Genomic DNA, 222,441 nt, shown 5'->3' with positions numbered 1-222,441 from the left:
GCCAGCCGCGCGAGATGCGCGACGACGGCAATCGCGGCGAGGCGCCGATCCCGAATCCGCTGGGCGACGGCCGTCCGCCGCGCGGCGACCGCGGCCCACGCCCCAATCGGGGCGGCGGCGGCAACGGCGGCCAGCAGCCGCAGGGGCAAGGCCAGGGGCGCCGCGGCAAGGGCGGCGGCAATCGCCAGGGTGACGACCGCCAGCCGAGCGGAGCCAACCAACCCGATCCGATGAAGACCTCGCTCGGTTACATCGGCGCCGACAGCTTCTCGCGCCAGCGCAAGGAGCAGCGCGGAGGCCCCGGCCGACGTGGCGGCGGCGGAGGTGGCGGCGGCGGAGGTGGCGGAGGCGGCTTCGGCAACGCGGGTGGCGGACGTCGCCGCGGGCGCTGAAAGTCTCCCGTCGCAGCGCGGCCTTTCGCGGGGTTTTCATGAGCCCAGGGGGCTGCGCCGGTTAAAATCAGAGGCTTTGTCGACATACGGCGCAACAAACTCGTTGCAGTTGTGACAAAACTATTCAAAATCAAAGCTCCAGGAAGCATTTCAATGGCTATCGAACGTACCCTCTCCATCATCAAGCCCGACGCAGTCGCCAAGAACGTCATCGGCAAGATCGTTTCCCGTTTTGAAGCTGCCGGCCTCAAGATCGTCGCCGCCAAGCTGGTGCACCTGTCGCGCAACGAAGCCGAACAGTTCTACGCCGTGCACAAGGAACGCCCCTTCTTCAAGGACCTGGTCGAGTTCATGATCTCGGGCCCCGTGTTCGTGCAAGTGCTCGAAGGCGAGAACGCCATCGCCAAGAACCGCGACCTGATGGGCGCCACCGACCCCAAGAAGGCAGCCGCCGGCACCATCCGCGCCGACTTCGCCGACAGCATCGACGCCAACGCCGTGCACGGCTCGGACGCTCCTGAAACCGCAGCGAACGAAGTCGCGTTCTTCTTCGCCGGCCTCAACGTCTACGCACGCTGAAGTCGTCTCTCGACCGATTCCATGACCACGGCCAATCTGCTCGAATTCGATCTCGAGGGGTTGGCCGCGTTCTGCGAAAAACTCGGCGAGAAAAAATTCCGCGCCACGCAACTGTTCCGCTGGATCCACCAGCGTGGCGCCAGCGACTTCACCCAGATGACAGATCTGGCCAAGTCGCTGCGCGAGAAACTCGCGACCACCGCTCGCGTCGAGGCCCTGTCGGTCCTCACGCAGCACGAATCCAAGGACGGCACGATCAAGTGGCTGTTCGACGTCGGCGACGGCAATGCCGTCGAAGCCGTATTCATTCCTGAAGACGACCGCGGCACCCTGTGCGTGTCGTCCCAGGCCGGCTGCGCGGTCGGATGCCGCTTCTGCTCGACCGGGCACCAGGGCTTCAGCCGCAACCTCACCACGGGCGAAATCGTCGCCCAGCTGTGGTTCGCCGAGCACTTCCTGCGCAGGCACCTCAAGCGCGACGAGCGTGTCATCTCCAACGTGGTGATGATGGGCATGGGCGAGCCGCTGCAGAACTATTCCGCGCTGGTGCCGGCGCTGCGCACCATGCTCGACGACAACGCCTATGGCTTGTCGCGCCGTCGCGTGACGGTGTCGACCTCCGGGGTGGTGCCCATGATCGACCGCCTGGGCGCCGATTGCCCGGTGGCGATGGCCGTGTCGCTGCATGCGCCCAACGACGCGCTGCGCGACGACCTCGTGCCGCTCAACCGCAAGTACCCGATCGCCGAGTTGCTCGAGGCGTGCAAGCGCTACCTGGCGCACGCGCCTCGCGACTTCATCACCTTCGAGTACTGCATGCTCGACGGCGTCAATGACCAGCCGGAGCATGCGCGCCAGCTGATCGAGCTTGTTCGCACCAGTGGCGTGTCGTGCAAGTTCAACCTGATCCCGTTCAATCCGTTCCCGGCCTCGGGCCTGCTGCGTTCGCCGCAGCCGCGCGTGCTGGCATTCGCCAGGATGCTGAGCGAAGCGGGCCTGGTGACCACGGTGCGCAAGACGCGCGGCGACGACATCGACGCCGCCTGCGGCCAGCTTGCCGGCGACGTCAAGGACCGCACCCGCGCAGCCGAGCGCATGGCCCAGCGTCGCGCGACCGAGCGTCCCATTGTTTTGCATCCGGTCCGCAAGACCGTTCCCCAGGAGCACTGAAGCAATGAGCATGGCTTTTCGGATGACGACCGCTAGCGCGCAGCGAATGCTGGCCGCGAGCTTTGCCGGCGTCGCCGTGACTTTTCTGCTCGCCGGTTGCGTCAGCACGCGCACCACCACCACGAGCCTGGCCGACACCAGTTCGGGCAAGGGCGTGGACATCGTCACCGAGTCGGACGAAAGCTCGCGGCAGCGCCGCGCGCGCCTGCGCATGGAACTGGCATCGGGCTATTTCGAGCAGGGCCAGACCAACGTCGCGCTCGACGAGATCAAGCAGGCGCTCGCCGCCGACCCCAACAATGCGGACGCGTACAACCTGCGCGGCCTGGTCTACATGCGGCTCGACGACGCCGGCATGGCTGAAGACAGCTTCCGCCGTGCCATCGCCATCAATCCGCGCGACCCCAACACGCGCCACAACTACGGCTGGCTGCTGTGCCAGCAGAACCGCTACGGCGACGCGGCAACCCAGTTCAACGAGGCACTCGCCGTGCCCAGCTATCCCGACCGCGCCAAGACGCTCATGACGCGCGGCGTCTGCGAGCTCAGGGCGGGCCAGCGCGCGCAGGCCGAGCGCACCCTGCAGCAGGCCTACGAGATCGATGCGGGCAACCCGGTGGTCGGCTTCAACCTGGCCCTGGTGCTCTCTCAGCGAGAAGAATGGTCGCGCGCGCAGTTCTACATTCGCCGTGTCAACAACAGCCCCTCGGCCAGTGCCGAGACGCTGTGGCTCGGCATCAAGATCGAACGAAAGCTCAACAACCGCGAAGCAGTGGCGCAGTTGGGAGGCCAACTGCAACGACGCTTCCCCCAATCGCGGGAGGCATCAGCGTACGAGCGCGGGAATTTCAATGACTGATAGGGTTTCGGAGTTCGGCACTTCCGCGGCACAGCCGCTCGAAGCAGCCGACATCACGCACAAGACCGCCGGCGACATGCTTCGCGAGGCGCGCGAGGCCCACGGCCTGCATATCGAAATGGTGGCGGCGGCACTCAAGGTGCCACCGCAGAAGCTGCTGGCGCTCGAGGCCGACGACATCGCTTCGTTGCCCGACCCGGTCTTTGCGCGCGCGCTTGCCAGCAGTGTTTGCCGTGCCCTGCGCATCGATCCGGCGCCAGTGCTTGCCAAGCTGCCGACCACGCAGAAGGTGTCGCTGGCCGACGCCGACCGCACGCTCAAGACCAACATCTCGTCGGGCACGCCGCGCTGGACCGGCAGCGGCCGTTCGAGCGGCGGCCTGCCGTCGCGTGCGTTGCTGACGGTCGTGGTGTTGCTGCTGATCGGCGCCGGTGCGCTGTTCTGGCTGCCGCAGTCGGTGTTCGATCAGCTCGGCGCCTCCGTTTCCCGCCTGACCGCACGTGGCGCGGCCGATGGCGCCGCAACGAACGACGCGGCTGCGGATGCGCCGCCTGCATCGGGTGGCCCGGGCGTGGTCGCCCAGACGGCGCCGGCACAGCCGGTGGCGCCGAGCGGCTCGGCGAGCACCACGGGCGAGCCGCCAGCTGCCGCAGCTGCCCCGAATGCTGCCGCCGCAACCCCGGTCGCAACGGCACCGGCAGTCGCTCCGGCCGCAAGCAGCCAGCAACTCGTCTTCGTGGCCCGTGAGGAGTGCTGGATCACCGTGACCGAAGCCGGTGGCAAGCAGTTGCTGCGCCGCAGCCTGAAGGCCGGCGAGACCGTCGGTCTCTCGGGTGCGCTGCCGCTGTCCGTGGTGGTTGGCCGTGCGTCGAGCGTCGACGTGCAGGTGCGCGGCAAGCCCTTTGACCTGAAGCCCGTCACCAAGAGCGGTGGCGTTGCGCGTTTCGAGGTGACGTCATGAGCGACTGCCTTCCCATCGATTCCGCGGCGCCCAAGCCGCGCCGCTCGCGCCAGGCCAGCGTGGTCTGGGGACCGCGTGTCGTGACGGTGGGGGGCGACGCGCCGGTGCGCGTGCAGTCGATGACCAACACCGACACCGTCGACGCCATCGGCACGGCGATCCAGGTCAAGGAACTTGCGCTGGCCGGTTCGGAGATGGTGCGCATCACCGTCAACACGCCCGAAGCCGCGGCGCAGGTGCCCTACATTCGCGAACAGCTCGACCGCATGGGCGTCGACGTGCCGCTGATCGGCGACTTCCACTACAACGGCCACCGCCTGCTCACCGACTATCCGGCCTGCGCCGAAGCGCTGAGCAAGTACCGCATCAACCCCGGCAACGTGGGCAAGGGCGACAAGAAGGACAAGCAGTTCGGCCAGATGATCGACGCCGCGATGCGCTGGAACAAGCCCGTGCGCATCGGCGTCAACTGGGGCAGCCTCGACCAGGAACTGCTCGCCAGCCTGATGGACACCAACAGCCAGCGCGCCCAGCCCTGGGATGCCAAGCAGGTGATGTACGAGGCGCTGATCACATCCGCCATCGAGTCCGCCAGGCTGGCCGAGTCGATGGGCATGGCAGGCAACCAGGTGATCCTGTCTTGCAAGGTGAGCGGTGTGCAAGACCTGATCTCGGTCTACCGCGAGCTGGCCAGGCGCTGCGAATATCCGCTGCACCTGGGCCTTACCGAAGCCGGCATGGGCACCAAGGGCACGGTGGCTTCGGCCACGGCTTTGTCGATCCTGCTGCAGGAGGGCATCGGCGACACCATTCGCGTGTCGCTCACGCCGCAGCCGGGCGAGTCGCGCACGCAGGAAGTGCTGATCGCCAACGAGATCCTGCAGGCGCTGGGCCTGCGCGTGTTCGTGCCGAGCGTCACCGCCTGCCCGGGCTGCGGCCGCACCACCAGCACCACCTTCCAGGAACTGGCCAAGCAGATCGACGACTACCTGCGCATGCAGATGCCGGTCTGGCGCAACAAGTATCCCGGCGTGGAAACGCTGAAGGTGGCCGTCATGGGCTGCATCGTCAACGGCCCCGGCGAGAGCAAGCATGCCGACATCGGCATCAGCCTGCCCGGCACCGGCGAGGCGCCCGCCGCGCCGGTCTTCATCGACGGCGAAAAGGCGCTCACGCTGCGCGGCGACAATATCGCCAACGAGTTTCACCAGCTCGTAGAAACCTACATCGAAAAGCGCTTCGGCGGCGAGCACGCCGTCGCTGCCTGACACCTCCGCAGGATCCATGGCTGAAAAATTGAATGCCGTCAAAGGCATGAACGACATATTGCCGCCCGAATCGGCGCGTTGGGAGTGGCTCGAAGCCACCGTGCGCGACCTGATGGGGCGGTTTGCGTACCGCAACGTCCGCACGCCGATCCTGGAGCGCACCGCGCTTTTCGTGCGCGGCATCGGCGAGGTGACCGACATCGTCGAGAAGGAGATGTACTCCTTCGAGGACCGCGCCGACAAGCATGGCAAGTTCGAACACCTGACCATGCGCCCCGAGAACACGGCGGGCCTGGTGCGCGCGGTGATCGAGCACAACATGCTGTACGAAGGGCCCAAGCGCCTCTGGTACACCGGCCCCATGTTCCGCCGCGAGAACGTGCAGCGCGGGCGTTTCCGCCAGTTCCACCAGATCGGGGCCGAGGCGCTGGGCTTTGCCGGTCCCGATGTCGATGCCGAACTGATCCTGCTGGCGAACGCGCTCTGGAAGGCCATTGGCCTGACCGACGTGCGCCTCGAACTCAACAGCCTGGGGCAGCCCGCCGAGCGGGCGCTGCACCGCGCCGAACTCATCGCGCACTTCGAGAAGCATGCCGACAAGCTCGACGAAGACGGCAAGCGCCGCCTGCACAGCAATCCGCTGCGCATTCTCGACACCAAGAATCCGGCAATGAAGGACGTGGTCGAGTCGGCGCCGAAGCTGATCGACTTTCTCGGGGCGGAGTCGCTCGCGCACTTCGAGGGGCTGCAGGCCATCCTCAAGGCCAATGACATCGCGTTCACGATCAATCCGCGTCTTGTGCGCGGGCTGGACTACTACAACCTGTCGGTCTTCGAATTCGTGACCGACCGCCTGGGTTCGCAAGGCACGGTGTGTGCCGGTGGACGCTACGACGACCTGATTGCGCAGATCGGCGGCAAACCCGCGCCGGCCGTGGGCTGGGCCATGGGTGTCGAGCGCGTGCTCGACCTGCTCAAGGAGCAGGGCGCCGAGGTGCCGGCACCGGTGCCCGACGCCTACGCCATCGTGCCGGATGCCGCCTCCATGCCCATCGCGCTGCGCACGCTGCAGCAATTGCGCGAGATCGGCGTGCGCGTGCAGATGCATGCGGCCACGGCTGACGGCCTCAGCAGCTTCAAGGCGCAGATGAAGAAGGCGGACGCCAGCGGCGCCACCTACGCCCTGATCTTCGGTGCCGATGAACTCGCACGCGGCGAAGTGACTCTCAAGGCGCTGCGCGACGGAAGCGGCGCGCAGACTTCCCGGGCTCTTGCTGAAGCCCCCACATGGGCCGCCACCCTACAATCGCCGGCTTCCAACACCTGACACGCATGGCAACCCATCTCGATCTCGAAGAACAGGAACAGCTCGACCAGCTCAAGCATTTCTGGAACACCTACGGCACCCTCATCACCTGGGCTGTCCTGCTTGTCGCCGGTGCCTTCGTGGCATGGAACGGCTGGCAATACTTCCAGCGCAACAAGGCCGTGCAGGCCGCGGCACTTTATGACGAGGTCGAGCGCACCACGCAGGCCGGCGACGTCGAGCGCATCCAGCGCGTGCTGGCCGACATGAAGGACCGCTTCGCCAACACCGCCTATGCACAGCAGGCCGGCTTGCTGGTCGCCAAGACGCTGTTCGAGAAGGGCAATGCCGAAGGCTCGCGCTCCGCGCTGGAATGGGTTGCGCAGAACGCCGTCGACCCTGGCTACAAGGCCGTTGCCAAGCTGCGCCTTGCTGGCGAGCTGCTCGACAGCAAGTCGTATGACGAAGCGCTCAAGCAGCTCGACGGCAGCGTGCCCAAGGAATTCGAACCGCTGGTGGCCGATCGCAAGGGCGACATTTACCTGGCCCAGGGCAAGCGCAACGAGGCGCAGGCCGAGTACCGCAAGGCCTGGACCGGCCTCGGCGCCACCTCCGACTACCGCCGTCTGGTCGAGATCAAGCTGAACGCGGTCGGTGTCGACCCGAAGAGCCTGGCCCCGGTCGTCACCGTCACTCCCGCAGCTCCCAAAACTCCCTGACCGCATCATGAATTTCAAGCGTTTCATGCCTGAATCGACCGCCCTGCGTGCGGGATCCGCCCTTGTTTTGGTCGCTTTCCTGGCCGCCTGCTCGGGCACCAGCAAGCCGAAGCCCGAAGAACTGCCCGCCAATCCGGCCCTGCTGGGCGTGCGCCAGGCCTGGACGGTGAAGATCCCCGAAGTCAAGTTCCCGCTCACCGCCAACATCAACGGCGACATCGTCACCGTGGCCGGCAGCGACGGCACCGTGGTTGCCATCGATGCGCGCGCCGGGCGCGAAACCTGGCGCGCAAGCGCCGGCGCGCCGCTGGCGGCCGGTGTCGGCAGCGACGGCTCCCTGGCGGCCGTGGTCACCACCGGCAATGAACTGGTGGCACTCGAGAACGGCAAGGTGCTGTGGAAGCAGAAGCTGTCCGCCCAAGCCTTCACCGCGCCGCTGGTCGCTGGCCGCCGCGTGTTCGTGCAGACCGCCGACCGCAGCGTCAGCGCCTGGGACGGCCAGAGCGGCCGTCGCCTGTGGATCCAGCAGCGCGCCGGTGAAAACCTGGTGCTGCGCAAGTCGGGCGTGTTGATGGCCGTCGGCGACACGCTGGTGGCCGGCCTTGGCGGCCGCCTGGTCGGCATCAACCCCGGCAACGGCACCTCGCGCTGGGAGGCTCCCATCGCCGCGCCGCGTGGCACCAACGACGTGGAGCGCCTGGTCGACCTGACCGGCAGCGTGAGCCGTCTGGGCGACTCGGTCTGCGCACGGGCCTACTACGCCAGCGTCGGCTGCGTCGACACCACGCGCGGTACGCTGGTCTGGAGCAAGCCGGCTTCGGGCGCCGACGGCGTGAGCGGCGACGACCGCTTTGTCTACGGCACCGAATCCGATGGCAGCGTCATCGCCTGGCGCCGCGGCGACGGCGAACGTGCCTGGCAGATGAGCCGCCTCAAGAATCGCGAGCTGACCTCGCCGCTGGCCGTGGGCCGCTCGCTGATCATCGGGGAGAGCACCGGCACGCTGCATTTCGTGTCGCGCGAAGACGGTGCTCTGCTCAATCGTGTCACCCCCGATGGCTCCGCCATCACCGTTGCGCCGGTGCTCGTCGGCAACACGGTCGTGGTCGTGACTGCCAAGGGTGGTGTGTTTGGCTACCGCCCTGAATAATCTTTTGAATCTTTTCCTGCAAGGCCCGACCATGAAAACCGCGCCATCGAAAGGCCGGCCATGAAGCCGGTCGTGGCCCTGGTCGGGCGTCCCAACGTCGGCAAGTCGACGCTGTTCAATCGCCTGACCCAGACGCGCGACGCCATCGTCGCCGATTTCGCCGGCCTCACGCGCGACCGCCACTACGGCAACGGTCGCCTGGGCAAGCACGAGTTCATCGTGATCGACACCGGCGGCTTCGAGCCCGATGCCGGCAGCGGCATCTACAAGGAAATGGCCAAGCAGACGCGGCAGGCCGTGGCTGAGGCCGACGTGGTGATCTTCGTCGTCGATGCCCGCGAAGGCCTGTCGGCGCAAGACCATGAGATCGCCAATGAACTGCGCCGTCTGGGCAAGCCCTGCGTGCTCGCCGCCAACAAGGCCGAGGGCATGCACGACGGCACCAAGCTCGTGGATTTCTACGAGCTGGGCTTCGGCGACGTGCACGGGGTTTCCGCGGCGCACGGGCAAGGCATGCGCGACCTGGTCGAGCTTGCGCTCGAGCCGCTGAACCTGCCCGATCCGGATGACGAGTCGGACGAGGACGAAGTCAACAAGCCGATCAAGCTGGCAGTGGCGGGGCGGCCCAACGTGGGCAAGTCGACGCTGATCAACACCTGGCTTGGCGAAGAGCGACTGGTGGCATTCGACATGCCCGGTACCACGCGCGACGCGATTTCAGTGCCCTTCGAGCGCAACGGCCAGCGCTTCGAGCTGATCGACACGGCCGGCTTGCGCCGCAAGGGCAGGGTGTTCGAGGCGATCGAGAAATTCTCGGTGGTCAAGACGCTGCAAGCCATCGAATCGGCCAATGTGGTGCTGCTGCTGCTCGACGCCACGCAGGGCGTGACCGACCAGGATGCCCACATCGCGGGCTACATCCTCGAAAGCGGCCGCGCGGTGGTGATCGCCATCAACAAGTGGGACGCGGTCGACAGCTACCAGCGCGAGCAGATCCAGCGGCAGATCGAAACCCGGTTGCCGTTCCTGAAGTTCGCGGCATTGCATTTCATCTCGGCCATCAAGCGCCAGGGCCTTGGCCCGGTTTGGCAGGCAATTGCGCAGGCCCACAAGTCGGCCACGCGCAAGATGTCGACGCCGGTGCTGACCCGGTTGCTGCTGGAGGCGGTGCAGTTCCAGGCTCCCAAGCGCGGCGGCATGTACAGGCCCAAGCTGCGTTATGCGCACCAGGGTGGCATGAATCCGCCGGTGATCGTGATCCACGGCAATTCGCTCGAACATGTGACCGATGCTTACAAGCGCTTCCTCGAGGGACGCTTCCGCAAGGAATTCGACCTGGTGGGTACCCCGTTGCGGATCGAATTCAAGAGCTCCCACAATCCTTTTGCCGACAAGGACGACTGAGCCATTGGGCGCCGATGGCGGCCAATGACTTGCGACGAGGGCGGAAGTTCCGGCTTTTGAGAACCGTTATTTTCTCAAGGCTTTTGACCCGGGTTGCTGCAGCGCGGAAACCCTGTGTTAAGGTCATCTCTCCAACAACTACTCTTGAACACGGAGAATATCGTGAGCAATAAAGGGCAACTTCTGCAAGACCCGTTTCTGAATACCTTGCGTCGCGAGCATGTGCCAGTTTCCATTTATTTGGTCAACGGTATCAAGCTGCAAGGGCAGATCGAGTCTTTTGACCAGTACGTCGTGTTGCTTCGCAACACAGTGACGCAAATGGTCTACAAGCACGCCATTTCCACCATCGTGCCGGGTCGTGCCGTCAATTTCTCGGCTGCCGAGAACGACGACGCCGCTGCCTGATAGCGCGGAGCGCGGCGGCCTTCCGGCCGTCGCGCTTTTTCCCAATTCTGATCCCGCTTGTCTGAACAGATCCCCCGCCAGGAAGGCGCCGCCGTTCTCGTCGGCGTTGATTTCGGGCTGCCCCATTTCGACAGCGAACTCGAGGAACTCGGCCTGCTCGCGCAGACTGCCGGCCTCACGCCCGTCGCCCATCTTTCCTGCAAACGCAAGGCCCCTGACGCGGCATTGTTCGTCGGCAGCGGCAAGGCCGAAGAAATCAAGGAACTGGCCGCCCTCCACAGGGCGAGCGAAGTCATCTTCGACCAGGCGCTGAGCCCTGCCCAGCAGCGCAACCTCGAGCGCCAACTGGACGTCGCGGTGTACGACCGCACTTTCCTCATTCTCGAGATCTTCGCGCAGCGCGCGCGCTCGCACGAAGGCAAGCTGCAGGTGGAGCTTGCCCGCCTGCAGTACCTCAGTACCCGGCTGGTCCGGCGCTGGTCCCACCTGGAGCGTCAGACCGGTGGCGCGGGTGTGCGCGGCGGTCCGGGCGAAAAGCAGATCGAGCTCGACCGCCGGATGATCGGCGAGTCGATCAAGCGCACCCGCGAGCGGCTGGCCAAGGTGCAGAAGCAACGCGGTACGCAGCGCCGGCAGCGCGAGCGGCGCGACACCTTCAACATCTCGCTCGTCGGCTATACCAACGCCGGCAAGTCGTCGCTGTTCAACGCACTGGTCAAGGCCCGCGCCTATGCGGCCGACCAGCTGTTCGCCACGCTGGACACCACCACGCGCAATCTCTACCTGGGCGATGCCCGGCGCCAGGTGTCGATTTCCGACACCGTGGGCTTCATTCGCGACCTGCCGCACGGCCTGGTCGATGCGTTCAAGGCGACGCTGCAGGAAGCGGTCGACGCCGACCTCCTGCTGCACGTCGTCGACGCCTCCAACCCCCATTACCCCGAACAGATGGCCGAGGTGCAGACCGTGCTGCGCGAGATCGGTGCCGACACCGTCCCGCAGCTTCTGGTCTTCAACAAGCTCGACGCCCTTGAAAGCACGCAGCATCCGCTGCATCTGCAGGACGAGATGGAAATCGACGGTGTGCAGGTCCCCCGCATCTTCCTGAGCGCCAGGAGCGGCGAGGGCGTGCCGTTGCTGCGCGCCGAGCTCGCCCGGCAATCGGGCTCCGTAGCCGATACGATGTCCCCTGAGGCGAACGCTGAATTGCACGATGCGGCCAATTGATTGGGCACAATCCCGCCACTGACAAGAGAACGAAGCGAATGAATTCAAAGCCAGCGCGGAGAGGGTTTCTGGGCATGTTCAATCTGAACGATGGCCGGTGGGGTCGTGGCGACGAGCCGTCCTCCAACGGTGATCGCCCGACCGGCAACCGTCCCCCCGAAGCCAATCCTCCGGGCGCACCGACGCCCCCGCCTTCGGGCAACAACAGCAACAACAACGACCGTCCCCGCGGCCAGGGGCCCAACCAGGGCCCGCCCGACCTCGATGAACTGTGGCGCGACCTCAATCGCAAGCTCGGCGGTTTCTTCGGCGGCGGCAAGGGCGGCGGCAATCGTCCCAGCGGCGGCAACAGCAACGGCGGCGGCAACGGCTACAGGCCAGACATGAAGAACGCAGGATTCGGCCTCGGCCTCGTGGCTGCCGTGGCCGTACTCATCTGGCTCGGCACCGGCTTCTTCATCGTGAACGAAGGCCAGCAGGCGGTCGTGACCCAGTTCGGACGCTACAAGACGACCGTGGGCGCCGGTTTCAACTGGCGCCTGCCTTATCCCATCCAGCGCCATGAAGTGGTGGTGGTCACGCAGATCCGCTCCACCGACGTGGGCCGCGACGCCATCGTGCGATCCACCGGCCTTCGCGAGTCGGCCATGCTGACCGAAGACGAGAACATCGTCGAAATCAAGTTCGCGGTGCAGTACCGCCTGAGCGACGCGCGCGCCTGGCTCTACGAGAGCAAGTCGCCCGCGGAGACCGTCGTGCAGGTGGCCGAGACCTCCGTGCGCGAGGTGGTCGGCAAGATGAAGATGGACGCCGCGCTGGCCGAAGAGCGCGACCAGATCGCACCCCGCGTGCGCACGCTGATGCAGACCATCCTCGATCGCTACAAGGTCGGTGTCGAAGTGGTCGGCATCAACCTGCAGCAGGGCGGCGTGCGCCCGCCCGAGCAGGTGCAGGCCGCATTCGACGACGTGCTCAAGGCCGGTCAGGAGCGCGAACGCGCCAAGAACGAAGCCCAGGCCTACGCCAACAACGTGGTGCCGCTCGCCACCGGTACGGCTTCGCGCCTGAAGGAAGAGTCCGAAGCCTACAAGGCGCGCATCGTGGCGCAGGCCCAGGGTGATGCCGGCCGCTTCGCTTCGGTCCTGGCCGAGTACCAGAAGGCGCCGCAGGTGACCCGCGACCGCATGTACACCGACGCCATGCAGCAGATCTACGCCAGCACGACCAAGGTGCTGGTCGACAGCAAGCAGGGCTCCAACCTGCTGTACCTGCCGCTGGACAAGCTGATGCAGCAAAGCGGCAACAGCGCGACGCCCACGCCGGTCGATGCGGCCAGCCCCAATGTGGCCGGCACCGCGCCGCCCCAGTCCTCGGTGATCCCGGTGGCGCCCGTGACGGGCGACGTGCGAGCCCGCGACGGCCGCTCGCGCGACCGCGACGTGCGTTGAACAAGGACTAGAAGAACATGAACAGAATCGGATTCATCGCATCGTCGATCCTCGTCTTGCTCGTGCTGTTGAGCTCGACCCTCTTCGTGGTCGACCAGCGCCAGTTCGGCGTGGTCTATGCCCTCGGCCAGATCAAGCAGGTCATCACCGAGCCGGGCCTCAACTTCAAGCTGCCGCCGCCGTTCCAGAACGTGTCGTACATCGACAAGCGGCTGCTCACGCTCTCCAGCATCGACACCGAACCCATGCTCACCGCTGAAAAGCAGCGCGTGGTGATCGACTGGTACGTGCGCTGGCGCATCAGCGACCCTCAGGCCTACATCCGCAACGTCGGTCTCGACGAGAACGCCGGTGCGATGCAGCTCAACCGTGTGGTGCGCAATGCGTTCCAGGAAAACATCAACAAGCGCACCGTGCGCGACCTGATCTCGGTGCGCCGCGAGGCCCTGATGGCCGACGTGCAGCGCGAAGTGCTGTCGGTGGTGAAGGGCGCCAAGCCCTGGGGCGTCGACGTGGTCGACGTTCGCATCACCCGTGTCGACTATGTGGAAGCCATTACCGAATCGGTCTACCGCCGCATGGAAGCCGAGCGCAAGCGCGTGGCCAACGAACTGCGCTCGACCGGTACGGCCGAGGGCGAAAAAATCCGCGCCGACGCCGACCGTCAGCGCGAAGTGATCGTCGCCAACGCCTACCGTGATGCGCAGAAGATCAAGGGCGAGGGCGATGCCCAGGCCGCTGCCGCCTACAGCGAGTCCTTTGGCCGCGACCCTCAGTTCGCCCAGTTCTATCGCAGCCTCGAGGCCTACAAGCAGAGCTTCAACAAGAAGAGCGACGTAATGGTGCTCGACCCGTCGTCGGACTTCTTCCGCGCCATGCAGGGCTCGGGTTCCTCCACCAACGCTCCTCGTCGTTGATTCTTTCCCCGGAGCCGTGAGCGCCGACACTTTCTGGAGCGCGCTAGCGCTCGTCCTGGTGATCGAGGGCATCCTGCCTTTCGTTTCTCCGGGAGGGTGGCGGCGCGGCTTCGGGCAGCTCATGCAGCTGCGCGACGGCCAGCTTCGTTTCTTCGGACTTTGCAGCATCCTGCTGGGTTTGATACTGCTCTGGATCCTGGCCTAGTCTCGGGCTGGTCGCGGTCCCGGTAGAATCCCGGTTTAACCACGCCCCCGATCCCCATGTCCGCTTGGGTCCTTCCGGATCACATTGCCGATGTGCTGCCTTCCGAGGCGCGCCACATCGAAGAACTTCGACGCCAGCTGCTCGATACCGCCCGTGGCTACGGCTACGAGCTGGTGATGCCGCCGCTGCTCGAGCACCTGGAGTCGCTGCTTTCGGGCACCGGCGAGGCGCTCGACCTCCAAACCTTCAAGCTCGTCGACCAGCTCTCCGGCCGCAGCATGGGCCTTCGCGCCGACACCACCCCCCAGGTGGCGCGCATCGATGCCCACCTGCTGAACCGCGACGGCGTGGCCCGCCTGTGCTACTGCGGCCCGGTGCTCCACACCCGCCCCGACCGGCCGCATGCAACCCGCGAGCCGCTGCAGTTCGGCGCCGAGATCTACGGCCACGCCGGCCTCGAGGCCGACACCGAGACCTTGCTGCTCGCACTCGACTGCCTCGATGCCGCGGGCCTGCGCGAAGGCGTGATCGTCGACCTGGCCGATGCCCGCATCGTGCGCGCGCTGTTCGCCGGCGTGCCGGTCGACGCGGCGCTGCTGGCCCGGGTGCACGCCGCGCTGGCCGCCAAGGACGCAAGCGAACTCGCCTCGCTCACCAAGGATTTCCCCGCTGCCTCGCGCGACGGCCTGCGCGCCCTGATCGGGCTCTATGGAGACGTCTGCGTGCTCGACGAGGCCGCGAAGGCCCTCGAGGGCACGCCCGCAGTGGCTCCCGCGCTGGCCGACCTCAGGCAGATCGCCGCCGGCCTGGACGAGGTTGCGGGCCGCCAGATCAGCTTCGACCTGGCCGACCTGCGCGGCTACGCCTATTACAGCGGCATGCGCTTCGGCATCTACGTGCCCGGCGCGGCCGATTCGCTGGTGCGCGGCGGCCGCTATGACGAGGTGGGCGCCGTGTTCGGCCGCAATCGTCCGGCCGTCGGCTTCAGCCTCGACGTGCGTGAACTGGTCGGCGTGCTGCCGGCCCGTCCGCTGCGTGCCGCCATCCGCGCGCCGTGGAGCGATGCGGCCGGCCTGCGTCAGGCGATTGCCCAATTGCGCAAGTCCGGTGAAACGGTAGTCTGCGTGCTGCCGGGCCATGGCAGCGAAATCGATGAATTCCACTGCGACCGCGAGCTCGTCGAGCAAGCAGGCCAGTGGAGTGTCCGAACGATCTGAATTTTTGAGTAATGGAACGAGCATGAGCGTAACCACCGGAAGAAACGTGGTCGTCGTCGGCACCCAATGGGGCGACGAGGGCAAAGGCAAGCTGGTCGACTGGCTGACCGAAAGCGCCCAGGGCGTGGTCCGCTTCCAGGGCGGCCACAACGCGGGCCACACGCTGGTCATCAACGGTGTGAAGACAGCGTTGCACCTGATCCCGAGCGGCATCATGCGGCCCGGCGTCAAGTGCTACATCGGCAACGGCGTGGTGCTGTCGGCTGCCAAGCTGTTCGAGGAAATCGAAGGGCTGGAGAAGGCTGGCGTCGAAGTGCGTTCGCGCCTGCGCATCAGCGAGGCCTGCCCGCTGATCCTGCCGTTCCACGCCGCGCTGGACATCGCGCGCGAGGCCTATCGCGAGAAGGGCGGCATCGAGAAGATCGGCACCACCGGCCGCGGCATCGGTCCGGCCTATGAAGACAAGATCGCCCGCCGCGCGCTGCGCGTGCAGGACCTGAAGCACCCCGAGCGTTTCGCGGCCAAGCTGCGCGTGCTGCTCGACCTGCACAACCACGTGCTGACGCAGGTGCTGAGCGCACCGGCCATCGATTTCGACGAAGTCTTCAACGAAGCCATGAAGCACGCCGAGCTGCTCAAGCCCATGATGGCCGACGTTTCGCGCGAGCTGAACGACGCGCACAGGAACGGCGCCAACCTGCTGTTCGAAGGCGCGCAGGGCACGCTGCTCGACGTGGACCACGGCACCTACCCGTACGTCACTTCCAGCAACTGCGTGGCCGGCAACGCCGCCGCCGGTTCGGGCGTGGGCCCGGGCATGCTGCACTACATCCTGGGCATCACCAAGGCCTACTGCACGCGCGTGGGCGGCGGTCCGTTCCCCACCGAGCTCGACTGGGCCACGCCCGGCACCCCCGGCTACCACATGAGCACCGTGGGCGCCGAAAAGGGCGTGACCACTGGCCGCAGCCGCCGTTGCGGCTGGTTCGACGCCGCGCTGCTCAAGCGTTCGGCGCAGGTCAACGGCCTGTCGGGCCTGTGCATCACCAAGCTCGACGTGCTGGACGGCCTCGAGAAGCTCGAGCTGTGCACCGGCTACGAACTCGACGGCGAGATCACCGACATCCTGCCGATGGGCGCCGACGAGATCGAGCGCTGCACCCCGATCTACGAGACCCTCGAGGGCTGGAGCGAAAGCACCGTGGGCGTCACGCAGTACGACAAGCTGCCGGTCAATGCGCGGCTGTACCTGCAGCGCATCGAGCAGGTCACCGGCGTGCCGATCCACATGGTGTCGACCAGCCCCGATCGCGACCACACGATCATGATGCGCCACCCCTACCTGGCCGACTGAAAACAGAGGAAAAGAAGAACCATGTTGACCGAAGACGGCAAGCATCTCTACGTCAGCTACGACGAGTACCACAACCTGATCGAGAAGCTCGCGATCAAGGTGCACCAGTCGGGCTGGCAGTTCGACACCATCCTGTGCCTGGCACGCGGCGGCATGCGCCCCGGCGACGTGCTCTCGCGCATCTTCGACAAGCCGCTGGCGATCATGTCGACCAGCTCGTACCGCGCCGATGCAGGCACGGTGCAGGGCCACCTGGACATCGCCCGCTTCATCACCACCCCCAAGGGCGAGATCGCCGGCAGGGTGCTGCTGGTGGACGACCTCGCCGATTCGGGGCACACGCTGCACGCGGTGATGGACATGCTGCGCAACAACTATCCGCCCATCACCGAGCTGCGCAGCGCCGTGATCTGGACCAAGGCGCTGTCGACCTTCACGCCCGACTACCAGGTGGAATTCCTGGCCACCAACCCGTGGATCCATCAGCCCTTCGAAGGCTACGACTCCATGGGCGCCGACAAGCTCATCGAGAAGTGGTCGGTCTGACGATCCAGTCCCGCCGATTCATCCGGCGGGGTTGAGCAGCATCGCGGTATAGCGGCGCTGCATTTCTTCCGGCGTCAGCTTCTCGATGCTGTGCCCCACGTTCCAGCGATGGCCGAAGGGGTCGCGAAAGACGCCGGAACGTTCCCCATAGAACTGGTCCTGCGGTGCCCTGTCGAGCGTGGCGCCGGCAGCGACCGCGCGCGCCACGACCGTGTCGGCATCGTCCACATGCAGGTGCAGCGTGACGGCGGTGCCGCCCAGTGTCTTCGCGCTGTGGATGTCGCATTCGGCGAATTCGTCCGAGAGCATCAGGATCGCGCCGTTGTGGAAGTCCAGCTCCGCGTGGCCGATGCGCCCGCTGGGCTCGGTCAGCCGGAAGATCTCCTTCACCTCGAAGACCTTGCAGTAGAAGTCGATGGCGGCGGCCGCGTCGTGGACGCAGATGTAGGGGAACAGTTCGTGGATAGCCATGGTGTTCGTTCGTCAGGTGTGGGATGGGCGTGATTGTGGTTTCCGGCCTGTCTTCACGTCTTGAAGAAATTTGACCTGCCGGCAGCCGCTCGGACCGGCACGTGGCGCGACGACTTCGGTGCCGCGCGCCGGTAGGCCTGCGGCGACATGCCGGCGATCGCGAGGAAGTCGCGGTTGAAATGCGCCTGGTCGCTGTAGCCCGCGTCCAGTGCCAGGTCGGCCCAGGGCTGCTCGGGGTCGATCGCGAACCGGCCCAGCACGTGGTCGAAGCGCAGCATGCGGGCGTATTGCTTGGGCGCCAGGCCGGTCATGCCGCGAAAAAGCGCAATAAAACGCCGGTGGCTGTATCCGCTTTGCGCCACCAGCCGGTGGATCGCGCCGGCCTGCGCGCCGTCGTCGCTGGCGTTCCAGCCGGCCATGCTGGCCAGCGCCTGCGCCACCGCGGGATGCAGGCGGTGCGCGGTGGACGCGGCGAGCCGTGCGCTCAGCAACGCATCGACGATCTCGAGCTGCCGCGCCGGCGATCCGGCGGCGTGAAGCTGTTCGAGCGCAAAGCCGGCAGCGGTACCCCAGAGCGCTTCCAGCGGTGTGTGGCGGCCGGCCAGTGCGTCTTCAGGCGCGCCGAGCAGCGCGTTCGCCGCGCCGGGCCTGAGCATGATGCCGACCGAACGCGTCTGCAGCGAAACGTCGCGCACGAAGAAGGCCGAGCGTGTGCCGCCCACCATCGCATGGCCCACGGTGTAGCCCCGCGCGTCCTCGTCGTCATGAAAAAGGCGCAACGGCGGCCCGGAGAGCCGGAACACGAGGTGCATGCTGCCCGTGGGCAGCACATGTTCGCGCGCGCCGGGCCGTTCGCGGGGCGCCCCCTCGGGTTCGGACGCCCACAGCAGCCGCACGAAGGGCCGCAGCTGAGGCAAGGGAAGGCGGGTCAGTTGCATGTGCGGAGAGTGTCCGTCGAGCCGTTTCGCAGCGCAATCGGGCCCGGGCGCGAGCAGGGCGCGCGACCACCACGCTAGGATTCACCCATGAGCAAGCTTTCCACGACCCTGATCCACCACCCCTACACCCCACCCGACACCTTCGCCGCGCCGCAGCCCGGCGTGTTCAAGGCGTCGACGGTGTTCTTCGCCGACGTGGCGGCGATGCGCGCCCGTGACTGGAAGACCAAGGCCGGCTACACCTACGGCCTGCACGGCACGCCCACCACCTTCACGCTCGAGGAGCGCCTTGCCACGCTCGAAGGCGGTACCGAATGCCTGCTGGTGCCCAGCGGCCTGGCCGCCATCTCGCTGGTGGCGTTCGCCTTCCTGAAGACCGGCGACGAAGTGCTGATCCCCGACAACGCCTACGGCCCCAACAAGGCGCTGGCCACCGGCGAGCTCGCCAACTTCGGCATCACCCACCGCCTGTACGACGCGATGGACCCGTCGGACCTCGAGGCCAAGCTGTCGTCCCGCACGCGGCTGGTGTGGGTGGAGGCGGCCGGTTCGGTGACGATGGAATTCCCCGACCTTCCCGCGCTGGTGGACGTCTGCCGCGCGCGCGGCGTGATGACGGCGCTCGACAACACCTGGGGCGCCGGCCTGGCCTTCGCGCCCTTCGATTTCAACGGCACGGGGCAGGGCGTCGACATTTCCGTGCACGCGCTCACCAAGTACCCGAGCGGCGGCGGCGATGTGCTGATGGGCAGCGTGGTCACGCGCGACGAGCGCCTGCACCGCGCCCTCAAGCTCACCCACATGCGCATGGGTTTCGGCGTCGGCGTCGGCGACGTCGAGACGCTGCTGCGCTCGCTGCCCAGCATCGGTCTGCGCTATGCGGCGCACGACCGCGCGGCACGGGAACTGGCGGGATGGCTCAACGGCTGCGAGGAAATCGCGCAGGTGCTGCACCCGGCGCTGGAAGATTCCCCGGGCCATGTCCACTGGCGTGCACTGTGCGGCGAAACCGACCTGGCGGCGGGCCTGTTCTCCGTGGTGTTCGACGAGCGCTTCCGCACCGAGCAGGTCGACCGCTTCTGCGACAGCCTGAAGCTGTTCCGGCTCGGCTACTCGTGGGGCGGGCCGATCAGCCTCGTGGTGCCCTACGACATCGGCCTGATGCGCGACGCCAGTGTGGCGCGCTGGCCCCACAGGGGCACGCTCGTCCGCTTTTCGATCGGCCTGGAAGACGTGGGCGATCTGCGGGCCGATCTGCAACAGGCGCTGGCACGGATGTAAAAAAGCGAATCGGCTGTCTCGAGTGCCGCCGCGGGGGCTCTTGAGACTGCACCGTTATCGCTTACAGTAGGCCACGCGCAGTCACCCTGACTGCCTCGCCCAAGGAGAAGCAGTGGCAACACCAAATTACGGCTACGAGAAGCGCCAGAAAGAGCTGGCCAAGAAGAAGAAAAAGGAAGAAAAGCTCCGGGAAAAGGCGAATCGCAAACTCAGCCCGAGCAGCGACGGACTGGCTCCCGGAGACCCGGAAACCGACGTGGCTTCGCTCGAACGCGATCCCCCCACGGTGCCCGAGTTGCCCACCAAGAACGGTTGATCCGTTTCTGGCTTCCCTCCATGAAAACCGCCACAGGCTTGCGCCGGTGGCGGTTTTTTCATTTGGGCAGCAGCTTGCGCAGTTCGGGCCAGACGTTGTCGAGCAACTGCGGCTGCGCCGCCGCCGTCGGATGGATGCGGTCGGCCTGGAACAGCGAGAGCGCGTTCGGTGCGTCCGCCACGCCCTTGAGCAGGAAGGGCACGAGCGCCGACCGGGTGGCGCCGGCCACCTTCGAGAACACCGCCTCGAAGCGCCGCGTGTAGTCGCCGCCGTAGTTGGGCGGCACCTGGATGCCGACGATCAGCACCTTCGCGCCTGCCGCCTGCGCGGCCTTGGTGATCTGCAGCAGGTTGCTTTCGGTGTCGGCCAGCGGCAGGCCGCGCAGGGCGTCGTTGGCGCCGAGCTCCAGCACAACGAGGCTGGGCTTGTGCTGCGCGAGCAGCGAAGGAAAGCGGGCGCGTCCACCGGAGCTGGTGTCGCCGCTGATGCTGGCGTTGACCACGGTCGCCGCGATCTTCTGCTGCGCAAGCCTTTTCTCCAGCAAGGGTACCCAGCCTTCGCCGCGCTTGAGCCCGTACTCTGCGCTCAGCGAATCGCCCAGCACCAGGATCACCGGCTTGCCAGCCGTGGAGGCTGGAGCCTGGGCATTCGCCGCGGTCGTCCAAGTCCCCGCGCTGCCGAGCGCGGCGGTGGTCAAGATAAAGTCACGTCGATTCAAAACCAAAGCCTTTCCATGTCCCAACCCCCGTCTGATGCCATTGTCGCCGTCGAGCATGTCTTCAAGTCCGTGACCGACTCGGCCGGCACGCTGGACATTCTGCAGGACATCCATTTCACCCTCGGCGCGCGGGAGACCGCGGCCATCGTCGGCGCCTCGGGTTCGGGCAAGAGCACCTTGCTGTCGATCATCGCGGGGCTGGACACGCCCACGCGCGGCACCGTCAGGCTCGCGGGCGACGATCTGTTCGCCATCGACGAGGACGAGCGCGCCGCCGTGCGCGCGAAGCGCGTGGGCTTCGTGTTCCAGAGCTTCCAGCTGCTGGGCAACCTCAGCGCGCTCGAGAACGTCATGCTCCCGCTGGAGCTTGCCAACCGCAAGGACGCCCGCAAGGCGGCCACCGAAATGCTCGGCCGCGTCGGGCTGGGCCAGCGGCTCGGGCACTACCCGAAGGTGCTCTCGGGCGGGGAGCAGCAGCGCGTGGCGCTGGCGCGGGCCTTCGTCGTTCAGCCTTCGCTGCTGCTGGCCGACGAGCCCACCGGCAGCCTGGACTTCGCCACCGGCGAGCAGGTCATGAAGCTCATGTTCGACCTCAACCGCGAACTGGGCACCACGCTCGTGCTCGTCACGCACGACCGCGGCATCGCCGATCGGTGCGAACGGCGCATCACGATCGAGGCCGGAAGGGTGGCAGGTAATGAAAAAGCTGCCGTAGCGCCCGGCTGACAAGCGCGGTAAGCTATCAAACGGATAGCAAATACAGGAGCAACATCCCCCATGGACGACCTACCACCGGACGCCATCGCGGCGCTGCGGCGTGGCAGGCTGATCGAGGCCATCAAGATCGTGCGTGACAGCACCGGCATGGATCTCCGTTCGGCCAAGGACGCCGTCGAGCGCTATGCCGCATGGATGGGGGACCCGGGCCGCGCTTCGCCCGACGTCTCCGCGCAGGACCGCGGCTTCGCGTCGATGCCGTCCACGGCACTGACCGCGCTGGCGCAAGGCAACAAGGTCGAGGCCGTGCGGCTCACACGCGACGCCACCGGCCTGAGCCTCGCGGCCGCCAAGCGGCTGGTCGAGAACCACGAAAACCCGCCGGTCGGCGCCTTCGGCCACCTGGCGTCGGAAATACCTCGCCGCCCGGTGGTCGACGAGCCGGGCCGCGTGCCGGCGGGCAGCTACAGCTGGCTGCCGGTCACCGTCATCGTGCTGGCCATGCTGCTGGTCTGGGCGTTGTTCGGAAAAGAGCTCTGACCCGATGATCGTTCCCCAGTTCTGGGCCGAGGGCCGCGTCCAGGAGCGCGTGGCCGGCAAGCAGATCACCGTTCGCCGGCACGGCTGGTCCGACGACAGCCCCGTGGCAGCGCAGGCGCATGCCGACCAGCGTGCCCGCGAGGCCTTCGACCGCATCGTGGCCGGCGAGCAGCTCGACCGCCGTGAACTCAAGCGCGCCTACAACGGCGCCGACGGCGTGCCGATCCGCGAGGAAATCGTCGAGCGGCAGGGCGACACCGTGGTCACGCGCAACAGCTACGGCGCGCGCTGCCTCAACACGCCCGACGTGCTGTTCGTGGACATCGATTTCGAGGAGCCGCTGCGCGGCAGCGTTTTCGGCTTTGCGCTGGTGCCGGCCCTGATCGCCGGTGTGGTCGGCGGCTGGGCCGCCAAGACCTGGCTCGGCGGGCTGATCGCGGGCATCGTGGTGTTCGCCGTGGCCTGGGTCATCGGCCAGCGCAAGAAGCGCGGCGAGCCCAGCGGCAACCCATCGCCCGAGAAGCAGGCGGCCGAGCGCATCGGACGCTTCATGCACCAGCATCCCGACTGGCACCTGCGCATCTACCGCACGCCCGCGGGCTTTCGGGTACTGGCCATGCACGATGTCTTCAAGCCGTCGGACAACGCGGTGGCCGATTGCTTCCAGCTGCTGGGCGTCGACAAGGTGTACGCCCGCATGTGCCGCAACCAGAACTGTTTTCGCGCGCGCCTGAGCGCCAAGCCGTGGCGCATCGGCATCGGCGATGCGATGCGGCCCCGGCCCGGCGTGTGGCCCGTGGCGCCCGACAAGCTGCCCGCGCGCGACGCCTGGATCGCCCGCTACGAAAAGGCCGCCGAAGGCCACGCCGCCTGCCAGTTCCTCGAGGCCGTGGGCAACAGCGAGAAGGTGCATCCGAATGCGCTGGCGGTGCAGCAACTGCACGACGAGCGCACCCGCGCGACCAGCGGTTTACCCCTCGCCTGACGGAGCGAGGCACCTTCGTGGAACACCGCGGAACCGGCTTTGCCGGGCCGCCGGTGTTGCCCCCTTCCAGGGGGGAGGAGGCCACACGAAGTGGGCAAGCCTGGGGGTAGGGATAATCACGGGATGTCTTCCCCAAAAGTGATCTTCGGCTTCCATGCCGTGGGCGTGCGCATCAAGACCGCGCCTAAATCGGTGCTCGAAGTGATGTTCGACGCCAGCCGGCGCGATGCGCGCATGAAACAGTTCATTGCGCGTGCGCAAGAAGCCGGCGTCCGGCTGGTCGAGGCCGACGGCCTGCGGTTGTCCAAGCTCAGCGGCAGCCACGGTCACCAGGGCGTGGTGGCGCGGGTCGAACCCGTGGCCCAGGTCCATTCGCTCGATGAGTTGCTCGAAGGCCTCGAAGAGGCCGGCACGGTGCCGCTGCTGCTGGTGCTCGACGGCGTGACCGATCCGCACAACCTCGGCGCCTGCCTGCGCGTGGCCGATGGGGCCGGCGCGCATGCGGTGATCGCTCCCAAGGACCATGCGGCCGGCATCAATGCCACGGTTGCCAAGGTGGCGAGCGGTGCCGCGGAGACGGTGCCGTACTTCATGGTGACCAACCTCGCCCGCACGCTGAACGAACTCAAGGAACGCAGCATCTGGTGCGTGGGCACCAGCGACGACGCGCCGGGCACGATCTACCAGAGCGACTTCAAGCGCCCGCTGGCGCTGGTGCTGGGCGCCGAGGGCGAGGGCATGCGCCAGCTCACGCGAAAGACCTGCGACGAGCTCGTGAGCATTCCGATGGCGGGCGCGGTGGAGAGCCTGAACGTCTCGGTGGCCAGCGGCGTGTGCCTCTACGAGGCGATGCGCCAGCGCGGCGCCTGAGCGCCGCTTCCTGGCCTAGGCCTAGGCCTGGGGCGGCGGGCCGCCCTTGCGGTGGAAGTAGATGAGTTCCGCCACGCGCCGCATCTGCGGCGTGCCCAGCAGGTGGTTGAACATCCAGTCGCTCTGGAAATTGTCGAAGGCCCAGCGCAGCGTGCGCTTGAGCAGGAAGCTGGGGTAGCTGCGCACGAACCAGATGGCCGGATCGTCGACTTCTTTTCGCACGAATCGCGCCACTGCCTCGCCCGCGCGTTCGCCGTGCTGCAGCGCGGTGTGGATGCCGCCCGCGGTCACCGGCGACACCATGCCGGCGGCGTCGCCCACCAGCAGCGCCCGTTCACGCGCGACCCTCGGCAGCACGCCGCCGCACGGGATCATTCCGGCGCGCACCGCGACGGGCGGTGAATCGCCCGGCGACACGACCGAGGCGATCTTGCGCAGCAGCGGATCGAGCCGCAGCGCCTGGGCGTCGCCGGGCACCACGCGGCGCGCCAGCCCGATCTGGCTCACGCCGACACCGTCGAGCGCCCAGCCGATGTACCCGGGCGCCAGCTTGCTGTCGATGAAGCAGTGCAGCAGGCCGGGCTCCATGCGCGCACCCCGGTACTCATGTTCCACGCCGTACAGGAAGCGCGTGTTGCGCGACAGGCCCAGCGCCTTGGCCACGCGCGAATGCGGACCGTCCGCGCCTACGAGGTAGGTGGCAGTGATGCAGGGGCCATGCGTGACCGGCACCTCCCAGCGTCCATTGATCCACAGCGCCTGTTCGAACAGCGTGCCGAGCCGCACGTCGACACCGCAGGCCCGCGCCGAGTCCACCATCCAGTCGAGCAGCGAGGGGGCGTCGGTGGCCCAGAACCAGTAGCCCGGCGCGTGCAGGTCCACATGGCGCATGTTGGGCGCATACAACCGCACGCCGTCGATGCGGCGCACCAGCGCGGGCGGCACCTCTGCCAGCCATGGCACGCTGTCGACTGCGTCCTTGACGATGATGCCGGTGGTGTGGAGCTTGCTGCCGGCGCTGGCCTTCTTCTCCAGCACCATCACGCTGAGTCCGGCGAGGGCCGCGGCACGGGCGCAGGCCAGCCCGGCAAAGCTGGCACCCACCACGAGAAGATCGACCTTGATGCCTGCGCCGCCGCTGCTTGGCGATGCAACCGGCGCCGCATGCGGCGGGGTGATCAGGGATGAATCGAGGGGGGCGAAGAAACTCGAGGAAGAAGATGGCATGGGCTGGCTGTGTTCGATACGCACCGCGGTCTGCGGTGCGCAGCGAAGTTAGCCAGCCGCTGTGCGTGCGGCGTGAAGCCTGTGTGAACTCAGGACGGGTCTTTGCCGCGGGTGCGGCCGACCGCGCTGAAGATGCCGATCCCGAGCAGGATCACCGCACCGATGCCGATGTAGAGCGTCGGCACGCCCAACACCGTGGCTCCCCAGACGAGGCCGCCCAGGAAGATCAAGAAACCGATCATGTAAAGCGCAAAGGACATCGCCGTTCCTCCGGAAGCTGAGATGCGTTGCAGTATCCCGGCCGGCGCGAGGCTTCGAGGCGGCCCGCGCCGCCTGTCCATGTGGGAGCCAGCCTACCGATGGGCTAGGACGGGCTCGCCACCAGCAGGTAGCGGCAGGCTCCGCGACCCAGCGCCTTGAACGCCAGCGGCCTGTCCACGCCGAAGTCGAGACAGTCGCCCGGCCCAAGCTCGAAACGCTCGTCGCCGTAGTCCACGCGGAGCGCGCCTTCGAGCATCCACAGGCATTGTCGATACGGCTTGCCGCTCCACCGCGGATAGCTGACCTGCGCCGAACGCGGCAGCTCGACCTCGACCAGTTCGACACCGCTGCCCGCGTGGCGCTCCGCCACCTGGCGGCGCAGGTAGCCCGCTTCGGGATCTCGCCACACGTGCTGCTCGGCCCTTGTTCGCAGGCGCTGGGGACTGTCCTTTTCTTCTGTCAGCAACTGCGCAAGCGGCACGCCCAGCCCCGCAGCCAGTTTGCCCAGCAGCACGGCCGTGGGGCTGCTCTGGGCACGCTCCACCTTCGAGATCATGGCCTTGCTGACCCCCGACAACTCGGCCAGTTCGGCAAGGCTGAGCGTCCGTGCCTGCCGCAGCGCCAGCAGCCGCGAGGCGATGAGTGCGTCGATGCCATCGGCAGCGCCCTGTGTAGAAGAGGCGGTGGAGGTGGATGAAGTGTTTCCCATATGAGATTATTATTCTCTTATATTGGACGACTCAAGGAACATCATGCGGCTCATCCCCTGCACCGAAGAAGCGCACGCCGCGGCGATTCTTGCCATCCTCAACGAAGCCATCGTCACCTCGACCGCGCTGTACGACTACAAGCCGCGCACGCCGGAGAACATGGTTGCCTGGTTCGCCACCAAGCGTGCGAACGGCTTTCCGGTGATCGGCGCGGTGGACGACGACGGCAAGCTGCTGGGTTTTGCCAGCTACGGCGCGTTCCGCGCCTTCCCCGCCTACAAGTACACGGTCGAGCATTCGGTGTACGTCGACAGCGCCCACCGCGGCGCGGGCCTGGGCCGCACGCTGATGGAGGCGATCATTGCCGAGGCCGTTGCGCGCGACGTGCACGTGATGGTCGGCGCCATCGATGCCGCCAACGCCGGCAGCATCGCGCTGCACGAGCGGCTGGGCTTCGAGCATTCCGGCACCGTGCGCCAGGCCGGCTTCAAGTTCGGCCGCTGGCTCGACGTGGCCTTCTACCAGCGGATCCTGGCGACGCCGCTGAACCCGGTCGACGGCTGAGCGCCCGCTAGACCAGCGTGTAGAAACGCATCACCACCTCGGACGGCTTGCGCATGCCGGCGCCGGTGAACATGCGTTCGCTGATCCACTTCAGCGACGGCGAAGTGGTTTCGAAGCGCGGGTTGCAGCGGAAGTACACCTGCGTCGGGTCGACGGGGTCGCCTCGCAGCAGCCGGGCCATGACCTCGGGCGTGGCCGAGCGCATGGCCTGGTTCTGCACGTAGATCAGGTCGCCTGAGTCGGTCTCCAGGGCGTAGCGCGCATCGAGCTCGGAGAGCGTTTCGCTCACGATCAACTGGAAGTCGCAGCCGCCCGGCAGAACGCGCGCCCGCCAGCCGTGCCCGGTGGCCTCGCCGCCCGTGATGGGCACCACGCGGCGCATGCCGCGCGGGGTGCCGCCCAGCACCTGCGGCGTGCCCACCTCGACGCGCAGGTCGGCGAAATGCTCGAGCGAAGGGGCGGAGATATCGTTGAAATCGAACACGCTCATCACTCGCCCCTTTCTCAGGCCGCGGCGGTTTCGGCGCTGGCGCGGTCGAGCATCTCGATGGTGCCCGCGTCCAGCTTCAGCTGCGTCGCGACCACGAGTTCCTCGAGCTGCGCGATCGACGTCGCGCTGGCGATCGGCGCCGTCACGCCGGGACGCGCGATCTGCCAGGCGATGGCCACCTGGCCGGGCTTGGCGTTGTACTGCTGGGCCACCTTGTCGAGCGCGTCGAGGATGCGCAGGCCGCGTTCGTTGAGGTACTTCTTGGTGGTGTTGGCGCCGCGGGCGCTCTTGCTCGCGTCGGCCTCCGTGCGGTATTTGCCCGTGAGGAAGCCGGCAGCCAGCGCGTAGAAGTTGATCACGCCCACCTCGCGCTTCAGGCACAGCGGCTCCAGCGCGTCTTCGAACACCGCGCGGTCGTACAGGTTGTAGAGCGGCTGCAGGCTCTCGTAGCGGGCGATGCCGAGCTTCTCGGACACGTCCAGCGCCTCGGCCAGCCGCGGCGCCGTGTAGTTCGACGCGCCGATCGCGCGCACCTTGCCTTCCTGGATCAGCTGGTCGAAGGCGCGCAGCGACTCCTCGAGCGGTGTGTTGGCGTCGTCGTCATGCGACTGGTAGAGGTCGATGTGGTCCGTTTGCAGGCGCCTGAGCGAAGCTTCGACCGCCTCGCGGATGTACTTGGGCGACAGGCCCACCTTGCCTTCGCCCATCGGCTTGCCGACCTTGGTGGCCAGCACCACGCGGTTGCGCTTGCCGCTTTGCTTGAGCCACTTGCCGATGATGGTCTCGGACTCGCCGCCCGTGTGGCCCGGCACCCAGGCCGAGTACACGTCGGCGGTGTCGACGAAGTTGAAGCCGGCGTCGAGCCACGCGTCGAGCAGCTTGAACGAGGCAGCCTCGTCGACGGTCCAGCCGAACACATTGCCCCCGAAGGCGAGCGGCGAAACCAGGAGGCCGGAGCGGCCGAGCGGGCGAAGTTGCGACATGAGTTGGTGTTCCCGAAGAAAAGCGTTGAGAAAAAAATGGTCAGACGAAGCCTATGGCGCCCAGCACCGCACCGGCACCGAGCAGCCACAGCAGATGGATGCGCGTGCGCCAGACGATAAGCGCGGCCGCGCCGGTCAGCAGCCACAGGTGCCAGGCGGGCGCATTGCCGGCATGGTTTCCCGCAGCCAGCACCCAGCCGGTGGCGATCAGCAGGCCCACCACCACGGGCGCCATGCCCTGCTTGAAGGCACGCACCTCGCGGCGGGTGCGGTTGCGGTGGCCCCAGCGCGTGGCGAAGTAGGTGAGGGTGGTGCTCGGCAGCATGATGCCGACCATGGTGACGAGCAGCCCGAAGAAGCCCAGCAGCCACGCCCCCGGCCCGCCGCCGATGCCGCCGCCCGCGTTGAGCCCGACGTTCCAGCCCATCAGCGCCACGAACAGCACGTTGGGCCCCGGCGCGGCCTGCGCGATGGCCACCGAGGAGCTGAATTGCGCGTCGGTGAGCCAGCCGTGCTGCGCCACCAGGTAGCGGTGCATGTCGGGCACCGTGGTGATCGCGCCGCTGATCGACAGCAGCGAAAGCAGCATGTACTGCCCGAAGAGGGCCAGCCAGTCGTGCCAGTGCATCGCGATGGTCATGCCGGTATCTTCTTCCAGGTCCACACGCAGGCCACGCCGCCGAGCACCAGCAGCACCCAGCCGAGCGGGATCTTGAACAGCGCGATGGCGCAGAACACCAGCGCCATGAAGCCCAGGCAGGTGGCAAAGCCCAGCGGGTGCTTGCGCAACTGCGGCACCAGCTTGATGCCGGTGGCCGCGATCAGCCCGCCCGACACCGCACCCATGCCGCGCAGCGCGGCCGCCACCTGCGGGTTGCCGGCGTAGTGGGCGTAGAGCACGGCCAGCGCGAGGATGACGACGAGCGGAATGGCCAGCATGCCCGCCACCGCCGCCAGGGCGCCGCGCAGCCCGAAGTAGCGGTCGCCGATCATCAGGGCGAGGTTGATCACGTTGGGGCCGGGCATCACCTGGGCCACGGCCCAGTCCTCGAGGAACTGCTCGGGCGTGAGCCATTTCTTTTTCTCGACCATCTCGCGCTGCACGATGGCCAGCACGCCGCCGAAGCCTTGCAGCGCCAGCCAGGTGAACGAAAAGAACAGGTCGCGCGGCGACTGCGGCTGGGCTGGTGGAGACGGGTGCATGTGGAGCGATTATCGTAGTCAGGCTTTCAACGCGCCGGGCATCGTACTGACAAGATCCCGGACGCCTCCACAGGGAAACTACAACCATGCTCATGCAACTACGCGCGCTCTTCGACCTTTGCAAGAAGGCCTTCAACTCCTGGTCGAACGACTACGCGCCGAGCATGGGGGCCGCGCTGGCCTACTACACCGTGTTCTCGATCGCGCCTCTGCTGCTGATCGTGATCGCCGTGGCCGGGCTGGTCTTCGGCCAGGAGGCGGCGCGCGGGGAGATCTTCGCGCAGCTCTCGGGGCTGATGGGCGAGCAGGGCGCGGCGGCGGTCCAAGGCATGCTGAAGGCCGTCAACAAGCCCACCGAGGGCGTCGTGGCCACGGTCATCGGCATCGGGCTGCTGGTGGTCGGCGCGACCACCGTGTTCGGCGAACTGCAGGACGCGCTCGACCGCATCTGGCGCGCGCCGGCCCGCGTCAAGAACAGCGGCCTGTTCAACATGCTGCGCGTGCGGCTGCTGTCGTTCAGCATGATCATGGGCATCGGCTTCCTGCTGATGGTGTCGCTGGTGGCCAGCGCGGCGCTCGCGGCGCTGGGCAAGTGGTGGTCGCCGATGTTCGGTGCCTGGGAGACCACCGCGCAGGTGGTGAACTTCGTCTTCAGCTTCGCGATGGTGACGGTGATCTTCGCGATGATCTACAAGATCATGCCGCGCGCCAAGGTGCAGTGGCGCGACGTGTGGGTAGGCGCTGCGGTCACCGCGCTGCTTTTCACCGTGGGCAAGCACCTGATCGGGCTGTACATCGGCAAGAGCAGCGTGGCCTCGGGCTATGGCGCGGCGGGTTCGCTGGTGGTGGTGCTGGTGTGGGTGTATTACTCGGCGCAGATCTTCCTGCTGGGCGCCGAGTTCACCTGGGTCTATGCGCGCACCTACGGATCGATGAAGGACAAGAAGGGCGCTACAGAGCTCAACCCCTCGCCGACACGCGACGTGCCGCTGGCGCAGAACGACAACTGAGCGGGTCAGCCCGCGAAGCCGCCCTGGTCCAGGAACGCCTGCTCCTGCGCGGTCGATTCGCGCCCCAGCATCCTGTTGCGGTGCGGAAAGCGGCTGAAGCGCGCGACGATGTCGCGGTGCAGCACGGCAAAGCGCTGCGTGTTGGCGTCCAGCGCGGCATTGAGTTCGACCGAGCGCTGTTGCTCGGCCAGCACCTCGGAGTGCATGAACGGCAGGTAGAAGAAAGGCCGCAGTTCGGCGGCAACCTGCTGGTCGAGCCCGGCGGCCACCGCTTTCTTGGCCACTGCCAGGGCCCTGCCGTCGGTGGCGAGCATGTGCGGGTTGTTGCGCCAGGCGTTGCGGGGGAACTGGTCGAGCAGCACCAGCAGGGCCAGCGCGCCTTCGGCGTCGTGCGCCCATTCATCGAGTTCGCCGCGCGCCGCGGCGTGGTGGGCGTCGGCAAAGCGGGCGATGAAGGCGGCGTCGAATTCGTCGTTCTTGGCAAACCAGCGTTCAGGGCCGGCGTCGCGCCAGAAGTCGGCCACTTCGCGGGCCGTGGGGAGCGGGGTGGGGGTCGGAGAACTCATCGCCGGATTGTCTTTCAGGCCGGTTTCCGGGCGCCTGGCGCCGGGGGAAGTCGGGGCGATGGCCGACAAGACAAGTGCCGCCGTGCTGCCTATGCTGTGGTCGCTTACACAACCCAGGAGATAAAGCTCATGACCAAATATGGCACCTTTTTGCGCGCAGCCCTCATTACCGGCGTGGCCAGTGCCGCGCTGGTCGGCTGCGGAATGATGTCGAAGTCGAACGTCGCGAGCTTCAGCGGCGCGATGAATGCGGCCAGCGAAGTCCCGCCCAACATGACGCGCGGCAGCGGCATGGCAGAGGCCTGGCTCGACCGCGACACCAACGTGCTCAAGTACAAGATCACCTACACCGGCCTGAGCGGCCCCGCCACCATGGCGCACTTCCACGGCCCCGCAGCAGCGGGTGCCAACGCGGGCGTGGTGCTGCCCTTTGCCAATCCGGCGAGCCCGATCGAAGGCCAGGCCACGCTCACTCCGGCCCAGGCCGCCGACCTGAGTGCTGGCAAGTGGTACGCCAACGTGCACACCGCGGCCAACCCCGGCGGCGAGATTCGCGGGCAGATGCTGCCGAAGATGTGATTTCGCCAGGGGCAAGACCCCTGGTCAGGTTGGTGTCGCGGAGCTGGGGTCAAATGAATGCATGACGACGACACCACCCAAGAAAAAAACCCGTGGCGCCTCCTTTCAGTCCTCTCAGTCCTCCCAGCCCCTGAACCCTTTTGCTTCGCGCCGCGAAGACATGCGCACCGCCCGCAAGGCGCTGGTGCTGCAGGGCGGGGGCGCGCTCGGCGCCTACCAGGCCGGTGTGTTCGCCGCGCTCAGCGAGACCGAACTCGAGCCGCACTGGATCGCCGGCGTTTCCATCGGCGCCATCAACGCGGCGCTGATCGCAGGCAATGCCCCGGAAAAGCGTGTCGACCGGCTGCGCGAGTTCTGGCACCTCGTGTCTTCCGGAGCTTCGCAGCGCCTGCCTTCGTGGCTGGGCGACCGGGCCGCTCAGAACCAGTACAGCGCCACCATGGCTTCGCTGGTGGGCATTCCGGGTTTCTTCGAGCCGCGCTATTCGCCAGCCCTGCTGATGGGCGGGGCGGCGCCGCTGCTGAGCTACTACGACACCTCGCCGCTCAAGTCCACGCTGGAGCGCCTCGTCGACTTCGACCGCATCAATGCCTGCGAGGCGCGTTTCAGCGTGGGCGCTGTCAACGTGCGCACCGGCAACTCGGTGTACTTCGACAACACGCGCCAGTCCATCGGGCCGGAGCACATCATGGCCAGCGGCGCATTGCCGCCCGGCTTCGCGCCGGTGAGCATCGACGGCGACGACTACTGGGACGGCGGCATCGTGTCGAACACGCCGCTGCAGTACGTGCTGGACCTGCATCCGCGGACCGAGCCGCTGGTGGTGCTGCAGGTCGACCTGTTCAACGCGCGCGGTGAAATGCCCCGCACCATGGCCGGCGTGCTGGAGCGCCAGAAGGACATCACCTACTCGAGCCGCACCCGCATGAACACGGACGCGCTGGCGGCCAACATGAACCTGCAGCAGGCCATTGCCGACCTCATCACCAAGCTGCCCGCCAGCCTGCGCAACGACCCGAGCGTGCTGGCGGTGCAGTCGCAGCTGACGCACGAGCCGATCGACATCTTCCATCTGATCTACCGCGACAAGCCCTACGAGCTCGAATCGAAAGACTACGAGTTCTCGCGCGCCGCCGTCGAGGAGCACTGGGAGTCCGGCGTGCGCGACATGCGCAGCACGCTCGCGCATCCCGAACTGCTGCGTGCCGACGCCACCGTCAACGGCGTGACCACTTTCGACCTCGGCGAGCACGGCTCTGGGCGCGTGAAGCGGCCCGGTCTTGCACGATGAACGGCGCATCCGGAGAGTTCAGCCTCGACTAAGAAACCAGCGCCAGACTGGGCCCGTCACTTCAACAGGAGGAAATGTTCGTGAACATTGAAGACGTGCGACGAACGGCATTCGCGATGCCGCTGACGAGCCCCGCCTTTCCGCCCGGACCCTATCGCTTCGTGCGGCGTGAATTTCTCATCGTCACCTACCGCACCGACATGGACGCCCTGCGCGCCGTGGTGCCGGAGCCGCTGGAGGTGGTCGAGCCGCTGGTCAAGTACGAGTTCATCCGCATGCCCGACTCCACCGGCTTCGGCGACTACACCGAATCGGGCCAGGTCATTCCGGTGCAGCTGCGCACCGCCAAGGGCGTGGAGAAGGGCGCGTACGTGCACGCCATGTACCTCAACGACCATCCGCCCATTGCCGGCGGCCGCGAGCTCTGGGGCTTTCCCAAGAAGCTCGCTTCGCCTGTGCTCGACTACGAGACCGACGTGGTCGTCGGCACGCTCGACTACGGCAAGGTGCGCGTGGCCAAGGCCACCATGGGCTTCAAGCACCGCGCGCTCGACCCGGAGCCCATCCTCGCGGGCATCGCGCAGCCCAACTTCCTGCTCAAGATCATTCCGCATGTGGACGGCACGGCGCGCATCTGCGAGCTGGTGCGCTACCACATGGTCGACGTGACGCTGCACGGCGCCTGGGGCGGCCCCGCCTCGCTCGAACTGCATCCGCATGCGCTGGCGCCGGTGGCCGACCTGCCGGTGTTGAAGGTCGAGTCGGCCGTGCACTACATCGCCGACATGACGCTCGCGCTGGGCACGGTCGAGCATGATTACCTCGCCTGATTTCCGCACTCATCTTCCAACCCAACTCTCTCAAGGAACACGCACCATGCAACTCAAGGACAAGGTCGCCTACATCACCGGCTCGGCCAGCGGCATCGGCAAGGAAATCGCCATCTTGTTCGCCCAGGAAGGCGCGAAGATCATCATTGCCGACCTCAACAAGGAGGCTGCCGACGCCACCGCGGCCGAACTCAAGGCGTCCGGCGCGCAGGCCATCGGCGTGGCGGTCGACGTGACCAACGAAGACCAGGTGAACGCCTCGGTGGAAGAGGGCGCGAAGGCCTTCGGCGGCATCGACATCCTCATCAGCAACGCCGGCATCCAGATCGTGCACCCGGTGGAAGAGTTCAGCTTTGCCGACTGGAAGAAGATGCTGGCCATCCACCTGGACGGCGCATTCCTCACCACCAAGGCCTGCCTGAAGCACATGTACGCGCAAGGCCGTGGCGGCAGCGTGATCTACATGGGCTCGGTGCACTCGAAGGAAGCTTCGCTGCTGAAGGCGCCCTACGTCACCGCCAAGCACGGCCTCATCGGCCTGGCCAAGACGGTCGCCAAGGAGGGTGCCAAGCACGGCGTGCGCGCCAACGTGATCTGCCCGGGCTTCGTGCGCACGCCGCTGGTCGAGAAGCAGATTCCCGAACAGGCCCAGACGCTGGGCATCAGCGAAGAGGAAGTCGTCAAGAACGTGATGCTCAAGGAAACGGTCGATGGCGAGTTCACGACCACGGAAGACGTGGCGCGCGTGGCGCTGCTGTTCGCGGGGTTCCCGACGAATGCGCTGACGGGGCAGTCTCTCGTCGTGAGCCACGGCTGGTTCATGCAGTGAGTTTCTCCCTCCCCCGGCGGGGGAAGGAGCAAGACCAACCAACTACAGCTTCAGCTCCCAGGTCTCGCCCACCAGCGGCGAGCCATAGCCCTCGTGCGGCTCCGACTGCGTGAGCTGGAAGCCACGCTTGGCATAGATGCCGCGCGCAGCCGTCAGGCAGCTGTTGGTCCACAGCACCATCTTCTTGTAGCCCTTGAGCCGCGCGAAGGCGATGCACTCGTCGACCAGCTTGCTGCCGAGCCCGAGGCCGCGCGCACCGGGCGTCAGGATCAGCATGCGCAGTTGCGCCACCGTGGCCGACTTGCGCACCACGAAGATCGCGCCCACGCGCTCGCCGTTGAGTTCGGCGATCCAGCAGCGCTCCCATTCGGGTTGGAACTTCAGCAGGAACTCGCTCGCGATGCCGGCCACGAGCGCCTCGAACTTGCTGTTCCAGCCGTATTCGCGCGCGTAGATCTCGCCGTGCTGCTGCACCACCCAGCCGATATCGCCGGGCGCCGGGTCGCGAAGGATGGCTGCCTGGGGCTTGGGCGGCGCGGCATCGGGGTCGAGCAGGGACTGCATCGTGCCCATGGCCTGAACCAATTGCTGGCGCTGCGACGGCTCGAGCGACTCGAGCAGCGCGGCGGCTTCCTCGCGCGACTTCTGTTGCAACGGCGCAAATGCGGCGTGGCCGGCTTCGGTCAGGTGCAGCACGCTCTGGCGCGCATCGCGCGGATGGGGCTCCCGGGTGAGCCAGCCTTCGGATTCGAACCGGCGCAGGATGCGGCTCATGTAGCCCGCATCGAGGCCGAGGTCGCGACCGATCTCGCTGGCGACCGCGGTTTCGCGGTGGGCCAGCTCGTACAGCACGCGCACGTCGGTCAGCGACATGGGGCTGCCGAGGTACGGATCGAGTGCGCCGATGCGGCGCGTATAGAAGCGGTTGAACTGCCGGATCGCCTTGACGGCGGCGGGATCGACGGGAGTTGAAGTCGTGGACATGCTTGCCATTGTCATTTGATTGGTTGACTTTGGCAATTAATCGAAGTCCTGCCGGTGGCATGGTCACAGGATGTTTAGAGCGACAGGGGAGGTGGAAAACCCTAAAATCGAGGGTTGCCCACAACGGCGCGCCCACGGCGCCGACTGCCCCCACCGATGAACGCCCCCGTCGACGTCTCCTTTTTCGCGCGCGCCGCCAAGCCGCTGACCAGCTACCGAAAGTACTGGGCGGCCCGTTTCGGCACGGCCAAGTTCCTGCCGACCTCGCGCAAGGAAATGGAAGCGCTCGGCTGGGACAGCTGCGACATCATCGTGGTCACGGGCGACGCCTATGTCGACCACCCCAGCTTCGGCATGTCGGTGATCGGCCGCATGCTCGAGGCGCAGGGCTTCCGCGTGGGCATCATCGCGCAGCCCGACTGGCAGAGCGCCGAGCCCTTCAAGGTGCTGGGCAAGCCGAACCTGTTCTTCGGCGTGACCGCCGGCAACATGGATTCGATGATCAACCGCTACACGGCCGATCGCAAGATCCGCAGCGACGACGCCTACACCCCCGGCGACGTCGGCGGCTCGCGCCCCGACCGCGCGGCCATCGTGTATTCGCAGCGCTGCAAGGAAGCCTGGAACGACGTGCCGATCATCCTCGGCGGCATCGAAGGCAGCCTGCGCCGCATTGCCCACTACGACTACTGGTCGGACAAGGTACGCCGCTCCATCGTGGTCGACGCCAAGTGCGACCTGCTGCTGTACGGCAACGCCGAGCGCGCCATCGTCGAGATCGCGCACCGCCTGGCCGCCAAGGAGCCGGTGCAGCAGATCACCGACGTGCGCGGCACCGCCTTCGTGCGGCGCGAAACCCCCGACGGCTGGTTCGAGATCAACTCCACCAGCGTGGATGAACCAGGCCGCGTCGAGGCGCACGTCAATCCGTATCTGATGGTGTCCGACCAGGCCAAGGCCAACGGCGCCACCTGCGCCAAGGAAGACGAGGCGCAGGCCGTCGCCAAGGCCGCGGAAGCCGCCGGCCCGGCAGGCGCCTCGGTGGTCAACCCCGCCATCAAGCCGCTGAACTTCGTGCCGAACCCAGCGCTGCAGCCGCGCGGCAAGATCAGCGTACCGCCGCGCGACCGTTCCGTGATCCGCCTGCCGGCTTACGAGCAGGTGCGCAGCGACCCGGTGCTCTACGCGCACGCCAACCGCGTGCTGCATCTGGAGACCAACCCCGGTAACGCCCGCGCGCTGGTGCAGGCGCACGGCGAAGGCGCCACGGCGCGCGACGTGTGGATCAACCCGCCGCCCATTCCGCTCACCACGGCCGAGATGGACTACGTGTTCGACCTGCCGTACGCCCGCAGCCCCCATCCGCGCTACGCCGACGAGAACGGCAGCCACGACGGCGCCACCAAGATCCCCGCGTGGGAAATGATCCGCTTCAGCGTGAACATCATGCGCGGCTGCTTCGGCGGCTGCACCTTCTGCTCGATCACCGAGCACGAGGGCCGCATCATCCAGAGCCGCTCCGAAGACTCGATCATCAAGGAGGTCGAGGCCATCCGCGATTCGGTCAAGGGCTTCACCGGCACCATCTCCGACCTCGGCGGCCCCACGGCAAACATGTACCGCATCGGCTGCAAGTCGCCCGAAATCGAATCGGCCTGCCGCAAGCCGAGCTGCGTGTACCCGGGCATCTGCCCGAACCTCAACACCAACCACGACCCGCTGATCAAGATCTACCGCCGGGCGCGTGCGTTGAAGGGCATCAAGAAGATCCTCATCGGCTCGGGCCTGCGCTACGACCTGGCTGTGCAGTCGCCCGAGTACGTGAAGGAACTGGTCCAGCACCACGTGGGCGGCTACCTGAAGATCGCGCCCGAGCACACCGAGCAGGGCCCGCTCACCAAGATGATGAAGCCCGGCATCGGCAGCTACGACAAGTTCAAGCAGATGTTCGAGAAATACTCGGCCGAGGCGGGCAAGAAGCAGTACCTCATTCCGTACTTCATTGCCGCGCATCCGGGCACCAGCGACGAGGACATGATGAACCTCGCCATCTGGCTCAAGAAGAACGGCTTTCGCGCCGACCAGGTGCAGACCTTCTACCCGTCGCCCATGGCCACCGCGACGACGATGTACCACACCAACAAGAACCCGCTGCGCAAGATCACGCGCGAGAGCGAGACGGTGGACATCGTGCGTGGCGACAAGCGCCGCCGCCTGCACAAGGCCTTCCTGCGCTACCACGACGCCAACAACTGGCCGCTGCTGCGCGAGGCGCTCAAGAGCATGGGCCGTGCCGACCTGATCGGCAACGGCAAGCACCACCTCATTCCGACCTGGCAGCCGCTGACCGACGGCGGATACACGAGCGCGCGGCGCAAGAATTCGACCGCTGCGCCGGCCACCGCCAAGGCCGCACCGGTCAAGCTGGCACCGGTGAAGCCTTCGAAGGGCCGCATCCTCACGCAGCACACCGGCCTGCCGCCGCGCGACAACGGCTCGGGTTCGAGCTCGCGCAAGCCATCGGGCGGTCCGGTGCGCGGCAACATCCGCAAGCCGCGCTGAGCCGCGCGAGCCGCATCGCGTCAGAAGACCGCGAAGCAATCCTTGCCGCGGCTTTTGGCGACGTAGAGCGCTTCGTCGGCAGCTCTCATCAATTCGGAAAACGACTGCTCATCGCTCATTCTTGAAATGCCGACGCTGGCGGTGATTTTTCGGTCGAGCACGTCCAGTTCGCGTATCCGGGCCAGGATCTGGGTGGCCACCGTGGCCGCCCGCTCTTCGCCTCCCTGGGTAAGGAAGATTCCGAACTCCTCGCCCCCCAGCCGCCCGCATGGCTCATCCGCGACGGATCGGCGGATGGCTTGAGCTACCTGCCGAAGGACTTCGTCGCCCATCGGATGGCCGAAATCGTCATTGATGCGCTTGAAGTTGTCGATGTCGAGCATGAGCAGGCAAGCGGAACTCGCATCGCTTGACTTCTGGGCTTCATCGACATCGCTCAGGAACTTCCTGCGATTGCCGATGCCGGTCAGCGCATCGGTGAAGGCCAGATCCACGAGCTTGTCGCGAAGCACAATGCTTTGGCGATGGATTCGGGCGAAGAGTGCGTTCAAGAACACGCCGACCATGATCGCGGCTGACATTGAAAGCCATGCCCATTTCACATCTCCGCCGAATGGCGCATTTATCAGCGACCCTTTGCCGAAAATGAGCCAAATGCCGATGGACACGATGATGTATTCGCTGGTCCGGGAAAAGACGGGCGCTACCGCCAGAGATACGCCGATGCTCAGCACCGCCATCCAGTGATTTCTATTGATGCTGGGTTCGGCCAGCAGCGTGAGCGCAATGCATAGCAGCCAGACGGTCGTGATGGAAAAAAATGAGAAAAATGCTATTTTCCAGCTTGCAAAAACCGAGGTGACGGTAAGGGCCGCAAGCAAAATTATCCATCGATGGTCGTATTGATAGGATTCATCCGCAAGAATCCATACCATTGCAACCAGAACCATGCCGCCCAATTGCATTCCGAGCGACAGAGGCTTGATAAGCAATCGGAATTCATTCACTCGTGTGTCTTCGTTTTTCATGATCTGCGCAATCGCAAGGCTATCGGCGCATGCTATTGCACATGTTTTTCCAATTTTGACAGTTCGATCAGGTCATTCATGGGCACTGCCTTGGAAAAAAGGTAGCCCTGGCCGAATTTGATGCCCATTTTGACGAGTATTTCCAGCTGGGTTTCGGTTTCGACTCCCTCTGCGACAAGCCTGGCGCCGTATCTCGTCGCACTTTCCAGGGCCAGGCCTATTGCCTTGTTCATGCGCGGTTGTTCGATCATCGAGACCATTGCATAGTCGATCTTCACTTCGTCGAAGGGGATCTTGGCCAGGGTGGTCAGCGTGGAATATCCAGCGCCGAAATCATCGAGAGATAACCCGACACCCGCCGAATTCAATTTATGGATGTTCTCCTTCACGGTGTCGATGTCCGGTACCTGCCCGGATTCGATGATTTCAATCGATAGCATTTCGGAGGGCACACGGTAGCGATCCAGGCGATCCAGAATTCGCTCGCCGAAGTCCGGTACCGTGATGGATGCCGCGGATATGTTGACCGACAACGGGGTGTGAAAACCCTTGGCCATGCACTGGGCCAGTTCCCGAATCACCATTTCGACGGTACACCACTCGAGTTTCAGCAGCAGCTGGTAGCGGGTTGCAACATCCAGCACGTAAAGCGGGGACAGGGGCAGGCCTTCCGCGGAGTGCGCTCTCAGCAGCGCCTCGGCACCGCAGATCACCCGGGTCTCCAGGTTGAACTTCGGCTGGTAGTTCAATGGCGGATTGATATTGCGAATCCAGCCAATGATCAACTCGTGGACTTTTGCGTCCTTGTCAGCCTGGGCAGAAAAAGAATCGTGAAAATACCTGATCTGTTGATTGCTGCTCTGGAGCGCCAGGCTGATGTTTCTCAGAACGGATGAGGCGTTTGCGTCATCTGCCGTTCGCACATTCGTAACGCCGCAACGCAGTTGCACATTGGAGTAAGGGCCCCCGGCAACTTGCAGGTGCTCCATGACGTCGGCGTACAGACGAGGCACGAGCTGGCAATTTTCTATCTGGGCGACGCAGGTTTCCTGCACAACAAAGGCCAATGCCAGGTCGGACAATTGAAAGCAATTCGATTTCTCGTTCGAGGTCATCTTGAGGGTTTCTTGATTCGTCAACTGGCTCGCCAGATGGCCCCAGAATTTATCCGTCCAGTCGTGCCCCAGAATGCGGACCATTTCCTTGAGATTTCCGACCTCGAATGTGAGAAGCACATGCTGCGACTGGTTTTTGTGGAGAATTGTTTCAAGATACTCGCTCAATGCTCTTCTATTGGGCAGTCCGCTGAGAAGGTCCGTGCGGTACATTTTCATTCGCTGAAAATAGGAATCCCTGATATGTGCGTCCACGCGCAGCAAGGCTATGACGCAACCCAAAATGAAAAGTGAAGTGCTGAATCCGACTATCTGCAATGCAGTGACATGCGCACTCACCTTGGGCGGGACCAGTTTCAATAAGAATATGACGCCACTCGAAAACATGGAGCATGCTATTCGGGCGCTCCATATTTTCAATACTTCTTTCCACCCAAATTGCATCAGCGGCTTTTTGCTGTAGACGAAATGCGCGATGATGCCGCCCGCGGTGGTTATCGACATATCCAGCAGAAACGCTTCCACCTGGTTGAAGCCGCCAAATATGAGGCGCGCTGAAATCGTCAGGGCCAGCGTTATCGTTCCTCCTCTCCATCCTCCCAGCAGGCCTCCGAGGAAGAGCAGATCGGACGAGAGATAGGGCTTTGAGGGCAGGTTGAAAAATTGAGAGGACAGGGCGATCAGGGCGAAGCTGGTGATGCCGAAAACCGAGCCGTACAGAAGCGTTCTCGATTCGACTCTTTCGGTGGGTGTTCGGGAGAGCAGCAGGGTGATGCTCAATATTCCGAGGAGAGCCGCTGCCTGAAGAATCAGCAACGGGTAATTTGCCAGCTCGGCTTGCCAAGCGGCCATGAAAATTTCCTGCACTACGTCGTCCTCCAACGCAGGGTCTGGGCTACCGCTCCCGTCCCCGCGTTCGACAATATTTTTGAAATGGGTGCCGGGAGTCTTTCAACTCGTCGAGTTCCTGCACACCCGACATTTGTCCTTGATTCCGCCTGCCAGGAGGCCGTGAGCGCGTTTGCGGGCGCCAGTTCGTGCGTTCTAAGATGCGCGCCATGGCCCTGTACCGTTCTCCTCCTCCATCGACCCGCAGCTGAGGCGCGCGCCTTCCGGCGCAGCGCTCTGGCACACAAGTGGTCGCCGCTGTCCGCCTCGGGGCGCGACGCGGCATGGACGGTCATGCCCGCTTCCGGTCGCAGCCGATCGGCTCTGGCGGGCGTCATGGAGAACTTTCAACAATGAACGCAAGAATGTCTGTCGCCCTGGCCTGGGGCGGCGTGCTGCTGGCTGGCGCGCTGTGGGGCGGTGGTGCCCTGGTTGCGCAATTCCTGATCGAGGGCGGCATCGCGCCGCAGAGCCTGTCGCTGGCGCGCTTCGCGCTGGGCCTGCCGCTGCTGTGGTGGCTGCATTGGCGAACCCCGGCGAGCGCGCAGGGGCGGTGGGCCGACCTGACGGGCCTGGAGCGCCTGCAGCTGCTGGCAACCGGCGCCGCGATGGCGCTCAACGTGAGCTGCTGGTTCACGGGTATTTCCCATCTGGGTGCCGCGTTGCCGACCGTGATCTCGATCTGCTGCGCCCCGGTGATCGTCGCGCTGGTGTCGGTGCTGCGCGGCTACGAGCGCTTCGGCGCGCGCCTGCTCGCGGGACTGCTGCTCGCGCTTGCCGGGGTGCTGCTGCTGGTGATGCCGTCCGCGGGGTGGGGGCCGCTCGCGCCGGGGCATGCGGCCGGCGTGGCCTGGTCTCTGGCCTCGGCCTTTTGCTATGCGATGGTGGTGCTGGGCAACGCGCGCATGCCGGCGAGGGTGCCGGCCGCCACGGCATCTGCCTGGGGCATGACGGCCGCGGCCGCATGCATGCTGGCTGTTGCGTGGCCCGGCGGCATCACCTGGCCCGAAGGCGGCGCGCAATGGCTCGCGGTGGGCTATACGGGCGTGGTGACGACCTCGGTGGCGTACCTGGCCTTTGCCTGGGGCGCGCGGCGACTGTCGCCGACCTCGGCGGTGATCGGCACGCTGGTCGAGCCGCTGGTGGCCGCTCTGCTGGCCGCCGCGTTGCTCGCCCAGCCGATGGCGCCGCGCCAGTGGGCGGGCGCGGTGCTGCTTGCGGGCGCGATGTTGCTGCTGGTGCGGCGCGGCAGATCCGCGCAGGCCGACTGAAGGCACGCCTGGACCTTCCGTTGTATGGTGTGGCCCCATGAGCAGTTCGCCCCACCTGCCGGTTCCATGGTTGCGCTCCTTCACGGGCGCGCTGCTGATCGCAGCTTCGTCGGCGGGGCTTGCCGCCCCGCCCGAATCGCCAGCCGCCCAGACGCTGCGTGCCACCCACCAGCGCCTGAGCGACAGGCTCGAGCACAGCAGCTTCGGGCGTCCAGTGCAGATCGACTCCTTGGAGACGGCCGACGGCCTGCAAGGCGACGTCTATGCCCTGGTCGACCATCCGCTGCAGGAGATCAGCAGCACGCTCAAGGGATCGGCCCATTGGTGCGAGGTGCTGACCCTGCACATCAACAACCGGCGCTGCACGGTGGCCAGCGGGCCGCAAGGACGCGACCTGATCACGCTCTACGTGGTGCGGCGCTACGACAAGCCGATCGACCAGGCCTTCGAGCTGCCGTTCGTCTACCGCGTCGCGGGTGCCTCGCCGGAGCATCTGTCGGTCGAACTGTCGGCCGAGAGCGGGCCGCTGGGCACGAGCAACTACCACGTCAAGCTCGAGGCCCTGGCGCTGGACGAGCACAAGAGCTTCCTGCACTTCAGCTACAGCTACGACCACAACGCGATGGTCCGGCTGGGCACCATGGCCTACCTCGCGACCTTCGGCAGCGACAAGGTGGGCTTCACCGTGGTCGGCAAGACGCCGGAGGGCCAGCCCGACTACATCCGCGGCCTGCGCGGGCTGGTGGAACGCAACGCGATGCGCTACTTCCTGACGCTGGACGCCTACCTCGCGGCACCCGGCTCCGACCAGTCCGACCGCCGCCAGCGCCGCTGGTTCGCCGCGGCCGAGCAGTACCCGCGCCAGTTGCACGAGGTCGACCTCGACACGTATCTCGCGCTCAAGCGCGAAGACCGGCAGCGCGACGGCGTGGCGACGCGCTGAATCGGCCCGATCATCCGTCCAGCGTGAGCAGCGGCACGTCGCGCTCACGGGCCATGGCTTCGAGTTCGGCGCGGGTGCGCGTTGCCAGCCAGTCGGCCAGCGCCTCGTGCGTGGCCGGCGCCATCATGTCGCGCGAGCCAATCTCCGCGGCCTCGCAGAGCCGGGCCGCGAAATGCGGCTCGAGCGCAGCCACCGCCACCCTGCCGTCGGCGCAGGGGTAGACGCGGTAGCCCGCGTGCGCGCCGCCGACCGCGCCCGAAGGCTGCGTCAGGCCCCAGGCGCGGGGCAGGGCCAGCCAGTCGGCCGATGCGTTCAGGGCGACTTCGAGGTACACGCCGCCGGCCTTGCGCGACCGCAGCAGCATCGCCTTGAGCACCGCCTCGCTCGCGAGCAGGGCGCCGCCCATGTCGGCGTAGAGCGTGGGCGGCAACTCGGTGCCTGTCACGAGCCCGCTTTCCGCGAGGTAGGTCAGGTCATGGCCCGGCTCCTCGGCGCGTTCGCCCGGCGCGCCGACGATGGCGACCTGCGACAGCCTCGGGTGGCGCGCATGCAGCGCCGGCCAGTCGAGCCCGAGCTTGGCCAATGCGGACGGGCGGAACGAGGTCAGCAGCACGTCGGTCGCCGCGAGCTCGGCATGCAGTTGTTCCTGCCCGGCTTCGCTCTTCAGATCGACCGCGCGGATCTCGACGCCCTCGTGCAGTGCCGCGTAGGCCGGCCGGTTGTACAGCGCCATCGGATCGCCGCCGGGCGGCTCCAGCTTGAGGCAGGCGGCGCCCATGCCGCGGCACCGCAGCAGCGCGGCCGGGCCGGGCAGGTTCAGCGCAAGGCTCAGGACGCGCACGCCCTCCAGCGGTGCGGCGTGGTCATGGGCGGGGCTTGTGGAATCGGGCATCGGCTGTTGTCTCCAGGAAACTCGTTTCGCACATTCTCACCCGGGGCGCGGGGTGCACAGGAGCCACTTCCCGCAAGCCGGAATGCAGGCCCGCGCGTAGCATGTGCCGGTGGCAGCCAACTCCCTTGCCGCTGCCCCGACCACATGCAAACGACAGGAGACGAACCATGTTTGAAGCTTCCCTGATGAGCGGCCAGCGCATTCTCGTGACCGGCGGTGGCACCGGCCTGGGCCGCGCGATGGCCGAGCGCTTCCTGAGCCTGGGCGCGGACGTCGCCATCTGCGGGCGGCGCCAGTCGGTCTGCGAGGAAACGGCCGCGCAATGGCGCCAGCAGTTTCCGGGCCGGCGCATCGACACCTTCGGCGTCGACATCCGCATCGCGCAGCAGGTCGACGAAATGGTCGAGAGCCTGTTCCAGAGCGGCGGCCTGACCGGGCTGGTCAACAACGCGGCGGGCAACTTCGTCTCGCCGACCGAGAACCTCTCGCCGCGCGCCTTCGACGCCATCGCCAACATCGTGTTCCACGGCAGCTTCTACGTGACGCAGGCCGTGGGCAAGCGCTGGGTGGCGCAGGCCAAGGCGGGCGAGTGGAAGCAGGGCGACGCCTTCCGCAGCGTGATGAGCATCATCGTCACCTGGGTCGACAACGGCAGTCCTTACGTCGTGCCCTCGGCCATGAGCAAGGCCGGCATCGAGGTGATGACCAAGTCGCTCGCGGTGGAGTGGGCGCGGCACGGCATCCGCCTGAATGCGGTCGGCCCCGGCGAGATTCCCACCGAAGGCATGAGCAAGCGCCTGAACCCCGGCGAAGAGCCCGGCGCGCGCAGCAAGCAGACCAACCCGATGGCGCGCACCGGACGCATGAGCGAGCTGCAGAACCTGGCTTCTTTCCTGATGGCGCCCGGCCAGTGCGACTGGCTCACCGGCCAGAGCATCATGATGGACGGCGGCAACGCCCTGGCCACCGGCGGCAATTTCTACGAACTGCGCCAGTGGAGCGACGCCGACTGGCAGGCCGCGCGCGAACGCATCGAGGCGCAGAACCAGAAGGACAAGGCGCAGCGCTGACGGGCTACTTCTTCGGCGGCCGGGCCGCATGCACGGTGACGTGCTTGTTGACCGGGCTCGACAGCACCAGCGACGTGGTCACCGCGCCGTCGACCGCCAGCGCGTCGACCACGCGCTCCAGGTCCGCCGGCTCCGCGATCGCGCAGCGCACGATGAAGCAGTCTTCCCCTGTGACGCGGTCGGCGCTCAGCACTTCGGGCATGGCCTCGAACAGCTTCAGGTAGCGGGCGATGCCCGCATGCGTGGTCTCGATGCGAATGATGGCCTGCAGGCCCACGCCCAGCGCGCGCAGGTTGACGCGCGCGCCGTAGCCTTCGATCACGCCCGCTTCCTCCAGTTTGCGCACCCGCTCGCTCATGGCCGGCTGCGACAGGCCGATGCGCTTGCCCAGCGCGGCCAGGCTCTGCCGTGCATCGGCCTGCAGCGCTTCGAGGATCAGCCGGTCTTTCTTGTCGATGTTCATGTGCGTGTCGGGGAAGGTTGCGCCGCCGATGATCGATCGGTCCGAGGCGGCGATTTTCGATGGATTGCACTTCGCCGCGAGAAGCGTGCCGGGTAACGTGGCGGACCATCTTTTCCAGGAGAACCCATGCAACTCGTCGGCATGCTCGACTCACCCTACGTGCGGCGCGCCGCCATCTCGCTGCGGCTCCTTGGCGTGCCTTTCGAACACCGGCCGGTCTCGGTCTTCAGCACCTTCGAAGAGTTTCGCGGGATCAATCCGGTGGTGAAGGCACCCACGCTGGTCTGCGACGACGGCACGGTGCTGATGGATTCGACGCTCGTCATCGACTACGCCGAGGCCCTGAGCGGCCGCAGCCTCATGCCTGCCGCGCTTGCCGAACGGGTGCGCGCCCTGCGCATCACCGGGCTCGCGCTCGCGGCCTGCGAGAAGACCGTGCAGATCGTCTACGAGCACAACCTGCGGCCGGCCGAGAAGCTGCACCAGCCTTGGGTGGACAGGGTGCGCGGCCAGCTCGTGGCGGCCTATGCGGCGCTCGAACGCGAGGTGGCGGCGTCACCGCTGCCCGCCGATGAGAAAACGATGACGCAGGCCGGTGTCTCGACGGCGGTGGCCTGGTCTTTCACGCAATTGATGCTGCCTGATGTCATCGCGGCGGATGGCTTCCCAGTGCTGTCGGCCTACGCCGCGCGTGCGGAGAGCCTGCCGGTGTTCCTGGACGCGCCGCAGGTCTGACGGCGGCGGCCTTCAGTCCGCGATGTCCGCACCGCGCTCGGCCAGCAGGCTGCGCAGCACGGAGCGGTGGCAGTGCGACTCGTCTTCGCAATAGCAGCCGACCGACAGGGCCGTGCCGTGCGAGAGCGCGGCCAGCAGGTCGAGGCTGCGGCTCGCGTCGGACTCGGCCATCTCCGCCTTGAACTTGCGCACGAAGGCGTTCCATTGCGCGGGCGTCTGCGCTTCCTGCGCCTGCTTCATCGTCTCGACCGACGGCGCGAGGTTGGGGTACCACACGTCGTACCAGTTCTGCGATGCGAACTCGGTCTTCGGCACGCCGCGCGGCGGACGGCGCACGGTGCCGACGCGCAGGCCTTCGCCATCGGCGCGCGGTGTGCCCAGGCGGACGATGCGGATGCTCATGGGGCTTTCCTTTCTTCTCTTGAAGGCTGTGTCTCAGGTGCCGACGATGCCGCCGTCCCGCCGCCGAATCGCCAGCGTTGCCGAGCGCGGGCGCGCGCTGCCCGGCACGGTGCCGTCGGGCCAGGCGCTGTTGTGTTTGCTGTCGCCGTCGTCGCGCGCCTCGCCCGGGTGCTGGATGTTGACGAACAGCGTGCGCCGGTCGGGCGCCACCACGCAGCCGGTGATCTCGCAGCCGTTCGGCCCGGTCAGGAAGCGCTTGATGCGGCCCGACGCCGGGTCGGCGCACAGCATCTGGTTGTTGCCCAGCGAGGTGTAGGGCGGCTTGCCGATCACCTGGCCGCTCATGTCGGTCTGGATCCAGAGCAGCCCGCCCTGGTCGAAGTGCAGGCCGTCGGGCGCGCCGAACATGTCGGCCTCTGCCGCGGGATAGCGTGCGCCGCTGCCGGGCTGCGCCGGATCGCCGGCGAGTGCGAAGTGGTCCCAGGCGAAGCCGGTGCTGGCGGCGTCGCTGCCGTCCTCGCGCCACCGCAGGATGCCGCCGAAGAGGTTGTTGGCGCGCGGGTTGGCGGCGTCGGGGCCGGGCTTGCCGGCGTCGCCGCGCTGGCTGTTGTTGGTGAGGGTGACGTAGACCTCGCCGGACTGCGGATGCACCGCGATCCATTCGGGCCGGTCCATCTTCGTGCCGCCGACCACGTCGCCGGCCAGCCGCGCGTGGACTAGCACCTCGGCCTGGTCGGCAAAGCCGCCGGCCGCGTCTAGGCCGCCGCGGCCGTGCGTGAGTTCCAGCCACCGGCCGCGCCCGCCGGCGTCGTAGCGCGCCACGTGCAGCGTGCCGTCGTCGAGCAGGTGGCGGTTGGCCGCCCGCGCGGCGGCATCGGTGCCGGGGCGCACCTTGTCGCGGCTCACGAACTTGTAGATGTATTCGAACCGGGAGTCGTCGCCCATGTAGACCACGAGGCGGCCGTCCTTCGCGACGGTGCAGGTCGCGCTTTCCTGCCGCTTGCGGCCCAGCGCCGTGCGCTTGATGGGCGTGGCGGTGGGGTCGAACGGGTCGATCTCGACCACCCAGCCGAAGCGGTGCGCCTCGTTCGGATGCCGGCTCAGGTCGAAGCGCTCGTCGAAGCGCCAGTACTCCACCCACTGAGATCCCGGGACCGTACCGTAGCGGCGCTGCGCGGCCGTCATGCGCGAGGCGGCTTCCTTCGGCCCGCCGAAATAGCCGTGGAAGTTTTCCTCGCAGGTCAGGTAGGTGCCCCAGGGCGTGACGCCCATCGCGCAATTGGCGAAGGTGCCGAACACCGCGTCGCCCGCCGGGTTGGCGGCAGTGCGCATCAGCGGCGTGCCGGCGGCCGGGCCGGCGATGCGCATCGGCGTGTTGCCGTGCACGCGCCGCGCGAACTGCGAAGGCAGCACCTGGCGCCAGCCTTCGGGCGTGCGGCGGATCTCGATGACCGACACGCCCATCGCATGGAGCGACTTGCGGACCTTCTCCGGCGTCCATTGCCTGGCGCCGTCGGCGTGCAGCAGCTGCTCGTCGGTGTACTCATGGTTCATCACGAGCAGGCCGCGGTCGCCGCTGGCGTCGAGGGCGAAGAAATGCATGCCGTCGTGGTGCATGCCGGCCTGCACGGCTTGGTCGTCGGCGCTGTTGGAGGCGTCGGTCGCGAAAGCCGGCATGCGGCCCGCGATGCCGGTCGGCGTGCCCCAGGGGTAGAGCAGCTGCCATTCGTATTCGGGCGGTATGGCGACGCCGTCGCGCAGCGAGGCGGGTACGCCGGTGAAGCCGAGCACGCCGGCATCGGCTTTCCCGGCGGCGGGTGCCGCGCAGCCTTGGCCGAACAGCGCCACGACGGCGGCGGCGGAGCCCGATTGAAGAAGAAAGCGGCGGCGGTCCAATGGCATGGCGGGAGCTGTTGTGTAGGCGACAGCCGCCATCATCGCCGAGCGCCGTGCCGGGCGATACTCGCGCCCGGACCGCCCAGGAGACATCGAATGACCGACCGCATCGAATGGACCCGCCACGCCGACGGCGTGGTGGAACTGCAGCTCTCGCGCGACGACAAGATGAACGCGCTCGACCCCGCCATGTTCGACGCGCTGATCGCCGCCGGCGAAGCGCTGCGCGACGACAAGGCGGCGCGGGCTGTGGTCATTTCCGGGCGCGGCAAGGCTTTCTGCGCGGGGCTCGACATGGCGTCGTTCGAACGCATGCAGCAGGGCGCGGCCGGCGTGCTGGGCGAGGGCGCTTCTGGCACCGACCTGCTGGCGCGTACTCACGGCATCTCGAATGCGGCGCAGCAGGTCGCGATGGTGTGGCGGGAAGTGCCAGTGCCGGTGATCGCGGCCGTGCATGGCGTGGCCTTCGGCGGCGGGCTGCAGGTGGCGCTGGGCGCGGACATCCGCGTCGTCGCGCCAGACACGAAGCTGTCGGTGATGGAAATCAAATGGGGGCTGGTGCCCGACATGGCCGGCATGGTGCTGATGCGCGAACTGGCGCGTGCCGACGTGGTGCGCGAACTCACCTTCACCGGCCGCATCTTCTCTGGCGAGGAAGCGCTCCGGATCGGTTTTGCAACCCGGCTGTCGGCCGACCCGCTGGCCGATGCCCTGCAGATGGCGCACGAGATTGCGGGCAAGAGCCCCGACGCCATTCGCGCCGGCAAGCGGCTGCTGAATGCGTCGGCGCACCAGAGTGCCGCCGACCTGCTGATGGCCGAATCGGTCGAGCAGCAGGCGCTGATCGGCAGCGCGAACCAGGTCGAGGCCGTGAAGGCCAACATCGAGCGGCGCGCCCCGCGTTTCGACACGCCCGCCTGACGCCGCCGGCCTTCGCCTGCGGGCGGCCGCCAACCTTCATTCAGCCATACAGTCAGGACTGCGCGAGCGGCCGGTAACTCCGGGACCGCTCGCGTTGCGTTTTGTAAACGTTTTGCGCTCGTTAAATCGCCGCGGAAGCCCCTGTGGCGCGTGGGAAGTGCATTTCAAACTGGTTTATGTAAGAATAAAGTAGTTGTTTTAAGGGGAAAATGAATGAATTTGGACACAGTTTCTGTGCAGAAGGTCACGTCTTTCCCCGTGTTTGCCCTAGAGAAGGATGGCTCCTGACGCCACACTCATTAACAATTGAACGTTTTGCCTAGCGACGGCGATCCTGCATGTCGACGACCACGTTTTTCTGCAATCTCAGCGTGCCCATCCTGGTGGGCGAGGATCGCTACAAGTACGTCCCCATCGTCGGGGTCTTCCGCAGCATTCCATTCGATCAAGTCAACGAATGGGTGATGCACCCCGACGGCAGCCCGCGCAGCGACCGCGAACTCGCGGCCGAAGTTCTTGTAGAGATCCGCAAGCCGCTCGGCTCGAGTGGACGCACGGCGCCGCACGCCTTCGACGTGGAGGGCATCCTCCAGCTCGACCGCGCGGCCGCGATCGTGGTGTCTACCTTCCTGGCGGCGCTGCCGCGCGTCTGAGCGCGGCGCTCGCCGCGCGCCTCACGACGCAATGGCGCCCACTGCCCAATAGAAAGTCGGCCGCGCGCCGTTGAGCAGGTGGTCGCCCACCACGCGGCCCTTGTAGATCGTCGGGTTGTGCGACGCCAGCGTGCGCGCATTGCGCCAGTGCCGGTCGAGCCGCCGGTCCTCCTGCAGCGCCGAGGCGCCGCCGATGTCGAACAGCCGCGTAGCGGCCTGCAGCACCAGGTCGACGATGCCGGCCTGGGCCTTGGCGGTGTCCAGCTCCACTTCGAACAACAGGCTTTCGGGCGCGGCCTCGTTGCGTTGGCGGAAGCGGTCGACTTCATCGAGGCCGCGCGCCACCGCCTGTACCGTGGATGCCGCAACGAACGCCGCGCTCGCCAGTTGCCCGATCACCTGCTGCACCAGCGGGTCTTCGCGCGGCGTGTTGCCGCTGCCGTGGCTGTAGATGCGCTTGCGCGCCTGCACGAAGGCGACCGCGTCCCGCACGATGGCCCGCGCGATGCCCGCCAGCGTCGCCAGGTGGATCAGCTGGAAATGCGCGGTGAGCGGCGTGGGCTGGTCGCGCACGTACAGCAGCACGTTGCCCGGCTTCACCCGCACGTTGCGAAAGCGCGTGGTGCCCGATGCGCTCAGGCGCTGGCCGATGCCGCGCCAGTCGTCGATGCGCTCCACGCCTTCGGCCTGCGCCGGCACCAGCGCGATCACGCGCTCGCTGCTGCCGTCGGCGTTCAGCCGCTGCGCGGACACCGAGATCCAGTCCGCGTACAGCGTGCCGGTGCTGTAGTACTTGTCGCCGTCGAGCAGCCACGCGTCGCCGTCGGGCTTCAGCGTGGTCTGCATGGTGGTGAGCGAGCCGTCGCCCAGCTCCGTGGTGGCGTTGCCGAAGATCACGCCCTCGGCCGCCAGGCGCATCCACGGACCGTGCAGCGCGGGGTCGATTTCCGCGAGCAGCCTTTCGATGAAGCCAAAGTGCGCGCGCAGTATCTGCGGCAGGTTGGAGTCGGCTTCGCCGAGTTCGACCAGCAGGTCGTAGAGCTGCGCGACCGAGGCGCCGATGCCGCCATGCGCCAGCGGCACGCGCAATGCGCCGAAGCGCTCGGCATTGAGCCATGCCACCGGCTCGTAGGCGAGTTCGCGCTCGTTTTCGCGTTGCACCGCGTGTTCGGCGATGCGCCGGAAGATAGGGCGAAAGCGCGCGAAGAGCTGTGCGGAAGAGGGGGCCTGTGCGCCGCCGACGTGCGCGGCGGGGGATTTCGTTGCTTCGATGAGGGATTCCATGTGCCCCCGACTGTCCGCCCCCGCGCCGCGCTTGTGAAATGCGCTTTCCGAGTTTTCTTATGCCGCCTATCGCTTGCCGCGCGCATCCACCGGCCAGATCGCGACCAGCGCGTCGCCATCGACCACGTGGTACGCGTCGTGCAGGTTGACGGTCGGGTCGCAGTGCGGCGTGATGAACTCCACGCGCGCGCCGAGCGCGGGCCGTGCATCGGCGGGCAGCAGCAGCTTGCCGTGCTCGTCGCCGAAGAAGGCGTAGCGGCTCGCCGCGGGATCGGCGCCGCGCGCCACCAGCGGCACGCCGCTGTCGGTGGAAAAACACTTGGTGCCGCCATCGACCGTGACCCAGTCCGCCGCGTTGGTGCTGACCACGGCCGTCTGCACGTAAAGCGACACCTCGAAGGGCGAGGGCTGGCCGCCCGAGGCCAGCACGCTCGTGTATTCCGCGTCCATGAACACATAGGAGCCGGCCTGCAGCTCGGTGAAGGCGTTTTCCTGCGAATCGAGGTCGTGCGTGCCGGTGCCCGCGCCTGTCACGATCTCGAAGCGCAGGCCCTGGCGTTCGGCCGCCGCGACGATGCCCGCCACGGTCTCGCGCAGGCCGGCTGCAGCCGCGCTGCGCCTGTCGCGCTCGACGATGTGCTGCAGGTTGCCCGCGTACGACTGCAGCCCGCGCAGCCGCAGGCGCGGCTCTGCGGCCACCAGCGCGGCGAGCTCGAGCACCTGGGCCTGGGTGGCGGCGCCGGTGCGGTTGTAGCCCGCGCCGTAGTCCACCAGCACGTCGAGCGGATGCGCGAGCGCGCCTGCGGCCTGCGCCAGGTCGGCGAGGTTGTGGGGGTTGTCGACGACCACCATCACGTCGCCGGGGCGGGCGCGCTGCGCGAGCTTGATGAGGCGCGCGATCTTGCTCGGCGTGACGGCAGGCGAGGTGATCAGCACGCCCGGGATGCCGCCTTCCACCATCACCTCCGCCTCGCCCATGGTCACACAGCTCACGCCGATGGCGCCGGCAGCCACCTGGCGCCTTGCGATCTCTACCGACTTGTGCGTCTTCACGTGCGGGCGCAGCCCGATGCCGCGCGACCTGGCGAAGGCGGCCATGCGCTCGATATTGCGCGTCATGGCGGGCAGGTCGATCAGCAGTGCGGGCGTGTCGAGCTGTTGGCGGCCGTGGGGCGCGCCGATGAGCGGGGCGTTGGGTTGCGTGTCCAGGAACATCGTGGGGAAGCCTTTGCGGGATGTGTCGAAGCGGCGGAGCGCGGGAAAGTGCGTGGCGAAATGATCGCACCGAAATGAACACACTCGACATCGAGGCTGTGCAAGCCTTGAGGACGCAGTCGGCCGCCGCCTGCTCGAGCGCACGCCGCGCCAAGTCGCTCGCTGGCGGATGACCTGCGTGTCCAATGATCGGCCGTCCGGCCCGCCCGCGGCCCGGGGCTGCAAGGTCAAGCCAGGTGCGACGGGGAATGCCGGGCCGGTCGCCGCAGCGCCATCCACCAAAGCAGCGCGGCATTGAGTGCCCAGCTGGCCGTGAGCATCAGCAGCGCCGTATTCGCCACGCCCGGAGAAAGCCCCAGCGTGAGCAGGCTCAGCGACCACGGCAGCCCGCCCGCGATGGCCACGAGCATGCCCACGTCGCTCTCCGGCACCAGCGCGCAGCCGAGGATGCAGACGGCGCCCGCGACCGTGTAGATCAGCGCGGCTGTACGCCATCCGGAGCGGCGGTGTGGCAGGGAATTCGACGAATTCGCGATGGGCATGCCTCCAGCATCGCCGATTGCGTGGCAAGGCGTGAAGGCCTGTTGCGTGAAGGGATGTAGTGTTTTGGCGATCCGGGTTTCAGCCGCGCGCCAGCCCTTGCAACGCGCCCGGAACTGGTGCGTGCGGCAAGGCGGATTCGACGCCCAGCGCGAGCGCCAGCAGCAGCGAGTCGGCGCCTTCGGGGCCGGTGAGTTCCAGGCCAGCGGGCAGGCCGTCGCGGGTCAGGCCGATCGGCAGGCTCACGGCCGGCAGTCCGGCCATGCCGGCCGGGCCCGTGTTGCGGATGTAGGCTGAGAAAGCCGAGGTCGGGCGCCCGCACAGCGTGACCTGCACGTCCTCGCCGATGCGTGCGGCGGTCAGCGGGCTGGTGGGGAACACCAGCGCCGCGATGTCGTGCCGGGCGAAGCAATCGCGGTAGGCCGCCTGCATGCGCGGCCGCAGGACGTTCAGCGCGTGGGCATAGGCCTCGGGCGTGACGGCGCTGTCGCCAAACAGCCGCTCGAACAGCGGGCGAACGTCGGGGCTCGCCACCGCATCGGTCAGCGCGCGTGCGTCGAAGGGGCGCTGGTGGCGCGCGAAGTAGGCGGCCAGCGCGGGCAGGATCTCGTGGAGCGAGATCGACATCGATCCTTCCTGGAAGAGCGCGCCGGCTTCCGCGAGGTCGCAAGGCAACAGCACCGCGCCCGCCGCCTGCAGGGCGCGCAGGCTCTCGCGGGCCAGTTCGGCCACGGGCGGATCGAGTTCTTCCCAGAAATAAGCCTCGGGCACGCCCAGGCGCACGCCCATGAGCGGCATCACGCCCAGCCGCAGCGGCCCGCCGGCCACGGCATGGTCGATCAGCACGCAGTCGTCCACGCAGCGGGCCATGACGCCGGCCGTGTCGAAGGTCGGCGATATCGGCACCAGCCCGTCTTCCGGCCAGCGGTGCACCGTGGGCCTGTAGCCGACCAGCCCGCAAAGCGCGGCCGGCACGCGCACCGAGCCGCCCGTGTCGGTGCCGATGGCCGCTGGCGCGGCGCGCAGGCCCAGCAGCGCCGCGTTGCCGCCGCTCGAGCCGCCGGTGATGCGCGTGCTGTCGAACGGATTGCGCGACGGCCCGAAGCCGTGGTTGTGGCCGGTGACGCCTTGCGACCACTCGTGCAGGTTCGTCTTGCCGAGCACCAGCGCGCCGGCATCGATGAGCCGCTGCGTCACGCCGGCATGCATGCGCGGCCGGTGGTCCGCCATCCACGGGCTGCCGGCGGTGGTCGGCATGTCGGCGACGTCGATGTTGTCCTTGAAGGCGAGTGGCACGCCGCGCAGCGGCTGCGCGCCGGGTGCGGGGCTCGGCGATGCATCCAGCGCGGCCGCCGCAGCGAGCAGTTGGCCGGCGTCCAGATGGAGCAGGGCGCCGAAGGGCGCAATGGCCTCGGCGCGCGCCAGCAGCGCCTGCGCGTAGTCCGTGGCGCGCAACTCGCCGCGCGCCATCTGCTCGGCGGCCTCGCGGGCGGAAAGATCGGTCAGCGCATGGACTTGGTTCATCACGGGTTCGAAGTTGGGGCGGGAGCTGCACTCCGGTGCACATTCCGGGCCAATTTCTCGAGATTCAGCAAGAAAACAGCCTGAAAGTGCATGGCATGAATACTGCTTTAAATATTTTTTGTATTCAAGAGGCCTTCCAATGTCTTTCAAGTCCTTGCGTATCCTGGCCGCCGTCGCAGCGTCGATGGCTCTTCTGGCGGGCATGCCCGCGTCCGCCGCGGAGAAGGTGTCCGTGCGCCTCAAGTGGCTGGCGCAGGCGCAGTTCGCCGGCTTCTACGTGGCCAAGGCCAAGGGCTTCTATGACCAGGCCGGCCTCGACCTGACGATCAACCCGGGCGGCCCCAACCTCAACGTCGAGACGCTGGTGGCTTCGGGCAACGACACCTTCGGCCTGGCAGGCGGCACCGAGACCGTGCTGCTCGCACGCGAAAAGGGCCTGCCGCTGGTGTGCATCGGCGTGACCGTGCAGAACACGCCGTTCACCTACGTCACCTACAAGGATTCCGGCATCACCAAGGTGAAGGACTTCGCGGGCAAGAAGGTCGCGACCTGGTTCACGGGCACGCAGTACACGCTGTACTCGATGCTCGCCTCGGCCGGCGTGAAGCAGAGCGACCTGACCATCGTGCCGCAGTCGGGCTCCATGGCGCCTTTCGTCGAGAAGCAGTTCGACGTGGCCGCCGCCACTTACTACAACGAGCTGAACACCCTGAAAGAGCAGGGCCTGGGCGACAAGCTCACGCTCATCAAGCCCGACGACTACGGCGTGGTGGTGCAGCAGGACACGGTGCTCGTGTCCGAGAAATACCGCAACGAGAAGCCGCAGCAGGTGCAGGCTTTCATGAACGCCACCATCAAGGGCTGGAAGTACGCGCTGCAGAACAAGAAGGAAGCCATCGACATCGTCATGGCCGCCGCGCCCAGCCTGAACCGCGCGCACCAGGAAGCCATGCTCGACGAGTTCGAGAAGCTGGTGAAGGCCGGCAAGGGCACCACCGACGGCATCCTGGCCATCGACCTGCCGACCGTCGAGAAGATGCAGACGCAGCTCGTCGGCTACAAGGCCCTGAAGGCACCGGCCGACCTGTCGAAGGCCTACGACGCCAGCTTCTGGAACCAGGTGCCGGCCGGCGACAAGAAGTTCTGAGCCGCCGCGCCATGAAGTTCATGCCTCACGAAGTGATGCCGCCGGCGGTTGCCGACACAGCGCCGCCCATGCTCGAGCTGGTCAACGTGTGGAAGCGCTTCGGCGAAGCGCAGGCGCGGACCGTCGCGGTGTCCGGCGTCAACCTGCGGATCGCGAAGAGCGAGTTCGTCACGCTCGTGGGCCCCTCGGGTTGCGGCAAGTCGACGCTGTTCAACATGATCGCGGGACTGCTGCCGCCGGACGACGACGGCTCGCTGCTGTTCGGCGGCGCGCCGCAGCGCGACGGCCAGTTGCTCGGCAAGGTGTCGTTCATGCCGCAGCGCGACCTGCTGTTTCCGTGGCGCACGGTGCTCGACAACGCCATCCTCGCGCTCGAGGTGGAAGGCACGCCGCGCAAGGAAGCGCGCGAACGCGCCCGCGCCATGCTGCCCGAGTTCGGCCTGGCCGGGTTCGCCAACCACTATCCGCACCAGCTGTCGGGCGGCATGCGCCAGCGCGTGGCGCTGATGCGCACCTTCCTGTTCGAGCGCGACCTGATGCTGCTCGACGAACCCTTCGGCGCGCTCGACGCGCTCACTCGCACCCGCATGCAGCACTGGCTGCTGGACCTGTGGGCGCGCCACCGCCGCACGGTGCTCTTCATCACGCACGACATCGATGAAGCCATCCTGCTCGGCGACAAGGTGCTGGTGATGACGGCGCGCCCCGGCACGGTGAAGAGCGAGACCGTGATCGACCTGCCGCGCCCGCGCGATCCGTCGGTGGTGCTGACGCCGGAGTTCATCGGCCTGAAGCAGCGCCTGCTGGCCGAGATCGAGGAAGAGAGCCAGAAGACCTTCGCGCAGGAGGGCACTGCGCCGTGAACACCTTCCTGCAGCGCGCCGTGCGCTCGCCCGCGCTGGCCTTCCTGGGCCTGGCGCTGGTGTGGGAGCTGTACGTGCACGCCTTCGCGCCGTCGCCGCGCTATTTGCCGGCGCTCAGCGCCATCGCGCAGGACGCCTGGTCGGTGTGGCCGCAGCTGGTGCGCGGCTTCGGCCGCACGTTGCTCGAGACGGTGCTCGGCTTTGCCCTGGGCGCGGTATTCGGCTGTTTCTGTGGCACGGTGTTCACCTATTCGCGCTGGATGGAGCGTTCGGTGTTCCCGCTGTTCGTGGTGTCGCAGACGGTGCCGGTGGTGGCCTTCGGCGCGCTGATCGTCATCTGGTTCGGCAACTCGCTGCTGGCCAAGGTGATGACCGCGTTTTTCCTGACCTTCTTTCCCGTGACGGTGAACACGTTGCGCGGGCTGAAGTCGTGCGACCCGCAGCGCATTGCGCTGATGAGGAGCTTCGGCGCGAACCGTCTCGTCATGTTCTTCAAGCTGGCCGTCCCTTCGGCGCTGCCGCAGATCATGGTGGGGCTGCGCGTGGCCATCGGCCTGAGCCTGATCGGTTCAGTGGTGGGCGAATGGTTCGGCGAAACCGTGGGCCTGGGCGTGATGCTCATGGAAGCGATGAATGCCGACCTCGTGGTGCGGCTGTGGGTGGTGATGTTCGCCTGCGGGCTGATGGGTGCGCTGCTCTACGGGCTGCTCACCTTCGTGGAAAGGAGGCTCGTATGGTGGCGCAGCGAAAGCTGATGGCTTCGCCCGTGGTGCCGGTGGTGCTGAGCATCGCCGTGCTGCTGGTGGTGTGGGAGGGCGCGATCCTGCTCTTCAAGATTCCGCCCTTCGTGCTGCCGAGCCTGGGTTCGATCGTGCAGCATGCCTTCACCGACACGGGCCGCCTGATGGCCGCGCTGCTGGCCACGCTGGGCGAGGCGCTGGGCGGCTATGCGCTGGGCAGCGTGCTGGGCTTGCTGCTGGCAGTGCTGCTGTTGATGGCGCCGCCGCTGGAGCGCATCGTGATGCCGCTGGCGGTTGCGGTCAACGCCGTGCCGACCGTGGCCTATGCGCCGCTGTTCCTGATCTGGTTCGGGCTCGGTGCCGCGTCGAAGATCGCCCTGGTGGCGCTGGCCGTCGGCTTCACCATGCTGGTGAATGCGCTGCATGGCCTGAAGCAGGCCGACCTGGCGGCAGTGAACCTGATGCGCAGCTTCGGGGCGGGGCAGCTGAAGATCGTGTGGCGCCTGCGCCTGCCGGTCGCGATGCCCTCGGTGGTCACGGCGCTGCGCATTGGCGTGCCGCGCAGCATGATCGTCGCGATCGTCGGGGAGATGCTGGGCGCCTACGCGGGCCTCGGGCGAATGATCTATGAGTCGACGCAGCAGGTCGACCTGCTGAGCGTGTGGTCCGCGGTGCTCATCGCATCGGTGGCGAGCATGGTCTTCTATGGCCTGCTCGTGTGGATCGACCAGAAACTGGTTTGGTGGCGCTGATGAACGTGGCGAAGAACAATCCCGCGGCATATCCGCAAACCGAAGCCGAGCTGCGCGTTCAGCTCGCCGCCTGCTACCGGCTGGTGGCGCACTTCGGCATGGACGACCTGATCTACAACCACATCTCGGCGCGCGTGCCGGGGCAGGAGCATCACTTCCTCATCAACCCGTACGGGCTGCTGTTCTCGGAAGTGACGGCTTCTTCGCTGGTGAAGATCGACCTCGACGGCAACAAGGTGGACGCCACCGATGCCGAGGTGAACCAGGCCGGCTTCGTGATCCACAGCGCCATCCACGCGGGCCGGCCCGACGCGCTGTGCGTGCTGCACACCCACTCCGAGGCCGGAACCGCGATCGCGGCCATGCCCGACGGCCTGGCGCCGCTCAGCCAGTTCGCGATGCGCTACCAGGGCCACACGGCGTTTCACGACTACGAAGGCGTGGCGCTGGAAACCGGCGAGCGCGAGCGGCTGGTGCGCGACCTGGGCCCGCACCACACGCTGGTGCTGCGCAACCACGGCATCCTGACGGTGGGCCGCACCATTCCCGAGGCGTTCATCCTCATGTACTACTTCGAGAAGGCGGCCAAGGTGCAGCTGCTTGCCCAAGGCGGCGTGGCGCCCGGCCAATCACTGGTGTATCCGCAGCCCGAAGTGAGCGAGCTGGCCGCGCGCCAGTTCACCGAATTCGCCGGCGACATCCTGCCGCCCGGCACGCGCGAATGGCCCTCGTTCCTGCGCATGCTGGAGCGCACCCAGCCCGACTACCGGCTCTGACAGCCGTTTCTTTCCTCAATCCCTGAGACATCCTCCAACCATGCAACTCGAGAACCTCACCTCTTTCATCGGCACCGAAGTCAAAGGCATCGACCTGCGCGAGCCCGTGAGCGACGCCGACTTCGCCGTGCTGCGCGACACGCTCAACCAGCGCTCGGTGCTGCTGTTTCGCGGCCAGCGCATCAACGAGGCGCAGCACGTTGCCTTCTCGCGCCGCTTCGGCACGCTGCTGGGGCATGTGCTCACGCAGTTCCTCAAGAAGGAATACCCCGAGGTCTACGTGCTGTCGAACGTGTCGGAAAACGGCAAGCCCATCGGCAACCACAAGGAAGGCTGGAACTGGCACTCCGACCTGTCGTACAAGGCCGAGCCCTCGATGGGCGCATTGCTCTACGCACTGGAGGTGCCGCCAGTGGAAGGCGACACCTTCTTCGCCTCGATGCACGCCGCCTACGACGCGCTGGACGACGACATGAAAGCGCGCATCCGCCATCTCACGGCCACGCACAGCTACGCCAACTACTACGGCAAGGCCTTCGCCGACCGCAACCCGCTCACGCCCGAGCAACTGGCCGCCACGCCCGACGTGGTGCATCCGCTGGTGCGCACGCATCCCGAAACCGGCCGCCTGTCGCTCTACGTGGGCGAAGACGTGGTCAAGCACATCGACGGCCTGCCCGCCGACGAGAGCGCCGCGCTGCTGGCCGAGCTGAATGCGCACGCCATCTCGCCCGAGTTCAGCTACCGCCACAAGTGGCTCGCCGGCGACCTGCTGGTGTGGGACAACCGCTGCACCATGCACCGCGCCACGCCGTACGACGACAACATGTACCGCCGCGTGATGCATCGCACCACGGTGGCTGGCGACCGCCCGTTCTGACACTCGAATCAATCTCACAGAGCGCGCCGCGTTCGAAGACCGAAGACAACCACAAGAAGGAAGGCAAGAACATGGAACACGACGAACCCGAAATGGTGGAACCCACGGCGCTGCGCGGACGCGAGCGCCAGCGCGGCAAGGGCGCCACGCTGTCCGACGAACTGAAGGACACGCTCGAAGACCTGATCGTCAGCGGCGTCATGAAGCCCGGCGCGCGGCTCGACGAAGCCGAGCTGGCCGAGCGCTTCAAGGTGTCGCGCACGCCGGTGCGCGAGGCGCTCAAGGCGCTGGCCGCCACCGGCCTCGTCGACCTGCGAAGCCGCCAGGGCGGCGTGTGCGTGGCGCGCATCTCGCTGCCCATGCTCATCGAGATGTTCCAGATGATGGCGGTGATGGAAGGCCTGTGCGCCAAGTTCGCGGCGCGCCGCGCCACCGAGGCGCAGAAGCTGCGCATGAGCAGGCTGCACGACGAGCTGACCAGCATCCTCGCTTCGGGCGACCACTCGCGCTTCTACGACGTGAACCAGGACTTCCACGACGCGCTTTACGAGGCCTCCAACACCCACTACCTGGCCGAGCAGACCCGCGCGCTGCGCAAGCGCGTGCGCGTGTACCGCCGCTACGTCACCTTCCAGCCCGGCCGCATGACCGCCACCATCGGCGAGCACGGCGCCATCCTCGACGCCATTCGCCGCAACGACCCCGAAGCGGCGTTCTCGTCCGCCATCGACCACGTGAGCCTGCTCGAGGACGACATCGTCGACCTCATCGCCGCGCTGTCCGAGCAGGACGCGGGCGGCGCCTGACAAACCTCTTTCAACGAACCCGATCTCTCGAACGCATACCAGGACATCACGCCATGAAACTCGAACTCGAAGGCAAGACCGTACTCATCACCGGCGCCTCCAAAGGCATCGGCCTCGCAGCCGCCCATTCTTTCGCGGCCGAAGGCTGCCACCTGCACCTGGCCGCGCGCGACGGCGTGGCTCTGGCAGCCGCAAAGGAAGAGATCGAGAAGATCTACCCCATCAACGTGCGCATCCACCCCATGGACCTGGCCGCGCCCGGCGCCATGTCGCAGCTGGCCGAGGCGGCCGGCCATGTCGACATCCTGGTGAACAACGCGGGCGACATTCCGGCCGGCCCCATCGAGTCGCTCGACTTCGCCGTGGTGCGGCGCGGCTTCCAGCTCAAGGTGCTGGGCTACATGGAGCTCACGCAGATCTACTACGCACGCATGAAGGCCGCCGGCGGCGGGGTGATCGTGAACGACATCGGCAACTCCGGCGAGAACTGGGACGCCAACTACATCGCCGGTTCCACCGGCAACGCGGCGGTCATGGCGTTCACGCGCGCGCTCGGCGGCGTGAGCCTGGACGACGGCATCCGGGTGGTGGGCGTGAACCCCGGGCCGGTAGCTACCGACCGCATGGTCAAGCTCATGAAGCGCCGTGCCTTCGACACCCACGGCGACGAAGGCCGCTGGGAAGAGCTGTTCGACAACTACCCGGGCGGCCGTCCTGCGACGCCGGAAGAAGTGGCCGAGCTGATGGTGTTCCTGGCCTCGGCGCGCGCGGGCTACATCACCGGCACGGTCGTGACCATCGACGGCGGCATTGCCGCGCGCGGCTCGATCATCAAGACCAGCAAGAAGGTGGTCGAGGCCGAACAGGCCCGGAGGCTCGCGGCATGAACGCGGCATTGAACCCCGCCGTGGCGGTGCCGGCCGTGACCAGCGACGCGGAAACCCGCAACCGCTACTTCGACCGCCTGTTCACCAACCCCGAGCTGATGTGGCTGGGCCAGAACACCAACCACTTCCCGCTGCATCCGGCGGTGCGCAAGGCGCTGCACGATGCCATCGACGACGAGAGCTTTCATGCCTATGCGCCGCCGCTGGGCATGGAGGCGCTTCGCACGGCCATCGTGGACGACCTGGGCGTGTCGAACCAGTCGGCCGTGGTGACGGACGGCGCGGTCGCCGCGCTCGCATTGGCCTGCCGTGCGTTCTGCGAAGCGGGCAAGGGCTTCGTGACCACCGATCCGGGCTGGAAGTGGCCGCTGCAGTTCGCGGCCAAGGCCGGCTGTGCCATCACCGAAATTCCGATCTACGGGCCCGAGTACGGCTTCAAGCTGTCGGCCGAGGCATTGGCTGCTTCGACCGACGGGAACACCGCGGTCATCTACCTGGTGGACCCCAACAACCCGCTGGGCACCACCTACACCGAGGACGAGATCCGCGCCTTCGCGGACCGTGCGAGGGAGATCGGCGCGATCCTCATCCATGACTGCACCTACCGCGACTTTGCCGACAGCCACACGCTGGCCTCGCGCTTCTATCCGGAAGGCACGGTGACCATCGTGAGCTTCTCCAAGTGGCTGGGCCTTGCGGGCCTGCGGCTGGGCGCGCTGGTGGCGTCGCCGGAGCTGCTGGCGCGCATCCTGCCGCATTCGCAGGCGCCGCTGGGGGCCAGCGTGCTGGCGCAGCGCGCGGCCATCGCGGGCCTGGGCGTCAAGGCCGAATGGATGGCCGAGGTGATCGCGCAGCAGCGCGAAAACCAGCGGATGATCGTCGACGCCTTCGCAAAGCTGCCGGGCTTCGTGGTGCCGGTGTTCCCGTCGCAGGCCAACTTCATCGTGGTCGAGTGCACCGGCGCGGGCGTGGCGCCCGAGGCGCTGGTCACCGCGCTTGGCGAGCACGACATCATGGTGCGGCAGGGTACGTACCACACGCCGCGCTTCGGCCACCGCTTCATCAAGATCTCGACCACCGTGCCGAAGGCGTGGGCGCAGGCGCTGTGCGATGTGCTGCCGCAAGCGGTCGAGCGCGCACGCGCGCTGCCGGCCACGGCCGCGCTCTTCTGAGGAGGCGAACCATGAGCTTCGCCACCACGCAAGACGGCGTTCGCCTGTACTACGAAACCGCCGGCAGCGGCACGCCCATCGTGTTCGTGCACGAGTTCGGCGGCGACCACCGCAGCTGGGAGCCGCAGATGCGGTACTTCGCGCGGCGCCACCAGTGCGTGACCTTCGGCGCGCGCGGCTATCCGCCGTCCGACGTGCCCGCCGACGTGGACCGCTATTCGCAGGCCACGGCGGCCGATGACATCGCGGCCGTGATGGACGCGCTGGGACTGCAGCACGCGCACATCGTGGGGCTGTCGATGGGCGGCTTCGCGACGCTCCACTTCGGCCTGCGCCATGCACCGCGCGCGGCTTCGCTGGTGATTGCCGGTGCGGGCTACGGCGCGGAGAAAGAACACGAGGAGTACTTCCGCGGCGTCTCGCTCGAAGTGGCCAGGCAATTCGAGGCGCAGGGCTCCGAGAAATTTGCGCGCACCTATTCGCTGGGTGCGAGCCGCGTGCAGTTCCAGAACAAGGACCCGCGCGGCTGGCAGGAATTTGCCACGTGGCTCGGTGAGCACGACGCGCTGGGGGCTGCCAACACCATGCGCGGCGTACAGGCGCGGCGCCCGTCGATCTACGACCTGGAGAGCCAACTGCGCGCGATGCCAGTGCCCTCGCTCGTGGTGGTCGGCGACGAGGACGACCATTGCCTGCAGCCCGGCATCTTCCTCAAGAAGACCGTGCCGGCCTGTGGCCTCGCGGTCATGCCCAAGACCGGCCACACGCTCAACCTGGAAGAGCCCGCCGCCTTCAACGCCTTGCTGGCCGAGTTCTTCGCACAGGTCGAAGCCGGCCAGTGGAAGCCGCGCGATCCGCGCGCGCTGCCCAGCCAGATCATGAAGACCGACTGACCATGAACGCCGACGCAGCCACGATCACCCATGCACAGCAGGGCGCCTGGCGCATCGACGCCACGCGCCTCTGGGACCGCCTCATGGCGCTCGCGCGCATCGGCGCCACGCCGGGCGGTGGCGTCGACCGGCAGGCGCTGAGCGCGGAAGAAATCGCTTCCTGGCGCACCATGATCGACTGGGCCTTGCAGGCCGGCCTGGAGCCTTCGACCGACGCGGCCGGCAACCTGTTCATCGCGCTGCCCGGCACCGACCGCGATGCACCGCCGGTGCTCGCGGGCAGCCATCTCGACAGCCAGCCCGGCGGCGGGCGCTTCGACGGCGTGTATGGCGTGGTGGCCGCACTGGAGGTGTTGACCACGCTGGCGCAGCGCGGCGTGCGCCCGCCGGTGGACATCGTCTGCGTCGCATGGATGAACGAAGAAGGCTCGCGCTTTGCGCCCGGCATGATGGGCTCCGAAGCCTTTGCCGGTGTGCGCAGCCTGGAAGCCGTGCGCGCGGTGCGCGATGCGCAGGGCGTTTCCGTCGCCGATGCGCTCGATGCGTTTCATGCGGCGTTTCCCGCGCTGCGGCGGCGAACCCTGGGCTTTCCGGTGAAGGCCTATGTGGAGGCGCACATCGAGCAGGGGCCATTGCTGGAAGCGCAGGAGCACGTGATCGGCGTCGTCACCGGCATCCAGGGCAAGAAGACATTCGACATCGTGATCGAGGGCGAGCGAGGCCACGCGGGCACGCTCGCGATGGTCTACCGGCGCGATGCGCTCGAAGCCTTCACGCGCATCGCGGGTGCGTTGTATGCGGAGATCGGCGGCTACGACGAAGCCGTGAAGTTCACCATCGGCCGCCTGCAGGTGGAGCCGAACGCGCCTTCGGTCGTGCCCGAGCGCGTGACCTTGCGCATCGACCTGCGCCACCCCGACAACGCCGTGCTTTCATATCTGGGCGAACGCATCGGCATGCTGTGCGACACCTTCGCAGCGCCTTGCGAGGCCACCGTCACGCCGCTGGTCGATGCGCCTTCCAACGGTTTCGACTCCGCGCTGCAGCAGGCGATTGCCAAGGCCGCCGAGAGCATCGGCGAGTTGCACATGCCGATTCTCTCGGCCGCCGGCCACGACGCGCGCCACATGGCGCCGCTGTGCCCGAGCGCGATGATCTTCATACCCTGCCGCGACGGAGTGAGCCATGCCGAGCACGAATGGGCCGAGCCCGAGCATGTGGCCGCCGGCGCCAATGTGCTGCTGCGGGTGCTGCTGCCGTATGCGGGTGCAGGGGAGGGGGAGGCACCGTGAACGAAGCCGTCACCGACATGGCGGATCTGCCGATGCAGCATCCGGGCGCGCCGGCCAGCGCGGCGCAGGCACGCGCGCGTTTCTTCAACTCCGGCAACGCCTTCAACGTGAAGCTGCCCGAAGTGCCCGCGCGGCTCTTTTCGCCGCCACCGGAAGGGCGGTTCGGCGTTTTCGACTGCGACCAGTCCGAGGCGCTGGGCAGCGGCTTTGCGGCCACCACGCCGCTGATGCTCGCGCGCTATGTGCGCATCGCGCCCGGCGACATGCCGTTGCCGCTGGACGTGCGCGCGACCGGAGCGGTCTGGTACGTGATTTCCGGCAGCGGGCGGCTCGACGGCGCGTTCGATGGCTTCGAGTTTGGCGCGGGCGACGTGTTCCTGCTGCCCGGCGCCACCGGCTACCGCCTTGCGGGCGGGCCTGAAGGTGCGCTGCTGTGGAGCGTCGGCAACGAGCCTCAGCTGGCCTTCGAGCGCGCGGAGCCTGCGCCGGTGGTGGATGCATCCATCGACGTCGTTCACTATCCGGCTGCAGAGATCGAGCGGCAGTTCGCAACGATCTTTTCGACCGGGACGCGCGACGAGACCTCGGGCCGCGCGCTGATCTTCTCGTCCGACAGGCAGGCCGCCGCACGCAACCTCACGCCGACCTTGACGCTGAGCTTCAACACGCTGTCTCCCGGCACCTGGCAGCGTTCGCACCGCCACAATTCCGCCGCGGTGACGCTGGTGGTGCAGGGCGAGGGCTGCCATTCCGTCGTGGGCGATGCGCATTGCCCGTGGGAGCCATGGGCAACGCTCGTCACGCCGCCGGGTGCGCCGCACTCGCACCACAACACGGGCGCGCACGGCGCGCGCTTTCTCATCGTGCAGGACGGCGGGCTGCACTATCACGCGAGGACCATGGGCTTTGCGTTTCTCGAAGCAGCCTGATAACAAGTCACGCGGCTTACTTCACCCGGAAGCCGAACTGTCACTTGGCGTTGTCACCATGAGTGAATGGCTGGCCAACTTATCTCCATTGCCCTGACTGTCGACCAACACGACGCAGGCGACTATTTCTGGGTGCTCCTGGAGTCCTTCGACAACTCGATGGAATTCGAGCCGCTGATGGAAGCCGCGACAGGCTTTTCAACATACATCGAGGCGCTGCAGGCTGGGTATGTGGTGCTGAAGGGGATGTCGGAAGATTTGAATGTCGGGCCCCGGGAGGAGGGGGAGGAGCTTCTGATTGCGCCAGAGCGGGGTGCCAAAGGCCAGCTCTGATGCGCCGACAGGCGCAGGCTATGCTGGCGCCTGTTTGTTTTGCGAGCGACCGAGGCACATGAAGAAATCCAAGCCCCCGACGAAGGCGGTCACCTACGACATCAAGAAGCAGTGGCACTGGGGCCGCGCGATGCGCGAACTGCGCATTGCCGATTTCCTGAAAGACGGCCGCCTGCTGGTTCCCGGCGAATACACGGGCGAGGGGCCCGCCACCGACGACGGAACCGGCGCGCTTCGCACCGTGGGCGGCATTCAGGTCGGCGCCGCGAACTACGAAACTGGAATGATGTGGGTCGGCCGAAAGCTGCGGGAGGGCGACCTGCCTTCCAAGCCGGGCGGGACGGCATCAGACTGAGCGCAAATCCCGGTCGCGCACGCGATCGGAAGGCCACGTATATGCTGCCGGGCACGCATCACATCCATCGGAGCCCGAGACATATGTCTGCACAGCCTATCGAGGTCTATTCCTGGCCCACGCCGAACGGCCACAAGATTCACATCATGCTCGAGGAATGCGGCCTGCCGTATCGCGCGCACCCTGTGAACATCGGCAAGGGCGACCAGTTTGCGCCCGACTTCCTGCAGATCAGCCCCAACAACAAGATCCCCGCCATCACCGACCCTGACGGGCCGGACGGCAAGCCGATTTCGCTCTTCGAATCGGGCGCCATCCTGGTCTACCTGGCGGGCAAGACCGGCAAGCTGCTTCCGGCGGGCGACCGCGAGCGTTATGACGTGCTGCAGTGGCTGATGTTCCAGATGGGCGGCGTCGGCCCCATGCTCGGACAGGCCCACCACTTCCGCATCTACGCGCCCGAGAAAATCGCCTATGCGATCGACCGCTACACGAACGAAGCCAAGCGCATCTACGGCGTGATCGACAAGCAACTGTCGAAGAGCAAGTTCATTGCCGGCAAGAGCTATTCGATTGCCGACATCGCGATCTTCCCCTGGCTGCGCAGTTGGGAGAACCAGGGCATCACGCTCACCGACTTCCCTCACCTGAAGGCCTGGTTCGACGGCATCGCGGCGCGCCCGGCCGTGCAACGCGGCGTGAAAGTGCTGGCTGATCTGCGCCAGCCCATCACCGGCGACAAGGAACGTGAGATCCTTTTCGGCAAGACCCAGTACGAGAAACGCTGAGAAACTTCAGGAACAGGCGAATATCCGGGCTAGAATAGAAGGCTTGTCGGGGTGTAGCGCAGCCTGGTAGCGCATCTGGTTTGGGACCAGAGGGTCGAAGGTTCGAATCCTTTCGCCCCGACCAAAAAATCGAAATGCACACAGTCTTCACAGGCTGTGTGCATTTTTCGTTCCGGGCCATGAAGAAGGTTGCCGAATCGGCAGCGTCGCCACACGGGGCTAAGTGCGGAACTGGGTAGAATCTGCGCCGCTGCCGGCCCGGAAACAAAGGCGTCTAAGTCGTTGATTCTCCTGGGTTCTCTCCGGTTTGCATCTGCCCGTAGCTCAGTTGGATAGAGCACCTGCCTTCTAAGCAGGTTGTCGGGGGTTCGATCCCCTCCGGGCAGGCCAATTGTCAAATTTGCTCCCTCAAACCCCGCAGGAGCATGACCAAGTCACCCAACCTGCCTCTCATGCAGGTTGCACCACATCCAATCCTCGCCAGGCTCCATCGACTGGATCACCGGATGTTGCTGCGCATGCGAGTGCTTCGTCGCGTGCCGGTTCTTCGACGAATCGCAGCAACCTACGTGGCCGCAGTGAACGCACAGACGCAAGTGAACCCAGGTATCGCCGGTCTTCAAGCAGTCTTCACAGCCGCGCAAAGTGTGCGGCTGCGCGATGTCGGCAGGCACGTGGTCGCAGGGTTTGATGGGCACGAGGCAACTCCTTTGTAATTCGAGACTGATCAGGCCGTAGTCGATGACTGCGACAGGTGTTGATGAATCAGCGCCACCGCAGCAGCGCCTTCGCCGATGGCGCCGCCGACGCGCTTGACGGAGCCCGAGCGCACATCGCCCACGGCGAACACGCCGGGCACGCTGGACTCGAGCGCGGTCGCCGGCCGAGCTGGGAAGCCGCTGCTCGCGGCCGCGCCGGTCAGCACGAAGCCATGCTTGTCGACCGACACGCCGCATCCTTCGAGCCACGAAGTCTCGGGCTCCGCGCCCACGAAGAGGAAGATGTTGCGGGCAGGGCAGTCGTGCTCGTCGTCCGACGTGTGGCAGCGCCACGTCGCACCCGTGAGGCCTTCGTCCGGTCCGCCGTGCAGGCGGACCAGTTCCGTGTGCGGCTGCAGCGAGATGTTGGGAGTGGCTTCGATGCGGTCGATGAGGTAGCGCGACATGCTGGCCGCGAGCGACGGCCCGCGCACCAGCATGTTGACCTTGGCCGCATGGCGTGAGAGGAACACCGCGGCCTGTCCGGCGGAGTTGCCGCCGCCGACCAGCGCCACTTCCTGCCGCGCGCAAATCTTTGCTTCGATGGCCGAAGCCCAGTACCAGATGCCGCGCCCCTCGAATTCGGCGAGGCGCGGCACCGCGGGTCGCCGGTAGCGCGCGCCGCTGGCAATCACCACGGTGCGCGCATTGATGGTGCGGCCGTCGGCCAGCGAAACGCGCAGGCTTTCTTGCGGGTTGTCGCGCGAGCAGTCCAGCGATGTCACCTTGGCAGGGATCAGCATCTCGACGCCGAACTTCTGCGCCTGCACGAAGGCACGGCCCGCGAGCGCCTGGCCCGAGATGCCGGTCGGAAAGCCCAGGTAATTCTCGATGCGTGCGCTGGCACCGGCCTGTCCGCCGAAAGCGCGGCAATCGAGCACGATCACGCGCAGGCCTTCGGAGGCCGCATACACGGCGGTGGCCAGGCCCGCCGGTCCGGCGCCCACCACGGCTACGTCATACAACTCGTCGCGCTCGGCGGTGTCGACCATGCCCAGGCAGCGCGCGAGCGCATCGTCGGTGGGGTTCACCAGCACGGAGCCGTCCGGACACACCGCCAGCAGCTTGCCGGCACCGTACTGCGCGATGAGCGCGGCGGCGTCGGGGTCGTCGTCGGCGTCGACCAGGTGATAGGGGTAGCCGTTGCGGCGAAGAAAGTTCTCCAGCCGGGCCATGTCGGGCGACTGCGGCGGGCCGATCAGCACCGGTCCGCTGGCGCCGGATTCGATCAGCGCCACGCGTCGCAGGATGAGCGCGCGCGTAATGCGTTCGCCCAGGTCGGCTTCGGCGACCAGCAGCGCGCGCAGTTGCGCCGGCGGCACCAGCAGCACTTCGACATCTTCATCGGCATGTCCGTCGACCAGGGCAGGGCGGCCGCTCAGCTGGCCGACTTCGGCCAGGAACTCGCCCGGGCCCTGCCGCACGATGGGCACGACGTGGCCGAGCCCATCGCGTTGCGTGACCGCCACGACGCCCTTGAGCAGAACGTACATCCCGGGGCCGGTTTCTCCGGCGGTGAAGAGCCGCGCACCGCGCGCGAACTGTTGCACGGTGCCGAAACGCGCAATACGCGCAATCTCCGTGTCACTCAGCACGGGAAAGGTCTGCTGGAGGCGGCCGTTGTCGGTGCCGCGTACGTCGGTGGCCATGCGTGAAAGCTCCTTTTCGCGAGTCTCCCGCATTAGACGACGAAGTGCACGGAAGGGCCTGCGTCGCCGTCATGTGTCTGAAATGTTCCTGACATGCCGGCTTCATGGCAGGTGCGGAGACTCCCTCGGCAGAAAGGGTTCCCCATGAAAGAACTGCCCAACCCGACATTTCCGCTTTCGCAGATCGGGCTGCGCGCGGCCTTGTGGCCCGCTCCTGTTGCCGGTGGTTCGACCACCATCACTGCCCGCTCCTCGGTGCCCCAGGCGCCCGCAGTCATCCTTCCTCCGGTTCCCGAAGCCCGCCAGGGCATCACCGTGGGCTGGGCTCGCCACCTCGACGACGTGCGTGCCGCGCAACGCCTGCGTTACGACGTGTTCGTCGGCGAGATGGGCGCCCGCGTGTCGTCGCCGCTGGCCGGCCACGACATCGACCTGTTCGACGATTTCTGCGAACACCTGCTCGTCCGCGACGAACTGACGCAGCAAGTCATCGGCACCTATCGCGTGCTGACGCCGGCACAGGCCCGCCGTGTGGGCAGCACCTACAGCGATACTGAATTCGACCTCACCCGCCTGCGCGATCTGCGCGAGCGCATGGTCGAGCTTGGCCGCAGCTGCGTGCACCCCGAGCACCGCCAGGGCGGCGTGATCCTCGCGCTGTGGGGGGCATTGGCCGGCTTCATGCACCGCAACAAGCTCGACACCATGATCGGCTGCGCGAGCATTCCCATGTCGCACAACGGAGTGACCAACGGCGACGCCGCCGCCAGCATCTGGCGCCAGGTGTCGGCCAGCCACATGGCGCCGATCCAATACCAGGTGCAGCCGCGCCTGCCGCTGCCGGTCGAGCGGCTGGACAGCACGCTCGACGTGGAGCCGCCGGCGCTCATCAAGGGCTACCTGCGCCTGGGTGCCAAGGTGCTCGGTGCGCCGGCCTGGGACCCGGACTTCAACGCCGCTGACCTGCCGATGCTGATGCGCATCGACGATCTGCCGGCGCGTTACCGCAAGCACTTCCTGGGCGCATGAAGCCGGCGGTCGCCCGGCCCGAACCGGGGCCGCTCGCTTCTTCCAACACGCCTACCGGGTCTGGAGCAGGTGCGCTGGAGGCGTCACGGGACTGTCATGCAAATGACACAAGCGCGGATGACACTGTCATATTTCCGCCTACACGTTCTCCTGTGCCGCTTGCTCCAGAATCAGTGCCTATGCAATCCGACCCCGCAGATCCGTCGCTCGACGTCGCTGCGCCCACGTTCACGCTGCTGGACCGCGATCACAGCATCCTGTCATTCAACGAGCGCGTGCTCGACTGGGCGCATCGGACCGAAGTGCCGCTCATCGAACGGCTGCGCTATCTTTGTATTGTTTCGTCGAATCTCGACGAGTTCTTCGAAGTCCGTGCCGCGCCGCACCTGATCGCGGGCAGCGCCGGCGATCACAAGGGCACCTACACCGTCGAGTCGTTCGAGCGGCTGGCCGAGGCGGCCCACACGCTCGTGGCGCGGCAGTACGCGCTGTACAACGACGAGCTGATGCCGACTTTCGCCACGCACGGCATCCACATCATTTCGCACGGTGAACGCAATCCGGCGCAGCGCAAGTGGGTCAGCGAGTATTTCGAGCGCGAAGTGCGTCCGCTGCTGATTCCCGTCGGGCTGGACCCCGCGCATCCGTTTCCTCAGGTGGCGAACAAGTCGCTCAACTTCATCGTGAGGCTGGGCGGCAAGGACGCCTTCGGGCGCGAAAACCCCATCCAGATCGTGAAGGTGCCCCGTGTGCTGCCGCGCCTGATCAAGATGCCTGCCAAGGTGTCGGATGGCAAGACGCTGTTCGTGGCGCTGTCGAGCGTCGTGCGGGCGCACCTGTCGAGCATGTTCCCCGGCCGCGAGGTGGGCGACTTCTCCCAATTCCGCGTCACGCGGCATTCCGACCTTGCGGTGGACGAGGAAGACGTCAAGAACCTGCGCACCGCCTTGCGCCAGGGATTGCAGCACCGGCACTACGGCCAGGCTGTGCGTCTCGAGGTGTCGGCGAGCTGTGCGGAGTCGCTGGCGAGCTTCCTGCTGGCGCAGTTCAATCTGCCGCCTCAGGCCCTCTACCGCGTGCACGGGCCGGTGAACCTGGCCCGGTTCGCGCAACTCGCGGATCTGCTCGACGAACCCAAGCTGCGCTTTCCGCCGTACCCGGCGTCCTACCCGGTCACGCTGTCGCCGTCGCAGTCGTTCTTCGAAAGGCTGCAGCGTAGCGACGTACTCATTCACCAGCCTTTCGAGAGCTTCGACGGCGTGCTCGCGTTCCTGCGCGAGGCGGTACTCGATCCGCAGGTTCTGGCGATCAAGCAGACCATCTACCGCACCGGCGCCGACTCGGTGCTGATGGATCTCCTGCGTGAAGCGGTGCGCCGCGGCAAGGAAGTCACGGTGGTGGTGGAGCTGAAGGCACGCTTCGACGAAGAGGCCAACATCAACTGGGCTGAAATGCTCGAGTCGATCGGCGCGCAGGTGGTTTACGGCGTGGTCGGCCTGAAGACCCACGCCAAGATGCTGCTGGTGACTCGCCGCGAGGGCAAGCAGATGCGCCGCTATGGCCATCTTTCCACCGGCAACTACAACCCGCGCACCGCCAAGCTCTATACCGACATCAGCCACCTCACGGCCGACCCGCTGCTGACGGCCGACATGGAGACCGTGTTCGTGCACCTCGCGAGCCAGAGCCGGTTGCCCAAGCTCAACCGCATGTGGCTGGCGCCGTTCGACCTGCACAAGAACCTCGTCACCCAGATCGACGCGCTTGGCGTGGCGGCTGCGGCTGGCCATGCGACGCGCATCGTCGCCAAGATGAACGCGCTGACCGACGAGGAGATCATCGCCGCGCTGATTCGCGCAGGGCAGAAGGGCGTGAAGATCGACCTGATCGTGCGCGGCGCCTGCACGCTGCCGGCGCAGGTGCCGGGGGTGACCGACAACATCCGGGTGCGCTCGGTGATCGGGCGCTTCCTAGAGCATTCGCGGGTCTTCTACTTCCGCAATGGCGAAGACGAGTCGCTCTACCTGTCGAGCGCCGACTGGATGAACCGCAACATGATGCGTCGCATCGAGCTCGCCTGGCCCGTGACCGACCCGGGGCTGCGCCAGCGCCTGATCGACGAATGCCTGGTGGCTTATCTGCACGATGGACGCGACGCCTGGGATCTGGGCGGCGATGGCATCTATACCCGCGTCGACCACGACACGCATGCGGGCGAGGCGGGTGCTTCCCGAGCGATCGAGGCGCACGGCGCACAAGCTGCGCTGATGAATCGCTATGCATCCCGAGCGCACATCCGGGATGCATCCGGCAACTGAAGACCGAAAGACGATGACCATGGACTTGATCTTCTGGCGCCACGCCGAAGCCGAGGACTGGACCGAGGGTTGCGACGACATGCAACGCTCCCTCACTGCGCGCGGCGAGAAGCAGGCCAAGCGCATGGCGACCTGGCTCGACCGTCAGTTGCCGGACGGCACGAGGATCATCTGCAGCCCCGCACGGCGCTGCGAGCAGACGGCTCTTGCGCTGGGCCGAAAGTACAAGCTCCGCGCCGAGCTGGCACCTGACACCACGACCGAGGCGTTGCTCGGCGCGGCCGGCTGGCCCAACGGCAAGTCGGTGGTGCTGATGATCGGCCATCAGCCGTCCGTGGGGCAGGCGATTTCGCTGCTGCTGGGCCTCAAGCAGGACAGCTGCCCGGTGCGCAAGGGTTCGCTCTGGTGGATCCGCACGCGCGAGCGTGACGGCGACGTGCAGACCGTCGTGGTGACGGTGCAGTCGCCGGAACTGCTCTGAACGTGGCGCTGGCGCGGCTCAGCAGCCGCTGAGTTCGACGCGCCAGCTGCTGGTCTTCTGCCAGGCCAGCACTTCTTCGCGCAACAGGTGAGCCGACTGCGGATAGGCCTCGGCCCAGTCTGGCGCGCAGGCGATCGTGAAGGCGCGGGCGCCCAGCGCCGCCAGATGCAGTGCCTGGGGATCGGGATCGCGCCGCGCATGGCACAGGATGACCGCGAGCCGCAGCGACAGCAGCTGCATCACGAAGGTCTCGTCGTCCAGTGCCGCCTCTAGCTTGCGCAGTTTGCCGCGTTGACCCAGCACCAACTGGCCCAGCGCGTGCATTTCGTTCACTGCAAAGCCGGGCGCGTCGGCGTTGTCGAGGATGTAGGCGCCGTGCTTGTGGTAATCGCTGTGCGAGATCTGGGTGCCGATTTCGTGCAATTGCGCCGCCCAGCCCAGCTTGCGCAACGCACGGCCGGCACGGTTCGAGCTGTTTCCTCCGCGGGCCGCCGGGGCAAGTTGCAGGAAGAGGCTGGCAGCAGTGTCGCCCACGCGCTTGGCCTGTGCCGCATCGACGGTGAAGCGGTTGGCCAGCCGTGCGACCGTGGCGGTGCGCATGTCGGCCACGCTTTCGTCGCGTTCCAGCAATTCGTAGAGCACGCCGTGGCGCAGTGCGCCCTGGGCGACCTTCATTTCCTGAATGTCGAGCAGATCGAACACCGCACGCAGAACGCTGACGCCACCGCCGATGACGGCCTTGCGGTCTTCGCGCATGCCGTCCATGCGCAGCTTGTCGGCGCTGCCGGCCTTCAGAAGGCGGTCGAGCAGCCAGTCGAGGCCTTCGCGTGTGACGAGCCCGGGTTCGCCTCCCGCCGCGGCCAGCACGTCGCCGACCGCGCCGATGGTGCCGGAGGCGCCATACGCCACGTCCCATTGGTCGCGGGTGTAGGTGGCGAGCGCGTCGTCCAGCACGGCCTTGGCCGCCACCTCGGCCGCGCGGAAGGCCGTGGGGGTGAACAGGCCTTCGCCGAAGTGCTTCATCGACCAGGCCACGCTGCCGACGCGATACGACTCCATGCGGTCGGCCTCCAGCGCGTGGCCGATGATCATTTCGGTGGAGCGCCCGCCGATGTCGACGACCAGGCGGCGCTCGCTGTCTGATGCATCGGTGTGCGGCAGCATGTGCGCCACGCCCTGATAGATCAGGCGGGCTTCTTCGCGCCCGGGGATCACGTCGATGCCGAAACCCAGAATGGTGCGCGCACGCAGCAAGAACTCTTCGCGGTTGCGTGCCTCGCGCAACGTCTGGGTGGCGACGGCACGGACCTGCGAGCGCTTGAAGCCCGCGAGGCGCTCGCCGAAGCGGGCAAGCGCATCCCAGCCGCGCTGCATGGCCTCGGTGGTGAGGTTGCGCGCGCTGTCGAGGCCGTTGCCCTGGCGCACCGTCTCCTTGAGGTATTCGGTGCGATGAATCTGACCATGGTCGACCTGTCCGATTTCCAGCCTGAAGCTGTTCGAACCCAGATCGACCGCTGCGAGGCGGGTGCCGTTTTGCATTTTGTAGTGGAGAGGGCGGTTGTCTGAATCGTAGCGCCGTGACAGAACGCGCCGCCCTCGAGTCTCATCACGGCAGGGGGTTGGAGGCTAGGCGCAGTGCATGACGGTTATGTGACAGCGTCACACAAGTCACTGCGGGATTGCAGTCATTTTCCCTCGACAGAGGGGTGTCATATTGATGTCACAGAAGCTTTTTAGAGTCCGTCCCAAGCCCGAAAGGGACTACTTCTTACTTCTAAAGGAAGCTTCATGAAAACGACGTTCAAATTTGCAACCGCCGGCCTCCTGGCCGCGATGTTCACCATTCCCGCCTTCGCACAAGACGTTACCGGCGCTGGCGCCAGCTTCCCGGCACCGCTGTACGCCAAGTGGGCTTCCGATTTCAACAAGGCCACCGGCGTCAAGATCAACTACCAGTCGGTCGGCTCGGGTGCCGGCATCAAGCAGATCGAAGCCAAGACCGTCGATTTCGGCGCTTCGGACGCTCCCCTGAAGGACGACGAGCTGCAAGCCAAGGGCCTGATGCAGTTCCCCACCGTCATCGGCGGCGTGATCCCCGTGGTCAACATCCAGGGCATCAAGCCCGGTGAACTGAAGCTCAACGGCCAGGTCCTGGGCGACATCTACCTCGGCAAGATCACCAAGTGGAACGACCCCGCCATCAAGGCCCTGAACGGTTCGCTGGCTCTGCCTGACGCCGCCATCGCCCCGGTTCGCCGCGCTGACGGCTCGGGCACCAGCTTCCTGTTCACGAACTACCTGAGCAAGGTCAACGCCGAGTGGAAGACCAAGGTCGGCGAAGGCACTGCCGTGAACTGGCCCACCGGCGCGGGCGGCAAGGGTAACGAAGGCGTTGCCGCTTTCGTGAACCGCCTGCCCAATTCGATCGGCTACGTCGAGTACGCCTACGTCAAGCAGAACAAGATGACGTACGCACAAATGCAGAACGCCGCCGGCAACTTCGTGTCGCCCGACGACTCCGCCTTCAAGGCCGCCGCTGCCGGCGCCGACTGGAACAAGAGCTTCTACCAGGTGCTGACCAACCAGGCCGACAAGGGCGCATGGCCGATCACCGGCGCGACCTTCATCCTGATGCACAAGGTGCAGGACAAGCCCGCCAACGCGACCACCGTGCTGAAGTTCTTCGACTGGGCCTACAAGAGCGGCGACAAGACGGCCGACGACCTCGACTACGTGCCGATGCCCGACGCCGTGAAGGCATCCATCGCCAAGGCATGGGGTGATGTGAAGGATGCGTCGGGCAAGGCCGTCGCTTACAAGTAATACAACCCATCAGTCCAGAACGGCGCGCCCATGAGCAATTCTTCGCTCGAGGACGCGCCGCTTTCGTCTTTGCCGGAGCGACCCGTGTCATCCACTTTCCCCGCCGCAGGCGCCTCACTCGACCTCGCGGCCGAGCGCGGCCGCGTTACCGCCCCTCCGCCCCCCGTCAAGGCTCCGCGCTCCGGCCCGATGGCCGATCGCTTGTTCGGCTGGGCTGCCAAGGGCGCCGCGCTGCTGACGCTCGCGATGCTCATCGGCATCCTGCTGTCGCTGATCGTCGGCGCATGGCCCGCCATTTCCAAGTACGGCCTCGGCTTCCTCACGAGCAGCGTGTGGGACCCGGTGAAGGACGAGTACGGCGGCCTGGTCATGATCTACGGCACGCTGGCCACCTCGATCATCGCGCTGGTGATCGCCGTGCCCGTGAGCTTCGGCATCGCGCTGTTCCTTACCGAACTTTCGCCCAACTGGCTCAAGCGCCCGCTGGGTACGGCCATCGAATTGCTGGCGGCGGTGCCTTCCATCGTCTACGGCATGTGGGGCCTTCTGGTGTTCGGCCCGATCCTGTCGACCTGGGTGCAGCAGCCGCTGCAGAAGCTGCTCACCGGCGTGCCGTACCTCGGCGCCCTGGTGTCCGGCCCGCCCGTCGGCATCGGCATCCTTTCGGCCGGCATCATCCTCGCGATCATGATCATCCCGTTCATCGCCTCGGTGATGCGCGACGTGTTCGAGGTGACGCCTCCGCTGCTCAAGGAATCGGCCTACGGCCTGGGCTCCACCACCTGGGAAGTCGTGTCCAAGGTCGTGCTGCCGTACACCAAAGCCGGCGTCATCGGCGGCATCATGCTCGGCCTCGGCCGGGCGCTGGGTGAAACGATGGCGGTCACTTTCGTGATCGGCAACATGAACCAGCTCAACTCCCTTTCCGTGTTCGAGGCTGCCAACAGCATCACCTCGGCGCTCGCCAACGAATTCGCCGAAGCCGGCGCCGGCCTGCACCAGGCCGCGCTGATGTACCTCGGCCTCGTGCTGTTCTTCATCACCTTCGTCGTGCTGTCGCTGTCGAAGATGCTGCTTGCCAAGATGAAGAAGAGCGAAGGAACCAAGTCGTGAGCACCGCGCAAAACCTCCTGAGCGCCAAGGCGCTCGCCGAAACGCGCCAGGCCAAGTTCGCCTCGCGCAACCGCGTCAACAAGATCGCGCTGACGCTGTCGCTCGCAGCCATGGCTTTCGGCGTGTTCTGGCTGGTCTGGATCCTGTGGGAAACGCTGCGCCAGGGCGTCGGCGGCCTGGCCATCGCCACCTTCACCGAAATGACCCCGCCGCCGAACGAAGCGGGCGGCATCGCGAATGCGATCTTCGGTTCGTTCGTGATGGTGATGCTCGCCACCTTCGTGGGCACGCCCATCGGCATCATGGCCGGCATCTACCTGGCCGAGTACAACCCCAAGGGCTGGCTGGCCTCGGTCACGCGCTTCGTCAACGACATCCTGCTGTCGGCGCCGTCGATCGTGATCGGCCTGTTCGTCTATGCCGTGGTGGTGGCCTACTTCAAGACCTTCTCGGGTCTGGCCGGCGCCCTTGCGCTGGCGCTGATCGTGATTCCGGTGGTGATCCGCACCACCGAGAACATGCTGCAGCTGGTGCCGCCGGGCCTGCGCGAGGCGGCCTACGCTCTGGGCACGCCCAAATGGAAGGTCATTCTCAGCATCACGCTGCGTGCCGCCCGTGCCGGTGTGGTCACCGGTGTGCTGCTGGCTGTGGCCCGCATCGCCGGCGAAACCGCACCGCTGCTCTTCACCGCGCTGAACAACCAGTTCTGGACCGCCGACGTGAGCCAGCCGATGGCCAGCCTGCCGGTCACGATCTTCAAGTTCGCAATGAGCCCGTACGAGAACTGGCAACAGCTGGCCTGGGCCGGCGTGTTCCTGATCACCGTCGCCGTGCTCGCCCTCAATATCCTGGCGCGGGTCCTGACGCGCAACAAACACTAAATCAAGAAGACGCCAACATGCCAAATACCGTCGCACAACCGTCGCGCTCGAAGATCTCGGTCAAGGACCTGAACTTCTACTACGGCAAGTTCCACGCGCTCAAGGGCATCAACCTTGAGATCCCCGAGAACAAGGTCACGGCCTTCATCGGTCCGTCGGGCTGCGGCAAGTCGACCTTGCTGCGCACCTTCAACCGCATGTTCGAGCTCTATCCCGAACAGCGCGCCGAAGGCACCATTGCCCTGGACGGCGAGAACCTGCTCACCTCCAAGCAGGACGTGGCGCTGATCCGCGCCAAGGTCGGCATGGTGTTCCAGAAGCCCACGCCGTTCCCGATGTCGATCTACGACAACATCGCCTTCGGCGTGAAGCTGTTCGAGAACCTCTCGGCCAGCGAAATGGACGACCGCGTGGAATGGGCCCTGAAGAAGGCCGCCCTGTGGACCGAAGTGCGCGACAAGCTGCAGCAAAGCGGCTCGGGCCTCTCCGGCGGCCAGCAGCAGCGCCTGTGCATTGCACGCGGCATTGCCATCAAGCCCGAAGTGCTGCTGCTCGACGAACCCTGCTCGGCGCTCGACCCGATCTCCACCGCGAAGATCGAGGAACTGATCGCCGAGCTGAAAAACGAGTACACGGTGGTCATCGTGACGCATAACATGCAGCAGGCCGCCCGCTGCAGCGACTACACCGCGTACATGTACCTCGGCGACCTGATCGAATTCGGCGCCACCGAACAGATGTTCTTCAAGCCGCAGCGCAAGGAGACCGAGGACTACATCACCGGCCGCTTCGGTTGAAGTCAAAGGAGACAACATGACCGAGAAACACCTTTCCAGCCAGTTCGACAGCGAACTCAACGGCGTCTCGTCGCGCGTGATGGAGCTCGGCGGCATGGTCGAGTCGCAGATCCACCAGGCTGTGTACGCGCTGCTGCAGTTCGACTCCGACGCCGCCGACCGCGTGATGGAGACCGAGCATCGCGTCAACGCGATGGAGATCGACATCGACCGCGAACTGTCGTCGATCATCGCGCGCCGCCAGCCCACGGCCCGCGACCTGCGCCTGCTGATCGCCATCAGCAAGACCACCGCCAACCTCGAGCGCGTGGGCGACGAGGCCAACAAGATCGCGCGCATGGTCAAGTCGATCATCGAGAGCGGTTCGGCCCGCCAGTTGCCGACGACCGAACTGCGCATAGCTGCAGACCTTGCTTCCGGCCTGCTGCGCACCGCGCTGGATGCGTTCGCGCGCCTGGACACGGCCGCCGCGCTGTCGATCCTGAAGGACGACGACCTGATCGATCGCGAGTTCGACGGTTTCGTGCGCAAGCTGGTCACCTACATGATGGAAGACCCGCGCACGATTTCCGCCAGCCTCGACCTGCTGTTCCTGGCCAAGGCCATCGAGCGTATCGGCGACCATGCCAAGAACATCGCCGAGTTCATCATCTACATCGTCAAGGGTGCCGATGTGCGGCACACTTCGATGCAGGAAATCGAGTCCGCGCTGCAGTAACGACCGCGGCAAGACTCCAAGAAAGCAATGAAGAAACCCCGAGTCCTGATCGTCGAAGACGAGTCCTCGATCGCCGAGCTGATCGCCGTCAACCTGCGCCACAACGGCTTCGAGCCGATCTGGTCGGAAGATGGCGCCGCGGCCCAGCGCGAGATTGACGCCTTCCTGCCGGATCTGATCCTGCTCGACTGGATGCTGCCCGGCCAGAGCGGCCTGCAGCTTGCGCGCCAGTGGCGCAAGGACCCGCGCACCAAGGCCATCCCGATCCTGATGCTGACGGCGCGCGGCGACGAGCCCGACAAGGTTGCCGGCCTCGACGCCGGTGCCGACGACTACATCACCAAGCCTTTCTCGACCCAGGAAATGCTGGCCCGCATCCGTGCGGTGCTGCGCCGCCGGGCGCCGGAAGTGGTGACGGAGCGTGTCGAGATCGGCGAACTGGCGCTCGACACCTCCACCCACCGCGTGACCTGGCAGGGCGGCGCACTGAAGGTCGGCCCGACCGAGTTCAAGCTGCTGGCGTACCTGATGCAGCACGCCGAGCGCGTGCACAGCCGGGCGCAACTGCTCGACAAGGTGTGGGGCGACCACGTCTACATCGAGGAACGCACGGTCGACGTGCACGTCAAGCGCCTGCGCGAGTCGCTGGGCGCGGCTGCGCCCATGGTGGAAACCGTGCGCGGAGCGGGCTATCGCCTGACAGCCCAAGTCACGGTTTGAGCGCCGTGGCTTCCCTCGGCTGCGGGCGCGGATAATCGCCCGCCATGCCTTTTCGCATTGCTACATTTTTAATAGCGTCCCTTGCAATTGGAGGGGGCGCTGTCGCTGCGTTCGGCTGGAAATTCGGTTGGCTGGGTGCCTGGCTGGGCGCGGTGCTGTGGCTCGGGCTTGATGCCTGGCGTGCCGAGCGGCTGCTGCAGGTACTGCGCAACGACGCAATGGGCCTGCCGGCGCGCGGACCCGGTGTGTGGGGCGAGTTGGCGGAGCGTATCCGCAAGCTGCTGCGAGACCGCGAGCAGCAGACTCGGCAGGCCGAAGACAGGCTGCAGGAGTTCCTCGCGGCCATTCAGGCATCGCCGAACGGCGTGGTGCTGCTCGACGAGCAGGGCCGCATCGAATGGTGCAACCAGACGGCTGCCAGCCAGTTCGGCATCGACGCGGAGCGTGACCTCGCGCAGCACCTGGCCAACCTCGTGCGCGACCCGGCCTTCGTGGCCTATCTGGCTTCCTGGAACTACAGCCGGGACGTCATCATCGACGCCTTCGGCCCGGGCCATGCGCACCAGCGCAGCCACCTGGTGCGGCTGTCGGTGCAGGTTCACCCCTATGCGGGCAACCGCCGCATGCTGCTGACGCGCGACATCACGGCACTGGAGCAGGCCGAAGCCATGCGCCGCGATTTCGTGGCGAACGTGTCCCATGAGATCCGCACGCCGCTGACAGTGCTCGCGGGCTTCGTCGAAACGCTGCAGAACCTGCCGCTCGATGCGGACGAGCGCACGCGTTACCTGTCGCTGATGGGGCAGCAGTCGCACCGCATGGAAACGCTGGTGAACGACCTGCTGACGCTGTCGCGGCTGGAGGGCAGCGCGGCGCCTTCGGGCAACCAGTGGATCCGAATCCGGGCTCTGCTCGCGCACTGCGAGGACGAGGGCCGGGGTCTGTCGGGCCGATTGGCGCCGCTGGGCCACCGCCTTTCGTTCACCATCGACGCGGAATCCGAAGTGTCTGGCGCGCCGACCGAATTGCAGAGCGCAATGTCGAACCTGCTGAGCAATGCCATCCGCTACACGCCGGGCGGTGGCGAGGTGGCCGTGAGCTGGCGGGTACTGCCCGACGGGCGCGGCGAATACGCGGTGAAAGACACGGGACCCGGCATTGCGGCCGAGCACATCCCCCGGCTGACCGAGCGCTTCTACCGCATCGACCGCAGCCGGTCGCGCGAGACGGGCGGCACCGGGCTGGGCCTTGCGATCGTGAAGCACATTGCGCAGCGTCATGGGGCCGAGTTGCGCATCGAAAGCACCGTGGGCAAGGGCTCGCGATTCGCGCTGGTGTTCCCGGCGGCGCGTGTCAGGGAAGCGCGGCTGCTGGCCAAGCAGTAGCAGGCAGCCGGCCCGGCTTTCAGGCCGAGCGCTTGTTCATCGTCCAGCGCAGCAGGGTGATGAAGAACAGTGCCGTCACGGCCAGCGCGCCCGCGCTCATGATCCAGAACGCCAGCGGCGATTGCATGGCTCCCCACGGACCCAGGCCGTGATACGCCAGCATGTAGCTGCCACCGAGCCCCAGGCCCCAGAGCATCGTGCAGTAGATGACCAGCGGCGCGAGCGTCACCCGGTAGCACCGCAGCAGGAACACGCACAGCGTCTGAACGGCGTCGGCCAGGTGGTATGCAGCTACCGCCACCATCAGCGCCGCGGCCAGCCCGACCACGGCGGGGTTGTCCGAGTACACGTTGGCCAACTGATGGCGCAGCGTGACCAGCGCGGTGGAGAAAAGCAGGGCGCACAACACGGTCTGCTCGAAACCCAGCCTGCATGCATGGCGCGCCCTGGCGACATCGCCCGCGCCCAGCCAGAAACTCACGCGCGCGCTGGTCGCGATCGAGAGCGACAGCGGCACCATGTATGCCACCGCCATCAGGTTCGCGGCGATCTGGTGCGCCGCGGCGGCAGCCGTGCCAAGGCGCGCGATGAACAGTGCCATCAGCGTGAACGAGGTCACTTCGACCAGTACGGCCAGCCCGCCCGGCACGCCCATCCGTGCGAACAGGCGAATCTGTTGCCAGTCGGGCTTCTCGAGGCGCTCCCATAGCCTGTAGCCGCGATAGAAAGGGCTGCTGCGCAACAGCCAGACCGCGCAGGCGAGCATGGCCCAGTTCACGCACAGCGTGGCCCAGCCGCAGCCCACCAGTCCCATCGCCGGCAGGCCCGCGCCGCCGAAGGTGAACCAGATCGAGAGCGGCAGCTTCACCACCAGCGAGCCGAGCTGCAGCCAGGTCACGAGTTGCGGCTTGCCCAGGCTCTGGTTCAACGTGCTGAACAGGCGAAAGAGCAGGGCGGGAGCCAGGGCGAAGGCCAGCACGCGAAGGTACATCTCCACGTCGCCGCGCATTTCGGGCGGTACCTGTGTGAGCCGCAGCACGGCGGCAGGTGCGAGCAGCGCCGCCATGCCGACCACGATGGCAATGGCGGCGAGATACAGCGATTGCCGGACCGAGCGGCCTACTTCGCTGCCGCGGCCGCCGCCGTGCAGTTCGGCCCACACAGGCAGCAGCGCCTGCAGCACGCCCATCAGCGACACATACACGCTGATGAAGATCGCCGCGCCCACCGACAGCGCGGCCAGCGCGCCCTCTGAGTAGCGGCCGGCGATGATGGTGTCGGTCACGCCGAAGGCCATCACGGCCAGCTGCCCGACCAGCACCGTGCCGGCATGCCGCGCGATCAGGCCCCTTTCGCCGCTTTGTGCGCTCACTGGGGCTTGATCTTCTGGTAGAGCAGCAGGTCGTCGGCCGGGCTGCTGGGGCGGCGAAGGGTGCCGCTGAAGCGCCATTGATCGAACGGGATGATCGTGTGCAGGCGCTCGATGGTCTCGGGGCTGACAAGCAGCCAGGGGCAATCGGTGCCCAGCAGCAGCGGCTGCAGGTTGAACTGGCCGTGGTAGCGCAGGGCAGCGATGTGCGGGCGGCTCAGTGCAAGCTCCGCAATGCAGCTCGGCTGGCCGACGCGCTCGGCCACCGCACGCACCTGCGGCACATAGCTGCGCGCGTAGTCGATTGGCGGCAGCCACAGCGTCATCAGCAGCATCCAGCACAGCGCCGTGCCGCCGGCCGGCAGCACCAGCGTCTTCCAGAGGGCTGCACGATGCCGCCCGGTGCGCCAGCGCACCAGCCAGCACCAGGCAATGGTCGCGGCCGCCGCCAGCACCACGGCAATGGGCGAGAACTCGGGCACGAAGCCCGGCACCAGGCGGGTCACGCTGGCAGCGGGCTTGGGCGGCACGCCGGTCTGCATGGCGATCCAGTAGATCCAGCCGAGCAGCGCCAGGCCGCTGAAGAAAAGCACGTTGAACCAGTCGACCAGTGCCGCGGCGCTGCGGCGGAAGGTCGGCAGGGCAAATGCAGCCAGCGTGGCGAAGGCGGGCAGCGCCAGCATGAGCGAACGGTCGGAGAAATCGGTGGTCCAGGTGGCGGCCAGCGGCACCAGCGCGAACCAGAACGGCAGCGCCACGTGGCGCGCATTGAGCTGGCGGCGCCAACGCCAGAGCGTCCAGATGGCCAGCGGCCAGACCGGCCAGGTGAACCACAGCAGCAGCTTGGCCTGGCCACGGATGTCACCGAACAGCGAGCCACCGATCAGCGTGATCTTCCATTGGGGCAGGCCCAGCGCGAACACCAGCACTGCGGCCACTGCGGTGACGCTTGCCATCGTCGCGAAGGCGCCCAGGGTGTAGCCGGGACCGTCATCGCTTCCGGTGTCGAATTCGGTCCGGGCCTTTGCCGCGGTTCGACGCTCGTAGGCGATGTAGAGCGTGCTTCCGATCGCCAGCGCCAGGCCGACCGTGGGCGCGCCGCTCAGCGTGATGCCGAAAGTGCCCATGATCAGTGCGATCACCGGGCCGGCACGGCGGTAGGGCAGCGCGGCGACGCCGTAGAACAGGCACGAGGCAAAGAACAGTTGCGCCAGCGCGGGCGTGGTCTCGTGACCGAGTTGCGCCAGGCCGAGACAGGCGATCAGCGCCAGCAGGCCGCCGTCGGCGATGGCGCGTGCGTAGTCGGTCGGGCGCGCTTCACCGCCGAAGGCGAAGGCCACGGGCTGGGCGCGCGATGTGCGGGCCAGGTAGTAGACGGCGTACCAGGTCGCCGTGAACGTGCCCCAGAGAAGGAACGCGAAGGCAATGCGCACCGCCAGGTCGGGATTCAGCCACGAGGGGGCGATCTTGATGGCCCAGGCGCCGATCCAGTAGGGAACCAGCGCGGGTGTTTCGGGGCGAATGCCCAGCAGCAATGGGTCGAACCAGCGCGAGATGCCTTCGGTATTGCGGGCCAGTTCGGCCATGTAGCCGAAGGCGGTGATGTCCGCGCTTTTCCATGGACCCCGGCCGACCAGGCCTGGCAGCAGGTAGGCCGCGCACAGCAGCAGCAGCGCGATGCGCGGCAGTCGGCGCACGGCGCTCTGGGCAACGATCGCTGGGGTGGGCTGGTTCAAGAGTGGCGGGAGGCAGGTTTCGGAAACAAAAAGGGCAGCGCGGTAAACCGGGCTGCCCTCGACGCCAAAGCGCGTGCTTTACTTCGAAGCGGCGCCGGTGGTCTTGCCGAAGCGGTTGCGGAACTTCTCGACGCGACCGCCCATGTTGTCGACCGACTTCTGGGTGCCGGTGTAGAAGGGGTGCGATTCGCTCGTGGTGTCCAGCTTGAACAGGGGGAGCTCGCGGCCGTCGTCGGTCTTGCCCATTTCCTTGGTGTTCGCGCACGAACGGGTCACGAACTTGAAGCCGTTCGACATGTCGACGAACAGGACTTCGCGGTAATTCGGGTGAATGCCTTCTTTTGCCATGGTATTTCCTTTTGCGCTGTTGGAATCAATGCGCGGTCGATGCGAGAGCCACCAGTGCACCATTCATTTGGCACGCTGCCCCAGGGCAAGCCTGGGAAGCCGGGCGACGCTGCCCGGCCGCACTTTTCGCGGAGCCCACGATTATCGCATACTGCCGCTTTTGCGAGCAAACCAGCCTCCCATGACTGTTACAACCTTGCGCGCCGGCCTGGTCGGCTATGGCTTTGCCGGCCAGACTTTCCATGCGCCCGTGCTTTCCGCGGTGCCAGGGCTCGAATTGGCCGCTGTGGCGAGTTCGCAGCCCGAGAAGGTCCGCAAGGACTGGCCCGGCGTGTCGGTGGTTTCCGATGTGGCGGCGCTGGCGGCCCGATCGGACATCGATCTTGTCGTGGTTGCGACACCCAATGCGCAACATTTTCCGGTCGCCAAGGCAGCGCTGGAGGCTGGCAAGCATGTGGTGGTCGACAAGCCTTTCACCCTCGACGTGGCCGAGGCCAGGGCGCTGGAGGCGTTGGCTCAGCGCAACAAGCGCGTGCTGGCGGTCTACCAGAACCGACGCTTCGACGCCGACTTCCTGACGCTCAAGGACGTCCTGGCAAGCGGCGAACTGGGCCGCCCCGTGTACCTGGAGTCGCATTTCGACCGGTTCCGGCCCGAGGTGAAGGTGCGGTGGCGAGAGCAGGCTGTGCCGGGATCCGGCCTTTGGGTGGACCTGGGCGCGCACCTGGTCGACCAGTCGGTGCAGCTGTTCGGGCTGCCCGACACGATCCAGCTCGACACGGCCGTCCTGCGTGACGGTGCTGTGGTCGAAGATTACTTCCACGCCGTGCTGCGCTACGAAAGCGGACCGCATGCGCCGCTTCGCGTGGTGCTGCATTCGACAACCCTGGCGGCCGATGCGGCGCCGCGCTACATCGTGCATGGCACGCGCGGCAGCTACGTCAAGCATGGCGTGGATACGCAGGAAGATGCGTTGCGCGCGGGGCAAAGGCCGCCGGCCGAAGGGTGGGGTGCCGATCCGCTCGACGGCGAACTCACCCTGGTCGGCAGCGACGGCACGGCCAGCAAACGCAGCGTGCCCACGCGTGCGGGCAATTACGTCGACTACTACGCCGCGGTGCGCGACGCCATCCTGGGCAAGGGGCCGAATCCCGTGCCGCCCGAGCAGGCCGTGGCGCTGATGGAACTGCTCGACCTCGGCCGCCAGAGTGCTCTCGAAGGCCGCGCGCTCCCTGTGGCTCGCCCATGAAAAAAGCGCGTTGGCCCGAATGGGTCAACGCGCTTTTGCGGACAGAGCGAAAAGGTGCTCAGCCGCCGCGACGCATCATGTCGAAGAACTCGACATTGGTCTTCGTCGCCTTCATGTTCTTGAGCATCAGCTCCATCGACTCGATCTCGTCCATGTTGTACATGAGCTGGCGCAGGATGCGGGTCTTCTGGAGGATCTCGGGTGCCAGCAGCAGTTCTTCGCGGCGGGTGCCGCTGCGGTTGAGCTGGATCGAGGGGAACACGCGCTTTTCGTACAGGCGGCGGTCGAGGTGGATTTCGGAGTTGCCGGTGCCCTTGAACTCTTCGAAGATCACTTCGTCCATGCGGCTGCCGGTGTCGATCAGCGCGGTGCCGATGATGGTCAGCGAACCGCCTTCTTCCACGTTGCGCGCGGCGCCCAGGAAGCGCTTGGGGCGCTGCAGGGCGTTGGAGTCGACGCCGCCGGTCAGCACCTTGCCCGACGAGGGCACGACGTTGTTGTAGGCGCGGGCCAGGCGGGTGATCGAGTCGAGCAGGATCACCACGTCCTTCTTGAGTTCGACCAGGCGCTTGGCGCGCTCGATCACCATTTCGGCGACGTGCACGTGGCGCGCGGCGGGTTCGTCGAAGGTCGAGGCAATGACCTCGCCCTTCACGGTGCGCTGCATTTCGGTCACTTCTTCAGGGCGCTCGTCGACGAGCAGCACCATCATGTGGACGTCGGGGTAGTTGGCGCTGATGGCGTGGGCGATGTGCTGCATCATCACCGTCTTGCCGCTCTTGGGCGGTGCCACGAGCAGGGCGCGCTGGCCTTTGCCGATGGGGGCGATGATGTCGATGATGCGGCCGGTGATGTTCTCTTCGCCCTTGATGCCGTCGCGTTCGAGCTTCATCTGTTCCTTGGGGAACAGCGGCGTCAGGTTTTCGAACATCACCTTGTGCTTGTTCTGCTCGGGCGGACCGTCGTTGACCTTGTCGAGCTTGGTCAGCGCGAAATAGCGCTCGCCGTCCTTGGGCGTGCGCACTTCGCCTTCGATCATGTCGCCGGTGTGCAGGTTGAAGCGGCGCACCTGGCTCGGCGAGATGTAGATGTCGTCCGTGCTGGCCGTGAAGCTGGTGTCGGGGCTGCGCAGGAAGCCGAAGCCGTCCGGCAGGATTTCGAGCACGCCGTCGGCGAAGACCTGCTCGCCGGCCTTGGCGCGCTTCTTGATGATCGCGAACATCAGCTCCTGCTTGCGCATGCGGCCGACGTTTTCGATCTCAAGCGCTTCGGCTTGCTTGAGGACTTCAGACACGTGGAGTGCCTTGAGTTCGTTTAAGTGCATGGAATGACCCCTCGCGGGGTAATCGAACGGGAAACGGGGGGAGGTTGGGTGTGAAGCGAGAGTTGCTTCACCAACCGGGGAACTCGAACCGGTTGCCTAGGTAAGGGCCGGTGATCTGTTGGAGATTATGACAGGAAAAACGCGCCGGCCAACGCATTGCGCGCTGGCCGGGTGAAATGTCGCTCAGGCGAGTTGCTGGTCGATGAAGGCCGTGAGTTGCGCCTTGCTCATGGCGCCGACCTTGGTGGCGGCCAGCTGGCCGTCCTTGAACAGCATCAGCGTGGGGATGCCGCGGATGCCGAACTTGGCGGGGATGTCGCGGTTCTCGTCCACGTTCAGCTTGGCGATCTGCAGCTTGCCTTCGTAGGTGGCCGAGACTTCGTCGAGGATCGGGGCGATCATCTTGCAGGGGCCGCACCATTCGGCCCAGTAGTCGACCAGAACGGGCTGACTGGACTTGAGCACGTCGGCCTCGAAGGAGGAATCGGAGATGTGTTTGATGAGTTCGCTGGCCATGTGATGGATCCTTGTGCGCAGAGAGTTTCGGTGCAGCTAAAGTTCAGGTCATTGTGACAGAAACCAAGGGGTGGCGTGCCATGCGCGGCCACTATGGCGGCGATAGCCAAAGCCCTTGCTTGCCACGCCTCCCACGCTCTCAACCCCTCGATAGAACATGAACGAAGGCCACCCCGTCCAGGCCCTGTGGTGCGACCCCGCCGGCGGCATCGTCGCGCGGATCGTCCGCGCGCTCGCCGAGCGCCAGGTGCACGCGGCCCGCACGGTGGTGCTGGTGCCCTATGCACAGCTGATGGGCGTGGCGCGCGCCATGTGGGCCCGCTGCGGCAGCCCCGGCTTCGTGCCGCGCTTCGAGACCACGCACAACTGGGCCCGCAGCGCCGGCGGCTTCGTGCCCTCCGGCTACGACATCGCGCACGACATGGCGCGCGACCTCGTCACCGCGCAGGCCCTGCTGTCGCAGGCCGGTTTCAGCGCCGAGCGCTTCGCACTGGCCGGCCGCCTGGTCGAACTGGCCTACCAACTGGTGCCGCTCGCGGCCGCCGTGTCGCCGGACGAGCGCGTGGGCGAATGGGCCGCGCGCGCGGCGCAGGTGGCGGAGGCGGGCAGCGAGTCCGAGTGGTTCCGCACCGAGAGCGCGCTGATCCGCATTGCCGTGGCGTGGGTCGCCACTTCCGGCTATGCCACGGACGTGCTCCAGCGCGAGAGCACGCGCGCGCAAGTCGATGCACTCCTCGTGCTCGAGGGCTTCCAGACCGATCCGCTCACGCAAGCCCTGTGCGCCCTGTGGGGTGACCGGGCGCTGCGCCTGTCGCGGGTACCGGCCGATACGCGGCCTGAAGCCGCGGCCTCGCACGTGGCACTCGACCCCGAGGACGAAGCCGAACTCGCGGCCGCCTGCGTGCTGCGCCACCTGGCCGAAGACCGTGCGCCGGTCGCGCTGGTGGCGACCGACCGCGCGCTCACACGCCGCATCAGCGCACAGCTCAAGGCGCAGGGCGTCATCACCCACGACGAGACCGGATGGAAACTTTCGACCACGCGCGCCGCCGCCACGCTGATGAGTTCGCTGCGCGCCTGCGCCCATGACGCCAGCAGCGACCAGGTGCTCGAATGGCTCAAGAGCGGCGCCGACGGTGATGCGCTGGTCGTCCAGTCGCTCGAGGCCCGCCTGCGCCGCGAAGGCGTGCGCGACTGGTCCGCGTGGTGCGCGCTGGTGGCGCGCAGCGAGAAGTCGCACGACGCCGCGCTGCTGAGCTTCACCGAAGCCATCGAGGAACGCCGCGCACCGATGATGCGATCCAGGCCCCTGGCCGAATGGCTGCGCGCGCTGCGCGAGCTGCTGGAGGCGGGCGACCAGTGGGAGCCGCTCAGCGAGGACATGGCCGGCGGCAAGGTCATTGCCGCACTGTGGCTCGACGCCGGCGCCCATGGCGACGACGAAGAATTCCCCGGTGGCCGCCATACGCTCGCCGAGTTCACCGCCTGGGTCCGCGACGTGCTCGAAGACGCGAGCTTCGTGCCGCCCGCCGGCGACCAGGCCCCGAAGGTCGTCGTGCTGCCGCTTTACCAACTGCTGGGCCGTGGCTTCGGCGCGGTCGTCATCCCTGGCTGCGACGACCGGCGCCTGCCTGCATCGCCGGAGCCGCCCGGCAACTGGAGCGCCGCGCAGCGCGCCGATCTCGGCCTGCCTTCGCGCGAAGCACTCGAGGCCGCACAGCGCGCGGCCTGGGCCATGGCGCTGCACAACCCGTCGTGCGAGCTGCTCTGGCGCCAGTCCGACGCCAACGGCGAGCCCGTGCGCCCGAGCCCGCTGGTGCAGGCCTTGCAACTCGACCACGCCTTGCGTCCCGCCACCGACCCGCGTTCCCCGCGCGAAGTGGCCGTGCAGCCGACCGAATACCCCAAGCCTTCAGGCGCGCTGCTGCCGCTGCAGAACATCTCGACCAGCGTGTACGAAGACCTGCGCCGCTGCCCCTATCGCTTCTTCGCGCTGCGGCAGCTCGGCCTGCGCAGCGCCGACGAGCTCGATGCCGAGGTCGACAAGCGCGACTTCGGCAACTGGCTGCACGCCGTGCTCGGCCACTTCCACCAGGCGCTGACCGAAGCCCCGACGCAGGACGCGCAGGAGCGCGCCGCGTTCATCGAGGAGGCCGCGCGCCGGGCCACGCGGGAGCTCGGCTTGTCCGATGCCGAGTTCCTGCCGTTCGCGGCGGCTTGGCCCGCGGTGCGCGACGGCTATCTCCATTGGCTGACGGGCCACGAAGCCAGCGGCGCGGTGTTCGTCGAGTCCGAGCCCTGGAAGGAGCAGCCGCTGGGCGACCTGCGCCTGATCGGCCGGCTCGACCGCATCGACCGCATGCCCGACGGCCAGCCCTTCGTGATCGACTACAAGACCGAGTCCGCCTCCGTCAGCAAGGAGCGCGTGAAAGACCCGACCGAAGACACCCAGCTGGCCTTCTACGCGGCGCTGGTGGCCGACGACACCCTGCGCGCGGCCTACGTGAACGTGGGGGAGAAGTCCTCGGGGACGCAGACCGTCGAGCAGCCGGCCGTGGTGGAGGCGCGTGACGCACTGGTCGCCGGCATCATCCACGACTTCACGCGCATCGCCCAGGGGGCGCCGCTGCCGCCATTGGGAGAGGGCGCCGTCTGCGACTACTGCGCGGCGCGCGGCCTCTGCCGCAAGGACTTCTGGGAGGTGGCGCAATGAACGGCGCAGCCTACGAACACAACGGCCGGCATGTCACGCGCGAAGCCTTCTACGTCGTCGCTTGCGACCCGCGCCGTTCGGTAGCGGTCGAGGCCTGCGCGGGCGCAGGCAAGACATGGATGCTGGTGTCGCGCATCCTGCGCGCGCTGCTCGAAGAAGGCGATTCCGCCTGCAAGCCGCACGAGATCCTGGCCATCACCTTCACCAAAAAAGCCGCCGGCGAAATGCGCGAGCGGCTCGACCAGTGGCTCGAGGATTTTGCCGAGCGCTCGCCCGACGAACTGGTCGCCCAGCTCGTGATGCGCGGCGTCGAGCCCGCCGCCGCACTGGCTGCGGTTCCGCGACTGAAGGGCCTCTACCGGCGCCTGCTCGAAGGCGGCCGGCCGGTGCAGTTCCGCACCTTCCACGCCTGGTTCGCGGGCCTGCTGCGCAACGCGCCGTTGGCGGTGCTGCGCGAGCTGGGCCTGCCTTCGAACTACGAACTGCTCGAGGACGATGCCGAGGCGCGCAGCCACACCTGGCGCCCGTTCTTCGAAGCGGTCACCGCCGACCGGAATGCGCTGGCCGACTACTACGCAGTCGTCGCCACCCACGGCCGCTCGCAGACCGCCAAGGCGCTGAGCGAGGCGCTGTCCAAGCGCGTCGAGTTCTCTCTGGTCGATGCGGAGAACGCGGTGCAGCACTTCAGCGCGTTCTATCCATCGCTCGTCGGGCTGGAGGAGCCGACCGACGCCTTGCGCGGCAGCGAAGTGCGCCAGCGCTGGCTGGGTCGCGCAGCCGCACTGGGCAAGGAATCCAACAAGACGCCGCAGAAAGCCGCCGAGGCCATCATCGACGTCTTCGGCACGGGCGAACCCGAAGCGGGCGCGCTGCAGGCCGCGCTGGCGCACCTGCGCAAGAACTTCTTCGTGGCCACCGAAGACCGGCTCAACAAGAACCTGCAGAAATTCCAGGCCGCCCAGGAGGCCGAGGCCGAATTGCAGGTGCTGTGCGGCGCGCAGGCCCAGCATGCCGCGTGGCTCTATCAGCAGCGCATGACGCGGCTCACGCGCATCCTCATCGCGGTCTTTGCCGACGTGAAGCGAGCGCATGGCTGGGTCGACATGAACGACGTCGAACAGGCCGCCCAGCTGCTGCTCGGCCAATCGGCCTTGTCTGGCTGGGTGCAAGAGCGGCTTGACGCGCGCATCGCGCACCTGCTGATCGACGAGTTCCAGGACACCAACCCGCTGCAGTGGCAGGCGCTCTACGGCTGGCTCAGCGCCTACACCGGCGCGCAGGGGCGGGCTCCGCGTGTGTTCATCGTGGGCGACCCGAAGCAGAGCATCTACCGTTTCCGCCGCGCCGAGCCGCAGGTGTTCATCGCCGCCAAGAAGTTCGTGCGCGAGGGCCTGGACGGCGAGCTGCTGAACTGCGACCACACGCACCGCAACGCGCGCGCCGTGGTCGGGCTGGTCAACTCGGCGATGCTGGCCGCGCAGGAAGCCGGCGAGTTCGACGGCTACCGCGCCCACACCACCGAGCGCAACGACGCGGGCGAACTGCTCAAGCTGCCGGCCATCGACCGCGATGCGCTCGGCGCCGCAGAGGCCGAACCCGCCGACGACGGCATGCTGCACTGGCGCGACAGCCTCGTCACGCCGCGCGTGCTGCCCGAGGAACAGTTGCTGCAGAAAGAATGCGAGCAGGCCGCGCAGTGGGTCGCGCAGCGCATTGCCGACGGCACGCCGCCGCGCCAGATCATGGTGCTGGCGCGTCGTCGCAGCCGCTTGTCCGCCATGCAGGACGCGCTGCGCCAGCGGCACATTCCCGTGCAGCAGCCAGAGAAGAACGAACTGCACGACGCACCCGAGGTGCAGGACGTGGTCGCGCTGATTGACGCGCTGGTGTCGCCCGCGCACGACCTTTCCCTGGCGCGAGCGCTGAAATCGCCTGCTTTCGGCATCGGCGACGACGCGTTGGTGCAACTGGCGTTGCGCCAGCGGGAGCGCCCGTCGCTCAACTGGTTCTCGCTGATCCAGAAGTGCGAAGACCTGCCGGCGGAGCTGACGGAGGCCGGCGTCAAGCTGCGCAAGTGGCAGCGCTGGCTGATGACGCTGCCGCCGCACGACGCGCTGGATGCGATCTTCAACGACGGCGACCTGCTCGCGAAGTTCGGCGCGGCCGTGCCGGCGCCGATGCGCCAGGGTGCGCTGGCCAACCTGCGCGGCGTGCTGACCGCGTCGCTCGATATCGACGGCGCCCGCTTCACCACGCCCTATGCGCTGGTGCGTTCGCTGCGTGCCGGCGGCGTGCGGGCGCCGTCCGTCGCCGCGCCTGACGCCGTGCAGCTGCTGACCGTGCACGGCGCCAAGGGCCTCGAGGCCGACACCGTGCTCATGCTGGATTGCGACGCCCCGCCGCCGCGCGCCCAGACCATGGGCGTGCTGGTCGAATGGAAGGGCAGCGACAGCGCACCGACGCGCTTCGTTTTCCTCGCGAGCGAGAAGACGCCGCCGGCCTGCGCCGCAGCCTTGCTCGAAGAAGAGCAGCGCGCCCGCCATCGCGAGGAACTGAACGGCCTCTACGTCGCGACCACGCGGGCACGCGAGCGGCTGGTGCTGTCATCGGTTCGCCCGGCGCGCGCCAACGAGGGCAGCTGGTGGGCTCGGCTGGAGCCGCTGTGCGAGCCCACGGAGGCCGACGAGCCGCTGGTCGCGCTGCCGGCCGAGAGCGGCGCGGCCAGCTTCTGGATGAAGAAAATGCCCGAGGCGCCCGTGTCGGCCGAAGAGCCTTCGACAAAAAAGGCGGCTGCGGACGCCACCGTCGACGCACGCGCCGCGGCCTTCGGCCAGGCCATGCACCGCCTGCTCGAATGGGCCGTGCCGGGCGAGCCTTTGCCCGCTGCCCATGTGCGTGCGGCCGCTCGAGAATTCATGCTCGATGCACAGCAGGCACGCGGCGCCGCCGCGCTGGCCCAACGCATCCGCGCGGGGGCGGGTGCCTGGGTGTGGGACGATCGCAGGGTCGACTGGCATGGCAACGAAGTCACGCTGGTGCATGAAGGCGAGACCTTGCGCATCGACCGTCTGGTGCGCGAGCGCGACGGCGGCGCCTGGTGGATCCTCGACTACAAATCCGCGGCGCGCCCCGAACGGGACGCCGCGCTGATCGCACAGATGCAGCGCTACCGCGCGGCAGTGCAACATGCCTATCCCGGTGCCACGGTGCGCGTCGCGTTCCTGACCGGGCAGGGCGAACTGGTAACTCTCGAATGAATGTTTCTCCTGCCGTTGCCGTGATCGGCGGCGGACCCGCCGGGCTCATGGCGGCCGAAGTACTGAGCGCATCCGGTGCGCAGGTGCATGTGTATGACGCAATGCCCTCGGTGGGGCGCAAGTTCCTGCTGGCCGGGCGCGGCGGCTTGAACCTCACCCACTCGGAACCCTTCGATGTGTTCATGAGCCGCTTCGGCGAGCGTCGCGCGCAGCTCGAACCCATGCTTGGGAAGTTCGGCCCGCAGCAGGTGCGCGAGTGGGCAGCGGGGCTGGGCATCGAGACCTTCGTCGGCACGTCGGGCCGCGTGTTCCCGACCGACATGAAGGCCGCGCCGCTGCTGCGGGCATGGCTGCACCGGCTGCGCGCTGCGGGCGTGCAGTTTCATATGCGGCATCGCTGGCTGGGCGACGGCGCGATCGACCTTGGCGCGTTGCGGTTCGCGACGCCAGCCGGGGAGGCCGTCGTGAAAGCCGACGCCGTTGTGCTGGCGCTGGGCGGTGCGAGCTGGGCGCGTCTGGGTTCCGACGGGGCGTGGGCGCCGTGGCTGCAGGCCAGGGGCGTGGAGGTGGCCCCGCTGCTGCCCGCCAACAGCGGCTTCGACGGCGAGGGATGGAGCGAACACTTTTCGAGCCGTTTCGCGGGGCAGCCTTTCAAGTCGGTCGCGATTTCGTTCACCGACAGCCAGGGCCGCCACTTCGCGCGCAAGGGCGAGTTCGTTGCGACGGCCACCGGCATCGAGGGCAGCCTGGTCTACGCGGCATCGGCGCTGCTGCGCGACGAGATTGCAGCGAACGGCAGCGCGACGCTGCTGCTCGACCTGCTGCCCGACCGCAATGCCGAGCAGGTTCTGGCGGCGGTGAAGCACCCGCGCGGCGCTCGCTCGCTGAGCAGCCACCTCAAGAGCCGGCTCGGCATCGAAGGCATCAAGGCCGGCGTCCTGCACGAGGCATTGAGCAAGGACGCGATGCACGACCCCGAGCAACTGGCGGCCACGATCAAGGCGGTGCCGCTGAGGCTGGTCGCGACGCGGCCCGTGGACGAGGCAATCAGCACGGCGGGCGGGGTGCGATTCGATGCGCTGGATTCTTCGCTGATGGCGAACGCGCTGCCCGGTGTGTTCGCTGCGGGGGAGATGCTGGACTGGGAGGCGCCGACCGGTGGCTATTTGCTCACGGCGTCGATGGCGAGCGGTGCGGCCGCGGCGCGGGGCGCCATTCAGCGGCTGGGGCTGTAGAAGCCCTGCGCCGCATCGGAGTTTTCGCTGAGTGAATTTGCAAGCTCCGTTTCATTTCGCGTGGAATGAAACGAAGCTGCGGAAGAGGTTGACGAGCCTTACCCCTGGCACTGACTACGCAGTTAGGGCTGCTTGGTTCCCCACCTGACCCGGTTGGCCACTTCACCATGCAGGGAGGCCCGTCAGCTCGTATTGTAACCCCCCAGGATGCGCGCACTTCGTGTCGCTTCTCCTTCCCCCCTGCTGGGGGCGACACCTGAGGCCCGGCGAAGCCGGTTCCTCGGTGTCCCGCGAAAAGACAGGGGCTTTTTTGTTTGCGGGGGTGACGCGGGCTTGGGAGCGACGCCGCGCCTTTTAGAATGCCCGCAATGTCTTATCTCGTGCTCGCTCGCAAGTTCCGCCCGAAAACCTTCGGTGAGATGGTCGGCCAGGGGCATGTGGTGCAGGCGCTCGAGAACGCGTTGACGACGCAGCGCCTGCATCACGCCTATCTTTTCACCGGCACCCGGGGGGTCGGCAAGACCACGGTCTCGCGGATCCTGGCGAAGTCGCTCAACTGCCAGGGGCCGGACGGGCAGGGCGGCATCACGGCCACGCCGTGCGGTGTCTGCCAGGCTTGCCGCGACATCGATTCCGGCCGCTTCGTCGACTACACCGAGCTCGACGCGGCCTCCAACCGCGGTGTCGACGAGGTGCAGTCGCTGCTCGAGCAGGCCGTGTACAAGCCGGTGCAGGGGCGCTTCAAGGTCTTCATGATCGACGAAGTGCACATGCTCACCAACACCGCGTTCAACGCGATGCTGAAGACGCTCGAGGAGCCGCCCGAGTACCTCAAGTTCGTGCTGGCCACGACCGATCCGCAGAAGGTGCCGGTCACGGTGCTGTCGCGCTGCCTGCAGTTCAACCTGCGGCCGATGGCGCCCGAGACGGTGCTCGAACACCTCACGAGCGTGCTGCAGACCGAAAACGTTCCGGCCGAGCCGCAGGCGCTGCGCCTGCTGGCGCGCGCGGCACGTGGCTCGATGCGCGACGCGCTGTCGCTCACCGACCAGGCCATCGCATTCGGCAACGGCGAGCTTGTCGAGGCCGGCGTGCGGCAGATGCTCGGCAGCGTCGATCGCGGCCATGTGTTCCGCCTGATCGAGGCCCTGGCACAGGGCGACGGCAAGACGGTGGTCGAGACGTCCGAAGCGCTGCGCGTCGACGGCATGTCGGCCGCGTCCACGCTGGAAGAAATGACGGCCGTCCTCCAGGCCATGGCCGTATTGCAGGCCGTGCCCTCGCGCGCCGAGTCGGCCGACGCCGCCACCGACCCCGATGCCGCCGACACCGCGCGCCTCGCCGCGCTGATGCCTGCCGACGAGACGCAACTGCTGTACAGCCTCTGCCTGCACGGCCGTGGCGAGCTGGGCCTGGCGCCCGACGAGTACGCGGCGCTGACCATGGTGCTGTTGCGGCTCCTGGCCTTCAAGCCTTCCAACGCGGCTGCTTCGACAGCCTCCACGGAAAAAAAAACTCTGAATGAAGCCGCGGCTGCAGCGCCGCAGGCGCCGGCACGTGCCCCGGCACCCGCTCCAGCCCCTGCGCCGGTCGTGCGCCCGCCGGCCGAAACGCCGGCTGCCATGGCCCCAGCAGCAGCCCCGACATCGCCAACGGCACCGGCAGGGCAGCGCCTCGCCGTGGTCGACGAACCCCGCCGCCAGCCCGAACAGCGCCCCGAGCCGCCTGAAACACCCGCCAAGGTCGTCGGCGTGCCCATCCGTGTGCAGCCTCCGCCCAGCGCGCGCGATGTTCCCCCCGCCGAAGGTTCGCAGCGCGTTCCCTACACGCCCATTCCCCAGAGCGAAGACGGCGATTTCTGGCACGCCACGGTCACGCAACTGGTTGCCTCCGAAGCCATCAACGCCCTCACGCGCGAACTGGCGCTGCAGTCGCAGCTGGTGGGCCGCGACACCGACCAGTGGATGCTGCGCATCGAGCGCGAGACGCTCAACCAGCCCTCCAGCCGCGAAAAGCTGACGGCCGCGCTCAACGGCCTCGGCCACGACGTCAAGCTCACGATCGAGATCGGCGCCGTGGTCGACAGCCCGGCCCGCCGCAACAGGCAGGCCGCCGACGAGCGCCAGCGCGTGGCCGAGGAGGCCATCTACAACGACCCCGAAGTGCAGGCGCTGATGCGCGACTTCGATGCGAAGATCGTTCCAGGAACCCTGAAACCGGCCTGAGCTTTCGTCTCTCTTATCCTTCTCCCATTTTCCAACCCAACAATCAGGACCAACGATGTTCAACAAAGGACAACTGGCCGGCCTCATGAAGCAGGCGCAGGCAATGCAGGACAACCTCAAGAAGGCCCAGGAAGAACTGGCCCACATCGAGGTCGAGGGCGAATCGGGCGCCGGCCTCGTCAAGGTCGTCATGACCTGCAAGCACGACGTCAAGCGCATCACCATCGACCCGAGCCTGCTGGCCGACGACAAGGACATGCTCGAAGACCTGGTGGCCGCAGCCTTCAACGCCGCCGTGCGCAAGGCCGAGGAAACCAGCGAGCAGAAGATGGGCAAGCTCACGGCCGGCATGCCGGGCCTCCCGCCCGGCATGAAGCTGCCGTTCTAAGCGGTACATGGCCGACGCCAGTTCGCTCGACGCCCTGGTCGATGCGCTGCGCCGCCTGCCCGGTGTCGGCGTCAAGTCGGCCTCGCGCATGGCTTTTCATCTGCTGCAGCACGACCGCGATGGCGCGCAGCTGCTCGCGCGCGCACTGCAGCAGGCCGCGGGCAACGTGCGGCACTGCGAACTCTGCAACACCTTCACCGAAGCGCCGATCTGCAGCGTCTGCATGGACTCGCGGCGCGACGTGAGCAAGCTCTGCGTGGTCGAGACGCCCGCCGACCAGGCCGCGCTGGAGCGCACAGGCGCATTCCGCGGCTACTACTTCGTGCTGATGGGCAAGCTCAGCCCGCTCGACGGCATCGGGCCCAACGACATCGGGCTGCAGAAGTTGTTCAACCGCGCGCTCGACGGCACGGTGAGCGAAGTCATCCTCGCCACCAACTTCACCGCCGAGGGCGAGGCCACCGCGCACGTGATCGGCGAAGCGCTCAAGCAGCGTGGGCTGACGGTGACGCGTCTGGCGCGCGGCGTGCCGGCCGGCAGCGAACTCGAATACGTGGACCTCGGCACCATCGCGCACGCGCTGGTGGACCGGCGGTAGCCACACCGTCGCCGGAGACAAGACGACATGACTTTTTCACTGCTCACGGTTGCCTACTGGTGCGTGTTCATCGCCTGCGGCCTGCCGTACCTGGCCGCATGGATCGCCAAGGCTGGCAGCTTCGGTCCGCGCGACAACATGCAGCCGCGCGAATGGGCCGCGAAGCAGAGCGGCTGGCGCGCGCGTGCCAACAGCGCCCAGGCCAACAGCTTCGAAGGGCTGCCGTTCTTCATCGGCGCCGTGATCATCGCGCACCAGCTTGGCGCGGCGCAGGGGCGGCTCGACATGCTCGCCGTGGCCTACGTGGTGCTGCGCGTGATCTATATCGGCCTCTACATCAAGGGCATCGGCGGCGCGCGCAGCGCGGTCTGGGCGCTCGGTTTCCTCGTTAACGCGGCGATTCTTTTCATCGGGCGATAGCCCTGTGAGCAGGGCCTTCTGGAGGCCTTCATGCTTACGTGAAAACCCGCACGGGATGACCCCGATGCAGTCGCGTGATGCGGCCCCTAAGCTCGATTCAGTCCATACGAATCACAGAGCCTCCAGGCACCGTTTCATGCTCCATCGCCGCGCCCTCATTTCCGCCTCCGCCATTGCCGCCGCAACCATCGCGTTGCCGCGTGTCTTTGCGCAACAGGCGAAGCTGGAGAAGACCAAGGTCTCCATCGCGGTGGGCGGCAAGGCGGCGTTCTACTACCTGCCGCTGACCATCTCCGAGCAGCTCGGCTACTTCAAGGCCGAAGGGCTGGACGTGGAAATCTCCGACTTCGCCGGCGGCGCGCGTGCGCTGCAGGCCGTGGTCGGCGGCTCGGCCGACGTGTGCTCCGGCGCCTACGAACACACCATCAACCTCCAGGCCAAGAACCAGTTCTTCCAGGCCTTCGTGCTGCAGGGCCGCGCGCCGCAGATCGCGGTGGGCGTATCGACCAGGAACATGGCCGGCTACACCGGCATCCAGGATCTCAAGGGGAAGAAGATCGGCGTCTCGGCACCGGGCTCGTCGACCAACATGGTGGCCAACCTCGTGCTGTCGCGCGGCGGGCTCAAGGCCAGCGACGTGAGCTACATCGGCGTGGGCGTGGCGGCCGGCGCGCTCACCGCGCTGCGCTCGGGCCAGATCGACGCCATCAGCAACACCGACCCGGTGATGACGATGCTCGAGCAGAAGGGCGACGTGAAGATCATCAGCGACACGCGCACGCTCAAGGGCACGCAGCAGGTGTTCGGCGGCACGATGCCGGCGGCCTGCCTGTACGCGTCGGCCGATTTCATCCAGAAGAATCCCAACACCTGCCAGGCGCTGGCGAACGCCATCGTGCACGGGCTCAAGTGGCTGCAGACGGCAGGGCCGGGCGACATCATCAAGACGGTGCCGGAGACCTACCTGCTCGGCGACCGCGCGCTGTACCTCGCGTCCTTCGACAAGGTGCGCGAGTCGATCGCGACCGACGGCCTCGTGCCGGCCGACGGCCCCAAGACCGCGCTCACCGCCATCGCCAGCTTCGACACCACGGTGAAGGCCGACAAGATCGACCTCGCCAAGACCTACACCAACGATTTTGCAAGGCGCGCGAAAGACAGGTTCAAAGCCTGATTCCGAACGTCCCCGCTACCCGGCTCAGGCCGGGTTTTTTCTGCCCCGTCCGACCATGTCCGACCACGCACTCGAACTACTCTCCATCAGCTGCACCTTCCATTCGAAGGACGATCCGGCCCAGCGCTACACGGCGGTGGCCAACACCACGCTGCGCATCAAGGCCGGGGAGTTCGTGTCGGTGGTCGGCCCCACGGGCTGCGGCAAGTCGACGCTGCTGAACGTGGGCGCGGGGCTGCTGGAGCCCTCGTCGGGCACGGTCAAGGTCTTCGGCAAGACGCTGGAGGGCGTCAACGCGCGCGCGGGCTACATGTTCCAGACCGAGGCGCTGATGCCCTGGCGCAGCGCCATCGACAACGTGATGGTCGGGCTGCAGTACCGCGGCGTGCCCGACGCCGACGCGCGCCGGCAGGCCGACGCCTGGCTGGCGCGCGTGGGCCTGTCGGGCTTCGGCGACCGCTATCCGCACCAGCTCTCCGGCGGCATGCGCAAGCGCGTGGCGCTGGCGCAGACGCTGGTGCTCGACCCCGACATCATCCTCATGGACGAGCCCTTCAGCGCGCTCGACATCCAGACGCGCCAGCTGATGGAGAACGAGGTGCTCGACCTCTGGAGCGCGAAGAAGAAGGCGGTGCTGTTCATCACGCACGACCTCGACGAAGCGATCGCGATGAGCGACCGCGTAGTGGTGCTGTCGGCCGGGCCGGCGACACGCCCCATCGGCGAATTCGCCATCGACCTGCCGCGCCCGCGCGACGTGGCCGAGGTGCGCACGCAGCCGCGCTTCGTCGAGCTGCACACCCAGATCTGGGAGGTACTGCGCGACGAGGTGCTCAAGGGCTATGCGCAGCAACTGAGGAAGGCCGCCTGATGTCGCGCGCTCACTTCGGCCTCAACGAGCGCAATGCGCGCTTCTGGCAACTGGCGCTGCTGGCCGTGATTCTTGTCGCGTGGCACCTGGCTTCGCGCAACCAGCAGTTCGCTTTCTTCGTGGGCGAGCCGATCCAGGTGGCGGGGCGCATCTGGAGCTGGTTCCTGCCGTTCGATGTGCCGGCCAATGCGCTCTTTCCCGAAGGTCTCAAGGGCAACGCCGACATCTACCTGCACCTGGGCACCACGCTGCTGGAGACGGTGCTGGCCTTCGGCATCGGCACGGTGCTGGGCCTGGCGTGCGGGCTGTGGCTCGCGCTGGCGCCGACCGCGAGCCTGATACTCGACCCCTACATCAAGGCCGCCAACTCGATGCCGCGCGTGATCCTCGCGCCCATCTTCGCGCTGTGGTTCGGCCTGGGCATCTGGAGCAAGGTGGCGCTGGCCGTCACGCTGGTGTTCTTCATCGTGTTCTTCAACGTGTACCAGGGCGTGCGCGAAGTGAGCCCGGTGGTGCTGGCCAACGCGAAGATGCTGGGCGCCAACCAGCGGCAGCTGCTGCGTACCGTGTACCTGCCGAGCGCGACCAGCTGGGTGTTTTCCAGCCTGCACACCTCGGTCGGGCTGGCTTTCGTCGGGGCGGTGGTGGGGGAGTACCTGGGCTCGGCGCGGGGCGTGGGCTATCTCATCCTGCAGGCGGAGGGCACCTTCGACGTCAACACGGTGTTCGCGGGCATCGTGGTGCTCACGGCCTTTGCGCTGGTGCTCGACGGCATCGTCGGGCTGATCGAGAGGCGCCTCATGAAGTGGCAGCCCAAGACGGGCGAAACCGAGAAGCTCTAGCACCCCTCGTGCGATGATCCCGCGCGGCGCGCCGCAGCGACAAGGAGCGCCGCAACGACTTCACAGGGGTAGAGCATGAGCCACGACAACAAGCGGGCCACGACCTTGCGCTCGCGCAGCGAGGCCGCCAGGGTCTCGAATGAAGAATTGTTCTTCGACCTGGTCTACGCGTTTTCCGTCACCCAGCTGTCCCACTACCTGCTCGACCACCTCACGCTGCCGGGGGCGCTGCAGACGCTGGTGATGTGGTTCGCGGTATGGCTGGGCTGGCAGTACACGGCCTGGACCACCAACTGGTTCAACCCCGGCGCGCTGCGCATCCGCGGCGTGCTGTTCGCGATCATGCTGCTGGCCATGGTGATGGCCTCGGCGCTGCCGGGCGCCTTCGCGGAGCGGGGGCTGGTGTTCGCGCTGTGCTTCGTGGGCATCCAGGCGGGGCGCACGCTGTGCATGTTGATCGCCATCGGCCCCAACGACCCGCTCACGCCCAACTTCCGCCGCCTGCTGGCATGGAACTGCGTGGCCGGCGTGTTCTGGATCGCGGGCGGTTTCGCGCAAGGCGAGGCGCGCCTTGCGCTCTGGTTCTGCGGCGTGCTGTGCGAGTACGTCGCACCGATGATCGGCCTGCGCTTTCCGGGCCTGGGCCGCTCGCTGACGAGCGACTGGACCATCGACGGCGGCCACCTCGCGGAGCGCTGCCAGCTCTTCGTGATCGTGGCGCTGGGCGAGTCGGTGCTGGCCACCGGCATCGCTTTCGGGCACCACGCCGAATGGCACGGCGCAGACCTGTTCGCGCTGATGGTGGGCTTCTCGGGCAGCCTGGCGATGTGGTGGATGTACTTCGACACCAGCGCCAAGGAGGCGACCCATGCCATCGAGCATTCGGGCGACCCCGGCGGCATCGGCGCCAAGTTCCACTACACGCACGTGATCCTGGTGGCGGGCATCATCGTGTGCGCGGTGGCCGACGAGCTGACGATCAACGAGGGCTCGCACCACGCCGAGCTCAAGTACCTCGGCGCGCTGATCGGCGGGCCGGCGCTCTACCTGTTCGGCAATGCGCTGTTCAAGCGCGTGGTGCGCGGCTTCTTGCCGCAGTCGCACCTGTACGGGCTGGGCCTGCTGGCCGTGCTCGCGGTGTTTGCGCCGCACCTGTCGGTGATCGTGGTGGGCACGCTCACCACGCTCGTGATGATTGCCGTGGCCGCGCTCGAAGCCGTGGTGCGCCGCAGGGCGTGGGCCGCGACGCCCACGCACTGACGAAAGCTGCGCCTCTTATCAGCGCTTCTTCTTTGCCGGCGCGCCGCCGCGCTTCTCGCGCACCACCTGTTGCTTGCTGCTCGCGGGCACCTTGGCGATGTTGGCGCCGCGAGCCGCCGTGGGCCTTGCCGCCTGCTTCGACGATGCCGCCACATGGCCGCGCGCGGGCGGAATGCCGGTGCCCACGCGCGCCGCGACGGTCGCGCGGATCGGCAGGTACACCACCACGCTGTAGCCGCGCTTGAACGCGTGGTTGGGCTTCACGTCGTTCCATTCGGCGACGGCGGCGGGCTTGAGGTTGTAGCGCCGCGCAATGGAGGCCACGTTGTCGGCGCGGCCCGCCTTCACGGTGGTGCGGCGGGTGACGATCTCGGGCTGGAAGCTCAGGTGTCCGCCGTCGGCCACCACGGCCGCCACGTCTTCCTTCACCCGGGCGCCGCGCGGCACGATCAGCGTCGAGCCGGCCTTGATGAGCATGCGCGGCGGCACGTTGTTGATGGCGCGCAGGTCGGCTTCGCTCATGCCCGAGCGTTGCGCGGCGTCGGCCACGGTCATCGTGTTGGGCACGACCCAGGCGGTCCAGCTGGCGTACTGGCCTTGCGCGTAGGCGTCGAAGTTGCGCTGGAACACGGCCGCGTTGTCCCACGGCAGCAGGATCTGCGGCGTGCCGGCGGCAATGAGCACGGGCTTGTGCGCGGCCGGGTTCAGCGCGCGGAAGTCTTCCAGGCGAACGTCGGCCAGCTTGGCGGCCAGCTCCACGTCGAGGTCGCGCGTGAGCGTGACGGTCTGGAAGTAGGGGTGGTTGGCGATCAGCGGCAGCTCGGTGTTGAACGCCTGCGGGTTGGCCACGATGTTCTTCACGGCCTGCAGCTTGGGCACGTACATGCGCGTCTCGGCGGGCATGGTGAGGTCGCTGTAGGTGGTGGGCAGGCCCAGGCGCTGGTTCTTGGCGATGGCGCGGCTCACGCTGCCTTCGCCCCAGTTGTAGGCGGCCAGGGCCAGCTGCCAGTCGCCGAACATGCCGTAGAGCTTCTGCAGGTAGTCGAGCGCGGCGCGGGTGGAGGCCACCACGTCGCGGCGGTCGTCGCGGAAGATGTTCTGCTTCAGGTCGAAGTCGGTGCCGGTGGCCGGCATGAACTGCCACATGCCCGCTGCGCGCGCGCTGGAGATGGCCTGCGGGTTGAACGCGCTCTCGATGTAGGGCAGCAGCGCGAGCTCGGTCGGCATGTTGCGGCGCTCGAGCTCCTCGACGATGTGGAAGATGTACTTGTTCGAGCGCTCGGTCATGCGCTGGATGTAGTCGGGCCGGCTGGCGTACCACTGCTCGCGGTCGCGCACGAGGTCGTTGTCCAGGTTGGGCATCTTGAAACCGCGGCGGATGCGGTCCCACATGTCGGCGGGCGGTGCGAGCGTGACGACGCTTTGCGAATGGGCCTGGCTGGTGGCAAGCGGGGAGAGGGCGTCGCGCGGGTAGACGGGGCTTGCGCTGCCGCCGGCGGTGGGGGAGGAGGAAGACGGTGTGGAGCTGTTGTTCGTGCCCGCGCAGCCCGCGAGCACCAGTGAACCTGCAAGGCAGGTGGCAGCAATCAGTTTCATCGGAAGTCGTTTTTCCATTGGCGCAGTGCGGCGAACACGTCGGCCTCGGCTGCATCTGCAGCCAGCTCGGCGTGGGCACGCACCGCTCGAAGGACAGTGGCTTCGCGGCTGCGAAGAAAGGGGTTGATCAGGCGTTCGGTCGCCAGTTGCGAAGGCAGCGTGGGCTGCCCCTGTGCGCGCAGGCTTTCGCAGCGCGCGTTGTAGTGAGTCAGATCGGCGTTGGCCGGTTCCACAGCAAGGGCGAAACGCAGGTTAGAAAGTGTGTACTCGTGGGCGCAGCACACGCGCGTGTCGCCGGGCAGCGCCGCGAGCGCGTCGAGCGAGGCCAGCATCTGCGCGGGCGTTCCCTCGAAGAGGCGGCCGCAGCCGCCCGAGAAAAGTGTGTCGCCACAGAAGAGAAGCGGCGCCTGGGAAGGCGCCGCCGGCAGGAAGTAGGCAATGTGCCCGGCCGTGTGGCCCGGTACGTCGATGACCTCGAAGCGCAGGCCCAGTGCGTCGGCCACGTCGCCCTGCACCAGCGGCGTGTACGGCTCGGGGATGCGCTCGCGCGCGGGGCCCCACACCCGGGCGCCGGTGGCGGCGTGCAACGCCCCCACGCCGCCGGTGTGATCGGCATGGTGGTGCGTGACTAGAATCGCGGCCAGCTGCAGCTTGTGGCGCGCCAGCGCGTCGAACACCGGTTGGGCGTCGCCCGGATCCACCACGATGGCGTGGGACCCGTCGTGCAGCATCCAGATGTAGTTGTCGGCGAAGGCGGGCAGCGGAACGAGGGTCATGAGCGGTCAAATTATAGGTTTGCAGGATTGGTTCGCGACCCCCCCGGGGCGCTACCTTCTGGCCTGGGAGCAGGCCCAGTTCGATCAGGCGGTGGCCGATGTCTTCGGCTATCACGCGCTGCAGCTGGGCGCGGCGGAGGTCGACGGCCTTCGCACCAACCGCATGCCGCACCGCTGGCTCGCGCTGGACGACCCGGCCCGGCGCGGCAAGGCCGCGCTGCTGTCCGACTTCGCGGCCCTGCCTTTCGCGGCCAACAGCCTCGATCTCGTCGTGCTGCCGCATGCCCTGGAACTCAGCCCCGACCCGCACGCCACGCTGCGCGAGGTCGAGCGGGTGCTGGTGCCCGAGGGCCGGGTGGTGATCTGCGGGCTCAACCCGGCCAGCCTCTGGGGCATGCGGCAGCGCCGCGCGCACATTTACCGGCGCTTGGGGCTTGGCGATCTTTACCTGCCCGAGGGCGGCGAGTTCATCGGCTACTGGCGCATGCGCGACTGGCTGCGGCTGCTGAGCTTCGAGGTGGAGTCGGGCCGCTTCGGCATCTACCGGCCGGCCGTGCGCAGCGAGGCCTGGCTGGAGCGCTCGCGCTGGATGGACGCGGCCGGCGAGCGCTGGTGGCCCATCTTCGGCGCGGCCTACTTCCTGGTGGCGGTGAAGCGGGTGCGCGGCATGCGCCTGCTGAGCGCCGACTGGCGCCGCGCCGGCGCGCGGGCCAAGGCGCCCGTGCCCATCGCGGGCAAGGTGCATCGCGGCGAGCCCGACAAGAATTGAAAATGAATGAACGAATCGAATGAAGAAGGAGAAGCCAGTTTGACCGAAGTCGTGATCTATACCGATGGTGCCTGCAAGGGCAACCCCGGCCCCGGGGGCTGGGGCGCATGGCTCAAGTCGGGTGCCACCGAAAAAGACCTGTTCGGCGGTGAACTCGACACCACCAACAACCGCATGGAGCTGACCGCCGTCATCGAAGGCCTGGCCGCGCTCAAGCGGCCGTGCAAGGTGCTGCTGTACCTCGACAGCCAGTACGTGCGCAAGGGCATCACCGAGTGGATCCGCGGCTGGAAGGCCAAGGGCTGGGTCACGGCCAGCAAGCAGCCCGTGAAGAACGTCGAGCTCTGGCAGCGGCTGGACAAGCTGGTGACCGAGGGCGGCCACCAGATCGAATGGCGCTGGGTCAAGGGCCACTCGGGCGACCCCGGCAACGAGCGCGCCGACATGCTGGCCAACAAGGGCGTGGACAAGGCGCTGGGGCGACTCTGAACCGCGGCGCAACCCCCGATAATGGGCGCATGACTGAATCTTCACGCTTGGCGGAACTGCACCGCGTGGCCATCCTCGACACCAGCGAGGAGGCCGCCTACGACGAGATCACGCGTCTGGCCGCCCAGTTGTGCGGCACGCCGATCGCGCTCATTTCGCTGATTGACGAGCGACGGCAGTGGTTCAAGTCGCGTGTCGGCCTCAAGGCATCTGAAACGCCCCGGGAACATGCGTTCTGCGCGCATGCCATCGCCGCCCCGGCGGAGGTCATGGTGGTTGGCGACGCGCTCGAGGACGAGCGCTTCAAGGCCAATCCGCTGGTCACGGGCGACCCCAACATCCGCTTCTATGCCGGCGCACCGCTCGTCATGAGCAACGGCGAAGCGCTGGGAACGGTCTGCGTGATCGACACCCGCGCGCGCACGCTGGACCCGGAGCTGCTGGAGCAACTGCGCTTCCTGGCGCAGCAGGTGGTGACCAAGCTCGAAGAGCGTGCCCGCGAGCAGGGCGGCTCGGCGTAGATTGCCGAACGGCGGCTAGATCACGCCGTCGAACATCATCACGTCGACCTCGTCGCCCGCCGCGACGCTGCCCTGACCGTGGCGCAACACCACGAGCCCGTTGGCCTCGACCATCGAGCTCAGCACCCCCGAGCCCTGGTTGCCCGCCACGCTGACTTCGGGCAACGCGCCGGGCACCATCCTGACGAAACCGCGCTGGTACTCGGTGCGGCCCGGCTTCTTGCGAAGGGGCGCCGTGGTGCGCGCGCGCAGCAGCGGAGGCGGTGCCGACGCGGCTTCGTGGCAGCCCATCATGCGCAGCAGGGCCGGGCGCACGAAGGCCAGAAAAGTGACCATCACAGCCACCGGATTGCCGGGCAGGCCGAACAGCACGGCCGGCCGCGGCGAGCTTTCACGCGGGATCAGGCCCACGGCCAGCGGGCGGCCGGGGCGCATCGCGACGCGCCAGAAGGCCATGTCGCCCAGCTGCTGCATCACGTCGCGCGTGTGGTCGGCCACGCCCGCGCTCACGCCGCCGCTGCTGACGATGGCGTCGGCCTCGCGCGCGGCGCGTTGCAATGCCGCGGCGAGCGTGGCCGGGTCGTCGCGCACCAGGCCCAGGTCGATGATGTCGCAGCCCAGCCGGCTGAGCAGGCCGAACACGGTGTAGCGGTTGCTGTCGTACACGGCGCCTTCGCGCGGTGCGTCGCCCAGGCTCAGGATCTCGTCGCCGGTCGAAAAATACGCCACGCGCAGCCTGCGCAGCGCAGGCACGCCCGGCAGGCCCAGGCTGGCGACCATGCCCAGCGCGGCGGGCGACAGGCGCTCGCCCTTGCGCAGCGCGGGCTGGCCCTGCATGAGGTCTTCGCCGGCAAGGCGGCGGTTGGCGCCACGGCGCAGCACGCGCGCGGGAAAGCTCACCTTGTCGCCGTCGACCTTGCAGAACTCCTGCGGAACCACGGTGTCCAGCCCCGCCGGCATCATCGCGCCGGTCATGATGCGCACCGCGTCGCCGGCCGCCAGCTCGCCCCGCCAGGCCGCCCCGGCCAGCACGGTGCCGGCCACGCGCAGCGTGACGGAAGCGTCGATGGGCGCATCGGCGGGCAGCACCGCGCCATCGAAGGCGTAGCCGTCCATCGCGGAGTTGTCGTGCGGCGGCACGCTGATGGGCGAGACGATGTCTTCGGCCAGCACGCGGCCCAGGGCGTCGAACAGCGAGACGCTTTCGCGCTGCGTGACGACGGCCTTGGCCGTCAGCTGCGAGAGAAAGGCATGGACGGCCTCGACGCTCAGGTCGGCGGCGTCGTAGCCCGAAAGGGTGGAGGCGATGTCTGCGATGCGACTCATGGGCTCATCGGTTTTCGAGTGCGTGCAGTTCGGCAAGGGTGTTGGCGTTGAAGAAGGCGTCGGGCGCGTCGCCCGGCCGGTCGAAGGGTACGCGCACGGTGCGGTGCTGCGCGGTCCAGGCCTGGACCTTGCGGCCGCCGGCTGCGGTGTAGCGCCGCAGGCTTTCCAGCAGGTCGGCGCGCAGCAGGCAGAAGACCGGCTGGGGGCGCAGCACGGGGGTGGCGTCCCCGGTCCCGGAGGCTTCGGGCGCGACGGGCATAGCGATCTCCGCGTCGCCGGCGGCAGCCGCTTCGGCCAGCCGCGCGGCCAGGTCCGGCGGGAACAGCGGGGTGTCGCAGGGCACGGTCAGGAGCCAGGGCGTGCGGCAGTGCGCAAGCCCGGTCAGGAAGCCCGCGAGCGGGCCGGGGTAGCCGGCCAGGACGTCGGCATGCACCGGGGCGCCGAAGGCCTCGTAGTCCTGCAGGTTGCGGTTGGCATTGAGCATCAGCGTGCCGACCTGCGGGCGCAGCCGGCGTATGGCATGCAGCGCCAGCGGCTCGCCGTTGAACGGATGCAGCCCCTTGTCGATGCCGCCCATGCGCGAGCCGAGGCCGCCGGCCAGCAGCAGCCCGGTGATGTCGGCTGGCGCGATGGCGTGCGCGGGCATGGCGGGCGCCTGCGTCATCCGCCGATGTAGCTCATCTCGACGCGGCGGGGCGCCTTGTCGCCGGCAGCGTCTTCGGCGTCGGTGGTGCGCAGGGCGCGCAGCTCGGAATAGCGGTCGGCGCGGCCCTGCCAGATGTGGCCGATGGCGGAGGTGATGTCTTCGTCGCTGGCGGTGCCGCGCAGCAGGGGGCGCAGGTCGTGGCCGGCGCTGGCGAACAGGCACAGGTAGAGCTTGCCCTCGGTCGAAAGGCGCGCACGGCTGCAGTCGTGGCAGAAGGCCTGGGTGACGCTGCTGATGACGCCGATCTCGCCGCCGCCGTCGGCATAGGCCCAGCGCTGGGCGGTCTCGCCGGGCGCGCTGGCCTGCAGCGGCACCAGCGGGAATTCGGCGTGTATGCGCGCAATGACCTCGGCCGAGGGCAGCACCTCGTCCATGCGCCAGCCGTTGGTGGCGCCCACGTCCATGTATTCGATGAAGCGCAGCACCACCTTGCCGCCGTGCTGCTCGCGGAAGTAGCGCGCCATCGGCAATATCTCCTGCTCGTTGGTGCCGCGCTTGACCACCATGTTGACCTTGATCGGGCCCATGCCGGCGGCCAGCGCCGCGTCGATGCCGGCCAGCACGTCGGCCACCGGAAAGTCGACGTCGTTCATGTGGCGGAACACGGCGTCGTCCAGGCTGTCGAGGCTCACGGTCACGCGCTGCAGGCCGGCGCTCTGCAGCGCGACGGCCTTGCGCCGCAGCAGCGAGCCGTTGGTGGTGAGCGTCAGCGCCAGCGGCTCGCCGGCGGGCGTGCGGATCTCGGCGAGCTGCGCTATCAGGCCCTCGATGTTCTTGCGCAGCAGGGGCTCGCCGCCGGTCAGGCGGATCTTGCGCACGCCGTGGCTCGCGAACAGGCGGGCGAGCCGGGTCATTTCCTCGAAGCTCAGCAGCGCGCTGTGGGGCAGGTACTGGTAGTCCTTGTCGAACACGTCCTTCGGCATGCAGTAGCTGCAGCGGAAGTTGCAGCGGTCGGTCACGCTGATGCGCAGGTCCGTCAACGGCCGGCCCAGCCGGTCCAGCAACTGGCCGGTGGCGGGTACGGCGATTTCCGGCACGGCCACGGCGGGATGCGCGCGGCCGACCGCGGAGATCGGGATGACAGTGCTGCTGCTGTGCTTCATGTGGGGTAGGGGGAGGGCCCGATTTTGCGCCATCGCCCATGGGCCCATTGGCTGCAGGCTACTTGCGCCCGCCGCGGTGCGCCCGGGGGTTATCCCCTGCAGAGCTTCAGGTTCGTGCGGGCGGCGCGCACCACGGGCAGGAAGATCTCGGCGTCGGCGGGCGGATAGTTTTCCTTGATGCCGTCGTCGGTGCGGGCGGCGTCTTCGGCCAGCGGCTGCAGCGTCTTGAGGCAGGCCGCGCGGTCATTGAGCTTGAACTGCGTCAGCGCGATGTCGTTGCGTATCCAGCCCTTGGTGATCCAGTCGAGCGTCTTCTCGCACTCCGAAAGCACCGGCGACAGGGTGGCCAGGGCGGTCGAATAGTCTTTCGCGTCGTATTGGCGCTTGAAGCTCTTGCGCGAACTGGCCACCGCCTTGTCGGTGCAGGCCGGGGTGGGGCGGGTGTAGGTGCCTTCGAAGGTGGCGCGCATGCCGCAGTTGTCGCGGCATTGCTCGTCGCCGTTGGTCGAGACCGCCACCTTGTCGGCGTTGACCGCGAAGCTGACCACGCAACCGCTGTCGGCCAGCTTGGCCTTGCCGCGCACGATGGTGCCGTCGAGCGCGCAGGTGTGCGCGTTGGCGCCGATGGTGGTGATGTCGAAGCGTCCGTCGGCCTTGACGCGGAGGGCGCCGCTGCCGCCCTCGTAGATGTAGTCGCCGGCCGGCGGCGTGGAGACCTGCGCCGAGGCCGGGCCGGCGCCGAGCAGCAAGGCAAGCGCCAGTGCCAAGGGCAGGGTGTTCTTGAATTTCATCGTTGGAATCTCCCGGGGAAACGTGCCGCGGGGGAGTGTATCGATCGTTGCCGGAAGTTTTCCGGCGCTGGCCGGTTTTCGCCATCCCCGATGAGATGTCTTGACGGAGCCAATGAGAATTTCTATCATTTGGGCGCCTGAATACGCAGCACGTCGACGACGCAAAGGGCTCTTCCAACCAAGGAGCTTCCCGACCGTGCCGTACACCCTCCCAGCCTTGCCCTATGCCTTCGATGCCCTTGAGCCTCACATCGATGCGCAGACGATGGAAATCCACCACGGCAAGCACCACCAGACCTATGTGAACAACCTCAATGCCGCGTTGAAAGACACGCCGCACGAGGGAACGCCGGTCGAAGAACTCATCGCCGGCGTCGAGCAACTGCCCGAGCCGCTGCGCGCCCCGGTGCGCAACAACGGTGGCGGCCACGCCAACCACAGCCTGTTCTGGACCGTGATGGCGCCCGTGGGCCAGGGCGGCGGAGGCGCACCCGCGGGAGCGCTGGCCAAGGCCATCGACGCCGGCCTGGGCGGCTTCGACGCCTTCAAGGACGCCTTCACCAAGGCCGCGCTCACGCGCTTCGGCAGCGGCTGGGCATGGCTGACGGCAGGCCCCGGCGGCAAGCTCGCCGTGGAAAGCAGCGGCAACCAGGACAGCCCGCTGATGCGCGGCATCGGCTCCGGCAACACGCCGATCCTGGGGCTGGATGTGTGGGAGCACGCGTACTACCTCAGGTACCAGAACCGCCGCCCCGAATACATCGCGGCCTTCTACAACGTGGTGAACTGGGCCGAGGTGGCCCGGCGCCGCGCCGCCGCAACCGGCAGCTGAGGCGCGCGGCCATGAACGACCCCCGGCAGGTGGCGGTGGCGGGTACGCGGGCCAGGCCCGCCCGCCCGACGCGCGAGTGGATCGGCCTTGCCATCGTCGCCGCCGGCGCGCTGGTGGGGTTGTCGCGGTTCTGGACATTCGTGCGCGGCGACCCGATGGTGTGGAACGCATTGCTCGGCGGGTCGGTCGCGGCGCTGGCCACGGCGCTCGGCACGCTGCCGGTGCTGTTCTCGCAGAAGCTCCCCGAGCGGCTGCAGGACACGCTGTTCGGCTTCGGTGCCGGCGTGATGCTGGCCGCCAGCGCCTTCTCGTTGATCATTCCCGGCCTGGAAGCGGCCAGGAACGTGGGCGTGTTCGGCGGCGGCAGCTGGGCGGCGGGCAGCGTGATCGGCTCGGCCATCCTGCTCGGCGGCGCCGCGCTGATGCTGATGGACCGCGTGCTCCCGCACGAGCACTTCATCAAGGGCCGCGAAGGCCAGACGGCGCGGCAGCTGCGGCGCACATGGCTCTTCGTGTTCGCGATCGCGCTGCACAACGTGCCGGAGGGGCTGGCCATCGGCGTCGGCTATGCGGCCAGCAACGGGCTGCGGGCAGATGCGCTGGCCACCGGCATCGCGATCCAGGACGTGCCCGAGGGGCTGGTCGTGGCCGTGGCGCTGCTGGCGGCCGGCTACAGCCGGGTCTTCGCGGTGCTGATCGGCATGGCTTCGGGGCTGGTCGAGCCGCTGGGCGCCGTGCTGGGCGCGGCGGTGGTCGGCCATTCGGCGATGCTGCTGCCCTGGGGGCTGGGCTTCGCGGCAGGCGCGATGCTGTTCGTGATCAGCCACGAGATCATTCCCGAATCCCACCGCAAGGGGCACGAGGCCTTTGCCACCAGCGGGCTGATGGTCGGCTTCGTGCTGATGATGCTGCTCGACACGGCGCTGGGGTAGCGCCGCAGCCGCTCAGCCGTGCTTGACGGCCACGGTTTTCAGCGTGGTGAAACCGTACAGCGCCTCGAAGCCCTTTTCGCGGCCGTAGCCGGAAGACTTCACACCGCCGAACGGCAGCTCGACGCCGCCGCCAGCGCCGTAGTTGTTGATGAACACCTGGCCGCTGCGCACGCGCCTGGCCATGCGGAACTGGCGCGAGCCGTCGGCCGTCCACACGCCGGCCACCAGGCCGAACTGCGTGGCGTTGGCGAGCGCCACGGCCTCGTCTTCATCGGCGAATTGCATGGCCGCCAGCACCGGGCCGAACACTTCTTCCTGCGCCAGGCGATGGTCCACGGGCACGTCGCGCAGCAGGGTCGGCGCCTGGTAGAAGCCGGTCTCGGGCGCTTCCTCGACCACGATGCCCTGCGCCACCATCGGGATGCCGGCATGTTGTGCATCGCTCAGGAAATCCCACACGCGCTGCTGCTGCGTCTGGCGGATCAGCGGGCCGACGTCGAGGTCCATGGCGGCGGGGCCCACGCGCAGTGCCTCGAAGGCGTGGCCCAGGCGTTCGAGCAGCGGCTCGTAGATGTCGCGCTGGATCAGCACGCGCGAGCCGGCCGAGCAGGTCTGCCCGGCGTTCTGCACGATGGCGTTGATGACCACGGGAATGACCGCGTCCAGGTCGGCATCGGCGAACACGATCTGCGGGCTCTTGCCGCCCAGCTCCAGCGTGACCGGGCAGTGCCGCTCGGCCGCCACCTGCTGGATCAGCGTGCCGATCTTCGGGCTGCCGGTGAAGCTGATGTGGTCGATGCCTTCGTGCCGCGCCAGCGCGTCGCCCACCTCGTGGCCGTAGCCGGTCACGATGTTCAGCGCACCGGCCGGGAAGCCGACCTCGGCCGCCAGCTGTGCCACCCGGATCAGCGAGAGGCAGGCGTCTTCCGCCGGCTTGACCACGCACACGTTGCCCGCCGCCAGGGCGCCGCCCACGCTGCGCCCGAAGATCTGCATCGGGTAGTTCCAGGGAATGATGTGGCCGGTGACGCCGTGCGGTTCGCGCCAGGTGAAGACGCTGTAGCCGTCCTGGTAGGGGATGGTTTCGCCGTGCAGCTTGTCGCAGGCGCCGGCGTAGAACTCGAAATAGCGCACCAGCGCCACCGCGTCGGCCCGGGCCTGCTTGACGGGCTTGCCGCAGTCGCGCTGCTCGATGAGCGCGAGTTCGTCGACGTGCTCGGCGATCTTCTGCGACAGCTTGTAGAGCAGGCGGCCGCGGTCGGCGGCGCTGACCTTGTGCCACACGCCCTCGAAGCAGTCGCGCGCGGCGCGCACGGCCGAGTCGATGTCGGCGGCGTTGCTGCGCTGGATTTCGTCGAAGGCCTGGCCGTCGGAGGGGTCGATGACCGGCAGGGTGCGGCCGGAGGAGGACGGAACGTCCGCGTTGGCGATGTAGTTGAGCTGCATGGGGCTGGATTTTGCGCGAAGCGCGCAAGAAGCGTGGGCGCCCCGGCCGCCGGCCCTACCTGGCGGCGGCGCTGGCCCGGGGCAGGGCGCGCACGGCGTTCAGCATGCGCTCCACGTGCTTGTCCGGGTTCAGGTTCTGGTAGTAGTAGGCCACCTTGCCGTCCGGTGCGATCACGTAGGAAAGCCGGTTGGCGAAATCGGGCTTGGTCTGCATGAGGGCGTCGAAGCCCTGGATCACGGTCTTCGACTCGTCGGACGCCACCGGAAACCGGCTCTGGCACGACTTGACCGAGAACTTCGACAGCGTGCCGATGTCGTCCGCCGACACGCCGATGACGGTGGCGCCCAGCGCGGCGAACTTGTCGATGGCTTCGGCGAAGGCGTGGGCCTCGATGGAGCAGTCGTTCGAGTCGGCCGCCGGGAAGAAATACACCACCACCGGGCCCTTGGCCAGCGCGTCGGCCAGCGAATAGCGGAAGGTCTTGCCGCCCAGCGCGGCGTCGGCGGTGAAGCGGGGCGCCGGGTCGCCGATGTCGAGCGCGGCCCAGGCGGGATGCGAAAGCATCGCAAAAACAGCCGTCAAGGCGATGCGTGAGAGGTTCGTTCGGGCCATGATGCAACTCCGCAGCTGTGTGGCCGGAATTCTAGGCTCCAGGGGCGGCGCCTGAAACCGTCACCCCACGGCAGGCGTACGGAACAAGACACGGACACCTGGACCAATGAAGCAACGGAAGCACTTTTCATGAACGCCTGGCTTCTACCTTTGCGCATCGCGCTTGCCGGCCTGCTGGTCGCGGCGCTCGGCGCCTGCGGCTCGCTGCCGGTGGCGCGCGAACGGCCCGCCGAGAATTCCGCGGCTGCGGATCCGACCACCTCGCTCGCGAAGATCGTGGCCGCCTCCACCCCGCCCGGGGAGCATTCTGGCTTCCGGCTGATGCCGCTGGGCGTGTACTCGCTCGACGCCCGCATCCAGCTCGCCCAGCGGGCCCAGCGCTCGCTGGTGGTGCAGTACTACCAGCTCGAGAACGACGCCGTGGGCCGCCTGCTGCTGCGCACCCTGCGCGAGGCGGCGGCGCGCGGCGTGAAGGTGCGGGTGCTGGTGGACGACCTCTACACCGTCAAGAGCCAGCAACTGCTGCTCGCGCTGTCCGAGACGCCGAATGTCGAGGTGCGGCTCTTCAATCCGTTCTGCTGCGGGCGCAACGGCTTCCTGTCGCGCTTCGCGGCGTCGCCGTTCGAGATCGGGCGGCTCAACCACCGCATGCACAACAAGCTCTTCATTGCCGACGGCGCGATGGCGGTGGTGGGCGGGCGCAACATCGCCGAGGAATATTTCGTGCTGAACGAGGCGCAGAACTTCATCGACATGGACGCGCTGGTCGTCGGCAAGGTGGTGCCGCAGCTCGAATCGATCTTCGACGCCTACTGGAACAGCGTGCAGGTCTGGCCGATTGCCGACATCGTGGCGGGCGAGGGCGGCCGCAAGCCGGGCACCGCCGATTTCGACGAGTGGGTGGACATGGCCGCGCCGCCGCCGAAGATCGTGCTGCCGCCGTCGGACATCCTGGGCTACGGCCCCATCGCCGAAGAGCTGGACGGCGGGCGCATGGGCCTGCTGTGGGGCGAGGCCCGCGCCATTGCCGATCCGCCCGGCAAGCCAGCGACCATGACGGCCGACGAAGCCATCGCCACCAGCGTGACCATGCAGGTCTGGGCGCTGATGCTCGACGCCAAGACCGAGGTCGACCTGACCTCCCCGTACCTCGTGCCCGGCGAGCGCGGCATGGCCGCGTTCCAGGAACTGACCCAGCGCAAGGTCAAGCTCACGCTCGTCACCAACTCGCTGGCCGCCAACGACGAGCCGCTGGTGCACACGGGCTACGCGCGCTACCGCGAACGGCTGCTGCAAGCGGGCGCCGACCTGTACGAGCTGAGCCCGCAGCGCACCAGCGCGGGCGAGCGCTTCGGCATGTTCGGCAAGTCGCTCGGGCGGCTGCATGCCAAGACGGCCGCCATCGACAAGACGCGCATCTTCATCGGCTCCATGAACCTCGACCCGCGCTCGGCCAGCCAGAACACCGAGATGGGGCTGGTGGTCGACAGCCCGCAGCTCGCGCGCGAGATGCTGCGGGTCATCAACATCAGCAAGCTGCAGAACTCCTACCGGCTGCGGCTGGCCAAGGGCACCGGCACGCTGCAGTGGCTGACCAACGACGGCGAGAAGGAAATGATCCTGACCTCCGAGCCGGAGTCGAGCTTCTTCCAGCGCTTCTACAACATGCTCATTGCGCCGGTGGTCCCCGAGATGCTGTTGTAGCCTCGGGGGATGGCGCAGACTTTCACTTCGTTGTCGGCCCCGCAGGTCATGCTGTGGGGCCTGCTTTTCTTTGGCGGGATCTATCTCTGTTTCGGCGGACTGACCTGGCTGCTGACGAAGCGCCTGCTGCCCGCGCTGGGCATCGGGCGGCCGCTCGATCCGCGGCCGCTGCAGCCGGGGCAGTTGCGGCGCGAGCTGGGGCAGTCGGGCGTGTCGGTGCTGATCTTCGGGCTGGGCATGGTGTTCCCTTGGGGCTTGCTGCAGCTGGGCTGGGCGCGGCTCGACGGCGATGCGGGCTGGCTGCAGATCACGCTCGAGATTCTCGTGCTCGCGGTCTGGAACGACGTGCATTTCTGGGTCAACCACCGCCTGCTGCACACGCGCTGGCTGCGGCGCTTTCACGGGCCGCATCACCGGTCGTTCGTGACCACGCCATGGGCCACCTACAGCTTCCACCCGATCGAGGCGCTGATGCTGGGCAACGTGATCCTGCTGCCGATGGTGCTGCACGACTTCAGCTTCTGGTCGCTCGCGGCGGTGCCGGTGTTCAGCCTGTTCTTCAACTGCGTCGGGCATTCGAACTACGACTTCTTCACCGGCGTGTCTTACAGCCACTGGTTCGCGGCGAGCCGGCGGCATCATCTGCACCATGCCGTGCACAACGGCAACTACGGCTTCCAGTTCACCTTCATGGACAGGCTCTTCCGCACGCGCATTGCCGCGGACGCCGCCGAACCGCTCTTCCGGGCCTTCCACAAGAAGCATGGCGCGACCACCGCCTGACGCGCGACCCCGGCTGCCGAGGCTGCGCCACTGGCGGGACTGGCAGAGCCTTGTCTACCTCGCGGCGCTGCCCGCACTGGCGGCATGGCAATGGGTGCACGGCTTCAACATCGTGATGTATGGGCTGATGTTGTTCCTCACGCTCGGCGTCGGCGTCATCCACCACAACCACGTGCACCTGCGCATGTGGCGCGGGCGGCGCCTGAACCGGCTGACCGACTTCTGGATCACGCTGCTGCAGGGGCACCCGACCTTCGTGTTCTGGCCCGCGCACGTGGCCAACCACCATCGCCATCGGCATGGGCCGAAGGACGTGGCGCGCACCTACCGTTTCGGCGGCGACACCAACCACCTGTGGGGCTACCTGCTGCATCCGTTCCAGGCGGTTTGGGTGCTCATGCCGGTGTTCTTCGGCTGGCTCGCGCGGCTGCGGCGGCACCGGCGCGGCGCGTGGCGCTACTGCATGGCGCAGTACGCGCTGTGGCTGGTCAGCTGGACGGTGCTGCTGGCCGTCGACTGGCGCAAGGCGCTGCTCTTCGTGATCGTGCCGCAGCTGCATGGGCTGCACTGGCTGCTGGCGACCAACTACCTGCAGCATGCGCACGCCGACGGCCGCAAGCCGGCGCCCAACGGTGTGGCCAAGGGAGCGCCGGGCGATACCCCGGGTAGCCGGCTGAACTACGCCCGCAATTTCGAGGGGCTGGTGAACCCATTGCTGTTCAACATCGGCCTGCACACCGCACACCACGAGAACCCGCATGCCCACTGGTCCGAGCTCACGCATCTGCATCGCACGCGCTACCGCGCGCGGGTCGATCCGGCGCTCAACGAGGGCGGGCTGGTGCCATACATGGCGCGCGTGTTCTTGCTGGGGGCCGTGTGGCCGCGTTTTCGCAGCCGCTCGCTGATGCCTCCCGATTCCCCAACCCACTGAACCATGCCTGTTTCATTCCAACGCGTGTACCTAGAGAGCGCCGGCTACTTCATGCCGGGCGAACCCATTCCCAATGACCGCATGGACGCGTACATCGCGCCGCTCAACCGCATGTCGGAGCGCATCAAGCGGCGCATCCTGGCCGAGAACGGCATCCTCACGCGGCACTACGCCATTGACGCGGAAGGCGTGACGCAGCAGACCAACGCGCAACTGGCGGCCGGCGCCATCCGCGACTGCCTGCGGCGCGGCGGGGCCGAGCTGTCGCGGGTGTCGATGCTGGCCAGCGGCTCCTCTGGCGGGGACACGCTGATGCCGGGCTTCGCCAACATGATCCAGGGCGAACTGGCGGCGCAGCCGATGGAAACGCATTCGGTGCACGGCATCTGCGCGGCGGGCGTTTCGGCGATCCAGGCGGCGGCGCAGGGCATCGAGCTGGGCGCGCACCGCTCGGCGTTGGCAGTGGCCAGCGAGATGCCGTCGCGCCTGTTCAAGCGCTCGCGCTTCGCCGCGCGCGGCTACGAGACCGACTTCGACTCGCACTTCCTGCGCTGGATGCTGTCCGACGGCGCGGGCGCGCTGCTGCTGTCCGACGGCTCGCCGGCGCTGGCCGGGTCGCCGGGGCTCAGGCTGCGGCTGAAGTGGGTGCACCAGCGCGCCTTCTCGGGCGACTATCCGGTGTGCATGCAACTGGGCCTGACCGAAAACCGCGATGAGCACGGACGAGGCCACCTCGACTTCGGCTCCTGGGCCGAGGCCGAAGCCGCGGGCGCGCTCTCGCTGCGGCAGGACATCCGCCTGCTGCCGCACCTGTTCGACATCGGCATCCACGAATACGCGGGGCTGGTGCGCGACGGCTGGGTCGATCCGAAGCGGGTCGACCACTTCCTGTGCCACTACTCGTCGGAAAAATTCATCCCGGTGGTCGAAGACCTGATGGCCAAGGCCGACCTGTCGATTCCGCGCGAGCGCTGGTGGAGCAACCTCGCGTGGCGCGGCAACACCGGGGCGGCGTCGATCCTCGTGATGCTGGCCGAGTTCCTGCACACCAAGACGCTGAAGCCCGGCGAGCAGATCTTCTGTTACGTGCCGGAGTCCGGGCGCTTCATGGCGGCGTACATGCTGCTCGAAGTCGAAGCGGCCGATGCCGCGCCCGTGGCGGCCGCGCCCCGTGCGACCGTGGTGCCCGACGACGACCTCGTCATCGCCCCGCCGCACGACCCGGCCGCCGCGCCCGAAGGCCTCGGCGCGCTGCTGACCGAACTGGCCGCCATATGGCACGACTACCGCTCGCGCGTGTGGCGCACGCCGCTGGTGCGCCAGATCCGCGAGCGCCGCTTCGCCGTGCCCGACTACCTCAACTGGATGGAGCAGTGGGTGCCGCAGGTGCGCGAAGGCAGCCTGTGGATGCGCGAAGGCGCGGCATCGCTCAGCGAGCCCTACCAGATGCTGGCCTCGCTGATCGGCGTGCACGCGGGCGAGGAGCAGAACGACTTCAACATCCTGTTCAGCGACTACCGCAAGGCCGGCGGCACGGTCGAATCGATCGACGAGCTGCGCCGCAACCCCGGCGGCGAGGCGCTCAATGCCTACCTGCACGGCCTTGCGGCCACGCGCGACCCGATCGGCCTGCTGGGGGCGATCTACATCATCGAGGGCACGGGCCAGCGCATCGTGCCGGCGCTGCTGCCGCTGCTCAAGGCCAGCCTGAAGCTGCCGCCCGACGCCTTCCGCTTCCTCGAGTACCACGGCCACAACGACGAGCACCACCTGGGCCGCTGGCTCACCGCCGTCGAGATGGTCATGGCCGTCGAGGGGCAGGCCCGCGCCGCCCGCCAGATCACCGACACCGCGCGCCACACGGCCGCGCTGTACCTGATGCAGTTCCAGCACATCACGGAGCGAATGACAGATGCCCAGCAGAACGCCTGATTTCCTGACCCAGGCGCACGACGAGCGCGACCCCAGCCCCTGGCTGGCGCTCTACCTCGACCAGAGCACGCCGCTGCCCGACAACGTGAAGGAGGCATGGCTGGCCGATTCGAGCTCCGGCTCGCGGCAATACCTGCTGCCGTTCCTGCGGCCGATTGCGCGGCTGACGATCATCCTGATCCAGATCGTGAAAGTGTTCGTGCCGCGCAACTGGTCGCACTCGATGCTGCTGCACCGCTTCCTGGCCTGGGGGCTGAAGCGCTTTGTCTCGCCAGAGGCCAACTGGCTGATATTGCGGCACTTCCACCTGGGCTCGCAGGTGCTGGCCTTCATCGGGCGCAATTCGCCGGCGCCCGTGGCCACCAACCCGCTGGAGCCGGCCGACATCGACGCGCTGAAGGACGAGATGTTCCTCAAGCACGACCTGAACCTCTTCAACTTCGTGATCCGGCTGAACACGGCGCTGCGCGACAGGGGGCTGACGCTGTGCAAGGCGGATAAGGTCGATTTCTCGATGATCAAGGAGCCGCCCCTGCGGCTGGAGGACATGCCGCAGGGCAGGCTCAATTTCCTCGACCTGCAAAGCGCCATCGAGCTGTTCACGCCGCTCTACCAGCTGATGCTGACGGACAACGATTTCTGGCGCGCGGCCAATTCCTTGCAACTGGACGAAACCATCGGCATCTACACCGCGACCATCCTCGCCGCGCCGGAACACCTGATCCTGGTCAACAACAAGCATCCCCTGGTGCCCCTGTCGACCCTGCGGGCCGGGCACCGGCTGGTGATCCACGGGCTTTCGACCGAAATGCTGCACAGCCTGCTCCAGCGCATGCAGGCGGCGCAGCAGGCGGGGGAAGGGGAGACATCCCTGTACGACCAGCCACTTGCATAGGCGTATGCTGCCCCCAGATGCAAACCATGAACACGACCCGTAATCCGTCTCCCAAGACCGATCTGGCAGTGACCCACGTGCTGGCTCAACTGCTGGAAAAGCTCGAGCACAGCCCCGTGCCCGTCGGCGCCGAGCAATACCGCTCGGTGGTCGAGCACCTCGTCCACGAGTTCGAGGATGTCGAACAGGGGGCCGAACTGGGCCGCCTGCTCGACGCCTACCCGGCCGCGGCCGAGGTGTACGAAAATCTCAACTATCAGCACGCCGGCCTTTGCCGGTCGGCGCTCGACGCTTCTCTTTCGGCCGAAGTCAGTGCCCGTGAAGCCATTGCCCGCGCCATGCGCGGTGCCCAACCGAACAACAAGGACAAGACGCATGGCGAAGGGTGAAGTAAAGACGGCGGTGGTGGCGGACGGCCTGCGCTACAAATCGAAGACGCCGGGCTCGCCGTTCCGGGCCTCGGCATCGTTCAGCGGGGCGACCATGTCCTGCTTCATGTGCGGCAAGCACCGCGTGCGCTCGCAGTTGCGCACCCGCCAGGTGCTGGGCAAGTCGCAGACGGTTTGCGCGCCTTCCTGCAAGGCGCTCGACGAAGCCCTGGAATAAGCCCGTTCGGTCTTGCCGCTAGCACGGTGGCGAGACGTTTTGGCGACATTTCCTTGCGCCCGGGTCACGGATTGGCTTCCCCGGCGACTCGATTTGGATATACAGTTGGAAACAAATAATGCACGTAATTGCATTTATTCAAAAGTTCTAATTTCAGTCGTCTCAATGAATTGCAGCCAAGCCGTTGACGTCCTTCGCAGGGCGTGGATTTCAACGCTCGCAAAGGGGTTCAGCCATGGCTAAGCCGCGTCATGTCGTCATGCAGGTGGTCAGGCGTTCATCGGGTAGCGCCACGCACCATGTCGAATTCCTCATGGACGACAACTTCGCGGAGCGGCTGCGCCAGCTGCGTTCGCTGGTGCCGCCTCTCGGCAGCCTCAACAAGCAGCGGGATCTCGTCATCGACAAGGTGCGCGTGCGCCTGCCGAATGCCATCTGGCGCTCCGGCAACGAGATCGACGCGGACGGGGGCGTGGACGGTTCCTGCATCGTCATTGCGGCCGAAGGCTCGTTCAACTGCGGTGGCAAGGACCGCAAGACGCGCGAGAAGCTCGTGACGTACAACTTTTCGATTGCACGACTGATCGAGCTGCATGCCGAGCGCGCCGAGGGCGAAACGCTCTACATCCGTGACGGCGTGTTCGCCAACGACGAGCCTGCCGAGTCACCCGCCGGCCGCTGGGTCGCGTCGATGCACGAACTCGAAGTGGTGATGCGGGTGCCCGACGCCCCGTCGGACTTCGACACGCTGCACGACCTCACGCTGCGCCCCGAACACCAGCAGTCCGGCGGCAACACCACGCAGCGCGCCACCTTCTTCTGATCTTCTGACGCGGTAGTTCTCAGCAGCGCGCCGCGGCCGCTTCCGGCGCCGGGCCGCCGACGGGCGTGTACTGCGCCCGGTTGTTCTCCAGCCAGCGTTCGGACAAGGTGCTGTCCTGCTGCATCGGATGGAAGTCCGCGCGCAGGTAGCTGCGCCAGCCCGCGAGGTTGCCGCGCAGCAGGCCATCGCGGCTCAGCAGAATGCGCGCCGCGCTCTTCCAGGTCGACCATTTCCACAGCTGCTTCTCGTGGCGCAGGTTGTCGACGGTCTGGCGCATCAGGTCGCCCAGGAACATCATCGTCACGCGGCGGAACCAGCGCTTGCGCCATTCGTCGGAGCCGCCAGCAGCCTTGTAGATGTCGAAGGCGACGCTCTTGTGCTCCAGTTCTTCGGCGCTGTGCCAGAGCCACATGGTGCGCAGCCGGGGCTCGGCGCCGTCGAGAATGCCGGGGTGGGCGAGCAGCCATTCGGCGAACATGGCGGTGAAGTGCTCGGTGGCAGCCGTGACCGCCAGCGCATGGCGCGGATCGGCGTCTTCCATCAGTTTCAGGCGCTTGCTGGCGCGTGCCGTCCAGCCGTCGACCAGGCCCTGGCTCTCGAGATGGCTGTTGAACAGCGAGTGAATGCGCCGGTGCGTCGCTTCCTGGCCGATGAAGCCGCGCACGTCGGCGCGGTGCTGTTCCTGCACCTCGGGCGGCAGGGTGGCCACGGCGTCGCGCACGGCGTCGATGAAGAATTGTTCTCCGAAGGGGAAACTCATCGACAGGGCATTGAAGAAAGCGGTCGAGAATGCATCGCCGCCACACCAGTCTCGGGCGAACGGCGGTTGCAGGTCGATCAGAAGGCGTCGGACAACGAGCTCAGTCATGAAATCAAGCCTCGAAGAAAGCACGCAATGCGTGGGAGGAAGGTTGGTACATCTTCGTACCGCATGCCTCCATGGTGCGGTCGGTTGTTGGTACTGTCAAGTACCAGGGCGTAGGAAAATGTTCCATCCATGAGCGAAACCATTGAAAAGGCCGTGACGCCCAAGTCTCCCGACGGCCCGGCGAGCGAGCATTACAACCGGCTTCTCCAGGGCATGGCGCAGGCGGTGGCGGCCAAGGGCTATGCCGAGACGACCATTGCCGACATCGTGCGCGAGGCGGCCGTGTCGCGCCGCACGTTCTACGAACATTTCAGCACCAAGACCGAATGCCTGATCGCGCTGTATGAAACCGCGAGCCGGCTCGCCCTGCAGGCGGTGAGCGAAGCCTTCGACCCGGTGCAGCCCTGGCATGCGCAGGTCGAGCAGGCCATGACGGCGTATTTCGATTACCTCGCGCAAGACCCTGTGCTGCTGCGCACGCTCTTCGTGGAGATCCTCGGGCTGGGCATGCCGGGGCTGGTGGTGCGCCGCCGGGTGAACGACGAGATCGCCAACTTCATCCAGGTCGCCATCAACAGTGCCGGCGGCGCCGAAGAGCCCTCGGCACACCTGACGAGCGAGATGGCGATGACCGTGGTCGGCGGCATCAACGAACTGGTGCTGCAGGCCATCGAGCAGGACCGCGCGGGCGATCTGCGCGAATTGGTGGCGCCCGCGACCCGGCTGGTGCGGGCCGTGGCGGCCGAAAGCCTGCGCTAGGCGCTACGGGCTTGCGTGCTGCCGCGCGGGGTGGCCGCCAGCCACAGCGCGAGCAGGCCGGCCAGCGTCAGCGCCAGCAGTGCGCCGAGATAGGGCAGCACGTCATGCAGCGGCGCCCCCATCTGGTTGAGGCGCAGCGAGCCCTGGATGCCTGCGGTGCTCGGGAACAGCCAGCGCAGCGCCTGCAGCGGCTCCGGCAAGGCCTCCACCGGCCATGAAAAGCCCGAGAGAAACGCCATTGGCAAGGCGGTGAACAACAGCACCTGCAAGGCCCGCTCGCGGTCGCGGAACCAGCAGCCCAGCAGCAGGCCGAGCGTGCAGATGGCAGGCACATAAAAAGCGAGCAGCACCATCGCCCCCAGCGGGTTGCCGCCGCGCGGGTAGTCCTGCAGGAAGAACACCCAGCCGAAATAGAACAGCCCGCTTAGGAAGCCGAAGCCCGAAAGCGCCCCCAGCCGGCCCAGCCACGCGCCCATGGAAGCCCGCAGCCGTCCGGCTTCGGCCCAGGTGCCGGCCAGCATCGCCGCGCCCATCAGCAACGTCTGCTGCAGTATCAGCAGGGCCACCGCCGGCACCACGTAGCTGCCGTAGCCTTCGGTCGGGTTGAACAGCGCCACCAGCTGCGTGTTGAGCGGGCTGCGGCTGCGCGCCGCCTGCACCGCGCTCTGGCCGCCGGCCTGCAGCTTGCGTATCTCCACGCCTGCCGACACGGTGCCGACCGCTTCCGAGAACCCGTACAGCACCGCCTTGTTCAACAGCGCATACGCGCCGTTGCCTTCGATGGTGACCACCGCCGGGGTGCCGCGCAGCACGTTGCGCTTGAGGTCCGCCGGCAGCAGCGCGTAGCCCTCGATCTCGCCGCGCCAGAGCGCCTGCTGCGCCTCGTGCACGTCGGAGGTGACCATGCGCACGTCCAGCCGCGGATTGGCCATGGCGAAGCGCGCGATCTGGCGCGACAGCGCGCTGTGGTCCTGGTCGACCACCGCCACCGGCACGCGCGTGACGGCCTGCGTGCCGTAGGGCCACGGATAGAAGAAGCCGTAGATGACCGGCGCGATCAACATGATCAGCAGCACGCCCTTGTCGCGCAGTACCGCCAGGGCGGTGTCGCGCCAGGCGGCGCCGAAGCCGGTGCGCTCGCCCGTCGTCATCAGCGGCCTCCCCAGGTGCCGGGCGCGCGGGCCGCGCGCACCAGCGCGGCGGCCGAGGCGGCCAGCAGCACGGCCGTGCCCAGCACCATCCAAAGCGGCGTCGCCACCGAATAGAGCACCGGCGCGCCCATCTGCAGCTGTTCCATCTGCACGCGGATGTAGTGCGTGTAGGGCAGCAGGTTGGCCCACATGCGCGCGAACAGCGGCATCGCGACCAGCGGAAAGCCAACGCCGCCGAAAGCGAACGCCGGCGCGGTGATGAAGCCCGTGGCCGACAGCGCGGTGCGCAGCGAGCGCGTGAGGCTCGACACGAAGGCGCCGAGCGCCACCGACAGCGCCAGGAACACCACCAGCGCGAACAGCGTCCAGCCGAGCGAACCGACCGGGTGCCAGCCGCGTCCCGCCGTGATCCACAGCATGGCCGCGATCGCCACCGCGCAAAGGCTCAGGAAGGGCAGCGCCAGCTTGCCCGCCAATGCAGCCAGCGCCTCGTGCCAGCGCGGCGCGGCGCCGAGCCATTCGCCGATGCTGCGGTCTCGCAGCTCGCGGCCCACGGACCATGCGCCGGCCGTCATCGCGAGGATGTGGAGCAGCGCGGGAATCAGCGCCGCGCCGAGGAACTGTTCGTAGTCGGTCGAGGTGTTGAACAGCGCGACCATGCTCGCCTTGACCGGCTCCATGCTCGCGCGCGCGGCCCTCATCGATTCGCCGCGCTTGTTGCGCACGGTGAGCTCGACCCCGCCCGACACCGTGGCCACGGTGGTGCGCACGTCGCGCTGGATCAGGCTCGAATGCGTGCCCAGCTGCGCGTTGTGCAGCAGCACGACCTGGCCGACGCGGCCCTGCTTCACGTCGCGGCTCAGGTCCCGCGGCAGCTGCACCGCCGCGTCGACGGCACCGCTGGCCAGGGCGCGCGCCATCTCGCCTTCGTCGCTGTATTGCTGCACCACGCGCAGGCCCGGCGTGGCGTCCAGAAAGCGCACCACCTGGCGCGAGAGCGACGAGTGGTCCTGGTCGAGCACGCCGATGGGCAGGCGCTCGGGCAGGCCGGCGGAAAAGATCCACCAGATCAGGAACACCGCGAGCAGCGGTACCCACGAGACCATGGCCAGGTCCCAGGGGCGGGTGCGCAGCAGCGCGAACTCGCGCCGTGCGCTGGCAGCGGAAAAGCCGCGCAGGCTCATCGCGGACTCAGTCGACCAGCACGCTCATGCCGGGACGCGCGCCGTCGATGGGCTTGAGCGGGCGCGCGCGGACCTCGAAGGTACGCACGTCGAAGCCCGCGCCGCCGCGCGTGGCGCGCCAGGTCGCGAAGTCGGGCAGCACGGCGCTGTAGTAGACCTTGAAGCGGGCGGTGCGCTTGCCTTCGGGCAGCGCGGGCAGGCGTGCGTCGAATTCGTTGCCGAGCGCGAAACGGGAGAGCCGGTCTTCGCGCACGTTGAGCACCACCCATTGGTCGCTCAGGTCGACCACGGTGACGACCGCCACACCCTGCGGCGACAGTTCGCCCACCTTGGCCAGCACCTTCGCCACCTCGCCGCCGACGGGGCTGCGAAGCTCGGTCTCAGCCTTGGCGGCTTCCGCCTCGGCCACCACGCCGGCCACCTGGCGGGCCTGTGCGCTGGCGGCGGCCTTGTCCTCGGGGCGGGCGCCGGTGCGCGCCATGTCGTACTGCGCCCTGGCCGCGATGGCAGCGTCGCGCGAGGCTTTCCAGTTGGCTTCGGCCTCGTCGCGCTTCTGGTCGGCCACCAGGCCTTCGCGCGCCAGCCCGTCGACGCGGCGGAACGAGGTCTGCGCCAGTTGCGCGGCCGTTTCGGCGCGCTGCCATTGCATGCGCGCCATTTCCACTTCCTGCGGGCGGGCGCCGTTCTGCGCCTTCTCTGCCACGGCCTGCGCGGCCTGTTCGGCGGCGGTGGCCTGCGCGAGCTTGGCGCGCACTTCGGGGCTGTCCATGCGCACCAGCACCGCGCCGGCCTGGATGCGGTCGCCTTCCTTCACTGCCACTTCGGCCACGCGTGCCGTCACCTTGCCGGCGACGTCGGTCTCGCGCGCTTCCATCTGGCCCTGGAACACCTCGGGCGCGGGCTGCGACGCGCGCCAGAAACCCCAGACCAGCAGCGAAAGCACGAGCAGCGCGACCAGGATCGCGATCAGTTTTCGGGTCTTGGCACTCATCATCAATTCACCTTCACGTCTGCACGCGCGATGTAGTCGGAAAACTTCTCGGACAGGCCCGCGCTTTCGAGCAGTTGCGCGAGCGCCTGCACGTAGTCGTTGGCGGCTTGCGCGCGTTCGGTCAGCACCTTGGCCTGGTTGGTCTCGGCATCGATCAGGTCGAGCGTGGTGCTCGTGCCTTCGCGCAGGCCGGAGGTGCGCAGCTTGACGACCTCTTGCGCCAGCTCGACCGAGGCCTTCATTTCCAGATACTGGCGGCGCGCGTTTTCCAGCGCGCGCCAGTTGCGCTCGACCAGCAGCGCGATGTCGCTGCGCGCCTGGGCGCCGGTGCGCTCGGCCTGCTCGACCTGCTTGAGCGATGAGGCGGATAGCGCGTCGCGGTCGACCGAGTCGTACAGCGTCCAGCGCACGCCAACGCCGGCCACCCAGTCGGCGTTGCCGCTCTTGATTTCGCGCGTGCCGAAGGCGATGACCTGCGGGCGGCGCAGCGCTTCCTCGCCCTCGTGCAGTTGCTCGGCCTGCGACTTCTTTGCCGCGACCTTGCCCAGGCCCGGATGGCGCGTGAGCGCCGAATCGATGAAGTAGCCCAGCGGCTCGACAGGCGTGCTGATGAGGAACAGCGGCGTCTGCGGCACCACCGTGCCGTCGGCGCGCAGCGTGCGCGCGAGCGCCACGCCGGCCAGCGCGGCGTCGTTCTCCGCCTTGCGGGCGTTGCGCCGCGCTTCTTCATAGGCGGCGCTGGCCTGCAGCCGCTCCACGCGCGAGATCACGCCGGCCGCGAGCATCTTCTGCGCCGCCGAATCGTGCTGCGCGATGGTGCGCTCGGCCTGCGCGCGCAGCACGGCCGCGCGCTGCGCCAGCTGGGCGCCGAAGTAGCGCTGCACCAGCAGCGTGTCGACCTCGTGGCCGGCCTGCTCGGCATCGGCTTCGGCCTCCCGCGTCTGCGCCGACACGAAGCCGCGCACCGCATCGGTCGCGCCGCCCAGGTAGATCGGCCACACGGCGGAGATCGAAGCGTTGGCGCCGCTGTCGTGCCGGTTCAGCGTGTAGCTGTTGGGCAGCTGCGGAATCGGCACGCGCGAGACAAGGCTCTGGATCGACGACGGCAGCGCCGAGCCGATCTGCCCGAGCTTCTGGTTGAGCGGATCGAGGTCGAGGTTCAGGTTGGCGTTGTAGGCATAGGCCAGCCCCGAGACGGCGACCGTCGGGCCGCCCAGCCCCTTGAGGCCCTGGCTCTGCAGTTCCTTGGCGTCGACGGCCGCGCGGGCGGCGGCCAGCTTGTCGGAGCGGTCGACCATGCGGGCGCGGGCGGCGTCGAAGCTCAGGGCCAGGGCGCTGTCGCCGCGGGGCTGCGCCTGGGCTTGCGCGAACGCCGGGCCGCCCAGCATCAGCAGCGCCGGCAACAGCAACAGGGAGGGATGAAGGGGGCGGGAGCTTGTCATCGGTCAGGCGGTCTTGTGCAGCAGGGCGTCGAGTTCCTGCTGCAGGATCACGGGGAACGCGGCTTGCACCGCGCCGGTGGCGAGCGGCCGCGCCTTCTCCAGCAGCTGGGCCGTGCGTTCCGCGTCGATGGCGTCGCCCGTCAGCAGGCTGTCGGCCAGGGTGCGCAGCCAGTGCCTTGCCACGGTGCGCAGGGTGCGCGCCATGGTTTCCTGCATGCCGATGACCTGCTCCAGCGGCAGGCCGAGGGCGGCGAGCTGCTCGGCCACCTGCCCGAGTGCGGGGCTGAGCATTTGCACCTGCCCGTCGGGCAACTCGCGCATGAGCCCGGCCTTGCTGGCGCGGGCGAGCAGGGCGGGCGTCATCTGGCCGTTCCACTTGGCAGCGAGGCTCCTGGCGGACACGACCACGGGCGTTTCCGAAGCGAACAGGCTGCCCGACATCGAGCGTGCGACCGATACGAGGTCACCCCACACGGAAGCCGGTGCACGCCCGAAGATGCGGCGGATCGCCTCGATGCCGAAGCCCTGGTCGCGCAGCTCGCGGATCAGCGCGAGGCGCTGCGCATGGTCTTCGCCATAGAGCCCGAGGCGGCCGCGCAGACGGGGCGGCGGCAACAGCCCGGCTGTGGTGTAGGCGCGGATGTTGCGCACCGTGACGCCGGTACGCGTTGCCAGTGCCTCGATGGAAAGATCCTCGGCGGCAGGGGTGTCATCGGCGGCGGGCACGGCGGGCGTGTTCATCCGACAGATTGTATGTTACATCGGAAGTGTTGTATTCATCAGACCTGGATCGTGGGCTTGTAGTCGGCCAGCAGCACGTCTTTCCACCTGCCAAAGATGGCCATCAGCCCGACCGCCACCGCGCCCGACAGCAGCACCACGCCGCAGGCATGCACCCATCCGTTGTCGAAGGCGCCGAACATCACCGCCCGGAAGGCCTGCACCACCCAGCTGAACGGCAGCCAGCTGTGCACCGTGCGGAAGAAGCCGGCCGACAGTTCCACCGGCAGCACGCCGCCGCCGGCTGAAAGCTGCAGCGTGAGCAGCAGCACGGTCAGGATGCGGCCGAAGTCGCCGAACACATGCAGGATGGCGAACAGCACCACCAGGAACACCAGCGAGGCCAGCGCCATCGTGAGCGCCAGCGCCGCCACGTGCGGCGCCTGCACCTGCAGCACGCCCAGCAGCGTGGCCAGCACCAGCGCCGCCTGCAGCAGCACGATCAGCGCGGGCATGGTGATCTTGCCCAGCGTCTTGGCGAGCTTGGGGTAGTGCGTGTGGTCCGACAGCACGATGCGGATGTTGAACAGGTAGCCGGCCATCACCGCGCCGATCCACATCGCGACCGACACCATGTTCGGCACGAAGGCGCTGCCGTTGTTGGCCACCGGCGCCACCACCTCCACCCTGGGCTCCACAGAGTCGGCCAGGCCCGAGGCGCTGCCCTGGATGCGGGTGATCGAAGCGGGCAGGGCGGCTTCGATGGTGCGCACGCCGGTCAGCAGCCTCTGTGCGCCCTGTGCGAGCTGCGTGCCGCCCTGCACGAACTCATCGAGCTTGCGGTCTTCGGGCAGCTTGCCGGCCATGGTACGGATGCCGGCGGACAGCGCGCCCATGCCGTCGGTGAGCTTGCCGACGCCGCCTTCGAGCGCCGTGGCACCGGCGTCGAGCTTCTGGCTGCCGTCCTGTGCCTTGCTCATGGCGGCCTGTGCCTGCTCGAGCCCGCCGCGCAGCTTGTCCGCGCCCCCCGCGAGCTCGCCGGCGCCTTTGGCGATGCGTTCGCCCACGAAGGGAATGTCGGCCGACTCCCGCTGCAGCCGGCGTGCGCCGTCGCCCAGTTGGCCGGCGCCGCCGTGGAGCTGGTCGAGGCCGTCGCCGATCTGCACCAGGCCCGAGCCGAGTTCGTGCTGGCCCGCCGCGAGCTGTTGCGCACCGCTCTTGAGCGCGCGCAGGTCCGCGTCGGCCGGCAGCTTCGACTGGATGAGGCGGATGCCGCCGTTGACCTGCTTGAACCCGTTGCCCACCTCCCGCGCGGCGGTGCTGTATTGGGCGGCGCCAGCGGCGAGTGTCTGCGAGCCGTCGCGCAGGGTCAGCAATGCCTGCTTGAGCTGCTCCAGCCGCTGCTGTGAGCCGGCCGCCGCGTTGAGCACGAGCGTCCAGCGCTGCTCGTTGAGCATCTCGTTGACCTGGTGCCCCAGTTCGCCCGCGAAGCGGCGGGCGAGGCCGGCGGAGCTGTAGTTGTTGCCCTCGGAGGTGTAGACCACCAGCCGCCCCGCGCCGCGCTGCGCGCCGGGCACCGCATCGGCGCTGAAGTCCGGCGGAATCAGCAGGGCGAAGGCGAGCGTGCCGCGCCGCACTTCGGCGCGCGCCTCTTCTTCGTCGGTCATCACGCGAAAGCCGAAGGCGCGCTTGGCCAGCAGGGTGCTCGTGAGCTGCTCGCCGACGTTGACCGAATGCGCCATGTAGGTCACGCCCCGGTCCTTGTTCACGATGGCGGCGGGCAGGTCGGCCGTGTGGCCGGCCGGGTCCCACACGCTCGTCAGGTAGATCAGCGCATAGATCGCCGGCACCATGCCGACCGCGACGATGGCCAGCAGGATGCGCGGAAAGCGCCGCACGACCGCAAGCTCCGCACTGGCAATGGCCAGGGTGCCTGCGACGAGGGCGCGGAGGTAATTCATGGAGCTACGGAGTCTTCAGCGCCATGGACGGGGCGGCGTGCGGGAGGTTTCAGGCCGGCTTCTTCTGTGCCGGGTCGTAGAAGAACTGCTCTTCGGCGATGCGCTCGCCCTCCCAGCGCTGCCATGCGATTTCTTCCATGCGCATCTTGCCGCCGCCCTTGAAGCTGAACTCGAAGATCCAGTGAATGGCGACGTGATCGCCATTCACCAGCACCGGCCGCACGCAGGTGGACACCACCGACTCGGTGCGCGCCAGCACGGCGCTTTCCTGCGCCACCAGCGTGCTGCGGCCCCGCCGCGGCTCGGCCTGGTTCTCGCGCATGGTCGCATCTTCGGTGTAGTAGTCCTCGATGGCCTTGGCATGCGCGCCGCCTTCTACAGCGGCAATGAACGATTCGAGTCGGGCGGGTGTGGGCATCTCAAGACTTTACTTTGACTTCCACGCGGCGGGCCTCCGAAGGCGGCCCGTCGGCCTGCGATTGCTCGGGCTTGGCGAGCTCGATCTTGTCTTCGGGCGCGCCGGCCGCCTTGAGCGCGTCGCTCACGGCCATGGCGCGCTGCTTGGCCAACTCGGCATTCCTGGCCGGGTCGCCGCTGGCGTCGTGGTAGCCGCTCACCAGCACGGTGCTGCCGCTCTGCACCGCCTTGATGACGTCGGCCAGGGCTTCCCTGGCGTTGGGCGCCACTTCGGCGCTGGCGGTCGCGAAGTAGAACTTGACGACGCCGTTCTCCACCTTCACCGCGGCGGTTTCCACGGCCGACACGGCGCCTGCAGCCACCACCGCGCCGGGCGTCGACGGCGCCATGGCTGCCGGGGCCGTCGCTGCGGGCGGCGTCTCGATCTTCGTCGGCACGGCGGCCGCGGCATCGCCGGCGTGGAACTTCACCACCAGCGGCACGATGAGCAGCGCCACGATGTTGATGATCTTGATCAGCGGGTTCACGGCCGGGCCGGCGGTGTCCTTGTAGGGGTCGCCCACGGTGTCGCCGGTGACGGCCGCCTTGTGCGCCTCGGAGCCCTTGCCGCCGTGGTGGCCGTCCTCGATGTACTTCTTGGCGTTGTCCCATGCGCCGCCGCCGGTGCACATCGAGATGGCGACGAACAGGCCGGTGACGATGGTGCCCATCAGCAGCCCGCCCAGCGCCTTCGGCCCGAGCAGCAGGCCGACCACGATCGGCACCACCACCGGCAGCAGCGACGGGATCATCATTTCCTTGATGGCCGCGCCGGTCAGCATGCCCACCGCCTTGCCGTACTCGGGCTTGCCGGTGCCTTCCATGATGCCGGGGATGTCGCGGAACTGGCGGCGCACTTCCTCGACCACCGCCCCGGCCGCGCGGCCGACGGCTTCCATGGCCATCGCGCCGAACAGGTACGGGATCAGCCCGCCGATGAACAGGCCGACGATCACCATCGGGTCGCTCAGGTTGAAGCTGATGGCCTGCCCGAAGCTCTCCAGCTTGTGGGTGTAGTCGGCAAACAGCACCAGCGACGCGAGCCCGGCCGAGCCGATGGCGTAGCCCTTGGTCACGGCCTTGGTGGTGTTGCCCACGGCGTCGAGCGGGTCGGTCACGGCGCGCACGCTGTCGGGCAGTTCGCTCATCTCGGCGATGCCGCCGGCGTTGTCGGTGATGGGGCCGTAGGCGTCGAGCGCGACCACGATGCCGGCCATGCTCAGCATCGACGTGGCAGCCACCGCGATGCCGAACAGGCCCGCCAGCGAGTAGGAGGCCAGGATCGCGATGCACACGAAGATCACCGGCCATGCGGTGGAGCGCATCGACACGCCCAGGCCCGCGATGATGTTGGTGCCGTGGCCGGTGGTCGAGGCCTGCGCGATGTGCTGCACGGGCTTGTACTGCGTGCCGGTGTAGTACTCGGTGATCCACACCAGCGCTGCCGTGAGCGCCAGTCCCACGAAGCAGGCGCCGAACAGCTTCAGCTGGCTGCCGCTCGGGGCGATGGCGTTGTCGGGAATCAGCCAGCTCGTGACGAACCAGAACGCGATCAGCGAGAGAACGCCGGCCACGGCCAGGCCCTTGTAGAGCGCCGGCATCACGTTGGTCATGCCCGGCGAGGCCTTGACGAAGAAGCAGCCGATGATCGACGCGATGATCGACACGCCGCCCAGCGCCAGCGGATAGAGCACCGCATTGGTCGGCGCGGCCGTGACCATCAGCGCGCCGAGCACCATGGTGGCGATCAGCGTCACCGCGTAGGTCTCGAACAGGTCGGCCGCCATGCCGGCGCAGTCGCCGACGTTGTCGCCCACGTTGTCGGCGATGACGGCCGGGTTGCGCGGGTCGTCCTCGGGAATGCCGGCCTCGACCTTGCCCACCAGGTCGGCGCCGACGTCGGCGCCCTTGGTGAAGATGCCGCCGCCCAGCCGCGCGAATATCGAGATCAGCGACGAGCCGAAGGCGAAGCCGATCAGCGGGTTGAGGATGGCCGAGAGGCTCTGGCCCGCAGCCGGCGTGCCGCTCGCCAGGAACCAGTAGAAGCCCGACACGCCCAGCAGGCCCAGCCCCACCACCAGCATGCCGGTGATGGCGCCGCCGCGGAACGCCACGTCGAGCGCCGGGCCGATGCCGTGCGTGGCCGCCTGCGCGGTTCGCACGTTGGCGCGCACCGACACGTTCATGCCGATGAAGCCGCAAGCGCCCGAAAGCACCGCGCCCACGATGAAGCCGACCGCGGTGGTCAGGTCGAGGAAGAGGGCGATCAACACGGCGAGCACCACGCCGACCACCGCGATGGTCGTGTACTGCTTGGCCAGGTAGGCGGAGGCGCCGGTCTGGATGGCCGCCGCGATTTCCTGCATGCGCGCGTTGCCGGGGTCCTTGGCGAGAATCCAACTTCGGGCCCAGAAGCCATATGCCACGGCCACGAGGCCGCAGACGACTGCCAGTATCAGGGGGGTGTTGCCGATCATGCCTTGCTTCTCCATTCGTTCGTTGCGACTAGTGGAGACGGGCAGCATGGGCCCTTGCGTGCAACGCGTACGGGGCCATGCTATCCGTCGCGTTGCTTCCTCGAAGCTCGCTGCACCGGGGTGCGGAGCCGATTGGCCAACGGTTGCAATTTACAGGCAAAAACAGATGCGCGTGCGACCGGCCGGTGACACGGAAAGTAAACTCCGGGTTTGTCCCCATCCGTCTCATACTTTTCAACTACTCGAAAAACGTCATGTCCTTCGACAAAGTTTCCCCCGGCAAAAACGTCCCCGATGCCTTCAACGTCGTGATCGAAATCCCGATGAACGCCGACCCGATCAAGTACGAAGTCGACAAGGAATCGGGCGCGATCTTCGTCGACCGCTTCATGACGACGGCCATGTACTACCCCGCCAACTACGGCTACGTGCCGCAGACCCTGTCGGGCGACGGCGACCCGGTCGACGTGCTGGTGATCGCGCCGTACCCGCTGCTGCCGGGCGTGGTCGTGCCGTGCCGCCCGCTGGGCATCCTGATGATGGAAGACGAAGCCGGCGTCGACGGCAAGGTGCTGGCCGTGCCCACCGACAAGGTGCTGCCGATCTACAGCCACTGGAAGTCGGTCGACGACGTGAACCCGATGCGCCTGAAGGCCATCAGCCACTTCTTCGAGCACTACAAGGACCTGGAAGCCGGCAAGTGGGTCAAGGTGCTGGGCTGGGAAGGCATCGACTCCGCCAAGAAGGAAATCCTGGACGGCATCGCCAACTACAAGAAGTAAGTTCTGCTGCCGCAAGGCAGCTCTTCGGGGGCGCAATGCCCCCGGCTCGGCGGCTTCAGGCCCGGACCGCGTCCGAGGCCAGCCGCATCCACTCGCGATTGACCGACCGCGCGTGCGAGTTCCAGTGGCGTGCCGCCTGCTGGAGCTCTTCCCAGTGGCGTTGCGCGCCGCCGGCATCACCTTGCTGTGACAGCCACGCGATATAGCGGGCACGGGTCTCGACCGTGTTGTATTGGCTCAGGGCGCTTTCGAAGGCTTCGCGTGCCTCTTGCTGACGCCCGTTGGCGGCCAGTGCGCGGGCGTTGAGCAGGGCGACTTCGTCGCGCCGGTAATCGTCGCGCGTGGCGCGCAGGGCCTGGATCGCCTGCAGGGCTTCCTGCCCGGAGGCCGGACCGCCAGCGGCGAGCAACGCGCTGGCAAGGCCGAACTGAAGCTCGGGGTCGGATGCCAGAGGGCCTTTGAGCGCATCGCGGTAGTGGCCCACGGCTTCGGCGGGCTGGCCCCGGTCCAGCGAAGCCTTGGCCAGGCGCAGCTTGTTCTGGGCGGTGGGCGCGAGGTCGTAGGCATCGGCAGCGGCGCGGTATTCGCGTTCGGGATCGATGAACCCGATGGCCGCGCTGGCCACCTTGCCGGCGGTGCGCTGCATGCGCGAGGCCGGCAGGTACTCGACCACGAAGTAGACGAGGCTGCCGAGCAGCGGAAAGCTGAACAGGATGATCAGCCAGTACATCTGCTTGCCGTGGCGCATGGCATGCACGGCAAAGAACAGCGCGACAAGAACGTGCAGCCCCAGTCCGACGAATGGCATGGTGCGTTTCCCTTGGTGTTGTTGTGGATTCGGGCGTTTTTATAGCAGGCCGACATGGCACGAAAAGCAGACCGCGGTCAGGCAGCCTTGAAGGGACTGCGCTCGCCCAGGTGGTCCATGTAGTTCTCGATGCCCGCGCCCTCGCGTTCGAGGAAACGCTCGACCGCGTCGGCAAACGACGGATGCGCCAGCCAGTGGGCGCTGGTCGTCTTGACCGGCATCAGCGCGCGGGCCATCTTGTGCTCGCCCTGTGCGCCGCCCTCGAAGCGTTTGGCGCCGTGCTCGATGCACCAGGCCAGCGGCTGGTAGTAGCAGGCCTCGAAGTGCAGGCAGTCGACGCGCTCCAGCGCCCCCCAGTAGCGGCCATAGGCGACCAGCGGCTCGTCGGGCTGGGTCGAGAGGGCGATCAGGCTCGACGCCATGGGCTTGCCGTTGCGCTCGGCGATGAACAGCAGCCACGCTTCGGGCATCGTGCCGGCCATGCGGCGGAAGAAATCGCGCGTGAGGTAGGGCGGGTTGCCGTGCTCGCGGTAGGTGCGCTCGTAGCAGCGGTAGAAAAAGTCCCAGTCGGCCTTCGAGATGTCTGCGCCGCGCGACCAGCGAAAGCTCACGCCCGCGTCGGCCACCTTGCGGCGCTCCTGGCGGATCTTCTTGCGCTTGTCGTGGGAGAGGCTGGAAAGGAAGCTGTCGAAGTCAGCGTACTGCGCGTTGGTCCAGTGGAACTGCACCGTGTTGCGCAGCATCAAGCCGCTCTCGGTGCATGCGGCGATGTCTTCGTCGGCGCCGAACAGCAGGTGCAGCGAGGACAGCTCTTCCTGCTTGCACAGGGCCACCAGGCCCTGCACCAGCAAGGTGCGGCTTTGCGCGTCCCGGGCCAGCAAGCGGGTGCCGGGTACGGGCGTGAAGGGCACCGCGACCACGGCCTTGGGGTAGTACGCCAGCCCGTGCTGCTCGTAGGCGTTGGCCCAGGCCCAGTCGAACACGTATTCGCCGTACGAATGGTCCTTGATGTAGAGCGGGCACGCTGCATGCAACTGCTCGCCGTGCCACAGCGTGACGAACTGCGGCATCCAGCCGCTCGCGGGCGTGGCGCTGCCGCTTTCATGCAGCGCCGAGAGGTATTCGTGGCGCATGAAAGGCGAAGGCTCGGCCTGGGTGGCGAGCAATGCGTTCCATGCCTGCGGGCTCACGTCCGACGGCGACGACAGAACCCGAATGACATAATCGTTCAAGCCTTTTTCTTCCTTCTGCAATGACGCTCAAGCTCGCCATCGCGCAACTCAATTTTGTGGTGGGCGACCTCGCCGGCAACGCGAAGAAGATCGTCGATGCCGCGCGCGAGGCCTATTCGCAAGGCGCGCGCCTGCTGCTGACGCCGGAACTTTCCATTGCCGGTTATGCGGCAGAAGACCTGTTCCTGCGGCCCGCCTTCACTCTAGCTTGCGATGATGCCGTGAAAGGCATTGCCGCCGCTCTGGCCGACCTCAAAGACATGGTCGTGGTGGTGGGGCATCCGACCGGCGGCAGCCTGCGCAGCCGCTCGGTGGCGGTACAGCTTCGGCACAACGCGGCCAGCGTCATCAAGGAAGGCCGCGTCCTCGAGACATACGCCAAGCGCGAGCTGCCCAATTACCAGGTGTTCGACGAGCGCCGCTACTTCACGCCGGGGCAAGATACCTGCGTGTTCGAGGCGGGCGGCGTCTCGGTCGGCCTGCTGATCTGCGAGGACGCCTGGTTCGACCAGCCGGCCGAACTCGCTCGCGAAAGCGGCGCCGAGGTGCTCGCCGTGATCAACGCCTCGCCGTACCACGTGGGCAAGGAAGGCGAGCGCGTGGCACGCATGGCCGACCGGGCGCGTGCCGTGGGGCTGCCGCTGGTGTATGCGCACCTGGTGGGCGGGCAGGACGAAGTGGTGTTCGACGGCGCCTCTTTCGCTCTGCAGGCCGACGGTACCGCAGCTATGCAGGCCGAGAGCTTTCGCGAAAAGCTGGTGTTTGCCCAGCTCGAACGTACGCCGCAGGGTGGCGTGGGCTTCGTTGCCGAGGCGGGAGCCATTGCCGCGCCGCGCGACGCCGAGGCGCAACTCTGGGACGCGCTGGTGCTTGGCGTGCGCGACTACGTCGGCAAGAACGGTTTTCCGGGTGCCATCCTGGGGCTTTCGGGCGGCATCGACTCCGCCCTGGTGCTCGCCATCGCGGTCGACGCATTGGGCAAGGACAAGGTGCGCGCGGTCATGATGCCTTCGCCTTACACCGCCGACATCAGCTGGATCGACGCGCGCGACATGGCGGGCCGGCTGGGCGTGCGCTACGACGAAATCTCGATCAGGCACACCTTCGAGTCCTTCAAGGACGCGCTGGCCGAAGAGTTCAGGGGCATGCCCGAGAACACGGCCGAAGAGAACATCCAGGCCCGCATCCGCGGCACGCTGCTGATGGGGCTGTCGAACAAGTTCGGCTCCATCGTGCTGACCACCGGGAACAAGAGCGAAATGGCCACCGGCTATTGCACGCTCTATGGCGACATGGCGGGCGGTTTCGCGGTCATCAAGGACCTGCTGAAGACCACGGTGTTCGCGCTGGCGCGATGGCGCAATGCCCACGACCCCTACGGCACCGGCGCCGAGCCCATTCCCGAGCGGATCATCACGCGCCCCCCCAGCGCCGAACTGCGGCCCGACCAGACCGATCAGGACAGCCTCCCGCCCTACGACATCCTCGACGGCATCCTGGCACGCTACATGCAGGACGACGAAGGCATCGACGAGATCATCGCTGCCGGCTACGAGCGCGCGGTGGTCGAGCGGGTTGCGCGGCTCATCAGGATCAACGAATACAAGCGGCGCCAGGCGCCCGTAGGCATTCGGGTCACCCATCGAAGCTTCGGCAAGGATTGGCGTTACCCTATCACCAGCAAATTCAACGAAACCGCCGGAGCAAGAAAACCATGAAGCAGATCACCGCCATCGTCAAACCCTTCAAGCTCGAGGACGTGCGCGAGGCCTTGGCCGAAGTGGGCGTTACCGGCCTGACAGTCACCGAGGTCAAGGGCTTCGGCCGACAGAAGGGGCACACCGAGCTGTACCGCGGCGCCGAGTACGTGGTCGACTTCCTGCCCAAGATGAAGGTCGAAGTGGTCGTCAACGAGGCCGACGTGGAGCGCTGCATCGAGGCCATCGTCAATTCCGCGCGCACCGGGAAGATCGGCGACGGCAAGATCTTCGTGACCGAGGTCGAACGCATCGTGCGCATCCGTACGGGCGAAGAGAACGAAAACGCGGTCTGAAGCAAAAAAAGCCTCCGGTAACGGAGGCTTTTTCAGGGTGGGCGGGCGTCAGAGGTTTTCCGACAGCCTGTCTTCCCGCGGATGGAGCGGCACTTCGGCGCGCAATGCGGCCAGAAGCTCGGTCACCTCGGTGCCGGTGCGGATCAGTTCCATCTGCCACTCGCCCATGAAGCCTTCGCGCACGCTGTGGGCCAGGAAGCCCAGCAGGCCGTCGTAGTAGCCGGCTGTGTTGAGGATGCCGGTCGGCTTGTCGTGATAGCCGAGTTGGCGCCAGGTCCAGATCTCGAAGAGTTCCTCGAAGGTGCCGATGCCGCCCGGTAGGGCGACGAAGGCGTCAGCGCGTTCGCCCATCATGGCCTTGCGTTCGTGCATGGTGTCGACCACATGGAGTTCGTCGCACAGCGAATTGGCCAGTTCCTTGTCGACCAGCGCCTTGGGAATGACGCCGACCACGCGGCCGCCGGCGAGGCGGGTGGCCTCGGCCACCGTGCCCATCAGGCCCGTGCGGCCACCGCCGTAGACCAATTGGCCGCCGTGCTTGCCGATCCACTGGCCGACCGCTTGCGCGGCCTGGGAAAACTCGGGGCGCTCGCCGGGGCGCGAGCCGCAATACACACAGATCGAAAATTCAGGATTCATCCTGCCATCATGCCGCAGCCGGCATGCCTTCTCATGACAGGAAGCGTTGCCACAGCGCGGCGGCCCAGATGCCGCCGCAGAGCACGAGCGACAGCAGCACGGCCGCGCTGCCCATGTCCTTGGCGCGCTTGGACAGGTCGTGCCATTCGGGGCCGATGCGGTCGATGGCGGCCTCGACCGCGGTGTTGAGCAGTTCCACGATCATCACCAGGAGCGCGCTGCCCGCGAGCAGGGCCACTTCGACCCAGCTGCGGCCGAGCCAGAAAGCCGCCGGGATCATCACGATCGACAGGATGGCTTCCTGGCGGAAGGCTGGCTCGCTCCAGCCGGCGCGCAGGCCGTGCAGCGAGATGAGCGTGGCGTGCCAGACGCGCTCGAAGCCCTTGCGGGCCTTTTGCGGATTGACGGCGGGATCGGGAAGATTGGGCAAGGCACTCATCGGCGGCTCATCGGCTTGGAGGTGATGAGCCGCGTACCGGCCCAGGCGTCGTGCCAGAACTGGCGGTCGGGGTGAAAACGTGCAAGCAGGGCCCAGATGGCGACCCAGCCGAAGATCAGGAGGGTCGATTCGCCGCCCGAGAGCTTGAAAGGGGCAAGCGCGGCCAGCGGTGGCAGGAACCAGATCCAGCTCAGCAGGTAACGTGCAAGCGCCCGGCGCTGGCTGATGGGCCGGCCTTGCAAGTCGACGATGCGGATGTTCCAGGTTTTCATGGCGAGGGTCTGGCCCTTGGTCCAGAACCAGACGAAGTACACGCCAAAAACGACGAAGAGGAAAGCCTGGAACAGATGGCGCCGCGAATCCATGGCGTCGCGCATCTGTCCCAGCGTGCTGAAGAGCCAGCCGGAGACGAACACGACCGCGAAAAGCAGCATGCCTTCATAGAGCCAGCAGGCCATCCGGCGCCACAGGCCGGGCACTGTAGAGACGGGAGCGCTGCTTGCTGGTGGGACGGGCGAGGCCGGGTGATCGGATCCCGAGACTTCGGGAGTACTGGAAACCATCGAGGCCCTTGTGGTCAGGGAGAAGTGGCAGCCGGTTCGGCCGTGGCCGACGAAGGGGGCGGCACCTGTGCTTCCGCAGGAACTGGCGGCGCCGAGACGCCGGATGGCTGCGGCGCTGCAGGGGTCACCACGACAGCCGGAGCTGTCGAAGGCGAGCGTTCCGGCGGGGTGGCGACCATGAGTGTGGCGGGCGGCGCCGGCGGGGCGGGCGGCGGCGTCAGCAGGATCCTCGGCGTGTGCTGCACACCGGGCGTGACCGCGGGCACTGGCACGAGCTTCTGCGAGGAAACAGGGCGCACCGGTATGGCGGCACCGCGCGGCTTGGGAGGAGCGCGCTCGGCCAGCTTTCGCTTTTCTTCCTCGCTCAGGGCCTGGTACTGCTCCCATTTGGCCTTGCGCTCGTCAGCCGGAATGCGCTTGACCTCCGCAAAGTTCAGGCGTGCCTGGGTGCGCTGCTGGTTGCTCAGTGCGGCCCACTCGATCATGCGGCTGTGAAGCGTCTTCCTGTCCTCTGCCGACATTTCCGAGTAATTGCGCGACAGCGCCAGCCATTTGCGCTTTTGTCCGATGTTCAGGGTGTTCCAGTGGGGGCCGAGCGGCGCGAGGGCCTGCTGCTGCCCCGAGGTGAGTTCGCTCCAGAGCGGCTTGGTCGTCGACACGGCCTTGGGGCTGCTGACGCCTGCGGTGGCCGCAGCGGTCTCTGCACGGGGCTGTGCGCCGGCAGTCGTCAGCCCAAGGGCGGCAACCACAAGCGCACTCGCCCAAACGACTGCGCCCGCCTGAAGCGGGCGCAGCGGGCGGGAGGAGTTCGCGCTGGGAGAGGGGCGGCGTCGCATTCGGTCAGTGAAAAGTTCAGTCGGAGGCGCTGTCGGCCTTCAGGAATTGAGCAAAACCGGGGTCGGTATAAGCAGCAGGCGGCAGGTCGCCGGTGAGCAGTGCCGAATCGACTTCGGCGAGTTCGCTGGCGCGGTCGTCGTCCTGCATCACGCTGATGGTGATAAGGCCGGCCACGAGCGCAATGAGCGGCACCACCGAGCCGATGCGGGTCCACCAGCTGCCACCCAGTACTGCCGTGTGCCCCGACTGCACCACCACGGGGGCCGCCCGCAGTTGCGGGGGCAGCTTGCGCGCGGCCACGGCCTGTGCACGCGCCACGCGGAGCCGTTCGCCGATGTCGTGCGACAACTCCTTGTTGCCGGCCGAGAGGCGGGCAGCGAGGCGCCGTCCGAACTCGTCTTCGGCGGTGAATGAGGAGTGTGAAACCTTAGTATTCATAGCGATATTCCCTTGGCCTTGAGCGCTTTGCTCAGAGCGTGAACGGCTCGCGAGCAGTGGGTTTTGACGCTGCCTTCGGAACAGCCCATCGCTGCAGCCGTCTCCGCGACGTCCATTTCCTCCCAGTAACGCATCAGGAAAGCCTCGCGTTGACGGCCCGGCAATGCTGCGATCTGTTCCTCGATCTCGTGGAAGACCTGGGCGCGGCGGGTGGTGTCTTCGGCGCTCTCCGATTCCCTAGAGTCGGTCGGCGAGACGAAGTTCTCCAGCAGGTCGAAATCGCCGTCGTCGTCGACCGAGTCGAAGTCGCTGAGGTTCGAGAACAGGGCGCGGCGGGTCTTCTGGCGCCGGAACCAATCGAGGGTGCAGTTCGACAGGATGCGCTGGAACAGCATCGGCAGTTCGTCGGCCGGCTTGTCGCCATAGTGCTGCGCCAGCTTCATCATGCTGTCCTGCACGATATCGAGCGCCGCTTCTTCATCCCGCACGTGGTAGACCGAGCGCTTGAAAGCGCGTCGTTCGACGCTTTTCAGGAAGTCGGAGAGTTCTAGTTCAGTGGCCAAGCGAGAGGGGGCGCAGGTCGCGCCGCGTGGGAAGAGGGGTCTAGCGATCGCGTATGTTTACCGCCGCGGATTATGCCTTTGTCGCTTTACGCAAGAGCTGAAGCGAATCTGAACGCCCGGAAATGTCATAATCCGCGCTGCAAGTCAAAAGGCAAACGGGTCACGGTCCGGCGGAACATCAGTCCGCTCATGGCTTTGGCCTCAAGTCCTGGCGCGGCCTCACAAGGGTTGGCAAGGGGCACCCAAGGTATTTCGTTCCCGAAATAAACAAAGGTTGATCATGGAAATCTCCAAGGCGGAAATCCTCTCCGCTGCCGCTGCGTCGTCGAACGCCGGCAACGCCACGCAAGAACTCATGGGCGCTGAAGTGCTGGTCAAGGCACTGCAGGCCGAAGGCGTGCAATACGTCTGGGGTTACCCCGGCGGCGCCGTTCTCTACATCTACGACGCGTTCTACAAGCAGGACACCATCCAGCACGTGCTGGTGCGTCACGAGCAGGCAGCCGTGCACGCGGCGGACGGCTATGCGCGCGCGACCGGCGAAGTCGGCGTGGCGCTGGTCACTTCCGGCCCGGGCCTGACCAACGCGGTGACCGGTATCGCCACGGCGTACATGGACTCGATCCCGATGGTGATCATTTCGGGCCAGGTGCCGACTGCCGCCATCGGCCTCGACGCCTTCCAGGAATGCGACACGGTCGGCATCACCCGCCCCATCGTCAAGCACAACTTCCTCGTCAAGGATCCCAAGGATCTGGCCATGACGATGAAGAAGGCCTTCCACATCGCGCGCAGCGGCCGTCCGGGCCCGGTGGTGGTGGACGTGCCGAAGGACGTTTCCTTCAAGAAGGTTCCCTACGCAGGCTATCCCGACAAGGTCGAGATGCGTTCGTACAACCCGGTGCGCAAGGGCCACGGCGGACAGATCCGCAAGGCGCTGCAACTGCTGCTGGCCGCCAAGCGCCCGTACATCTACACGGGCGGCGGCGTGCTGCTGGGCAACGCCACCAACGAGCTGCGCACCCTGGTCGACATGCTCGGCTACCCGGTCACCAACACGCTGATGGGCCTGGGCGCCTATCCGGCCAGCGACCGCAAGTTCCTCGGCATGCTGGGCATGCACGGCACCATCGAAGCCAACAACGCGATGCAGAACTGCGACGTGCTGCTGGCGGTGGGTGCGCGTTTCGACGACCGCGTCATCGGCAATCCCAAGCACTTCGCGCAGAACGAACGGAAGATCATCCACGTCGACATCGACCCTTCGAGCATCTCCAAGCGCGTGAAGGTCGATATCCCGATCGTCGGCGACGTGAAGGATGTGCTCACCGAACTGATCTCGATGATCCGCGAGAGCACCGCCAAGCCCGACGCCGGTGCGCTGGCCGACTGGTGGAAGACCATCGAGGCCTGGCGTTCGCGCGACTGCCTCAAGTACGACCGCGGCAACAAGGACGTGATCAAGCCGCAGTACGTGGTCGAGACCCTCTGGAACATGACCAAGGACGCCGACGCGTACATCACGTCGGACGTGGGCCAGCACCAGATGTGGGCCGCCCAGTACTACCGCTTCGACGAGCCGCGCCGCTGGATCAACTCCGGCGGCCTGGGCACCATGGGCGTGGGCATTCCCTATGCCATGGGCATCAAGCTCGCCAAGCCCGATTCGGAAGTGTTCACCATCACCGGCGAAGGCTCGGTGCAGATGTGCATCCAGGAACTCTCCACCTGCCTGCAATACAACACGCCGATCAAGATCTGCTCGCTCAACAACCGCTACCTGGGCATGGTGCGCCAATGGCAGGAGATCGAATACTCCGGCCGCTACAGCCACAGCTACATGGATGCACTGCCCAACTTCGTGAAGCTCGCCGAGGCCTACGGCCACGTCGGCATGCTGATCGAGCGTCCACAAGACGTGGAGCCCGCGCTGCGCGAAGCACGCAAGCTCAAGGACCGCACGGTGTTCATGGACTTCCGCACCGACCCCACCGAAAACGTGTTCCCGATGGTGAAGGCCGGAATGGGCATCACCGAAATGCTGCTGGGTTCCGAAGATCTCTGATCCGCGGAACATTCGCTCAACTCCTTACTGACGAATCTATTGCCCGCCGAGCCCGCGCATTACCGTGCACGGGGGAGGGCGGCGAAAAGAGGAGTCACGCAAACATGAAACACATCATTGCAGTGCTGCTGGAAAACGAGCCGGGTGCTCTTTCCCGCGTGGTGGGCCTGTTCTCGGCCCGTGGCTACAACATCGAATCGCTGACAGTCGCGCCGACCGAGGACTCGAGCCTCTCGCGCATGACCATCGTCACGACCGGCTCCGACGACGTGATCGAGCAGATCACCAAGCATCTGAACCGCCTGATCGAAGTGGTGAAGGTCGTCGACCTGACCGAGGGCGCCTACACCGAGCGCGAGCTCATGATGGTGAAGGTGCGCGCGGTCGGCAAGGAGCGCGAGGAAATGATGCGCATGGCGGAAATCTTCCGCGGCCGCATCATCGACGTGACCGACAAGAGCTACACCATCGAACTCACCGGCGACCACGGCAAGAACGACGCTTTCCTCGAAGCGATCGAGCGTAGCGCTATCCTCGAAACTGTCCGCACCGGTGCCAGCGGCATCGGGCGCGGTGAGCGCATCCTGCGCGTGTAGGGGGTGCAGATCCCCTCAGTTTCATCGTTTCATCGACACATGAGGAGAACGTGATGCAAGACTTGCTGGGATTCGACAAGATGGTGACGCCCATCATCATCCGGATACTGTATTTCCTTGGATTGCTGGCTGTGCTCGCAATGACCGCCACGGCGTTGTTCCAGGGACGCATCCTGGTCGCCATCGGGGTCCTGGTTTTCGGCGCGATCATCGTTCGCGTCTACAGCGAATTGCTGATCCTGCTGTTCCGCATTCACGACAACCTCGTGTCCATCAATCAGCAAATGAAGGCCCGGAATACTTCCGGCCCACTGTGAGTGAATGCGTCCCCGCTGTTGGGGATGCTCGAGATTAAATAGGAAAGACGCATATGAAGGTTTATTACGACAAGGACGCGGACCTCAGCCTCATCAAGGGCAAGACGGTCGCCATCATCGGTTACGGCTCGCAAGGCCATGCGCACGCGCAGAACCTGAACGACAGCGGCGTCAAGGTCGTGGTCGGCCTGCGCAAGGGCGGCGCCTCGTGGCCCAAGGTCGAAAAGGCCGGCCTGAAGGTCGCTGAAGTCGCCGACGCCGTGAAGGCCGCCGACGTCGTCATGATCCTGCTGCCCGACGAGCAGATCGCGAACGTCTACAAGAACGACGTGGCTCCGAACATCAAGGAAGGCGCTTCGCTGGTCTTCGCGCACGGCTTCAACGTGCACTATGGCTTCGTGCAGCCGCGCGCCGACCTCGACGTGTGGATGGTCGCTCCCAAGGCCCCGGGCCATACCGTGCGCAGCACGTACACCCAAGGCGGCGGCGTGCCCCACCTCGTGGCCGTGCACCAGGACAAGACCGGCAAGGCACGTGACCTCGCGCTGAGCTACGCCACCGCCAACGGCGGCGGCAAGGCCGGCATCATCGAGACCAACTTCCGCGAAGAAACCGAGACCGACCTGTTCGGCGAACAAGCGGTTCTGTGCGGCGGTACGGTCGAGCTGATCAAGGCCGGTTTCGAAACGCTGGTGGAAGCCGGCTACGCGCCCGAAATGGCGTACTTCGAATGCCTGCACGAGCTGAAGCTGATCGTCGACCTGATCTATGAAGGCGGCATCGCCAACATGAACTACTCGATCTCGAACAACGCCGAATACGGCGAGTACGTCACCGGCCCGCGCGTCGTGACCGAAGAGACCAAGAAGGTCATGAAGCAAGTGCTGAAGGACATCCAGACCGGCGAGTACGCCAAGAGCTTCGTGCTGGAAAACGCCGCCGGCGCTCCCACGCTGATCAGCCGCCGCCGCCTGAACGCAGAGCACCAGATCGAAGTCGTCGGCGAAAAGCTGCGCGCGATGATGCCCTGGATCAAGAAGAACAAGCTGGTCGACCAGACCCGCAACTGATCATCCGGTTGAAGGGCGCTTCGGCGCCTTTTCCCGAGGGCCACCCGTCGCGGTGGCCCTTTTGTTTGAAGGGGGCGAAGAGGTCCCCTGAACTACACTGCGAGCCATGCGATTCACAGATCAAGATGCTATCGATTGGATAGCTGTACGTGGCGTGCCCATGAGGGACGGAGGCAATTTCAATGCATGACGATACGGTTCCCGACGACGTGCAACCGCGCAAACGCCGCAAGGGCATCTACATCCTGCCGAACCTGTTCACGCTGGCGGCGCTGTTCGGCGGGTTCTATTCGGTGGTGATGGCCATGAACGCGCGCTTCGACCTCGCGGCGCTAGGCGTGTTCGCCGCGATGGTGCTCGACAGCCTCGACGGCCGCGTGGCCCGCATGACCAACACGCAGAGCGCGTTCGGCGAGCAGATGGATTCGCTGTCCGACATGGTGTCGTTCGGCGCCGCGCCCGCGCTCATCGCTTACGAGTGGTCGCTCAAGGGCCTGGGGCGCTGGGGCTGGATTGCCGCGTTCGTGTATTGCGCCTGCGCGGCCTTGCGGCTGGCGCGCTTCAACGTGAACACCGGCGTGGTCGACAAGCGTTGGTTTCAGGGACTTCCGTCGCCGGCGGCCGCGGCACTGGTGGCCGGCTTCATCTGGCTGGTGAATGAATGGGGCAAGCGCGGCGGCGACGTGCTGTACCTTTCGTGGACGCAGATCACCTGGGTCACGTTTGCATTCACGCTGTATGCGGGTCTCACGATGGTCACGAACGCGCCGTTCTACAGCTTCAAGGACATCCAGATGAAGAAGAGCGTGCCCTTCGTGGTGATCGTGCTCATCGCGCTGGGCATCGCGGTCATCAACATCAACCCGCCGACGGTGCTCTTCGGCCTGTTCGTCGCCTACGGCCTGAGCGGCTATGTCGTGTATGCCTGGCGCAAGGCCAAGGGCCAGCCGGCAAGCGTGATCAGTACCTCCACCGAAGAGCCCGACGAGCGCGGACTGCATAACTGAGGCCAGGGCAGGCCCGCTCAGCCTGTGCTACATTCGCAACCCTCATGACCAAGATTTCGCTGCTGGCCCTACTAGCCCTCCCTCACGGGCGGAGACGGTAGCGCACGCGCAAATCCCTCACCACGGCCCGTTAGCACCAGCAACGGGCCGTTTGTTTTTTGGGGTTGCTGGTCGATTACCAACCATCACAGAGAAATCGACATGCTCAAGCAACCTCAAAGCAAATACCGCGCATTCGCCCCGATCGGCCTCAAGGACCGTACCTGGCCCGATGCCGTGCTGACCAAGGCGCCCATCTGGCTGTCGACCGACCTGCGTGATGGCAACCAGGCGCTGGTCGAGCCGATGGACATCGCGCGCAAGATGCGCATGTTCGAAACCCTCGTGGCCATCGGCTTCAAGGAAATCGAAGTCGGTTTTCCCTCGGCATCGCAGATCGAATTCGACTTCGTGCGCAAGCTCATCGAGGAAGACCGCATTCCCGAAGACGTGACCATCCAGGTGCTGACGCAGGCACGCGACCACCTCATTGCACGCACCTTCGAGTCGCTGCAAGGCGCGCCGCGCGCCATCGTGCATCTCTACAACGCAGTGGCCCCGGTGATGCGCCGCGTGGTCCTCGGCATGAACGAAGACCAGATCGTCGAGCTCGCGACCACGCACGCGCGCATGTTCAACGAGTTCGCAGCGAAGCAGCCGAACACCCGGTGGACCTTCCAGTATTCGCCCGAAATGTTCTCGGGCACCGACGTGGCGTTTTCCAAGCGCGTGGTCGATGCGGTAACGGAAGTGTGGGCACCGACGCCGCAGCGCAAGTGCATCGTCAACCTGCCGACGACGGTCGAGCATTCCACGCCGAACATCTTCGCGGACATGATCGAGTGGATGCACCGCAACCTCGCGCGGCGCGATTCCATCGTGCTTTGCGTGCATCCGCACAATGACCGCGGCACCGGAACCGCGGCCGGCGAACTGGCCCTCATGGCCGGTGCCGAGCGAATCGAAGGCTGTCTCTTCGGCAACGGCGAGCGCACCGGCAACCTCGACCTCGTGAACGTCGCGCTCAACCTCTACACCCAAGGCGTTTCTCCGGAACTCGATTTCTCGAACATCGACGAGATCCGCGCGACGGTCGAGCACTGCAACCAGATTCCCGTGCATCCGCGCCACCCTTACGTGGGCGACCTCGTCTACACCTCGTTCTCCGGCTCTCACCAGGACGCGATCAAGAAGGCTTTCGCGGCGCGCAAGGAAGGCGATATCTGGGACATGCCTTACCTCCCCATCGATCCGAAGGACGTGGGCCGCAGCTACGAAGCCGTGATCCGCGTGAACAGCCAGTCCGGCAAGGGTGGCATGGCCTATCTGCTCGAGAGCGAGTACGGCATTGAAATGCCGCGCCGCCTGCAGATGGAATTCATGCAGGTCGTGCAGCGCGTGATGGACGTGGCCGGCAAGGAACTCACCGCCGCCGACCTCTGGGACCTGTTCGTGCGCGAATACGGCATCGAGACGGCGCAATCGCTCCAGCACCGTGTGATCGAGGAAGAAGGCGAGGGCGCCAACGCTTCCGTGGTCCTGCGCGGCGATCTGCTGTGGAATGGCGAAACGCGTGCCATCGAAGGCCGTGGCAACGGACCCATCGACGCCTTCACCCAGGCGCTGAGCAAGGCCACCGGCCACACGGTCCGCGTGATGGACTACCACCAGCATGCGATCGGCGCCGGTGCCGATGCGAAGTCCGTGGCCTACCTGGAACTGCGCGTAGATGAAAGCCAGACGCTGTTCGGCGTGGGCATCGACGCCAACGTGATCTCGGCGTCGCTGAAAGCGATTGTTTCGGGTGTCCAGCGTTCGCGGGCCCGGGGCGCGCACAGCGCACAATCGGTGGTTGAAGTCGCCTGACGTCGCCGCGCGGATCCGCGCAGTGCTCGGCAGGTGGCAGCGAACCAAGGAGAACCACGATGACCGAGCAACTCATAATTTTCGACACCACCTTGCGCGACGGCGAGCAATCGCCGGGCGCCTCGATGACGCGCGACGAGAAGATGCGCATTGCCAAGCTGCTGGAGCGGCTGAAGGTCGACGTCATCGAGGCCGGCTTTCCAGCCAGTTCGAACGGCGATTTCGAGGCCGTCAAGGCGATTGCCGGCACGATCAAGGACTCGACGGTGTGTGGCCTGTCGCGCGCCAATGACCGCGACATCGCACGCGCCGCCGAGGCCCTCAAGGGCGCGGCCCGCGGGCGCATCCACACCTTCATCGCGACCTCGCCGCTTCACATGGAAAAGAAGCTGCGCATGACTCCCGACGAGGTGCACGAACAGGCCCGACTGGCGGTGCGCTTCGCGCGCAACCAGATCGGCGACGTCGAATTCAGCCCCGAAGACGGCTACCGGAGCGATCCGGACTTTCTCTGCCGCGTGCTGGAGACCGTCATCAACGAAGGCGCCACCACCATCAACGTGCCCGACACCGTCGGCTACGCCATTCCAGAGCTATACGGCAACTTCATCAAGATGCTGCGCGAGCGCATTCCCAACAGCGACAAGGCCATCTGGTCGGTGCATTGCCACAACGACCTGGGCATGGCCGTGGCCAACTCGCTGGCCGGCGTGAAGATCGGCGGCGCGCGCCAGGTGGAATGCACCATCAACGGGCTGGGCGAGCGCGCTGGCAACTGCTCGCTCGAGGAAGTGGTCATGGCGGTCAAGACCCGCAAGGACTATTTCGGGCTCGACCTGCGCATCGACACCCAGCACATCGTGGCCGCGAGCCGCATGGTGAGCCAGACCACCGGCTTCGTGGTGCAGCCGAACAAGGCGGTGGTGGGCGCCAATGCCTTCGCGCATGCCTCGGGCATCCACCAGGACGGCGTGCTCAAGGCCCGCGACACCTACGAAATCATGCGCGCCGAGGACGTGGGCTGGACGGCCAACAAGATCGTGCTGGGCAAGCTCAGCGGCCGCAATGCCTTCAAGCAGCGCCTGCAGGAGCTGGGCGTGACCATGGAGAGCGAAGGCGAGATCAACGCCGCCTTCCTGCGCTTCAAGGAGCTGGCCGATCGCAAATCCGAAATTTTCGACGAAGACATCCTCGCGCTCGTCAGCGCGGAGGAGGTGTCGAACGTTGGTGAGCGGTTTGCGTTCGTTTCTCTCTCCCAGCACAGCGAAACCGGAGAGCGCCCCCAGGCCAAGGTCGTCTTCACCGTCCAAGGCAAGGAAGTCACCGGCGAATCCGACGGCAATGGCCCGGTTGATGCTTCTCTGAAGGCGATCGAGTCGCACGTCAAGAGTGGCGCAGAGATGGTTCTTTACTCTGTAAACGCCATCAGCGGCTCGACGGAAAGCCAAGGAGAAGTTACAGTCCGGTTACAAAACGCAGGGCGGGTGGTCAATGGTGTGGGTGCAGACCCCGACATCGTGGTCGCTTCGGCAAAGGCTTATTTGAGTGCGCTCAACAAGTTACAGAGCCAAGCTGAGAGAGTTGCGGCACAAGGTTAGGTTTTCAGGCGATCCTTGGTATTCGATTGAAGAAGAGGATGCAAGTAACTGATATTGCGTGCCTTTTTTGATTTCGATACACTGCGGTCCTCGTTTGTCGCCGCTGGAGATTTATTAATGCCTGAAGCCCGTCTCCGCCGAGTTTCCAGCCAGCGGTTTCTACCCGCACTCAAGTTCATCGCCGTCGCGTTCTGCGCCACGGCGTTTTTGCTGCCTGGCGCCCAGGCCGCGAAAAAAGAAAAGCCCGCCGCCTCCAAGACCACTGCCGCCAAGAAGGGCGTTGTGCCGGTCGAGGCCAAGCGCAGCGCGTCGTCCAAGACGGCTCGCGGCGCCGCAGTCGCCAGTCGTGGCGGCCGGGCCGAGAAGAACGAAAAAGTAGAGAAAGTCGTTCGTGGTGGCCGCAACGTGGTTGCCACCATCCACAAGAAGAACGGCAAGACCGTGGTGGCCGTCCAGCGCCGCTCGGTCGTTCGTGTCGAACAGCCCGCGCGCCAGTCCTTCGGCCAGATGGCCGGCCTGCACGGCACCGAAGATTCGCTCGACCTGAAGTCGAGCGTCGCGCTGGTCATCGACCAGGACACCCACGAAGTGCTGTTCAGCAAGAACGACCACGCCGTGCTGCCGATCGCGTCGCTCACCAAGCTGATGACCGGCCTGCTCATCAGCGAGGCGCACCTGCCGAATGAAGAGCTCATCACCATCACCCAGGACGATGTCGACACCGAAAAGCGCAGCAGCTCGCGCCTGACCGTCGGCACGACGCTGTCGCGGGGCGAACTGCTGCACCTGGCGCTGATGTCGAGCGAAAACCGTGCGGCGCACGCGCTGGGCCGTACCTATCCGGGCGGGCTGTCGACATTCGTCAGCATCATGAACGCCAAGGCAAAGATGCTCGGCATGAAGGACACGCGCTACGTCGAGCCCACGGGCCTGTCGAGCCGCAACCAGTCGAGCGCGCAAGACCTGGCGCTGCTCGTCAATGCCGCCTATGCAGACGCCACGGTGCGTTCGCTGTCGACCTCGCCTGAATACCAGGTGGAGGTGGGCAACCGCGTGCTGCAGTTCAACACCACCAACCGTCTCGTGAAGAGCCCTGATTGGGAAATCGGTGTGCAGAAGACCGGCTACATCTCCGAAGCCGGCCAGTGCCTCGTGATGCAGGCCAAGGTAGCGGGGCGCAAGCTGATCATGGTGTTCCTGGATTCGGCCGGCAAGTTCAGCCGCATTGCCGACGCCGAGCGCGTTCGCCGCTGGGTCGAGGCCACGCATTCGATCTCCGGCTCGCCGGCCGCGTCTTCGCGCAACGTGGGCTACCAGGTCGCTGGCTGAGCTAGACCTGCCCGCTCCAATGAAAACAGGCCCTTCGCAGGGCCTGTTTGCTTTTGGGGTTCTGCCTGGGTCAGGCGCCTGCCGAGGGGCTGCCGTTCGCCGGGGTGGCCGCAGCCCCATCCTTGAACCCCAGCGCGCCAGAGATCTCGTTGGCCGTGGCCTGCAGCTTGGGCAGCCAGCCTTCGTCCAGCCGATCGGCCGGGGCAGAGATGGAAAGGCCCGCCACCAGCTTGCCCTGGTCGTCGTAGATGCCGGCAGCCATGCAGCGCACGCCCAGCTCCAGTTCTTCGTTGTCGCGGGCGATGCCGTACTGGCGCGCCTTCGACAACTCGCGCTCGAGCGCGGGCAACTGGGTGATGCTGTTGCGGGTGTGGCCGGCCAGCCCGGTGCGGGTGGCGTAGCTGCGCACGCGCTGCGGATCGTCGGCGGCCAGGAACAGCTTGCCGGTCGAGGTCAGGTGCAGGGCGGCGCGGCCGCCGATGGCGCGTACCACCTGCATGCCCGAGCGTTCGCTGTACGAGCGCTCGATGTACACGATCTCGTCGCCCTGGCGCATGCTCAGGTTGACCGGCTGCTGCGTGAGCTTGTGCAGTTCGCGCATCGGCCCCAGCGCCGCGTCGCGCACGTTGAGCCGGCCCTTGACCAGGTTGCCCAACTCCAGCAGGCGCATGCCCAGGCGGTAGCTGCCGGCCTCGGGCCGGTCGACGAAGCGGCCCACCGCGAGGTCGTTGAGGATGCGGTGCGTGGTCGACGGGTGAAGGCCGGTCTTTTCGCTGATCTCCTTCAGCGAAATCGCCTCTTCGCGGGATGCCAGGACATCGATCAGCGCGAACATGCGCTCGATCACCTGGATCACGGGAACGGCGGGAATGTCTGATTGGTTTTTTCTCATGGCGCTCTGCGGTGATGACCGGGCGCCATTTTACCTTGTGAAATCGCCGGGCGCTTGCCAGCGACCGTCCACCAACACTTCGTGCGGGGAAAAGCGCGCCTTGTAGTTCATTTTCGGGCTGTGCTCGATCCAGTAGCCCAGGTACACGTGCGGCAGGCCCAGCTTGCGCGCCTGCTCGATCTGCCAGAGCACGCTGTAGGTGCCGTAGCCGGCGCTGGTGTCGGGCTCGTAGAAGGTGTAGACGGCCGAGATGCCGTCGTTCAGCACGTCGAGGATCGACACCATCTTGAGCGCCCCGGCGCTGCCGTCAGGCAGTGTTTCGCGAAACTCCACCAGCCGCGAGTTGACCCTGCTCTGCAGCAGGAACTGGGTGTACTGGTCGATGCTGTCGTGGTCCATGCCGCCGCCGGCATGGCGGCCGTTCTGGTAGCGCAGGTATAGCTGGTAGTGCTCCGGCACGAAGCACAGCTTCAACACGCGCGCCTGCAGTTCGGAATGCTGTTTCACTGCGCGCCGCTGGCTGCGCGTGGGGTGGAAGCTGTTGGCCAGCACCCGCAGCGGAACGCATGCGCGGCAGCCGTCGCAGTAGGGGCGGTAGGTGAACATGCCGCTGCGCCGGAAGCCGCTGAGCACCAGGTCGGAATAGGCGTCGTTGTGGATCAGGTGGCTGGGCGTGGCCACCTGCGAGCGGGCCTGGCGGTCCGGCAGGTAACTGCAGGGATAGGGCGCCGTCGCGTAGAACTGCAGGGTGTGAAGCGGAAGGTCCTTGAGGTGCGTCACGTCGTCACATCGGGAGAATGAGGTCGCGCGGAAAGGAGTTCAGTCCAGTATACGGGCTCGAAACGCCACTGTGGCCCCTCTTCCTGCCGGGCCTGGGCCACGTGCGCGACGAAGCGCCCGCGCGGCATTTCGCGGGCGCCGAGGCTCGCGAGGTGGGGTGTGTTCTGCTGGCAGTCGATCATTTGCACGCCGTAGCGCCTGCAAAGCGCCACCAGCGCCGCCAGCGCGATCTTCGAGGCGTCGGGCCGGCGCGTGAACATCGACTCGCCGAACACCGCGCGTCCCAGCGCCACGCAATAGAGGCCGCCCGCCAGCTTGCCGTCGATCCAGGTCTCGACGCTGTGGGCATGGCCGGCGCGGTGCAAATCCGTATAGGCCCGCACCATGTCCGGAACGATCCACGTGCCCGACTGGCCCACCCGCGGCGAGCGCGAGCAGGCCTCTATGACGGCGCCGAAGTCATGGTCGATGCGCACTTCGCAGCCAGGCGTCTGCGCAAAGCGCGCCAGGGTCTTGCGCAGCGAGCGATGCAGGTGGAAGTCAGCTACCTGCAGCACCATGCGTGGGTCGGGGCTCCACCAGAGAATGGGCTGGTCCTCGCTGAACCATGGGAAGACGCAACTGGCGTAGGCCTGCGTCAGGGTGTCGACATCCAGTGCGCCGCCGGCCGCGAGCAGGCCGGGCACCGGGTCGGCGGCCCCCCATGCCGATGCGGGATCGGGCAGCGCGTCTCCGGGTTCGAGCCAAGGCAGTTGTTGCATGTTCACAGGTATACACGGCTTATCGAAAACTGAATCCAGTTGGGGGAAAATTGCGTACGCCCCGGGTCTGCCCATCAGGCAAAGGCCCGGAGCGTAGCGACCGCTGGCACGACACACCCACAAGACCCGTCGAAGACCATATAGTCCACAGCTTGCATTCGCCACGGTACCCTCAGGTACCAGCGAATCCGGCTGGCAACTGTTTTGCGCCGGGATCAGCACAAGAGGACCACGTTGACCACTGAATCCAATCCCACACGCTTCGGCAGCGGCCAGGCAGTGCGCAGACTCGAGGACGAAAGCCTGCTGGCCGGGGCCGGACGCTACACGGACGACGTCACGTTGCCCGGCCAGGCGCACCTTGTCTTCCTGCGGTCTTCCTATCCCCACGCACGCATACTTTCCGTGGACACCAGCACGGCGGCTGCCATGCCGGGTGTGCTCAGCGTGATCACCGGGGCCGACATGGCGCGGGCCGGCGTCAAGCCGATGCCCGGGGCCGCGGGCTTCAAGCGCGCGGACGGCAGCGACAGCGCCAGCCCGCCGCGCTACGCAATGGCGCATGAACGCACGCGTTTCGTCGGAGAGGCCGTGGCGCTCGTGGTGGCCGACACCGTGCAGCAGGCGCGCGACGCCTGCGAAGCCATCATGGTCGACTACGAAGACCTGCCGATGGTGGTCGACCTTGCCAGTGCCACTGCCGAAGGCGCGCCGCAGCTGTGCGAAGCGGCCTCCGGCAACATCGCCGCCGAAATGCGCCACGGCAGCAGCGAGGCCGCCACCGCCGCCTTTGCCAAGGCCAGCCATGTGGTGGCGCTCGACGTGAACAACCAGCGCGTGGTCGCACTGACCATCGAGCCGCGTTCCGTGCTCGCCGCGCAAGACGCCGACACGGGCCGCCTCACCATCCGCATGAGCACGCAGATGCCTTCCGGCGTTCGCGATTCGCTGTGCGCGGCCATCGGCCTGCCCAAGGAGAAAGTGCGCGTGGTCGTGGGCGATGTCGGCGGCGGCTTCGGCATGAAGACCGGCGCCTACCCCGAAGACATCGCGGTCGCGTATGCCGCGCTTCAGGTCCGCCGTCCGGTGAAATGGGTGGCCGACCGCAGCGAAGAGTTCCTGTCGAGCGCGCATGGCCGCGACATCGAGGCCCGCGCCGAAATGGCGCTGGACGCCGACGGCAAGATCTTGGCGCTGCGCATCAAGACGCTCGCCAACGTGGGCGCCTACGCCACCGGCACCGGTGTTGCCATCCAGCTGCTCATCGGCCCCTGGGTGCAGACCAGCGTCTACGACATCCAGACCATCGACTTCCATTTCAAGGCGGTGCTCACCAACACCGCGCCCACCGGCGCCTACCGCGGCGCCGGCCGGCCCGAGGCCATCTTCACCATCGAGCGGCTGATGGACGAGGCCGCGCGCCAGACCGGCATCGACCGCATCGCGCTGCGCCGCCGCAACTTCATCCGCCCCGAGCAGATGCCGTACAAGAACCCGATGGCGCAGACCTACGACACCGGCAACTTCGAGTCGGTGATGGACCAGGCGCTGGCGCTGGCCGACTGGCAGGGGTTCGAGGGCCGCGCCGCCGCATCCGCCAGCCAGGGCAAGCATCGCGGCCTGGGCATTGCCACCTTCCTCGAATGGACGGGCGGCAACGTGTTCGAGGAGCGTGTCACGGTGTCCGTGCGGGCCGATGGCGTGATCGAGGTCTTCTCTGCCGTCAACGCCATGGGGCAGGGCATTGCCACCTCGCTCGCGCAACTGGCCGTGGACGCCTTCGGCGTGCCCATCGACAAGGTGCGCGTGGTGCTCGGCGACACTGACCGCGGCGACGGCTTCGGCAGCGCCGGATCGCGCTCGCTCTTCACCGGCGGCTCGGCCGTGCGCATCGGCGCGGAACGCACCATCGACAAGGCGCGCGAGCTCGCGGCGCAGGAGTTCGAGGCTGCCGTCGACGACATCACCTACACGCGCGGCGTGTTCATGGTGGCCGGCACCGACCTCGAGCTCGACCTGTTCACGCTCGCAGGCAAGCAGCCCGGGCGCGAGATCTTCGTCGACTCCACCAGCACGGTGGCCGGCCCGACCTGGCCCAACGGCTGCCACATCTGCGAGATCGAGATCGACCCGCCCACCGGCGAGATCAGCGTGGTGGCCTACAGCTCGGTCAACGACGTGGGCCGCGTCATCAACCCGATGATCGTGCGCGGCCAGCTCGAAGGCGGCGCGGTGCAGGGCATCGGGCAGGCGCTCTACGAGCAGGTGGTGTACGACCACGAAACCGGCCAGCCCGTCACCGGCAGCCTGATGGACTACGCCGCGCCGCGCGCCGACATCGTCGACACCATGTTCAACATGGAAATGGACGAATCCACGCCCTGCAAGAACAACCCGCTGGGCGTGAAGGGCGTGGGCGAACTGGGCACCATCGGCGCCACGCCGGCCATCGTGAACGCGGTGGCCGACGCCTTCGCGCGCAACGGCCTTGCCACCCGCGCGCCGCGGCTGCACATGCCGCTGAGCCCTGCGCGCGTCTGGCAGGCGATGCAAACGGTCGATTAGGCAATCGTTTCCGTGGGACGGAAAAAGGGCGCCTGCCATGCTCGTCACCACGGAAGCAGAGACAGACGCCATCAGCGTCGCCAGCTACCGCTGCGACGCGGGGCCTGACGCGCAGCCCTTTGCCGAACTGCACGAGGGCTACTCGGTCTCGTACGTGCGCAAGGGCAGCTTCGGCTACCGCACGCGCGGCCGGGCCTACGAACTGGTGACCGGCTCGGTGCTGGTCGGTTGCCCCGGCGACGAATACGTCTGCACACACGACAACCATGTGTGCGGCGACGAATGCCTCGCGTTCCACCTGTCGCCCGGCTTCGTCGACCTGATCGGCGGAGATTCGAAGGCCTGGCGCGCCGGCGGCCTGCCGCCGCTGGCCGAGCTCATGGTGATCGGCGAACTCGCCCAGGCCGCGGCCGAAGGGCAGGGCGATGCGGGCCTGGACGAATTGGGCATGTGGTTTGCAAGCCGTTTCGTCGAGGTCGTGTCCGGGCGCCGGAAGTCCGCGGCGCCGTCCACGGCCGCGGCGCGAGACCGCCGTCGCGCGGTCGATGCCGCAGTGTGGATCGACGCCAACTCGCAGGGCGACATCGGCCTCGACGGCGCGGCGGCCGAGGCCGGACTGAGCTCCTTCCACTTCCTGCGGCTGTTCTCCCAGGTGCTGGGCGTCACGCCGCACCAGTACCTCGTGCGCTCGCGGCTGCGCCGTGCCGCGCGCCTGCTGGCCGAGGACGACGGCCGGCCCGTGACCGAGGTCGCGCTCGACGTGGGCTTTGCAGATCTCAGCAATTTCGTGCGCACCTTCCACCGCGCGGCCGGCGTGTCGCCCAGCGGCTTTCGCAAGGCGGCACGCGGCGACCGCAAGATTTTCCAAGACCGCATCGCAGCGCTTCTCGATGATGAGCGCCTGATCCAGCCGTCGGGCCGGGTCGCGTCACTCTGAAGCGAGGCAACCCATGGCCACCATCTACAAGGAATTCATCGTCGAGGCGGACGCTGCCCGTGTGTGGGACGCACTGCGCGACTTCAACGCGGTGCACGTGAGGCTCGCGCCGGGCTTTCTCACCGGCTGCACCATCGATGCGGAAGGCGCCCGCGTGCTGACTTTCGCCAACGGCCTCGTGGCGCGCGAGGTGCCGGTCGGCATCGACGACACGCACCGCCGGCTTGCCTACACCGTCGCAGGCGGCAAGGCCAGCCATCACCACGCATCGGCGCAGGTGTTCACGGAATGTCCGGGGCGCTCCCGCTTCGTGTGGATCACCGATGTGCTGCCCGATGCCATGGCTGCCTACGTGGAGCCGATGATGGTGCAGGGCGCCGCCGCGATGAAGGCGGCGCTCGAAGGGCGCACCGCCTAGAAGTCTTCCAGCGGCAGGCCGACGTAGTTCTCGGCCAGCGAGGTGGAGGCCGCGTGCGAGTGCACCAGGTAGTCGAGTTCCGCTTCCTGGATCTTCTGGCCGAAGGCGCCGGTTTCCGGAAAACGGTGCATCAGCGAGGTGAACCACCACGAGAAGCGCTCGGCCTTCCACACGCGGCGCAGGCACAGGTCGGAGTAGCGGTCGAGCGCCGAGGCCGACTTCTCGCGGTAGAAGATCTCCAATGCGCGCGACAGATAGCCCACGTCGGCCGTCGCGAGGTTCAGCCCCTTGGCGCCGGTCGGCGGCACGATGTGCGCCGCGTCGCCCGCCAGGAACAGCGAGCCGAAGCGCATCGGCTCGGCAACGAAGCTGCGCAGCGGCGCAATGCTCTTCTCGATGGACGGGCCGGTCACCAGCCGTTCGCGTGCCTCGGGGTCCAGGCGTGCGCGAAGCTCGTTCCAGAAGGCCTCGTCGCTCCAGTTTTCCACGCGCTCCTCGGTCGGCACCTGCACGTAGTAGCGGCTGCGCGTGGCGCTGCGCATGCTGCACAGCGCGAAGCCGCGCTCGGTGTTCGCGTAGATGAGCTCGTGCGACACCGGCGGCACGTCGGCCAGCACGCCGAGCCAGCCGAAGGGGTAGATCTTTTCGTAGGTCTGGATCGCGTCGGGCGGCACGCTCGCGCGGCTCACGCCGTGGTAGCCGTCGCAGCCGGCGATGAAGTCGCATTCGATCTCGTGCGTCTGGCCGTCCTTCTCGTAGCGCACGCGCGGCTTGTTCGAGTCGAAGTCGTGCAGGCTGACGTTGGCCGCGCTGTAGATCGTCTTCAGGCCTTCGGCTTCGCGCGCTTCCATCAGGTCGCGCGTCACTTCGGTCTGGCCGTACACCGTGACCTGCTTGCCGCCCGTGAAGCCGTGCATGTCGATGCGATGGCGCGCGCCCTTGAAGAGCAGCTCGATGCCCTCGTGCGGCAGGCCTTCGGCCTTGGCGCGAGCGTCGACGCCGGCGCGGGCCAGCAGGTCCATGGTGACCTGCTCGAGCACGCCGGCGCGGATGCGCCCGAGCACGTAGTCGCCGCTCTGGCGTTCGACGATGACGTTGTCGATGCCTGCCTTGTGCAGAAGCTGACCGAGCAGAAGGCCGGCGGGGCCGGCGCCGATGATCGCGACCTGGGTGCGCATGTTCGTGTCTCCGGGATGGTTTGGTGGAGCGTAGGGCGGGCCCGCCCGTCTGTGGCGCCGGCGCGAGATGCTCTGTGCGATCATGCGAACGCGTGCGCGATGATCGCGCAACACTTCGACCCAACGACGACCCGAGGACGAATGACCATCGCCAGAGCCGACTTCATCGAGGGCATTGCCAAGGGAATGGCGGTGCTCGAGAGCTTCGACACCGAGCGCCAGCGGCTCAACGCCACGCTGGCCGCGGAGCGCGCCGGCCTCACCCGCGCCGCGGCCCGCCGCCACCTGCTGACGCTGGCGCACCTGGGCTACCTGGAAACCGACGGCAGCTATTTCTGGATGGCGCCGAAGGTGCTGCGCTTCTCGGGCAGCTACCTCGCGTCGTCGCGCCTGCCGCGTGCGCTGCAACCCACGCTGAACCGGCTGGCGGCACAGACGGGCGAGTCTTTCTCGGCGGTGGTGCTCGACGGCGAGGAGGTGGTCATCATTGCGCGCAGCGGCAGCTACGGCACGCCGACGCGCGTGCTGGCCTACGGCCTGCACCTGGGCGCACGGCTGCCGGCCCATGCCACCTCGACCGGCCGCGTGCTGCTGGCCGCAATGGCGCCCACCGTGTTCACGCAATGGCTCAAGGGGCGCCACCTGGCGCGGCTCACGCCCCATACCGTGACACAGGCGCGTGGCCTGCGCCAGCTGGTTGCCCGCGCCCGCAAGGACGACTATTGTTTTGCCAGCGAGGAACATGAACTGGGCGTGCAGGCGCTGGCGGTGCCGTTGCGCGACATGCAGGGCCACACGGTGGCGGCGCTGAACATGGTGCTGTCGGGCACGCGCTACCAGGAAGAGGCCCTGCAGCGCGACATGCTCCCGCTATTGTTCGAAGCAGCGCGGGAAGTGCGTTCGTTGCTGTGACGCTCCCTACGATCTGAACTTTAGCGAAGGCCCGCGCCTCGAATCCCCGAAACGGACACAACCATGCGACTCCTCCTCCTCGAAGACGACGTGATGATCGGCGAAGCCGTGCTCGACCTGCTGCGTGCCGAGCAGTACGCGGTGGACTGGGTGAAAGACGGCGAGGCCGCGGAGTCGGCGCTGCGCACCCAGCAGTACGACCTGGTGATGCTCGACCTGGGCGTGCCGCGCCGCGACGGACTGGAAGTGCTGCGCAACCTGCGCGCGCGCAAGCAGCGCATGCCGGTGCTGATTGCCACCGCGCGCGACTCGGTCCAGCAGCGCATCGAAGGCCTCGACGCCGGCGCCGACGACTACGTGCTCAAGCCCTACGACCTCGAAGAGCTGCTGGCCCGCATCCGCGCCTTGCTGCGCCGAGCGGCCGGCCGTGCCGAACCGGTGTACGAACACATGGGCGTGAGCATCAACCCGGCCACGCGCGAGGTCTCGGTGGCCGGCCAGCCGGTGGTGCTGTCGGCCCGCGAATGGGCCGTGCTGGAGCCGCTGCTCTCGCGGCCCGGCATGGTGCTGTCGCGTGCCCAGCTCGAGGAAAAGCTCTACAGCTGGAAAGACGAGATCAGCAGCAACGCGGTGGAGGTGTACGTGCACGGCCTGCGCAAGAAGCTGGGCGCGGAGCTGATCCGCAACGTGCGCGGCGTAGGCTACATGGTGCCCAAGCTATGACTCGCCCCCAGGCTGCGCGCACTTCGTGTCGCTTCGCCAACCCACTTCCGGGGGCGACGCCTGCGGCCCGGCAGAGCCGGTTCCGCGGCGCCTCGCGAAGGGGCCGCGCATGAGGGGAATCATCGGGTCGTTGACCGGCTCTCTTCGCGCGCGGCTGCTGTGGTTCCTGCTTGCTGCCATCGTGCTGGCGGCGGGCGCGCAGGCGCTGGTGGCCTACCGCACGGTGCTTGCCGAAGCCGACGACATCTTCGACTACCACATGCAGCAGATGGCGCTGTCGTTGCGCGCCGGCCTGCCGCCGAGCGCCACGGTCGGCGGTATCGGCACTGGCGAGCAGAACTTCGACTTCGTGGTGCAGGTGTGGACCGCCGACGGCGTGCGCATCTTCGAATCCGCCGAGGAGGCGGCGCTGCCGCAGCTCGCCGTGCTGGGCTTCGCCGACGTGCATGCGCGCGGCACCACCTACAGGGTGTTCTCGATGCAGACGCGCGGGCTGGTGATCCAGGTGGCGCAGGACATGGCGGCGCGGCGGCACATGGCCGGCTCGCTCGCGTTGCGGACCATCGCGCCGGTGGCGTTGATGGCGCCGCTGCTGATGCTGGTCGTGTGGTGGGTGGTGAGCCGCTCGCTCGCGCCGGTGGCGCGCGTGCGCAAGCAGGTGGCTTCTCGCCAGGCCGACGACCTGTCGCCGGTCAGCGAGGAAAACCTGCCGGAAGAAGTGCGCCCACTGGTGCAGGAACTGAACTTGCTGTTCGACCGGGTGCGCCACGCTTTCGATGCGCAGAAGCACTTCGTCGCCGATGCCGCGCATGAGCTGCGCTCGCCGCTGGCCGCGTTGAAGCTGCAGGTGCAGGGGTTGCAGCGCGCGCCCGACGATGCTTCGCGCGACCTCGCCGTGAGCCGGCTGGTGGCGGGCATCGACCGCGCCACGCGACTCGTCGAGCAGATGCTCGCGCTGGCGCGCCACGAGGCCAGCATGGCCGCGGGCGCCATCCCGGAGCCGGTCGATCTTTCCGAGGTGGCGCGGCTCGCGGTGTCCGATGCGGTGGCCGCGGCGCAGGCGCGCGGCATCGACATCGGCATCACCCATGCCGATGCCGCTGTCGTCAACGGCCAGCCGGAAGCGCTGCGCATGCTGCTGCGCAACCTGCTGGAGAACGCCGTCAAGTACACGCCGGTCGAGGGCCGCGTCGACATTGCCATCGCCAGGCGAGACGACGCCGTAGAGCTCAGCGTCGATGACAGCGGCCCCGGGCTGCCCGAGACGGAGCGTGAGCGCGTGCTCGACCGCTTCTACCGCTCGGGCGAGACACAGGCGCCGGGCAGCGGCCTGGGACTGGCCATCGTCAAGTCGATCGCCGAGCTGCATGGCGCGACGGTGGCGCTCGACGCCTCGCCCAGCCTGGGCGGCCTGCAGGTGCTGGTGCGCTTTGCGGCCCACGCCTGAGCCCTTTCGCCGGGGGGCGCCGTTTAAGCGGCGCTTAAGTCAGGGCGGCGACATTCCTTTCATCGTGTTGCGTGCATACGCCTTGAAAGGAACCGACAAATGAACTCCCGTCTGACTTCGCCCCGCGCCCTGGTGATTGCCTTGGCGACCGCAGGTGTGATCGGTGCAGTCGGTGCTGGTGCCTACACCAGCGCTCGCGCCGTGGGCGCCCCGGCCACCACCAACGCGGTTGTCACGGCGCCCGCGGCCATGGTCACGCTGCCCGACTTCTCCACCATCACCTCGCGCGACGGCCCTGCCGTGGTCAACATCAGCGTGACCGGCACCATGAAGGCGTCGGACGACCAGGCCGCCGCCGAGATCCAGGGCATCGATCCCGATGACCCGATGTTCCAGTTCTTCCGCCGCTTCCAGGGCCAGATGGGCCCGCGCGGCCAGCAGCAGCAACGCGACGTGCCGGTGCGCGCGCAGGGCTCGGGCTTCATCGTCGATCCCAGCGGCATCATCATCACCAACGCGCACGTCGTGAAGGACGCGAAGGAAGTCACCGTCAAGCTGACCGACCGCCGCGAGTACCGCGCCAAGGTGCTGGGCGCCGACGCCAAGACCGACATCGCGGTGCTGAAGATCGACGCGAAGAACCTGCCGGTGCTCGCACTGGGCAACACCAAGGACCTGAAGGTCGGTGAATGGGTGCTGGCCATCGGCTCGCCCTTCGGCTTCGAGAACACGGTGACGGCCGGCGTGGTGAGCGCCAAGGGCCGCTCGCTGCCCGACGACAGCTACGTGCCGTTCATCCAGACCGACGTGGCGGTGAACCCCGGCAATTCGGGCGGGCCGCTGCTCAACACGCGCGGCGAGGTGGTCGGCATCAACTCGCAGATCTACAGCCGCAGCGGCGGCTACCAGGGCCTGTCGTTCGCCATTCCGATCGACGTGGCGATCCAGGTGAAGGACCAGATCGTCGCGACCGGCAAGGCCACGCACGGCCGCCTCGGCGTGGCGGTGCAGGAAGTGAACCAGGCCTTTGCCGATTCCTTCAAGCTCGACAAGCCCGAAGGCGCGCTGGTCTCCAACATCGAGAAGGGCGGCCCCGGCGACAAGGCGGGCCTGAAGGCCGGCGACGTGATCCGCAAGGTCAACGGCCAGCCGATCATTTCCTCGGGTGACCTTCCCGCGGTGATCGGCCAGCAGGCCCCGGGCAAGCAGGTCACGCTCGAAGTGTGGCGCCAGGGCGAACGCCAGGAGCTGCAGGCCAAGCTCGGCGACGCGAGCGACAAGCCGGCGAAGGTCGCCAAGGCCGATGCCGACGTGGGGCAGGGCAAGCTGGGGCTGGCACTGCGTCCGCTGCAGCCGCAGGAAAAGCGCGAGGCCTCCGTCGACAACGGGCTGCTGATCGAAGACGCAGCCGGTCCCTCGGCCCTGGCGGGCGTGCAGGCAGGCGACGTGCTGCTGGCCATCAACGGCACGCCGGCGCAGAGCGTGGAGCAGGTGCGCGAGGTGGTGGCCAAGGCCAGCAACAAGTCGGTGGCGCTGCTGATCCAGCGCGGCGAAGACAAGATCTTCGTGCCCGTGCGAATCGGGTGAGCCGCTCCGAAGGCGGCGGAGGGCTGTCGGCGCACATCCTGCCCACGTCGGCCACCATGATCGGCGTGTGCATGACGGTGATGTCGATCGGGCACCTCGGGCCGCGCGACGACATGCGGCTGCTCATCGACCGCCTGCTGGCCGTGGACGCGCTGGTCTTCCTGGCCAGCGCGTTGCTTTCTTTCATCTCGATGCGCTCGCACGGCTCCGGCGCCCGGCTGGAGAGCTGGGGCGAGGCGGTGTTCATTGCCGGCCTTGCGCTGCTGGCGCTCGGCGCGGTCACGCTGGCTTTCGCGCTGCGCTGAGGCAGCTCAGGCCAGCGTGCAGGGCCAGTCCAGCAGCACGCGGGTGCCGCCGGTGCGCTCGTCCGCGGTTTCTATTTGCAGCTTGGCGCCTATCGACTGGGCGCGCGCCCGCATGTTCGAGATGCCGTGCCCCGGCGGTCGGCCGTCGGCCGGCGCATTGGGCAGGCCCCGGCCGTTGTCGGTGAGCATGATGCGCACCAGCGGGGGTGACTCTTCCCCGTGCCAGCTCGCATGCATCACGATGCGCGTGGCCGACGCATGCTTCAGCACATTGGTGAAGGCTTCGAGCAGGATGCGCTGCAACTGCAGCGCGGCCTGGGCGGCGAATGGAGCCATGGGCGGAATCACGGCCACGTCCCATACCAGTTCGATGCCGGCCGCATCCAGGCGCGGCTGCAGCCTGTAGCGCAGCGTGGCGAGCACGGTGGGCAGGTCGTCGTGGGTGGGCTGCAGCGAGTCGACGGCCATGCGCATCTCGTCGAGCGCGAGCTTCACATGCTCCTCGACCACCTTGCGATCAGGCGCGGGCTGCGTCACCACGTTGAGCAGGCCGACCAGCTGCGAGCCCACGCCGTCGTGGATCTCCCGCATGATGCGCTGGCGCTCCAGCAGCACGGCCTGCTCCTGCTGCTGCTGGCGCAGCGTGTCGAACGCACCGCGCAGCTGCGCCTCGCGTTCGTCGATGCGGGCCGCGAGGTTGGCGTTGAGCGCCCTGTAGTCGGCCACGGTGCGGCTGTAGCGCTCGACCACCAGGCCGGCCAGGATCATCACGAAGAAGAACATCGCGTGCGCGGTCAGCGTGTAGTCCGCGCCGCCGAACAACCCCATGCGCACCAGCAGCAGGTCGTGCGCGCCGGCCAGTATGGCGAGCGAGCCGGCCGCCATGAGCACCCTGGCAATGCTGCGGCGCTCCACCAGCGCGCCATGCACCACATAGGGCAGGCAGACGATGCTCGTCAGCTGCAGGATGACGAGGCCGCCGGTCCACAGCTTCGGCAGCGCGAAGGCGAAAGAGGCGCAGGCCAGCGCGACCGTGGTTGCCAGCGCGGCGTAGATCGCACGCACCAGCCACGGCGGATTGCGCTCCAGCACCAGCAGCACGAAGCGCGCGATGAGCCCGATGTGGCATGCATAGCAGACCGCGACCACCGCGCCCCACAGCGGCCAGGGCACCGGCACTTCGGGCCATACACGGTCGAGGTTGCGCGCCACGCCCGAGAGCGCGGCCAGCGCGAAGCAGCCGTAGAGCGCGTCGCGCTGGCGCAGCCACAGCCCGCCGGCCATGCCGCCCATCAGCAGCAGGCTGACCGCATAGACGATGGCCGAGGTATTGCGCCAGTTCTGCTGTGCGCGGTAGATGGGCGTGAGCGCCGCCTCGGTGCCGTATTGCACGGTGGCCAGCCCCGCACCGCGCTGCCGCTGGATGGTGGTGCGCACCTCCAGCACCTGCGGCCGGCCTTCGCGGTGCAGCGCCGCCGCGACATGCACCAGGTGGTTGCCCTTGGAGGCCTCGTAGCCGGGATCGCCCAGCGTGCCGTAGCTGGCCACCAGCGCATCGTTGAAATACACGGCCACCTGGTTGCCCACGCCCGTCATCAGCAGCGCCGAAGGAGCGCCCGCCGGCACGGCGGCGTCAGGAAGCTCCATCCGGTAGCTGGCCTTGCCGCCGCGGCCGGGAAACTCGTGGTCCCAGCGAAAAGGCAGCGGCACGCGGCGTACCTGCGGCGGCAGGCCGTCGGGCTCCAGCGTCGCTTCCGCGAAGCCGACCTCCATCGGAGCGGCGGTGGCAGCGTGGGCCTGGAGCACTACCGCGAGCAGCGGCAGGCCGAGCACCGCCAGCAGCCAGCGGCGCATCCTCCGGGCGATCACGCTAGGGAAGCCAGCCGAGGGTGCGGGCCTCGAACACCGCTTCCGATTTGTTGTGCACATCCAGCTTGCCGTAGATATTGCGGATATGGGTTTGGACCGTCGATGCGGAGACTCCCATCTGCGTGCCGACTTCGACATAGGTGAAACCACGAGAGACGAGGTCGAGCACCTCGAACTCGCGCGGCGACAGGCGCTCGGGACGGATGCTGCCGCCGAAAGGCGACGGTGTTGCCGGCTTGGCCGGCGCCGCGATGCCGGCGCGAGCCTGCCAGCGGCGCAGCAGCTGGCGCGCGATCACCGGAGACATGGGAGAGCCGCCGGCGCGCAGGTGGCGGATGTGGGTGGCCAGCTCCGTCTCGGTGCCGTCCTTCAGCAGATAGCCGCTGGCGCCGGCCTCGAAGGCCTGCACCATGTTGGCCTCGTCGCCGAAGATCGACAACACCATCACCGCGCAGGCCGGCTGCATGGTGCGGCACTGGCTGATCACCTGCAGCCCGGGGTGGTCTGGCAGGCCGAGGTCCACCAGCAGCACGTCGATGGGGTTGTCGTTCAGCCACGCCAGGATGTCGGCGGCATTGGACGCGCTGAAGGCAAGGCTCAGCGACGGGTCCGCGTCGACGACACGCGCGATGCGATCGCGCATGCCGGTGTCGTCCTCGACCAGGGCAACCTGCGTTGCCTGCGTCATGCGCCGGCCTGCTGCGTCACCCAGCGCCAGGTCTTGCGGTCGATGGTTTGCGGCAGGGTGGCAGGGTCCTTCTGGAAGACCTGCACGGTGATGCGCTCGGCATCGATGTCCAGCAGGCCCCAGTTGCATTGCAGCGCGCCCAGCGTGACCAGCGTGCATATCGCCGCGCCGGACGCGGTGGCCTCGAACAGCAGCCGTCCGCGCTCGGTCGAGTACTGGGTGATCTTGTTGTGGTGCACGTCGCCGCTCAGCATGAGGATGCGGTATTTGTCGGCCAGCGCCAGCAGTCTTTCGTGTTCCTTGGCACAGCCGAGCCAGGTTTCGCCGCTGTTGGCCTCGAACACCACCCCCGAGGCCAGCAGGTGAACCGTGTCGGACGATGCGCTCGCGCAGGCGGCCTCGAAGTCGTCGAGCTGCTTGCTGCCCATCAGCGCCTTGCGGCCACGCGTGGACTTGAAGCTGCGGCCGTCGGTGAGGTGGAGCAGCACGTCATGGTCAAGAGGCACGTTGCTGTAGCCGGGCGGCGGCACGTCGGCGGCCCACGGCGGCGGCACCTGGGGAAAGCTGCCGGGTGCGAACCGGGCGGCCAGTGCCTTCCGGTAGCGCGCGAACACGGCGCGCGTCGGCGGCAGCAAGTGGCTGTACTGCGGCTGCCCCTCGATCTGCGCGCCGCATGAGCCGTTCCAGAGGAAGTCGTGGTCGTCCCAGATGGCGTGCGTGCGCAGCGTGGGGGTCTTGACGAGCGCGGAGAAAGTGGGGTGGCTGACCTGCTTGTAGAGGCGCTCATGCGCATGCAGGGCGAAGGTGTTGGCGTCCATGGCCTGGATCGCGGCGGTGCTCTGGCCGTCGGCGTCGTAGTAGGCCGAATCGCCCAGGAGCACCAGTTCGTCGCATTGAGCCTGTGCAATCTGCTCCCACGCCGGTTGGTCGGGGAAGCTGTACGCGCTCATGCAGGACGTGAAGGCGATGCGCATGGTGAAGAAAAACCCTCGGAGTCTGTTTTTGAATCAGGCCGAGGGTAGGGGGCGGGGGTGCCCCTGCACATCCTATATACGAGGGAGGCGCGGCGCGGCTTTTGCCGGCTGGCTGCATGGAGCCTCGATGCGCGCGCGCCTGACCCCTTACTTGCTGCGGCGTCGCGTGGGTGCGGGCTTCTCGGCCGGCACGTAAGTCTGCGACGGCGCGGCGCCGCCATCCACGCCCAGGCGGCCACCGCCGCCGAGGCCCTGGCCGCGCACCGTCTGCGCCTTGTAGTTGCGCAGCGAGCGGACCATCTGGTTGAAGGCGTCCATGAAGGCGGCGGCAATCACCTTGCCTTGAGGCGTGCGCGTGTAGCCGCCGATGCCGCCGGCGGCGGAAAGGCCGCTGAGGTTGCCGAAGCCGCCGAAGTCGGTCTTGGAGGCGCTTCCTTCCGAGGCCGCGACCTGCACGCCGGAGCGGTTGTCGATGAGCGTCAGCAGCGCGCTGGCTTCCTTGGTCTGCATGCTCGCGCCGAGCTGCGCAATGGCGCGGCCACGGCCGCCACCCACCAGGCCGCCGAGCGCGCCGCCCAGGCCGCCCGCGTCGCTGTTGCTGAAGACGATCTCGGGCGACAGGCCGTAGTCCGACGCCACCATCTGGCCGCGGCCGAAGTTGCTGCCGCCGCGCATTTCGCCCGACTGCTGCAGTGCGCGTTCACGCGTCATGGCGTTCATGCCGGCCGCGCCGCGCTCGACAACGATGAAGCAGTTCGATTGCTGCACCAGCAGGCGCAGCAGGTTGGCGGTGGGCGGCAGCTTGTATTCGCCGGTGAGGATGGTGTACCAGCCTGCGCTCTGGTTCTCGATCAGCGAGACGGTGCCCAGCGGGGAGTCGCAGCGCTCGAGCTGGCTGCTTTCGCCGGAGGTCGCGCCGCCGGCGGCGCTGCCGGTGGCCACGGTCTTGGCCGACTGGCTGCCCATTTGCATGTCCATGGTCTGGCAACCAGAAAGGGCCAGCAGGCCCGCGAGTGCGCTTGCGAGAGTAAGTTTGGAAAAAGCCATGTCCGGATCAGTCAAGTGAAAACAAAGCGGCGCGCCAGGGGAGGCGCCACCTGTCTCGATCGGAGATGGGGACCGCATGGCCTGTTGTGACCTCCCTGCTCGTCGCACCAGCGACCGGGCGACGATACGGTCCGACCGGCCGGCACGCCAGTGCCGAAAGTCATGTTTTGACCAAATGGTCTGGCTGGTTCAGGCCAGGTAGTTGCCGCTGGCTTCGGGCTGGAACAGCACCGACACCACGCGCGCTTCGCCTTCCGCGCCGTTGGGCATGCGCCAGCGCGCGAGTGCGCCGGTCCGCTGGCCGAGCAGCCCGATGCCGACGGGCGACAGCACCGACACGCAGCCCGTGCCTGGCTGGGCGTCGGCGGGGTAGCAGAGGGTGATCTTCTGCGTCTGGCGGGTTGCGGGGTCTTCGATCTCCACCTTGGAGTTCATCGTGACGATGTCCGCGGGTACGTCGCGGGAGGGCAGGATGTCGGCCACGTCCAGCAGGTCGGACAGCGCCGGCGGAATGGCGCCGCCAGCCAGTTTGCCGAGGCGGACGAAATCGAGTTCGGTGAGCGTGCGCTCTCCGTGAATGGTTGCAGGCATGAAGCACTCCAGTTGAATGCGAAACCGCCCATTGCCGTGGAAACGAGCAGGCGAAGTCGCTACCGCGCGGTGTGGTGCCCGGCGGTCAAGGGTTCGCGCATCAAGAAAGAAGGTAGCGGACCGCCGGGCTCAGGAAAGTGCGGAGGTGCGTCGCAAGACCGTCGTCATCGCCGCAACGACGACACCTGCGCCACGGCCGGCCGCTGCCTGGAGCAGGGCTGCGCGGGCAGTGCGGTTGCGGGACGTGGACGAGAGGGCCATCGGCCGAGTGTAGGTGCGAGGGGTGGACGCCATCAAGCGAATGGCCTCACGTGTCTTGCCGATAAGGCCAGGGGCACGGCTATGCACAATCGCGCGATGCGCACTTTTCTTCTGTTCGTCGCGACGGCTCTCGCGGAGATCATCGGCTGCTACCTGCCTTACCTGTGGCTCAAGCAGGACCGCTCCGCGTGGCTGCTGGTGCCCGCGGCGATCAGCCTCGCGGCCTTCGCATGGCTGCTCACCTTGCATGAAACGGCGGCGGGCCGCGTGTATGCCGCCTACGGTGGCGTCTACATCGGCGTGGCCATCGCGTGGCTGTGGGCGGTCGACGGCATCCGCCCCAGCGCGTGGGATATCGCCGGTGTCGCGGTGTGTCTTGCGGGCATGGGGCTCATCGCTTTCCAGCCGAGGTAGACCGCCTTACGACGAGTCGGCGCGGCGAATCGGAATCAGCAGATCGGTGCGCAGCTCGGCTTGCCGCACCGTGCGCGGCGAATTCAGGTAGTGCTCCAGCGTGGGCCGGTCGTCGGGTTCGTAGCCACTGCCCGGCAGCCATCGCGCATAGAGCGATTGAACGGCGGCATTGATGCGCGCATAAGGGCCGGCCAGGCGATGCACGGCATAGCAGCCGCCCGGGATGTCGAGCAACTCGACGCCCGAGCCATCCTCCGGCCACGGGTCAGGCGAAGCGAACGCTGCGTAGTACCGGAAGCCGCTGGTGTCCTCGGGCGCGCTGAAGGACGCGCCCCAGTGCTCCGACAGCACCCGCGTGCCCGCATGGAGGCGCAGCCGCCGATGGGTATGGGGAATGGTCGCGAACGAGCCCTGGTGCCGCAGCGCATGCAGCCGCTGCGCGGAGCGCTCGACGATCCGCACGGCGGGTGGCGCGCCGCCGTCGTTGCCGGCCTGCGGTATCGCATCGACATCGAGCACCGCGCGCGCCATCTGCCGCTGGAACTCGCGCGGCGACTGGCCGGTGAACTGCCCGAAGGCGCGCGTGAAGGCCTGCGGGCTCTCGTAGCCCACCGCCAGCGCAACCTGCGTGATGCTCTGGCCGCCGGCTTCGAGCAGTTGCGTCGCGAGTGCGAGCCGCACACGGCGGACCGTGGCGGCCACGGTCTCGCCGGCCACGCTGGCGTAGACGCGATGGAAATGAAAAGGTGAGAAGTGCGCGAGCCGCGCGAGGTCGTCGAGCCGGTGATCGGCCATCGGGTCGGCAACGATGGCCGCGACCGCGCGTGCCACGCGGGCCCGGTAGTCCTGCTCTGTTCGACGGCTTTCCATGCGCGTCAGTGTGCGCGCTTTGCGGGCAGGGTACTTAGCGGACTTTGCTGAAATCGCGAGCCTGCATGCCGCCAAAGAAAAAGCCCGCTGTTCGTGAAAACAGCGGGCTTCTCAGAGGCCTTGCGGCTTGATTTGGCTCCTCGACCTGGGCTCGAACCAGGGACCTACGGATTAACAGTCCGGCGCTCTACCGACTGAGCTATCGAGGAACAAGCCTTAAATTATATGCAATGGATTTGCCGATTTTGAGTGTGACAGCCTGATTTTTTTATCGTCGATGCATCGACGCAAACAAGACCCAAATGAAAATGCCCCGCTACTTTATGAGTAGCAGGGCATCCAGTTGCCTTGCGGCTTGTTTTGGCTCCTCGACCTGGGCTCGAACCAGGGACCTACGGATTAACAGTCCGGCGCTCTACCAACTGAGCTATCGAGGAACAAGCCTTAGATTATAGCGTGATTTTTTGCGCCTTCTCAACCGCGCGCATCTGCATCGACAAATTTGTGAGGCTCACCACATTCACAACGCGATGCTCACACCCAGTCGCAGCGTGCGCGGCGCACCGGGAAACAGATACACATGGCTGAACTGGAACGGCGACTCCTTCCAGTAGCGCCGGTCGAACAGGTTGTCGACCGCAAGCGTCCAGCTCGTGTTCACGCCGCGCAGCCTGGTGTCGTAGCGCAGCACTGCATCGACGCGCGTCCACGAGGGCAGGGTGATCGACCCATCCGGCAGCACGTTGCGCCGGCCTTCGTACGAAAGCTGGCCAGCGATCTCCAGCCCCGGCACCGACGCGACGCGGTACGCGGCCTGTGCCCGCAGCACTTCCTTGGGCACGTTCGTCGGCGACTGTCCGTTGAGCGCCGGGTTCTCGGTGCTGCCGCGCCGCTTGGCGTCGATCACCGCGATGCTGCCGCCGAGGCGCCACGGCCCCTGGTTCCATTGCGCGCCGGCCTCCAGCCCGCGATGCACGGCGCGTCCGTCGTTGCGCACTTCGCAGTAGCCGCTGCACAGGTCGAGGTTGGTCATCGGCCGCGAGATGTCGAACCAGGCGACTTGCCAGTTGAACGCATCGTTGCCGCCCTTCAGGCCCAGTTCCCACTGGCGCGAGGTCAGCGCGGGCAGGGCCTGCCCAGCGTTGGCGTACTGGGAGATCCTGTTCGGCACGACCTGCGATTCCACGCCCTTGCCCCAGCTCGCATAAGCCAGCAAGCCCGGTTGAATGGCATAGCTCGCGGCGATCCACGGCGTGGTCACGTCCTGCTTGTAGCCGGTCGGATTCGATCCGTCGTTGCCGATGCTGCTGCGGTCGAGCCGCGTGTGGCGCACGCCGAGCCAGGTGGTGAAACGGTCGTTCCAGCGGATGGCGTCCTGTGCCGACAGTTCGGTCGAGCGTTCGTCGCGGTTGGTCTGCGGCGTGGTGGCATCGGGGTTGGCCGGCACCATGGCCGTGCCCCAGATGTTGCCGGTGCCCGCGTAGTTGTAGGCCTGATCCTGGAAGCGGTTGCGCACGCGGCTTTGCAGCAGGCCGAAACCCAGCTCGTGCTTCACGCTGCCCGTCGCCACGTTGCCCTTGAGGTTCAGGCTGCCCGCGGTCTGCGTGCGGCGCTCGTTGTCGCTGCGGAAGTCGTAGACGTCGAATGTGCCGTCGGAACAGTAGCGGTCGTAGTTGCCCTCGGCGCCGCAGCCGAAGGCGTAGGCCAGGCGGTCGTCGCTCTTCAAGCGCTGCTGGCCGATCTGCGCGCTCCAGCGCCAGTCGGAGTTGATTGCCTGGCTGAAGCGCACCGTGCCTGTCAGCGCCTTGAACACCGAGGGCTGCGACCACGGCTGGTTGTTGAGGTTGATGCGCGGATCGACCGGCCTGGGCAGCACGCTTCCCAGCAGGCTGTAGCCGGCCTGGCTCGGCTGCGTCTTGCGGCTTTGCTCGATCTCGAATTCCAGCACCGAGTCGCGCGTGATACGCCAGTCGGCCGCCAGCGAGAACAGGTTGCGGTTGCCGTCGAGGTCGTGCGTGATCGGCTTGAGGTTCTCGCTCGCCACGTTGATGCGGTAGCCGAACTCGCGGTTCTCGCCGAAGCGCCCGCCAAGGTCGACGGCGCCCAGCAGGCTGCCGCGGCTGTTGGTCTCGATGCGCACCGTGCGCAGGTCCTGCTCGGTCGGCCGCTTGACGACGTAGTTGACCAGGCCCCCCGGCGCGCTGGTGCCGGCCTGGATGCCGCTGGTGCCGCGCAAGATTTCCACGCGTTCCTTGTTGTCCAGCGGAATCGAGGTCTCGGCGCTGATCGGCAGGCCTTCGCGCCGGTAGTTGAAGCGGTTGTCGAGCACGAAGCCGCGCACCGTGAGGTAGTCCCAGTAGCCGGCGGAGTTGTAGGCGTCGGTGACGGAGGCGTCGAACTGGGTGAGGTCCGCGAGCCGCCGGGCGCCGCTGGCGCGCAGTTGCTGGCTGTCGATCACCGTGGCCGAGAGCGGCAGCTCGCGCAGCGGCACATCGCCGAAGCCGCTGATGTCGGCTTGCGGCGCGGCACTGCTGTCGTTGACGGTGACTTCACGCAATGCCGCCTGCTGCGCCTGCGCGCCGCAAGCGGCGGTGAAGAGAACGACCGCCAGCGCGCGCGACACGGGTGAGAGCGGCCAGGCGGAAGAAAAAAAAGAGGGCTTGGGTTGGTTCATTGTGTTCAGTTGCCGACGGCGTTGCTTTCCATCGCCGCCATCCATTGCATGGCCGTGGCCTCGGGGTCTTCCGCCGCGACCAGTGCGCGCACCACGGCGACGGAGCCAACGCCCGTGGCCAGCACTTCGGGCAGGCGCACCGCGTCGATGCCGCCGATGCCCACCTGTGGATAGCCGCGCAGCAGTCGCGCATAGGCTGCGAGGCGGGCCACGCCCTGCGGCGCGGTCGCCATCTTCTTGAGCGTGGTCGGGTAGACGGCGCCCATCGCGATGTAGCTCGGGCTCACCCTGTCCGCGCGCACCATCTCGGCGTAGCCGTGCGTGCTGACGCCGAGCCTCGCGCCTGAAGCGCGCAGCTGCGCCAGCTGATCGGGCGAGAGCGCGTCGAGGTCTTCCTGGCCGAGGTGGATGCCGTAGGCACCCGCCGCGATGGCGACCTGCCAATGGTCGTTGATGAAGAGCAGCGCATCGGTGCCGCGCACCGCTTCGACGGCCGCCTGCACTTCACGCTCGATGGCCGCCGCGTCTTCCGACTTGAAGCGCAGTTGCACAGTCGGCACGCCGGCGCGCGCCATGCGGCCGACCCATTGCGCATCGGGCAGCACGGCATAGAGGCCGAGGCGTTCGGGGCAGGGCGGGAATGCATCGTCGCGAGCGGCCGGGGGAAACGGGCGCATGCCGAAGTCTGCGGGCGCGTCGGGCCACAGCGCGGCGTCGAAGTTGCTCAGGCGCAGCGTCTGCGCGCGCCAGGCGTGGGCCAGGCATTCGGCGTCGATCTCGATGAAGCCCAGCGCCGAGCAGGCCTGCTTGGCGCCGCGGTACACCGGGTCGTCCGACGAGAAGACCGGCGCGCTCACGGGCGCGGCGGTGATCGCGCCGAAACGCAAGCCGTGGGCCGCGACGATGGCTTGCGCGATGGCGCGGGCGTCGTTCATTGAAGCTGTCATGGCGCGTGATGCCAGAAGGGCGTGCCGAGCACCGGTGTGCTGGGTTGCGCCGCGTCCTGCGCGGCCATTGCGCCGGCACGGTGTGCGGTGCGCCCGGCCTGCACCGCGTCGGCAAATGCGCCGGCCATGGCCACCGGGTCTTGCGCCAGCGCGACCGCCGTGTTGAGCAGCACGCCGTCGTAGCCCCATTCCATCACCTGGCAGGCATGCGAAGGAAGGCCCAGGCCGGCATCGACCAGCATCGGCACCTTCAGCCGGTCGCGCAGCACCTGCAGCGCATAAGGGTTGACAGGTCCACGGCCCGTGCCGATGGGCGCGGCCCAAGGCATCACGGCCTGGCAGCCCACGTCGACCAGCCGCTGGCACAGCACCAGGTCTTCGGTGCAATAGGGCAGCACCTTGAAGCCTTCGCGAATCAGCTGCGAGGCCGCGTCGACGAGGTTCAGCGTGTCGGGCTGCAGCGTGTAGTCGTCGCCGATCAGCTCGAGCTTGATCCAGGGCGTGTCGAACAGCTCGCGCGCCATCTGCGCGGTGGCGACCACCTCCTGCACGCTGTGGCAGCCGGCGGTGTTGGGCAGCACGGGCACCCCGAGGCGGCGCAGCAGTTCCCAGAAGCCGTTGCCGAGCTCGCTGTTGCCCGATCCCTGATTCGCGGTCTGCCGGCGCAGCGAGGCCGTGAGCATCGCGGGCCGGGCGCGCTTGACCGCGGCTTCGAGCAGGTCTGGCGAGGGATAGCGAGCGGTGCCGAGCAGCAGGCGGCTCTGGAAGGTTTCGCCGTAGAGAACCAGCGGGTCGTCGTGTGTGGTGTTCATCGTGTCGTCTCCGTCAATCAATCAGCCGCCCGTCACGGGGCGGATCACTTCGATGCGGTCGTCGGGTTGCAGCGCGCGCGCGGCGTAGGCGGAGCGCGGCACGAACTCGCGGTTCACCGCCACCGCGAACGGCGGCGTGGCGTCCAGCGCGGCCAGCGCATCGGTCAGCACGGCGTTGTCAGGCAGGGTGAAAGGCTTGTCGTTGATCAGGATGTTCATGCGTGGGATATCTCCATGCCGAGGCTCGCAGCGAGCGTCGAGCGGCCGTGCGCCAGCAGTTCCATCGCGGCGTCGAGCAGCGCGGGTGCGATCATGAAACCGTGGCGGTAGAGCCCGTTGATGCGCAGCACGCGCGGCTGCGGCTGCTCGATGGCGGGCAGGTTGTCGGGCAGCGTGGGCCGGCACTGCGTGGCGATTTCGACGATGCGCGCCTCGGCAAAGCCGCTGTGCACCGCATACGCGGCGCTCAGCAGTTCCAAGGTGGAGCGCACGCTGGCGGGCGACATGTCGTCCGATTCGATCTCGGTCGCGCCGATCACGAACAGGTTGCCCGGCTTGGGCGCGATGTAGAGCGGGTAGCGCGGATGCACCAGGCGCGTGGGCCGCCTCAGCGTCACTTCTGGGGCGTGCACCCGGATCACTTCGCCGCGCACGCCGCGCAGTGCGTTCCACTGGGGCCGGGCGCCGAAGCCGCGGCAGTCGATCACCCGGTCGGGCTGGCCCGGTGCGCCGGGCGTGAAGTCCGAAGGCGCGCGCGCCGATTGCCAGTGCAGCGTCACGCCGGGGCTGGCTTGCAGTGTGGCAAGCAGGGACGCGAGCAGCGCGCGGTTGTCGAGCTGACCTTCGCCCGGCAGGAACAGGCCCTGCATGAAGCGCTGCCCGAGCGAGGGCTCAAGGGCGGCAATCGCCTTGCCGTCGAGCGTTTGCATCGGCGCGAGCTCTGGCACCTGCGTGCCGGTGTTGGCAAGCACGCGCGCCAGGCGTGCGGCTTCGGCGGCGTCCTGCCGGTGCCACAGCACCAGCGTGCCTTCGCGCTGGAAGAACACGGGCTGCGCCAGCTTTGCCAGCAGCTCGGGCCAGCGCGAGAGCGCGTGCTGCCCCATGCGCACGACCGACACCGGCGCCACCGCCGATTCGGCCAGCGGCGCGAGCATTGCGGCTGCCACGCGTGCGGCAGCGCCTTCCGCATCGGGGCTGCCCGCTTCGAACAGGTCGACCTTGCAGCCCGCCTGCGCGAGCGTGACCGCCATCAGCCGGCCCATGAGGCCCGCGCCGAGGACGGCGGCGGATTGAAAAGGAAGGCTCATGGTCTCGCTCCTTCCGGCCATGGATACCGCCGATAATTTTCGGCATGACCCAAGCACCCACCCAGCGCTATGCACGCGTGCTCTCCATTGCCGGCTCCGACAGCGGCGGCGGCGCCGGCATCCAGGCCGATCTCAAGACCTTCGCGGCGCTCGGCTGCTATGGCATGACGGCCATCACCGCGCTCACCGCGCAGAACACGCTCGGCGTGTCGGGCATCCACGGCGTGCCGCCCGAGTTTCTCAAGGCGCAGATCCAGGCCGTGGTGGAAGACATCGGCGTCGATGCCGTCAAGCTCGGCATGCTGCACGCGCCCGAGATCGTCGAAGTGGTGGCCTGGGCCATCGACCGCTACCAGCTGAAGAACGTGGTGCTCGACCCCGTGATGGTCGCCACCAGCGGCGACCGGCTGATCGCGGCCGAGACGGTGCAGGTGCTGGTGCGCGAACTGTTCCCGCGCGCGCTGGTGGTGACGCCCAATCTCGACGAAGCCGCGCTGCTCATCGGCCATCCCATCGACGGTATCGATGCGCTCGACGGCGCGGCCGACGAACTGCTGGCGCTCGGCGCCAAGGGCGTGCTGCTCAAGGGCGGCCATCTGCCGGGCAACGACGTGGTCGACGTGCTGCTGCAGTCCGGGGGCGAGCGCAGGCGGCTGGCTTCGAAGCGCATCGACAGCCCCAATCTGCACGGCACCGGCTGCACGTTGTCGTCCGCCATCGCCGCGCACCTGGCATTGGGCGCGGCGCTGCCGGAGGCGGTCGAGCGGGCGCGTGCGTACATCCTCGGCGCGATGGCCGCGGGGGCGGATGTGAAGATCGGCGCGGGTCATGGTCCTCTCAACCACGGCTTTGCGCCAGTGCCGACGCACCGCTTCGCGCTGACGGCCGGCTGAGCCACGCGAGCGCGAAGGTCGCGGCCAGCGTCGGCAATGCCGAGCCGAACTGCGGTGCCCATCTGGCCAGCGCGTGGTACGCGGCAATGCCCGCGATCCAGATCAGCGCGGCGCCGAAATCGATCTTCCGCGCACCGCCCACCGACACGGACTGTCCGCTGCCAAGCCGCCCGATGATCACGCCGTAGAGCGGCACGAACACCGAACTCAACAACAGCAGGAAGGGCTCCAGCGTGTGCATCGGCAGCACCAGTGCAAAAGCGATGCACAGCGCGGCCAGCAGCAGGCCCCAGCGCTTCACGCTCCAGCGCGGCAGCAGGCTGTGCGTGGACACCGAACCCGAATACACGTCGCCGTAGGCGTTGTCGAGCTCGTCGATCAGGATCAGGCCCAGCGCCAGCAGGCCGCCTTGCGCAAGCAGCAGCGCCGTCACCAGCTCGGTGCCCGGCTCGGCCACGCTCACCACCATCACGCCCAGCGCATAGCACCAGATGTTGGCCAGCGCATAGCCGAGCCAGGTGCCGCTGAAGGCGCTCCCCAGGCCCCCGGTGCCGCGCTTGCCGTGCCGTGCGTAGTCGGCCACCAGCGGCAGCCATGACACCGGCATCGCGATCACCAGGTCCAGCGCGCCGAACATGCCCATGCTGCCGTCGCCCGGCCGCGCCCAGAACGCGTCGAGTCCCTTGGCATGCAGCCGCGTCGCGAACTGCCAGCTGAGCCACAGCAGCGACAACACCACTAGCGGCAGCCCGAAGCGGCTGACGAAGCGCCGCACCAGCTTGACCATCGAGCCCGCGAGCAGGGCCAGCAGCACCGCGCCCCAGAGCAGCGTGGTCAGCACGCCGCCCCATGCCGAGCCGATGGACGGCCCGAAGGCCGCCTGGCCGATGGCCTGCGTGCCCTCGCGCATGACGACCAGCTCGAAAGTGGTCCAGCCCACCAGTTGCACGATGTTCAGCAGCACCGGCAGCCGCGCAAAGGCGCTGCCGTAGGTGGCGTGCATGAGGCCGGCGCTGGCCAGGCCGCTCTCGCAACCGAGCCGCGCGGTCCAGGCCAGCAGGCCCGCGCCAAGGCAGGAGCCCAGCACGATGGCGATGGCCGCGTCCCGCGTGCCCACCGCGGGCACGAGGTACGCGCCGATCTGCATCACCAGCAGGCCGACGCCCAGGCTGAACCACAGCGCGGCGTGGTCGTGCCAGCCGAACACGCGCCTGGACGCGGGCAACGGCGTCAGCGCCTCGTTGGATGAGGCGGATCCGGCGTTGCTGCTGCGATCGTTGTTGTTGTTGTCTTGTGCCATCCGTTTGCTCCAGTGCAAAAGGTTTGGCAGGTGGGCGGGGCCCGAGCGACACGGTCGTCACGCGAGACAACGTGAGCGGCCAACCGGACCAGCTTCCCTGCGCGAGGATTACCTCAAGCCGTGAAAATAAACACGGCGGACAGGTTCGAAGGGTTTGATCTCAGCCGAGCGTTTAAGCGCCCAGCACCCCTAGCAAGCGATCATTCTAGCTCGCACCCAAATTGGGCTATAGGGCGCGTCGCGGCTCTAGGGCTTACCCGGGTTGTGACCGCATGCCGAACTCGCCGGATGCGAGAATCCGACGGTTCGTCTTAAATGCCTACGTGCCTACGGTTTTTTGGACGGTTACAAAGGTGGGCAAAAGTCCCGGAGGAAAAAATTTTGACTATGGAAGAAGCATTACAAGAACCGCCGGTTTTGCGCGTAAAGGACGTGTTTGTTCCCGGTGGATTCCCAAAGCACACCTATCAGCCGCGCGCACAATTTAAGATTGAAGCGAAGCTGACCGATGCGTTGGATCGGCTGCCCAAGTTCATTGCGGTTGCAGGCCCAACGAAGAGCGGCAAAACCGTGTTGGTGCGGAAGGTCGTTCCCTCCTCGGATTGCGTCTGGTTGGAGGGCGGCCACCTCAAAAGTATTGCGGACGTTTGGGCGCAGATTCTTGCAGAGCTAGGTCTGCCAAGCCAAACCGTTAAATCTCAGGGCTTGGCGCACGAAGATAGTTATGTCGGCGAAATGGACGTTGGATTTCGACCGATGGGTGTAGGAGGCGGTGTAAAAGGTCAAAAGGCCGCCAAAGACGCGACCAACTCAAGCAACGCTGCTACGTTCAATGTTTCGGCTGCCAGGACTGCTGTTGATGCCCTGGTAGCGCGTCAGAAGGTCCTGGTAATCGATGACTTTCACTATTTGGAACCTGAGCTCCAAACGGAGGTGATTCGCGCCCTCAAGCCAGCAGTGTTTGAAGGTCTGCAGGTCGTGCTAATTCTGATCCCGCACCGTATGCATCAGGCCGCTAGCGCAGAGATGGACGTCGACGGACGAACAGTCACAATCCCAATTCCTGAATGGCAGAACTCGGAACTTTTCTCGATTGGTGAAACTGGCTTCAGGCTTCTCAATGTCCACTGTCTGCCAACCGTCCTTGATGCACTGGTGAAGGAGTGCTTTGCGAGCCCGCACATGATGCAAGATTTTTGCTCTGCACTCTGCCGAGACGCGGGGATCCGGGCAAAGTATCTTGGGGAGCCCCCGAGCCCGGCCGTCAAACTGCCGGTACCGCCCGACAGCTTCTTCAAAGAATTCGCGGAAAGTATTTCGCCGGAGACTTTCAAGGCACTGCGAAAGGGCCCTGAACGCACCAATCGAAAGGATCGTGGGTTGCAAGGTGGCGGCACTTGCGACACCTACCAAGCAGTAATGCTGGCATTGCATGAGCTGGGAGGCGTGACGCCGGTGGACTGGACGAAGCTGCGAAAGGCCTTGCAGCAGTTGTTGATCGAGGTGCCTCAGCAGCACGAAGTGACGCGGGCTCTAGAAAAAATGGATGAGATTGCGAAGGATCGCGAAGGCGAACCGGTCATCGATTTCGCGAATGGAGAGCTTCACTTGGTTGACCCATTCTTCCGTTACTACGTGAAGTGGAATGGGTCAATTTTGGAAGATGGCGACGCTGCGTCATAGCGTCGCTGATGAGCACTCGCTTGCCCCTTGCGGGTCTACGTTTTACGTCCGTTTGAGGCAAGCGGCGGGCTCATCACCCTTAGAAAGCCCTTGCCGAGAAGAATATTGCGATAACAATTGACCGCGACCGCCTCAGCTTCTCGGGCGACGAGGTCGCCAACCGCGACGACTTGACCATCATCGCTCACAATCGCCAGCTTAGCCGGCTTCCCGTCAACCGTGACCGTGAGCCCCTCATGGGAGACGGCACTGATGACGACCCCTTCGATTGCGCCCGTGGACTGCGTGCCAATCATCATGATGCCTCCCGCAGCATATCTGCCTGTTGTGCCGCCAGCGTGATGATCCGGCCGCTGGTCGACCGGATCTCGCCGGTGGCCTTATTGACCGCCCGGCTGACCTCGCTGTAGCTGAGCCGCATCAGCTGGAATTCGTGAAGGTCGACGGCCGTGTTGATGTGATCGAGCTCCTGGTAATAGAGGGCGGTAGCCTTCCATTCGCCGCTAGCCATCGCTCGCTGCTCGATACCGTGCAGGGCTACCTCAGCACTGCGGAAATGCTCGCCGAGACCTCGCACGACGCCCTGCTGCTCGATGGCCTGGGCCACGTAGATCGAGCTGGCCACGATCGACCATTCGAGCTCGGTGGCCACACCTTCGCGCAGCGCTTGAGTAGCAGCGCGCAGCGGGGCGAGCGTTTTCGCGAGCTCCGGCGGCGTCAGCAGCGTGGCGGCGTTCCTGGCCAAGCGCATCGGTGCGAGCGATGTGCGGTGTGTTCGACGGGGAGGGCGGCTGTGTGTCATGTCACTTCACCGTTGCCGGGTCGGCACGCTTGAGCCAGCCGCTGCGGGTATCGCCGAGCCGTTCGTCGAGCTGCTCGGCCGTTTCCGGCCAGAGGTGCAGGTCGTGCACGAGGCGAAGATAGACCCGGTGCCAGAAGTGCCGGATCTCGTGTTGCGGATGCTTGTAGCCGAGGATCTCGACCGCGTGCATGAAGTGCAGCTGGTAGTGATGCGGCAGCATGTCGACCTGTCGCAGGTAGTCATTCACGTGGAGTTGCATCCGTTCTGCCCATGGCTCGAGGTCGTCGTGTCCTTCAAGCGACGGACCAGTAAAGGAGCCGCCGTTCTTGTCGATCGGGTTGTCGAGAACCTTCCCGTCCATCGCAGACAGCAGCACACAGCGTCGAAGCCAGCGCAGCAGCATCTTGGCGCCGCCGCCATACTTGGGTTGACCGTCAGGCCCTCGGATCGCGGCCAGCAACACGCTCTGCTGCATCATGGGGATGGTGTGTGTCCAAGCCTGGGTGACTGGGCCTGGAGCGGCCTTAGCCTTCTCGTCGATAGCACAGGCAGCGGAGTAACTTGCCAGAACGATTCCGCGCCCGTTCGCTACGGCGTGGATCTCGAGCAAGCCCTCGCGGATGCTGGACAGCATCGCGACGCAGTTCTCATGTGTGGCGCCTTGCTTCAAAAGTTCTGCGAGCGCGTGTTCCGCACCGCGTTGTACGAGCTGCTGCGCCAAAAGCTCGGCGCGGTCCATGTTTTGCATCGAGGCGCGCCATTGAGCCAATGCTTCGGGCGAGGTGCCGGCGTTTTCGATGGTGGCCATTACGCGATCACCTCCAGCACGTCGGCCTCGAGCTCGACCAGGTTGGGCGCCTTCTTCCGCCTGGCCAGGTTGACGACCCATTTCGTCGTGCCGTCGACGGCCGACTTGACGGTGCCTTCTTTACCGATGTATTCACTGAGGAAGCCGGAAACCATCGTGCCCTTGACTTTCACGCGGTCACCGGCCTTGAGTGCAGGCGTCTGCGGCTCGGTGTTCTGGTCGGCGGTGCGTGGGAACGGCCACAGGCTGGTGGCAACGACGATCAACCAACTGATCGGGATGGTGGCTTCACTCGTGCTGCCTTCGAATTGAACGCGAGCCTTCCCGCTGGCCAGGACCTGGAGCACAACGCCTTCCCGCCCGAGGTCTTCGTGCCCAGCTCTGTCGACCATCACCCGGTCGCCGACTTGAGGCAGGGCGGCCGCACCACCCGGCGCGGCAAGTGCCGCGCCTTCATCAAGCCCTGCGCCGTCAGGCGCCTGGATCTCTGCCTTCTCGCTCGCCTCGAGCTCCTGCAGCGCCTCGGCGATCTTCGCCGAGGCCTCCTCCTTCGAGGTCTTGCCCTTCTTCGCCGGCGCCGCAGGCTTCGACTTCGATTTTTCTCCCTTCGCACTTCCCTCCGGCTGCGCAGCCAGCTCGTCGCCGGCGGGAGCTTTGGGCGCGCGCTCGGCGCGGATCTGCTCCTGGACCTCGGTCATGATCGCGGCAACGTCGAGGGCCAGGAGGCACGCGAGTTCCTCGATCACGGGCGCGGAGTCGCTGTAGACCCACTCGTCATCGACGTAGTCCCCATGCGGACTACGATCGCCCTCGAGCAGCAGCAGGAGCAGCGTATAGCCCACGTCGTTGTCGTCGATCGCTCGGACTGAAGACGCTGTCAGCTCGTCGTCATAGCGGTGGCCGCTGAGCTCGAGTACATCGAACAATGTGTCCTCGGCGCACCGGTTGTCTACCCTCGAGATCTCAAGGAGCACGCGGCGCAGAAGGTTCGCGCTCAATGTCTTGATCTCTCCAGCTCGGATGCGAGGGGCAATGGCGTCCGCGGCCGCCTTGCGCCAGCGCTTCTGGTAGTTCTCGGCCAGCTCGCGCCGCTTCTGCTTTTCCTCGCGCTCCAGCTGGCGAGCGCGGTCCTTCTTCATCTGCTGGTCGATCTTCTCGCCGCGATCATTCTTCCCGGCCTTGGCCGCAGCCTTCATGGCGAGTTCATCAGGAATGATTTCCTTCACATCGCCGTTATGCGGGTCGACGAAGAGCTTGACCTTGCCCTTCAGCTCGCGATCGGAGAGGGCCTTGCGGGCCGCCTCATCGAGGTCCGAGTAGCCGTTGAGAGCGGAGTACCAGCTCTGTGGCTTCAGCTCGAGCGCTTCCTTGCCTTCGATCACCTCCATGCCCTTTGCCTTGGCAATCGCAATCAAGGATTCCGAGTGCGCTGTTTCCTTCGCATGGAAGCACGTCGGGTCTGTGCAGACGTCTGGACCGTCGACATCGGCGAACAGATCCGGGTTAGCACCGGTGCGCTTCGAGCAGCCGGGGCAGTCGCCGGCGGCCGGCACCAGGTTGGCGTCGACAATCGAGAAGCGGGCGGCCGACAGCTTCAGCATGACGTTCTGCTGCACCCACGTCTGCAGCGCGCGATAGCTCAGCCGCGGCGAGCCCTGGTGGTCCTTCTCGGTCGCGGCCGCAAGGGCCTTCAGCTGCAGCTTCTCGTCGGGGATGCGGGCGATCAGCAGGGCCTTGCTGCCGTCGATCTCGCCGGCGCGCAGGGCCTCGCGCGGCGCGCTTGTCAGGTCGAGCAGCTTCATGCGGCCGTAGACATAGCTGCGGCTCTTGCCGATGCGCTCTCCCACGAGCTCCTTGGCAATTTTCGTTTCCTCGCAGAGCCGCTGGTAGCCCTCGGCCTCCTCGAGCTCGGTGAGGTCGTCGCGCTGCAGGTTCTCGACGATCTGGATCTCGAGCACTTCCTGATCGCTGAGCCGGCGGATCATCGCGGGAATGGTCGCCTGCTGCGCGAGCTTGCTGGCACGGAATCGGCGCTCACCGGAGACGATCTCGTGCGTGGGCAGCGGCATGCCGTCGCCGCGGTTGCGGAAGGTGTCGTCGAGCCTGTTGGCCGGCAGCGGCCGCACCAGGATCGGCTGGTGCACGCCGCTGGCCTTGATGCTCTCGACCAGGTCGAGCATCTTGGCCTCGTTGAAGGCCTTGCGCGGATTGGTGAGGCTCGGCGTGATCAGCGCCAGGTCGAGCATGGCGAACTGTTCGCTCGCGGGGACGTCGACCAAGGCCTCGCCGCTGTCGGATGCAAATTCTTTGGTGGGCACGGTGGCTCCTTCACTAATGAGAAGAGGGGAATGCCGCGGCGAACTGCATGAGCAGACGCGACGTGGTTTCCATGGCGCGGCACAGTTCGGCCACAGACGCAGCGAAGTCCTGGCTGTTGCGAAGCTGGGAACGAGGCGCCACAGGCGCCTCCGCGACTGAGGCGTGGTGGGCGTCACCCGCCAGCGCGTAACTTGGAAGTGCCAGCGCCCGACGGCGCTTATCGCCAACCCGCAGCTGGATCAGCGCGCCACGTGTCAGCGCGGGCTTGAAAATCGCCGTGAGCGAGTGCGAAGGGATGTCGAAGCGCTCCGAGATCTCGCTGTACGTCAGGTGGCCGCCGTGCTGTTGCAGGTGTTGCAGCAGCCGGTGGGGGCCGCTGCCTTCGCGCGGACGGTATGCCGGCGATGCCTGTGGGGATGCGCTCTGCGCAGCATGACCAACCGCTTCACATGCAGGCGATGGATCCGCAATTTCCTCGCTCAACGCATGCACGTCTGGATCGGCCGCGTGAGTGTCCCGGTAGCTGGTGGGCATGGGCGGAGCAGGCGGCAGCGGGGCGAGCATTTCCGCGTGCATCTGCTCGCGTGTCACCTTCCGGCCGCTGACCAGGCTGGGCAGCCTGAGAGCGTCGTACGCACCTGGCCGTGCAGAGCTGTTCGCGAGCTCGGCCCCCGTGTAGATCCCCGCCATCACGCTGGGCGCGCCGAGGGGGCGGGCCGAGGCGACGCGGGCCGTGGTGTAACGCTCGCTCATGCCGGCACCGTCACAGTCGCGCCCGCAATGCCCGACTCCAGCGACAGGAACTCGCCCAGCACCAGCTGCTGCAGGTGCCGGATGTCGTGCATGTTGTTGAGGATGACGTCGGGAGAAAACGCGCTGCCATCGGTCGCACTCGTGTGCGTGCCCTCGGCTGTAGTCTCCGCCGTGACGCCGGGCCGATTGACCTGCCAGATCTTGCCGTCGAGAGCGCGCACGAGGTCGGCCTCGTTATCGAAGCGGCAGTCCGTGATGACGAAGCGGCGCTCGCCGTTTTGGAAGTAGAAGGTCAGCTTGTTGTTCAGCTGCTTCACCCAGTACAGCGGGTCTTGTCTGCGGCGGTATTCGGTGCCCCACCATTGCAGGATCTGTCGGGGCGAGCGCGGCGCGTCGAGCCAGTCGTTGGGGACGCGCCCCTCGCCGATGCGCGGCACGATCCCGGGCGCCAACGCAACGGCCGCGAGAAAACCGATTGGCGCCTTGCGCATCGCCAGCGCGGTCATCGGGTGGTTCTTCGTGCTCGTGTGCGTGAGGTAGCTGAGCTCGATTTCGAATGCATTGGAGACCTCGGCGCGCAGGGCGTCGGCGAAGGCCAGCTTGCGAAACCGAAGGTGCTCGACGAGCAGATCGGCGACGGTGTCCTTGCCAGTGCTGGCGAAGCCCGTCATTGCGACGACGATTCTTTTCATGGGGATGCCTCAGGCAGAAGTGCGCTCGACGGCTTGGACGTGCGGCAGGATCGTCCGCATGCCCTTGAGGCTTGTGAGCAAGGTGATGGAGACGCCCTTTTTCAGGGTGGCGGCTTTCGCCTCTGCGGCCTCGCGGCCGTTCTCTGGGTAGACCTGCTCCGCGTGCAGGGTGCGACCCTGGCCGCTGTGGACCGGCCGCACTTCCATGCACAGCACGGGGCGCACATGCGTACCGTCGCCAATGGTCTTCACCCGGACCTCGGCAGACGAGGCCATGGTCCCGTGCAGCTCGAAGATCGTGCCCACGTGCTCATGGGCATCGCTGCCTGAAGCCGCGAATATGTCGGCCTCAGCGCCCGGTGCAGACGTCTGTACGGCGGCGCTCGTCACGGCGTCACTCCGTTCAGATCGTTGAGTGCAACCGCCAGCGCGACGAGCATGACGACGGCCAGGACGAACATCACCAGGAACTGGCGCAGAGCAGCCTGCGCCCATTCGATCGGCGTGATCCTGGGCTCGTCATCGTCGTGGCTCACCAGTGCTTCGAGCTGCAGGGGGTCGAGCAGGCGTCTCATGGCTGGTCTCCCGTGGCCGCAGCGACGCGAGGATCGGCGGCGTGTCGTGCGGTGCGCAGGGCATCGCGGTGGGACAGGGCGGATGCCTGGTAGGCATCGGTCTCGCTGGGTCCATCGAGCAGCGCGCCGCCCATCAGCCATGCGAGAACGGCCGCGAAGGTGAGTACGTAGATGCGAAGGTGCTTCATGCGTGACTCCCTGCGGTTAGTTCGCTGGCTCTGGGCGCGGCCTGGATCTCGACGCTGGCCAGCGCGAGAGCGAGCTGCCCGAGGCCTGCCGTGCGGCTCTCTCCGGCGAGGACCGTGCCGCGGATGGCGCACGCCAGCGACTCCACCAGTTCGCGATCTGCATCGGGCAACTGCGTGACTTCGCCGCGGACGTGGTCGCGAAGTTGGGCCGCGATCAGCTGTTCGTCGCCGGTGCTCATGAACTGCTCCCGGAGGCTTTGGCGATGGCGGCGCGATGCGTCCAAACGATGGCCGTCCAACCGTTGGCCGTGTTGGATTGATAGCCCAGACGGACACCACGCTCGCCGCCGATCCACTCGTAGCGCTCTAAGACAATCGGCGTGAAGGGCCCGCTGGCAACGGCCTCGCATGTGCTGTGGGCGCGCTGCATCAGAATCGGCCCCGGCGTGTGCTGCGCGCTCATGCAACACCTCGCACGGACGTGAACTCGTCGAGCTGCTGGTTGAGGGTGCGAGCCTGCTCGGCAAAGCGAGCCTGCATCGGATGCGCCACGCACGTCGTTTCGCGTGAAACAACGACGGGCAGCACAAGGCCGTTGCCGAGATCGACAGTGCCGTCACGCAGGGCCTTGTCGGCCGTGGTGAGGAACATCTTCTTCCACGACTCCATGCCTTGGACGGCGGGGCAGCGGTAGAACGCCTGGCGGCGGGAGCGCACCTCGCGGATCCAGATCTCGGCCTGGCGCGGCGTGCGAGTGGTCGCGGCCGCGGCAGTCACTCTGCGTGCTCCAGGCGCTCCACGCTGGCAACGGGGCAACCCGTCTTCGCGTGGGCCTTGCGTTGAGCCGCCTCGCCGCTGGCGGCTTTCAGGTCAACGAAGGGGAGAACGCCGGTATCGATGTTGGTGGGGAAGCCGTTACTGTCGACCGGTGCGTAGAAGCAGCGGTAGGGCCGGGTGGCAGAGGGCGACGTGCGGCGACTGCGGCGGTCGCCTGCGGATTTCGCAGCTGCAAGGGGCATGTGTCACTCCAGGAAGCGCTGCGGGATGCAGCGTGCTGGGGTGGATAGTACCTACAGGTATTGTTTGATGTCAATACCTATGGGTATTGTTTTTGCCGTCTTGCTTGAAGATGAAAAAAAGCCGCCCGAAGGCGGCCTGTGGTTTGACTTTGAGCGCTCTCGGGTAGCGCAGCTAACGTATAGGAATGTTGTTTTGATTCAGCTCCGAGCCAGGCGGGCGGGGGTCTGATCGGGTTCCATCCGGGCACTCGCGCGAGTTCCCTTCGATCCATTCAGGCAGGGTCGCATCCAGGCGAGTCGCCAGCCGGCGCGTAGTCCGCACCTGCGTCACGATCGCCCCCGTGGAGGTCGGCTTCACTGTCCAGGTGCCGAAGGGAATTGCCCCAAATTCGTTACCGCCTATGAGGTCGATCTCGCCTTCCCTTGCTTCCGGAAAGTACGTCGGACGGATAGTCATTGCTTCCGGATAGCACTCTTTCATCACCCGCAAGAGATTCCGATAGGTTTGCTCGGAGGAATGTTTCGATGCCGCCGTAGTAGTGACCGAATTGTTTGGGCCCAAAGGGCCAGCGCAGCCCGCTGAAATGGCCGCTGCAGCCATAGTAAGAAGCAGTCTTCTCATCCTCTTCCTTCATCCAGAGCGTGTTGAGCTGGGGCTACCATAGACTTTTAATTTTCCGTCGAGGCACCGGGTGTGCCACGTAGTAAATCCAATCCACATCCTCTGCACGGTAGTACAGGACTGCAGTGTTGTTGTAGCTCCCAAACTTGAACTGTCCTCGTTGGGAGAGCAGTCGCTTAATCATTGTGATGCCAGACGTGAGTCGCACGAGGACGTCATCTTCAAGTTCTGGGGCCGTCCCAGGCTCAACGAGTGCAAAGTCGCCAGGCGTGTACTTCGGCACCATGCTTTCCTCGGTGACCTCCACAAGGAAGGCCTGCGGGTCCGTGCTCGCTACAAGGCCGTATTGATCCGTTGCGCCCACAGGGTGATCTCCGTCCGTCCAGATTCGTTCTGAAAGGCCGCCAGCACCCTTTCCCACCACCCAGATTCTTTGGGCTTTTGACGGGTCAACAAGGATCGAGCCGTCAGGCATCGCCGGTTGATCTGACGGTGGTCTGGTCGGTCGGCCCTCGCCGAGTTCGATCGCAGCTTCTTCTGGGCTCATTTCCCAAAAGCCGCGAGGCAGTTCGAAAGCCTCGGTGCAGGCTTGCATGATCTCGGGGCCGATGCCTTTCGCGCCGTTCTTCCGCTGCGGATAGAAGAGTCGGTTGATGTAGCTGTCGCTGCGATCAATTCGCCTTGCCAGCTCGGCTGCCTTGCCGCCACAGAACTTGTTCCTGATGAATGTGAGCAGCGCCTGTAAACGCTCGTAGTTGTCCATGGCGGCGATCGTCGCCGAGATATACCCGCAGGTAAATGACCTATAGGTATTGACTCCAACTGTACCTGTAGGTATTGTTTGGGGATGGACCGATTCAAACAGCATTACCTAAACCTCACGGTAAGCGAGCGTGACTCGCTGGCCCTTCAGGCGGGCACCACACGCGGGACGCTCAATCAGGTTGTCTATGGAGGGAAGCACATTGAGCTCGGTCTTGCAGACTGTCTGGTGGCTCTGTGTCCTGGGTTGACTCTTGCAGATCTTCCACTGACTGAGCGAGCGAGACAGCAGCACGCAGTGCGATCCACGCGCGAACTTGCCGACATCAAGGCGGGGGCCTGAAGTGCGAAGTACAAGCGTTTTCAGGCTGCGCCAATGCCGCTCGCTCCTCATTGACAAACATCTTCTGTCCGCATGGATGGCAGAGTGTGAAGAGTTGCAGGCCTTTTCCGATGTACGCGGGGCAGGCGCACTTCTCGTTGGCGAAATCGTGCCACCTGTTGCTCTGGCACGCGTTGGTGGCGTGCGTGTCGACGGCCCGCGGCCGCCTGTGGCGGATCGCATGAGTTCTTCGGTGGCGGAGGCCAAGGCGGATCTATTGCGACTCGAAGCGACCCGGCTTGCCTTGACGTTGTCGTCGCGCACGTCGTCCGAGAACGGCGTGCTGTACCAGGCGGTTACCGAAGCTCTGGCCGCAGAGTCCAGCCTTGCATCTCTACGTGCAGAGCAAGCCGAAGCTCGCTTGGCCGCATCGTCACCACGTCGCGCGGCAACCAGCCGTACTTCCGAATGAGATACACGTGCACGGCTTCCAAGCCGCCGACGTCCTTGTATCCCTCCTTCTCGGCAAGGTCGGAGCCGAAGGCTTCCAGCAATGCCGTGAGGTTGCCCTCGGCCACATGCAGCCTTTGGACGTTCTCGAACTGTGCTTTGTTCATGGGGGCGCCTTTGCAAGATGAAGTTTTGGAATTCCGATTCTTGCAGGGTGCCGCCTCCATTTTTCCCCGCCGCCGACCACTTCGGCGCGCTCGTACCTGGCTCACTCCCTCCTCCTACGCCGCGTGCGGGAAGGTACGCGGTGTTGGGCGTGTCGAGGCGGCGGGGGCTTTTATTCGTGTTGCGGTTCATGGCCGCAAGTCTCTTTTTTTTGCCCATTTTTGAGATGGCAACAGACGGTAATTTGAAATGTCATCTATTGCGCATGCCAATTTGAACCTCACGATCGACCACGCTCTTCCCGAGCACTGGCCGAGCTTGAGGTCGTATATCCAGTTCCGCGTCCAGGAGCAACGCCTCAACGCGGCGAACCTGGCATCGAAGATGGATCTGAGCCCGTCTGTTCTGTCTCGCAAGCTCAACCAGCCGGAGGGTGACACGCAGCGCTTCAACTGCGACGACCTGGAGGGCTACATCAAGGCCACCGGCGACATCGGCTCGGTGATGTCGTACCTGGCAGCGAAGTACCTCGAGTCGCCGGAGGCCCGCCAGACGCGAGCCATCGAACGGGTGGAGTCGCTGGCCTCGGAGTTGCAGCTCGCACTGGGCAGCCTGAAGGCTTTCAAATGATGCAGGTGTTCTGCACTGACCAGGCGCAGCAAGCTGCGGTCTGGATGATCGGCCGCGTCCCTCGTCACGAATGAGCGAGGAGCCCGTGTTCCCATCCGTGGAGCCACCGGCCTGGGACCAGATCCCAGCGTCGCTGGCTTCGCGCCAGCAATGGGTCGTGTGGAAGTTCGAGCACAAGGCCGGCGCGAAGAAGCCCGTCAAGATGCCGTACTACGTGCAGGGCGGTCGCAGGGCCGGCACGCAAGGCGATGACCGTGACCGCATGCGACTGGCGACGCTCCATGTGGCGCGCCGTGCCTACGAGCGCGGCGAGCATCACGGCGTCGGGTTTGCCTTCCTGCCCGGCGACGGCCTGGTCGGTGTTGACCTCGATGGCCAGCTCGAACCTGACGGATCATGGTCGGAGCGCTGCCGGAACATCGTGGCGGCCTGCGACAGCTACACCGAGATCTCGGTGAGCGGCACCGGCGTGCACGCGATCGTGGAAGGCCACACCGGCACCAACAAGAGCAACGACATCGGCGTCGAGGTCTTCTGCGAGAGCCAGTACTTCATATTCACCGGCAAGCGGTTTCCCAACACGCCCGATGACGTGCGGCCGATCGACGAGGCCGTGTTGCGACGTCTGCACAGGACGATCGACGACGCCAAGGAAGCGGCCCAGGCGGCGAAGCGACCAGCCCGCACGCCGGCGCGAGCCGCGGCCAACGCGCAGCCAGGCGGGCAGGGCGGCGACGACTTCCAGCGCGTCAAGGAAGCCGCGATGCAGAACCTTGGCGCCTGGGTGCCTCGGCTCTTCGGTGGCAAGGAGCAGCCGAAGAACTTCGCATCCGGGCCCGGCTACCGCGTCACGTCGAAGGCTCTGGGCCGCGACCTGCAGGAGGATCTCTCCATCTCGCCCGAAGGCATCGTCGACTACGGCGTGCATGACATGGGCGATTCACAGTCGGGGGCACGCACGCCGATCGACCTGGTGATGGAGTGGAACCCGGCGACGCCGAAGCCGGCGGACGCATTGAAGTGGCTGGCGCCGCTCGTCGGCGTGCAACTCACGAAGCCAGCGCGGAGCGCCAAAAATCGCGACGCTCCGGCTCCCGCTGGGGGGGCGGGTGGAGGCGGAGGGGGCGGCGAGCCGCCTCCCATCGACCCCGACGACCCCGACGACCCGGGCGAAGCGTTCGACCGCGACAACGTCCTGGCCATGCTCGTGAAGGGCAAGGGCGGCCGTCCCGACGACTGCCGCGAGAACGTCCTGTACTGCGTGCTCAACGATCCGACCCTCAAGGGCCTGATCAAGAAAAACGACTTCAGCCAGCTCCTCGAGCGCACCAAGGATGCGCCGTGGGGCCGGCCAGCAGGGGAGTGGGACGAAGAGGACGATCTGATGCTCGGCGAGTATCTGCTGCGCACCTATCGCCTCGGCATCAAGGGCAAGGGCACCTTGCGCGACGGCGTGCTGATGGCGGCCCGACTGAGCAAGTACAACCCGATCCACGACTGGATCAAGGCCGAGCAGTGGGACGGAATCGACCGCATCGACCATTGGCTGGTTGACGTCTACGGAGTACAGGATCGTCCGTACACCAGGCTGATCGGTCGGTGCTTCATGATGGGCCTCGTGAAGCGAGCGATGCAGCCTGGCTGCAAGTTCGACTACATGCTGATCATCAAGGGAGACCAGGGCCTTTCCAAGTCGACGGCATTTCGCGAACTGGCATATCCCTACTTCACCGACAACGCGATCCGCGTCGGAGACAAGGACAGCCTCATGGCGATGCAGCTGGCCTGGATCGTCGAGTCGGCCGAACTCGAGTCGCTCAACAAGTCCGAGTCGACCGCAATTAAGCAGTTTCTTTCCGCACAGGACGATCTCTATCGACTGCCCTATGCCGCGCAGATGCGCAAGCAACCGCGGCACTCCGTCAACGTGGGCACCACGAATGCAGACACGTTCCTGAAGGATGCAACCGGCGACCGTCGCTTCTGGCCGCTCGAGGTGCATTCAGTCAACGTCGAGGCCTTGAAGGCAATGCGTTCGCAACTGTTGGCCGAGGCGCTGCATCGAGTCAATGCTGGCGAGCGCTACTGGCCAACTCGTGAGGAGGAGCGCGAGCTTGTGTTCCCGGAGCAGGAGCCGTTTAAACGAGTAGACGAGTGGGAGAACCTGCTCGATGAGTACTTGAACGACTCGACCAGGCCGAACATCAGCGAGCTCCCTCGAGCCGACCGCGATTTCTTCCCGAGCACCGAGATCTACGACAAGGCGCTGAACATCAAGGCCGACCGCATCGACGGCAACGGGAACATGGATGTCCGAATCTCGAATGCCATGAAGGCGCTGGGGTTCGAGAAGTACAGGGAGACCACAGGCAAGCGCAGGCGCGGCTATCGACGCCTGCCCCGAGCGGAGGCCGCCGCGCCGCCGCCACGGCCCGCTGATGACGGGCCACCATCCTTCGAGGACGAGAGCGACAATGACTTGCCGTTCTGACCTCAACACTGCGCGCCTGGCTGGATGCCACGCGGGTTGGTCTCGCCCCAGCGGAGCAGGCGTCTACGCGTCTGCCCCGCCGGTCCTGACGCCACCGCCGTCCAGCCCGTCCACCCTACGTCCACCCGGGGGTGGACGGCGCAAGTTGTTGATTCTGCTGGGGAAATTCCCAGTACGTCCACCCGTCCACCCCCTTCGGGATTTTCGCCTCACACACATGCGCATGCGCACACACAGGTGGGCGCGTGTGTGCACGCGCGCACGGGCGCGGCTCACCCACACACCTTGGTCGGGGTGGACAGATGGACGGATCCAGCAGCCATGCGGGTTTGCGCCGTCCACCCCCCGTCCAGCCACGACCGCCAGCGGGAGAAAAGCACCATGAACCAGCCAGCCAAGCAGCCGGACATGCGCGAACGCATGCCGATGACCGCCCAGTGGATCGCACGCATGCGCCTCGAATGGGGCCGTGAGCACGTCGATGCATGCCTCCGGCGTGCGACGGCGAAGAAAGAGCCGGGCTTTTTCTACGCGATGGAGGCCGGGCAGGTGGCGGGCACGCCGTTCCCGGCGTCCGACCCGGTATCCGAGTGGCAGCAGTACGCGGTGCTCAACGCCTGCGACTTCGCCGTCTTCATGCGCAAGCCCGGCGGCGACGACCCGGCCAACCCTGAGATCTCAGCGCACCAGGTGCAAACGCCTGCACAGCGAGGCCAGTCATGAGGATCGACATTCGAACCAACTTCGAGCAGGTCGAGGCGGCGCTCAACATCGCCCAGCGGCAGGTGCCGTTCGCCTTGTCCCGTGCGATGAATCTCACGGGCCGCGATGTGATCGCTGCCGAACGCGATGAGATGTCGAGCGTCTTCGACCGGCCGACGCCGTTCACGCTGAACTCGCTGCGCCTGAAGCCTGCGACGAAGCAGGACCTTACGGCCGTGGTCGACGTGCGTGACAGCGATCGCCCGAACCACTTCATCCTGCCGCAGATCCACGGTGGTGCTCGCCTGCAAAAGCGCTTCGAGGAGCTGCTTGTGCAGCGTGGCGTGATGAGGGCCGATGAGCGTGCCGTGCCGGCGCTGGGCGCCGAGCTCGATTCCTACGGGAACATGAGCCGCGGGCAGATCGTGCGGATCCTGAGCCAGCTGCAGGCCTTCAACTTGGCTGGCTCCGATGCCAACGCCACCACCAGCAGGCGCAGCAAGGCCAAGCGGCAACGCGAGGCGTTCTTCGTGAGCCAAGGACCAGGCAAGGCCACGTTCGGCCGTCACTCGTGGAGCAAGGGCCGCAAGCTGCAGCACCTGCCGCGCGGCATCTGGGCCCGCATTGCCTTCGGTGCGATGGGCACGACGGTAATGCCGGTGCTGCTGTTCGTCTCGCGGGCGGTGTACACGCCGCGGTTCCGCTTCAACGAGGTGGCTCAGGCCACGATCAACCGCGTGTTCGCACGCCACTTCGACAACTGCTTCGCCGATGCATTGCGCACGGCCCGGCCAGGGGGTGGGGCATGACGAGGAACGTGCAGTTGAGCGAGTGCAAAACGTATGGGGCGCAACCCTCGCTCCTGCTCGCGAGTAGAAAACGTATGGAGCCTAACCCTCTGACCTGCTCGATTTTTTCGGCGAGCGAGTTGCCCGCTTCGACCAGGTGTGGCGGGGGCACCACGGGGGGGTACCCCCCCGGTCGCGGGTCCTCCCCCGGAGGGCCGAGTACGGGTAATTCGAACCCCGCCCGCGCGCTAGTAGTGGCCGGGCCGAGGAGGTAAGTAAGCATGCAGATCAAGGGACAAGAAAACATCGCCGCCATCCTCGGCGTGGCACCGAAGACCATCACGGAATGGCAGGTCGTCGGCTTTCCGGTGGCGGTGCAGGGCGGGCCTGGCGTGCCGAGCGAATACGACGCGGCCGCCTGCGTGGCCTGGCTCGTCGACCGTGAGGTGCGCAAGGTGCAGTCGGAGTCACCGAAGGACCGACTCAACCGCCTGCAGGGCGACAAGATTGAGCGCGACATGATGGTCGAGAGCCGCGCGCTCATTCCGGCCGACGAGGTCGAACCGCTGTGGTCGAGCGCGGTGCTCAACGCGCGCGAGTACCTGGTGAACGAGCCGCCTAGGCTGGCCTCGCTGATCATTGGCATGTCCAAGGTGGACGTCGAAGCGCTGCTCGAGGCGACGTTCGAGGAATTTTTGAAACGTCTTTCCAACTGGCGTGCGCCAGTGGGCGATGACGACGACGAAGAGCCCGACGTCGAGGAGGGGGACGTCGAGTGAGCTTCGAGTCCAAGCCTCAGCCCTCTCATGCACAGCGCGCGAGAAGGGCGCTGCGCGCCACGCACGCGAAGGTGTGGGCCAAGCTGCGCCCGCCCGTCCGGCTTTCGGTCGCCGAATGGAGCGAGAAGTACCGGATCCTGAGTGGCGAAGAATCCGCCATCCCCGGCAAGTTTTCATGGGCGGTCTCGCCGGCGCTGCGCGAGATCGCCGAGATGGCGAACGCCCCCGGCACGCGGCGCTTGGTCGTGCAAAAAAGCGCCCAGGTCGGCTACACGGCCGGCATCGTCTGCAACGTGATCGGCTACCACGTCCACTACAGGCCGAGCGTGATCGTCGCGGCGTTCCCGCGGACGCAGGCCGCGAAGGACTTCGCGTCCGAGAAGCTCGATCCGATGATCCGCCGCAGCCCGGTGCTGGCGAAACGCATCACGCTCAACAGCCGGGCCCAGGGCAACAGTGCGCTGCGCAAGCGCTTTCCGGGTGGCCTGATCAAGCTGGTGGGCACGAACAGCCCGAGCGACGTGAAGTCGACCAGCGCCCGCGTGGTGATCGTGGAAGAGCCGGACGACGCGGCCACCGACGTGCGTGGCCAGGGCAACTCGCTCAAGCTGCTGGGGGAGCGGGTCAAGACCGATCCGCGAAGCCTATTCCTGGTTGGCGGAACGCCTACGGCGAAGAACGCCAGCGCGGTCGAAGCGGAGATGCGCACCACGGACAAGCGCTATTTCCATGTACCGTGCCACGGATGCGGCGAGGCTCACGTCCCGGACTGGGAGCATGTGACCATTCCCGAGGATGAGAACGCCGAGAACCATGAGGTCTATGGCCGGTACCAGCCGGATGCTGCGTTCTACACCTGCCCGCACTGTGGAGAGCTGTGGAGCGATGACCAACGCATCGCGAACTTGCGGCGCGCCGAGCGTGACGGCTTCGGCTGGATCCCGTCCGCAGTTGGTGCGACGCCGGGCTACTACCTGAACGAGCTGCTCAGCACGTTCGATGGATCCCGCGTGCCGGTGCTGGCACGCAAGTACCTCGAGGCCAAGTGCGAGCTGGACAAGGGCGACCCCACGGACATGATTGCGTTCTGGAACAGCACGCGCGGCCTGACCTGGGAGTACCGCGGCGAGCTGCCGGAAGAAGACACGCTGCGCGAGCGCGCGGAGTCATACATGGAGTGGAGCTGCCCGGTCGGCGGCCTGGTCGTGCTGATGACCGTGGACGTCCAGCACGACCGCCTTGCCGTGACGGTGTGGGTCGTTGGCCGCGGCGAGGAAATGTGGCTTGCGTTCTGGGGCGAGTTCTACGGGCAGACCGTGGTGAGCCACGCAGGGGCCTGGATCGAGCTCGAAGCAGCGATGGGCCGCCGCGTGAAACATGCCACCGGCGTGGCTCTTCCTATCGCTGCGGTGGCTATCGACTCGTCGGACGGCCAGACCAGCGAGGCGGTCTACGCCTTCGTTCGCAAACATAACCGCCCTGAGCGTCCGGTGTACGCGGTCAAAGGGGCATCCGATTCCGTGGGCAAGGTGGAGATCTGGTCGCCGCCGAAGGCCATCGACCCGAACGCGAAGGCAACCAAGGCATCGCGCGCCGGCGTGCGAACCCACATCGTCGGCACGGCAAAGGCCAAGGATCTGATCCTCGGCTGGTCGGAGCAGGCGGGCCGGGTTCGCCTCGAGGGCAACGGGCCGGCCCGCATGCATTGGTATGAAGGCGTGCGGGACGACTTCTACGAGCAGCTGCTCAGCGAGATCAAGATCCCCGGCCGCATCAACAAGGCCCGCCGTGAGTGGAAGGTCCGAACGGACCGTCGCAACGAAGCGCTCGACTGCACCGTCTATGCGTTATGGCTGTCGCGTGCGCTGCGCCTCCATCTGCGCAAGGCGCAGCAATGGGACTACGCCGAGCTCAAGGTGCGGCAGGCCCCGCTGATCGTCGAGGACGAACACCTCCCCGAAGTGCAGACGTCTACATCGACGTCGACGCCGCCGGCGCAACCGCCGCCGGCGCCAGTAGCACCTCCGCCAAGCCCAACACCCGCACCGGCCCCACCGCCTCGAAGAGCCGCCCCGCCACCACCGAATCCCTTTGCATCTGAAGACTGGAGCAGCCGCCTATGAACCAACGAACACCGCAAACCGCTGGCCAGGCCGAGGATGCAGCCGTGCAGCTTGAGCACGACTTCGTCGGCATCATCCGTGACGAGATCGGTATGCATGAGCCGCTCGCGACGGTGTTTTCTCGCGCACTGGTGCGAGGCCTGCGCCGCGTGCTTGGCGGCCAGGACCTGTACATCCCCACGCCCGACAAGTCCGAACGCGATGCCTCGATCCGGCGCGACTACAACGGCGACAACATGGAGGAGCTGATGCGTGCCCACGGGATCGGCAGGACACGCTTCTACGAGATCATCGGTGCGCGTCCGCAGCGGCCGCGACGTGGCGATCAGAGGGATGCGAAAAATCCGGAATCCTCCCTAGAAAGCGGACGGACAGACGGCTACGGTGGTGGCCTATGACCATCGCCACAGACATGCTCGCCAAGTACTTGGCCGCCGAGGCCGAAGTGCTCTCCGGCAAGACCATCCAGTTCAACGGTCGCACCTACACCAGCGAGAACCTTTCGGACATCCGCAAGGGCCGCAAGGAATGGGAGCGCCGGGTTGCCGCCGAGAGCGGTAAGACCGGGCCGACCATCGGCGGTCTCTCGTACTCCGTCGCGAGATTCGACGGCCGCGACTGCAACTGAAAGCGCAGACACCATGAACATCATCGACCGCATCGTTGCCTGGCAGAACCCGATTGCCGGCCTGCGCAGGGCACAGGCTCGCAGGGCATTGGCTTTCTACGAAGGCGCGAAGCCGAGCCGCCAACGCAAGTCCCGCAACGACAACAGCAGCCCTAACACGCTGGTCGGCAGCGGCGCGGCCGCGCTGCGAGCCCATGCCCGCTTCCTGGAGCGCAACCACGATATCTCGCGTGGGGCCCTCCGGGTGATGGTGAACAACATCGTCGGCGCAACCGGGATTGGGATCGAGCCGCAGCCTCGGCGTGCGGACGGCACTATCCACACCGAATATGCCGCAGCCCTGCGAGATGCTTGGCGAAACTGGCAGCGCAAGCCTGAAGTGACGAAGAAGTACCGCTGGCCGATGGCTCAGCGTATGGCGGCGTACACCTGGGTGCGAGATGGCGAGCTTTTCGCTCAGCAGCTCATGGGGCCCGTAGCGTATCTGGACCATGGCACGAAGGTTCCGTTCTCGCTTGAACTGTTCGAGCCGGACTTCGTGCCGCTGGACTATGACGACCCCGGCAAGAACATTCGTCAGGGGATCCAGTCGAATGCCTGGGGTGAGGCGACGAACTACTGGATCTACAAGGGAGATCCACGGGAGGGAATGACCTTCCTGACCGACAGCGGTATCAAAGGAATTCCGGCGTCACGCATGCTCCACCTCGCAACTCTCGATCGGCTTCACCAGCAGCGGGGTGTATCAGAGTTCGCGAGCGTGATCACGCGCATCGAGGACCTGAAGGATTACGAGGAGAGCGAACGCATTGCGGCAAAGGTCGCCGCCTCGATGACGGCCTATGTGAAGCGCACGGATCCGGAAGTAGGCTTCAATGTAGACAACTTGCCCAGGGCGGATGATGGAACCGCGATCGCGCGAGATCTTCGAATGCAGCCCGGGATGATCATCGACTCGCTGACGGTGGGCGAAGAGATCGGGATGATCAGCAGCGATCGTCCGAATCCCAACCTGGTGAGCTGGCGGTCAGGTCAGTTGCGTGCCTTCGCAGCGGGCATTGGCGCAAGCCACTCGAGCATCAGCCGCGATTACAACGGAACCTACAGCGCTCAACGCCAGGAACTGGTCGAGCAATGGGTCCACTATGCGGTGCTTGCGGATGAGTTCGTCGGCATGTATGTACAACCCGCTTACGAGTCTTTCGTCCAGGTCGCGCATCTCAGCGGCGTTGTGCCGCGGCCGAGGGACGTCGCCTCCGATACCGAAGACGAAGCACTGTTCATCGGGCAGAGCATGCCGTGGATCGACCCTTTGAAGGAAGCGCTGTCGTGGGAGAAGCTCGTTCAGGCGGGCTTTGCAAGCGAGGTGGAGGTGATTCGCCGTCGCGGCGGGAACCCGCGAGACGTGCTCGAGCAAGTCAGCGAGTTCCGCCGTGAGGCGGCGGAGAAGGCGCTGATGTTTTCAAGCAACGTTGCGACCGCACCTGGACCCCCGGTTCTTTCGCAGGCAAACCAGCCAGAAGGCGCCGAAGAGGATACGTGACCCCACGACTATGGATATTTGCCGTACGGGTCCGTTGAGCGGCAGAATGCAAAGATGTCCGAATCGTGCTCGCGCTGATGCATAACGACAAAGCTATGACGGCGCAGGAGTTCCGCTTTTCTTACTGAAGCCGCCTACGGCCTGCGGAGTCAGTCTTTGAACGGCCGTAGAAACTCGAGGAGAAGAGCAATGACAGAGCTTGAAATTGAACCGGTAGAGCACGGGGGCAATCGCTACAGTTTTGGACCTCACAACAACCGTTTTTTTATCGTCGCGCCAATCGTCGCCCAAGGCGCTGTGGTTGGCGGAAAAATTATTTGGGATGTAGTCCTGGGCAAGGTAATTTCGGCAATAGCGGAGGAGGTCGGCAAAGGAATTGGTCAAGCGCTAATCAAGCGGCTGTTCGGAGGTGCAGAGAACGACGTAGCGGCGCAGCTTAAGCTTATTACGCAGAAATTAGATGCGATTCTTAGGGCCGTTGTTGGGCTGCAGGACTTCATCGTCGCTCATGACATCCAACGGGCACAAGAGACTTCTGACGCCAAGATCCAAACGCATATCGAGGCAATGCGAGGCCATCTTCGCGGTGCTGCAGCGCATGGAACGCTTGACGGGAACAACCTCACATTGTTTCTCGATCAAGTCACTGCACTTACGAACGACCTTGGAGAGCTGGCAAGAAAGCGGGATGAGGGGATACCGGAAGGCCTACCCATGTTTGTACAAGTACAAGCTGGCCTTGCCATGCTGTTTCTCGGGCACAGGATACTCGGCGTGCCAGCTGACACTTCCCGCAGTTTCTTGAAGGACTACGGCATCCACTTTACCGAGTGGATCTCCATTCTCAGTGCTGCGGTCAACGCGATGGCTCCAGGCGTTGCTCAGGAAGCTGCCGCTATCGAAGCATTTCCGAAGCGTGGGTGGCTCACATATGGGAACGCTGTTGGCCTCGGTGATTTCGACTTTGATCTAGGCACGTTGGATGGACCTAAGCCGTACTACGCCTGTGTGGCAAACATCGCAGGGGGCGTGAGCGTGCCGTTTAGGCTACTCGGCATTGATCGCGTTCCACAGACCTCGCTGGCGGATTCATTGAATTTGCCGGTGTTTCCCGGTTTCAATCCCACGTGGCCAGCCCCGGTCCCTTCATGGTGGGTGTCTGTCGATAGCCCTCGTTTTCGAAACTCAGGCGAGCAGGCCGCGATAGATCGAGCGAACTACATGGTCTCGCTACTGAACGAACGTCGACAAGCGCTTCTTGACAGGCTCGACGTGATGCGAGGGCTGAAGGAGTCGATCGAGAGCATCAGGAGGGGTGAGGAAAACTTGGCGCAGTTGACGTAGAGGACCGTACAACGGTTAGGCGTACAGCAAGGTGATGCCAAGCCTGTGCTCGCAATCCGGCTGATAGTGTCGTAGCCGAAGTGACGTCGATCTGGATTCAAATAATCCGCTTTCTTCCCTAGAAAGCGGACGACGCTTTTTTGACACTGGATACCTCAATGCACGAGGCATCCAGTTCATGAAAGCACAAAGCTCTTGGTACGCAATTCGCCGCCGCACGGCACTGGCCGCTGCCGCGCTGGGTGTCGCCGCGGCGGCCGAGATCTACATCTACGGCGATATCGGCGAAAGCTGGTGGGAAGAAACAGTCAGCGCGTCGTCGTTCGTGCGCGAACTGCAGGCCATCGACGCCGACCAGATCACTGTTCGCATCAACAGCTTCGGCGGCAGCGTGCCCGATGGCCTGGCCATCTTCAACGCACTGCGCCGCCACAAGGCCACTGTCACGACCGAGGTCGATGGCATGGCGTTCTCCATCGCCAGCCTGATCGCGATGGCCGGCGACAAGGTCCACATGGCGAACAACGCCGTGATGATGATCCATGCGCCCTGGACCTATGCGGCAGGGAACAGCGCTGAACTACGCGAAATGGCGGACCAGCTCGACACCTGGGCCGCCGCGATGTCCACCAGCTACGCGCTGCGCACTGGCGACCAGGCCGCCATGCTGGCCCTCGTCACCGATGGCCAGGACCACTACTACACCGCCGAAGAAGCACTCGCGGCGAAGTTCATCGATGGCATCACCGATGCCATGCCCGTTGCTGCGAGCGCTGCTCGCGATCTCCCGCCCAACCGTTACCGCTCGGTGCCAGCTGCTCTGCTGGCCTCGTGCCCATCCGCGGCACCCGCCGCAAATTCCGCTGAAGAGGACCCTATGAAACTCCGTTCCCATCTGCTGCTGACCGCCATCGGCGCGGCCGGCGCCGCTGCGGCCGGCGGCGGAAACGCCGCCGTGCCGGCAAACCCCGCCGTGCAGACGTCTGCACCGGACGCCGCCGCAGTGCTTGCCGCCGACAAGGCTCGCCGCGATGGCATCCGCGCGAGCTTTGCGCGCTTCAAGGCGCAGCCCGGCGTAGAAGCGCTGCAGCAGGCCTGCGAGGACGATCACGCCATCACCATCGAGGCTGCTGGCACCAAGCTGCTTGCACACCTCGCCACGGGCGCTACGCCCGTGGCTGGCGGCCACGTCATCACAGTCGAGGACGAGTCCGACAAGCAGCGCAAGGCAGGCACGCAGGCTCTGCTGGCCCGGGCTGGTCTCGAAAAGATGGAAGGTGCCAACCCGTACCGCGGCTACACCTTGGGCGAGATGGCCCGCGCCAGTCTCACCCGCGCCGGCTTTCGCACCGATGGCATGGACAAGATGCAGTTCGTGGGCGCAGCGTTCACGCACAGCACGAGCGATTTCCCGGGCCTGCTCGCCAACGTGGCCAACAAGGCGTTGCTCAAGGGCTACTCCGAGGCCGAAGAGACCTTCCAGCTCTGGACCCGTGCCGGCAGCCTGGGCGACTTCAAGCCGGGCATGCGCGTCGACCTCAATGCTTTCCCTAGCCTGCGCAAGGTGGCCGAAGGCGCTGAGTACAAGTACGCGACCATGGGCGAGCGTGGCGAAAAAGTGATGCTCGCGACCTACGGCGAGCTCTTCAGCATCACGCGGCAGGCCATCATCAACGACGACCTGGACGCGTTCACCCGCGTGCCTCGCAACATGGGCCGCGCCGCCATCCGCACGGTCGGCGACCTGGTCTATGCCGTGCTGACGGCCAATCCGCAGATGAGCGACGGTGTCCCGCTGTTCCACGCGAGCCACGGCAACCTGCTCGCCGGCGCAGCCATTTCGACGGACTCCGTCGACAAGATGGGTGCGGCAATGGCGGTGCAGAAGCAGGGCAAGGTGCCGCTCAACATCAATCAGAAGTACCTGATCGTGCCGCGTGCCCTCAAGGGCCTCGCCAACACCGTTCGCACCAGCGAGTACGCCGTTGGCGCCGGCAACAACACCACCACGCCCAACATCGCGCGCGAAACCTTCGAGGTCATCTCCGACGCGCGTCTCGATGTGGCCTCGACGTCGGTCTGGTACGGCGCCGCGGACCAGAACGCCAACGACACGATCGAGGTGTCGTACCTGGACGGCAACGACCAGCCGTATCTCGAGCAGAAGGCCGGCTGGAACGTCGACGGGACCGAGTTCAAGGTGCGCATGGACGCCGGCGTCGCGCCGCTGGACTTCCGAACCATGTCGAAGAACCCGGGCGCCTGATCGCCCTCGGTGCCCGGCCTTGGCCGGGCACTCCGGAACCCACCCCGAACTTTCTCAAGGATCCGTCATGAAAAATTTTGTTCAAGAGGGCAACGTGCTCGACTACACCGCCGGTACGGCGGTGTCGTCGGGTGCTGTGGTCGTCATCGGCGTGCGCATCGGCATTGCCGTGAAAGACATCGCTGTCGGTGAAACCGGCCCGCTGCGCGTCAAGGGCGTCGTCGAGCTGGCGAAGCTGTCGACCGATACCCCGGCACAGGGCGCACTGCTGTACTGGGACGCCACCAACAGCCGGCTGACCACCACGGCAAGCGGCAACGTGCTGGCCGGCTACGCGGCCCAGGCCGCCGGCAACGGCGCGACCACCGTCTGGCTTCACCTGAACGCCTGACTCGGCCATGTCCATGCTCCGGTTCGCCGCACTCCAGGCCCGCGTCAATGCGGCCGTGATCGATCGTCTGTCCGAACGGCAGGCCTCGTTCACGCCGAAAGGCGGCGGTGCGGCCCGACCGCTGCAGGGGCTGTATGACGACGCCTATGGCACTCAGCTCGAGCAGATGGCGGGCGACAGCTCTCCGGCGCTGACGGTACGAACCGATCTCGTGCTCGATGCAACCCCCGGGGCCACCCTGATCCTTCTCGCAGTCATCGACGCCGCCGGCGTTCTCGTTGCGCCGGAGGAAACCTTCGAGGTGGTGGAGCCGCAACCCGATGGTGCCGGCTTCACGGTGCTGCGACTGAGGGCCGCCTGATGGCACATGTGCAGCAGCAGATCCTGGAAGCAGTGAAGGCGGTGCTCATCGCAGCCGCGACTGATGCCGGCGAAAACGTGTTCGTCGATCACCTCGACCCGCTGGCCTTGACGCAGCTTCCTGCGCTCCTCATCGAAGAGGCGCCCTCGGGCGAAAGCGTGGCGCCGTCCACCGTCAGTGGCGTGCAGCGGCGAGATCTGCGCGTGAGCATCACGCCGGTTGTCGCTCACGCAACCGAATACGGAGCTCGTGCTCGCGAACTGGGCCTGCAGGTCGAGGTGGCGCTCGCAGCCTCCATGCCGCAACTGCTCAAGCTGGCCAAGGCGGGCTTTGCAATCGAAAGCGGCCGGATGGTGCTCAGCGGCGAAGGCAAGGAAGCCAAGGCCGCGCGCCAGCAGATCTGGCGCTTTTCCTACCTCGTGCGCCCTGGCGCGCCCGATGTAGCTCTCTGATTTTTCACACCGAAAGACCATCATGAACGTCAATATCTGGAGCAACGTGGGCGTCGACGTGCAGACCGTCCTCGGCGCTGCAATCACCATCGACTCGATCAGCAAGGCCAACCCGGCCGTCGCTGGCGCCGTTGCCCACCCGTTCCTGGACGGCGACATCGTGCTCCTGCGAACCAAGGGCATGCGCCAGCTCGACTGGGCCGTGGTGCGGGTCGACAACAAGGCCAGCGGCACCTTCGAGCTCGAAGGCGTCGACTCCACCGGGTTTTCGGCCTTCTCGTCCGGCACGGCCCAGAAGATCACCTTCGGCGCAACTGCCGAGACCTTCCAGGATGTCAGCGCCAATGGCGGCGAAGCAGCCGACGTGAACGTGTCGACCATCCACAGCGACCAGGACACCTCGATCCCGGGCAACCGCACGCCGCTGGTCTTCAACTTCGGCTCCATCTGGGACCCGAGCGATCCGGCGCTGAAAGCCCTCAAGGGCTTCGACCGCAAGAAGTCGCCTTGCGCAATGGTCTTCCGCTTCGCGACCGGTGACCTGGTGTACTTCGCCGCCACGCCGAGCACCTCGCTCGCCCCGGGCGGCAGCGCCGGCGCCGTCGTGACCACGCCCGTGAAGCTGTCCGTGAAGGGCCTGCTCACCACCTATCCGGCGGCGGTCTGAGCACATGGCAATCGCACGAGACAAGGCGGCGACACCCGCCCTGCGCCAAGAGGAAACCCAGGTCGACGCCATCGGCGGCACGGTCATCGTTCGTGGGCTGATGCTGGCCGATCGGCTGGCCCTCTGGGACGAAGAGCAGCCGCGAGACGGCGAGACGCCCGAGGACGCCACGAGGCGCAACAAGGCCACCATCGTCGAGCGCCAGCTCGCCCGCATGGTGGTGCTCGACGACGGCCAGCCGCTCTGGTCGGTGGAGCAATGGAAGGCATTCGGCCAGCAGCACGCGACCGAGGCCTTCCGTCTCTACAACCTCGGCAACAGCTTCTCGGGCGGAGACACCAAGGCCATCGAAAAAAACTGAGGTCCCAGCCGCGTCGCCGGTTCGCGTTTGCGCTGGCGTATCGGCTGGGTTGCACGGTCGAGGAACTGGGGCAGCGCATCAGCGCCCAGGAGTTCGCAGAGTGGTTTGTCTACATGTCGCACGAAGAGCTGCTGCCGGACGTCGAGCGAATCAGGCACGCCCAGATGCAAGCGGCGGTGTTCACCGCCGGCGGCGTGAAGTCGCCGCGCGGGCAGGGCGGCTGGGCGTCCACGGACCTCATGAGCCTCGACGTATGGCCGGAGCCCAAAACCGCGATTCCCAAGCTGCCGCTGGCAAAGCAGGTTGCGCATTTGAACGGATGGATTAAATGAACGAGATCGGCGCTGCCAATGTAGTGATCAACGGCACCGATGCCACCGGTGCCGCGTTCAACTCCGTCAAGGTCGGGCTTCAGAACCTGGGCGTGCAGTCCGATGCAGCCGGCCAGAAACTCACCGGCTCCGGCAAGGCCTTCATCGACTCCCTGCAACGGCAGTCCGACCAGATCGGCAAGACCCGCGCCGAGATCGCTGCATTCCAGGCCCAGCAGCTCGGCGTAGCCGCTGCGGCCGAGCCTTACATCGCGAAACTGCGCCTGGCAGAGCAGGGCACCGCCAGGCTGGGCGTATCGGCCGCACAGACGGCCGCGGCGCTGCGTGGCGTGCCGGCTCAGTTCACCGACATCGTGACCAGCCTGCAGGGCGGCCAGGCGCCGCTGGCCGTGTTCCTGCAGCAGGGGGGCCAGCTCAAGGACATGTTCGGCGGCGCGGGGCCGGCCGCGAGGGCGCTGGGCGGCTACATCGGCGGCCTGGTGAGCCCGCTGACCCTGGCCGCGGCCGCCGTCGCTGCCCTGGCTTACGCCTACTACCAGGCGTCCGAGCGCAACTCGGAGCTCAACAAGGCGCTGGTCACCACCGGCAACTATGCGGGCGTCACCACCAGCCGCCTGCAGGAGCTCACGGCCCAGGTGTCGGCCAACGTCGGTTCCGCTGGCCAGGCTGCGGACGCACTCACGGCCTTGGCTGGCTCTGGCCGCGTTGCCGGCGACGGTCTCGGCCAGGCCGCACAGGCGGCCGTGGCGCTTAACCAGACCGCCGGCATCGCGATCAAGGAAACCGTCGAGAACTTCGTCAAGCTCAGCGACGAGCCGACGAAGGCGTCGGCCAAGCTCAACGAGTCGCTGCACTACCTCACCCAGGCCACCTACGAACGGATCAAGGCCCTCGAGGACGAAGGGCAGAAGCAGCGTGCCGCTTCGGTCGCAGAGGATGCCTACGCCTCGAGCTCGATCAGCCGCATGAAGGATGTCCAGTCGCAGGCCGGCTTCCTCGGCCGCGCCATGTCGGAGACAGCCAAGGCGGCGAAGAACATGTGGGAGTACATCTCCCAGGGCGTCGGCAGCATTGGGCGCGCCGCGACCATCGGCGAGCAGCTCAAGGATCAGACTCGCGTGGTCGAGTACCTGACCACCAACGGGGGCGACCCGGCGAAGCTGCAGGAGGCCAGGGAGAAGCGCAACCAGCTGGCACGCCAGCTCGAGCGGGCCGCGACCAATGCGCAGATGGAAGGGCAACGCCAGCAAGACCAGGAAGCCGGCATTGCCGCGACCGACATGGTCAACAAGTGGCAGGACAAGGCCAAGGGCATCGATGCGGTCACGCGCGAGCTGAAGAAATACCGCGACGGCCTGGAGGCCATCCGCAAGGTCAACCCGAACAGCGCGCTGCTGAGCGACGAAGCCATCAAGGCCGGCGAGGCGGCGATCCGCAAGGAATTCGCGGGCCCGAAGGCGCCGAAGGGCAAGGCGTTCAGCGACGATGCCGGCACGAAGATGCTCGAGCAGCTGCGGCAGCAGGGTGCCGCGACCTCGGCCCAGCTTGAGACGGCCGAGAAGTTGACCGATGCCGAGACGCAGCGGGCCAAATTCAACCAGCTGATCGCCGACCTGAAGGGCAAGGACCAGCTTACCGCCGAGCAGAAGAGCCTGGTCAACGCCCAGGACGCGATCCGGGCGCAGCTCGACATCAACGTCGCGCTCGAGAAGCAGGTGGCCACGAAGAAAGCCGACGCGGAAGAGGAGAAGAAGCAGCTGCAGGCCGCCAAGGAATTCAAGGACCTGGTCCAGGCCACCGACATTCGCATCGCGGAAGCTGCCAAGGGGCGCAGCGAGCAGTACGACCGGCAGCTGAGCGTTTTCGGCCTCGGCAGCCAGGCGGCCGAACGTTTGCAGAGCACGCGGTCGATCTACAAAGAGTTCCAGTCGCTGCAGGCTTCTTTGACGGTCAGCGCCGCGAAAAAGGGCATGCTCGGGTCCGACGACTATAAGGCCGAGGTCGAGAAGATCCAGGGGAGTCTGCAGGATGCCCTCAAGCTCAACGCCGACTACTACGCCGAGCTCGATGCCAAGCGCGCCGACTGGACGAACGGCGCCAGCGCCGCGCTGCAGAACTACCTCGACGACGTCAAGAACGTCGCCAAGAGCACCGAGGAAGCGTTCACCAGCGCGTTCAAGGGCGCCGAAGACGCGCTGACGTCGTTCTTCACGACCGGCAAGCTCAACGGCGGCGAGCTGCTCAAGAGCCTGGCCACGCAAGGCGTTCGCCAGTTCGTGCGCCAGGACATCCTCGGGCCCGCGGCGCAGTACCTGCAATCCTCGGGTCTCTTCGGCTCGGCGAAGGGCGTTGGAGAAGCTAGCGCAGCCACGGCCACAAGCACATTCACCGCATCGCTGACCACGGGTGCGACTGTGGTTTCCACGGCCTTACAGACCCTTGCCTCGGCTGCGACCAGTGCGGCTGCCTCTTTGAGTGCGAGCTCAGCTGCGAGCGGTCTCGGTGGGATTGGCGGTCTAGGCTCGATGGGCATGTTGACAGGCGTCGCCAACGCCATGCCGGGAGATCCGCTCGACAACCTTATCAACCTGACTGGAGGATTTGGAACCGTCCCGAAGATGAGTTTCGCAGTCGGCACCGACTTCGTCCCGCACGACATGTACGCCAAGATCCACAAGGGCGAGGCGATCGTCCGCGCGGCCGACAACACCAGCGGCTCAAGGAGCGGCGACGGCCCGAGGATCGGCCAGTTGATAGTCGGTGACCTGGCCACCGGCCGCTCGGTGCAGAAGGAAATCGCGATGGCGGAGCGCCGCTCGGCAGGCGCACTGTACCGGCGTGAACGCTATGGGGGCGGCTCCTGATGAGCGAAATCGCTTTCCCCGAATTCTTCGAGGATCCCTCCGAATTTTCGCTGCGGGCCATGGTGAACCAGCTCGCCAACGCGTCGCCCTACGGCGGCTCGGAGCAGGTCGTCGACAAGCGCAACGAGCGCTGGCTCGCGACCGTGACCGTCTCGCCCAGGACGCACGATGAAGCCGCCGATCTGGAAGCATGGGTTGCGTCCATGCGCGGCATGACCAACTGGGTTCAGCTCTACCACCTGCAGCGGCCGGAACCGCGCGGCACGATGCGCGGTGCGCCGACAGTGCAGGCCACCGCCGCGGGCCTGGGCTCGCTGCGGATCAACACGACCGCCGGCGCAACCCTGCTCGCCGGCGACATGATCGGAATCTCAGGGCTCCTCCTGCAGGTCCAGCAGCGTTGCGTGGCGGATGGAACAGGTCTGCTCATCGTGCCGATCGTCAACCGGCTGCGCAAGGCGCTGGCTGGCGGTGCGCCCGTGGTGTGGAACAGGCCAACGGCGCTCTTCAGATTCCGCGCAGTGCCGGAACCCGTGAGCTACGCGCCTGGCTACACGCCAGAGGCCACATTCGATTTCATGGAGTACGTCGCATGAGGTCGTACTCGCCATCGGTCCTCTCGGCCTTGAGCGCGCCGCGTCTGAGCATTGCGCAACTGGTCCTCATGACCTTCGCTACGGGCATCGTCGCGTTGACCTCGGCAAATCACGACATCGTCTACGCCGGCGTCACGTACAGGGGCGCAGCGGGGCTGGGTGCAATCAGCGAAATCCAGGACGCGCCGGGAGATGTGAAGGGTCTTCAGTTCGAGATGTCGGGCGTGACGAGCGAGGCCATCGGGCTGGCTCTTTCGGACTCTTCCATCGTGCAGGGGTCGCCTGTCGTGATCCGGCTGGCCATCCTGAGCGATGACGGCGTAGTCCTCGATGCCCCGATCGACTGGGAAGGCATCCTCGACACGATGCCCATCGAAGAGACGGGCGACAACTGCACGATCGCCATCACGGCGGAGAGTTCGGCAGTCGACTTCCTGCGCGGCAATGCGTTGACGACGAGCAACGCAGACCAGCAGTTTCTCTACCCGGGCGACAGGGCTTTCGAGTACGTCGAGAGCCAGGCCAACGTGCCGATCGTCTGGCCCACCAAGCAACTTTTCATGGCGATGCGGTGATGAGGCTTCCCGACTGGCAAACCCGCTTCTCCCGCTTCGGCCAGGAGCGTGCTCGAGCTCCTTTTGTGTGGGGCACGAACGACTGCTGCATGCATGCCGCTGCGGCCGTCGAAGCGATCACGGGCACCAATCCGATGGCTGCATTCGAGTCTTATGGGACCGAAGCAGGGCCGCGGCGCAAGGCACTTCGGAGGCTCCTGCGCCAGTTGGACAAGGTGGGCGGTCTGCAAGCCCTGGTGACTGCGCATATGGGCGAGCCAATCCGACCCGTCATGGCGACGGTCGGCGACGTCGTGCTGGTCCGCAATGAGGGCCGCGAACTGCTTGCGATCTGCAACGGCGTGAACGCGATGGGGCCAGGCCGAGACGGCATGGTGTCCCTGTCGATGCAAGATGCCCTCGCGGCCTGGAGAGTCTGATGCCACAAGCAATTGCATGGGGTATCGCCAGCGTGGTCGGCTCCGCGACAGTGACGACCGGGATACTCGTGGCCGCCTATGCAGTCACGATCGTGGGCACTCTGGCACTGAGCAGCTACCAGAAGAACAAGGCCGAGCGCGCCGCCCGATCGCAGTTCGACGCCGCCCAGGTCGATCGACTCGCCAACGTTCCGGGCACCGTCGTGCCGCGCGAGCTCGTGCTGGGCAGGATCCGCAAGGGCGGCCACGTCTTCTTCAAGACCAGTGTCGGGCAGTTCAAGGAACTGTTCATCATGTGCGTGGCCGTGGCTGAGCACGAGATCGACGGCATCGAGCAGATATACCTCAACGACCAGCCGGTCGACGTGAACGAGGTTGGCCAGGTCACGACGGCGCCCTACGGGCAGGCCGCGACCATCAGCGACCAGAAGATCTCGTTCTCGACCACGGTTGTGCTGGACCACGATCCGCTGCCCGGCTCCGTCTCGGCGACCGAGTCGCCGTTCGGCATGGTCGGCGGTCACGAGGTGCAGTGCAGTGTCGACGGCCGCGTGGTCACCATCATCAACCCGCTGCCAGGCTGGTACTTCACGGTTTACTACCAGTACGCGGGATTCAATTCCTTCGTCAACATTCGCTGGCATCTGGGGTCGCCGGACCAGACGGCGGACGGCGGCATGACCGCCATGCTGCCCGGCGTTTGGACCTGGGACCACCGCGCGCGCGGGGTGGCATACCTGGTGTGCCAATTCGCTTACAACGACACGGCGCTGCCATCTGGCATTCCCACGGTGACGGCGCGCATTCGGGGCGCGAGGGTCTATGACCCGCGAGACGGTGCCACGCGGTTCTCGGAAAATCCTGCGCTGCTGATGCGGCACGTGATCACGCATCCACAGTTCGGGAAGCGGACCTCCATCTCTGCGGCCGAGGATGCCCGCTTCATTGCAGCCGCCAATGCTTGCGATACCGGCATCAGCTACACCGGCTCCGACTGGGTGCCGATGTTCCGCGCTGCCTCGGTCTTCCCGTTCGGCTCGCGAGCGCGCGACGTGCTCGATGACCTCGCCCAGGCCATGGGCGGAGAGTGGGCGTATGCAGCCGGCGAGTTCTACGTGCGTGCGGGTGTCTACCAGCTGCCCGTGATGGATCTCACCGACGAGGACCTGGTTGTCGAACAGCGTGCAGTTGATGGATCGGTGACGCAACTCCCGATGACCATCAGCCCACATCGCCCGCGCGCCGAGAAGGTGAACATGGTCGCCATCCGGATCTGGGACCAGGCGGCGAACTACGTCGAGACAGCCATCAGGCCGCTGCGGGCCGATGCGCTGGTCGCGGATGACGGCGCCGAGCTTTCGCAGGAAGTCACCATGCCGGCAGTGTTCTACGCCGGGCAGGCTTGGCACATCGCTGGAATCATGCTGCGTGACGGCCGCGACCCCATGACGGCCATTTTGCCGTTCAAGATGCGGGCCTACCCGCTCGAGATCTTCGACGGCATACGGCTCACGCTCACCCGATACGGCATCGTCAATAAGGAGTTCCGCATTGTCGGCCGCACCTTCAATCCGAACGGCGTGGTGCAGCTGTCTTTGAAGGAAACAACTGCGGCGATCTTCCAGTATGGGGCAGGGTTCCTTCCTGGCGGCTACGCGCCGAACACCGGATTGCCGAAGCCGTGGGACATCAGGCCCCCTTCGATACTGTCGATCTCAAGTGGCGAAGATCAGCTCATCGTCCAGAACGACGGCACGATCATCAACGGCGTCCGCGTGACATGGGCGCCGATCGCGGATCAATCGATCGCGATCGGTGGCAACGTTGAGCTTCAGTACATGGTTTTGCCCTCGAGTCCGTGGGTGAGCGTCCTGGTGCCTGGCGACGCTAAGGAGGTGAAGTTCTATGGCGTAGAGGACCTGGCGATGATCATGGTCCGCCTGCGCACGCGCAACAGCCTGGCGGTGAGTGACTGGGGCGCGCAGGTCTTGCACCAGGTGATCGGCAAGACCGAGCCGCCGCCCAACATCGAAAACCTGTCGATCTCCGGCAGCGTGCTGTCGTGGACGATGCCTCGGCGCGTGCCTGACCTGGCCGGCTTCGTGTTTCGCTTCCAGTACGGCAACAACCTCGACTGGAACAGTGCCGCACAACTGCATAACGGTCTGATCACCGAGTCGCCCTACGACCTCATCACACGCCCGGGCGGTGTCGTCACCATCATGGGCAAGGCGCAAGACACCAGCGGAAATCAGTCGCTGGCCACCGCCAACATCGTGATGAACCTGGGCGACCCGCCGATCGCCAACATCCTGGAGCAATGGAACTTCGACGCGCTGGGATGGCCCTACGACACCAGCGAGTCGAGCGGCTGGACCATCGTGGCCGGCGACCCATCAGCGGATGCTCTCGATTCGTTCTACGGCACTGACGACCAGAGTTTCTACGGTGGCGACACCCAGCCTTTCTACGACGCTGGCACCTATGGGCGGATGATCTACGTGACGCCGCCGGTGTCGATCAATTCGGCACTGGCCGGCTCGATCATGACGCTGGATGCTGGTGTTCAAGGCACCGACCTGCACATCGACTATCGCCTTGCCGGGCCTGGCTCGTTCTACGGGCAGGACACGGATTCGTTCTATGGCCCTGACGCTGAGCCCTTCTACGGGCCGCCTGGGGCATGGATGCCCTGGCCCGGCCAGATCATCGCTGCGCGCGATGCGTACCAGTTCCGCGTGACCATCGGCGCCGGCACGGATCGCGGCATCCTGCAATCGCTTGTGCTGACGGTCGACGCGCCCGACATAGAGGAAGAGGTGGCGGACCTGGTCATCGCAGCAGGCGGGACGCTCATCCCCTACACAAAAAACTTTACGTCGATCAAGACCATCCAGATCACGCTGCAGGCAAACGGCAGCGGGGCGGTCACAGCTGAGTCGACAAAGACGCCCAACCTTTCTCCCAAGGTCACGGCCTACAACGCCGCGCATACCTCTGTGGCTGGTGCGTCCGCAGACATCACCCTCAAGGGCTACTAGCCCGCAATCCAGAAAGGAAAACCATGGCAGCCCCACCCGCAAGAACAGAGATCTCCGCCCCATACCCGAACCCGTCTAACGCCGTCGCACGCGATGGCTTCGGCAAGCTCTGGGACTACGTAATCGGATTGCTGGGCCTCACCGGTCTCATTGCAGATGCGCGCGCAGCGCTGGGCTTCGGCACCGGTGTCGTGCTGCTGCGGACGACGATCTATACGCGGGTCGGTGGCGTGCAGATGGTCAGCGTCGACGGCGGGGCGCCGACCTCCACCGGCGCCACCACTTTCACCAAGCAGGCTGCGACAGCCTTCATCGAGGTGGAGAGCGAGGCCCCGGGCGGTGGCAGCGGCGGCAATCCAACCACCACCGTATCCCAACAGGTGTTTACCGCTGGCGGCGGTGGCGGCTCCTATGGGGTAGGTCGGTACACCGGCACCTTGGCCGGCATTTCTGTCACGGTGGGCCTCGCTGGAACAGCAGGTGGTCTGAACGCCGCCGGCGGCAACGGCGGCACCAACAGTTTCGGTTCTCTGCTGACGGTGCCCGGTGGACTTGGTAGTCCGCCCGGCATCGCTGGTGGTGGCCAGTGGAGCGTTGGCGGCACTGCTGGCGGTGGTCTGCCCACCGGGGCGAACATTCTCGCGCGTGCAGGGGGCACCTCGCTGCAGGTGCTGTCGTCGGCACTCGGCTATCTGAGCTCTCTGCAGGGCGGTGCCAGCGGGTCTGGTGCGACCAACAGCTACGGCGCTGGTGCCGGCGGCAAATACAACGGCCCAGGCACGGCATCGCCGCAGACCGGCTTCGCAGCTCAGTACGACGGCCGCATCGTCGTGAGGGAATACGCATGAAAACATACGCTCGCATCGTTTCAGGTCTCGTCGTCGAGGTCTTTCCGCCGGCCTACCAGTTGGAGGATGTGTTCATCCCAGGCGTGTCGGCCGTGCCGCCGAGCCCGGCGAATCCCAACGGCACGCCCGAAGTGCTGCCGGTGCTGATCCACAGCAAGGGCGATGAAATCCCGATTGCGGATCGGTTTCATCCGGACTTCGTGGCCGAGCTCATCCCCGTGCCGGAAGGGGTGGAGGTGGCGCCCGGCGACTCGTTCGATGGAATCACCTTCGGACCGCCGCCAGCGCCGCCCGTGCCGCCTGCGCCCACCGCTGCAGACGTTCGGGCGATGCGTGATGCACTGCTCGCGGAGGCGACGCTTCGAATCGACCCGCTCTCAGATGCTGTGGAACTCGACGAAGCAACACCGGCGGAGATCGCCGCGCTCAAGGCCTGGCGGCAGTACCGCGTCGCGCTCAACCGCATCGAACAGCAGGCCGGATTTCCCGCTGCGGTCGATTGGCCGAAGGCACCGTCATGAGCGGGCAGCTTCTGCGAACAACGGTCTACACGCGCGTCGGTGGCGCGTTGCAAGTCGGGGGTACAGCTGGTGGCCGATCAGGCTCGGCCAGCTTCAACAGGGCGACTGGCACGGTCGTCGTGACCGTCGGCGCTTGCATCTGCGGCGGCGGTGGTGGTGGGGCCACGGCTTTCGGGATGCTGAAGTCTGTGGGCGAAGGTGGTGGTGGCCGGCGCGAGGTGACTCCATGACTCCTTTCAACGAGCGCAACTGCGTGCGGGTCTTCAAGTTGATCTTTTTTACGGCTGACACCATCACCGTGCGCCTGTTGCTGGCCGGCGCATCCTTCTTCTACGCCGTGCTGCTGGTGTGGCCGGCAAGCGCCGGAGAGCCGGCACTCTTCGATCGGCCGGCCTATGCGCTCATGGCACTCGTACCGGGTGGCGAATGGACGTGGGCCACCGCGTTCCTTCTGCACTGGGCCGGCGTGCACTGGCGTGCGATTGACCCGGTGGAGCGCGTGCCGTGGGGCCTTGCGGTGAACATCCTCGGCCTGGTGATCTGGAGCTACTCCACGGCCGCCCTCAACATTTCGCTCGGCCGCATCCTGCCTGGCACCGCGCTCGAATGGACGATGGTGGCCGCCAGCGCATGGGCCCTGTACCGCACCGGTCTGCGTCGAGAGGTGGTGAGTGACTGATGGCAAAAGAACTGACCTCCGCCACCGTACAGCAGCTGGCCAACCCGCCGACCGCGTTCCCTGTGAACGGTGAAACCGCGGGCTGGCTGGGCTTCTTCGTGTCCGCCCTCGTCGGCGTGGTCCTGCACCTGCGCCGCAAGACGAGCCGCGACGGCGTTGAGATCCTCAAGGACCGCACCGAGGGCGCTCTGCTCAAGACCGCACTCGAGGAGCGCGACAACGCCATGCGCATGGCCAACGAAGCCTGGGCCAAGGCCAACGGCGATGCCGGAACGATCGGGCAGCTCAAGGCCGAAAACGAATACCTCAAGCGCGAGCTCGTCGACGCGCGTGCACAGATCACGGCCGTGCGCCGCGGCGTGCAGCAAGTCGGCAAACAGGTCGACGTCACGGAAAACAACCTGTCGAAGGTCGAGCGCCGCGTTGGCGCCACCGGCCCGGCACCACTCGGAGATCAATGATGAAGCGCACCCCTGAGCAATGGAGGCAGATCCTCTGCCGCCTCGGCGTCCAGTTGTCGACCGCGCAGCGTTGGGCCGATGTCTTCGCCGACGAGATCAAGGAAAACACCTTCTCGAAGGGCGACGTCGAGCTGCTCGATTTCCTGCCCACGATCCTGCACGAATCGAAGATGCTCGAGCGGATGGAAGAGAGCCTCAACTACAAGGCCGAAGCGCTGGTGCCCACGTTCAGCGCCCACCGAATCACTCCCGCCCAGGCACAGCAGTACGGACGTATAGACGGCAAGCAAGCGGCCAATCAGCGCGCGATCGCCAACATCGTCTACGGTGGCGCCTGGGGCCGCGAGAACCTCGGCAACATCCTGCCCGAAGATGGATGGACATACCGGGGGCGCAGTCCGGGACAGATCACCGGCCGGGCCAACTATGCGCGAGTGGGCGACCTGATCGGCCAGAACCTCGTCGGCATCCCCGATCTGCTCAGCCAGCCGCGGTTCGCCCTCGACGCCTTCATCGCCTGGTGGGAGGACCGCATCCCCGACAGCATGCTCGGCGAGACGACCGCGATCCGCAAACGCGTGAACGGCGGCATCATCGGGCTCGCCGAGGTGCAGGCCCTCACCACCAAGGCGCGCGCCGCGCTGGAGGCATGAACATGGATTTCGACTGGAAAGCAACCATCGGCGCCGTGGCGCCCGGCCTCGCAACTGCGCTCGGTGGGCCGCTCGCCGGCGCCGCCGTCAAGGTCATCGCCGACAAGGTGCTGGGAAGGCCAGACGCCTCCGAGCAGGATGTCGCGGCCGCGCTGGCCAGCGGAAGCCTGACGGGCGAGCAGATCGTCGCCCTGAAGGCCGCCGAGCAGACCTTCCAGGTGGAAATGGCAAAGGTCGACCAGGCCACCCAGGCTGCAGCCATCGACGACACGAAGAGCGCGCGCCAGCAGACGGTCGACCTTGCGAAAGAGCAGTCTTCGATCGCCTGGGGTGCACCCGTGGTCTCCACGCTGATCGTGGTCGGCTACTTCTTCTGCATCTACCGGCTGTTCATCGTGCCGGCCGATCTCCCGCCGAATGCCTTCCAACTGCTGAACGTCATGTTCGGCGCGCTGTCGATCGCCTTCGGGCAGGTGTGCAACTACTGGCTCGGATCATCGGCAGGATCGCGGCGCGCGGGCGATGCGGTGCGCAAGATTGCTGAGCAGGCCGGCGCGAGGTAGCACGCTCGCACTTTCGCTGACTCCCTCGCTCCGCTTTGCCTCGAGCAACGATACATGGGCAGGTATCCTCCGTCCGATGAAATGGGAAAACAGCTTCTTGGCCAGCGTGCCAGGCCTATCGCAGTGGCTACCCGCGACCGCTGTCGTCGCGGTCCTCGTTTTTATGTTGAGAGAGTTCCTGGAGTGGCGACGTCGCCGCGCTGCTGATGCGCGGAAGCTCCGAGCAATTCAGAAAGTGCTTGCGCGGGAATGCGAACTGAATCACTGGCGAATCGATCAACTGCTTAAGGCGCTAACCGACATGCGAGAGGTTGGCGTTCAGGAGGATGCCACCAGAGTTTCGTTTATAGAGAGCGCCAGCGGCGGGTTCGTAGTGACGATCACAAGCCGCGACGGACGCAGTAGCAGGGGAGGGATGCTGCTGAGAATTCAAAAAGACGTGCTCTCGAAGCACCTCGTCGAGATCGCCGCGTTAAGCGAGAAACTCTCCCCTCTGTGCGAGTCCGCGCTCGATGCTTTGGCCGAGGCCGAGCATGTTTTCAACTCATTGGTCTATGGCCCGGACGCACACTTCCCATCTACTCGGGAAAATTACTTTGATGGGTTGATCGACTATGGTATTGAGGAATTGAATGAGTCTGCACTTGCCGTAAAAAGACTCTACTTCTCCTGCACAGGCCATGAATTGATCCGAGGAAGGCTTAGGTAACGGCCTTCGCCTGCTCCGAGGGTGAGCGGCTGCGTGTTTTTTAACGAACGTCGCGCGATAGGCAGGTTGCGGTGCAAATTGTATTCGGGGATATGCGTGCCAGCGCTCAGAAGGTTGGTGTCTTCCCCGGTAGTGGCTTGGCTGCGGCGGGGGAGTCGTTTGTGGCGCCCACCGAGTACAGGTCGCTGCGTCGATATATGCTCTCCGGCGCTACAACTAGGCGAGCTATGACAATTCGATGGGACGAGACATGGCACCGCTTGCGGGAATGGACGAATGGGTCCGCACCGTCAGAGCGATTAGCAGCCCAGGTGCTGCAGAGTGAAGGCTTCACGGGCCTAGATCCAAGCCATCCCCTTGGCGGACCTGATGGCGGTATCGACGGGATCTGTTTGAGATCCGGAAAACGTTGGTCGATGGCGGTCTATTTTCCCCTCGGCCAGCAAACAACCCGTGTGGTTCGAAAGAAGTTTGCGGCGGATGGGGCGAAGGCACGGGCCGCTGGAGTTGATGGCTTTGCGTTTGTCACTAACCAGGCCATCACGCATAGCACCAGGACGACTTTGATCGGCATGGCGGCGCCGATGTTGGTGGAGATATACCACCTGGAGCGAATTGTCGCGATCCTCGACCATCCACCGATGCACACTGCGCGAGCTCAGTTTCTCGGCTTCGGCGGCGAAGCTCCAAGTATTCAGAATGGAGGCCTCGGCGGGTCCGGTCTTGGAGCTGGCGGCGGCGGTGGTGGGGTGATTGGATCGGCAAACTCCCGCGGCGGTGACGGCGGCAAGGGAGGCAACATCTCTTCGGTCGGAGGGCCGGGAACTGCGCCGGGAGCGGGCGGTGGGGGAGCTGGTGCTGAGGGAGAAGGCGCGGTAGGCGGCGAAGGTGGGGGAGGCGGAGAAAGCGTCGTTGGAATTTTTAACGTAGCGGATCTGCCGAAGGAAATTCCGATCCACATTGGCGCAGGCGGGCGGGGCGGCAACGGTAATGGAGAAGACGGTGGCGATACGACGTTCGGAGATTTGCTGCGCGCGCGCGGTGGCAAGGGTGGCAGGGCTGGTCGCTCGACTTCAGGCGAGCGAACGGCTACCGCCGATGATCTGTCCATGGGCCTACGGATTTCGGCTCTTCTCGCCGCCGAGCAAGTACTAATTCGGCAAGACGGCCTGCTATATCTGACTGCCTGCGGGTTCGAGCATCTCAGTTTTGCCCAATACCCAGCCGAGGCCAACATTGTTCTAGCCGGGAGTCTCTATTTTGGGAGGGTGGAGCCGGAGACGCGTTTGACGCTTACCGCACGCGTGATTTCGGAAGCGGGTAGAGTGGCCTCTGAGACGCTGTTCGTAGTAGCGAGCGGCCCCTCGCGCGCCGTGACTCGGCCGAATTTTGCACACCTTGTTCAATGGACTGCGGATGCCCCTGGTGTTTGGCTAGTGGTGATCGCTTCAGGGCCCTTCGAACTTGCAACGCTGCCTATTGAGTTGAAGTCGTTGCCGACTCCCTAGGCCAACGGAGGGCGTCGGAAGGTAAACCAATGGATTGCTCTAGGCCCTGGCAATTGGCACCTGGCGCCAGTCGGTCGTGTACTGCGGCGTGCGCCTCAGCTGCTTCATGGTCCATCCCCGCCGGTCGCCCCCCTTCCCTGCGCTGGCCAGGCGGAGAGTGCCCTTGCCGTACCGGTCGTTGAGCACGTCGACGGCCTGCATCAGCTTCCCGCGCTCCCGGCCTTCTTCGTCCTCGAGGTCGAGCTCCTCCTGCAGCACGCTGCCGTCGCTGAGCTCGAGCAGCATCACGCCGGCCTTGGCCAGGTCATAGCCCGGCTCGAAAAGGCACTGCAGGCCGAGCACGGCCGCCTGCGTGATGGCTCCTGTGTCCGAGGTAGGGCGGCGCAGCGGCACCGTCAGCGATCGCGCGAAGCGCGGGCCTGGCCGGAAAGGCGAGGTGTGTGCGAACACCAGCACCATGCCCGCCAGGCTGCCCTGGCGGCGCAGCTTTTCGGCCGCTCGAGCCGCGAACTCGCTGACGGCCTCGATGAGCGCCGGCAGCTCGCGAACCGGCTGCCCGAATGACCTGGTGCACGCGATCTCTTTCTTCGGCGCCGGCGCGTCGTCGAGATCGATGCATGGCAGGCCCTGCAGCTCGCGCACGGTGCGCTCGAGCACCACCGACCACCGGCGCCGGGCTGTGGCTGGATCCAGGCGGGAGAGATCCAGCGCGGTGTTCACGCCACCTTCGCGCAGCTGCTCGCCGATCCGCCGGCCCACTCCCCAGATCTCGCCCACGTCGGTGCTCGACAAAAGGGCCGACATTTCGTCCGAAGAGAGCGCAGAGAGGTCGCAAACCTGCGCCTGAAGGGCAGGGTAGCTCCCTGGCTTGCGCTCGGCCGTCTTGGCGATGTGGTTGGCGAGCTTGGCCAGGGTCTTCGTCGGCCCGATGCCGACGCAGCAGGGAATGCCGATCCACTGCAGGATCCGCTCTCGCACGAGCCGCGCTCGGCCGCGCAGATCGCCCGGTATGCCCGACAGGTCGATGAACGACTCGTCGATCGAATAGATCTCCTGTTCCGCGCCCAGCCCGGCCGCCAAGCTCATCATGCGGTCGCTCATGTCGCCGTACAGCGTGAAGTTGGCCGACAGCGCGACCAGGCCGGCCTGCTCCTCCAGGTGGCGAAACTCGAAGTGCGGCTGCGCCATCTTCACTCCCAGCGCCTTGGCCTCGTCGCTGCGGCTGATCGCGCAGCCGTCGTTGTTGCTCAGAACGACGACAGGGCGCCCCTGCAGGCTCGGCCGAAAGACCCGCTCGCAGGA

228 protein-coding genes, 4 tRNA genes and 1 other RNA gene (2 of these 233 only partly in view) are annotated in these 222,441 nt (G+C 66.5%); 142 read left to right on the top strand and 91 right to left on the bottom strand.

Annotated features, from left to right (window positions below; translation table 11 throughout):
* The 18 genes from WIX39_RS19810 to WIX39_RS19725 all read left to right on the top strand — a co-directional run.
* Positions 1–392, top strand: the end of a protein-coding gene (locus WIX39_RS19810) for a pseudouridine synthase (RefSeq protein WP_409195664.1). The gene continues 1,426 nt to the left of window position 1, outside the view; the window shows 392 of its 1,818 coding nt (coding positions 1,427–1,818); its start codon lies beyond the left edge, outside the window; the stop codon is at positions 390–392.
* A 153-nt stretch (positions 393–545) separates the two neighbouring features.
* Positions 546–971: a nucleoside-diphosphate kinase gene (gene ndk, locus WIX39_RS19805; protein ID WP_019653122.1), complete on the top strand. Its 426-nt coding sequence runs from the start codon at positions 546–548 to the stop codon at positions 969–971.
* Positions 972–992: 21 nt separating this feature from the next.
* Positions 993–2,141 (top strand): 23S rRNA (adenine(2503)-C(2))-methyltransferase RlmN, encoded by a 1,149-nt coding sequence (gene rlmN / locus WIX39_RS19800; RefSeq protein ID WP_409195663.1) that lies wholly within the window; start codon positions 993–995, stop codon positions 2,139–2,141.
* Between the two features lie 4 nt (positions 2,142–2,145).
* The gene (pilW, locus tag WIX39_RS19795; RefSeq protein ID WP_081269098.1) at positions 2,146–3,000 is read left to right on the top strand and encodes a type IV pilus biogenesis/stability protein PilW; all 855 of its coding nucleotides are present in this window, start codon (positions 2,146–2,148) and stop codon (positions 2,998–3,000) included.
* On the top strand, positions 2,993–3,961 hold the full coding sequence (locus WIX39_RS19790; protein WP_409195662.1) for a helix-turn-helix domain-containing protein: 969 nt from the start codon (positions 2,993–2,995) through the stop codon (positions 3,959–3,961). The genes pilW and WIX39_RS19790 overlap by 8 nt, the downstream gene beginning before the upstream one ends.
* Positions 3,958–5,229, top strand: coding sequence for a flavodoxin-dependent (E)-4-hydroxy-3-methylbut-2-enyl-diphosphate synthase (gene ispG / locus WIX39_RS19785; protein WP_409195661.1), 1,272 nt, complete (start codon positions 3,958–3,960; stop codon positions 5,227–5,229). Before WIX39_RS19790 ends, ispG begins: the two co-directional genes overlap by 4 nt.
* A gap of 16 nt (positions 5,230–5,245) precedes the next feature.
* Positions 5,246–6,556 carry a histidine--tRNA ligase gene (gene hisS, locus WIX39_RS19780; protein ID WP_081269101.1) on the top strand — a complete coding sequence of 437 codons (1,311 nt, stop codon included), beginning with the start codon at positions 5,246–5,248 and terminating at the stop codon, positions 6,554–6,556.
* A 5-nt stretch (positions 6,557–6,561) separates the two neighbouring features.
* Positions 6,562–7,254: a YfgM family protein gene (locus WIX39_RS19775; protein WP_081269102.1), complete on the top strand. Its 693-nt coding sequence runs from the start codon at positions 6,562–6,564 to the stop codon at positions 7,252–7,254.
* A gap of 7 nt (positions 7,255–7,261) precedes the next feature.
* Complete coding sequence (gene bamB, locus WIX39_RS19770; protein ID WP_081269103.1) at positions 7,262–8,404, top strand: outer membrane protein assembly factor BamB; 1,143 nt, start codon at positions 7,262–7,264, stop codon at positions 8,402–8,404.
* 60 nt (positions 8,405–8,464) lie between these two features.
* Entirely contained in the window at positions 8,465–9,808 is a 1,344-nt protein-coding gene (der, locus tag WIX39_RS19765; RefSeq protein ID WP_081269104.1) for a ribosome biogenesis GTPase Der, read from the top strand.
* A gap of 162 nt (positions 9,809–9,970) precedes the next feature.
* Complete coding sequence (hfq, locus tag WIX39_RS19760; RefSeq protein WP_012747311.1) at positions 9,971–10,216, top strand: RNA chaperone Hfq; 246 nt, start codon at positions 9,971–9,973, stop codon at positions 10,214–10,216.
* A gap of 57 nt (positions 10,217–10,273) precedes the next feature.
* Positions 10,274–11,443, top strand: coding sequence for a GTPase HflX (hflX, locus tag WIX39_RS19755; RefSeq protein ID WP_106934243.1), 1,170 nt, complete (start codon positions 10,274–10,276; stop codon positions 11,441–11,443).
* Between the two features lie 74 nt (positions 11,444–11,517).
* Positions 11,518–12,891 carry an FtsH protease activity modulator HflK gene (hflK, locus tag WIX39_RS19750; RefSeq protein ID WP_081269106.1) on the top strand — a complete coding sequence of 458 codons (1,374 nt, stop codon included), beginning with the start codon at positions 11,518–11,520 and terminating at the stop codon, positions 12,889–12,891.
* A gap of 17 nt (positions 12,892–12,908) precedes the next feature.
* Positions 12,909–13,808 (top strand): protease modulator HflC, encoded by a 900-nt coding sequence (gene hflC, locus WIX39_RS19745; protein WP_081269107.1) that lies wholly within the window; start codon positions 12,909–12,911, stop codon positions 13,806–13,808.
* Positions 13,809–13,824: 16 nt separating this feature from the next.
* Complete coding sequence (locus WIX39_RS19740; RefSeq protein ID WP_081269108.1) at positions 13,825–14,013, top strand: DUF2065 domain-containing protein; 189 nt, start codon at positions 13,825–13,827, stop codon at positions 14,011–14,013.
* A 56-nt stretch (positions 14,014–14,069) separates the two neighbouring features.
* The gene (locus tag WIX39_RS19735) at positions 14,070–15,230 is read left to right on the top strand and encodes an ATP phosphoribosyltransferase regulatory subunit (protein WP_106934245.1); all 1,161 of its coding nucleotides are present in this window, start codon (positions 14,070–14,072) and stop codon (positions 15,228–15,230) included.
* 22 nt (positions 15,231–15,252) lie between these two features.
* On the top strand, positions 15,253–16,584 hold the full coding sequence (locus WIX39_RS19730; protein ID WP_081269110.1) for an adenylosuccinate synthase: 1,332 nt from the start codon (positions 15,253–15,255) through the stop codon (positions 16,582–16,584).
* 21 nt (positions 16,585–16,605) lie between these two features.
* The gene (locus tag WIX39_RS19725) at positions 16,606–17,130 is read left to right on the top strand and encodes a phosphoribosyltransferase (protein WP_106934246.1); all 525 of its coding nucleotides are present in this window, start codon (positions 16,606–16,608) and stop codon (positions 17,128–17,130) included.
* An 18-nt stretch (positions 17,131–17,148) separates the two neighbouring features.
* Here the strand turns inward: WIX39_RS19725 and WIX39_RS19720 are convergent, their stop codons facing one another.
* Both WIX39_RS19720 and WIX39_RS19715 read right to left on the bottom strand, forming a co-directional pair.
* Positions 17,149–17,601, bottom strand: a complete 453-nt coding sequence (locus tag WIX39_RS19720; protein ID WP_081269112.1) for a VOC family protein — start codon at positions 17,599–17,601, stop codon at positions 17,149–17,151.
* A 53-nt stretch (positions 17,602–17,654) separates the two neighbouring features.
* Entirely contained in the window at positions 17,655–18,539 is an 885-nt protein-coding gene (locus tag WIX39_RS19715; protein ID WP_106934247.1) for an AraC family transcriptional regulator, read from the bottom strand.
* An 87-nt stretch (positions 18,540–18,626) separates the two neighbouring features.
* Between WIX39_RS19715 and WIX39_RS19710 the strand changes: the two genes are divergently transcribed.
* Positions 18,627–19,820, top strand: a complete 1,194-nt coding sequence (locus WIX39_RS19710) for a PLP-dependent transferase (RefSeq protein WP_081269114.1) — start codon at positions 18,627–18,629, stop codon at positions 19,818–19,820.
* Positions 19,821–19,932: 112 nt separating this feature from the next.
* Positions 19,933–20,136 (top strand): hypothetical protein, encoded by a 204-nt coding sequence (locus tag WIX39_RS19705; protein ID WP_055796387.1) that lies wholly within the window; start codon positions 19,933–19,935, stop codon positions 20,134–20,136.
* Between the two features lie 58 nt (positions 20,137–20,194).
* Here WIX39_RS19705 and WIX39_RS19700 read toward each other — a convergent pair whose 3' ends face one another.
* Positions 20,195–20,833 carry an arylesterase gene (locus tag WIX39_RS19700; RefSeq protein WP_234382513.1) on the bottom strand — a complete coding sequence of 213 codons (639 nt, stop codon included), beginning with the start codon at positions 20,831–20,833 and terminating at the stop codon, positions 20,195–20,197.
* A gap of 36 nt (positions 20,834–20,869) precedes the next feature.
* On the opposite strand from WIX39_RS19700, the gene WIX39_RS19695 reads away from it, so the two are divergent.
* From WIX39_RS19695 to rlmB, 4 genes are all read left to right on the top strand, one after another.
* Positions 20,870–21,580: an ABC transporter ATP-binding protein gene (locus WIX39_RS19695; RefSeq protein WP_081269116.1), complete on the top strand. Its 711-nt coding sequence runs from the start codon at positions 20,870–20,872 to the stop codon at positions 21,578–21,580.
* A gap of 51 nt (positions 21,581–21,631) precedes the next feature.
* Positions 21,632–22,111, top strand: a complete 480-nt coding sequence (locus WIX39_RS19690) for a hypothetical protein (protein ID WP_081269117.1) — start codon at positions 21,632–21,634, stop codon at positions 22,109–22,111.
* Between the two features lie 4 nt (positions 22,112–22,115).
* On the top strand, positions 22,116–23,096 hold the full coding sequence (locus WIX39_RS19685; protein WP_081269118.1) for a hypothetical protein: 981 nt from the start codon (positions 22,116–22,118) through the stop codon (positions 23,094–23,096).
* A gap of 123 nt (positions 23,097–23,219) precedes the next feature.
* Positions 23,220–23,966 carry a 23S rRNA (guanosine(2251)-2'-O)-methyltransferase RlmB gene (gene rlmB, locus WIX39_RS19680; protein WP_081269119.1) on the top strand — a complete coding sequence of 249 codons (747 nt, stop codon included), beginning with the start codon at positions 23,220–23,222 and terminating at the stop codon, positions 23,964–23,966.
* A gap of 21 nt (positions 23,967–23,987) precedes the next feature.
* On the opposite strand, the gene WIX39_RS19675 is transcribed toward rlmB, so the two are convergent.
* The 3 genes from WIX39_RS19675 to WIX39_RS19665 all read right to left on the bottom strand — a co-directional run bounded on the left by WIX39_RS19675 (position 23,988) and on the right by WIX39_RS19665 (position 26,163).
* A complete protein-coding gene (locus tag WIX39_RS19675) occupies positions 23,988–25,193 on the bottom strand; it encodes an NAD(P)/FAD-dependent oxidoreductase (protein ID WP_106937421.1) in 1,206 nt (401 codons plus the stop codon).
* An 89-nt stretch (positions 25,194–25,282) separates the two neighbouring features.
* On the bottom strand, positions 25,283–25,453 hold the full coding sequence (locus tag WIX39_RS19670) for a hypothetical protein (RefSeq protein ID WP_172839878.1): 171 nt from the start codon (positions 25,451–25,453) through the stop codon (positions 25,283–25,285).
* Between the two features lie 104 nt (positions 25,454–25,557).
* Complete coding sequence (locus tag WIX39_RS19665; RefSeq protein ID WP_106934248.1) at positions 25,558–26,163, bottom strand: helix-turn-helix domain-containing protein; 606 nt, start codon at positions 26,161–26,163, stop codon at positions 25,558–25,560.
* 43 nt (positions 26,164–26,206) lie between these two features.
* Between WIX39_RS19665 and WIX39_RS19660 the strand changes: the two genes are divergently transcribed.
* Positions 26,207–26,728: a GNAT family N-acetyltransferase gene (locus WIX39_RS19660; protein WP_409195660.1), complete on the top strand. Its 522-nt coding sequence runs from the start codon at positions 26,207–26,209 to the stop codon at positions 26,726–26,728.
* Positions 26,729–26,735: 7 nt separating this feature from the next.
* On the opposite strand, the gene WIX39_RS19655 is transcribed toward WIX39_RS19660, so the two are convergent.
* From WIX39_RS19655 to WIX39_RS19640, 4 genes are read right to left on the bottom strand one after another with little or no spacing between them, the layout of a single operon-like run.
* A complete protein-coding gene (locus WIX39_RS19655; RefSeq protein WP_081269122.1) occupies positions 26,736–27,218 on the bottom strand; it encodes a DUF3237 domain-containing protein in 483 nt (160 codons plus the stop codon).
* Between the two features lie 14 nt (positions 27,219–27,232).
* Entirely contained in the window at positions 27,233–28,201 is a 969-nt protein-coding gene (locus tag WIX39_RS19650; protein WP_106934250.1) for an aldo/keto reductase, read from the bottom strand.
* A gap of 40 nt (positions 28,202–28,241) precedes the next feature.
* Positions 28,242–28,841: a chromate transporter gene (locus tag WIX39_RS19645; protein ID WP_081269124.1), complete on the bottom strand. Its 600-nt coding sequence runs from the start codon at positions 28,839–28,841 to the stop codon at positions 28,242–28,244.
* Positions 28,838–29,404, bottom strand: coding sequence for a chromate transporter (locus tag WIX39_RS19640; RefSeq protein ID WP_081269125.1), 567 nt, complete (start codon positions 29,402–29,404; stop codon positions 28,838–28,840). The genes WIX39_RS19645 and WIX39_RS19640 overlap by 4 nt, the downstream gene beginning before the upstream one ends.
* Positions 29,405–29,490: 86 nt before the next feature.
* Here WIX39_RS19640 and WIX39_RS19635 point away from each other — a divergent pair, with 86 nt between their 5' ends.
* Positions 29,491–30,414, top strand: a complete 924-nt coding sequence (locus WIX39_RS19635) for a YihY/virulence factor BrkB family protein (RefSeq protein ID WP_172839879.1) — start codon at positions 29,491–29,493, stop codon at positions 30,412–30,414.
* 5 nt (positions 30,415–30,419) lie between these two features.
* Here WIX39_RS19635 and WIX39_RS19630 read toward each other — a convergent pair whose 3' ends face one another.
* Complete coding sequence (locus WIX39_RS19630; protein WP_409195659.1) at positions 30,420–30,980, bottom strand: DUF924 family protein; 561 nt, start codon at positions 30,978–30,980, stop codon at positions 30,420–30,422.
* 129 nt (positions 30,981–31,109) lie between these two features.
* Between WIX39_RS19630 and WIX39_RS19625 the strand changes: the two genes are divergently transcribed.
* The 4 genes from WIX39_RS19625 (at position 31,110) to WIX39_RS19610 (ending at position 34,509) form a co-directional block, all read left to right on the top strand.
* On the top strand, positions 31,110–31,559 hold the full coding sequence (locus WIX39_RS19625) for a CHRD domain-containing protein (protein WP_081269127.1): 450 nt from the start codon (positions 31,110–31,112) through the stop codon (positions 31,557–31,559).
* Positions 31,560–31,719: 160 nt separating this feature from the next.
* A complete protein-coding gene (locus WIX39_RS19620; RefSeq protein WP_106934252.1) occupies positions 31,720–32,850 on the top strand; it encodes a patatin-like phospholipase family protein in 1,131 nt (376 codons plus the stop codon).
* 80 nt (positions 32,851–32,930) lie between these two features.
* On the top strand, positions 32,931–33,680 hold the full coding sequence (locus WIX39_RS19615) for an acetoacetate decarboxylase (protein ID WP_106937422.1): 750 nt from the start codon (positions 32,931–32,933) through the stop codon (positions 33,678–33,680).
* Between the two features lie 46 nt (positions 33,681–33,726).
* Complete coding sequence (locus tag WIX39_RS19610) at positions 33,727–34,509, top strand: 3-hydroxybutyrate dehydrogenase (RefSeq protein WP_409195658.1); 783 nt, start codon at positions 33,727–33,729, stop codon at positions 34,507–34,509.
* Between the two features lie 42 nt (positions 34,510–34,551).
* Here the strand turns inward: WIX39_RS19610 and WIX39_RS19605 are convergent, their stop codons facing one another.
* A complete protein-coding gene (locus WIX39_RS19605; RefSeq protein ID WP_409195657.1) occupies positions 34,552–35,502 on the bottom strand; it encodes a bifunctional helix-turn-helix transcriptional regulator/GNAT family N-acetyltransferase in 951 nt (316 codons plus the stop codon).
* A gap of 147 nt (positions 35,503–35,649) precedes the next feature.
* Here WIX39_RS19605 and WIX39_RS19600 point away from each other — a divergent pair, with 147 nt between their 5' ends.
* Entirely contained in the window at positions 35,650–38,055 is a 2,406-nt protein-coding gene (locus WIX39_RS19600; RefSeq protein WP_106934255.1) for a YgiQ family radical SAM protein, read from the top strand.
* Positions 38,056–38,075: 20 nt separating this feature from the next.
* Here the strand turns inward: WIX39_RS19600 and WIX39_RS19595 are convergent, their stop codons facing one another.
* Together WIX39_RS19595 and WIX39_RS19590 are read right to left on the bottom strand one after the other, a co-directional pair.
* Positions 38,076–39,083: a GGDEF domain-containing protein gene (locus tag WIX39_RS19595; RefSeq protein ID WP_106934256.1), complete on the bottom strand. Its 1,008-nt coding sequence runs from the start codon at positions 39,081–39,083 to the stop codon at positions 38,076–38,078.
* A gap of 32 nt (positions 39,084–39,115) precedes the next feature.
* Positions 39,116–41,050: an EAL domain-containing protein gene (locus tag WIX39_RS19590; protein ID WP_409195656.1), complete on the bottom strand. Its 1,935-nt coding sequence runs from the start codon at positions 41,048–41,050 to the stop codon at positions 39,116–39,118.
* A 401-nt stretch (positions 41,051–41,451) separates the two neighbouring features.
* Here WIX39_RS19590 and WIX39_RS19585 point away from each other — a divergent pair, with 401 nt between their 5' ends.
* Entirely contained in the window at positions 41,452–42,357 is a 906-nt protein-coding gene (locus tag WIX39_RS19585; protein ID WP_234382515.1) for a DMT family transporter, read from the top strand.
* Between the two features lie 37 nt (positions 42,358–42,394).
* Positions 42,395–43,300, top strand: a complete 906-nt coding sequence (locus WIX39_RS19580; RefSeq protein ID WP_106934259.1) for a hypothetical protein — start codon at positions 42,395–42,397, stop codon at positions 43,298–43,300.
* A 10-nt stretch (positions 43,301–43,310) separates the two neighbouring features.
* Here the strand turns inward: WIX39_RS19580 and WIX39_RS19575 are convergent, their stop codons facing one another.
* Positions 43,311–44,192, bottom strand: a complete 882-nt coding sequence (locus tag WIX39_RS19575) for a CoA transferase (RefSeq protein WP_106934260.1) — start codon at positions 44,190–44,192, stop codon at positions 43,311–43,313.
* 167 nt (positions 44,193–44,359) lie between these two features.
* Between WIX39_RS19575 and WIX39_RS19570 the strand changes: the two genes are divergently transcribed.
* Positions 44,360–45,262 carry an SDR family oxidoreductase gene (locus WIX39_RS19570; protein ID WP_081269137.1) on the top strand — a complete coding sequence of 301 codons (903 nt, stop codon included), beginning with the start codon at positions 44,360–44,362 and terminating at the stop codon, positions 45,260–45,262.
* Between the two features lie 4 nt (positions 45,263–45,266).
* Here the strand turns inward: WIX39_RS19570 and WIX39_RS19565 are convergent, their stop codons facing one another.
* Positions 45,267–45,725: an Lrp/AsnC family transcriptional regulator gene (locus tag WIX39_RS19565; RefSeq protein WP_081269176.1), complete on the bottom strand. Its 459-nt coding sequence runs from the start codon at positions 45,723–45,725 to the stop codon at positions 45,267–45,269.
* Positions 45,726–45,851: 126 nt separating this feature from the next.
* On the opposite strand from WIX39_RS19565, the gene WIX39_RS19560 reads away from it, so the two are divergent.
* Positions 45,852–46,460, top strand: coding sequence for a glutathione S-transferase (locus WIX39_RS19560; RefSeq protein WP_106934261.1), 609 nt, complete (start codon positions 45,852–45,854; stop codon positions 46,458–46,460).
* Between the two features lie 12 nt (positions 46,461–46,472).
* Here WIX39_RS19560 and WIX39_RS19555 read toward each other — a convergent pair whose 3' ends face one another.
* Positions 46,473–46,862 (bottom strand): DUF488 domain-containing protein, encoded by a 390-nt coding sequence (locus tag WIX39_RS19555; protein WP_106934262.1) that lies wholly within the window; start codon positions 46,860–46,862, stop codon positions 46,473–46,475.
* A 33-nt stretch (positions 46,863–46,895) separates the two neighbouring features.
* Positions 46,896–48,764 (bottom strand): PhoX family protein, encoded by a 1,869-nt coding sequence (locus WIX39_RS19550; protein WP_205367137.1) that lies wholly within the window; start codon positions 48,762–48,764, stop codon positions 46,896–46,898.
* A 90-nt stretch (positions 48,765–48,854) separates the two neighbouring features.
* On the opposite strand from WIX39_RS19550, the gene WIX39_RS19545 reads away from it, so the two are divergent.
* Complete coding sequence (locus WIX39_RS19545) at positions 48,855–49,679, top strand: crotonase/enoyl-CoA hydratase family protein (RefSeq protein ID WP_106934263.1); 825 nt, start codon at positions 48,855–48,857, stop codon at positions 49,677–49,679.
* 338 nt (positions 49,680–50,017) lie between these two features.
* Complete coding sequence (locus WIX39_RS19540; RefSeq protein WP_081269142.1) at positions 50,018–50,332, top strand: hypothetical protein; 315 nt, start codon at positions 50,018–50,020, stop codon at positions 50,330–50,332.
* A gap of 21 nt (positions 50,333–50,353) precedes the next feature.
* Here the strand turns inward: WIX39_RS19540 and WIX39_RS19535 are convergent, their stop codons facing one another.
* The 4 genes from WIX39_RS19535 to iaaH form a co-directional block, all read right to left on the bottom strand.
* On the bottom strand, positions 50,354–51,616 hold the full coding sequence (locus tag WIX39_RS19535; protein WP_106934264.1) for an acyl-CoA dehydrogenase family protein: 1,263 nt from the start codon (positions 51,614–51,616) through the stop codon (positions 50,354–50,356).
* A 66-nt stretch (positions 51,617–51,682) separates the two neighbouring features.
* Positions 51,683–52,831, bottom strand: a complete 1,149-nt coding sequence (locus WIX39_RS19530) for a DSD1 family PLP-dependent enzyme (RefSeq protein ID WP_106934265.1) — start codon at positions 52,829–52,831, stop codon at positions 51,683–51,685.
* 227 nt (positions 52,832–53,058) lie between these two features.
* A complete protein-coding gene (locus tag WIX39_RS19525; RefSeq protein ID WP_081269145.1) occupies positions 53,059–53,373 on the bottom strand; it encodes a hypothetical protein in 315 nt (104 codons plus the stop codon).
* A 79-nt stretch (positions 53,374–53,452) separates the two neighbouring features.
* On the bottom strand, positions 53,453–54,895 hold the full coding sequence (gene iaaH, locus WIX39_RS19520) for an indoleacetamide hydrolase (protein WP_159053599.1): 1,443 nt from the start codon (positions 54,893–54,895) through the stop codon (positions 53,453–53,455).
* A 139-nt stretch (positions 54,896–55,034) separates the two neighbouring features.
* Here iaaH and WIX39_RS19515 point away from each other — a divergent pair, with 139 nt between their 5' ends.
* From WIX39_RS19515 to WIX39_RS19435, 17 genes are all read left to right on the top strand, one after another.
* Positions 55,035–56,042 (top strand): ABC transporter substrate-binding protein, encoded by a 1,008-nt coding sequence (locus WIX39_RS19515; RefSeq protein WP_081269147.1) that lies wholly within the window; start codon positions 55,035–55,037, stop codon positions 56,040–56,042.
* Positions 56,043–56,053: 11 nt separating this feature from the next.
* Positions 56,054–56,905: an ABC transporter ATP-binding protein gene (locus WIX39_RS19510; protein WP_106934267.1), complete on the top strand. Its 852-nt coding sequence runs from the start codon at positions 56,054–56,056 to the stop codon at positions 56,903–56,905.
* Entirely contained in the window at positions 56,902–57,660 is a 759-nt protein-coding gene (locus WIX39_RS19505) for an ABC transporter permease (protein ID WP_081269149.1), read from the top strand. Before WIX39_RS19510 ends, WIX39_RS19505 begins: the two co-directional genes overlap by 4 nt.
* A complete protein-coding gene (locus tag WIX39_RS19500; protein WP_106934268.1) occupies positions 57,639–58,397 on the top strand; it encodes an ABC transporter permease in 759 nt (252 codons plus the stop codon). The genes WIX39_RS19505 and WIX39_RS19500 overlap by 22 nt, the downstream gene beginning before the upstream one ends.
* Positions 58,397–59,173: a class II aldolase/adducin family protein gene (locus WIX39_RS19495; RefSeq protein ID WP_106937424.1), complete on the top strand. Its 777-nt coding sequence runs from the start codon at positions 58,397–58,399 to the stop codon at positions 59,171–59,173. The genes WIX39_RS19500 and WIX39_RS19495 overlap by 1 nt, the downstream gene beginning before the upstream one ends.
* Positions 59,174–59,213: 40 nt before the next feature.
* Positions 59,214–60,053, top strand: a complete 840-nt coding sequence (locus WIX39_RS19490; protein WP_205367136.1) for a TauD/TfdA dioxygenase family protein — start codon at positions 59,214–59,216, stop codon at positions 60,051–60,053.
* Positions 60,054–60,124: 71 nt separating this feature from the next.
* Entirely contained in the window at positions 60,125–60,859 is a 735-nt protein-coding gene (locus WIX39_RS19485; RefSeq protein WP_081269152.1) for a GntR family transcriptional regulator, read from the top strand.
* A gap of 53 nt (positions 60,860–60,912) precedes the next feature.
* Positions 60,913–61,746 (top strand): SDR family oxidoreductase, encoded by an 834-nt coding sequence (locus WIX39_RS19480; protein WP_081269153.1) that lies wholly within the window; start codon positions 60,913–60,915, stop codon positions 61,744–61,746.
* The gene (locus tag WIX39_RS19475) at positions 61,743–62,918 is read left to right on the top strand and encodes a pyridoxal phosphate-dependent aminotransferase (protein WP_106934270.1); all 1,176 of its coding nucleotides are present in this window, start codon (positions 61,743–61,745) and stop codon (positions 62,916–62,918) included. Before WIX39_RS19480 ends, WIX39_RS19475 begins: the two co-directional genes overlap by 4 nt.
* A gap of 11 nt (positions 62,919–62,929) precedes the next feature.
* A complete protein-coding gene (locus tag WIX39_RS19470; RefSeq protein ID WP_106934271.1) occupies positions 62,930–63,811 on the top strand; it encodes an alpha/beta fold hydrolase in 882 nt (293 codons plus the stop codon).
* Between the two features lie 2 nt (positions 63,812–63,813).
* On the top strand, positions 63,814–65,103 hold the full coding sequence (locus WIX39_RS19465; RefSeq protein ID WP_106934272.1) for a Zn-dependent hydrolase: 1,290 nt from the start codon (positions 63,814–63,816) through the stop codon (positions 65,101–65,103).
* Entirely contained in the window at positions 65,100–66,032 is a 933-nt protein-coding gene (locus tag WIX39_RS19460) for a cupin domain-containing protein (RefSeq protein ID WP_159053600.1), read from the top strand. The genes WIX39_RS19465 and WIX39_RS19460 overlap by 4 nt, the downstream gene beginning before the upstream one ends.
* Before the next feature lie 66 nt (positions 66,033–66,098).
* Entirely contained in the window at positions 66,099–66,365 is a 267-nt protein-coding gene (locus WIX39_RS19455) for a hypothetical protein (protein ID WP_081269158.1), read from the top strand.
* Between the two features lie 58 nt (positions 66,366–66,423).
* Complete coding sequence (locus tag WIX39_RS19450) at positions 66,424–66,720, top strand: hypothetical protein (RefSeq protein WP_106934274.1); 297 nt, start codon at positions 66,424–66,426, stop codon at positions 66,718–66,720.
* An 83-nt stretch (positions 66,721–66,803) separates the two neighbouring features.
* Positions 66,804–67,508 (top strand): glutathione binding-like protein, encoded by a 705-nt coding sequence (locus tag WIX39_RS19445; protein ID WP_106934275.1) that lies wholly within the window; start codon positions 66,804–66,806, stop codon positions 67,506–67,508.
* A gap of 47 nt (positions 67,509–67,555) precedes the next feature.
* Positions 67,556–67,632: transfer RNA gene (locus WIX39_RS19440), tRNA-Pro, on the top strand.
* Positions 67,633–67,821: 189 nt separating this feature from the next.
* Positions 67,822–67,898, top strand: a tRNA-Arg gene (locus tag WIX39_RS19435).
* 44 nt (positions 67,899–67,942) lie between these two features.
* Here WIX39_RS19435 and WIX39_RS19430 read toward each other — a convergent pair.
* Entirely contained in the window at positions 67,943–68,206 is a 264-nt protein-coding gene (locus WIX39_RS19430; RefSeq protein ID WP_106934276.1) for a UBP-type zinc finger domain-containing protein, read from the bottom strand.
* Positions 68,207–68,235: 29 nt separating this feature from the next.
* Entirely contained in the window at positions 68,236–69,915 is a 1,680-nt protein-coding gene (locus tag WIX39_RS19425) for an FAD-dependent oxidoreductase (protein ID WP_409195655.1), read from the bottom strand.
* A gap of 144 nt (positions 69,916–70,059) precedes the next feature.
* Between WIX39_RS19425 and WIX39_RS19420 the strand changes: the two genes are divergently transcribed.
* The 3 genes from WIX39_RS19420 to WIX39_RS19410 all read left to right on the top strand — a co-directional run bounded on the left by WIX39_RS19420 (position 70,060) and on the right by WIX39_RS19410 (position 73,743).
* Positions 70,060–70,944, top strand: coding sequence for a GNAT family N-acetyltransferase (locus tag WIX39_RS19420; protein ID WP_106934278.1), 885 nt, complete (start codon positions 70,060–70,062; stop codon positions 70,942–70,944).
* 179 nt (positions 70,945–71,123) lie between these two features.
* Positions 71,124–73,262 (top strand): polyphosphate kinase 1, encoded by a 2,139-nt coding sequence (gene ppk1, locus WIX39_RS19415; protein ID WP_234382517.1) that lies wholly within the window; start codon positions 71,124–71,126, stop codon positions 73,260–73,262.
* Positions 73,263–73,281: 19 nt separating this feature from the next.
* Positions 73,282–73,743, top strand: a complete 462-nt coding sequence (locus tag WIX39_RS19410) for a SixA phosphatase family protein (protein WP_172839987.1) — start codon at positions 73,282–73,284, stop codon at positions 73,741–73,743.
* A gap of 18 nt (positions 73,744–73,761) precedes the next feature.
* Here WIX39_RS19410 and WIX39_RS19405 read toward each other — a convergent pair whose 3' ends face one another.
* Positions 73,762–75,282 (bottom strand): Ppx/GppA phosphatase family protein, encoded by a 1,521-nt coding sequence (locus tag WIX39_RS19405; RefSeq protein WP_081271673.1) that lies wholly within the window; start codon positions 75,280–75,282, stop codon positions 73,762–73,764.
* 249 nt (positions 75,283–75,531) lie between these two features.
* Here WIX39_RS19405 and pstS point away from each other — a divergent pair, with 249 nt between their 5' ends.
* Genes pstS through phoR form a run of 7 tightly spaced genes read left to right on the top strand, consistent with a single transcriptional unit; the run spans position 75,532 to position 82,180 of the window.
* Positions 75,532–76,566, top strand: coding sequence for a phosphate ABC transporter substrate-binding protein PstS (gene pstS, locus WIX39_RS19400; RefSeq protein WP_081271674.1), 1,035 nt, complete (start codon positions 75,532–75,534; stop codon positions 76,564–76,566).
* Between the two features lie 30 nt (positions 76,567–76,596).
* Positions 76,597–77,679 carry a phosphate ABC transporter permease subunit PstC gene (gene pstC, locus WIX39_RS19395; protein ID WP_081271675.1) on the top strand — a complete coding sequence of 361 codons (1,083 nt, stop codon included), beginning with the start codon at positions 76,597–76,599 and terminating at the stop codon, positions 77,677–77,679.
* On the top strand, positions 77,676–78,560 hold the full coding sequence (gene pstA / locus WIX39_RS19390) for a phosphate ABC transporter permease PstA (protein WP_081271676.1): 885 nt from the start codon (positions 77,676–77,678) through the stop codon (positions 78,558–78,560). The genes pstC and pstA overlap by 4 nt, the downstream gene beginning before the upstream one ends.
* 17 nt (positions 78,561–78,577) lie before the next feature.
* The gene (pstB, locus tag WIX39_RS19385; RefSeq protein WP_021007056.1) at positions 78,578–79,357 is read left to right on the top strand and encodes a phosphate ABC transporter ATP-binding protein PstB; all 780 of its coding nucleotides are present in this window, start codon (positions 78,578–78,580) and stop codon (positions 79,355–79,357) included.
* Between the two features lie 16 nt (positions 79,358–79,373).
* Positions 79,374–80,075 (top strand): phosphate signaling complex protein PhoU, encoded by a 702-nt coding sequence (gene phoU / locus WIX39_RS19380; protein ID WP_081271677.1) that lies wholly within the window; start codon positions 79,374–79,376, stop codon positions 80,073–80,075.
* Positions 80,076–80,102: 27 nt separating this feature from the next.
* A complete protein-coding gene (gene phoB, locus WIX39_RS19375) occupies positions 80,103–80,795 on the top strand; it encodes a phosphate regulon transcriptional regulator PhoB (protein ID WP_007836652.1) in 693 nt (230 codons plus the stop codon).
* 44 nt (positions 80,796–80,839) lie between these two features.
* Positions 80,840–82,180 carry a phosphate regulon sensor histidine kinase PhoR gene (gene phoR / locus WIX39_RS19370; RefSeq protein ID WP_199851911.1) on the top strand — a complete coding sequence of 447 codons (1,341 nt, stop codon included), beginning with the start codon at positions 80,840–80,842 and terminating at the stop codon, positions 82,178–82,180.
* Between the two features lie 19 nt (positions 82,181–82,199).
* On the opposite strand, the gene WIX39_RS19365 is transcribed toward phoR, so the two are convergent.
* The 3 genes from WIX39_RS19365 to WIX39_RS19355 all read right to left on the bottom strand — a co-directional run bounded on the left by WIX39_RS19365 (position 82,200) and on the right by WIX39_RS19355 (position 85,633).
* Entirely contained in the window at positions 82,200–83,552 is a 1,353-nt protein-coding gene (locus WIX39_RS19365) for an MATE family efflux transporter (RefSeq protein WP_234382527.1), read from the bottom strand.
* Complete coding sequence (locus WIX39_RS19360; protein WP_081271680.1) at positions 83,549–85,285, bottom strand: hypothetical protein; 1,737 nt, start codon at positions 85,283–85,285, stop codon at positions 83,549–83,551. The genes WIX39_RS19365 and WIX39_RS19360 overlap by 4 nt, the downstream gene beginning before the upstream one ends.
* A gap of 78 nt (positions 85,286–85,363) precedes the next feature.
* Positions 85,364–85,633, bottom strand: coding sequence for a type B 50S ribosomal protein L31 (locus WIX39_RS19355; RefSeq protein WP_019653042.1), 270 nt, complete (start codon positions 85,631–85,633; stop codon positions 85,364–85,366).
* Between the two features lie 181 nt (positions 85,634–85,814).
* Here WIX39_RS19355 and WIX39_RS19350 point away from each other — a divergent pair, with 181 nt between their 5' ends.
* Positions 85,815–86,882: an oxidoreductase gene (locus tag WIX39_RS19350; RefSeq protein ID WP_409195654.1), complete on the top strand. Its 1,068-nt coding sequence runs from the start codon at positions 85,815–85,817 to the stop codon at positions 86,880–86,882.
* 58 nt (positions 86,883–86,940) lie between these two features.
* On the opposite strand, the gene rho is transcribed toward WIX39_RS19350, so the two are convergent.
* Positions 86,941–88,206 (bottom strand): transcription termination factor Rho, encoded by a 1,266-nt coding sequence (gene rho / locus WIX39_RS19345; protein ID WP_081266259.1) that lies wholly within the window; start codon positions 88,204–88,206, stop codon positions 86,941–86,943.
* A 183-nt stretch (positions 88,207–88,389) separates the two neighbouring features.
* Positions 88,390–88,722, bottom strand: a complete 333-nt coding sequence (gene trxA / locus WIX39_RS19340) for a thioredoxin TrxA (protein ID WP_042578306.1) — start codon at positions 88,720–88,722, stop codon at positions 88,390–88,392.
* A 157-nt stretch (positions 88,723–88,879) separates the two neighbouring features.
* Between trxA and WIX39_RS19335 the strand changes: the two genes are divergently transcribed.
* The 3 genes from WIX39_RS19335 to WIX39_RS19325 are packed head-to-tail and all read left to right on the top strand — an operon-like array spanning position 88,880 to position 95,927.
* Positions 88,880–91,435, top strand: a complete 2,556-nt coding sequence (locus tag WIX39_RS19335; protein WP_409195653.1) for a PD-(D/E)XK nuclease family protein — start codon at positions 88,880–88,882, stop codon at positions 91,433–91,435.
* Positions 91,432–94,692 (top strand): UvrD-helicase domain-containing protein, encoded by a 3,261-nt coding sequence (locus WIX39_RS19330; protein WP_409195652.1) that lies wholly within the window; start codon positions 91,432–91,434, stop codon positions 94,690–94,692. The genes WIX39_RS19335 and WIX39_RS19330 overlap by 4 nt, the downstream gene beginning before the upstream one ends.
* The gene (locus WIX39_RS19325; protein WP_409195651.1) at positions 94,689–95,927 is read left to right on the top strand and encodes a TIGR03862 family flavoprotein; all 1,239 of its coding nucleotides are present in this window, start codon (positions 94,689–94,691) and stop codon (positions 95,925–95,927) included. The genes WIX39_RS19330 and WIX39_RS19325 overlap by 4 nt, the downstream gene beginning before the upstream one ends.
* 87 nt (positions 95,928–96,014) lie before the next feature.
* Here WIX39_RS19325 and ffs read toward each other — a convergent pair.
* An RNA gene (ffs, locus tag WIX39_RS19320) (signal recognition particle sRNA small type) lies at positions 96,015–96,111 on the bottom strand.
* 184 nt (positions 96,112–96,295) lie between these two features.
* On the opposite strand from ffs, the gene dnaX reads away from it, so the two are divergent.
* The 8 genes from dnaX to WIX39_RS19280 all read left to right on the top strand — a co-directional run bounded on the left by dnaX (position 96,296) and on the right by WIX39_RS19280 (position 103,705).
* Complete coding sequence (gene dnaX / locus WIX39_RS19315; protein WP_409195650.1) at positions 96,296–98,152, top strand: DNA polymerase III subunit gamma/tau; 1,857 nt, start codon at positions 96,296–96,298, stop codon at positions 98,150–98,152.
* Positions 98,153–98,207: 55 nt separating this feature from the next.
* Complete coding sequence (locus WIX39_RS19310) at positions 98,208–98,540, top strand: YbaB/EbfC family nucleoid-associated protein (RefSeq protein ID WP_007836669.1); 333 nt, start codon at positions 98,208–98,210, stop codon at positions 98,538–98,540.
* Between the two features lie 7 nt (positions 98,541–98,547).
* Complete coding sequence (gene recR, locus WIX39_RS19305; RefSeq protein ID WP_081266265.1) at positions 98,548–99,138, top strand: recombination mediator RecR; 591 nt, start codon at positions 98,548–98,550, stop codon at positions 99,136–99,138.
* Positions 99,139–99,165: 27 nt separating this feature from the next.
* Positions 99,166–99,558 (top strand): MAPEG family protein, encoded by a 393-nt coding sequence (locus tag WIX39_RS19300; RefSeq protein ID WP_285410839.1) that lies wholly within the window; start codon positions 99,166–99,168, stop codon positions 99,556–99,558.
* A gap of 136 nt (positions 99,559–99,694) precedes the next feature.
* Positions 99,695–100,732 (top strand): ABC transporter substrate-binding protein, encoded by a 1,038-nt coding sequence (locus WIX39_RS19295; RefSeq protein WP_081266267.1) that lies wholly within the window; start codon positions 99,695–99,697, stop codon positions 100,730–100,732.
* A gap of 55 nt (positions 100,733–100,787) precedes the next feature.
* Complete coding sequence (locus tag WIX39_RS19290) at positions 100,788–101,603, top strand: ABC transporter ATP-binding protein (protein WP_409195649.1); 816 nt, start codon at positions 100,788–100,790, stop codon at positions 101,601–101,603.
* Positions 101,603–102,445, top strand: a complete 843-nt coding sequence (locus tag WIX39_RS19285; protein WP_285410836.1) for an ABC transporter permease — start codon at positions 101,603–101,605, stop codon at positions 102,443–102,445. Before WIX39_RS19290 ends, WIX39_RS19285 begins: the two co-directional genes overlap by 1 nt.
* Before the next feature lie 75 nt (positions 102,446–102,520).
* Entirely contained in the window at positions 102,521–103,705 is a 1,185-nt protein-coding gene (locus tag WIX39_RS19280; protein WP_409195648.1) for a low temperature requirement protein A, read from the top strand.
* 18 nt (positions 103,706–103,723) lie between these two features.
* Here WIX39_RS19280 and WIX39_RS19275 read toward each other — a convergent pair whose 3' ends face one another.
* Both WIX39_RS19275 and gloB read right to left on the bottom strand, forming a co-directional pair.
* Entirely contained in the window at positions 103,724–105,301 is a 1,578-nt protein-coding gene (locus WIX39_RS19275; protein WP_409195647.1) for a transglycosylase SLT domain-containing protein, read from the bottom strand.
* The gene (gene gloB / locus WIX39_RS19270; RefSeq protein ID WP_106934291.1) at positions 105,298–106,077 is read right to left on the bottom strand and encodes a hydroxyacylglutathione hydrolase; all 780 of its coding nucleotides are present in this window, start codon (positions 106,075–106,077) and stop codon (positions 105,298–105,300) included. Before gloB ends, WIX39_RS19275 begins: the two co-directional genes overlap by 4 nt.
* Here gloB and WIX39_RS19265 point away from each other — a divergent pair.
* Genes WIX39_RS19265 through WIX39_RS19255 form a run of 3 tightly spaced genes read left to right on the top strand, consistent with a single transcriptional unit; the run spans position 106,076 to position 107,856 of the window.
* Positions 106,076–106,846, top strand: coding sequence for a class I SAM-dependent methyltransferase (locus WIX39_RS19265; protein WP_234382530.1), 771 nt, complete (start codon positions 106,076–106,078; stop codon positions 106,844–106,846). The two genes, gloB and WIX39_RS19265, sit on opposite strands and share 2 nt — an antisense overlap.
* A 39-nt stretch (positions 106,847–106,885) precedes the next feature.
* The gene (gene rnhA / locus WIX39_RS19260) at positions 106,886–107,335 is read left to right on the top strand and encodes a ribonuclease HI (protein ID WP_081266376.1); all 450 of its coding nucleotides are present in this window, start codon (positions 106,886–106,888) and stop codon (positions 107,333–107,335) included.
* Positions 107,336–107,364: 29 nt separating this feature from the next.
* Positions 107,365–107,856, top strand: a complete 492-nt coding sequence (locus WIX39_RS19255; RefSeq protein ID WP_409195646.1) for a GAF domain-containing protein — start codon at positions 107,365–107,367, stop codon at positions 107,854–107,856.
* Positions 107,857–107,871: 15 nt separating this feature from the next.
* On the opposite strand, the gene moeA is transcribed toward WIX39_RS19255, so the two are convergent.
* The 4 genes from moeA to WIX39_RS19235 form a co-directional block, all read right to left on the bottom strand.
* On the bottom strand, positions 107,872–109,182 hold the full coding sequence (moeA, locus tag WIX39_RS19250) for a molybdopterin molybdotransferase MoeA (protein WP_409195645.1): 1,311 nt from the start codon (positions 109,180–109,182) through the stop codon (positions 107,872–107,874).
* Positions 109,183–109,186: 4 nt separating this feature from the next.
* Positions 109,187–109,846 carry a molybdenum cofactor guanylyltransferase MobA gene (mobA, locus tag WIX39_RS19245; RefSeq protein ID WP_409195644.1) on the bottom strand — a complete coding sequence of 220 codons (660 nt, stop codon included), beginning with the start codon at positions 109,844–109,846 and terminating at the stop codon, positions 109,187–109,189.
* Positions 109,843–110,991 (bottom strand): GTP 3',8-cyclase MoaA, encoded by a 1,149-nt coding sequence (gene moaA, locus WIX39_RS19240; RefSeq protein ID WP_409195643.1) that lies wholly within the window; start codon positions 110,989–110,991, stop codon positions 109,843–109,845. Before moaA ends, mobA begins: the two co-directional genes overlap by 4 nt.
* A gap of 89 nt (positions 110,992–111,080) precedes the next feature.
* Positions 111,081–111,782: a hypothetical protein gene (locus WIX39_RS19235; RefSeq protein ID WP_409195642.1), complete on the bottom strand. Its 702-nt coding sequence runs from the start codon at positions 111,780–111,782 to the stop codon at positions 111,081–111,083.
* 196 nt (positions 111,783–111,978) lie between these two features.
* On the opposite strand from WIX39_RS19235, the gene WIX39_RS19230 reads away from it, so the two are divergent.
* Together WIX39_RS19230 and WIX39_RS19225 are read left to right on the top strand one after the other, a co-directional pair.
* A complete protein-coding gene (locus WIX39_RS19230; RefSeq protein ID WP_409195641.1) occupies positions 111,979–112,614 on the top strand; it encodes a superoxide dismutase in 636 nt (211 codons plus the stop codon).
* Between the two features lie 11 nt (positions 112,615–112,625).
* The gene (locus WIX39_RS19225) at positions 112,626–113,546 is read left to right on the top strand and encodes a ZIP family metal transporter (RefSeq protein WP_409195640.1); all 921 of its coding nucleotides are present in this window, start codon (positions 112,626–112,628) and stop codon (positions 113,544–113,546) included.
* A 12-nt stretch (positions 113,547–113,558) separates the two neighbouring features.
* Here the strand turns inward: WIX39_RS19225 and WIX39_RS19220 are convergent, their stop codons facing one another.
* Both WIX39_RS19220 and WIX39_RS19215 read right to left on the bottom strand, forming a co-directional pair.
* Positions 113,559–114,992 (bottom strand): aldehyde dehydrogenase family protein, encoded by a 1,434-nt coding sequence (locus WIX39_RS19220; protein WP_106934300.1) that lies wholly within the window; start codon positions 114,990–114,992, stop codon positions 113,559–113,561.
* A gap of 55 nt (positions 114,993–115,047) precedes the next feature.
* Positions 115,048–115,605, bottom strand: coding sequence for a peroxiredoxin (locus WIX39_RS19215; RefSeq protein ID WP_081266282.1), 558 nt, complete (start codon positions 115,603–115,605; stop codon positions 115,048–115,050).
* Between the two features lie 129 nt (positions 115,606–115,734).
* On the opposite strand from WIX39_RS19215, the gene WIX39_RS19210 reads away from it, so the two are divergent.
* The 8 genes from WIX39_RS19210 to WIX39_RS19175 all read left to right on the top strand — a co-directional run bounded on the left by WIX39_RS19210 (position 115,735) and on the right by WIX39_RS19175 (position 123,282).
* A complete protein-coding gene (locus tag WIX39_RS19210) occupies positions 115,735–117,309 on the top strand; it encodes a phospholipase D family protein (RefSeq protein ID WP_106934301.1) in 1,575 nt (524 codons plus the stop codon).
* Positions 117,310–117,318: 9 nt separating this feature from the next.
* Entirely contained in the window at positions 117,319–118,092 is a 774-nt protein-coding gene (locus WIX39_RS19205) for a sterol desaturase family protein (protein ID WP_205367091.1), read from the top strand.
* Positions 118,073–119,026 (top strand): fatty acid desaturase, encoded by a 954-nt coding sequence (locus WIX39_RS19200; protein WP_409195639.1) that lies wholly within the window; start codon positions 118,073–118,075, stop codon positions 119,024–119,026. Before WIX39_RS19205 ends, WIX39_RS19200 begins: the two co-directional genes overlap by 20 nt.
* Positions 119,027–119,029: 3 nt before the next feature.
* On the top strand, positions 119,030–120,958 hold the full coding sequence (locus tag WIX39_RS19195; RefSeq protein WP_106934304.1) for a StlD/DarB family beta-ketosynthase: 1,929 nt from the start codon (positions 119,030–119,032) through the stop codon (positions 120,956–120,958).
* On the top strand, positions 120,939–121,853 hold the full coding sequence (locus tag WIX39_RS19190) for a DUF6999 family protein (protein ID WP_106934305.1): 915 nt from the start codon (positions 120,939–120,941) through the stop codon (positions 121,851–121,853). Before WIX39_RS19195 ends, WIX39_RS19190 begins: the two co-directional genes overlap by 20 nt.
* A 17-nt stretch (positions 121,854–121,870) precedes the next feature.
* A complete protein-coding gene (locus WIX39_RS19185; RefSeq protein ID WP_081266288.1) occupies positions 121,871–122,242 on the top strand; it encodes a hypothetical protein in 372 nt (123 codons plus the stop codon).
* Positions 122,229–122,459, top strand: a complete 231-nt coding sequence (locus WIX39_RS19180; RefSeq protein ID WP_081266289.1) for a hypothetical protein — start codon at positions 122,229–122,231, stop codon at positions 122,457–122,459. The genes WIX39_RS19185 and WIX39_RS19180 overlap by 14 nt, the downstream gene beginning before the upstream one ends.
* 235 nt (positions 122,460–122,694) lie before the next feature.
* On the top strand, positions 122,695–123,282 hold the full coding sequence (locus tag WIX39_RS19175) for a hypothetical protein (protein WP_081266290.1): 588 nt from the start codon (positions 122,695–122,697) through the stop codon (positions 123,280–123,282).
* 19 nt (positions 123,283–123,301) lie between these two features.
* On the opposite strand, the gene WIX39_RS19170 is transcribed toward WIX39_RS19175, so the two are convergent.
* Entirely contained in the window at positions 123,302–124,150 is an 849-nt protein-coding gene (locus tag WIX39_RS19170; RefSeq protein WP_106934306.1) for a metal-dependent hydrolase, read from the bottom strand.
* Positions 124,151–124,279: 129 nt separating this feature from the next.
* Between WIX39_RS19170 and WIX39_RS19165 the strand changes: the two genes are divergently transcribed.
* Positions 124,280–124,909, top strand: a complete 630-nt coding sequence (locus WIX39_RS19165) for a TetR/AcrR family transcriptional regulator (protein WP_081266292.1) — start codon at positions 124,280–124,282, stop codon at positions 124,907–124,909.
* Here WIX39_RS19165 and WIX39_RS19160 read toward each other — a convergent pair.
* Genes WIX39_RS19160 through WIX39_RS19125 form a run of 8 tightly spaced genes read right to left on the bottom strand, consistent with a single transcriptional unit; the run spans position 124,906 to position 135,291 of the window.
* Positions 124,906–126,060: an ABC transporter permease gene (locus WIX39_RS19160; protein WP_409195638.1), complete on the bottom strand. Its 1,155-nt coding sequence runs from the start codon at positions 126,058–126,060 to the stop codon at positions 124,906–124,908. The genes WIX39_RS19165 and WIX39_RS19160 overlap by 4 nt on opposite strands.
* The gene (locus WIX39_RS19155) at positions 126,060–127,244 is read right to left on the bottom strand and encodes an ABC transporter permease (protein WP_409195637.1); all 1,185 of its coding nucleotides are present in this window, start codon (positions 127,242–127,244) and stop codon (positions 126,060–126,062) included. Before WIX39_RS19155 ends, WIX39_RS19160 begins: the two co-directional genes overlap by 1 nt.
* 7 nt (positions 127,245–127,251) lie before the next feature.
* The gene (locus WIX39_RS19150) at positions 127,252–128,238 is read right to left on the bottom strand and encodes an HlyD family secretion protein (protein ID WP_409195636.1); all 987 of its coding nucleotides are present in this window, start codon (positions 128,236–128,238) and stop codon (positions 127,252–127,254) included.
* Complete coding sequence (locus WIX39_RS19145; RefSeq protein WP_106934310.1) at positions 128,238–129,677, bottom strand: TolC family protein; 1,440 nt, start codon at positions 129,675–129,677, stop codon at positions 128,238–128,240. Before WIX39_RS19145 ends, WIX39_RS19150 begins: the two co-directional genes overlap by 1 nt.
* Positions 129,678–129,680: 3 nt before the next feature.
* Positions 129,681–130,418, bottom strand: coding sequence for a MerR family transcriptional regulator (locus tag WIX39_RS19140; protein ID WP_409195635.1), 738 nt, complete (start codon positions 130,416–130,418; stop codon positions 129,681–129,683).
* A gap of 38 nt (positions 130,419–130,456) precedes the next feature.
* Positions 130,457–132,358 (bottom strand): YhgE/Pip family protein, encoded by a 1,902-nt coding sequence (locus WIX39_RS19135; protein WP_409195634.1) that lies wholly within the window; start codon positions 132,356–132,358, stop codon positions 130,457–130,459.
* 49 nt (positions 132,359–132,407) lie between these two features.
* Positions 132,408–132,776 carry a nuclear transport factor 2 family protein gene (locus tag WIX39_RS19130; RefSeq protein WP_081266298.1) on the bottom strand — a complete coding sequence of 123 codons (369 nt, stop codon included), beginning with the start codon at positions 132,774–132,776 and terminating at the stop codon, positions 132,408–132,410.
* Between the two features lies 1 nt (position 132,777).
* Complete coding sequence (locus tag WIX39_RS19125; RefSeq protein WP_409195633.1) at positions 132,778–135,291, bottom strand: sodium-translocating pyrophosphatase; 2,514 nt, start codon at positions 135,289–135,291, stop codon at positions 132,778–132,780.
* Positions 135,292–135,545: 254 nt separating this feature from the next.
* On the opposite strand from WIX39_RS19125, the gene ppa reads away from it, so the two are divergent.
* Positions 135,546–136,073 (top strand): inorganic diphosphatase, encoded by a 528-nt coding sequence (ppa, locus tag WIX39_RS19120; protein WP_081266300.1) that lies wholly within the window; start codon positions 135,546–135,548, stop codon positions 136,071–136,073.
* Positions 136,074–136,128: 55 nt separating this feature from the next.
* Here the strand turns inward: ppa and WIX39_RS19115 are convergent, their stop codons facing one another.
* Both WIX39_RS19115 and WIX39_RS19110 read right to left on the bottom strand, forming a co-directional pair.
* Complete coding sequence (locus WIX39_RS19115) at positions 136,129–136,881, bottom strand: hypothetical protein (RefSeq protein ID WP_205367087.1); 753 nt, start codon at positions 136,879–136,881, stop codon at positions 136,129–136,131.
* Positions 136,882–136,958: 77 nt separating this feature from the next.
* Entirely contained in the window at positions 136,959–138,113 is a 1,155-nt protein-coding gene (locus WIX39_RS19110; RefSeq protein ID WP_409195632.1) for a GNAT family N-acetyltransferase, read from the bottom strand.
* Between the two features lie 20 nt (positions 138,114–138,133).
* Between WIX39_RS19110 and WIX39_RS19105 the strand changes: the two genes are divergently transcribed.
* A complete protein-coding gene (locus tag WIX39_RS19105) occupies positions 138,134–139,831 on the top strand; it encodes an NAD+ synthase (RefSeq protein ID WP_409195631.1) in 1,698 nt (565 codons plus the stop codon).
* Complete coding sequence (locus WIX39_RS19100; RefSeq protein WP_106934316.1) at positions 139,828–140,166, top strand: P-II family nitrogen regulator; 339 nt, start codon at positions 139,828–139,830, stop codon at positions 140,164–140,166. Before WIX39_RS19105 ends, WIX39_RS19100 begins: the two co-directional genes overlap by 4 nt.
* 48 nt (positions 140,167–140,214) lie before the next feature.
* Here the strand turns inward: WIX39_RS19100 and WIX39_RS19095 are convergent, their stop codons facing one another.
* The 6 genes from WIX39_RS19095 to WIX39_RS19070 form a co-directional block, all read right to left on the bottom strand.
* A complete protein-coding gene (locus WIX39_RS19095; protein WP_106934317.1) occupies positions 140,215–140,805 on the bottom strand; it encodes a TIGR00730 family Rossman fold protein in 591 nt (196 codons plus the stop codon).
* Positions 140,806–140,836: 31 nt separating this feature from the next.
* Complete coding sequence (locus tag WIX39_RS19090) at positions 140,837–141,244, bottom strand: diacylglycerol kinase (protein WP_081266304.1); 408 nt, start codon at positions 141,242–141,244, stop codon at positions 140,837–140,839.
* The gene (locus WIX39_RS19085) at positions 141,241–141,807 is read right to left on the bottom strand and encodes an RDD family protein (RefSeq protein WP_081266305.1); all 567 of its coding nucleotides are present in this window, start codon (positions 141,805–141,807) and stop codon (positions 141,241–141,243) included. The genes WIX39_RS19090 and WIX39_RS19085 overlap by 4 nt, the downstream gene beginning before the upstream one ends.
* 14 nt (positions 141,808–141,821) lie before the next feature.
* Complete coding sequence (locus WIX39_RS19080) at positions 141,822–142,466, bottom strand: DUF3106 domain-containing protein (protein ID WP_234382533.1); 645 nt, start codon at positions 142,464–142,466, stop codon at positions 141,822–141,824.
* Between the two features lie 193 nt (positions 142,467–142,659).
* Positions 142,660–143,082, bottom strand: coding sequence for a DUF3619 family protein (locus WIX39_RS19075; RefSeq protein ID WP_409195630.1), 423 nt, complete (start codon positions 143,080–143,082; stop codon positions 142,660–142,662).
* Entirely contained in the window at positions 143,079–143,645 is a 567-nt protein-coding gene (locus tag WIX39_RS19070) for an RNA polymerase sigma factor (protein WP_081266308.1), read from the bottom strand. Before WIX39_RS19070 ends, WIX39_RS19075 begins: the two co-directional genes overlap by 4 nt.
* A gap of 280 nt (positions 143,646–143,925) precedes the next feature.
* Between WIX39_RS19070 and WIX39_RS19065 the strand changes: the two genes are divergently transcribed.
* The 7 genes from WIX39_RS19065 to WIX39_RS19035 all read left to right on the top strand — a co-directional run bounded on the left by WIX39_RS19065 (position 143,926) and on the right by WIX39_RS19035 (position 152,203).
* A complete protein-coding gene (locus WIX39_RS19065; RefSeq protein ID WP_285410789.1) occupies positions 143,926–145,710 on the top strand; it encodes an acetolactate synthase 3 catalytic subunit in 1,785 nt (594 codons plus the stop codon).
* A gap of 104 nt (positions 145,711–145,814) precedes the next feature.
* On the top strand, positions 145,815–146,306 hold the full coding sequence (gene ilvN / locus WIX39_RS19060; RefSeq protein ID WP_081266310.1) for an acetolactate synthase small subunit: 492 nt from the start codon (positions 145,815–145,817) through the stop codon (positions 146,304–146,306).
* 53 nt (positions 146,307–146,359) lie between these two features.
* A complete protein-coding gene (locus tag WIX39_RS19055) occupies positions 146,360–146,623 on the top strand; it encodes a DUF4282 domain-containing protein (protein WP_081266311.1) in 264 nt (87 codons plus the stop codon).
* Between the two features lie 53 nt (positions 146,624–146,676).
* On the top strand, positions 146,677–147,693 hold the full coding sequence (gene ilvC, locus WIX39_RS19050; protein WP_081266312.1) for a ketol-acid reductoisomerase: 1,017 nt from the start codon (positions 146,677–146,679) through the stop codon (positions 147,691–147,693).
* A 182-nt stretch (positions 147,694–147,875) separates the two neighbouring features.
* Positions 147,876–148,700 (top strand): CDP-diacylglycerol--serine O-phosphatidyltransferase, encoded by an 825-nt coding sequence (gene pssA, locus WIX39_RS19045; protein ID WP_081266313.1) that lies wholly within the window; start codon positions 147,876–147,878, stop codon positions 148,698–148,700.
* A gap of 201 nt (positions 148,701–148,901) precedes the next feature.
* Positions 148,902–150,605 carry a 2-isopropylmalate synthase gene (gene leuA, locus WIX39_RS19040; protein WP_106934320.1) on the top strand — a complete coding sequence of 568 codons (1,704 nt, stop codon included), beginning with the start codon at positions 148,902–148,904 and terminating at the stop codon, positions 150,603–150,605.
* A gap of 59 nt (positions 150,606–150,664) precedes the next feature.
* A complete protein-coding gene (locus WIX39_RS19035) occupies positions 150,665–152,203 on the top strand; it encodes a 2-isopropylmalate synthase (protein WP_106934321.1) in 1,539 nt (512 codons plus the stop codon).
* Here the strand turns inward: WIX39_RS19035 and WIX39_RS19030 are convergent.
* Entirely contained in the window at positions 152,200–152,520 is a 321-nt protein-coding gene (locus WIX39_RS19030) for a hypothetical protein (protein WP_234382999.1), read from the bottom strand. The two genes, WIX39_RS19035 and WIX39_RS19030, sit on opposite strands and share 4 nt — an antisense overlap.
* On the opposite strand from WIX39_RS19030, the gene WIX39_RS19025 reads away from it, so the two are divergent.
* The gene (locus WIX39_RS19025; protein ID WP_234382829.1) at positions 152,486–153,532 is read left to right on the top strand and encodes a serine hydrolase; all 1,047 of its coding nucleotides are present in this window, start codon (positions 152,486–152,488) and stop codon (positions 153,530–153,532) included. The genes WIX39_RS19030 and WIX39_RS19025 overlap by 35 nt on opposite strands.
* 70 nt (positions 153,533–153,602) lie before the next feature.
* Here the strand turns inward: WIX39_RS19025 and WIX39_RS19020 are convergent, their stop codons facing one another.
* From WIX39_RS19020 to aat, 3 genes are read right to left on the bottom strand one after another with little or no spacing between them, the layout of a single operon-like run.
* Positions 153,603–154,424: an IclR family transcriptional regulator gene (locus WIX39_RS19020; RefSeq protein WP_081266317.1), complete on the bottom strand. Its 822-nt coding sequence runs from the start codon at positions 154,422–154,424 to the stop codon at positions 153,603–153,605.
* Positions 154,425–154,454: 30 nt separating this feature from the next.
* Positions 154,455–155,204 (bottom strand): arginyltransferase, encoded by a 750-nt coding sequence (locus WIX39_RS19015; RefSeq protein WP_409195629.1) that lies wholly within the window; start codon positions 155,202–155,204, stop codon positions 154,455–154,457.
* Positions 155,201–155,965: a leucyl/phenylalanyl-tRNA--protein transferase gene (gene aat / locus WIX39_RS19010; protein WP_081266319.1), complete on the bottom strand. Its 765-nt coding sequence runs from the start codon at positions 155,963–155,965 to the stop codon at positions 155,201–155,203. The genes WIX39_RS19015 and aat overlap by 4 nt, the downstream gene beginning before the upstream one ends.
* Before the next feature lie 234 nt (positions 155,966–156,199).
* Here aat and WIX39_RS19005 point away from each other — a divergent pair, with 234 nt between their 5' ends.
* The 3 genes from WIX39_RS19005 to WIX39_RS18995 are packed head-to-tail and all read left to right on the top strand — an operon-like array spanning position 156,200 to position 159,885.
* The gene (locus tag WIX39_RS19005) at positions 156,200–158,530 is read left to right on the top strand and encodes a xanthine dehydrogenase family protein molybdopterin-binding subunit (protein WP_409195628.1); all 2,331 of its coding nucleotides are present in this window, start codon (positions 156,200–156,202) and stop codon (positions 158,528–158,530) included.
* Between the two features lie 37 nt (positions 158,531–158,567).
* Positions 158,568–159,467: an AraC family transcriptional regulator gene (locus WIX39_RS19000; protein ID WP_409195627.1), complete on the top strand. Its 900-nt coding sequence runs from the start codon at positions 158,568–158,570 to the stop codon at positions 159,465–159,467.
* Between the two features lie 13 nt (positions 159,468–159,480).
* Positions 159,481–159,885 (top strand): SRPBCC family protein, encoded by a 405-nt coding sequence (locus WIX39_RS18995; RefSeq protein ID WP_409195626.1) that lies wholly within the window; start codon positions 159,481–159,483, stop codon positions 159,883–159,885.
* Here WIX39_RS18995 and pobA read toward each other — a convergent pair.
* Positions 159,882–161,063, bottom strand: a complete 1,182-nt coding sequence (gene pobA, locus WIX39_RS18990) for a 4-hydroxybenzoate 3-monooxygenase (RefSeq protein WP_409195625.1) — start codon at positions 161,061–161,063, stop codon at positions 159,882–159,884. The two genes, WIX39_RS18995 and pobA, sit on opposite strands and share 4 nt — an antisense overlap.
* 141 nt (positions 161,064–161,204) lie before the next feature.
* Here pobA and WIX39_RS18985 point away from each other — a divergent pair, with 141 nt between their 5' ends.
* From WIX39_RS18985 to WIX39_RS18965, 5 genes are all read left to right on the top strand, one after another.
* On the top strand, positions 161,205–161,975 hold the full coding sequence (locus tag WIX39_RS18985) for an IclR family transcriptional regulator domain-containing protein (protein WP_409195624.1): 771 nt from the start codon (positions 161,205–161,207) through the stop codon (positions 161,973–161,975).
* A 63-nt stretch (positions 161,976–162,038) separates the two neighbouring features.
* The gene (locus WIX39_RS18980) at positions 162,039–162,698 is read left to right on the top strand and encodes a response regulator (RefSeq protein ID WP_409195623.1); all 660 of its coding nucleotides are present in this window, start codon (positions 162,039–162,041) and stop codon (positions 162,696–162,698) included.
* A gap of 109 nt (positions 162,699–162,807) precedes the next feature.
* The gene (locus WIX39_RS18975; RefSeq protein WP_409195622.1) at positions 162,808–164,145 is read left to right on the top strand and encodes an ATP-binding protein; all 1,338 of its coding nucleotides are present in this window, start codon (positions 162,808–162,810) and stop codon (positions 164,143–164,145) included.
* 99 nt (positions 164,146–164,244) lie between these two features.
* Positions 164,245–165,732: a DegQ family serine endoprotease gene (locus WIX39_RS18970; RefSeq protein ID WP_081266326.1), complete on the top strand. Its 1,488-nt coding sequence runs from the start codon at positions 164,245–164,247 to the stop codon at positions 165,730–165,732.
* Positions 165,729–166,037, top strand: coding sequence for a hypothetical protein (locus WIX39_RS18965; RefSeq protein ID WP_234382536.1), 309 nt, complete (start codon positions 165,729–165,731; stop codon positions 166,035–166,037). The genes WIX39_RS18970 and WIX39_RS18965 overlap by 4 nt, the downstream gene beginning before the upstream one ends.
* Positions 166,038–166,043: 6 nt before the next feature.
* Here the strand turns inward: WIX39_RS18965 and WIX39_RS18960 are convergent, their stop codons facing one another.
* From WIX39_RS18960 to WIX39_RS18940, 5 genes are all read right to left on the bottom strand, one after another.
* The gene (locus WIX39_RS18960; RefSeq protein ID WP_234382539.1) at positions 166,044–167,906 is read right to left on the bottom strand and encodes a sensor histidine kinase; all 1,863 of its coding nucleotides are present in this window, start codon (positions 167,904–167,906) and stop codon (positions 166,044–166,046) included.
* A gap of 1 nt (position 167,907) precedes the next feature.
* A complete protein-coding gene (locus tag WIX39_RS18955) occupies positions 167,908–168,594 on the bottom strand; it encodes a response regulator transcription factor (RefSeq protein WP_081266328.1) in 687 nt (228 codons plus the stop codon).
* Positions 168,591–169,568 (bottom strand): hypothetical protein, encoded by a 978-nt coding sequence (locus tag WIX39_RS18950; protein ID WP_409195621.1) that lies wholly within the window; start codon positions 169,566–169,568, stop codon positions 168,591–168,593. The genes WIX39_RS18955 and WIX39_RS18950 overlap by 4 nt, the downstream gene beginning before the upstream one ends.
* A gap of 147 nt (positions 169,569–169,715) precedes the next feature.
* Positions 169,716–170,615 carry a CsgG/HfaB family protein gene (locus WIX39_RS18945; RefSeq protein WP_106934331.1) on the bottom strand — a complete coding sequence of 300 codons (900 nt, stop codon included), beginning with the start codon at positions 170,613–170,615 and terminating at the stop codon, positions 169,716–169,718.
* Between the two features lie 189 nt (positions 170,616–170,804).
* Entirely contained in the window at positions 170,805–171,206 is a 402-nt protein-coding gene (locus WIX39_RS18940; RefSeq protein WP_285410767.1) for a GreA/GreB family elongation factor, read from the bottom strand.
* A gap of 357 nt (positions 171,207–171,563) precedes the next feature.
* On the opposite strand from WIX39_RS18940, the gene WIX39_RS18935 reads away from it, so the two are divergent.
* On the top strand, positions 171,564–171,881 hold the full coding sequence (locus tag WIX39_RS18935) for a YnfA family protein (RefSeq protein WP_081266380.1): 318 nt from the start codon (positions 171,564–171,566) through the stop codon (positions 171,879–171,881).
* 6 nt (positions 171,882–171,887) lie between these two features.
* Here the strand turns inward: WIX39_RS18935 and WIX39_RS18930 are convergent, their stop codons facing one another.
* From WIX39_RS18930 to WIX39_RS18895, 8 genes are all read right to left on the bottom strand, one after another.
* On the bottom strand, positions 171,888–172,751 hold the full coding sequence (locus WIX39_RS18930; protein ID WP_409195620.1) for an AraC family transcriptional regulator: 864 nt from the start codon (positions 172,749–172,751) through the stop codon (positions 171,888–171,890).
* A 133-nt stretch (positions 172,752–172,884) separates the two neighbouring features.
* A tRNA-Asn gene (locus WIX39_RS18925) sits at positions 172,885–172,960 on the bottom strand.
* A 152-nt stretch (positions 172,961–173,112) separates the two neighbouring features.
* Positions 173,113–173,188 (bottom strand) — tRNA-Asn (locus tag WIX39_RS18920).
* Between the two features lie 83 nt (positions 173,189–173,271).
* Positions 173,272–175,425 (bottom strand): TonB-dependent siderophore receptor, encoded by a 2,154-nt coding sequence (locus tag WIX39_RS18915; RefSeq protein WP_409195619.1) that lies wholly within the window; start codon positions 175,423–175,425, stop codon positions 173,272–173,274.
* Positions 175,426–175,430: 5 nt separating this feature from the next.
* The gene (gene thiE / locus WIX39_RS18910; protein WP_199851913.1) at positions 175,431–176,372 is read right to left on the bottom strand and encodes a thiamine phosphate synthase; all 942 of its coding nucleotides are present in this window, start codon (positions 176,370–176,372) and stop codon (positions 175,431–175,433) included.
* Positions 176,369–177,184, bottom strand: a complete 816-nt coding sequence (locus WIX39_RS18905) for a thiazole synthase (RefSeq protein WP_081266335.1) — start codon at positions 177,182–177,184, stop codon at positions 176,369–176,371. The genes thiE and WIX39_RS18905 overlap by 4 nt, the downstream gene beginning before the upstream one ends.
* 21 nt (positions 177,185–177,205) lie before the next feature.
* Entirely contained in the window at positions 177,206–177,403 is a 198-nt protein-coding gene (gene thiS, locus WIX39_RS18900) for a sulfur carrier protein ThiS (RefSeq protein ID WP_081266336.1), read from the bottom strand.
* Positions 177,400–178,491 carry an FAD-dependent oxidoreductase gene (locus tag WIX39_RS18895; RefSeq protein ID WP_106934335.1) on the bottom strand — a complete coding sequence of 364 codons (1,092 nt, stop codon included), beginning with the start codon at positions 178,489–178,491 and terminating at the stop codon, positions 177,400–177,402. The genes thiS and WIX39_RS18895 overlap by 4 nt, the downstream gene beginning before the upstream one ends.
* Before the next feature lie 44 nt (positions 178,492–178,535).
* On the opposite strand from WIX39_RS18895, the gene thiD reads away from it, so the two are divergent.
* On the top strand, positions 178,536–179,384 hold the full coding sequence (gene thiD, locus WIX39_RS18890) for a bifunctional hydroxymethylpyrimidine kinase/phosphomethylpyrimidine kinase (RefSeq protein ID WP_205367085.1): 849 nt from the start codon (positions 178,536–178,538) through the stop codon (positions 179,382–179,384).
* On the opposite strand, the gene WIX39_RS18885 is transcribed toward thiD, so the two are convergent.
* Positions 179,329–180,684 (bottom strand): purine-cytosine permease family protein, encoded by a 1,356-nt coding sequence (locus tag WIX39_RS18885; protein WP_409195618.1) that lies wholly within the window; start codon positions 180,682–180,684, stop codon positions 179,329–179,331. The two genes, thiD and WIX39_RS18885, sit on opposite strands and share 56 nt — an antisense overlap.
* Before the next feature lie 387 nt (positions 180,685–181,071).
* Between WIX39_RS18885 and WIX39_RS18880 the strand changes: the two genes are divergently transcribed.
* Complete coding sequence (locus WIX39_RS18880; protein WP_409196355.1) at positions 181,072–182,367, top strand: AAA family ATPase; 1,296 nt, start codon at positions 181,072–181,074, stop codon at positions 182,365–182,367.
* A 35-nt stretch (positions 182,368–182,402) separates the two neighbouring features.
* Here WIX39_RS18880 and WIX39_RS18875 read toward each other — a convergent pair whose 3' ends face one another.
* The 15 genes from WIX39_RS18875 to WIX39_RS18805 form a co-directional block, all read right to left on the bottom strand.
* Positions 182,403–182,663 carry a hypothetical protein gene (locus tag WIX39_RS18875; protein ID WP_409195617.1) on the bottom strand — a complete coding sequence of 87 codons (261 nt, stop codon included), beginning with the start codon at positions 182,661–182,663 and terminating at the stop codon, positions 182,403–182,405.
* On the bottom strand, positions 182,663–183,169 hold the full coding sequence (locus WIX39_RS18870; protein ID WP_409195616.1) for a hypothetical protein: 507 nt from the start codon (positions 183,167–183,169) through the stop codon (positions 182,663–182,665). Before WIX39_RS18870 ends, WIX39_RS18875 begins: the two co-directional genes overlap by 1 nt.
* Before the next feature lies 1 nt (position 183,170).
* A complete protein-coding gene (locus WIX39_RS18865; RefSeq protein WP_409195615.1) occupies positions 183,171–183,977 on the bottom strand; it encodes a hypothetical protein in 807 nt (268 codons plus the stop codon).
* On the bottom strand, positions 183,977–186,295 hold the full coding sequence (locus tag WIX39_RS18860) for a ParB/RepB/Spo0J family partition protein (protein ID WP_409195614.1): 2,319 nt from the start codon (positions 186,293–186,295) through the stop codon (positions 183,977–183,979). The genes WIX39_RS18865 and WIX39_RS18860 overlap by 1 nt, the downstream gene beginning before the upstream one ends.
* Positions 186,296–186,308: 13 nt before the next feature.
* Entirely contained in the window at positions 186,309–187,049 is a 741-nt protein-coding gene (locus WIX39_RS18855; RefSeq protein WP_409195613.1) for a hypothetical protein, read from the bottom strand.
* Positions 187,046–187,741 (bottom strand): hypothetical protein, encoded by a 696-nt coding sequence (locus WIX39_RS18850; protein ID WP_409195612.1) that lies wholly within the window; start codon positions 187,739–187,741, stop codon positions 187,046–187,048. The genes WIX39_RS18855 and WIX39_RS18850 overlap by 4 nt, the downstream gene beginning before the upstream one ends.
* A gap of 9 nt (positions 187,742–187,750) precedes the next feature.
* Entirely contained in the window at positions 187,751–188,131 is a 381-nt protein-coding gene (locus WIX39_RS18845) for a hypothetical protein (RefSeq protein WP_409195611.1), read from the bottom strand.
* On the bottom strand, positions 188,128–188,316 hold the full coding sequence (locus tag WIX39_RS18840; RefSeq protein WP_409195610.1) for a hypothetical protein: 189 nt from the start codon (positions 188,314–188,316) through the stop codon (positions 188,128–188,130). Before WIX39_RS18840 ends, WIX39_RS18845 begins: the two co-directional genes overlap by 4 nt.
* Positions 188,313–188,504, bottom strand: coding sequence for a hypothetical protein (locus WIX39_RS18835; RefSeq protein WP_409195609.1), 192 nt, complete (start codon positions 188,502–188,504; stop codon positions 188,313–188,315). Before WIX39_RS18835 ends, WIX39_RS18840 begins: the two co-directional genes overlap by 4 nt.
* A complete protein-coding gene (locus tag WIX39_RS18830; protein WP_409195608.1) occupies positions 188,501–188,743 on the bottom strand; it encodes a hypothetical protein in 243 nt (80 codons plus the stop codon). Before WIX39_RS18830 ends, WIX39_RS18835 begins: the two co-directional genes overlap by 4 nt.
* Positions 188,740–188,967 (bottom strand): hypothetical protein, encoded by a 228-nt coding sequence (locus tag WIX39_RS18825; RefSeq protein WP_409195607.1) that lies wholly within the window; start codon positions 188,965–188,967, stop codon positions 188,740–188,742. Before WIX39_RS18825 ends, WIX39_RS18830 begins: the two co-directional genes overlap by 4 nt.
* Positions 188,964–189,281 carry a hypothetical protein gene (locus WIX39_RS18820; protein WP_409195606.1) on the bottom strand — a complete coding sequence of 106 codons (318 nt, stop codon included), beginning with the start codon at positions 189,279–189,281 and terminating at the stop codon, positions 188,964–188,966. The genes WIX39_RS18825 and WIX39_RS18820 overlap by 4 nt, the downstream gene beginning before the upstream one ends.
* Entirely contained in the window at positions 189,278–189,523 is a 246-nt protein-coding gene (locus WIX39_RS18815; RefSeq protein ID WP_409195605.1) for a hypothetical protein, read from the bottom strand. Before WIX39_RS18815 ends, WIX39_RS18820 begins: the two co-directional genes overlap by 4 nt.
* 656 nt (positions 189,524–190,179) lie before the next feature.
* Complete coding sequence (locus WIX39_RS18810) at positions 190,180–190,908, bottom strand: S24 family peptidase (protein WP_409195604.1); 729 nt, start codon at positions 190,906–190,908, stop codon at positions 190,180–190,182.
* Between the two features lie 677 nt (positions 190,909–191,585).
* Complete coding sequence (locus WIX39_RS18805) at positions 191,586–191,846, bottom strand: hypothetical protein (protein ID WP_409195603.1); 261 nt, start codon at positions 191,844–191,846, stop codon at positions 191,586–191,588.
* A 247-nt stretch (positions 191,847–192,093) separates the two neighbouring features.
* Here WIX39_RS18805 and WIX39_RS18800 point away from each other — a divergent pair, with 247 nt between their 5' ends.
* The 30 genes from WIX39_RS18800 to WIX39_RS18655 all read left to right on the top strand — a co-directional run bounded on the left by WIX39_RS18800 (position 192,094) and on the right by WIX39_RS18655 (position 221,139).
* The gene (locus WIX39_RS18800; protein WP_409195602.1) at positions 192,094–192,474 is read left to right on the top strand and encodes a hypothetical protein; all 381 of its coding nucleotides are present in this window, start codon (positions 192,094–192,096) and stop codon (positions 192,472–192,474) included.
* A gap of 70 nt (positions 192,475–192,544) precedes the next feature.
* Positions 192,545–194,965, top strand: coding sequence for a VapE domain-containing protein (locus WIX39_RS18795; protein WP_409195601.1), 2,421 nt, complete (start codon positions 192,545–192,547; stop codon positions 194,963–194,965).
* Positions 194,966–195,346: 381 nt separating this feature from the next.
* Positions 195,347–195,688 (top strand): hypothetical protein, encoded by a 342-nt coding sequence (locus WIX39_RS18790; protein WP_409195600.1) that lies wholly within the window; start codon positions 195,347–195,349, stop codon positions 195,686–195,688.
* Positions 195,685–196,476, top strand: coding sequence for a hypothetical protein (locus WIX39_RS18785; protein ID WP_409195599.1), 792 nt, complete (start codon positions 195,685–195,687; stop codon positions 196,474–196,476). Before WIX39_RS18790 ends, WIX39_RS18785 begins: the two co-directional genes overlap by 4 nt.
* 260 nt (positions 196,477–196,736) lie before the next feature.
* Entirely contained in the window at positions 196,737–197,234 is a 498-nt protein-coding gene (locus WIX39_RS18780; protein WP_409195598.1) for a terminase small subunit, read from the top strand.
* Positions 197,231–199,357, top strand: coding sequence for a phage terminase large subunit family protein (locus tag WIX39_RS18775; RefSeq protein WP_409195597.1), 2,127 nt, complete (start codon positions 197,231–197,233; stop codon positions 199,355–199,357). Before WIX39_RS18780 ends, WIX39_RS18775 begins: the two co-directional genes overlap by 4 nt.
* Positions 199,354–199,755, top strand: coding sequence for a Mor transcription activator family protein (locus WIX39_RS18770; protein WP_409195596.1), 402 nt, complete (start codon positions 199,354–199,356; stop codon positions 199,753–199,755). Before WIX39_RS18775 ends, WIX39_RS18770 begins: the two co-directional genes overlap by 4 nt.
* A complete protein-coding gene (locus WIX39_RS18765) occupies positions 199,752–199,985 on the top strand; it encodes a hypothetical protein (protein ID WP_409195595.1) in 234 nt (77 codons plus the stop codon). The genes WIX39_RS18770 and WIX39_RS18765 overlap by 4 nt, the downstream gene beginning before the upstream one ends.
* A 13-nt stretch (positions 199,986–199,998) precedes the next feature.
* On the top strand, positions 199,999–201,528 hold the full coding sequence (locus tag WIX39_RS18760; RefSeq protein WP_409195594.1) for a phage portal protein: 1,530 nt from the start codon (positions 199,999–200,001) through the stop codon (positions 201,526–201,528).
* 189 nt (positions 201,529–201,717) lie between these two features.
* A complete protein-coding gene (locus tag WIX39_RS18755) occupies positions 201,718–202,872 on the top strand; it encodes a hypothetical protein (protein WP_409195593.1) in 1,155 nt (384 codons plus the stop codon).
* A 178-nt stretch (positions 202,873–203,050) separates the two neighbouring features.
* Positions 203,051–205,138, top strand: coding sequence for a ClpP-like prohead protease/major capsid protein fusion protein (locus WIX39_RS18750; RefSeq protein ID WP_409195592.1), 2,088 nt, complete (start codon positions 203,051–203,053; stop codon positions 205,136–205,138).
* A gap of 67 nt (positions 205,139–205,205) precedes the next feature.
* On the top strand, positions 205,206–205,529 hold the full coding sequence (locus WIX39_RS18745; RefSeq protein WP_409195591.1) for a DUF2190 family protein: 324 nt from the start codon (positions 205,206–205,208) through the stop codon (positions 205,527–205,529).
* Between the two features lie 7 nt (positions 205,530–205,536).
* The gene (locus WIX39_RS18740; protein ID WP_409195590.1) at positions 205,537–205,890 is read left to right on the top strand and encodes a head-tail joining protein; all 354 of its coding nucleotides are present in this window, start codon (positions 205,537–205,539) and stop codon (positions 205,888–205,890) included.
* Positions 205,890–206,342: a hypothetical protein gene (locus WIX39_RS18735; protein WP_409195589.1), complete on the top strand. Its 453-nt coding sequence runs from the start codon at positions 205,890–205,892 to the stop codon at positions 206,340–206,342. The genes WIX39_RS18740 and WIX39_RS18735 overlap by 1 nt, the downstream gene beginning before the upstream one ends.
* 22 nt (positions 206,343–206,364) lie before the next feature.
* Positions 206,365–207,009, top strand: coding sequence for a phage tail tube protein (locus WIX39_RS18730; RefSeq protein ID WP_409195588.1), 645 nt, complete (start codon positions 206,365–206,367; stop codon positions 207,007–207,009).
* Between the two features lie 4 nt (positions 207,010–207,013).
* Complete coding sequence (locus WIX39_RS18725; RefSeq protein WP_409195587.1) at positions 207,014–207,370, top strand: hypothetical protein; 357 nt, start codon at positions 207,014–207,016, stop codon at positions 207,368–207,370.
* 113 nt (positions 207,371–207,483) lie between these two features.
* Positions 207,484–207,702 carry a hypothetical protein gene (locus WIX39_RS18720; protein WP_409195586.1) on the top strand — a complete coding sequence of 73 codons (219 nt, stop codon included), beginning with the start codon at positions 207,484–207,486 and terminating at the stop codon, positions 207,700–207,702.
* Positions 207,699–210,566, top strand: a complete 2,868-nt coding sequence (locus WIX39_RS18715; protein ID WP_409195585.1) for a phage tail tape measure protein — start codon at positions 207,699–207,701, stop codon at positions 210,564–210,566. Before WIX39_RS18720 ends, WIX39_RS18715 begins: the two co-directional genes overlap by 4 nt.
* Entirely contained in the window at positions 210,566–211,162 is a 597-nt protein-coding gene (locus WIX39_RS18710; protein ID WP_409195584.1) for a hypothetical protein, read from the top strand. The genes WIX39_RS18715 and WIX39_RS18710 overlap by 1 nt, the downstream gene beginning before the upstream one ends.
* Before the next feature lie 68 nt (positions 211,163–211,230).
* Positions 211,231–211,737: a hypothetical protein gene (locus WIX39_RS18705; RefSeq protein WP_409195583.1), complete on the top strand. Its 507-nt coding sequence runs from the start codon at positions 211,231–211,233 to the stop codon at positions 211,735–211,737.
* The gene (locus WIX39_RS18700; protein WP_409195582.1) at positions 211,737–212,156 is read left to right on the top strand and encodes a DUF6950 family protein; all 420 of its coding nucleotides are present in this window, start codon (positions 211,737–211,739) and stop codon (positions 212,154–212,156) included. The genes WIX39_RS18705 and WIX39_RS18700 overlap by 1 nt, the downstream gene beginning before the upstream one ends.
* Positions 212,156–215,197 (top strand): phage tail protein, encoded by a 3,042-nt coding sequence (locus tag WIX39_RS18695; protein WP_409195581.1) that lies wholly within the window; start codon positions 212,156–212,158, stop codon positions 215,195–215,197. The genes WIX39_RS18700 and WIX39_RS18695 overlap by 1 nt, the downstream gene beginning before the upstream one ends.
* 23 nt (positions 215,198–215,220) lie before the next feature.
* Positions 215,221–216,045, top strand: a complete 825-nt coding sequence (locus WIX39_RS18690; RefSeq protein WP_409195580.1) for a hypothetical protein — start codon at positions 215,221–215,223, stop codon at positions 216,043–216,045.
* Positions 216,042–216,566, top strand: a complete 525-nt coding sequence (locus tag WIX39_RS18685; protein WP_409195579.1) for a tail fiber assembly protein — start codon at positions 216,042–216,044, stop codon at positions 216,564–216,566. Before WIX39_RS18690 ends, WIX39_RS18685 begins: the two co-directional genes overlap by 4 nt.
* Positions 216,567–216,792: 226 nt before the next feature.
* Entirely contained in the window at positions 216,793–217,245 is a 453-nt protein-coding gene (locus WIX39_RS18680) for a hypothetical protein (RefSeq protein ID WP_409195578.1), read from the top strand.
* Positions 217,245–217,706, top strand: coding sequence for a hypothetical protein (locus WIX39_RS18675; protein ID WP_409195577.1), 462 nt, complete (start codon positions 217,245–217,247; stop codon positions 217,704–217,706). The genes WIX39_RS18680 and WIX39_RS18675 overlap by 1 nt, the downstream gene beginning before the upstream one ends.
* The gene (locus WIX39_RS18670) at positions 217,706–218,359 is read left to right on the top strand and encodes a glycoside hydrolase family 19 protein (RefSeq protein ID WP_409195576.1); all 654 of its coding nucleotides are present in this window, start codon (positions 217,706–217,708) and stop codon (positions 218,357–218,359) included. Before WIX39_RS18675 ends, WIX39_RS18670 begins: the two co-directional genes overlap by 1 nt.
* Positions 218,360–218,361: 2 nt before the next feature.
* Complete coding sequence (locus tag WIX39_RS18665; RefSeq protein WP_409195575.1) at positions 218,362–218,922, top strand: hypothetical protein; 561 nt, start codon at positions 218,362–218,364, stop codon at positions 218,920–218,922.
* Positions 218,923–218,998: 76 nt separating this feature from the next.
* A complete protein-coding gene (locus WIX39_RS18660) occupies positions 218,999–219,631 on the top strand; it encodes a hypothetical protein (RefSeq protein ID WP_409195574.1) in 633 nt (210 codons plus the stop codon).
* Between the two features lie 416 nt (positions 219,632–220,047).
* Complete coding sequence (locus WIX39_RS18655; protein WP_409195573.1) at positions 220,048–221,139, top strand: hypothetical protein; 1,092 nt, start codon at positions 220,048–220,050, stop codon at positions 221,137–221,139.
* 39 nt (positions 221,140–221,178) lie between these two features.
* Here the strand turns inward: WIX39_RS18655 and WIX39_RS18650 are convergent, their stop codons facing one another.
* Positions 221,179–222,441: the 3' portion of a Y-family DNA polymerase gene (locus WIX39_RS18650; protein ID WP_409195572.1), read on the bottom strand. Its footprint extends 36 nt past the window's final position; 1,263 of the gene's 1,299 nt are visible here — the last part of the coding sequence; its start codon lies off the right edge, out of view — the gene reads right to left on this strand; its stop codon occupies positions 221,179–221,181.

The sequence above is a fragment of the Variovorax sp. AB1(2024) genome (assembly GCF_037482385.2).
Lineage (GTDB): Bacteria > Pseudomonadota > Gammaproteobacteria > Burkholderiales > Burkholderiaceae_C > Variovorax.
Note: the sequence above shows the minus strand (reverse complement) of the source record. Positions and strands in the feature narration are given on the sequence as shown.

Bases quoted from the DNA above. Each gene is read 5' to 3' on its own strand.
- thiE (WP_199851913.1), bottom strand. From the start codon at position 176,372: ATGACAGCTTCAATGAACGACGCCCGCGCCATCGCGCAAGCCATCGTC.
- iaaH (WP_159053599.1), bottom strand. From the start codon at position 54,895: ATGAACCAAGTCCATGCGCTGACCGATCTTTCCGCCCGCGAGGCCGCC.
- WIX39_RS19545 (WP_106934263.1), top strand. From the start codon at position 48,855: ATGACCGACCGCATCGAATGGACCCGCCACGCCGACGGCGTGGTGGAA.
- WIX39_RS18695 (WP_409195581.1), top strand. From the start codon at position 212,156: ATGCCACAAGCAATTGCATGGGGTATCGCCAGCGTGGTCGGCTCCGCG.
- WIX39_RS18665 (WP_409195575.1), top strand. From the start codon at position 218,362: ATGGATTTCGACTGGAAAGCAACCATCGGCGCCGTGGCGCCCGGCCTC.
- WIX39_RS18825 (WP_409195607.1), bottom strand. From the start codon at position 188,967: ATGAGCGCGCAGCACACGCCGGGGCCGATTCTGATGCAGCGCGCCCAC.
- WIX39_RS19595 (WP_106934256.1), bottom strand. From the start codon at position 39,083: ATGAAAAACGAAGACACACGAGTGAATGAATTCCGATTGCTTATCAAG.
- WIX39_RS19265 (WP_234382530.1), top strand. From the start codon at position 106,076: ATGAGCGGTCAAATTATAGGTTTGCAGGATTGGTTCGCGACCCCCCCG.
- WIX39_RS19275 (WP_409195647.1), bottom strand. From the start codon at position 105,301: ATGAAACTGATTGCTGCCACCTGCCTTGCAGGTTCACTGGTGCTCGCG.
- WIX39_RS18725 (WP_409195587.1), top strand. From the start codon at position 207,014: ATGGCAATCGCACGAGACAAGGCGGCGACACCCGCCCTGCGCCAAGAG.
- WIX39_RS19790 (WP_409195662.1), top strand. From the start codon at position 2,993: ATGACTGATAGGGTTTCGGAGTTCGGCACTTCCGCGGCACAGCCGCTC.
- WIX39_RS18810 (WP_409195604.1), bottom strand. From the start codon at position 190,908: ATGGACAACTACGAGCGTTTACAGGCGCTGCTCACATTCATCAGGAAC.
- ilvN (WP_081266310.1), top strand. From the start codon at position 145,815: ATGAAACACATCATTGCAGTGCTGCTGGAAAACGAGCCGGGTGCTCTT.
- WIX39_RS19185 (WP_081266288.1), top strand. From the start codon at position 121,871: ATGCAAACCATGAACACGACCCGTAATCCGTCTCCCAAGACCGATCTG.
- WIX39_RS18795 (WP_409195601.1), top strand. From the start codon at position 192,545: ATGAGCGAGGAGCCCGTGTTCCCATCCGTGGAGCCACCGGCCTGGGAC.
- WIX39_RS18760 (WP_409195594.1), top strand. From the start codon at position 199,999: ATGAACATCATCGACCGCATCGTTGCCTGGCAGAACCCGATTGCCGGC.
- WIX39_RS18935 (WP_081266380.1), top strand. From the start codon at position 171,564: ATGCGCACTTTTCTTCTGTTCGTCGCGACGGCTCTCGCGGAGATCATC.
- WIX39_RS19355 (WP_019653042.1), bottom strand. From the start codon at position 85,633: ATGGCAAAAGAAGGCATTCACCCGAATTACCGCGAAGTCCTGTTCGTC.
- WIX39_RS18675 (WP_409195577.1), top strand. From the start codon at position 217,245: ATGGCAAAAGAACTGACCTCCGCCACCGTACAGCAGCTGGCCAACCCG.
- WIX39_RS19135 (WP_409195634.1), bottom strand. From the start codon at position 132,358: ATGAATTACCTCCGCGCCCTCGTCGCAGGCACCCTGGCCATTGCCAGT.
- bamB (WP_081269103.1), top strand. From the start codon at position 7,262: ATGAATTTCAAGCGTTTCATGCCTGAATCGACCGCCCTGCGTGCGGGA.
- thiD (WP_205367085.1), top strand. From the start codon at position 178,536: ATGACCCAAGCACCCACCCAGCGCTATGCACGCGTGCTCTCCATTGCC.
- WIX39_RS19605 (WP_409195657.1), bottom strand. From the start codon at position 35,502: ATGGCAAGCATGTCCACGACTTCAACTCCCGTCGATCCCGCCGCCGTC.
- WIX39_RS19445 (WP_106934275.1), top strand. From the start codon at position 66,804: ATGTCTGCACAGCCTATCGAGGTCTATTCCTGGCCCACGCCGAACGGC.
- pstB (WP_021007056.1), top strand. From the start codon at position 78,578: ATGCCAAATACCGTCGCACAACCGTCGCGCTCGAAGATCTCGGTCAAG.
- ispG (WP_409195661.1), top strand. From the start codon at position 3,958: ATGAGCGACTGCCTTCCCATCGATTCCGCGGCGCCCAAGCCGCGCCGC.
- WIX39_RS19255 (WP_409195646.1), top strand. From the start codon at position 107,365: ATGACTGAATCTTCACGCTTGGCGGAACTGCACCGCGTGGCCATCCTC.
- dnaX (WP_409195650.1), top strand. From the start codon at position 96,296: ATGTCTTATCTCGTGCTCGCTCGCAAGTTCCGCCCGAAAACCTTCGGT.
- WIX39_RS18710 (WP_409195584.1), top strand. From the start codon at position 210,566: ATGAGCGAAATCGCTTTCCCCGAATTCTTCGAGGATCCCTCCGAATTT.
- WIX39_RS19300 (WP_285410839.1), top strand. From the start codon at position 99,166: ATGACTTTTTCACTGCTCACGGTTGCCTACTGGTGCGTGTTCATCGCC.
- WIX39_RS19710 (WP_081269114.1), top strand. From the start codon at position 18,627: ATGAGCAAGCTTTCCACGACCCTGATCCACCACCCCTACACCCCACCC.
- WIX39_RS19125 (WP_409195633.1), bottom strand. From the start codon at position 135,291: ATGATCGGCAACACCCCCCTGATACTGGCAGTCGTCTGCGGCCTCGTG.
- WIX39_RS19310 (WP_007836669.1), top strand. From the start codon at position 98,208: ATGTTCAACAAAGGACAACTGGCCGGCCTCATGAAGCAGGCGCAGGCA.
- WIX39_RS18735 (WP_409195589.1), top strand. From the start codon at position 205,890: ATGGCACATGTGCAGCAGCAGATCCTGGAAGCAGTGAAGGCGGTGCTC.
- der (WP_081269104.1), top strand. From the start codon at position 8,465: ATGAAGCCGGTCGTGGCCCTGGTCGGGCGTCCCAACGTCGGCAAGTCG.
- WIX39_RS19195 (WP_106934304.1), top strand. From the start codon at position 119,030: ATGCCTGTTTCATTCCAACGCGTGTACCTAGAGAGCGCCGGCTACTTC.
- WIX39_RS18755 (WP_409195593.1), top strand. From the start codon at position 201,718: ATGACAGAGCTTGAAATTGAACCGGTAGAGCACGGGGGCAATCGCTAC.
- WIX39_RS19490 (WP_205367136.1), top strand. From the start codon at position 59,214: ATGCAACTCGAGAACCTCACCTCTTTCATCGGCACCGAAGTCAAAGGC.
- WIX39_RS19685 (WP_081269118.1), top strand. From the start codon at position 22,116: ATGATCGTTCCCCAGTTCTGGGCCGAGGGCCGCGTCCAGGAGCGCGTG.
- phoR (WP_199851911.1), top strand. From the start codon at position 80,840: ATGCCTTTTCGCATTGCTACATTTTTAATAGCGTCCCTTGCAATTGGA.
- WIX39_RS19095 (WP_106934317.1), bottom strand. From the start codon at position 140,805: ATGAATCCTGAATTTTCGATCTGTGTGTATTGCGGCTCGCGCCCCGGC.
- WIX39_RS19635 (WP_172839879.1), top strand. From the start codon at position 29,491: ATGCTCATGCAACTACGCGCGCTCTTCGACCTTTGCAAGAAGGCCTTC.
- WIX39_RS19210 (WP_106934301.1), top strand. From the start codon at position 115,735: ATGAACGCCTGGCTTCTACCTTTGCGCATCGCGCTTGCCGGCCTGCTG.
- WIX39_RS19655 (WP_081269122.1), bottom strand. From the start codon at position 27,218: ATGAGCGTGTTCGATTTCAACGATATCTCCGCCCCTTCGCTCGAGCAT.
- WIX39_RS19105 (WP_409195631.1), top strand. From the start codon at position 138,134: ATGACGCTCAAGCTCGCCATCGCGCAACTCAATTTTGTGGTGGGCGAC.
- WIX39_RS19555 (WP_106934262.1), bottom strand. From the start codon at position 46,862: ATGAGCATCCGCATCGTCCGCCTGGGCACACCGCGCGCCGATGGCGAA.
- WIX39_RS18865 (WP_409195615.1), bottom strand. From the start codon at position 183,977: ATGGCCACCATCGAAAACGCCGGCACCTCGCCCGAAGCATTGGCTCAA.
- WIX39_RS18975 (WP_409195622.1), top strand. From the start codon at position 162,808: ATGAGGGGAATCATCGGGTCGTTGACCGGCTCTCTTCGCGCGCGGCTG.
- hflC (WP_081269107.1), top strand. From the start codon at position 12,909: ATGAACAGAATCGGATTCATCGCATCGTCGATCCTCGTCTTGCTCGTG.
- WIX39_RS19420 (WP_106934278.1), top strand. From the start codon at position 70,060: ATGAAAGAACTGCCCAACCCGACATTTCCGCTTTCGCAGATCGGGCTG.
- WIX39_RS18840 (WP_409195610.1), bottom strand. From the start codon at position 188,316: ATGAGACGCCTGCTCGACCCCCTGCAGCTCGAAGCACTGGTGAGCCAC.
- WIX39_RS19620 (WP_106934252.1), top strand. From the start codon at position 31,720: ATGCGCACCGCCCGCAAGGCGCTGGTGCTGCAGGGCGGGGGCGCGCTC.
- WIX39_RS18830 (WP_409195608.1), bottom strand. From the start codon at position 188,743: ATGAGCACCGGCGACGAACAGCTGATCGCGGCCCAACTTCGCGACCAC.
- WIX39_RS19020 (WP_081266317.1), bottom strand. From the start codon at position 154,424: ATGAGAAAAAACCAATCAGACATTCCCGCCGTTCCCGTGATCCAGGTG.
- WIX39_RS18660 (WP_409195574.1), top strand. From the start codon at position 218,999: ATGAAATGGGAAAACAGCTTCTTGGCCAGCGTGCCAGGCCTATCGCAG.
- WIX39_RS18685 (WP_409195579.1), top strand. From the start codon at position 216,042: ATGAAAACATACGCTCGCATCGTTTCAGGTCTCGTCGTCGAGGTCTTT.
- WIX39_RS19630 (WP_409195659.1), bottom strand. From the start codon at position 30,980: ATGAGTTCTCCGACCCCCACCCCGCTCCCCACGGCCCGCGAAGTGGCC.
- hflK (WP_081269106.1), top strand. From the start codon at position 11,518: ATGTTCAATCTGAACGATGGCCGGTGGGGTCGTGGCGACGAGCCGTCC.
- aat (WP_081266319.1), bottom strand. From the start codon at position 155,965: ATGCAACAACTGCCTTGGCTCGAACCCGGAGACGCGCTGCCCGATCCC.
- WIX39_RS18945 (WP_106934331.1), bottom strand. From the start codon at position 170,615: ATGGCTTTTTCCAAACTTACTCTCGCAAGCGCACTCGCGGGCCTGCTG.
- WIX39_RS19085 (WP_081266305.1), bottom strand. From the start codon at position 141,807: ATGGTTTCCAGTACTCCCGAAGTCTCGGGATCCGATCACCCGGCCTCG.
- recR (WP_081266265.1), top strand. From the start codon at position 98,548: ATGGCCGACGCCAGTTCGCTCGACGCCCTGGTCGATGCGCTGCGCCGC.
- WIX39_RS19170 (WP_106934306.1), bottom strand. From the start codon at position 124,150: ATGACTGAGCTCGTTGTCCGACGCCTTCTGATCGACCTGCAACCGCCG.
- WIX39_RS19590 (WP_409195656.1), bottom strand. From the start codon at position 41,050: ATGGCCGCTTGGCAAGCCGAGCTGGCAAATTACCCGTTGCTGATTCTT.
- WIX39_RS18770 (WP_409195596.1), top strand. From the start codon at position 199,354: ATGAACCAACGAACACCGCAAACCGCTGGCCAGGCCGAGGATGCAGCC.
- WIX39_RS19470 (WP_106934271.1), top strand. From the start codon at position 62,930: ATGAGCTTCGCCACCACGCAAGACGGCGTTCGCCTGTACTACGAAACC.
- WIX39_RS18970 (WP_081266326.1), top strand. From the start codon at position 164,245: ATGAACTCCCGTCTGACTTCGCCCCGCGCCCTGGTGATTGCCTTGGCG.
- WIX39_RS19720 (WP_081269112.1), bottom strand. From the start codon at position 17,601: ATGGCTATCCACGAACTGTTCCCCTACATCTGCGTCCACGACGCGGCC.
- rho (WP_081266259.1), bottom strand. From the start codon at position 88,206: ATGCACTTAAACGAACTCAAGGCACTCCACGTGTCTGAAGTCCTCAAG.
- WIX39_RS19530 (WP_106934265.1), bottom strand. From the start codon at position 52,831: ATGTTCCTGGACACGCAACCCAACGCCCCGCTCATCGGCGCGCCCCAC.
- WIX39_RS19450 (WP_106934274.1), top strand. From the start codon at position 66,424: ATGAAGAAATCCAAGCCCCCGACGAAGGCGGTCACCTACGACATCAAG.
- WIX39_RS19335 (WP_409195653.1), top strand. From the start codon at position 88,880: ATGAACGAAGGCCACCCCGTCCAGGCCCTGTGGTGCGACCCCGCCGGC.
- WIX39_RS18815 (WP_409195605.1), bottom strand. From the start codon at position 189,523: ATGCCCCTTGCAGCTGCGAAATCCGCAGGCGACCGCCGCAGTCGCCGC.
- WIX39_RS19715 (WP_106934247.1), bottom strand. From the start codon at position 18,539: ATGCAACTGACCCGCCTTCCCTTGCCTCAGCTGCGGCCCTTCGTGCGG.
- WIX39_RS19205 (WP_205367091.1), top strand. From the start codon at position 117,319: ATGGCGCAGACTTTCACTTCGTTGTCGGCCCCGCAGGTCATGCTGTGG.
- pobA (WP_409195625.1), bottom strand. From the start codon at position 161,063: ATGCGCACCCAGGTCGCGATCATCGGCGCCGGCCCCGCCGGCCTTCTG.
- hisS (WP_081269101.1), top strand. From the start codon at position 5,246: ATGGCTGAAAAATTGAATGCCGTCAAAGGCATGAACGACATATTGCCG.
- WIX39_RS19650 (WP_106934250.1), bottom strand. From the start codon at position 28,201: ATGTCGCAACTTCGCCCGCTCGGCCGCTCCGGCCTCCTGGTTTCGCCG.
- WIX39_RS18730 (WP_409195588.1), top strand. From the start codon at position 206,365: ATGAACGTCAATATCTGGAGCAACGTGGGCGTCGACGTGCAGACCGTC.
- trxA (WP_042578306.1), bottom strand. From the start codon at position 88,722: ATGGCCAGCGAACTCATCAAACACATCTCCGATTCCTCCTTCGAGGCC.
- WIX39_RS19140 (WP_409195635.1), bottom strand. From the start codon at position 130,418: ATGAACACGCCCGCCGTGCCCGCCGCCGATGACACCCCTGCCGCCGAG.
- WIX39_RS19165 (WP_081266292.1), top strand. From the start codon at position 124,280: ATGAGCGAAACCATTGAAAAGGCCGTGACGCCCAAGTCTCCCGACGGC.
- WIX39_RS19115 (WP_205367087.1), bottom strand. From the start codon at position 136,881: ATGCCATTCGTCGGACTGGGGCTGCACGTTCTTGTCGCGCTGTTCTTT.
- WIX39_RS19660 (WP_409195660.1), top strand. From the start codon at position 26,207: ATGCGGCTCATCCCCTGCACCGAAGAAGCGCACGCCGCGGCGATTCTT.
- WIX39_RS19325 (WP_409195651.1), top strand. From the start codon at position 94,689: ATGAATGTTTCTCCTGCCGTTGCCGTGATCGGCGGCGGACCCGCCGGG.
- WIX39_RS19130 (WP_081266298.1), bottom strand. From the start codon at position 132,776: ATGCCCACACCCGCCCGACTCGAATCGTTCATTGCCGCTGTAGAAGGC.
- WIX39_RS19675 (WP_106937421.1), bottom strand. From the start codon at position 25,193: ATGCCATCTTCTTCCTCGAGTTTCTTCGCCCCCCTCGATTCATCCCTG.
- WIX39_RS19180 (WP_081266289.1), top strand. From the start codon at position 122,229: ATGGCGAAGGGTGAAGTAAAGACGGCGGTGGTGGCGGACGGCCTGCGC.
- WIX39_RS19480 (WP_081269153.1), top strand. From the start codon at position 60,913: ATGAAACTCGAACTCGAAGGCAAGACCGTACTCATCACCGGCGCCTCC.
- pstC (WP_081271675.1), top strand. From the start codon at position 76,597: ATGAGCAATTCTTCGCTCGAGGACGCGCCGCTTTCGTCTTTGCCGGAG.
- WIX39_RS19285 (WP_285410836.1), top strand. From the start codon at position 101,603: ATGTCGCGCGCTCACTTCGGCCTCAACGAGCGCAATGCGCGCTTCTGG.
- WIX39_RS19645 (WP_081269124.1), bottom strand. From the start codon at position 28,841: ATGACCATCGCGATGCACTGGCACGACTGGCTGGCCCTCTTCGGGCAG.
- WIX39_RS18940 (WP_285410767.1), bottom strand. From the start codon at position 171,206: ATGCCTGCAACCATTCACGGAGAGCGCACGCTCACCGAACTCGATTTC.
- ndk (WP_019653122.1), top strand. From the start codon at position 546: ATGGCTATCGAACGTACCCTCTCCATCATCAAGCCCGACGCAGTCGCC.
- WIX39_RS19640 (WP_081269125.1), bottom strand. From the start codon at position 29,404: ATGCACCCGTCTCCACCAGCCCAGCCGCAGTCGCCGCGCGACCTGTTC.
- WIX39_RS19580 (WP_106934259.1), top strand. From the start codon at position 42,395: ATGAGCAGTTCGCCCCACCTGCCGGTTCCATGGTTGCGCTCCTTCACG.
- phoU (WP_081271677.1), top strand. From the start codon at position 79,374: ATGACCGAGAAACACCTTTCCAGCCAGTTCGACAGCGAACTCAACGGC.
- WIX39_RS19550 (WP_205367137.1), bottom strand. From the start codon at position 48,764: ATGCCATTGGACCGCCGCCGCTTTCTTCTTCAATCGGGCTCCGCCGCC.
- WIX39_RS19175 (WP_081266290.1), top strand. From the start codon at position 122,695: ATGGCTAAGCCGCGTCATGTCGTCATGCAGGTGGTCAGGCGTTCATCG.
- WIX39_RS18905 (WP_081266335.1), bottom strand. From the start codon at position 177,184: ATGAACACCACACACGACGACCCGCTGGTTCTCTACGGCGAAACCTTC.
- pilW (WP_081269098.1), top strand. From the start codon at position 2,146: ATGAGCATGGCTTTTCGGATGACGACCGCTAGCGCGCAGCGAATGCTG.
- WIX39_RS19100 (WP_106934316.1), top strand. From the start codon at position 139,828: ATGAAGCAGATCACCGCCATCGTCAAACCCTTCAAGCTCGAGGACGTG.
- WIX39_RS19455 (WP_081269158.1), top strand. From the start codon at position 66,099: ATGGCTGGCCAACTTATCTCCATTGCCCTGACTGTCGACCAACACGAC.
- WIX39_RS18745 (WP_409195591.1), top strand. From the start codon at position 205,206: ATGAAAAATTTTGTTCAAGAGGGCAACGTGCTCGACTACACCGCCGGT.
- WIX39_RS19585 (WP_234382515.1), top strand. From the start codon at position 41,452: ATGTCTGTCGCCCTGGCCTGGGGCGGCGTGCTGCTGGCTGGCGCGCTG.
- WIX39_RS19690 (WP_081269117.1), top strand. From the start codon at position 21,632: ATGGACGACCTACCACCGGACGCCATCGCGGCGCTGCGGCGTGGCAGG.
- WIX39_RS19145 (WP_106934310.1), bottom strand. From the start codon at position 129,677: ATGACAAGCTCCCGCCCCCTTCATCCCTCCCTGTTGCTGTTGCCGGCG.
- WIX39_RS19575 (WP_106934260.1), bottom strand. From the start codon at position 44,192: ATGCCCGATTCCACAAGCCCCGCCCATGACCACGCCGCACCGCTGGAG.
- WIX39_RS18720 (WP_409195586.1), top strand. From the start codon at position 207,484: ATGTCGCACGAAGAGCTGCTGCCGGACGTCGAGCGAATCAGGCACGCC.
- gloB (WP_106934291.1), bottom strand. From the start codon at position 106,077: ATGACCCTCGTTCCGCTGCCCGCCTTCGCCGACAACTACATCTGGATG.
- WIX39_RS19610 (WP_409195658.1), top strand. From the start codon at position 33,727: ATGCAACTCAAGGACAAGGTCGCCTACATCACCGGCTCGGCCAGCGGC.
- ilvC (WP_081266312.1), top strand. From the start codon at position 146,677: ATGAAGGTTTATTACGACAAGGACGCGGACCTCAGCCTCATCAAGGGC.
- WIX39_RS19775 (WP_081269102.1), top strand. From the start codon at position 6,562: ATGGCAACCCATCTCGATCTCGAAGAACAGGAACAGCTCGACCAGCTC.
- WIX39_RS18780 (WP_409195598.1), top strand. From the start codon at position 196,737: ATGCAGATCAAGGGACAAGAAAACATCGCCGCCATCCTCGGCGTGGCA.
- WIX39_RS18705 (WP_409195583.1), top strand. From the start codon at position 211,231: ATGACCTTCGCTACGGGCATCGTCGCGTTGACCTCGGCAAATCACGAC.
- moaA (WP_409195643.1), bottom strand. From the start codon at position 110,991: ATGAAGCACAGCAGCAGCACTGTCATCCCGATCTCCGCGGTCGGCCGC.
- WIX39_RS18955 (WP_081266328.1), bottom strand. From the start codon at position 168,594: ATGACGCAGGCAACGCAGGTTGCCCTGGTCGAGGACGACACCGGCATG.
- WIX39_RS18950 (WP_409195621.1), bottom strand. From the start codon at position 169,568: ATGCGCATCGCCTTCACGTCCTGCATGAGCGCGTACAGCTTCCCCGAC.
- WIX39_RS19200 (WP_409195639.1), top strand. From the start codon at position 118,073: ATGGCGCGACCACCGCCTGACGCGCGACCCCGGCTGCCGAGGCTGCGC.
- WIX39_RS18995 (WP_409195626.1), top strand. From the start codon at position 159,481: ATGGCCACCATCTACAAGGAATTCATCGTCGAGGCGGACGCTGCCCGT.
- WIX39_RS18885 (WP_409195618.1), bottom strand. From the start codon at position 180,684: ATGGCACAAGACAACAACAACAACGATCGCAGCAGCAACGCCGGATCC.
- WIX39_RS19150 (WP_409195636.1), bottom strand. From the start codon at position 128,238: ATGATGAGTGCCAAGACCCGAAAACTGATCGCGATCCTGGTCGCGCTG.
- WIX39_RS19485 (WP_081269152.1), top strand. From the start codon at position 60,125: ATGGAACACGACGAACCCGAAATGGTGGAACCCACGGCGCTGCGCGGA.
- WIX39_RS19065 (WP_285410789.1), top strand. From the start codon at position 143,926: ATGGAAATCTCCAAGGCGGAAATCCTCTCCGCTGCCGCTGCGTCGTCG.
- WIX39_RS18855 (WP_409195613.1), bottom strand. From the start codon at position 187,049: ATGAGCGAGCGTTACACCACGGCCCGCGTCGCCTCGGCCCGCCCCCTC.
- WIX39_RS19730 (WP_081269110.1), top strand. From the start codon at position 15,253: ATGAGCGTAACCACCGGAAGAAACGTGGTCGTCGTCGGCACCCAATGG.
- WIX39_RS19525 (WP_081269145.1), bottom strand. From the start codon at position 53,373: ATGCCCATCGCGAATTCGTCGAATTCCCTGCCACACCGCCGCTCCGGA.
- WIX39_RS18980 (WP_409195623.1), top strand. From the start codon at position 162,039: ATGCGACTCCTCCTCCTCGAAGACGACGTGATGATCGGCGAAGCCGTG.
- WIX39_RS19330 (WP_409195652.1), top strand. From the start codon at position 91,432: ATGAACGGCGCAGCCTACGAACACAACGGCCGGCATGTCACGCGCGAA.
- WIX39_RS19160 (WP_409195638.1), bottom strand. From the start codon at position 126,060: ATGACGACGGGCGAGCGCACCGGCTTCGGCGCCGCCTGGCGCGACACC.
- WIX39_RS19540 (WP_081269142.1), top strand. From the start codon at position 50,018: ATGTCGACGACCACGTTTTTCTGCAATCTCAGCGTGCCCATCCTGGTG.
- WIX39_RS19495 (WP_106937424.1), top strand. From the start codon at position 58,397: ATGAACGTGGCGAAGAACAATCCCGCGGCATATCCGCAAACCGAAGCC.
- WIX39_RS19560 (WP_106934261.1), top strand. From the start codon at position 45,852: ATGCAACTCGTCGGCATGCTCGACTCACCCTACGTGCGGCGCGCCGCC.
- WIX39_RS19405 (WP_081271673.1), bottom strand. From the start codon at position 75,282: ATGCAAAACGGCACCCGCCTCGCAGCGGTCGATCTGGGTTCGAACAGC.
- WIX39_RS18790 (WP_409195600.1), top strand. From the start codon at position 195,347: ATGAACCAGCCAGCCAAGCAGCCGGACATGCGCGAACGCATGCCGATG.
- WIX39_RS19500 (WP_106934268.1), top strand. From the start codon at position 57,639: ATGGTGGCGCAGCGAAAGCTGATGGCTTCGCCCGTGGTGCCGGTGGTG.
- WIX39_RS18880 (WP_409196355.1), top strand. From the start codon at position 181,072: ATGGAAGAAGCATTACAAGAACCGCCGGTTTTGCGCGTAAAGGACGTG.
- WIX39_RS19735 (WP_106934245.1), top strand. From the start codon at position 14,070: ATGTCCGCTTGGGTCCTTCCGGATCACATTGCCGATGTGCTGCCTTCC.
- WIX39_RS18800 (WP_409195602.1), top strand. From the start codon at position 192,094: ATGTCATCTATTGCGCATGCCAATTTGAACCTCACGATCGACCACGCT.
- WIX39_RS18655 (WP_409195573.1), top strand. From the start codon at position 220,048: ATGGCGGTCTATTTTCCCCTCGGCCAGCAAACAACCCGTGTGGTTCGA.
- WIX39_RS19410 (WP_172839987.1), top strand. From the start codon at position 73,282: ATGGACTTGATCTTCTGGCGCCACGCCGAAGCCGAGGACTGGACCGAG.
- WIX39_RS18680 (WP_409195578.1), top strand. From the start codon at position 216,793: ATGACTCCTTTCAACGAGCGCAACTGCGTGCGGGTCTTCAAGTTGATC.
- WIX39_RS19600 (WP_106934255.1), top strand. From the start codon at position 35,650: ATGAACGCCCCCGTCGACGTCTCCTTTTTCGCGCGCGCCGCCAAGCCG.
- WIX39_RS18805 (WP_409195603.1), bottom strand. From the start codon at position 191,846: ATGAACAAAGCACAGTTCGAGAACGTCCAAAGGCTGCATGTGGCCGAG.
- WIX39_RS19625 (WP_081269127.1), top strand. From the start codon at position 31,110: ATGACCAAATATGGCACCTTTTTGCGCGCAGCCCTCATTACCGGCGTG.
- WIX39_RS19725 (WP_106934246.1), top strand. From the start codon at position 16,606: ATGTTGACCGAAGACGGCAAGCATCTCTACGTCAGCTACGACGAGTAC.
- WIX39_RS19465 (WP_106934272.1), top strand. From the start codon at position 63,814: ATGAACGCCGACGCAGCCACGATCACCCATGCACAGCAGGGCGCCTGG.
- phoB (WP_007836652.1), top strand. From the start codon at position 80,103: ATGAAGAAACCCCGAGTCCTGATCGTCGAAGACGAGTCCTCGATCGCC.
- WIX39_RS18765 (WP_409195595.1), top strand. From the start codon at position 199,752: ATGACCATCGCCACAGACATGCTCGCCAAGTACTTGGCCGCCGAGGCC.
- WIX39_RS18985 (WP_409195624.1), top strand. From the start codon at position 161,205: ATGACCATCGCCAGAGCCGACTTCATCGAGGGCATTGCCAAGGGAATG.
- WIX39_RS19035 (WP_106934321.1), top strand. From the start codon at position 150,665: ATGACCGAGCAACTCATAATTTTCGACACCACCTTGCGCGACGGCGAG.
- WIX39_RS19155 (WP_409195637.1), bottom strand. From the start codon at position 127,244: ATGAGCCTGCGCGGCTTTTCCGCTGCCAGCGCACGGCGCGAGTTCGCG.
- WIX39_RS18700 (WP_409195582.1), top strand. From the start codon at position 211,737: ATGAGGCTTCCCGACTGGCAAACCCGCTTCTCCCGCTTCGGCCAGGAG.
- WIX39_RS19535 (WP_106934264.1), bottom strand. From the start codon at position 51,616: ATGGAATCCCTCATCGAAGCAACGAAATCCCCCGCCGCGCACGTCGGC.
- pssA (WP_081266313.1), top strand. From the start codon at position 147,876: ATGCATGACGATACGGTTCCCGACGACGTGCAACCGCGCAAACGCCGC.
- WIX39_RS19475 (WP_106934270.1), top strand. From the start codon at position 61,743: ATGAACGCGGCATTGAACCCCGCCGTGGCGGTGCCGGCCGTGACCAGC.
- ppk1 (WP_234382517.1), top strand. From the start codon at position 71,124: ATGCAATCCGACCCCGCAGATCCGTCGCTCGACGTCGCTGCGCCCACG.
- WIX39_RS19670 (WP_172839878.1), bottom strand. From the start codon at position 25,453: ATGTCCTTTGCGCTTTACATGATCGGTTTCTTGATCTTCCTGGGCGGC.
- WIX39_RS19220 (WP_106934300.1), bottom strand. From the start codon at position 114,992: ATGCAGCTCAACTACATCGCCAACGCGGACGTTCCGTCCTCCTCCGGC.
- moeA (WP_409195645.1), bottom strand. From the start codon at position 109,182: ATGAGTCGCATCGCAGACATCGCCTCCACCCTTTCGGGCTACGACGCC.
- WIX39_RS19215 (WP_081266282.1), bottom strand. From the start codon at position 115,605: ATGGCCCGAACGAACCTCTCACGCATCGCCTTGACGGCTGTTTTTGCG.
- WIX39_RS19695 (WP_081269116.1), top strand. From the start codon at position 20,870: ATGTCCCAACCCCCGTCTGATGCCATTGTCGCCGTCGAGCATGTCTTC.
- WIX39_RS18835 (WP_409195609.1), bottom strand. From the start codon at position 188,504: ATGAAGCACCTTCGCATCTACGTACTCACCTTCGCGGCCGTTCTCGCA.
- WIX39_RS19295 (WP_081266267.1), top strand. From the start codon at position 99,695: ATGCTCCATCGCCGCGCCCTCATTTCCGCCTCCGCCATTGCCGCCGCA.
- WIX39_RS19570 (WP_081269137.1), top strand. From the start codon at position 44,360: ATGTTTGAAGCTTCCCTGATGAGCGGCCAGCGCATTCTCGTGACCGGC.
- WIX39_RS18915 (WP_409195619.1), bottom strand. From the start codon at position 175,425: ATGAACCAACCCAAGCCCTCTTTTTTTTCTTCCGCCTGGCCGCTCTCA.
- WIX39_RS19235 (WP_409195642.1), bottom strand. From the start codon at position 111,782: ATGAAATTCAAGAACACCCTGCCCTTGGCACTGGCGCTTGCCTTGCTG.
- WIX39_RS18930 (WP_409195620.1), bottom strand. From the start codon at position 172,751: ATGGAAAGCCGTCGAACAGAGCAGGACTACCGGGCCCGCGTGGCACGC.
- WIX39_RS18670 (WP_409195576.1), top strand. From the start codon at position 217,706: ATGAAGCGCACCCCTGAGCAATGGAGGCAGATCCTCTGCCGCCTCGGC.
- WIX39_RS19225 (WP_409195640.1), top strand. From the start codon at position 112,626: ATGAACGACCCCCGGCAGGTGGCGGTGGCGGGTACGCGGGCCAGGCCC.
- WIX39_RS19075 (WP_409195630.1), bottom strand. From the start codon at position 143,082: ATGAATACTAAGGTTTCACACTCCTCATTCACCGCCGAAGACGAGTTC.
- WIX39_RS18690 (WP_409195580.1), top strand. From the start codon at position 215,221: ATGGCAGCCCCACCCGCAAGAACAGAGATCTCCGCCCCATACCCGAAC.
- WIX39_RS19565 (WP_081269176.1), bottom strand. From the start codon at position 45,725: ATGAACATCGACAAGAAAGACCGGCTGATCCTCGAAGCGCTGCAGGCC.
- thiS (WP_081266336.1), bottom strand. From the start codon at position 177,403: ATGAACATCCTGATCAACGACAAGCCTTTCACCCTGCCTGACAACGCC.
- WIX39_RS19290 (WP_409195649.1), top strand. From the start codon at position 100,788: ATGTCCGACCACGCACTCGAACTACTCTCCATCAGCTGCACCTTCCAT.
- WIX39_RS19090 (WP_081266304.1), bottom strand. From the start codon at position 141,244: ATGAGTGCCTTGCCCAATCTTCCCGATCCCGCCGTCAATCCGCAAAAG.
- WIX39_RS19350 (WP_409195654.1), top strand. From the start codon at position 85,815: ATGACTGTTACAACCTTGCGCGCCGGCCTGGTCGGCTATGGCTTTGCC.
- WIX39_RS19515 (WP_081269147.1), top strand. From the start codon at position 55,035: ATGTCTTTCAAGTCCTTGCGTATCCTGGCCGCCGTCGCAGCGTCGATG.
- WIX39_RS19190 (WP_106934305.1), top strand. From the start codon at position 120,939: ATGCCCAGCAGAACGCCTGATTTCCTGACCCAGGCGCACGACGAGCGC.
- WIX39_RS19510 (WP_106934267.1), top strand. From the start codon at position 56,054: ATGAAGTTCATGCCTCACGAAGTGATGCCGCCGGCGGTTGCCGACACA.
- rlmB (WP_081269119.1), top strand. From the start codon at position 23,220: ATGTCTTCCCCAAAAGTGATCTTCGGCTTCCATGCCGTGGGCGTGCGC.
- WIX39_RS18750 (WP_409195592.1), top strand. From the start codon at position 203,051: ATGAAAGCACAAAGCTCTTGGTACGCAATTCGCCGCCGCACGGCACTG.
- WIX39_RS18715 (WP_409195585.1), top strand. From the start codon at position 207,699: ATGAACGAGATCGGCGCTGCCAATGTAGTGATCAACGGCACCGATGCC.
- ppa (WP_081266300.1), top strand. From the start codon at position 135,546: ATGTCCTTCGACAAAGTTTCCCCCGGCAAAAACGTCCCCGATGCCTTC.
- WIX39_RS19280 (WP_409195648.1), top strand. From the start codon at position 102,521: ATGAGCCACGACAACAAGCGGGCCACGACCTTGCGCTCGCGCAGCGAG.
- WIX39_RS19055 (WP_081266311.1), top strand. From the start codon at position 146,360: ATGCAAGACTTGCTGGGATTCGACAAGATGGTGACGCCCATCATCATC.
- rlmN (WP_409195663.1), top strand. From the start codon at position 993: ATGACCACGGCCAATCTGCTCGAATTCGATCTCGAGGGGTTGGCCGCG.
- mobA (WP_409195644.1), bottom strand. From the start codon at position 109,846: ATGACGCAGGCGCCCGCCATGCCCGCGCACGCCATCGCGCCAGCCGAC.
- WIX39_RS19425 (WP_409195655.1), bottom strand. From the start codon at position 69,915: ATGGCCACCGACGTACGCGGCACCGACAACGGCCGCCTCCAGCAGACC.
- WIX39_RS18785 (WP_409195599.1), top strand. From the start codon at position 195,685: ATGAGGATCGACATTCGAACCAACTTCGAGCAGGTCGAGGCGGCGCTC.
- WIX39_RS18875 (WP_409195617.1), bottom strand. From the start codon at position 182,663: ATGATTGGCACGCAGTCCACGGGCGCAATCGAAGGGGTCGTCATCAGT.
- WIX39_RS19665 (WP_106934248.1), bottom strand. From the start codon at position 26,163: ATGGGAAACACTTCATCCACCTCCACCGCCTCTTCTACACAGGGCGCT.
- WIX39_RS19000 (WP_409195627.1), top strand. From the start codon at position 158,568: ATGCTCGTCACCACGGAAGCAGAGACAGACGCCATCAGCGTCGCCAGC.
- WIX39_RS18740 (WP_409195590.1), top strand. From the start codon at position 205,537: ATGTCCATGCTCCGGTTCGCCGCACTCCAGGCCCGCGTCAATGCGGCC.
- WIX39_RS18895 (WP_106934335.1), bottom strand. From the start codon at position 178,491: ATGAGCCTTCCTTTTCAATCCGCCGCCGTCCTCGGCGCGGGCCTCATG.
- WIX39_RS18850 (WP_409195612.1), bottom strand. From the start codon at position 187,741: ATGAAAAGAATCGTCGTCGCAATGACGGGCTTCGCCAGCACTGGCAAG.
- pstS (WP_081271674.1), top strand. From the start codon at position 75,532: ATGAAAACGACGTTCAAATTTGCAACCGCCGGCCTCCTGGCCGCGATG.
- leuA (WP_106934320.1), top strand. From the start codon at position 148,902: ATGCTCAAGCAACCTCAAAGCAAATACCGCGCATTCGCCCCGATCGGC.
- WIX39_RS18870 (WP_409195616.1), bottom strand. From the start codon at position 183,169: ATGACACACAGCCGCCCTCCCCGTCGAACACACCGCACATCGCTCGCA.